At 53.0% G+C, this 230,686-nt stretch carries 236 protein-coding genes (2 of these 236 cut by a window edge); 37 read left to right on the top strand and 199 right to left on the bottom strand.

Annotated elements, in window-relative coordinates; genetic code table 11:
- The 3 genes in view from D3P08_RS09495 to D3P08_RS09485 are tightly spaced (at most 43 nt apart) and all read right to left on the bottom strand, a layout consistent with a single transcriptional unit that may run on beyond the window.
- Positions 1-183, bottom strand: partial view of a polysaccharide deacetylase family protein gene (locus tag D3P08_RS09495; RefSeq protein ID WP_119599333.1) — the 5' end (the start) only. The gene continues 1,653 nt to the left of window position 1, outside the view; only the first 183 of its 1,836 coding nucleotides appear in the window; it begins with the start codon at positions 181-183; the stop codon falls past the left edge of the window.
- 9 nt (positions 184-192) lie between these two features.
- A complete protein-coding gene (locus D3P08_RS09490; protein WP_119599332.1) occupies positions 193-1,623 on the bottom strand; it encodes an MBOAT family O-acyltransferase in 1,431 nt (476 codons plus the stop codon).
- Between the two features lie 43 nt (positions 1,624-1,666).
- Entirely contained in the window at positions 1,667-2,104 is a 438-nt protein-coding gene (locus D3P08_RS09485; protein ID WP_338068712.1) for a GNAT family N-acetyltransferase, read from the bottom strand.
- A 170-nt stretch (positions 2,105-2,274) separates the two neighbouring features.
- On the opposite strand from D3P08_RS09485, the gene D3P08_RS09480 reads away from it, so the two are divergent.
- From D3P08_RS09480 to D3P08_RS09470, 3 genes are all read left to right on the top strand, one after another.
- Complete coding sequence (locus D3P08_RS09480; RefSeq protein WP_119599330.1) at positions 2,275-3,246, top strand: cation diffusion facilitator family transporter; 972 nt, start codon at positions 2,275-2,277, stop codon at positions 3,244-3,246.
- A gap of 134 nt (positions 3,247-3,380) precedes the next feature.
- Positions 3,381-4,181: a (2Fe-2S)-binding protein gene (locus tag D3P08_RS09475; protein WP_119599328.1), complete on the top strand. Its 801-nt coding sequence runs from the start codon at positions 3,381-3,383 to the stop codon at positions 4,179-4,181.
- 3 nt (positions 4,182-4,184) lie between these two features.
- On the top strand, positions 4,185-5,390 hold the full coding sequence (locus D3P08_RS09470; protein ID WP_240647393.1) for a chloride channel protein: 1,206 nt from the start codon (positions 4,185-4,187) through the stop codon (positions 5,388-5,390).
- Here D3P08_RS09470 and D3P08_RS09465 read toward each other — a convergent pair.
- The 6 genes from D3P08_RS09465 to sleB all read right to left on the bottom strand — a co-directional run bounded on the left by D3P08_RS09465 (position 5,372) and on the right by sleB (position 9,756).
- Positions 5,372-6,250, bottom strand: a complete 879-nt coding sequence (locus D3P08_RS09465; protein ID WP_119599326.1) for a radical SAM/SPASM domain-containing protein — start codon at positions 6,248-6,250, stop codon at positions 5,372-5,374. The genes D3P08_RS09470 and D3P08_RS09465 overlap by 19 nt on opposite strands.
- Positions 6,251-6,277: 27 nt before the next feature.
- Positions 6,278-6,715 (bottom strand): thiol-disulfide oxidoreductase DCC family protein, encoded by a 438-nt coding sequence (locus D3P08_RS09460; protein WP_119599324.1) that lies wholly within the window; start codon positions 6,713-6,715, stop codon positions 6,278-6,280.
- Positions 6,716-6,856: 141 nt separating this feature from the next.
- A complete protein-coding gene (locus D3P08_RS27855; protein ID WP_119599322.1) occupies positions 6,857-7,072 on the bottom strand; it encodes a cold-inducible protein YdjO-related protein in 216 nt (71 codons plus the stop codon).
- Positions 7,073-7,130: 58 nt separating this feature from the next.
- On the bottom strand, positions 7,131-8,216 hold the full coding sequence (locus D3P08_RS09450) for a lactonase family protein (RefSeq protein WP_119599320.1): 1,086 nt from the start codon (positions 8,214-8,216) through the stop codon (positions 7,131-7,133).
- A gap of 53 nt (positions 8,217-8,269) precedes the next feature.
- Entirely contained in the window at positions 8,270-8,986 is a 717-nt protein-coding gene (locus tag D3P08_RS09445) for a DsbA family oxidoreductase (RefSeq protein WP_119599318.1), read from the bottom strand.
- A gap of 113 nt (positions 8,987-9,099) precedes the next feature.
- The gene (gene sleB, locus D3P08_RS09440) at positions 9,100-9,756 is read right to left on the bottom strand and encodes a spore cortex-lytic enzyme (RefSeq protein ID WP_119599518.1); all 657 of its coding nucleotides are present in this window, start codon (positions 9,754-9,756) and stop codon (positions 9,100-9,102) included.
- 240 nt (positions 9,757-9,996) lie between these two features.
- Here sleB and xerS point away from each other — a divergent pair, with 240 nt between their 5' ends.
- Positions 9,997-11,091, top strand: a complete 1,095-nt coding sequence (gene xerS / locus D3P08_RS09435; protein ID WP_119599316.1) for a tyrosine recombinase XerS — start codon at positions 9,997-9,999, stop codon at positions 11,089-11,091.
- 47 nt (positions 11,092-11,138) lie between these two features.
- Here the strand turns inward: xerS and D3P08_RS09430 are convergent, their stop codons facing one another.
- The gene (locus D3P08_RS09430) at positions 11,139-11,660 is read right to left on the bottom strand and encodes an ADP-heptose synthase (protein WP_119599314.1); all 522 of its coding nucleotides are present in this window, start codon (positions 11,658-11,660) and stop codon (positions 11,139-11,141) included.
- 172 nt (positions 11,661-11,832) lie between these two features.
- Between D3P08_RS09430 and D3P08_RS09425 the strand changes: the two genes are divergently transcribed.
- Positions 11,833-12,825: a YpdA family putative bacillithiol disulfide reductase gene (locus D3P08_RS09425; RefSeq protein WP_119599312.1), complete on the top strand. Its 993-nt coding sequence runs from the start codon at positions 11,833-11,835 to the stop codon at positions 12,823-12,825.
- Positions 12,826-12,841: 16 nt separating this feature from the next.
- On the opposite strand, the gene D3P08_RS09420 is transcribed toward D3P08_RS09425, so the two are convergent.
- From D3P08_RS09420 to D3P08_RS09385, 8 genes are all read right to left on the bottom strand, one after another.
- Positions 12,842-14,158, bottom strand: a complete 1,317-nt coding sequence (locus tag D3P08_RS09420) for a DUF4129 domain-containing protein (protein WP_119599310.1) — start codon at positions 14,156-14,158, stop codon at positions 12,842-12,844.
- A complete protein-coding gene (locus tag D3P08_RS09415) occupies positions 14,155-15,294 on the bottom strand; it encodes a DUF58 domain-containing protein (protein ID WP_119599308.1) in 1,140 nt (379 codons plus the stop codon). Before D3P08_RS09415 ends, D3P08_RS09420 begins: the two co-directional genes overlap by 4 nt.
- Positions 15,295-15,303: 9 nt before the next feature.
- On the bottom strand, positions 15,304-16,263 hold the full coding sequence (locus tag D3P08_RS09410) for an AAA family ATPase (RefSeq protein WP_119599306.1): 960 nt from the start codon (positions 16,261-16,263) through the stop codon (positions 15,304-15,306).
- Between the two features lie 28 nt (positions 16,264-16,291).
- Entirely contained in the window at positions 16,292-17,206 is a 915-nt protein-coding gene (locus tag D3P08_RS09405; protein WP_119599304.1) for a polysaccharide deacetylase family protein, read from the bottom strand.
- 26 nt (positions 17,207-17,232) lie between these two features.
- Positions 17,233-17,901, bottom strand: a complete 669-nt coding sequence (locus D3P08_RS09400; RefSeq protein ID WP_119599303.1) for an MOSC domain-containing protein — start codon at positions 17,899-17,901, stop codon at positions 17,233-17,235.
- Between the two features lie 234 nt (positions 17,902-18,135).
- Positions 18,136-19,761 carry an APC family permease gene (locus D3P08_RS09395; protein ID WP_119599301.1) on the bottom strand — a complete coding sequence of 542 codons (1,626 nt, stop codon included), beginning with the start codon at positions 19,759-19,761 and terminating at the stop codon, positions 18,136-18,138.
- Between the two features lie 113 nt (positions 19,762-19,874).
- Positions 19,875-20,486 carry a DUF3298 and DUF4163 domain-containing protein gene (locus D3P08_RS09390; RefSeq protein ID WP_119599516.1) on the bottom strand — a complete coding sequence of 204 codons (612 nt, stop codon included), beginning with the start codon at positions 20,484-20,486 and terminating at the stop codon, positions 19,875-19,877.
- A 98-nt stretch (positions 20,487-20,584) separates the two neighbouring features.
- A complete protein-coding gene (locus tag D3P08_RS09385; protein WP_119599299.1) occupies positions 20,585-21,310 on the bottom strand; it encodes a phosphonate ABC transporter ATP-binding protein in 726 nt (241 codons plus the stop codon).
- A 161-nt stretch (positions 21,311-21,471) separates the two neighbouring features.
- Here D3P08_RS09385 and D3P08_RS09380 point away from each other — a divergent pair, with 161 nt between their 5' ends.
- Positions 21,472-21,696, top strand: coding sequence for a hypothetical protein (locus tag D3P08_RS09380; RefSeq protein ID WP_119599297.1), 225 nt, complete (start codon positions 21,472-21,474; stop codon positions 21,694-21,696).
- 68 nt (positions 21,697-21,764) lie between these two features.
- Here D3P08_RS09380 and D3P08_RS27260 read toward each other — a convergent pair whose 3' ends face one another.
- Positions 21,765-21,902, bottom strand: coding sequence for a hypothetical protein (locus D3P08_RS27260; protein ID WP_162848411.1), 138 nt, complete (start codon positions 21,900-21,902; stop codon positions 21,765-21,767).
- A 160-nt stretch (positions 21,903-22,062) separates the two neighbouring features.
- On the opposite strand from D3P08_RS27260, the gene D3P08_RS09375 reads away from it, so the two are divergent.
- Positions 22,063-22,800, top strand: coding sequence for an HAD family hydrolase (locus D3P08_RS09375; RefSeq protein ID WP_119599295.1), 738 nt, complete (start codon positions 22,063-22,065; stop codon positions 22,798-22,800).
- Positions 22,801-22,809: 9 nt separating this feature from the next.
- Here the strand turns inward: D3P08_RS09375 and D3P08_RS09370 are convergent, their stop codons facing one another.
- The 11 genes from D3P08_RS09370 to pdhA all read right to left on the bottom strand — a co-directional run bounded on the left by D3P08_RS09370 (position 22,810) and on the right by pdhA (position 35,356).
- Entirely contained in the window at positions 22,810-25,098 is a 2,289-nt protein-coding gene (locus D3P08_RS09370) for a type IA DNA topoisomerase (RefSeq protein ID WP_119599293.1), read from the bottom strand.
- A gap of 36 nt (positions 25,099-25,134) precedes the next feature.
- Positions 25,135-26,166 carry a hypothetical protein gene (locus D3P08_RS09365; protein WP_119599291.1) on the bottom strand — a complete coding sequence of 344 codons (1,032 nt, stop codon included), beginning with the start codon at positions 26,164-26,166 and terminating at the stop codon, positions 25,135-25,137.
- A gap of 48 nt (positions 26,167-26,214) precedes the next feature.
- Complete coding sequence (locus D3P08_RS09360) at positions 26,215-26,538, bottom strand: hypothetical protein (protein WP_119599289.1); 324 nt, start codon at positions 26,536-26,538, stop codon at positions 26,215-26,217.
- Positions 26,539-26,656: 118 nt separating this feature from the next.
- Positions 26,657-28,144, bottom strand: a complete 1,488-nt coding sequence (locus D3P08_RS09355) for a glutamate synthase subunit beta (protein ID WP_119599287.1) — start codon at positions 28,142-28,144, stop codon at positions 26,657-26,659.
- A gap of 228 nt (positions 28,145-28,372) precedes the next feature.
- Positions 28,373-28,864 carry a dihydrofolate reductase gene (locus D3P08_RS09350; RefSeq protein WP_119599286.1) on the bottom strand — a complete coding sequence of 164 codons (492 nt, stop codon included), beginning with the start codon at positions 28,862-28,864 and terminating at the stop codon, positions 28,373-28,375.
- 17 nt (positions 28,865-28,881) lie between these two features.
- On the bottom strand, positions 28,882-29,838 hold the full coding sequence (locus D3P08_RS09345; RefSeq protein ID WP_119599284.1) for a thymidylate synthase: 957 nt from the start codon (positions 29,836-29,838) through the stop codon (positions 28,882-28,884).
- 81 nt (positions 29,839-29,919) lie between these two features.
- Complete coding sequence (locus tag D3P08_RS09340) at positions 29,920-30,408, bottom strand: acyl-CoA thioesterase (protein ID WP_119599282.1); 489 nt, start codon at positions 30,406-30,408, stop codon at positions 29,920-29,922.
- 128 nt (positions 30,409-30,536) lie between these two features.
- Positions 30,537-31,952 carry a dihydrolipoyl dehydrogenase gene (lpdA, locus tag D3P08_RS09335; RefSeq protein WP_119599280.1) on the bottom strand — a complete coding sequence of 472 codons (1,416 nt, stop codon included), beginning with the start codon at positions 31,950-31,952 and terminating at the stop codon, positions 30,537-30,539.
- A 3-nt stretch (positions 31,953-31,955) separates the two neighbouring features.
- Positions 31,956-33,245 carry a dihydrolipoamide acetyltransferase family protein gene (locus D3P08_RS09330; RefSeq protein ID WP_119599278.1) on the bottom strand — a complete coding sequence of 430 codons (1,290 nt, stop codon included), beginning with the start codon at positions 33,243-33,245 and terminating at the stop codon, positions 31,956-31,958.
- Positions 33,246-33,290: 45 nt separating this feature from the next.
- Complete coding sequence (locus tag D3P08_RS09325; protein ID WP_119599276.1) at positions 33,291-34,268, bottom strand: alpha-ketoacid dehydrogenase subunit beta; 978 nt, start codon at positions 34,266-34,268, stop codon at positions 33,291-33,293.
- Positions 34,269-34,288: 20 nt separating this feature from the next.
- Entirely contained in the window at positions 34,289-35,356 is a 1,068-nt protein-coding gene (gene pdhA / locus D3P08_RS09320) for a pyruvate dehydrogenase (acetyl-transferring) E1 component subunit alpha (protein ID WP_119599274.1), read from the bottom strand.
- 283 nt (positions 35,357-35,639) lie between these two features.
- On the opposite strand from pdhA, the gene D3P08_RS09315 reads away from it, so the two are divergent.
- A complete protein-coding gene (locus D3P08_RS09315; protein WP_119599272.1) occupies positions 35,640-36,377 on the top strand; it encodes an alpha/beta hydrolase in 738 nt (245 codons plus the stop codon).
- A gap of 30 nt (positions 36,378-36,407) precedes the next feature.
- On the opposite strand, the gene D3P08_RS09310 is transcribed toward D3P08_RS09315, so the two are convergent.
- Both D3P08_RS09310 and D3P08_RS09305 read right to left on the bottom strand, forming a co-directional pair.
- Positions 36,408-36,893 (bottom strand): low molecular weight protein-tyrosine-phosphatase, encoded by a 486-nt coding sequence (locus tag D3P08_RS09310; RefSeq protein ID WP_119599270.1) that lies wholly within the window; start codon positions 36,891-36,893, stop codon positions 36,408-36,410.
- Between the two features lie 2 nt (positions 36,894-36,895).
- Positions 36,896-37,561, bottom strand: coding sequence for a trimeric intracellular cation channel family protein (locus D3P08_RS09305; RefSeq protein ID WP_119599268.1), 666 nt, complete (start codon positions 37,559-37,561; stop codon positions 36,896-36,898).
- 186 nt (positions 37,562-37,747) lie between these two features.
- On the opposite strand from D3P08_RS09305, the gene D3P08_RS09300 reads away from it, so the two are divergent.
- The gene (locus tag D3P08_RS09300; protein ID WP_119599266.1) at positions 37,748-38,386 is read left to right on the top strand and encodes a thiamine diphosphokinase; all 639 of its coding nucleotides are present in this window, start codon (positions 37,748-37,750) and stop codon (positions 38,384-38,386) included.
- On the opposite strand, the gene D3P08_RS09295 is transcribed toward D3P08_RS09300, so the two are convergent.
- From D3P08_RS09295 to metH, 16 genes are all read right to left on the bottom strand, one after another.
- Positions 38,383-40,329 (bottom strand): endonuclease MutS2, encoded by a 1,947-nt coding sequence (locus D3P08_RS09295; RefSeq protein WP_119599264.1) that lies wholly within the window; start codon positions 40,327-40,329, stop codon positions 38,383-38,385. The genes D3P08_RS09300 and D3P08_RS09295 overlap by 4 nt on opposite strands.
- Before the next feature lie 474 nt (positions 40,330-40,803).
- The gene (locus D3P08_RS09285; RefSeq protein WP_119599260.1) at positions 40,804-41,589 is read right to left on the bottom strand and encodes an MBL fold metallo-hydrolase; all 786 of its coding nucleotides are present in this window, start codon (positions 41,587-41,589) and stop codon (positions 40,804-40,806) included.
- On the bottom strand, positions 41,586-42,257 hold the full coding sequence (locus tag D3P08_RS09280; protein WP_119599514.1) for a GNAT family N-acetyltransferase: 672 nt from the start codon (positions 42,255-42,257) through the stop codon (positions 41,586-41,588). Before D3P08_RS09280 ends, D3P08_RS09285 begins: the two co-directional genes overlap by 4 nt.
- A 19-nt stretch (positions 42,258-42,276) precedes the next feature.
- On the bottom strand, positions 42,277-42,921 hold the full coding sequence (locus D3P08_RS09275) for a GNAT family N-acetyltransferase (protein WP_119599512.1): 645 nt from the start codon (positions 42,919-42,921) through the stop codon (positions 42,277-42,279).
- A 38-nt stretch (positions 42,922-42,959) separates the two neighbouring features.
- Positions 42,960-43,820 (bottom strand): carbon-nitrogen hydrolase family protein, encoded by an 861-nt coding sequence (locus D3P08_RS09270; protein WP_119599258.1) that lies wholly within the window; start codon positions 43,818-43,820, stop codon positions 42,960-42,962.
- Between the two features lie 33 nt (positions 43,821-43,853).
- Positions 43,854-45,212: a HAMP domain-containing sensor histidine kinase gene (locus D3P08_RS09265; RefSeq protein WP_119599256.1), complete on the bottom strand. Its 1,359-nt coding sequence runs from the start codon at positions 45,210-45,212 to the stop codon at positions 43,854-43,856.
- Entirely contained in the window at positions 45,209-45,907 is a 699-nt protein-coding gene (locus tag D3P08_RS09260) for a response regulator transcription factor (protein WP_119599254.1), read from the bottom strand. The genes D3P08_RS09265 and D3P08_RS09260 overlap by 4 nt, the downstream gene beginning before the upstream one ends.
- Positions 45,908-46,001: 94 nt before the next feature.
- Positions 46,002-47,606: a serine/threonine protein kinase gene (locus D3P08_RS09255; RefSeq protein ID WP_162848410.1), complete on the bottom strand. Its 1,605-nt coding sequence runs from the start codon at positions 47,604-47,606 to the stop codon at positions 46,002-46,004.
- 139 nt (positions 47,607-47,745) lie between these two features.
- Positions 47,746-48,762, bottom strand: a complete 1,017-nt coding sequence (locus tag D3P08_RS09250) for an SAM-dependent methyltransferase (protein WP_240647390.1) — start codon at positions 48,760-48,762, stop codon at positions 47,746-47,748.
- Positions 48,763-48,852: 90 nt separating this feature from the next.
- Positions 48,853-49,194 (bottom strand): cyclic-phosphate processing receiver domain-containing protein, encoded by a 342-nt coding sequence (locus D3P08_RS09245; RefSeq protein WP_119599250.1) that lies wholly within the window; start codon positions 49,192-49,194, stop codon positions 48,853-48,855.
- A gap of 10 nt (positions 49,195-49,204) precedes the next feature.
- Positions 49,205-50,062: an Fpg/Nei family DNA glycosylase gene (locus D3P08_RS09240; protein WP_119599248.1), complete on the bottom strand. Its 858-nt coding sequence runs from the start codon at positions 50,060-50,062 to the stop codon at positions 49,205-49,207.
- 38 nt (positions 50,063-50,100) lie between these two features.
- Positions 50,101-50,913: a TIGR01457 family HAD-type hydrolase gene (locus tag D3P08_RS09235; protein ID WP_119599246.1), complete on the bottom strand. Its 813-nt coding sequence runs from the start codon at positions 50,911-50,913 to the stop codon at positions 50,101-50,103.
- Complete coding sequence (locus D3P08_RS09230) at positions 50,910-52,220, bottom strand: ribonuclease H-like domain-containing protein (RefSeq protein ID WP_119599244.1); 1,311 nt, start codon at positions 52,218-52,220, stop codon at positions 50,910-50,912. Before D3P08_RS09230 ends, D3P08_RS09235 begins: the two co-directional genes overlap by 4 nt.
- Positions 52,217-54,505: a DEAD/DEAH box helicase gene (locus tag D3P08_RS09225; protein WP_119599243.1), complete on the bottom strand. Its 2,289-nt coding sequence runs from the start codon at positions 54,503-54,505 to the stop codon at positions 52,217-52,219. The genes D3P08_RS09230 and D3P08_RS09225 overlap by 4 nt, the downstream gene beginning before the upstream one ends.
- Positions 54,506-54,630: 125 nt before the next feature.
- The gene (gene rnz / locus D3P08_RS09220) at positions 54,631-55,590 is read right to left on the bottom strand and encodes a ribonuclease Z (protein WP_119599241.1); all 960 of its coding nucleotides are present in this window, start codon (positions 55,588-55,590) and stop codon (positions 54,631-54,633) included.
- Between the two features lie 110 nt (positions 55,591-55,700).
- A complete protein-coding gene (metH, locus tag D3P08_RS09215) occupies positions 55,701-59,117 on the bottom strand; it encodes a methionine synthase (protein WP_420819026.1) in 3,417 nt (1,138 codons plus the stop codon).
- Between the two features lie 167 nt (positions 59,118-59,284).
- Between metH and D3P08_RS09210 the strand changes: the two genes are divergently transcribed.
- Positions 59,285-59,824, top strand: a complete 540-nt coding sequence (locus tag D3P08_RS09210) for a 1,2-dihydroxy-3-keto-5-methylthiopentene dioxygenase (protein WP_119599239.1) — start codon at positions 59,285-59,287, stop codon at positions 59,822-59,824.
- 129 nt (positions 59,825-59,953) lie between these two features.
- On the opposite strand, the gene D3P08_RS09205 is transcribed toward D3P08_RS09210, so the two are convergent.
- The 4 genes from D3P08_RS09205 to D3P08_RS09190 form a co-directional block, all read right to left on the bottom strand.
- On the bottom strand, positions 59,954-60,739 hold the full coding sequence (locus D3P08_RS09205; protein ID WP_119599237.1) for an HAD family hydrolase: 786 nt from the start codon (positions 60,737-60,739) through the stop codon (positions 59,954-59,956).
- A gap of 23 nt (positions 60,740-60,762) precedes the next feature.
- Complete coding sequence (locus D3P08_RS09200; protein WP_119599235.1) at positions 60,763-61,269, bottom strand: hypothetical protein; 507 nt, start codon at positions 61,267-61,269, stop codon at positions 60,763-60,765.
- Positions 61,270-61,326: 57 nt separating this feature from the next.
- On the bottom strand, positions 61,327-61,521 hold the full coding sequence (locus D3P08_RS09195; protein WP_119599233.1) for a DUF896 domain-containing protein: 195 nt from the start codon (positions 61,519-61,521) through the stop codon (positions 61,327-61,329).
- Positions 61,522-61,699: 178 nt separating this feature from the next.
- Positions 61,700-62,002: a LysM peptidoglycan-binding domain-containing protein gene (locus tag D3P08_RS09190; protein WP_162848409.1), complete on the bottom strand. Its 303-nt coding sequence runs from the start codon at positions 62,000-62,002 to the stop codon at positions 61,700-61,702.
- Between the two features lie 232 nt (positions 62,003-62,234).
- Between D3P08_RS09190 and lexA the strand changes: the two genes are divergently transcribed.
- Positions 62,235-62,855, top strand: a complete 621-nt coding sequence (gene lexA / locus D3P08_RS09185; RefSeq protein WP_119599229.1) for a transcriptional repressor LexA — start codon at positions 62,235-62,237, stop codon at positions 62,853-62,855.
- Positions 62,856-63,218: 363 nt separating this feature from the next.
- On the opposite strand, the gene glnA is transcribed toward lexA, so the two are convergent.
- The 24 genes from glnA to D3P08_RS09065 form a co-directional block, all read right to left on the bottom strand.
- Positions 63,219-64,547 carry a type I glutamate--ammonia ligase gene (gene glnA / locus D3P08_RS09180; protein ID WP_119599227.1) on the bottom strand — a complete coding sequence of 443 codons (1,329 nt, stop codon included), beginning with the start codon at positions 64,545-64,547 and terminating at the stop codon, positions 63,219-63,221.
- 27 nt (positions 64,548-64,574) lie between these two features.
- Positions 64,575-64,985, bottom strand: coding sequence for a MerR family transcriptional regulator (locus D3P08_RS09175; RefSeq protein ID WP_076334621.1), 411 nt, complete (start codon positions 64,983-64,985; stop codon positions 64,575-64,577).
- Positions 64,986-65,045: 60 nt separating this feature from the next.
- Positions 65,046-66,341, bottom strand: coding sequence for a methionine gamma-lyase family protein (locus tag D3P08_RS09170; RefSeq protein ID WP_119599225.1), 1,296 nt, complete (start codon positions 66,339-66,341; stop codon positions 65,046-65,048).
- Positions 66,342-66,368: 27 nt separating this feature from the next.
- Entirely contained in the window at positions 66,369-67,661 is a 1,293-nt protein-coding gene (hflX, locus tag D3P08_RS09165) for a GTPase HflX (protein ID WP_119599223.1), read from the bottom strand.
- Positions 67,662-67,718: 57 nt separating this feature from the next.
- Positions 67,719-68,693 (bottom strand): AAA family ATPase, encoded by a 975-nt coding sequence (locus D3P08_RS09160; RefSeq protein WP_119599506.1) that lies wholly within the window; start codon positions 68,691-68,693, stop codon positions 67,719-67,721.
- 87 nt (positions 68,694-68,780) lie between these two features.
- Positions 68,781-69,464 carry a YdcF family protein gene (locus D3P08_RS09155; RefSeq protein ID WP_119599221.1) on the bottom strand — a complete coding sequence of 228 codons (684 nt, stop codon included), beginning with the start codon at positions 69,462-69,464 and terminating at the stop codon, positions 68,781-68,783.
- Complete coding sequence (locus tag D3P08_RS09150; RefSeq protein ID WP_119599504.1) at positions 69,461-70,018, bottom strand: ribonuclease FAU-1 family protein; 558 nt, start codon at positions 70,016-70,018, stop codon at positions 69,461-69,463. The genes D3P08_RS09155 and D3P08_RS09150 overlap by 4 nt, the downstream gene beginning before the upstream one ends.
- Before the next feature lie 185 nt (positions 70,019-70,203).
- Positions 70,204-71,031: a carbohydrate ABC transporter permease gene (locus tag D3P08_RS09145; RefSeq protein ID WP_119599219.1), complete on the bottom strand. Its 828-nt coding sequence runs from the start codon at positions 71,029-71,031 to the stop codon at positions 70,204-70,206.
- A complete protein-coding gene (locus tag D3P08_RS09140; protein WP_119599217.1) occupies positions 71,028-71,906 on the bottom strand; it encodes a carbohydrate ABC transporter permease in 879 nt (292 codons plus the stop codon). Before D3P08_RS09140 ends, D3P08_RS09145 begins: the two co-directional genes overlap by 4 nt.
- A 105-nt stretch (positions 71,907-72,011) precedes the next feature.
- Positions 72,012-73,304: an ABC transporter substrate-binding protein gene (locus D3P08_RS09135; RefSeq protein WP_119599215.1), complete on the bottom strand. Its 1,293-nt coding sequence runs from the start codon at positions 73,302-73,304 to the stop codon at positions 72,012-72,014.
- A 154-nt stretch (positions 73,305-73,458) separates the two neighbouring features.
- The gene (locus D3P08_RS09130) at positions 73,459-74,109 is read right to left on the bottom strand and encodes a peptidylprolyl isomerase (RefSeq protein ID WP_119599213.1); all 651 of its coding nucleotides are present in this window, start codon (positions 74,107-74,109) and stop codon (positions 73,459-73,461) included.
- Between the two features lie 30 nt (positions 74,110-74,139).
- Positions 74,140-76,632, bottom strand: coding sequence for a PBP1A family penicillin-binding protein (locus D3P08_RS09125; RefSeq protein ID WP_119599211.1), 2,493 nt, complete (start codon positions 76,630-76,632; stop codon positions 74,140-74,142).
- A gap of 147 nt (positions 76,633-76,779) precedes the next feature.
- Positions 76,780-77,025, bottom strand: coding sequence for an RNA chaperone Hfq (gene hfq, locus D3P08_RS09120; protein ID WP_119599210.1), 246 nt, complete (start codon positions 77,023-77,025; stop codon positions 76,780-76,782).
- Positions 77,026-77,042: 17 nt separating this feature from the next.
- Positions 77,043-78,017 carry a tRNA (adenosine(37)-N6)-dimethylallyltransferase MiaA gene (gene miaA / locus D3P08_RS09115; protein ID WP_119599502.1) on the bottom strand — a complete coding sequence of 325 codons (975 nt, stop codon included), beginning with the start codon at positions 78,015-78,017 and terminating at the stop codon, positions 77,043-77,045.
- Between the two features lie 31 nt (positions 78,018-78,048).
- Entirely contained in the window at positions 78,049-78,828 is a 780-nt protein-coding gene (locus tag D3P08_RS09110) for a class I SAM-dependent methyltransferase (RefSeq protein WP_119599208.1), read from the bottom strand.
- A complete protein-coding gene (gene mutL / locus D3P08_RS09105; RefSeq protein ID WP_119599206.1) occupies positions 78,825-80,921 on the bottom strand; it encodes a DNA mismatch repair endonuclease MutL in 2,097 nt (698 codons plus the stop codon). The genes D3P08_RS09110 and mutL overlap by 4 nt, the downstream gene beginning before the upstream one ends.
- A gap of 23 nt (positions 80,922-80,944) precedes the next feature.
- Positions 80,945-83,614, bottom strand: coding sequence for a DNA mismatch repair protein MutS (mutS, locus tag D3P08_RS09100; RefSeq protein ID WP_119599204.1), 2,670 nt, complete (start codon positions 83,612-83,614; stop codon positions 80,945-80,947).
- 1,015 nt (positions 83,615-84,629) lie between these two features.
- Positions 84,630-85,892, bottom strand: a complete 1,263-nt coding sequence (locus tag D3P08_RS09095; protein ID WP_162848408.1) for a putative amidoligase domain-containing protein — start codon at positions 85,890-85,892, stop codon at positions 84,630-84,632.
- Between the two features lie 279 nt (positions 85,893-86,171).
- Positions 86,172-86,741 (bottom strand): outer spore coat protein CotE, encoded by a 570-nt coding sequence (locus D3P08_RS09090; protein ID WP_119599200.1) that lies wholly within the window; start codon positions 86,739-86,741, stop codon positions 86,172-86,174.
- A gap of 210 nt (positions 86,742-86,951) precedes the next feature.
- Complete coding sequence (locus tag D3P08_RS09085; RefSeq protein WP_119599198.1) at positions 86,952-87,929, bottom strand: aromatic acid exporter family protein; 978 nt, start codon at positions 87,927-87,929, stop codon at positions 86,952-86,954.
- 50 nt (positions 87,930-87,979) lie between these two features.
- On the bottom strand, positions 87,980-88,822 hold the full coding sequence (locus D3P08_RS09080) for an ABC transporter permease (RefSeq protein ID WP_119599196.1): 843 nt from the start codon (positions 88,820-88,822) through the stop codon (positions 87,980-87,982).
- Positions 88,815-89,612 (bottom strand): ABC transporter ATP-binding protein, encoded by a 798-nt coding sequence (locus D3P08_RS09075; protein WP_119599193.1) that lies wholly within the window; start codon positions 89,610-89,612, stop codon positions 88,815-88,817. The genes D3P08_RS09080 and D3P08_RS09075 overlap by 8 nt, the downstream gene beginning before the upstream one ends.
- 33 nt (positions 89,613-89,645) lie before the next feature.
- Complete coding sequence (locus tag D3P08_RS09070; RefSeq protein ID WP_206098943.1) at positions 89,646-90,659, bottom strand: ABC transporter substrate-binding protein; 1,014 nt, start codon at positions 90,657-90,659, stop codon at positions 89,646-89,648.
- Between the two features lie 150 nt (positions 90,660-90,809).
- Positions 90,810-92,324 (bottom strand): carboxypeptidase M32, encoded by a 1,515-nt coding sequence (locus D3P08_RS09065; RefSeq protein ID WP_119599186.1) that lies wholly within the window; start codon positions 92,322-92,324, stop codon positions 90,810-90,812.
- A gap of 128 nt (positions 92,325-92,452) precedes the next feature.
- Here D3P08_RS09065 and D3P08_RS09060 point away from each other — a divergent pair, with 128 nt between their 5' ends.
- Both D3P08_RS09060 and D3P08_RS09055 read left to right on the top strand, forming a co-directional pair.
- A complete protein-coding gene (locus D3P08_RS09060) occupies positions 92,453-92,770 on the top strand; it encodes an iron-sulfur cluster biosynthesis family protein (protein ID WP_119599185.1) in 318 nt (105 codons plus the stop codon).
- Between the two features lie 48 nt (positions 92,771-92,818).
- Positions 92,819-93,376 (top strand): beta-class carbonic anhydrase, encoded by a 558-nt coding sequence (locus D3P08_RS09055; RefSeq protein WP_119599184.1) that lies wholly within the window; start codon positions 92,819-92,821, stop codon positions 93,374-93,376.
- A gap of 281 nt (positions 93,377-93,657) precedes the next feature.
- On the opposite strand, the gene D3P08_RS09050 is transcribed toward D3P08_RS09055, so the two are convergent.
- On the bottom strand, positions 93,658-94,185 hold the full coding sequence (locus tag D3P08_RS09050) for a DUF309 domain-containing protein (RefSeq protein WP_119599183.1): 528 nt from the start codon (positions 94,183-94,185) through the stop codon (positions 93,658-93,660).
- Positions 94,186-94,293: 108 nt separating this feature from the next.
- On the opposite strand from D3P08_RS09050, the gene D3P08_RS09045 reads away from it, so the two are divergent.
- From D3P08_RS09045 to D3P08_RS09035, 3 genes are all read left to right on the top strand, one after another.
- On the top strand, positions 94,294-94,728 hold the full coding sequence (locus D3P08_RS09045; RefSeq protein WP_240647389.1) for a hypothetical protein: 435 nt from the start codon (positions 94,294-94,296) through the stop codon (positions 94,726-94,728).
- 2 nt (positions 94,729-94,730) lie between these two features.
- Positions 94,731-95,018 carry a YxcD family protein gene (locus D3P08_RS09040; RefSeq protein WP_162848407.1) on the top strand — a complete coding sequence of 96 codons (288 nt, stop codon included), beginning with the start codon at positions 94,731-94,733 and terminating at the stop codon, positions 95,016-95,018.
- Between the two features lie 128 nt (positions 95,019-95,146).
- Positions 95,147-97,066 (top strand): glycosyl hydrolase family 18 protein, encoded by a 1,920-nt coding sequence (locus tag D3P08_RS09035; RefSeq protein WP_240647388.1) that lies wholly within the window; start codon positions 95,147-95,149, stop codon positions 97,064-97,066.
- Positions 97,067-97,120: 54 nt separating this feature from the next.
- On the opposite strand, the gene D3P08_RS09030 is transcribed toward D3P08_RS09035, so the two are convergent.
- Complete coding sequence (locus D3P08_RS09030; protein WP_119599181.1) at positions 97,121-97,438, bottom strand: ArsR/SmtB family transcription factor; 318 nt, start codon at positions 97,436-97,438, stop codon at positions 97,121-97,123.
- An 86-nt stretch (positions 97,439-97,524) separates the two neighbouring features.
- On the bottom strand, positions 97,525-98,415 hold the full coding sequence (locus tag D3P08_RS09025) for an SDR family oxidoreductase (protein ID WP_420819025.1): 891 nt from the start codon (positions 98,413-98,415) through the stop codon (positions 97,525-97,527).
- A 234-nt stretch (positions 98,416-98,649) separates the two neighbouring features.
- On the opposite strand from D3P08_RS09025, the gene D3P08_RS27255 reads away from it, so the two are divergent.
- The 4 genes from D3P08_RS27255 (at position 98,650) to D3P08_RS09010 (ending at position 102,574) form a co-directional block, all read left to right on the top strand.
- The gene (locus tag D3P08_RS27255) at positions 98,650-98,823 is read left to right on the top strand and encodes a hypothetical protein (protein WP_162848406.1); all 174 of its coding nucleotides are present in this window, start codon (positions 98,650-98,652) and stop codon (positions 98,821-98,823) included.
- A gap of 74 nt (positions 98,824-98,897) precedes the next feature.
- Positions 98,898-100,148 (top strand): serine hydrolase domain-containing protein, encoded by a 1,251-nt coding sequence (locus tag D3P08_RS09020; protein WP_119599179.1) that lies wholly within the window; start codon positions 98,898-98,900, stop codon positions 100,146-100,148.
- A 484-nt stretch (positions 100,149-100,632) separates the two neighbouring features.
- Complete coding sequence (locus D3P08_RS09015) at positions 100,633-101,988, top strand: lytic polysaccharide monooxygenase (RefSeq protein ID WP_119599178.1); 1,356 nt, start codon at positions 100,633-100,635, stop codon at positions 101,986-101,988.
- A gap of 184 nt (positions 101,989-102,172) precedes the next feature.
- Positions 102,173-102,574, top strand: coding sequence for a hypothetical protein (locus D3P08_RS09010; protein WP_119599177.1), 402 nt, complete (start codon positions 102,173-102,175; stop codon positions 102,572-102,574).
- Between the two features lie 99 nt (positions 102,575-102,673).
- Here D3P08_RS09010 and D3P08_RS09005 read toward each other — a convergent pair whose 3' ends face one another.
- The 3 genes from D3P08_RS09005 to D3P08_RS08995 all read right to left on the bottom strand — a co-directional run bounded on the left by D3P08_RS09005 (position 102,674) and on the right by D3P08_RS08995 (position 103,842).
- Complete coding sequence (locus D3P08_RS09005) at positions 102,674-103,003, bottom strand: antibiotic biosynthesis monooxygenase family protein (protein ID WP_119599176.1); 330 nt, start codon at positions 103,001-103,003, stop codon at positions 102,674-102,676.
- A 74-nt stretch (positions 103,004-103,077) separates the two neighbouring features.
- Entirely contained in the window at positions 103,078-103,266 is a 189-nt protein-coding gene (locus tag D3P08_RS09000) for a hypothetical protein (protein WP_119599175.1), read from the bottom strand.
- A 3-nt stretch (positions 103,267-103,269) separates the two neighbouring features.
- Complete coding sequence (locus tag D3P08_RS08995; RefSeq protein ID WP_147381786.1) at positions 103,270-103,842, bottom strand: phosphatase PAP2 family protein; 573 nt, start codon at positions 103,840-103,842, stop codon at positions 103,270-103,272.
- Positions 103,843-104,027: 185 nt separating this feature from the next.
- Between D3P08_RS08995 and D3P08_RS08990 the strand changes: the two genes are divergently transcribed.
- The 3 genes from D3P08_RS08990 to D3P08_RS08980 are packed head-to-tail and all read left to right on the top strand — an operon-like array spanning position 104,028 to position 106,891.
- On the top strand, positions 104,028-104,894 hold the full coding sequence (locus D3P08_RS08990) for a class I SAM-dependent methyltransferase (RefSeq protein WP_119599494.1): 867 nt from the start codon (positions 104,028-104,030) through the stop codon (positions 104,892-104,894).
- Positions 104,894-105,601: an RluA family pseudouridine synthase gene (locus tag D3P08_RS08985; protein WP_240647386.1), complete on the top strand. Its 708-nt coding sequence runs from the start codon at positions 104,894-104,896 to the stop codon at positions 105,599-105,601. Before D3P08_RS08990 ends, D3P08_RS08985 begins: the two co-directional genes overlap by 1 nt.
- Positions 105,602-105,622: 21 nt before the next feature.
- On the top strand, positions 105,623-106,891 hold the full coding sequence (locus D3P08_RS08980) for a CapA family protein (RefSeq protein WP_119599493.1): 1,269 nt from the start codon (positions 105,623-105,625) through the stop codon (positions 106,889-106,891).
- A 49-nt stretch (positions 106,892-106,940) separates the two neighbouring features.
- Here D3P08_RS08980 and D3P08_RS08975 read toward each other — a convergent pair whose 3' ends face one another.
- On the bottom strand, positions 106,941-107,348 hold the full coding sequence (locus D3P08_RS08975; RefSeq protein ID WP_119599172.1) for a MarR family winged helix-turn-helix transcriptional regulator: 408 nt from the start codon (positions 107,346-107,348) through the stop codon (positions 106,941-106,943).
- Positions 107,349-107,562: 214 nt separating this feature from the next.
- Between D3P08_RS08975 and D3P08_RS27250 the strand changes: the two genes are divergently transcribed.
- Positions 107,563-107,730: a hypothetical protein gene (locus D3P08_RS27250; RefSeq protein WP_162848405.1), complete on the top strand. Its 168-nt coding sequence runs from the start codon at positions 107,563-107,565 to the stop codon at positions 107,728-107,730.
- Here the strand turns inward: D3P08_RS27250 and gyrA are convergent.
- The 19 genes from gyrA to leuC form a co-directional block, all read right to left on the bottom strand.
- Entirely contained in the window at positions 107,711-110,173 is a 2,463-nt protein-coding gene (gyrA, locus tag D3P08_RS08970) for a DNA gyrase subunit A (RefSeq protein ID WP_119599171.1), read from the bottom strand. The genes D3P08_RS27250 and gyrA overlap by 20 nt on opposite strands.
- Positions 110,174-110,185: 12 nt before the next feature.
- On the bottom strand, positions 110,186-112,156 hold the full coding sequence (gene parE / locus D3P08_RS08965; protein ID WP_119599170.1) for a DNA topoisomerase IV subunit B: 1,971 nt from the start codon (positions 112,154-112,156) through the stop codon (positions 110,186-110,188).
- Between the two features lie 54 nt (positions 112,157-112,210).
- Positions 112,211-113,197, bottom strand: coding sequence for an ABC transporter permease (locus tag D3P08_RS08960; protein WP_119599169.1), 987 nt, complete (start codon positions 113,195-113,197; stop codon positions 112,211-112,213).
- Positions 113,190-114,125: an ABC transporter ATP-binding protein gene (locus tag D3P08_RS08955; protein WP_119599168.1), complete on the bottom strand. Its 936-nt coding sequence runs from the start codon at positions 114,123-114,125 to the stop codon at positions 113,190-113,192. Before D3P08_RS08955 ends, D3P08_RS08960 begins: the two co-directional genes overlap by 8 nt.
- A gap of 28 nt (positions 114,126-114,153) precedes the next feature.
- Entirely contained in the window at positions 114,154-114,972 is an 819-nt protein-coding gene (locus tag D3P08_RS08950) for a GDSL-type esterase/lipase family protein (RefSeq protein WP_162848404.1), read from the bottom strand.
- A 134-nt stretch (positions 114,973-115,106) separates the two neighbouring features.
- Positions 115,107-116,297, bottom strand: coding sequence for a M14 family metallopeptidase (locus D3P08_RS08945; RefSeq protein ID WP_119599166.1), 1,191 nt, complete (start codon positions 116,295-116,297; stop codon positions 115,107-115,109).
- A gap of 132 nt (positions 116,298-116,429) precedes the next feature.
- Positions 116,430-116,774, bottom strand: coding sequence for an MGMT family protein (locus tag D3P08_RS08940; protein WP_119599165.1), 345 nt, complete (start codon positions 116,772-116,774; stop codon positions 116,430-116,432).
- Entirely contained in the window at positions 116,774-117,049 is a 276-nt protein-coding gene (locus D3P08_RS08935) for a YqkE family protein (protein WP_119599164.1), read from the bottom strand. The genes D3P08_RS08940 and D3P08_RS08935 overlap by 1 nt, the downstream gene beginning before the upstream one ends.
- Positions 117,050-117,064: 15 nt before the next feature.
- A complete protein-coding gene (gene purT / locus D3P08_RS08930; RefSeq protein WP_119599163.1) occupies positions 117,065-118,249 on the bottom strand; it encodes a formate-dependent phosphoribosylglycinamide formyltransferase in 1,185 nt (394 codons plus the stop codon).
- A 92-nt stretch (positions 118,250-118,341) separates the two neighbouring features.
- Complete coding sequence (locus tag D3P08_RS08925) at positions 118,342-120,165, bottom strand: ABC transporter ATP-binding protein (RefSeq protein ID WP_119599162.1); 1,824 nt, start codon at positions 120,163-120,165, stop codon at positions 118,342-118,344.
- A complete protein-coding gene (locus tag D3P08_RS08920; protein ID WP_119599161.1) occupies positions 120,162-121,958 on the bottom strand; it encodes an ABC transporter ATP-binding protein in 1,797 nt (598 codons plus the stop codon). The genes D3P08_RS08925 and D3P08_RS08920 overlap by 4 nt, the downstream gene beginning before the upstream one ends.
- Before the next feature lie 296 nt (positions 121,959-122,254).
- The gene (locus tag D3P08_RS08915) at positions 122,255-125,941 is read right to left on the bottom strand and encodes a dynamin family protein (RefSeq protein WP_119599160.1); all 3,687 of its coding nucleotides are present in this window, start codon (positions 125,939-125,941) and stop codon (positions 122,255-122,257) included.
- Positions 125,942-125,953: 12 nt separating this feature from the next.
- On the bottom strand, positions 125,954-126,226 hold the full coding sequence (locus D3P08_RS08910) for an NAD/NADP transhydrogenase alpha subunit (RefSeq protein WP_119599159.1): 273 nt from the start codon (positions 126,224-126,226) through the stop codon (positions 125,954-125,956).
- Between the two features lie 5 nt (positions 126,227-126,231).
- Positions 126,232-126,927 carry an endonuclease III gene (gene nth / locus D3P08_RS08905; RefSeq protein ID WP_119599158.1) on the bottom strand — a complete coding sequence of 232 codons (696 nt, stop codon included), beginning with the start codon at positions 126,925-126,927 and terminating at the stop codon, positions 126,232-126,234.
- Positions 126,928-127,099: 172 nt separating this feature from the next.
- Positions 127,100-129,178, bottom strand: coding sequence for an S-layer homology domain-containing protein (locus tag D3P08_RS08900; RefSeq protein WP_119599157.1), 2,079 nt, complete (start codon positions 129,176-129,178; stop codon positions 127,100-127,102).
- Between the two features lie 45 nt (positions 129,179-129,223).
- Positions 129,224-129,805: a GerMN domain-containing protein gene (locus tag D3P08_RS08895; protein WP_162848403.1), complete on the bottom strand. Its 582-nt coding sequence runs from the start codon at positions 129,803-129,805 to the stop codon at positions 129,224-129,226.
- A 17-nt stretch (positions 129,806-129,822) separates the two neighbouring features.
- On the bottom strand, positions 129,823-131,247 hold the full coding sequence (locus D3P08_RS08890) for an N-acetylmuramoyl-L-alanine amidase (protein WP_162848402.1): 1,425 nt from the start codon (positions 131,245-131,247) through the stop codon (positions 129,823-129,825).
- 186 nt (positions 131,248-131,433) lie between these two features.
- On the bottom strand, positions 131,434-132,033 hold the full coding sequence (gene leuD / locus D3P08_RS08885) for a 3-isopropylmalate dehydratase small subunit (protein WP_119599154.1): 600 nt from the start codon (positions 132,031-132,033) through the stop codon (positions 131,434-131,436).
- 34 nt (positions 132,034-132,067) lie between these two features.
- Entirely contained in the window at positions 132,068-133,483 is a 1,416-nt protein-coding gene (gene leuC / locus D3P08_RS08880) for a 3-isopropylmalate dehydratase large subunit (RefSeq protein WP_119599153.1), read from the bottom strand.
- A 185-nt stretch (positions 133,484-133,668) separates the two neighbouring features.
- Here leuC and D3P08_RS08875 point away from each other — a divergent pair, with 185 nt between their 5' ends.
- Positions 133,669-134,565: a LysR family transcriptional regulator gene (locus D3P08_RS08875; RefSeq protein ID WP_119599152.1), complete on the top strand. Its 897-nt coding sequence runs from the start codon at positions 133,669-133,671 to the stop codon at positions 134,563-134,565.
- Between the two features lie 5 nt (positions 134,566-134,570).
- Here D3P08_RS08875 and D3P08_RS08870 read toward each other — a convergent pair whose 3' ends face one another.
- Positions 134,571-135,374 carry a carbon-nitrogen family hydrolase gene (locus D3P08_RS08870; RefSeq protein ID WP_119599151.1) on the bottom strand — a complete coding sequence of 268 codons (804 nt, stop codon included), beginning with the start codon at positions 135,372-135,374 and terminating at the stop codon, positions 134,571-134,573.
- A 125-nt stretch (positions 135,375-135,499) separates the two neighbouring features.
- On the opposite strand from D3P08_RS08870, the gene D3P08_RS08865 reads away from it, so the two are divergent.
- From D3P08_RS08865 to mtnB, 8 genes are all read left to right on the top strand, one after another.
- Positions 135,500-135,964, top strand: coding sequence for a hypothetical protein (locus D3P08_RS08865; RefSeq protein ID WP_119599150.1), 465 nt, complete (start codon positions 135,500-135,502; stop codon positions 135,962-135,964).
- 108 nt (positions 135,965-136,072) lie between these two features.
- Positions 136,073-137,275, top strand: coding sequence for a pyridoxal phosphate-dependent aminotransferase (locus D3P08_RS08860; RefSeq protein WP_119599149.1), 1,203 nt, complete (start codon positions 136,073-136,075; stop codon positions 137,273-137,275).
- A gap of 339 nt (positions 137,276-137,614) precedes the next feature.
- Positions 137,615-138,721 carry a glutamate 5-kinase gene (gene proB / locus D3P08_RS08855; protein ID WP_119599148.1) on the top strand — a complete coding sequence of 369 codons (1,107 nt, stop codon included), beginning with the start codon at positions 137,615-137,617 and terminating at the stop codon, positions 138,719-138,721.
- 33 nt (positions 138,722-138,754) lie between these two features.
- Entirely contained in the window at positions 138,755-140,005 is a 1,251-nt protein-coding gene (locus D3P08_RS08850) for a glutamate-5-semialdehyde dehydrogenase (RefSeq protein ID WP_206098942.1), read from the top strand.
- Positions 140,006-140,043: 38 nt separating this feature from the next.
- Complete coding sequence (gene proC, locus D3P08_RS08845) at positions 140,044-140,913, top strand: pyrroline-5-carboxylate reductase (protein ID WP_206098941.1); 870 nt, start codon at positions 140,044-140,046, stop codon at positions 140,911-140,913.
- The gene (locus D3P08_RS08840) at positions 140,910-142,133 is read left to right on the top strand and encodes a 2,3-diketo-5-methylthiopentyl-1-phosphate enolase (protein ID WP_119599147.1); all 1,224 of its coding nucleotides are present in this window, start codon (positions 140,910-140,912) and stop codon (positions 142,131-142,133) included. The genes proC and D3P08_RS08840 overlap by 4 nt, the downstream gene beginning before the upstream one ends.
- On the top strand, positions 142,130-142,813 hold the full coding sequence (locus D3P08_RS08835) for a 2-hydroxy-3-keto-5-methylthiopentenyl-1-phosphate phosphatase (protein ID WP_119599146.1): 684 nt from the start codon (positions 142,130-142,132) through the stop codon (positions 142,811-142,813). Before D3P08_RS08840 ends, D3P08_RS08835 begins: the two co-directional genes overlap by 4 nt.
- Complete coding sequence (mtnB, locus tag D3P08_RS08830) at positions 142,813-143,466, top strand: methylthioribulose 1-phosphate dehydratase (protein ID WP_119599145.1); 654 nt, start codon at positions 142,813-142,815, stop codon at positions 143,464-143,466. The genes D3P08_RS08835 and mtnB overlap by 1 nt, the downstream gene beginning before the upstream one ends.
- A gap of 371 nt (positions 143,467-143,837) precedes the next feature.
- On the opposite strand, the gene D3P08_RS08825 is transcribed toward mtnB, so the two are convergent.
- From D3P08_RS08825 to D3P08_RS08710, 23 genes are all read right to left on the bottom strand, one after another.
- Positions 143,838-144,401 carry a GNAT family N-acetyltransferase gene (locus tag D3P08_RS08825; protein WP_119599144.1) on the bottom strand — a complete coding sequence of 188 codons (564 nt, stop codon included), beginning with the start codon at positions 144,399-144,401 and terminating at the stop codon, positions 143,838-143,840.
- A 239-nt stretch (positions 144,402-144,640) separates the two neighbouring features.
- Positions 144,641-145,081: a DUF3888 domain-containing protein gene (locus D3P08_RS08820; RefSeq protein ID WP_240647385.1), complete on the bottom strand. Its 441-nt coding sequence runs from the start codon at positions 145,079-145,081 to the stop codon at positions 144,641-144,643.
- A 1,034-nt stretch (positions 145,082-146,115) separates the two neighbouring features.
- The gene (locus tag D3P08_RS08815) at positions 146,116-146,820 is read right to left on the bottom strand and encodes a DnaD domain-containing protein (protein ID WP_119599143.1); all 705 of its coding nucleotides are present in this window, start codon (positions 146,818-146,820) and stop codon (positions 146,116-146,118) included.
- A gap of 57 nt (positions 146,821-146,877) precedes the next feature.
- Positions 146,878-148,083: an acetate/propionate family kinase gene (locus D3P08_RS08810; RefSeq protein ID WP_119599142.1), complete on the bottom strand. Its 1,206-nt coding sequence runs from the start codon at positions 148,081-148,083 to the stop codon at positions 146,878-146,880.
- Complete coding sequence (locus D3P08_RS08805; RefSeq protein WP_119599141.1) at positions 148,083-148,952, bottom strand: 3-hydroxyacyl-CoA dehydrogenase family protein; 870 nt, start codon at positions 148,950-148,952, stop codon at positions 148,083-148,085. Before D3P08_RS08805 ends, D3P08_RS08810 begins: the two co-directional genes overlap by 1 nt.
- 118 nt (positions 148,953-149,070) lie before the next feature.
- On the bottom strand, positions 149,071-150,564 hold the full coding sequence (locus D3P08_RS08800; protein ID WP_119599140.1) for an AAA family ATPase: 1,494 nt from the start codon (positions 150,562-150,564) through the stop codon (positions 149,071-149,073).
- Positions 150,557-151,096, bottom strand: coding sequence for a hypothetical protein (locus tag D3P08_RS08795; RefSeq protein ID WP_119599139.1), 540 nt, complete (start codon positions 151,094-151,096; stop codon positions 150,557-150,559). The genes D3P08_RS08800 and D3P08_RS08795 overlap by 8 nt, the downstream gene beginning before the upstream one ends.
- A 165-nt stretch (positions 151,097-151,261) precedes the next feature.
- The gene (locus D3P08_RS27245; protein WP_162848401.1) at positions 151,262-151,810 is read right to left on the bottom strand and encodes a hypothetical protein; all 549 of its coding nucleotides are present in this window, start codon (positions 151,808-151,810) and stop codon (positions 151,262-151,264) included.
- A complete protein-coding gene (locus tag D3P08_RS08780; protein ID WP_119599136.1) occupies positions 151,810-153,111 on the bottom strand; it encodes an amidohydrolase in 1,302 nt (433 codons plus the stop codon). The genes D3P08_RS27245 and D3P08_RS08780 overlap by 1 nt, the downstream gene beginning before the upstream one ends.
- The gene (locus D3P08_RS08775; protein ID WP_119599135.1) at positions 153,092-153,751 is read right to left on the bottom strand and encodes a redox-sensing transcriptional repressor Rex; all 660 of its coding nucleotides are present in this window, start codon (positions 153,749-153,751) and stop codon (positions 153,092-153,094) included. Before D3P08_RS08775 ends, D3P08_RS08780 begins: the two co-directional genes overlap by 20 nt.
- Before the next feature lie 6 nt (positions 153,752-153,757).
- Complete coding sequence (gene dinG, locus D3P08_RS08770) at positions 153,758-156,664, bottom strand: ATP-dependent DNA helicase DinG (RefSeq protein WP_119599134.1); 2,907 nt, start codon at positions 156,662-156,664, stop codon at positions 153,758-153,760.
- Positions 156,665-156,680: 16 nt separating this feature from the next.
- Positions 156,681-157,460, bottom strand: a complete 780-nt coding sequence (locus D3P08_RS08765) for a tetratricopeptide repeat protein (RefSeq protein WP_119599133.1) — start codon at positions 157,458-157,460, stop codon at positions 156,681-156,683.
- Positions 157,461-157,578: 118 nt separating this feature from the next.
- A complete protein-coding gene (panD, locus tag D3P08_RS08760; RefSeq protein WP_119599132.1) occupies positions 157,579-157,962 on the bottom strand; it encodes an aspartate 1-decarboxylase in 384 nt (127 codons plus the stop codon).
- 3 nt (positions 157,963-157,965) lie between these two features.
- Complete coding sequence (gene panC / locus D3P08_RS08755; protein WP_119599131.1) at positions 157,966-158,841, bottom strand: pantoate--beta-alanine ligase; 876 nt, start codon at positions 158,839-158,841, stop codon at positions 157,966-157,968.
- On the bottom strand, positions 158,838-159,749 hold the full coding sequence (gene panB, locus D3P08_RS08750) for a 3-methyl-2-oxobutanoate hydroxymethyltransferase (RefSeq protein WP_119599130.1): 912 nt from the start codon (positions 159,747-159,749) through the stop codon (positions 158,838-158,840). The genes panC and panB overlap by 4 nt, the downstream gene beginning before the upstream one ends.
- A 477-nt stretch (positions 159,750-160,226) precedes the next feature.
- Positions 160,227-161,204: a biotin--[acetyl-CoA-carboxylase] ligase gene (locus D3P08_RS08745; RefSeq protein WP_119599129.1), complete on the bottom strand. Its 978-nt coding sequence runs from the start codon at positions 161,202-161,204 to the stop codon at positions 160,227-160,229.
- Positions 161,194-162,462 (bottom strand): CCA tRNA nucleotidyltransferase, encoded by a 1,269-nt coding sequence (locus tag D3P08_RS08740; protein ID WP_119599128.1) that lies wholly within the window; start codon positions 162,460-162,462, stop codon positions 161,194-161,196. The genes D3P08_RS08745 and D3P08_RS08740 overlap by 11 nt, the downstream gene beginning before the upstream one ends.
- Before the next feature lie 18 nt (positions 162,463-162,480).
- On the bottom strand, positions 162,481-163,644 hold the full coding sequence (gene bshA / locus D3P08_RS08735) for an N-acetyl-alpha-D-glucosaminyl L-malate synthase BshA (protein WP_119599127.1): 1,164 nt from the start codon (positions 163,642-163,644) through the stop codon (positions 162,481-162,483).
- Positions 163,645-163,710: 66 nt separating this feature from the next.
- Entirely contained in the window at positions 163,711-164,403 is a 693-nt protein-coding gene (gene bshB1, locus D3P08_RS08730; protein WP_119599126.1) for a bacillithiol biosynthesis deacetylase BshB1, read from the bottom strand.
- Entirely contained in the window at positions 164,403-164,825 is a 423-nt protein-coding gene (gene mgsA / locus D3P08_RS08725) for a methylglyoxal synthase (protein ID WP_119599125.1), read from the bottom strand. The genes bshB1 and mgsA overlap by 1 nt, the downstream gene beginning before the upstream one ends.
- A gap of 39 nt (positions 164,826-164,864) precedes the next feature.
- Entirely contained in the window at positions 164,865-165,671 is an 807-nt protein-coding gene (gene dapB, locus D3P08_RS08720) for a 4-hydroxy-tetrahydrodipicolinate reductase (protein WP_119599124.1), read from the bottom strand.
- Positions 165,672-165,686: 15 nt separating this feature from the next.
- Positions 165,687-166,220, bottom strand: coding sequence for a tetratricopeptide repeat protein (locus D3P08_RS08715; RefSeq protein WP_119599485.1), 534 nt, complete (start codon positions 166,218-166,220; stop codon positions 165,687-165,689).
- Positions 166,221-166,273: 53 nt separating this feature from the next.
- Entirely contained in the window at positions 166,274-166,609 is a 336-nt protein-coding gene (locus D3P08_RS08710; RefSeq protein WP_119599123.1) for a nucleotide pyrophosphohydrolase, read from the bottom strand.
- 136 nt (positions 166,610-166,745) lie between these two features.
- Here D3P08_RS08710 and D3P08_RS08705 point away from each other — a divergent pair, with 136 nt between their 5' ends.
- Complete coding sequence (locus D3P08_RS08705; RefSeq protein ID WP_119599122.1) at positions 166,746-167,606, top strand: YitT family protein; 861 nt, start codon at positions 166,746-166,748, stop codon at positions 167,604-167,606.
- Positions 167,607-167,628: 22 nt separating this feature from the next.
- On the opposite strand, the gene D3P08_RS08700 is transcribed toward D3P08_RS08705, so the two are convergent.
- The 58 genes from D3P08_RS08700 to D3P08_RS08420 form a co-directional block, all read right to left on the bottom strand.
- Positions 167,629-168,504 carry a sporulation protein YpjB gene (locus tag D3P08_RS08700; RefSeq protein WP_119599121.1) on the bottom strand — a complete coding sequence of 292 codons (876 nt, stop codon included), beginning with the start codon at positions 168,502-168,504 and terminating at the stop codon, positions 167,629-167,631.
- 44 nt (positions 168,505-168,548) lie between these two features.
- Positions 168,549-169,181, bottom strand: a complete 633-nt coding sequence (locus tag D3P08_RS08695) for a DUF1405 domain-containing protein (RefSeq protein WP_119599120.1) — start codon at positions 169,179-169,181, stop codon at positions 168,549-168,551.
- A 74-nt stretch (positions 169,182-169,255) separates the two neighbouring features.
- Positions 169,256-170,116 (bottom strand): menaquinol-cytochrome c reductase cytochrome b/c subunit, encoded by an 861-nt coding sequence (locus D3P08_RS08690; protein ID WP_119599119.1) that lies wholly within the window; start codon positions 170,114-170,116, stop codon positions 169,256-169,258.
- Positions 170,117-170,134: 18 nt separating this feature from the next.
- On the bottom strand, positions 170,135-170,806 hold the full coding sequence (gene qcrB, locus D3P08_RS08685; protein WP_119599118.1) for a menaquinol-cytochrome c reductase cytochrome b subunit: 672 nt from the start codon (positions 170,804-170,806) through the stop codon (positions 170,135-170,137).
- 16 nt (positions 170,807-170,822) lie between these two features.
- The gene (locus D3P08_RS08680; protein ID WP_119599117.1) at positions 170,823-171,353 is read right to left on the bottom strand and encodes a Rieske 2Fe-2S domain-containing protein; all 531 of its coding nucleotides are present in this window, start codon (positions 171,351-171,353) and stop codon (positions 170,823-170,825) included.
- 241 nt (positions 171,354-171,594) lie between these two features.
- Positions 171,595-172,017 (bottom strand): DUF2487 family protein, encoded by a 423-nt coding sequence (locus tag D3P08_RS08675; RefSeq protein WP_119599116.1) that lies wholly within the window; start codon positions 172,015-172,017, stop codon positions 171,595-171,597.
- A gap of 113 nt (positions 172,018-172,130) precedes the next feature.
- Positions 172,131-172,313 (bottom strand): IDEAL domain-containing protein, encoded by a 183-nt coding sequence (locus D3P08_RS08670; protein ID WP_119599115.1) that lies wholly within the window; start codon positions 172,311-172,313, stop codon positions 172,131-172,133.
- A 23-nt stretch (positions 172,314-172,336) separates the two neighbouring features.
- Positions 172,337-172,843, bottom strand: a complete 507-nt coding sequence (locus D3P08_RS08665) for a gamma carbonic anhydrase family protein (protein WP_119599114.1) — start codon at positions 172,841-172,843, stop codon at positions 172,337-172,339.
- Positions 172,844-172,904: 61 nt separating this feature from the next.
- Positions 172,905-174,083 carry a hypothetical protein gene (locus D3P08_RS08660; RefSeq protein WP_119599113.1) on the bottom strand — a complete coding sequence of 393 codons (1,179 nt, stop codon included), beginning with the start codon at positions 174,081-174,083 and terminating at the stop codon, positions 172,905-172,907.
- 209 nt (positions 174,084-174,292) lie between these two features.
- Entirely contained in the window at positions 174,293-174,874 is a 582-nt protein-coding gene (locus D3P08_RS08655; protein ID WP_119599112.1) for a histidine phosphatase family protein, read from the bottom strand.
- 51 nt (positions 174,875-174,925) lie between these two features.
- A complete protein-coding gene (locus D3P08_RS08650) occupies positions 174,926-175,531 on the bottom strand; it encodes an anti-sigma factor family protein (RefSeq protein ID WP_119599111.1) in 606 nt (201 codons plus the stop codon).
- Positions 175,528-176,127, bottom strand: coding sequence for an RNA polymerase sigma factor (locus tag D3P08_RS08645; RefSeq protein ID WP_119599110.1), 600 nt, complete (start codon positions 176,125-176,127; stop codon positions 175,528-175,530). The genes D3P08_RS08650 and D3P08_RS08645 overlap by 4 nt, the downstream gene beginning before the upstream one ends.
- 394 nt (positions 176,128-176,521) lie before the next feature.
- On the bottom strand, positions 176,522-177,613 hold the full coding sequence (locus tag D3P08_RS08640) for a prephenate dehydrogenase (RefSeq protein ID WP_119599109.1): 1,092 nt from the start codon (positions 177,611-177,613) through the stop codon (positions 176,522-176,524).
- 10 nt (positions 177,614-177,623) lie between these two features.
- Positions 177,624-178,715 carry a histidinol-phosphate transaminase gene (hisC, locus tag D3P08_RS08635; RefSeq protein ID WP_119599108.1) on the bottom strand — a complete coding sequence of 364 codons (1,092 nt, stop codon included), beginning with the start codon at positions 178,713-178,715 and terminating at the stop codon, positions 177,624-177,626.
- A 121-nt stretch (positions 178,716-178,836) separates the two neighbouring features.
- Positions 178,837-179,643 carry a tryptophan synthase subunit alpha gene (gene trpA, locus D3P08_RS08630; protein WP_119599107.1) on the bottom strand — a complete coding sequence of 269 codons (807 nt, stop codon included), beginning with the start codon at positions 179,641-179,643 and terminating at the stop codon, positions 178,837-178,839.
- Positions 179,640-180,836 carry a tryptophan synthase subunit beta gene (trpB, locus tag D3P08_RS08625; protein ID WP_119599106.1) on the bottom strand — a complete coding sequence of 399 codons (1,197 nt, stop codon included), beginning with the start codon at positions 180,834-180,836 and terminating at the stop codon, positions 179,640-179,642. The genes trpA and trpB overlap by 4 nt, the downstream gene beginning before the upstream one ends.
- Positions 180,833-181,516: a phosphoribosylanthranilate isomerase gene (locus D3P08_RS08620; RefSeq protein WP_119599105.1), complete on the bottom strand. Its 684-nt coding sequence runs from the start codon at positions 181,514-181,516 to the stop codon at positions 180,833-180,835. Before D3P08_RS08620 ends, trpB begins: the two co-directional genes overlap by 4 nt.
- A complete protein-coding gene (gene trpC / locus D3P08_RS08615; RefSeq protein ID WP_119599104.1) occupies positions 181,513-182,310 on the bottom strand; it encodes an indole-3-glycerol phosphate synthase TrpC in 798 nt (265 codons plus the stop codon). The genes D3P08_RS08620 and trpC overlap by 4 nt, the downstream gene beginning before the upstream one ends.
- Positions 182,300-183,343: an anthranilate phosphoribosyltransferase gene (gene trpD, locus D3P08_RS08610; protein ID WP_119599103.1), complete on the bottom strand. Its 1,044-nt coding sequence runs from the start codon at positions 183,341-183,343 to the stop codon at positions 182,300-182,302. The genes trpC and trpD overlap by 11 nt, the downstream gene beginning before the upstream one ends.
- 1 nt (position 183,344) lies before the next feature.
- The gene (trpE, locus tag D3P08_RS08605) at positions 183,345-184,916 is read right to left on the bottom strand and encodes an anthranilate synthase component I (protein ID WP_119599102.1); all 1,572 of its coding nucleotides are present in this window, start codon (positions 184,914-184,916) and stop codon (positions 183,345-183,347) included.
- A gap of 330 nt (positions 184,917-185,246) precedes the next feature.
- Positions 185,247-185,618, bottom strand: coding sequence for a chorismate mutase (aroH, locus tag D3P08_RS08600; protein WP_119599101.1), 372 nt, complete (start codon positions 185,616-185,618; stop codon positions 185,247-185,249).
- Complete coding sequence (gene aroB, locus D3P08_RS08595; RefSeq protein ID WP_240647383.1) at positions 185,615-186,721, bottom strand: 3-dehydroquinate synthase; 1,107 nt, start codon at positions 186,719-186,721, stop codon at positions 185,615-185,617. The genes aroH and aroB overlap by 4 nt, the downstream gene beginning before the upstream one ends.
- Positions 186,722-186,723: 2 nt before the next feature.
- Positions 186,724-187,893, bottom strand: coding sequence for a chorismate synthase (aroC, locus tag D3P08_RS08590; protein ID WP_119599100.1), 1,170 nt, complete (start codon positions 187,891-187,893; stop codon positions 186,724-186,726).
- A 212-nt stretch (positions 187,894-188,105) separates the two neighbouring features.
- On the bottom strand, positions 188,106-188,276 hold the full coding sequence (locus tag D3P08_RS27240) for a hypothetical protein (protein ID WP_162848400.1): 171 nt from the start codon (positions 188,274-188,276) through the stop codon (positions 188,106-188,108).
- 73 nt (positions 188,277-188,349) lie between these two features.
- Entirely contained in the window at positions 188,350-189,129 is a 780-nt protein-coding gene (locus tag D3P08_RS08585) for a CheR family methyltransferase (RefSeq protein ID WP_119599099.1), read from the bottom strand.
- Between the two features lie 30 nt (positions 189,130-189,159).
- On the bottom strand, positions 189,160-189,603 hold the full coding sequence (gene ndk / locus D3P08_RS08580) for a nucleoside-diphosphate kinase (protein WP_119599098.1): 444 nt from the start codon (positions 189,601-189,603) through the stop codon (positions 189,160-189,162).
- A gap of 25 nt (positions 189,604-189,628) precedes the next feature.
- The gene (locus D3P08_RS08575; protein ID WP_119599097.1) at positions 189,629-190,603 is read right to left on the bottom strand and encodes a polyprenyl synthetase family protein; all 975 of its coding nucleotides are present in this window, start codon (positions 190,601-190,603) and stop codon (positions 189,629-189,631) included.
- Positions 190,600-191,460: a menaquinone biosynthesis protein gene (locus D3P08_RS08570; protein ID WP_119599096.1), complete on the bottom strand. Its 861-nt coding sequence runs from the start codon at positions 191,458-191,460 to the stop codon at positions 190,600-190,602. Before D3P08_RS08570 ends, D3P08_RS08575 begins: the two co-directional genes overlap by 4 nt.
- Positions 191,429-192,094 carry a UbiX family flavin prenyltransferase gene (locus tag D3P08_RS08565; protein WP_119599095.1) on the bottom strand — a complete coding sequence of 222 codons (666 nt, stop codon included), beginning with the start codon at positions 192,092-192,094 and terminating at the stop codon, positions 191,429-191,431. Before D3P08_RS08565 ends, D3P08_RS08570 begins: the two co-directional genes overlap by 32 nt.
- Positions 192,088-192,963 (bottom strand): UbiA-like polyprenyltransferase, encoded by an 876-nt coding sequence (locus D3P08_RS08560; RefSeq protein WP_119599094.1) that lies wholly within the window; start codon positions 192,961-192,963, stop codon positions 192,088-192,090. Before D3P08_RS08560 ends, D3P08_RS08565 begins: the two co-directional genes overlap by 7 nt.
- A gap of 6 nt (positions 192,964-192,969) precedes the next feature.
- Complete coding sequence (locus D3P08_RS08555; RefSeq protein WP_119599093.1) at positions 192,970-193,683, bottom strand: demethylmenaquinone methyltransferase; 714 nt, start codon at positions 193,681-193,683, stop codon at positions 192,970-192,972.
- Between the two features lie 7 nt (positions 193,684-193,690).
- The gene (locus tag D3P08_RS08550; RefSeq protein ID WP_119599092.1) at positions 193,691-194,560 is read right to left on the bottom strand and encodes a heptaprenyl diphosphate synthase component 1; all 870 of its coding nucleotides are present in this window, start codon (positions 194,558-194,560) and stop codon (positions 193,691-193,693) included.
- Positions 194,561-194,677: 117 nt separating this feature from the next.
- On the bottom strand, positions 194,678-195,250 hold the full coding sequence (locus D3P08_RS08545; RefSeq protein WP_119599091.1) for a hypothetical protein: 573 nt from the start codon (positions 195,248-195,250) through the stop codon (positions 194,678-194,680).
- A gap of 217 nt (positions 195,251-195,467) precedes the next feature.
- Positions 195,468-195,689 carry a trp RNA-binding attenuation protein MtrB gene (mtrB, locus tag D3P08_RS08540; RefSeq protein WP_119599090.1) on the bottom strand — a complete coding sequence of 74 codons (222 nt, stop codon included), beginning with the start codon at positions 195,687-195,689 and terminating at the stop codon, positions 195,468-195,470.
- A 150-nt stretch (positions 195,690-195,839) separates the two neighbouring features.
- Entirely contained in the window at positions 195,840-196,115 is a 276-nt protein-coding gene (locus D3P08_RS08535) for an HU family DNA-binding protein (RefSeq protein WP_119599089.1), read from the bottom strand.
- 355 nt (positions 196,116-196,470) lie between these two features.
- Complete coding sequence (gene spoIVA, locus D3P08_RS08530; RefSeq protein WP_119599088.1) at positions 196,471-197,949, bottom strand: stage IV sporulation protein A; 1,479 nt, start codon at positions 197,947-197,949, stop codon at positions 196,471-196,473.
- A gap of 274 nt (positions 197,950-198,223) precedes the next feature.
- Positions 198,224-198,973 carry a hypothetical protein gene (locus tag D3P08_RS08525; protein ID WP_119599087.1) on the bottom strand — a complete coding sequence of 250 codons (750 nt, stop codon included), beginning with the start codon at positions 198,971-198,973 and terminating at the stop codon, positions 198,224-198,226.
- 24 nt (positions 198,974-198,997) lie between these two features.
- Entirely contained in the window at positions 198,998-199,342 is a 345-nt protein-coding gene (locus D3P08_RS08520; RefSeq protein ID WP_119599086.1) for a 2Fe-2S iron-sulfur cluster-binding protein, read from the bottom strand.
- 15 nt (positions 199,343-199,357) lie between these two features.
- On the bottom strand, positions 199,358-199,948 hold the full coding sequence (locus D3P08_RS08515) for a nucleotidyltransferase family protein (RefSeq protein ID WP_119599085.1): 591 nt from the start codon (positions 199,946-199,948) through the stop codon (positions 199,358-199,360).
- 54 nt (positions 199,949-200,002) lie between these two features.
- Complete coding sequence (locus tag D3P08_RS08510; protein ID WP_119599084.1) at positions 200,003-200,299, bottom strand: 2Fe-2S iron-sulfur cluster-binding protein; 297 nt, start codon at positions 200,297-200,299, stop codon at positions 200,003-200,005.
- Positions 200,300-200,353: 54 nt separating this feature from the next.
- Entirely contained in the window at positions 200,354-200,533 is a 180-nt protein-coding gene (locus tag D3P08_RS08505) for a DUF2768 family protein (protein WP_119599083.1), read from the bottom strand.
- 142 nt (positions 200,534-200,675) lie between these two features.
- On the bottom strand, positions 200,676-200,951 hold the full coding sequence (locus D3P08_RS08500; RefSeq protein WP_119599082.1) for a stage VI sporulation protein F: 276 nt from the start codon (positions 200,949-200,951) through the stop codon (positions 200,676-200,678).
- Positions 200,952-201,026: 75 nt separating this feature from the next.
- Positions 201,027-202,037, bottom strand: a complete 1,011-nt coding sequence (locus tag D3P08_RS08495) for an NAD(P)H-dependent glycerol-3-phosphate dehydrogenase (protein ID WP_119599481.1) — start codon at positions 202,035-202,037, stop codon at positions 201,027-201,029.
- 27 nt (positions 202,038-202,064) lie between these two features.
- Complete coding sequence (gene plsY, locus D3P08_RS08490; protein WP_119599081.1) at positions 202,065-202,664, bottom strand: glycerol-3-phosphate 1-O-acyltransferase PlsY; 600 nt, start codon at positions 202,662-202,664, stop codon at positions 202,065-202,067.
- A 12-nt stretch (positions 202,665-202,676) separates the two neighbouring features.
- Positions 202,677-203,999: a ribosome biogenesis GTPase Der gene (gene der / locus D3P08_RS08485; RefSeq protein WP_119599080.1), complete on the bottom strand. Its 1,323-nt coding sequence runs from the start codon at positions 203,997-203,999 to the stop codon at positions 202,677-202,679.
- A gap of 110 nt (positions 204,000-204,109) precedes the next feature.
- Positions 204,110-204,292 (bottom strand): capping complex subunit for YIEGIA, encoded by a 183-nt coding sequence (locus D3P08_RS08480; RefSeq protein ID WP_119599079.1) that lies wholly within the window; start codon positions 204,290-204,292, stop codon positions 204,110-204,112.
- Positions 204,285-205,202, bottom strand: a complete 918-nt coding sequence (locus D3P08_RS08475; RefSeq protein ID WP_119599078.1) for a YIEGIA family protein — start codon at positions 205,200-205,202, stop codon at positions 204,285-204,287. Before D3P08_RS08475 ends, D3P08_RS08480 begins: the two co-directional genes overlap by 8 nt.
- Positions 205,202-205,849, bottom strand: coding sequence for a YphA family membrane protein (locus D3P08_RS08470; protein WP_119599077.1), 648 nt, complete (start codon positions 205,847-205,849; stop codon positions 205,202-205,204). The genes D3P08_RS08475 and D3P08_RS08470 overlap by 1 nt, the downstream gene beginning before the upstream one ends.
- 90 nt (positions 205,850-205,939) lie before the next feature.
- Complete coding sequence (gene rpsA / locus D3P08_RS08465) at positions 205,940-207,175, bottom strand: 30S ribosomal protein S1 (protein ID WP_119599076.1); 1,236 nt, start codon at positions 207,173-207,175, stop codon at positions 205,940-205,942.
- A gap of 76 nt (positions 207,176-207,251) precedes the next feature.
- Positions 207,252-207,770, bottom strand: a complete 519-nt coding sequence (locus tag D3P08_RS08460) for a lysophospholipid acyltransferase family protein (protein WP_338068710.1) — start codon at positions 207,768-207,770, stop codon at positions 207,252-207,254.
- A 60-nt stretch (positions 207,771-207,830) separates the two neighbouring features.
- Complete coding sequence (cmk, locus tag D3P08_RS08455) at positions 207,831-208,529, bottom strand: (d)CMP kinase (protein WP_119599074.1); 699 nt, start codon at positions 208,527-208,529, stop codon at positions 207,831-207,833.
- A gap of 141 nt (positions 208,530-208,670) precedes the next feature.
- Positions 208,671-208,874 (bottom strand): hypothetical protein, encoded by a 204-nt coding sequence (locus D3P08_RS08450; protein ID WP_119599073.1) that lies wholly within the window; start codon positions 208,872-208,874, stop codon positions 208,671-208,673.
- Between the two features lie 54 nt (positions 208,875-208,928).
- Positions 208,929-209,588, bottom strand: coding sequence for a flagellar brake protein (locus tag D3P08_RS08445; RefSeq protein WP_119599072.1), 660 nt, complete (start codon positions 209,586-209,588; stop codon positions 208,929-208,931).
- 80 nt (positions 209,589-209,668) lie between these two features.
- On the bottom strand, positions 209,669-211,024 hold the full coding sequence (gene ypeB / locus D3P08_RS08440; RefSeq protein WP_119599071.1) for a germination protein YpeB: 1,356 nt from the start codon (positions 211,022-211,024) through the stop codon (positions 209,669-209,671).
- Between the two features lie 305 nt (positions 211,025-211,329).
- Positions 211,330-212,025 (bottom strand): glutamic-type intramembrane protease PrsW, encoded by a 696-nt coding sequence (prsW, locus tag D3P08_RS08435; RefSeq protein WP_119599070.1) that lies wholly within the window; start codon positions 212,023-212,025, stop codon positions 211,330-211,332.
- 15 nt (positions 212,026-212,040) lie between these two features.
- On the bottom strand, positions 212,041-213,288 hold the full coding sequence (locus D3P08_RS08430; protein WP_119599069.1) for a Glu/Leu/Phe/Val family dehydrogenase: 1,248 nt from the start codon (positions 213,286-213,288) through the stop codon (positions 212,041-212,043).
- Positions 213,289-213,426: 138 nt separating this feature from the next.
- Positions 213,427-214,041 (bottom strand): genetic competence negative regulator, encoded by a 615-nt coding sequence (locus D3P08_RS08425; protein ID WP_119599068.1) that lies wholly within the window; start codon positions 214,039-214,041, stop codon positions 213,427-213,429.
- A gap of 205 nt (positions 214,042-214,246) precedes the next feature.
- Positions 214,247-214,564, bottom strand: a complete 318-nt coding sequence (locus D3P08_RS08420) for a hypothetical protein (RefSeq protein ID WP_119599067.1) — start codon at positions 214,562-214,564, stop codon at positions 214,247-214,249.
- Positions 214,565-214,720: 156 nt separating this feature from the next.
- On the opposite strand from D3P08_RS08420, the gene D3P08_RS08415 reads away from it, so the two are divergent.
- Positions 214,721-215,581 carry a polysaccharide deacetylase family protein gene (locus D3P08_RS08415; protein WP_119599066.1) on the top strand — a complete coding sequence of 287 codons (861 nt, stop codon included), beginning with the start codon at positions 214,721-214,723 and terminating at the stop codon, positions 215,579-215,581.
- Positions 215,582-215,610: 29 nt separating this feature from the next.
- Here the strand turns inward: D3P08_RS08415 and D3P08_RS08410 are convergent, their stop codons facing one another.
- Entirely contained in the window at positions 215,611-215,847 is a 237-nt protein-coding gene (locus D3P08_RS08410; RefSeq protein ID WP_119599065.1) for a hypothetical protein, read from the bottom strand.
- Positions 215,844-216,437: a CPBP family intramembrane glutamic endopeptidase gene (locus D3P08_RS08405; RefSeq protein WP_119599064.1), complete on the bottom strand. Its 594-nt coding sequence runs from the start codon at positions 216,435-216,437 to the stop codon at positions 215,844-215,846. The genes D3P08_RS08410 and D3P08_RS08405 overlap by 4 nt, the downstream gene beginning before the upstream one ends.
- A 68-nt stretch (positions 216,438-216,505) precedes the next feature.
- Between D3P08_RS08405 and D3P08_RS08400 the strand changes: the two genes are divergently transcribed.
- Both D3P08_RS08400 and serA read left to right on the top strand, forming a co-directional pair.
- Positions 216,506-217,423, top strand: a complete 918-nt coding sequence (locus D3P08_RS08400) for a hypothetical protein (RefSeq protein WP_119599063.1) — start codon at positions 216,506-216,508, stop codon at positions 217,421-217,423.
- Between the two features lie 200 nt (positions 217,424-217,623).
- Positions 217,624-219,216 carry a phosphoglycerate dehydrogenase gene (gene serA / locus D3P08_RS08395; RefSeq protein WP_119599062.1) on the top strand — a complete coding sequence of 531 codons (1,593 nt, stop codon included), beginning with the start codon at positions 217,624-217,626 and terminating at the stop codon, positions 219,214-219,216.
- Between the two features lie 114 nt (positions 219,217-219,330).
- Here serA and D3P08_RS08390 read toward each other — a convergent pair whose 3' ends face one another.
- From D3P08_RS08390 to D3P08_RS08330, 13 genes are all read right to left on the bottom strand, one after another.
- Positions 219,331-220,797 (bottom strand): HAMP domain-containing sensor histidine kinase, encoded by a 1,467-nt coding sequence (locus D3P08_RS08390; RefSeq protein ID WP_119599061.1) that lies wholly within the window; start codon positions 220,795-220,797, stop codon positions 219,331-219,333.
- Positions 220,798-221,514, bottom strand: a complete 717-nt coding sequence (locus tag D3P08_RS08385; protein ID WP_119599060.1) for a response regulator transcription factor — start codon at positions 221,512-221,514, stop codon at positions 220,798-220,800. It abuts the gene before it with no gap.
- Between the two features lie 27 nt (positions 221,515-221,541).
- The gene (gene ccsA / locus D3P08_RS08380; protein ID WP_119599059.1) at positions 221,542-222,801 is read right to left on the bottom strand and encodes a cytochrome c biogenesis protein CcsA; all 1,260 of its coding nucleotides are present in this window, start codon (positions 222,799-222,801) and stop codon (positions 221,542-221,544) included.
- Positions 222,798-224,474: a cytochrome c biogenesis protein ResB gene (gene resB, locus D3P08_RS08375; RefSeq protein ID WP_119599058.1), complete on the bottom strand. Its 1,677-nt coding sequence runs from the start codon at positions 224,472-224,474 to the stop codon at positions 222,798-222,800. The genes ccsA and resB overlap by 4 nt, the downstream gene beginning before the upstream one ends.
- Positions 224,475-224,486: 12 nt before the next feature.
- Complete coding sequence (locus D3P08_RS08370) at positions 224,487-225,017, bottom strand: redoxin domain-containing protein (RefSeq protein ID WP_119599057.1); 531 nt, start codon at positions 225,015-225,017, stop codon at positions 224,487-224,489.
- A gap of 84 nt (positions 225,018-225,101) precedes the next feature.
- Positions 225,102-225,845, bottom strand: a complete 744-nt coding sequence (locus D3P08_RS08365) for a pseudouridine synthase (RefSeq protein WP_119599056.1) — start codon at positions 225,843-225,845, stop codon at positions 225,102-225,104.
- A gap of 54 nt (positions 225,846-225,899) precedes the next feature.
- On the bottom strand, positions 225,900-226,403 hold the full coding sequence (locus tag D3P08_RS08360; protein ID WP_147381792.1) for a spore maturation protein: 504 nt from the start codon (positions 226,401-226,403) through the stop codon (positions 225,900-225,902).
- Positions 226,404-226,428: 25 nt separating this feature from the next.
- Positions 226,429-227,091 carry a nucleoside recognition domain-containing protein gene (locus D3P08_RS08355; protein WP_119599054.1) on the bottom strand — a complete coding sequence of 221 codons (663 nt, stop codon included), beginning with the start codon at positions 227,089-227,091 and terminating at the stop codon, positions 226,429-226,431.
- Positions 227,092-227,127: 36 nt separating this feature from the next.
- Positions 227,128-228,303, bottom strand: coding sequence for a D-alanyl-D-alanine carboxypeptidase family protein (locus D3P08_RS08350; RefSeq protein WP_119599053.1), 1,176 nt, complete (start codon positions 228,301-228,303; stop codon positions 227,128-227,130).
- Between the two features lie 165 nt (positions 228,304-228,468).
- Entirely contained in the window at positions 228,469-228,957 is a 489-nt protein-coding gene (ytfJ, locus tag D3P08_RS08345; RefSeq protein ID WP_119599052.1) for a GerW family sporulation protein, read from the bottom strand.
- Positions 228,930-229,619, bottom strand: coding sequence for a DUF2953 domain-containing protein (locus tag D3P08_RS08340; protein WP_119599051.1), 690 nt, complete (start codon positions 229,617-229,619; stop codon positions 228,930-228,932). The genes ytfJ and D3P08_RS08340 overlap by 28 nt, the downstream gene beginning before the upstream one ends.
- Positions 229,620-229,676: 57 nt before the next feature.
- Positions 229,677-230,279 (bottom strand): SMC-Scp complex subunit ScpB, encoded by a 603-nt coding sequence (gene scpB / locus D3P08_RS08335; protein ID WP_119599050.1) that lies wholly within the window; start codon positions 230,277-230,279, stop codon positions 229,677-229,679.
- On the bottom strand, positions 230,248-230,686 hold the 3' portion of the coding sequence (locus D3P08_RS08330) for a segregation and condensation protein A (protein WP_119599049.1). It continues 341 nt past the right edge of the window; only the last 439 of its 780 coding nucleotides appear in the window; its start codon lies off the right edge, out of view — the gene reads right to left on this strand; it ends in the stop codon at positions 230,248-230,250. The genes scpB and D3P08_RS08330 overlap by 32 nt, the downstream gene beginning before the upstream one ends.

Here is a 230,686-nt window from a genome sequence, read left to right as displayed (position 1 = left end):
GTACTGGTCCAGATAGCCGATTTTGGCCACGCGGGGATTGTTCACCATATTGTAAGAGTGCCACTTCAGCACCTTGTCGCCGAACACGCCGAACGGATCGACAATGATATTGAAGCCCGCCACGACTGCCGCAGCAAGTCCGAGCGAAGCGATAAACGCGATCAGCCATTTGCGCAAAGTCATAACGTCACCTCAGAATTGGAAATATAAAAACTTCGATACGGACGTCATCTGCGTTAACGAGACGCCAAGTAAAAACGCGGCGGCAACCGCATGACGGACGCCCGGCTTGAACTCCTGCGTCATCTGCGCGGTGTTCTTGCCGAAGAACGTGATCGCCATACCGATGAGCAGCAGCACAATCGTATACGCGTTGTAGGCCGCGAACGTCGCCAGCTTGTCCACGATCGCAGGTACGTCTAGGCCCTGAAAATCCGAAAAGCTTAACATTTTACGCATAACCTGCAGCGCCTCATTCATGGACTCGGAGACAAACAGGATGCGTGTGCCGATTACGCCTGCAAAGGTCAATCCCCACGCCAGCAGGAACGGAAGCTTCAGCTTATTCCGGTACATGTAGTGGGATGCGCAGACGAAGATGCCGTTAATGAGACCCCATACGATAAACTGCCAGCCCGCGCCATGCCAGAAGCCGGATACAAAAAACGTCATCATGACGGAGAAATAGAAATTGAAGCTGCCGCTGCCTTTCTTATAAAAGCTGCGGAAAATATAGTCGGATAAAAATTTGGAGAGCGTCATATGCCAGCGCTGCCAATATTCCCTGAAATTCCTTGCCTTGTAAGGCGAATTGAAGTTATGCGGGAGACGAATATTGAACAATAGCGCCAGTCCCAGCGCCATATCCGCATATCCCGACAAATCAAAATAATATGAGACCGTATAGCCGACGGAGCCAAGCCAAGCTGTCAGCGTGTCGCCCGCCGCAACGTTGTTGTAGAAAGCGACGGCATAGTCGGTCAGCGGGTCCGCCAGCAAAATCTTTTTGGCGCAGCCGATCGAAAACAGAAACATGCCGAGCATAATATTGGCCGGCTGGAGCTTCAGCATGCTTTTGTCCTGCACTTGCGGGATGATATCGCCATGATGCACGATCGGACCTACAATGAGCTGTGGGAAAAACGTAATGAACATAAAAAAATCGATGATCGGCGTTTCCTTCGTGTACCCTCGATAGCAATCGACCAAATACGCAATAAGCTGGAACGTATAGAACGAAATGCCGAGCGGCAGCACGATCTCGAGCAGCGGGAAGCCTTGGCCGCTGATCAGATTAATATTTTCGATCGCAAAATTCGCATATTTGTAGTAGCCCAGAAAGGCAACGTTCAAAAGCAAGCCCAACGTAAGCAACAGCCTCTTGCTCCATACCGCCTTTTGATGGCCCAGTTTAACGATAAAGGAACCTATCGCGTAATTAATGAATATATCCGCGATAAATAGGACGACAAAGCTGCCGCTGCCTTGCGCGTAGAAGTAGATCGAAGCCATAACAAGCCACAGCTTCGCGATATTCGGCACTTTGGTCAGCGTTAGAAGCCGGTACACGAGAAAAACGATCGGAAGAAAAACAAAAATGAACTTATAGGTAGAGAAAATCAATCGTAAGACCTTCTTTCACTGAAATGCGATCCTTCTCGTATTTCTACTTCTCCAGCTTCTTGATCATCCGCACATGCGGGATGCCGTCTTCCATGAACATGTCGGAATCGGCCGTATAACCCAGCTTCTCGTAAAAGCCTGCCGCATGCGTCTGCGCGTGCAGCTTCGCCTTCTCAAGCCCCATCTCGCTGGCGATCGACTCCAGCTCCGCCATGACGGCCGCGCCTGCCTTATGTTTGCGGAACGGCTGCAGCACACAGATCCGCTCAAGCTTCGCCACCCCGTCAACCTCTCTTACTCTGCCAGCCCCGACAGGTTGTCCATCATATAAGACCAGAACATGCTTTGCAATCGCTTCATGTCCGTCAATTTCGATTTCCGGAGATACGCCCTGCTCGTGGACGAAGACCTCCGTCCGAATGCGATAAGCCTCCTCCAGCTGTTCCTTCGTCTCTACTCGTACTCTTGTTAGCATGGCCATTCGCCACTCCCTTCTTCATATCTTCTTCATTATAATAGCTTCGCCGCCAATTGCCAAAGTTCACTCCAAATCGACATCCCTTTTATCAGAAACAGCCTTCTCATTGAACTCATCCCTTATTAGGAATATAATGACAATCAAACCATCTGAAACGGAGGACATGTAGAACGATGAGCAATTTTTGGGCGCTGATCAAAAAAGGCAACACCTCTTCGGCAACCGCGGCCCTCGGCAACGTTGGTCTCGCTATTATTAAAGGAATCGCCGCCGCCATCAGCGGCAGCGGCACGATGTTTGCGTCCACGATGCATTCCGTCGCGGACGCGGTGAACCAAGGCTTCGTCTTTGTCGGCAGCGTGCTGGCCGAGCGCAAACCGACGCCGAGATTCCCAACCGGATTCGGACGCGTCGTGAACCTGTTCTGTATGATCGCCGTCATTGTGGTCACCATCATGGCTTATGAAACGTTCCATGAAGGCGTTCATCTCCTGAAGCATCCAGCTGAATCCACGAATTTTTGGCTAAACTTTATCGTTTTACTGATCGCTACCGGCGTAGACGGCGCGATCTTAATCAAAGCGATGAAAGAAATTGTAAAAGAAACGCGTTCTGGCGCTAAAGGGTTAGGTATCGTTCCTTCCGCGGTTCGCAACGTCGGGAGAGCAGCGCCGCCTACCCGTCTCGTTTTTTATGAAGATGTCGTTGCCACGCTCGGTCAGCTGTTGGCGCTCTTCGCCATTATATTGGCCGAGTTTACGACCTTCCGAATGATGGACGGGATCGCGTCGATTCTAATCTCATTCCTGATGATCGGCGTCGCTTTTAAGGTCGGCTACGATAACATGGTCGGACTGATCGGCGTTGCCGCGCCGAAGGATGTCGAAGTCAGAATCGGCTCAATGATCTTAGAGGATCCGGATGTGACCGATATCCATAAAATGCGTATTTTGCAGGAAGGCCGCCGATATCATGTCGAAGCCTATGTTGAGCTTAGGAAAGGCCTCTCTCTTGCAGAAGCAACCGAAATTAAGCAGCGCGTGATCGACGCGATGCTGAAAGACCACGATATTGCCGACGTCACTCTCGGCATCATGGACGACAACGGCGAAGTAACGTGGCAGCGCACCGCACCGCAAACCTAAACATTGTCCGCAAGCCTTGCTGCCGCAGCGAGGCTTGCTTTCTTTTGTTCAATTGACAAGGGGAGCAAGCGAGTTCTATAATTACTCTAGCCATTTATTGATAACGATTATCACAAAATCAGAGGAGGCTTCCCATGTCACAAGCGCTTGATTTCTCGCTTGTCAAAATGTTCTACCATATATCTCCGGAAGGCGCGGAGGAAACGCTTTACGAGCTTCCTGCAGAACAGCTGCTTGACCCGAAGCGCGCCGAAGACGTGCTGAACGAAGTCGGTAAGCATTGGAACGCGACCGGCATGGATCTCCCCGCTTCTTTTACGGGAACGACCTTCTTCAATCTCGGGTTTATGAACCTGTTTTTCGGCGCGGCGCATAATCAGATGCTCCGTCTTCCGCTGGATCAATTAACGTTGCAGCTTGAGTGGCATCACGACCATCTCCATATCGGCTACAAAATCAAGGAGCTTGATATGATTCCGCTTCCCGAGCGAGAAGATGAGAGAGCGGCTGTTATCTCCGAAGCGTGGACAACATTTATTAAAGAAACGGCTATTCCCGGCATCGAGTCCATCGCCCGCGCCGGAGGCGTTAAGCCGGATATGATCTGGAACCAATTCGGCGCCCAAATTCATTCGGTGCTTGAATACGTTCGCCAAGAGCTCGGCCGGCCCGAGCTTTCGGACCGGTTGGAGGCCGACTTCAAAGTGATTGAAGCGCTGCCTGCGGAAGTGTTCGAGCGGAGGCGCAATCCTTACGTCCATAAGCCGCGCTACATTGATAATCCTTGGTCGCCGCCGGACGGCAAGTTTATATTGCGTTCCGCCTGCTGCATGTACGACCGCAGGGAGAACGGCGAGAAATGCTATAACTGCCCGCAGATGCTGCCTGCGGAACGAGAGGAACGCCGTCAGCAAGTATTGGCGAGCCAAGCTTAACTTATGATCCGATCCATCCTGCTTAGCTGGCTGAAGCACATATTTATGGCTTTGCCTGCAGGAGCGGCAGCCGGCACCGCGTCGGCTGTTTTTTTATTTAGCTTGGAAGCCGTAACCCAACAGCAGATGCAGCATCGCTGGCTGTTATGGCTTCTCCCTTTGGGCGGCGCCTTTGTCAGCTATATTTATATAGTCTATGGAAAAGAAACCTTACGCGGCAACAATCTGGTCATGGAGCAAGTGCATACCGGCAACGGCAGCGTGCCGCTTCGCATGGCCCCGCTCGTTCTCTTCGGCACGCTTGTCACCCACTTGCTCGGCGGGTCGGCAGGCCGCGAGGGCACGGCCGTGCAGATGAGCGGCAGCTTATCTTCTAGCATAGGCAAGCTGTTCAAGCTGAACCATTGGGACCGGCGCGTCCTGGTCCTGTGCGGAATCGGCGCCGGCTTCAGCTCCGTCTTCGGAACGCCGCTTGCGGGCACCTTGTTCGCGCTTGAAGCCAGCGCGCGCCGCAATATGCGCTACGAGGCACTGATTCCTTGCCTCATAGCAAGCTATACCGGACATTTCGTTACGCTCGCTTGGGGAGCCCGGCACAGCCATTACGAGATGGGGGCTGTTCCCGCCCTCCACCCGGCCGTGCTGCTGAAGGTTGCAGCCGCTGCTGTCGCTTTCGGACTCGCAGCCATGCTGTTCGTAAGGCTGACAGGCAGCCTAAAAAAGCTGTTCGCAAGAGGGCTGAAGAACCCTGCGTTGCGCAGCTTTGTCGGCGGGCTGCTGATTATTGCGCTCGTCTGCGCAATCGGCAGCCGCGATTATTTGGGACTCGGCCTGCCGCTTATGGAACAGGCTTTCCACGAAGCGGTATCGCCGATCGTCTTTCTGCTTAAGACGTTATTTACGTCCGTCACGCTTGGCTCCGGCTTCCTCGGCGGCGAAGTGACGCCGTTATTCGTGATCGGCTCAACGCTCGGAAGCGCGCTGTCGAGCTATCTGTCGCTGTCCGCTCCGTTCCTTGCGGCGCTTGGGCTTGCGTCGGTGTTCGGCGCCGCTTCCAAAACGCCGCTCGCCTGCACGGTGCTTGGCCTGGAGCTGTTCGGTGTCCACGGCGCCTTCTATCTGCTCATCGCCTGCTTCATCAGCGCGCTGGTCTCCGGCCGTACGGGCATCTATGATTCCCATATTCGAACCTATGTGCCGAAGCGTTGACGGTATCCGCATTTGCGGCACAGCTCCTCGACGGCTTCCCTGCGGGAGAAGCCGTCGTAAATCCGTGTCGCCCGCTCTCCCTCGATAATGTCCTCGAACGGCTTCTCGTGAATGTTGCCGAGATTCAGAATCCCTTCCCCATCCAGACAGCACGGGATAACGGTGCCGTCAATGAGCACGCCCGCTTGATTGCGAAGCGCGTAGCAGAACCCTTTCCCGTCATCCTCCGGCTCCTTCAAATCCGGCCATTTAAATTCCGGATCTTGATTCAGATAAATCCGCTCGGCAATCTTCACGCCCGTTCCCGGTTTAAACTTTTCTTCGATTTTATAATCCAGGCCGTACGCCTCTTCAATCATGCTGAGCAGCTCGCGGTTTTTCTCGCGCTGCTTATTCACTTCGTTGTCCATATCCAAATTCCATAGCCGGTACGACACGATAAGATCGCTTGTCTCCGTCGCTTCCTTCACGAACGCCAATATTTCCGCCAAATAAGCCGCTTTGTCCTTCGATCCGGGATGTCCGTCAAAGCTATGCAGCGAAAAGTTGATTTGCCGCAGAGCCGGCTTCCCCAGTAGCTTGGCTTTATTTTTTGTAATTAACGTGCCGTTCGTCGTGATGTTCACCTTAAAGCCTTTCTCATGCGCGATATCCAGCAGCACGTCAATTTTCGGATGCAGCAGCGGCTCGCCTTTGACATGGAAGTATATATAGTCCGTGAACGGCTTGATCTGATCCAGCGTGCTGGTGAAATCCTCAACCGTCACAAACCCTTTTGCGCGTTGAGTCGGCGGACAGAAGACGCATGATAAATTGCAAATGCTTGTTGTTTCGATATAAAACTTTTTGAACCTCTTCATTTTTGTACGCTCCAACGTCGTCATATTTCATAGCTGTGTATTTAATCCGTCTTCGAGAAACCGGGACATCACTTCTTTGGTCGGCATCAGACAAACGTCCGACTTACCGAACCAGCGGTAACGATTGCGCGCTACGAGGCGATAAGCCCCATCGCGAATCGGCCTTGGAATCAGAATAAAAGCATACGCGATCCTTCGCCATCCGCCAAGCCCGCGCATAACCCGCAGCGCAGCACCGGAGCTGGTATAATATCTGCCGTTCTCCACAAGGACGAACGAATCCCAATCCTTTTCGCTCAAGCCCCCTTGCCGGAGCAGCCGGCTTCCCGCCAGAGACTGCAGCGCAGCAAAGGAAAACTTGCGCTTATGATCATGCTCTACAACGTAACGGGTGATATTCTGGCACAGATGACATACGCCGTCGATTAACAGAATCGATTGCTGAGCATCGCTCCCCTTCGCCATGACACGCCTCGCTTTCTAGCATTTACGTATTCTTATCCTACCATATTCGGTCCTGCCATGCACTGACGGCACGCGGGGCAAGTCCTAAATGAAAAAACAGGCTGCCCTTAGGTCGCATGGACCTTTGGTCAGCCTGTCGTTCTAAAACAATGATTTTGGCTTGCGCGGCTGCGATTTGGCTTTTTTCTGAACCGGCGGCAAGTGTCTCATACTGCGGAGCATCGGCCCCTTACAGATCGGACATAGCTGCTCGTCAGCGGCAAATTCGTCGCGCACCCAAGCTTTACAGTCGGGGTTTTTACATTTCCATATTTTCGTCGGTTTAAGATCTGCTTTAGAGTCGGTGCTACTTGTCACGAAATTACAAGTCCTTTCTATCTAACCTTTAGTGCTGTATATTCATTCATGCTGTGAACTACTTCAAATAGACTGGAACAACGCATACAGGCTTTGAAGCCTCTATTTCTTGCCCCGTCGCGCTCAGCATCCCGGATTCTTTATTCACCCGAAGCGTGACGATATTGTTGGCGTCGCGATTGGCAACGAGCAAATAATCGCCGCATGGCGTTAACGCGAAATGCCTTGGGTGCCCTCCGCCTGTCGGATGATGCTGGACCAGCGTCAATTCACCCGATTCAGCGTTTACAGCATACACTACAATACTGTCATGCCCGCGGTTGGAGCCGTACACGTAACGGCCGTCTGCCGAAATCGCGATTTCCGCACAGCCGTTTTCTCCCTCGAAATCCAATGGCAGCGTGCTGATTGTTTGGAACGGCTGAAGCGAGCCGGTCTCGGCATCGAAAGCAAGCCCCGTAACCGTAGAATCCAATTCGTTAATGACATAAACCCATTTCCCGTTCGGATGGAACGTCAAATGTCTTGGGCCAGCTCCTCCATGCAGCTTTGTTGCGCCATGACGGCTAAGCTTTCCGGTATCGGCATTCAGCTTGTACACGATAATCTCATCGAGGCCTAAGTCTTGAACGAGCAAATAACGGCCATCGGGACTATAGAAGCTGGAATGCGGATGAGGGCGGTCCTGCCGTTCCGGATCAACGCTTCCGCCAGCATGCTGATGAACATCAAGCAGCTCGCCGATCGATCCATCCTCCTCGATCTGTAGAAGGCCGATCATGCCGCCATGATAGCTTGTCACCGTCAAGAAACGGTTATTCTGATCCCGTTGGATGTGACAGGTTGTCCCTTGTACCGTTGCTCTTTGGTTCAAGAGAACGAGCTTCCCCTCCGACTCGTCGATGCGGAATGCCGCGGCTTCACCGATTTTCCCCCCTTCGCTGTTAATACCTTCAGCGATTGCGTATAATAATCGGCGTTCCGAGTCGACATTAACGAATGTCGGATTTTTTAGTCCGGCATAATGAGCGATTTCGGTCATTTGACCGTTTTCTTCATGAAACCGGAATAGGCGCAGTCCTTTATCCGCTTCCTCCGCATAGGAGCCGGTAATTACGAACAACGATTGTTGAGCTGCTGACACTGCTTTATTCCTCCCCAAGAGTCAGATCCTTAATATAGCCAAATCAAATGGCCTTATTCCTTATCGAGCCCCGGCACGCAGTAACCATCCGTGCATGCCGCGTCATCTCCGCCGTCTACCTGCACAAGCTCCGGATACTTCTCTTGCCATGCTTTTTGAAGCGTATCGAGAAAAACGGCAGGCGACTGCGCGCCGGACACGGCGTATTTGCGGTCGATGACGAAGAACGGTACGCCGCGTATGCCCAGGCGGCTGCCCTCTTCCTCTTGCTCCCGAACCGTACCGGCATATTCATCCGAGTCAAGCATCGACTTCACCTTTTCGCTGTCCAATCCAGCCTCCGACGCAAGCTTAATGAGGCAGTCCTTCTCGCCGATCGGATCGTTATCCGTGAAGTGGGCGCGGAATAGCCGTTCGGCCATCTCGGCTCCTCGGCCTTGCGCAGCCGCATATTGCGCCAACCGGTGAGAGTCGAACGTATTTTGGACGAGCTGCCCCTCGGTCCGGAAGGTAAGACCCACCTCTGCCGCTGTTTGCGTTACATTGGCGTTTGCGGCTTTCGCCTGCTCAATGCTCATGCCGTATTTTTGAGCCAGCATCTCATTTGTGCTTATACGCGCGCTGGAATCCGCGTTCGGATCGAGCTCGAAGCTTTTGAGCTCCGTTACGACTTGATCCTTATGTAAGAATTGCTGCAAAGCCATTTCGAACTTTCTTTTCCCGATATAACAAAACGGACATACAAAGTCCGACCATATTTCCACTTTCATGCATGACACCCCCAAAAATTAGATTACCATCATTATTATATCACGTTCAACGCCCCAGTACGATTCCGCCTCTAAACGCACAAAATCCCGCCAGCAAGCTGACGGGACATACCTTACACAGCAAAAATATGACGGCCGATCTTCGCCGTTTGCTGGCGCGACCAGATCCAGGACGAAGTCGCCGTATTCGGATTGAAGTAGTAGAGCGCTCCCCCCGTGGGATCGTAACCTCGAACCGCATCCAGGGCCGCCATATAAGCTTCTTTATCAGGAGTCATATAATATTGACCATCCGATACGGCCGTGAAGGCTCCTGGCTGCTCGATTACGCCTCTAACGGTATTCGGGAACTTCGAGGATGCCAGGCGGTTCATGACAACCGCGCCAACCGCCACTTGACCTTCATACGATTCGCCTCTAGCTTCGCCGTATATGATCCGAGCCATCAGATCGAGCTCTGTCCGGTTAACGGATACCTTCTTCAGCATCGCCCAAGTATTGGCTCCCGCTATACCATCAACAACCAAGCCGTAATCGCGCTGGAATTTCGCAAGCGCAAAACGGGTAGCCGGTCCAAAATAATCCGTTATATCCGTTTCAAAGTAACCTAATGTTTTCAAGCGATATTGTAAATCCGGCACATCGTGACCGGTTTCTCCATAGGATAACGTTTGCGGCGCTGCCGCATGCGCGGCCGGCGCTGACACGCCAGTAAAGATTGACAAGAATAGTGCAGCGCTGACCGTTAGTGTCGCCCATTTCTTTTTCATCATATATTTCCTCCTTTTCTCGATGATCGGCTTGTAAGAGTGTAACATAATTCTATTAATTTATGTAATACATATTTCCTAATTACATATAATTACCTTTCTATTATGAGAATTATGAGTTATTTCATGAAAGAATGTTTATTATTTTTATACTTTTAATTTAGCAATTCCATTTCTATTGTCCAAAACTAAAACCGTTGGTACAATACGTATAAAAGAGATAGACGAGGAGGTCAGCCGATGAATATCATCAAGTTGAAGGACCGCGAGGAGCTGGACGCCAAGCTGCCCGCCATGCCGTGGTATATCGAGCAATTTATTAATTACAAGCTTCCCGACCTCTCTCCTTCTTCTTTAGTCGAATACATAAGAGACTACGAGACGTTTCTAAAGTGGCTGATCAGCGAAGGCTTGTCGTCAGCGGCTGCTCTTAAGGACGTGCAGCTGCAGGAGCTCGAGACGTTAAAGATGGAAAGCATCGACAATTATCGCATGTTCCTTTCGACCTATAAGCCGGAACGGAATAACCGTACGACCATATCAAGAAAGCTCTCCTCCCTGCGTTCCCTCTTTCATTATTTAAGTCAAATTGCGGAGGACGACGATTTTTACCCGCTGCTCAAGCGGAATGTTATGGCTAAGGTGTCCATTAAACGTACGCATAAACCGAAGGATACGGCGGCAAAGCTAGAGGGGAAGCTGCTGCAGGAGAACGAAATCGCGGAATTTCTTCACTACGTTAGAAGCCATTACGGCGTGGAAGTCGCTCGGAACAAGCAGGCCGTCTATTCGTACGAGTTAAATAAGACGCGCGACGCTTGCATCATTAGTCTCATTCTTCATTCGGGCCTTCGCGTTTCCGAGCTTGTTAATTTGAACGTGGACGACCTGGATCTGAAAAAAAAGCTGTGCTACGTCTATCGGAAAGGTAAAAACGACGATACCTTCAAGACGCCTGTGTATTTCCGGCAGGATGCGATCGATGACTTGCAGCAGTATCTCGAACTCAGAGAAACACGGTATAAAGCGCCAAAACGCGAAAAGGCGCTATTCCTCGCCATCGCCAACGGCAGCCGAGAAGGCTCGCGCATGACCAAACGTGCGATCCAAGCGATGGTCATCAAATACGCCAAACGGTTCGGCAAGCCCTATCTGTCCGTGCATAAGCTCAGACATTCCTTCGCCACCGATTATTATTTACAGAACGACATTTACAAGACGCAGGAGCAATTAGGACACGCGTCCCCGGAGACGACGCAAATCTACGCTCACCTGACGGACAAAACGATGGCCGAAGCGATCGATCGGCGCAGCAAAGAAGGCAAGCCGGATTAGGGTCTTGAACCCTAAACCGCTTGCCTTCTTCTATTGAACTTGATTTTCTATATTTCCAAATCAACCGAAGAGATGCCCTCTTCGACCGCAAATTCGAAATCCTCAATATCATAGACTTGAACGGGAACCTCCGCGTCGATCAGCTTATCCTGAAATTCGAATTGATCGGATAATAGCGGGATATTCAGCTTCATTCCCGTTAACAGAAGCTCCGTCTCGATCGGATCGAACCGTTCGCCGTATTGCGCATTATCGATCGCATTCACGACGGTGAACTGAATATTTTCGTCCAGCAGCAGCGGAGCGCTTTCTCTCCACGGCACTTGAAGCGCTTTTTCAATCTTTTTCCGGTTTAAGGAATCTTCGAAAAATTGGATCAGTTCGTTTATTTTCATCTTCACATGTCCATCGTCATCGGGATTGTCCATAACCGGATCTGATCCGTCTCTCATATCGTAAAGCTCCGCGATGGACGAATAAGGCACAACATAATCGACTGGACGACTCGGCACGAGCAGATGTCCATACGTCGCTACCATTACTGCCTCAATTACAAACCGTCTACGCATGGTCTCTCCCCCTGAATGTTACTGGTTAAAGTTGCGCTTCCACCTTATTATACAATAAACTGTCGGCGGTACAAGACAACAACCGCTGTTTGCACTGGCTCGGCTGTCCAAGTACAATGACATTATCGTCATTATTTGCATATTCTTTTAGATTTCAGGAGGATTCTAGCTTATGTCAAAAATCTCCACAACCCAAGAGCATACCATTATTATCGGCGGAGGTCCTTGCGGTCTTGCGGCGGCTATCGAGCTGCAGCGCGCCGGCATCGTGCCTCTCGTTATAGAGAAGCGCAACATCGTGCATTCCATTTCGCAATATCCTACCTATATGCATTTTTTTAGCTCGCCCGAGCTCCTCGAAATCGGAGACATTCCCTTTACAACGGCAAGCGAGAAGCCATCTCGGCTTGAGGCGCTTCATTATTACCGGACCGCGGCTCAGCGGCATCAATTGCGTATACAGCCATATGTCGCGGTTACCGCAATTCACCGTGTAGACGGAGGGTTTATGCTGGATGCGCAGGACCGTTTCGGCGATCCGTTAACTTACCATTGCCAGCATGTCGTAATCGCCACCGGATACTTCGATCACCCGAATATTCTGAATATCCCGGGCGAAGAGCTTGATAAGGTCAGCCACTTTTTCCGGGAGTCCCACCCTTATGTCGGTATGGAAGTCGCCATAATCGGGGGGAGCAATTCCGCAATTGACGCCGCTCTGGAATTGGAGCGCGTAGGCGCCCGCGTCACGGTTATTTATCGGGGCGAGCATTACTCCTCCAGCATCAAGCCATGGGTTCGCCCGAACTTCGAGAGCAAGGTGGCCAAAGGCTCTATCGCGATGCGCTTCCGCTCCAAAGTAACCGAGATTCGCCCGCGCGACATTACGGTTGAGTCTCCTGAAGGAACAGAAACGATTCCGAATGATTTTGTTCTGGCACTGACAGGCTTTCATCCTGACCGCGGCTTCCTCACGGCTTCCGGCGTAACGATGGAGGAAGAAGGTTATCCTACGTTCAACGAACAGACCATGGAGACGAACGTCCCCGGCATTTATTTGGCCGGAGTCGTAGCATCCCGCCACGAGGCGAATGAAATTTTCATTGAAACCGGGCGCTTCCATGGCCGGAAAATTGCGGCGCATATGCTGGAGCTCAAAAAATAACGGCACACGGATGCCGTTATTTTCTTTTACGCTCATGTTCCAGCCTGATTCGGTGCTGAGATACGGCTTCGCCTGAAGGCTCCCTTTCGCCATACCGCGCTTCTTCATAAAGCTGGATAAAGCTGCTCTGCTCGTTCGTCAGCCGTTCCCCGGCAGAAGCTCCCGCTTCCAGAGCCGTTTCCCTCGGGCTTAAATAAGGCTTCGCTTCATATCCTCTCTCCCGTTCGGTCTGAAGCCATGTTTTATAAAGATAACGGATCCGTTCGGCATTGGATGTAAGCTCATCCCAGCCTGTATCGCGGGTCTTCTCCCTTCGCGAGCGTTTGCGCCACTGAAATTTCGAGTCGACCAGGCTTTCGACCTCGTCCGTATAAGCGCCCTCCTCCTCTTGCTTTAACCGTTCTTTGGAGGACAGCTTCTGAATGAGCGCCAATATCCCTCGATATACGTATTTGACAAAGAGGTAAATGACCGCAATTGCTGCAGCGGCAACCAGCATGTAGGCAGCCACTTGGAGCACAAGCTCCAGCATGTTCATGAACCAGGACTCTTTCTGCGGCTCCATAGGAGGAAGTCCTTGCGGCTCCGGCATCGGCTCCGGCTCCGGGGCCTTTGGAGGCTCCTCCTCTATCCCGCTGAACAGCGATTGGAAGAAGGAACGAAGCGTTTCCTCCACCCATTCGCGCAGCTGGCGAAAAATCATTAGAAAACCAATGAGGCCCAGAAGCAAGCCGATCCAAAGCCGATTCAAACGTTTCGAAGCTTTCAAAGTGGGCGAGTTGTGGGCATCCACCGATTCCGAGTTCAAATGACGCTCATTCGCCAAAATAAAAAACAGCAGGATTGAAACGACTGCACCGATATTCCAAACGAACGAATAGTCGGCAAGCTCTTTGAGCGCTAGCAGCTTGATCGGCTGCATCGCGATATAGGCTCCTACGCCGATGACCATATGAAAGCTGCTGAACGCAGCGCTCCAGCCAGCTCTCCACTGGATGAATCCCCGGTCTGCAAACAAAGCTCCAAGCAGTCCGCACGCCGCAATGGGTACGAGATCCCATTCCGTACCTGTAAGGACGGCTGTTAACAAACTATGGGCGAACCCTAGAAGAAGCGCAAGCAGCACGCGGACGAAGACGCGAATCCGGCTGTTCTCGCGCAGAATCGCGGCCCATGCGCCGTATACGATCGGAAGTGTTATGATCCACCAGAGCATCTGAGAAGCCGGCAGCAAATAATGAGAAGCGGCAAGAGCAAGCGGCAAATAAAAGACCAGCTCCACATAAGCTCTTACGAGTGACAGCCAAAGAGAAGTGCGCCTATTGTTCATCATGCGCTCCTGCCTCCTTCGACTCGGGAAGCTGTCAAGTCCGCTTCGAAATCAGACTGTCGTTCCTCAGCCAGCAATTCCCACACCGTTACCGAATTGCCATTCGCCCGAAGCCGGATTGCAGCGTCTTCAAGCTCTTCGTTCCAGTAGCTGGAGATGACAAGCACATCCCGGTTGGCATAAGCAAGCAGCGCTTCCCTCTCCAGCAGGGACAAAAAGGGTTCGGTACGAGTCAATTTCAGCCGAGCCATCGCTTCATAAAGCGCCGTCAAATGCTCGTATCCGCGATCAGGCTCGATCCGCGCGCTTTCTAAGCTTCCCGCAAGCGGCATATTGGCGGTAAAGCCTACCTCCATGCCTTGTGAGATCGCAGCTTCGGCCGCGCCGGCAGCCCATTCAATTCCCTGCTCGATCAGCTCTTCATTCGAAACGGACCTCCACATGCCTTCCGCATCGTCCACATTCACAATTAGCATGATGTTTCGGTCCGCCGTGTAATCGTATTGATGCACCTGCAGCGTTCCCGTTCTTGCGCTCGCTTTCCAATTCACCTGCTTCATCGTATCGCCCGGCTGATATTCGCGCGCCCCCGCAACGACAAACGGATCCGGCACAATAAACCGGCGGACGGAATGCTCGCCCTGCCAGCTCCTTGTCGGAAGCTCGCGGAACGGCACCTCCGCCGGCTTCGGATAAACGATCAGTTCCCCCTCAAGCGGGATCTGCGTATGCCGATAAGTATTGCCGAGAAGATCGCCGCCGGTCAGCGTGACCGTGCTTAAGCTGTAGCAGCCGCGCCGAAGCGGGGTAATCCGGTGCGTTCTCGTTACCCGGGTGTAACCGCCGAGACTGAAGAAGCTGCGGTGGTTTTGATACAGCTCGCCTCTGCTTACGTCAAAGTTTTCGCCCTTGCGAAAGCCCAGGTGGGCAGACAATTGAGATTCGACGCGAAGCCATGGAACCGGGAGCCACTTCCTGTTCTCGAGCTGCTCGACAAGCTCGATTTCTTCCCCGCGGACACAGGTTTTTTGACGGAACTGACGCTTGTAGGTAAGGCGCCTTAAGACGAGCTTTCGGAATAATAAGCTTTGTCCGTAGAGGACCGCAGCCGACGTCAAGACGAACCACAAAATAAACATCGTGTCGGGCTACCTTACCGACAGACCGGCTTCAGCCGGCACGACCGTCTGGCGGATAATTTCATCGAGCACTTTTTCGGCTTGTCCTTGCGCGCGCGACAGTCCGCGCATCGCGAGACGGTGACAAAGCGCCGGCTTGACCATGGCTTTCACGTCATCCGGCGTTACATAGTCCCTTCCCCTCAAAATCGCATGCACCTGCGCCGCCCGAAGCAGCGCTTGACTGCCGCGCGGACTAACCCCTACCGCCACGTCGTCGCGAGCCCTAGTAGCCTCCACGATTGCCAGCAAATAACGCAATACGTCTTCGGATATTTTTACGCTGGGATAAGTCCGTCTTGCCGTTTCGATTTCCTCTGGTCCCGCTACCGGCTGCAGCTCCGACAGCGGGTCGCGTTCCTTGAAACGCTGCAATAACCGCAAGCCTTCCTCCGTCGAAGGATATCCCATTTTGATTTTGAACAGGAACCGGTCGAGCTGCGCCTCAGGAAGGGGGAAAGTGCCTTGATGCTCAATCGGATTTTGCGTGGCGATAACCATAAAAGGCAGCGCCAGCGCCTTTGTCTCGCCGTCGATGCTGACCTGGCGCTCCTCCATGCTTTCCAGCAGACTGGATTGCGTGCGCGGCGTCGCCCGGTTAATCTCGTCTGCGAGCAGCAGGTTCGTGAACAAAGGTCCCGGGCGGAACTGGAAGTCGCCGTGCTTCTGATTATAGAAGTGAATGCCGCTTAAATCCGATGGGAGAAGATCCGGCGTAAATTGTACGCGTTTGAAAGCAAGCGACAGCGACTTTGCGAACGACTTCGCCAGAACGGTCTTGCCGGTCCCCGGCACATCCTCGAGCAGCACATGTCCGGAAGTAATTAACCCGATAAATAATAGCTCGATCACTTCTTCCTTTCCTACGATTACTTCACCGATATTCCGTTTCATTTGTTCCGCTAACGATTGTACGGCTTGAAATGACATGTCTCGAAAGCTCCTCCGCCAATAAATTTTATGATTTGCGCTCGCGCTGAAGCTTCTGCAGCTCGCGCCAGCGGATCAGCTTAATGCCTTGAGCGTCAAGCTCCGCGCGTATTTCAGCGTCGCGGAATATCTCCAATTCCATCCCTCTTTTGGCTGGCTGGCCGTGGAACGCGAGCAGCTCCTCCGTCACATGAGAAGGGTGAATGATCAGCTCGGTCACGCCTGGCTTTAAACGCCCCAGAAGCGCCTTCATGTCGGCCTTGAACGTATCATACGTTTCTCCAGCTTGAGCATGGAATGGAAGTCCGACCAAATAATCGAGGATGACGACGCCTTTGGAATCGGCCAATGCGGCAATCGCGCGCGCCTGTTCTTCCATTTCCTTCGGTGCGACGCCTCCGTTCTCCATAAACAAATAGCGCGGCAGGCGGAACGGCAGACCGTAGTAAGCGCATACATCCAGCACCTCAGACATAAAGTGCTTCCCTGTCTCAAGCCCGTAAAGACTTCCCATATGGTTGTCCGCATGAGTCGGCTGCATGCCCAGCTTAAGCGCCCTTTCGATCTGGCTGATGAGCTCGCGCTTCACCTGACCGGCCTCCGCGTGCTCCTCGACGCCTCGCGACGTTTGATAGAAATAGCCTTCCTCCGTTACGAGGGACGACACGTCCGCATCGTTTGTAACCGGCCCCCATTTATAAGCGTCCCACTCGCTCGTCAGCGTCAGGTGGATGCCCACGTCATATTGCGGATGCGCCGCGCTCCACAGCGCGGCCTCTCTCGCCCACCCGCAAGGCAGCATTAAGGTTGCCGAGCTAATCGCTTCCTCCAATAGCAGCTGCTGTACAGCGCTGTTGACGGAATGGCATAAGCCATAATCGTCGGCGTTGACCAGCAGCAGCTTATCGTCTTCCCCGTATCCCAATGCTTGTGCTAAACGCATCGCTCGCTCCTCCTTCACGGTTCACTCTAGTTATTCCTTAGCTTGGTTAATCGATTTTGCAATTGCTCGCGCCAGCTGAGCGCCAGCTCGGGAACGGCGATCAGCTTCTCGATGGAGGCGATGTCGTGTTTATCCCGGTGCATCACACGGTTGGCCTCCGATATCGTAATTTGCAAGGCATGGCGCTCAACAAGCGTGAATCGGTCTCCTTGCTTGACCTTGCCTTCTTCCAGCACGCGGAAATAAAAGCCGGTGTAGCCTGTTAAGGCAGACCGAGCCGGCAGCGTCGGCAGCTCATTGCGCAATCCCAGTTTAAAGCACGGCTGCCTCGGCTGGCTCACCTGAAGCGTCGCGCTGCCTACCGTCACAATATCCCCGATAAAAAGATCGTCCTCCGTCCAGTCCGTTATCGTAAAGTTTTCTCCGAACGAACCGTTCGATAAGGGCTTGCCGTATTCCTCCTGCCAAAACGGATAGCGCGCCGCAAAATAAGCGCATACCGCTTTATCGGGTCCCCCATGATTGATCGTATCTCCTTGCCCGTCGCCTTCAACGCCCAGCTTTCCAACTCGGCAAGGCTCAGCGGTTGCCGATTTAAATATGCCGCTGAGCACCTCTTTGGAGCCGTGCTTCAGCATGCGCGGAATGCCTACCTGCAGCGATGCCAGGTTGGCGGTTGTCTCCACAGCTCTCATATCCGTACGTCCTTTCTATCATTCTCTTATTATTGTTTACATTATAAACGCTGTAGACAGAAGATGGCAAAATTAAGGTTAGAACTCAACTATTAATGCCGCTAAATTTAATTGCCGTCCGCTGCCACGACCGCTATTCGACACTTTCTCTTCGTCTTCATCCCAACGCTGTCGAAACCGTTTAGTTTCTGTCCGTTATTGCGCTTCCCCGGGAAATGACAAGCCGCCGTCTAATCATTTCCCATAGATTGATCGTATTTCCAAGGCCGTGACGGCAAGCAGCAGGACAGCCGCCCCTATCGCAGCGGAAGGATCAAGCAGCAGAGCGGCAAGGACTGCGGTTGCAACCAGCCACAGGAAAGCGGCGCCGTGGGCGGGCAGGCTCCATTTGCCAAGCTGCCACGGGGCGCTGCTCCATCTTTGTTCGACGCTATAATCAAGCCGATTGTAGGCCCGGCTTTTTTTCATCAAAGGGGCAAAACGGACGAATCGCAGACCGATTGGAATCGCATACGCGGCATGCAGCGCCACAACGGCGAATGCGAGAAGCGGCAGCATCGACTCATTCGGGCGAATGAACTGCGCTAGAATGAGCAGCAGGACAGCAATGGCAGCGCATAGCCACCCCCCGACAAGCGGAGCCTTCGCCTTTGCGGACACTTTTCCGATTCGGCCTGCTAACGGCAGCGCCCCCTCGCGGGCAAGTCCGAACAAGGCTCTCGAACACACCGACATCGAATGAAGACCGCTTCCCCACAAAGAAACAAGAATGAGCAAAACGATAATCGGCGAGCCTCCGAAAGCAGAGCGAGCGCTTTGCATAAAGGTTTCCACGCCCGCGAGTCCAGCGCGCCAGCCGGCGGATTCGGATATCCCTCCGGTTCCGCCAAGCGAGCTTATCGTAAGCGACATGAATGTCAGGAGCATAATTCCTGCCAGAAACGTATAAGCCGTAGATAAAAAAATGCCCCAAGGCACACGAATGCGGGGTTCGATCGTTTCCTCCGCACCTTGCGAAGCGCCATCCATGCCGAGAAACAGCTTCATAAGCAGCAAAAGACCGATCCAGAAGGAGCCTCCGCTCACCTCGCCGGTCAGATCAAGCGTTTGAAGCTCGTACAGCAGCGCCGGCGAATATTGGCCGGGCCAGAACAACAAGACAAGCCCTGTGAGCACCGCCAAGATAATGCTCAGCTGCAGCCAGAAGCCTGCCGCATGCACCCACTTTAGCCATACTGCCCCCCAGTGATGGACAACCGTATGCGAGAGCGCGGTTGCAGCTGCAATTCCCCAGAAACGCATGCCCGAAATGTCATCGCCCCAGACGGAGGCAGCGGCGCTGTCCACGATATAGGCGAACCCGCCAAGCATAACGGCATACACGGCAAGGTGGCCTGCGGCATGGAACCAGCCCGCCCTCAGTCCCCAACGCCTGCCTCCAAGCTCGAACGAAGCGTAATAAAAGCTGCCGGCAACCGGATAGGCGGATGACATCTCAGCGAGGCACGCGCTCACGCATAAGTAGAACAGACCAAGAATGGGCAGTCCATATCCGATGATGGATAATCCGCCGTAATGCAGCGCAGGACCGAACAAAAGAGCCGATCCGCCGATCAGCGCCATCGTCCCTGAGGATAATCCTAAGGCCGACAGGCCCCCTCCCCTTCTCCCGAGCAGCTGCGATAATCCGAAACGCTGCTGCAAATCGCGCTTGTCCTGCCACTCTTGTATATCCTTGCCGTATCGGATCATGCTTTGGTAGCTTGCCGCTCGCAGACCTTTCTGCGCATTCGCGGCCAGCGCAACAATGAATGCGCACACAACGCCGCATAATAGAAATCCTATACAAACCGCTAACATGTCCACACCTCCCTAACCTACTTTATGTCAGGGAGCCTGCGAGCATGCTGACCCAAAAGGAAAGGGATCTCCCGGCAACGGTGAGCACCCTTGTCGAGAGATCCCTATTCTTCTTAATCGCCCGCGAGCATTGGGCCTAGCGGACCGTCCTCCGCGATAATATCCTGCAGCTCGAACACTGATATGGGAAAATATAAAAATCCGTACACATAAGCCGCAAGCTCATAAAGCTGAAAATACACGACGAGCGCCCGGTCCGCAATGTAAAAGGACTGGTCGGGCTGAATGCTGGTGAACGGCTCTAGCGGCGTTATATCGCGGGCTTTAATCCCAGCCGCTACATATGCGCTGATGCGCCCCACATAATCGCTGCCCGGCTTGAACAGATCCTTCAGCTCATAGGTCTGCCCCGTAGACGCTCTAAACGTAAGCGAGCGCTGCAGCGTCATGCCGTGCGCTCCCCCGGTATACGCGTAATTGTAGAGCGAGAGACTGAATACGTCCTTTTCGTTAGTTTTCACTTCGAAATAACCGAGCATCTCCGCACGCGGGTCCTCAAGACTTCCTTGGCTGTTAACAAGCTCTTGGACCGCTCGAAGAATCGTTTCGTTTATTTTCTGATCGGCTGCAGAAGAAGCCCCGCCGCTCACATGCGGGATCGAAAATTCCGCTTTGGGGAAAGACGCCTTTGCGGTCTGAACAACTAGAGGCGTTGACATCGGCATATGCGTTCGCACCATCCTGTTTCGTTAGATGGTTTTAGCTTATGCGCCTCCGCGTTCGTCCCGTGCGTACGCTGCAAAGTATTTCGATATGCAAATGATTATAAAAGCATTTTTTCCCGTTCGGTCAGTCGTCTGCCATAAACGTCCAGCACCAGCTTGCCCGCGTTTAGTCCTAATATCCGGTCCGCGTAACGCTCCGCCCAATCGCCTTGGTGGAGGACCGCAATGACGATGAGACCCTCGTTTTTGCAGAGCGCCTTCAGCTCGCTTAAGACGGCGTCCGCCGCATGCGGGTCAAGACCGGACACCGGCTCATCCGCAACAATGACCTTCGCGCCGTGCACAAGCGCCCTCGCGACCGCCATGCGCTGGCGCTCCCCGCCGCTTAAATGCTTCGCCTTCGTATGCGCCTTATCCAGCAAGCCCCGTTTTTCGATCAAATCCATAGCGCCCATATAATCGTCGTTCCGCACCATGCCGGTCCACCGGCGCCACGCAGGCGTTTGATTGACCGAACCGATAATGACATTTTTAAGACCGGTTTTCTCCGGATAGAGGAACGGCTTCTCCTCCAAATAAGCAACCTGCTGCTTCACCTTCTGCTTCGCCAGCCAGCCTTCCTTAAGCACGTCTTTACCGTTAAACATATAGGTGCCGGAGCTCCAGCTCTCCTGCAGCGCCAAACATTTGAGCAGCATCGATTTGCCGCTTCCGCTGCTTCCTTTCACCGCGATAAAATCGCCCTCATACGCTTCAAAGCTAATATCGTGAAGTACCTTTGGACCGCCCGGGATCCGTTTGGACAAGCCTTTTATTCTCAACATGTTCCGCACTCCTTCTCAATGCCTGAAAACGCTTCTATGAATCTAGTTTACGGTAAATAAAAAACACTTTCCACCCGAACAAATGTTTGCTATAATACAAATAAGAACAAATGTTCGCAATCATGAAATCATTTTACGATCATAAAGGAGGCTTGATCATCATGAAATCCAACTGTGAAAACTTTCGTTACGTAGAGAAGGTCCGTCCCCATCGGGATCTAACCTTCAAATTTTATCGGGACGGCCGTCTTGTTATCATCGACAACGACACAGAGGAGGTGATCAAGCCCTCAGACTTGCGTGGAGACAGCCGCGATTTCTACGTCCGCAGACGCATCGCCTTTATTAAGAACCAGCTGGCCGAATCCCAGCTGAAATACGCTTAATGATGAAGAAGAGGAGAACCGCTTTGGAACGGTTCCCCTCTTCTTCGTTTACCGCGGAGCAGCTCTGCTTACGGCAAATTTTTATTAATTTTGTTCAAGCTTGGCGGGCGTTTCGCGAATTTGTTCATTTTCAGCGTAATCGCTTCCGACTTCATACGGGAGAAGCTTTGCTGCTCATGCGTCGTTTGGCTTTTATTGAACGGCAATCCGATCACCTCCACTTACATTATGCGGCAGGGGAAGGCGTACTATGCTTGGCCGGTCCTAGTCCGCCTATGGATTGGCGTTCATTGACGAAGGACGGGTTTTTGAGGTAGATTGGTCATACAGTAAATATGAGCCAGCTTGCCTCAAAGGAGAATAAAGATGAAGCAACAGATCCTGTTCGATCTTGACGATACATTAATTTATTGCAATAAATATTTTTTCTTTGTCGTGGACCAGTTTGTTGACGCCATGAGCACTTGGTTCGCGGGTTCTCCGCTTGCGACGCCTGGATCAATCCGTGATAAGCAGACGGAGATCGACATCGCGCTTGTCGGCCATACAGGCTTTAAAAGCGAGCATTTCCCACAATCCTTCCAGGAGACATACCGCTACTTTTGCGACTTGACCGGAAGGAAGCGTTCCAAGGCGGAGGAGGATTTTCTGTGGAAGCTTGGACTTAGCGTATACGAGCATGAGACGGAACCGTATCCCCATATGGAACATACGCTTGACGAATTAGCTTCAGCCGGTCATGAGCTCCATTTATATACGGGCGGCGAGCCTCTCATCCAGCAGCGCAAGATCGACCGGATGGGACTCGAGCGTTACTTCAGCTCGCGCATCTATATTCGTCAGCTGAAGAACACTGACGCGTTAGAGCAAATATTGAAAACCGGCAGCTTCGACCGGGAACACACCTGGATGATCGGCAATTCAATCCGAACCGATGTCGTCCCGGCCTTAACCGCCGGCATTCATGCCATTCATATGCGGGCGCATGACGAATGGCAGTATAATATGGTACAAATCGACGTCAAGCCGAAGGGCGCATTTTTTACACTTGACCGCTTGAAGGACGTCCCTGATACAATCCATCGATATGTGAACAGAGACTAAGGACGAAGCTTACACCTCTTCTACCGCCAATTCTCCCGTCTCCACATTCCGAAGGACGATCCGCCCTTCGGTTTGTCTGCCGTCATTCGTTACCAGCTTCAGCTTAGCGGTCTTCCCTTTTTCAACCAGCGCTTTAACTTGGGAGTCCGTTAAGCTGCGGCCGAACGAATCCTTCCAAATTACAAATTTACAGCCGATACGGTAATTCGAGCAGCCGTAGCCTTTCCGCCCCATAAACAGCTTGCCTCCGCACCCTGGACGCGGACAGTTGGCGACGACGGATGGTTCGCTCGTCAGAACCGCTGTTCCGCCTCCCGACGCATCAGCTTCTGCAGCTTTCGCGCGTTGCGGAGCGCTTCTGCTTCCCTTCGCGGAAGTACCTCCACCGCTGCTGGATCCGCCTGACGTCTTGCTTTTACGCGAATTCCCTTTTGCTGCAGGTGTCTCCCCTTCGAACGCTTTACTATCGACTCGGTTCTGCACCCGAACCTTTTGAACGATCATAGTCGCGAACTTTTTGACGTTCTCCATAAACTGGGCGTCGGATGCGCCGCCTCTGGCAATTTCATTCAGCCTCCGCTCCCACATGCCTGTCATTTCAGGAGAGGTTAACAGCTCCACACCTGCTGCGCGGATGAGCTCGATCGCCGTGCGTCCCTTCTGGGTTATCATTATTTTTTTACCCTGCATCGTAATGTAGCCGACGTTCTTTAATCTTTCGATCGTAGCAGCGCGAGTCGCCGGCGTGCCTAACCCGGAGTCCTTCATCGCGTCCCGCACTTCTTCATCCTCAATCTGCTTGCCGGCGCTTTCCATCGCTTTCAGAAGCGTGCCCTCCGTATAATGCTTGGGCGGCTGCGTATCCTTCTCCTTCGAGACGGCGTCACGGCACAGCACGGCGCTTTGCGCATCCACGCCGAACGGCTCATTCACTTCCTCTTCTTCTTCGGTCTCCTCATCCTTGTCCTTCTTGCCGCCCTTCCCTTTCTCTTTCTTCTGGTCGGCGTAGATCGCCTTCCAGCCTAAGCTCAGGAGCTCTTTCACGTTCGTTTTAAACGTTTCGCCTTCCACTTCGGTCAGAACAGTATGGGACTTATATTCGGCAGCCGGATAAAACTGCGACAGAAAACGCCGTACGATCATATCGTACAGCTTCGACTCATCGGGCGATAAGCTCGTTGCCTTGCGATGCGTGGGCAGTATCGCGTGATGGTCCTCCACCTTTGCAGGATTGCATATAAACTTATTTCCTTTATGCACCAAACCGCGGTTCGCGCCCTTCGCCAGCTCGTCATATGCCGTACCCTGCAAAGAAGCGAGCGCCTTATGCATCTCCGGAATATTTTGTTCCGTCACATAGTTGGAGTTGGTGCGCGGGTAAGAAATCACTTTGTGCTTCTCATACAGCGCCTGGGCGATGTCCAGCGTCTTCTTGGCGGAGAAGCCAAGCTTCCCGTTCGCCTCCCGCTGCAGCAGCGTCAGATCGTAAAGCTTAAACGGATATTCCTTCACGTCCTTAACTTCATAGGAGGCAATGCGTCCTTGCTTTCCTTTCACCTTGGCCGCAATCGTTTCCGCTTGCTTCGGGTCTGTAATGCGATCGCCCTGCCACATCCCCCGATAGTGGGTGTCACCCTGCTCAAACTGGCCTTCCACCTCAAAAAACTTAAGCGAATCAAAGTTTTCGATTGTTTTCTGGCGGTCGTAAATGAGCGCAAGCACCGGCGTCTGTACGCGTCCGACGGATAACAGCACGTTATGTCTCGTTGTAAAAGCGCGAGAGCCGTTCATTCCAATCAGCCAATCGGCTTCGCTTCTTGCCGTTGCGGCTTTCGTCAAATTCTCGTATTCGGAGCCGTCCTTCAGCTCGGCAAAGCCCTTACGTATCGTCTCCGGCGTCAGGTCGGAAATCCACAGCCGTTTTACAGGCTGTTTTAATTTCAAATGCCTCTGTATTAAGGAAAAGATATATTGCCCTTCACGTCCGGCGTCGCAGCAGTTAATTAATTGGTCGCATCGCTTCGCCAGTTCTTTAATCACTTTCAGCTGGTCGAGCGTCTTGCGGTTCGGCACCAGCTTAAAGACGGACGGAATGATGGGCAGATCATTAATATTCCATTTCTTGTATCGGTCATCATAGGCGTCCGGTTCGGCGAGGCCGATCAGATGCCCGATGGCCCATGTGATGATATATTGTTCGCCTTCTATATAAGTACGGTGGTTTTTGGCTTTCGGATCGATCGCCGCGGCAATATTGCGCCCCATATCGGGCTTCTCCGCAATAATTAATGTCTTCAACAACGGGTCGCTCCTTTTGCGATCTTAATCGTCTGACTACGGCTTATGAATCTCGGCTGTAATCGACTTGAATAACGATCGAACACCGTTCGACCAGTTCGGATCCTCCGCATATTCGCGATTAATCCAGGTGAGAGGATCGGTATCCGCAGGCTTGTCCTTGCTGAGCCTTACAATGGTGCGCGCGGCGATCTGCGAAGATTGTTCGATCGTCGTATTAAATTCCTGCCAGCTATGAAACACATTAAAAGGATTGCTGGCGATTGTCTCCGCATTTTCATGCGTTTTAGGCACAAAGCCTTGTTCCTGTCCGGTTATCGCGAACAACAGCGCAGGATGGATATCGAAGTCCTTGGACGTTTGCATAATGGCGTTAAAATAGTGAGGCTCCGCTAACAAGGATGCTTTGCTCTCCAAATAGGCAATGAGCTTCTTGCGATCGACATCCGTATACCGAAGCTCATCCGGCAGCTCGTTCCCCGGTTGAACCGGCAGCGCAGCCTGCGGCGCCTGCTCCTGCGCCATGGACTCCGGCGGTGCGGTCAAAGGCGGTCTATCCAGCATCGACATTCCGAATAGGATCGAGGCAGCCGCAACGGTTACAAACAAGGAACCGTACATATAAAGCCTTCTTCGCTTATGGCCCTGAACATGCGGGGCTTGCACCGGCCGAATCGGAATCACGTCCGCTGTGATAGGCGGCTCTGCTGCCGCTTCGTCAGCAATAAAGGCCCGTTCCAGCTTAGATGCTTGCTCGCGTACCCATCGGTTAAGCGGCTCGGCGATCGTCTCGTCGTTCTGATCCAGCTCCAAGCACAGCGCATAAATATCGTCGGCGCTTACCGGACGCTGGTGCTCCAGTACGGTAGAGCGGATTAATGTATGGGTAAGCCGGCGCTTAATTGCGTCTTCGAAATTCGGCAGCTGCTTATGTATAATCCGCGTGACCGCGTCAGCCACGATCTCCGCCCGCTTCTCTTGCGGCATGGAGGCATATTTGTGATACACATAGCTTCGAATATTGCGTACATCATTCGGCGTAAGCACATAAGCGTTTTCGGCGGGCATGAAGATCTCTCCTTCACGTCATCTACACCGATTTTACCACAACTTGCCTTAAGCAGGGGAGGACAGTTTTTGAATCCTCGCTTGCATTTCCTCCGACATCACAAACGCCTTGATTTGCTCTTTCTCGCTGAACGTAAACTGATATTCGCAATCGCAATCCTCGTCCTGCGGCACAATTTGAGCAATGACACCGTCACGCGTGCAGATGACCAGGATCGAAAACTCGATCAAATCGTCTGGAATCGGGGTCGCCTCATCTACAGCCGGATGAAGCGCAATGTCGACCCACTGCCCGTCCGGCCTCAACTCTACTATTGATGTAAAGCTTTTAAACTTCAGCTCCGTAATTCGGTCTGAACCGTATTTGATCATACCTTATCCATCCTTTCTATTCAATGCGGAAACAAGCAAGAAAAGCGCCCAAAGGGCGCTTTCTTGGTATGCCGCCACGGCCGCTGATTGCGGCTTCATGACATATAAGGCTTTCACGTTAAGGGAGCATCGAGGATCCCATCAAATATTTGTCAACCTCGCGGGCTGCTTCACGGCCTTCGTTGATCGCCCAAACGACCAAACTTTGACCGCGGCGCATATCGCCTGCCGCAAATACTTTCTCAACGTTTGTATTATATTTGCCATACTTTGCTTTAACATTCGAACGGCGGTCTTGCTCCAGACCCAGCTGTTCGATCAGCGTCGTCTCCGGTCCTTCGAAGCCTACCGCGATAAACACGAGGTCTGCCGGCCATACCTTCTCGGTGCCCGGGATCTCCTTATAAATTTTGCGGCCTGTCTCGTCCACAGTCCGCTCGATTTGAACAGTGTGGAGCTCCTTCAAGTTGCCGTCTTCGTCGCCAACGAATTTTTTCGTCAGTACGGAGAACGCCCGAGGATCTTCGCCGAACAACGCTTTCGCTTCTTCCTGCGCATAATCGAGCGTGTACACGTTCGGGAATTGCGGCCATGGGTTGTTGATCGGATCGCGCTCAAGCGGAGCTTTCGCATGCGTGCCGAATTGGGTCACCGATTTGCAGCCGTGACGCAGAGCCGTAGCGACGCAGTCCGTACCTGTGTCGCCGCCGCCGATCACGATAACGTTCTTATCTTTAGCGTTAATATAGTTGCCGTCCTCCAAATTGGAGTCCAGATAGCTCTTAATCGTGCCGTTCAAATAGTCCATCGCCATATGAACGCCCTTCAAATGACGGCCTTCAATTTCAACGTCGCGAGCGCGAGTCGCGCCGCCGCACAGGACGACAGCGTCGAACTGTTCCAACAGCTCGTTCGCCGAAATATCTTTACCGATTTCCGTGTTCGTAACAAACTCGATGCCTTCTGCCGCAAGAAGATCAACGCGGCGCTGAACGACATGCTTCTCCAGCTTCATCGTTGGGATGCCGTATGTGAGCAAACCGCCGATACGATCCGCGCGCTCATAGACGGTGACGGTATGGCCGGCTTTATTCAGCTGGGCTGCCGTCGCAAGCCCTGCCGGACCGGAACCGACGACTGCAACGCGTTTGCCTGTGCGAACCTTAGGAGGCTGAGGCACGACCCAGCCCTCTTCGAATCCGCGGTCGATAATCGCTTGCTCGATCGTCTTGATCGTAACCGCGTCGCCAATTAAGCCAACCGTACAAGAGCCTTCACAAGGCGCAGGACATACGCGGCCTGTAAATTCAGGAAAGTTATTCGTCTTGTGCAGACGCTCAAGCGCTTCCTTCCACAGACCTCTATAAATTAAGTTGTTCCACTCTGGAATCAGGTTATTAACCGGACAGCCGGAGACTGATCCAGCCAGCTCCATGCCGGTATGGCAGTAAGGCGTACCGCAATCCATACAGCGAGCGCCTTGCGTGCGCAGCTGCTCATCGGACAAATGCTTGTGAAACTCATTCCAATCCTTGATGCGCTCAAGCGGGTCGCGATCGGCCGGCAATTCGCGCTGATATTCCATAAAACCAGTAGGTGTAGACATGATCGCTTTTCCTCCATCCCTGTTTCCCGGTGTTACTAGCCATGATAGACTGTCGAATAATAACGGGAATCCATATATTTTTATAAAGTAAAACATTGTTTACATAGGTTGAGACGATAGCTTATTATAACATGCTAGCATTTCATTATTGAACCCGTTAATGGATTATCCGTACAATCATTTGCACTTTATGACGAATAGTTCGCTAAAAACACCAGACTTGCACGGTTATTTCCGTACACGTAAATAGGTTTGGAAACGGCAATCATACGGATTCCGTTCATTCTTTTCTTTGAATTCGCTTGCCGATAGACTCCATTCCGACTTGTCGAATTTCGGGAAAAACGCGTCGCTGCCCTCGATTTCCGCCTCAACCTCTGTTAGAAGGAGCTTATCGGCATAAGGCAACGCAAGCGTATAGACCTCGGCCCCGCCGATCACCATCAATTCTTCGTCCCTGAACCGTTCAAGCGCATCCTTGATGTCATGCACAATCTCGCAGCCTTCAAAAGCTAACCCTTGTTGTCGGGTCAGCACAACATTGCGGCGGTTAGGCAATGGCCTGCCCAACGATTCGAACGTTTTTCGGCCCATCAGCACGGTCTTGCCTGTCGTCATCGCTTTAAAATAAGCCATATCGGCCGGCAAATGCCACAGCAGCTTATTGTCCGCGCCAATCGCATAATTGCGGTCCATTGCCGCGATTAAAGTGACGGTCATCGTGCACTCGCTCCTTCCTATACCGCTACCGGCGCTTTAATTGTTGGATGAGGATCGTATCCTTCCACCGCGATATCCGATAACTCGAATTCGAACACCGAGCGCTTGCTTGGGTTCAACGAAAGCTTCGGCAAGCTCCGCGGCTCGCGGGACAATTGGATGCCGATTTGCTCCAGGTGGTTGGTATAAATATGCGCGTCCCCCAGCGTATGCACGAAATCGCCGACGCCGAGGCCGCACTCATGCGCGATTAGATGCGTTAAGAGAGCATAACTAGCAATATTAAAAGGAATGCCTAAAAAAATGTCGCCGCTGCGCTGATATAACTGACAGGACAGCTTGCCTTCCGACACATAAAATTGGAACATCGTATGACATGGCGGCAACGCCATGCTTGGCACATCCTCCGGGTTCCATGCGGACACAATCAGCCTTCTCGAATCCGGATTGCTTTTGATCGCAGCGATTACATCCTTCAGCTGGTCGATCGTATCGCCTTGGGCCGTCTTCCAGGCGCGCCACTGCTTGCCGTACACATCGCCAAGCTCTCCGTATGCGGCCGCGAACGCGCCGTCCGTCAAAATGCGCTCCTTGAAGAGGCTCATTTCCGCTTCATATTGCAGCGCGAACGCCTCGTCAGTCTGGCAGCGCAGGCCGAAATTCGTCATGTCGGGCCCTTGATACTCGCTGCTTTCGACCCAACGCTTGAAGGCCCACTCATTCCAGATGTTATTTTTGTTCTCCAGCAGATAACGAATATTCGTATCTCCTTTGATAAACCATAAAAGCTCGCTGGCAACAAGCTTAAACGGCACGCGCTTCGTCGTCAGCAGAGGAAATCCTTCGTTAAGCGGAAATCTCATCTGATAGCCGAACATCGAGATTGTCCCCGTACCCGTCCGGTCGTTCTTCCTCACGCCATGCGCCAGCACGTCTCTCAGCAGCTGCAGATAGGCTTGTTCGCTGGTATTCATGCTAGTCCCCCTCGCAGTTCTTCAATATATGTACAACCTGTACGCCTAGTAAAATAACTATTATTATAACATCCGATACGCTCAGTTGCCCAGTCTATCTTGTTTCCGTTTTTTTCTTTGCGCGTATCGCTCCGGCGCGGTCGCATAAAGCTGCTGCTCAAGCTCGCTTTCCGGCTGTACGGAAGGAACGGGACAAGGCTTGCTTTGCTCATCAAGCGCTACAAACGTAAAAAACGCGGTAACGGTAACATCACGCGCTCCCGAATATAAATTTTCCGTCGTCACGGAAACATAGATCTCCATTGAACTGCGATGCGTCCATGTAACAAAGGCTTCGACCTCGATGGCGTCGCCGATCCGGATCGGCTTCAGGAAATCAAGGCTGTCCGTCGAAGCGGTCACAACGCGCATACGGGCATGCCGCATAGCCGCAATTGCGGCTACTTTATCCATATACTCCATCAGCTTGCCGCCGAACATCGTATCATAGTGATTCGTATCATGCGGGAAAATGAGCTGCGTCATCAGCGTCCGCGATTCGCTCGCTTTTTTCGTCAACGTGTTTTCCATTATCGATCATCCCTTTCTTTGCATGCCTAATTACTTCCATATATATGCGGAAAGAGGCCGCGCGGCGTAAAAACATCCGCGTGACCTCTTGTTAAAATTTTGAAACGATCAATTATGCTGTTGAATTCTTATTTAATAAACGTGTGGATTGGGTGACCAAGGGCAACCTCAGCCGCATCCAATACGATTTCGCCAAGCGTTGGGTGAGCATGAATCGTAAGGGCGATATCTTCAAGCGTAGCGCCCATCTCGATCGCAAGAGCTAGCTCGGCGATCATGTTCGAAGCTTCAAGACCTACGATATGCGCGCCAAGCACCAGACCGGAGTCAGCGTCTGCAACCAGCTTCACGAAGCCTTCGTTTGCGTTAAGCGACATTGCGCGGCCGTTGATCGCGAACGGGAATTTGCCCACTTTAACGTTGTGGCCTTTATCCTTCGCTTCTTTCTCGCTAAGACCGACGCTTGCGCACTCTGGATCGGAGAAGCATACAGCCGGTACGCATTTGTAATCGATAACGCTTGGATGTCCCGCAATCGCCTCAGCCGCTACGCGGCCTTCGTACATGGCTTTGTGAGCCAGAGCCGGACCCGCGATAATATCGCCGATCGCGTAAATATGCGGAATGTTCGTGCGGCACTGTTGGTCAACTTCAACCAGACCGCGATCAGTCGTTTTGATGCCGATCAGGTCAAGACCAAGCTCGCCGTCCGTGTTAGGACGACGGCCGACCGTAACAAGCAGGTAATCCGCCGTTACTTTCTCTTCTTTGTCGCCTACTGTATACGTAACGGTAACATCTTTGTCCGTTTGCTCTGCGCTTTTCGCTTGAGCGCCTGTTACGATGTCCACGTTTTTCGATTTCAGCTTCTTCGCAACGATGGAAGACATGTCTTTGTCGAAGCCAGGAAGGATCGAATCGGAGCCTTCGATAACCGTTACCTTTGTGCCGAACTTGGAGTACATTTGGCCAAGCTCGATACCGATATAGCCGCCGCCGATAACGACGAGGCTCTTCGGAATTTCAGGCAAGGACAACGCGCCGGTCGAAGACACGATGCGTCCGCCGTAAGGGAACGCCTTCAGCTCGATTGGACGGGATCCAGTCGCGATAATGCAGTTTTTGAAACGGTAGCGCGGCGCTTCTTGATCGTTGAACACGCGCGCTTCGTTTTCGTTAATGAACATCACTTCGCCGTGGAAGTATTGCACTTTGTTCGCTTTAAGAAGCGAAGCAACGCCGCCGGTCAGCTTTTTCACGATGCCGTTTTTGAATTCCTGTACCTTGCTGAAGTCCACTTTCGCTTCGCCGACTTCGATGCCGAACGCGGACGCATGGCTGACGGACTCGTATTGATGAGCTGCGGAGATCAGCGCTTTGGAAGGAATACATCCTACGTTCAAGCACACGCCGCCTACATGCTCCTTGTCGACGACAAGGACGTTTTGACCGAGCTGAGCGGCGCGGATGGCGGCAACATAGCCGCCAGGTCCCGCACCAATGACTAGTGTATCAATATCTAAAGAAGCGTCTCCCACTACCATTTGTTAAACCTCCATTATGAACAGTTCAGGCTGCGCCAGAAGCTGTTTAATATAGTTCATAAAGTTTTGAGCCGTTGCGCCGTCGATGAGACGGTGGTCAAAGCTGAGCGACAATGCCATCACTGGAGCCGCTACGATCTCGCCGTTGCGTACGACCGGCTTCTCGGAGATACGGCCTGTACCCAGGATTGCAACTTCAGGGAAGTTGATAACTGGAGTAAAGAACATACCGCCAGCGGAACCGATGTTCGAGATGGAAATCGTGCTTCCTCTCATCTCGTTAGGCGCAAGCTTGCCTTCGCGGCCGCGAACAGCAAGGTCGCGAATCGCGTCAGCTACCATAAAGATGTTTTTGCGGTCGGCATCTTCGATGACCGGTACAATCAGACCGTTGTCTGTATCAGTAGCGATGCCGATATTGTAGTATTTGCGGTAGACGATCTCTTGGTTTTGCTCGTCGAGTGTCGAGTTCATAATTGGGAACTGGCGGCAAGCCGCAACCAGAGCCTTCACGATGAACGGCAAATACGTAAGCTTGGAGCCTTTTTTCTCTGCGTATGGCTTATATTTCGCGCGCAGTGCAACAAGCTCGGTTACGTCAACCTCATCCATAATCGTAACGTGAGGAGCCGTATAGACGGATTTCACCATGGCGTTGGAAATCGCTTTGCGGATACCTTTGAACGGCACGCGCTCTTCTGGACGGTAAGGCGTACCAGCCGCGACTGGAGCCGCTGCATTCGCTTCTGCCGCGCCAGCTGCCTTCTCTTGCGCCGCTTCCGCCGCTGCAGGAGCTGCCGCAGCCGCAGGGGCGCCGCCGAAGCCGTTTACGTCTTCACGAGTAATACGGCCGTTTTTGCCTGTGCCGCTTACTTGCGTTAAGTCTACGCCCTTCTCGCGAGCGTATTTGCGCACGCTTGGTGTAGCCAATACTTGAGCGTTAGTCGCTTGCGGAGCAGGTGCAGCTGCAGGTGCGCTAGCAGGCGCTGGAGCCGCTTCTTCTTTCTTCGGCTCTTCCGCAGCCGCCGGCGTTGCTTGCTCAGGCAGGTCGCCTTCCGCGTCAATGACGGCAACAAGCTCGCCGACATGGCATACTTGACCGTCCTTCACCAATACTTCAAGCACTTTGCCGTTTACCGGGCAAGGCACTTCAACGACAGCTTTATCGTTTTGAACTTCCATAATAATGTCATCGTCTGTCACTGTAGCGCCTGGCTGAATCAGCACTTTAATAATTTCGCCCTCATGCAAGCCTTCGCCCAGCTCAGGGAATCGATATTCGAATCTAGCCACCGATGGCAACCTCCTTTAGAAATGCGTACTTAATTTCTGTTTCAATTAAAAATTCAAAACTTTCTGAGCCGCAGCTACGATACGAGCAGGAGTCGGCAGCCAAAGGTCCTCGATTTGAGCAAATGGATAAACGGTATCCGGACCTGCTACGCGGAGCACAGGAGCTTCCAAATGCAGAATCGCTTTTTCGTTAATTTGCGCGATAACCTCAGCGGCTGCGCCGGCGGATCTTTGCGCTTCTTGCACAACGATCGCGCGGTTCGTCTTTTGAATCGAAGCAACGATTGTATCGATATCGAGAGGCACCAGCGAGCGCAGATCGATAACCTCTGCCTTAATGCCTTGTTTTTCAAGCTCATCGGCTGCTTTCACAGCGGTATGGACCATCATGCCGTAAGCGATGATTGTGACGTCGCTGCCTTCGCGAACAACGTTCGCTTTGCCGATTTCAACGGTATATTCGCCTTCCGGAACGTCCGCTTTAAATGCGCGGTACAGGTTCAAGTGCTCCATGAAGAACACGGGATCGTTATCGCGAATGGCGGAAATCATCAAGCCTTTTGCGTCGTATGGGTTGGAAGGAATAACGACTTTAATGCCAGGCGTCTGAAGAGCCAAGCCTTCCAACGCGTCCGTATGAAGCTCGGCTGCCTTAACGCCGCCGCCGAATGGCGTACGGAATACGATCGGCGAATTGTAGCGGCCGCCGGAACGGTAGCGCATACGGGCTGCTTGAACGAACATTTGATCAAGCGCTTCAAAAATAAAACCAACGAATTGAATTTCCGCGATAGGGCGGAAGCCTTGAATCCCCATGCCGACTGCCATGCCCGCGATTGCGGACTCCGCCAGCGGCGTATCGAATACGCGATCTTCCCCGAATTCTTCCTGCAAACCTTCCGTTACGCGGAATACTCCGCCTACTTTACCTGCGTCCTCACCGAAGATGAGTACGTTCGAGTCACGTTTCAGTTCTACGCGCATCGCGTCGCGAATCGCTTCAAGCATATTCATTTGTGCCATGATCGTTTCGTCCTCCCCTATTATTGAAAGTCAGCCTTTTGTTCTTCGAGATATTTCGGCGTTGTTTCGAACATCGAGTCGATCAGTCCGGCAACGGTCATTTTTTCGACCGCTTCCGCTTTTTTGATATTTTCGTTAACGGCCGCCTTCGCTTCTTCCTTCACGCGATTCGTGTCTTCTTCCGTCCAAAGGCCTTTCTTCTCAAGGAATTTGCCGAAACGGATCAGCGGATCCTTCAGCGCCCATTCCGCTTCTTCTTCCTTCGTGCGGTATTTCGTCGCGTCATCCGCCATGGAATGCGGACGGAAACGGTACGTCAGAAGCTCGATCAGCGTTGCGCCTTCGCCATTGCGTCCGCGTTCTGCCGCTTCGCGAACCGCTTTGATGACGGCCAGTACGTCCATGCCGTCAACTTGAATGCCTCTAATGCCTGCTGCAACAGCTTTGTGCGCAATCGACAACGAAGCCGTTTGCTTCGCGAATGGAGTCGTGATCGCGTAACCGTTGTTTTGAACCGCATAAATAACAGGAAGCTTATAAACGCCAGCGAAGTTCAAGCCTTCGTAGAAATCGCCTTCCGAGGATCCGCCGTCGCCTGTGTACGTAATCGCGACGCGCTTCTCGCCTTTCTTCTTAAACGCCATAGCGACGCCTGTCGCGTGCAAAATTTGCGCGCCGATAATGATTTGCGGCATCAGAACGTTGACGCCTTCCGGAATTTGGCCGCCATGCTGATGGCCGCGGGAATATAGGAATGCTTGGTACAACGGCAGACCATGCCATACGATTTGCGGCATGTCGCGGTAGCCTGGGCAAATAAAGTCATCTTTGTTCAAAGCGTATTCGCTGCCTACCATAGAAGCTTCTTGACCGGATACCGGCGCATAGAAGCCCAGACGCCCTTGACGGCCAAGGTTTACGGCACGCTCGTCCCATGTGCGCGTGAATACCATGCGATACATAATTTCTTTCAATTGGTCATCTGTTAATTCCGGCATGTAGTCCGGGTTAATTACGTCACCATCGAGCGACAATACGGATAGCGGCGTAACCGGTTCTGTTTGAACTTCGTATGGCAATTTGCTCATTTTGAACGTTCACCTCAATCGAAATATTTGAAAATCGGGTACCTCTGTTATAGAATTATTATAAACCTGTTTAACGAAAATGGTCAAAGTAAAAAACAAAAAAACCGTTGTTTTTTCGCTGATTCTTATCGATTCGTTAAGAAATTGTATATGCTACAGAGTTCAATGATTACTATAACAGCATAATACAACAGCAAAAAAAACGCTCTTTTCCCTTCCATACCTTACTATTGTTTGCCCACAACACTGCTATTCCATTCAATCACGATAAGGAGTTATCACGATGACAGACGAGCGTTATTTAAAAAGAACCATATTAAAGGAAACGGTCGAAAGCCGCTTTCTTCCCGAAGGAAGCCGCAACCTTCGTGTGTTCCTGCCGCCGGGATACAATGAGGTGCTCAGCTATCCGGTTGTATATTGCCAGGACGGCGAAGATTTCTTCAACTTTGGGCGTGTGGCGACTACAGCGACGAAGCTTATCCTTGATGAAGGTTTGGAGCCGTTCATTATTGTTGGCGTCGATGTCGACAAGAAGGTGCGCACGGAGGAATACGCGCCGGACGGCTCGCGCCACGAAGCTTATATCCGTTTCTTCGCGGAGGAGCTTGTCCCTTATATTGAAGGCAAATTTCCGGTTAAGCAGCGCAAAGAGGACCGCGTGCTTGCGGGCGACAGCTTAGGCGGCACGGTATCTTTGCATCTTGCGCTCGCGTATCCCGATCTGTTCAACCGTGTGATGTCGCTTTCGGGCGCATTTTACGCCAGTTCGCAAGCCATCGTCGGCAACTGCGCCGATTTAAGCTGGCTGACCATCTATATGATCGTCGGCCTTCAGGAAGATGCCTATGAGACAGACCGGGGCGTCTACGATTTCGTCGCGCTGAACCGGAATACGAGAGCGCTGCTTGAACACAAAGGCGCAGCCATCTTTTATGAAGAGAAGGACGGCAAGCATCAATGGGGCTTCTGGCAGCAGGAAATTCCGCAAGCGCTCCGTTACTTCATCGAGGTCGAATAATAACGGGAAAAGGCCGGCATGCAACGGGGGTTAACCCCGAACCATGTCGGCCTTTATTTTGGCTAAAAGCGCTCTGCAGCCCTCTTCCACCAGCTCATAAACGTAGGGGAAGTTGCCTTCATAATAAGGGTCAGGCACATCCTGAACCCCCCGATGCGGCAGCAGCTCCATAAATGTAAAAACTTTGCCGTCCCTATCTATCCCATTTCGGAAAACGTCCCGCACATCCTTTAAATTTTTCCGGTCCATACAGATGATATAGGTGAAGCTGCCGTAATCCTCAGGCTTGACAAGTCTAGCTCTCATCCCTTCGTAAGAAACGCCGTGTTCATCCAGCACTTTACGAGTACCTTCGTGCGGCTGATGGCCGAGATGCCAATCGCCGGTTCCCGCGGAATCGACTTCAATAGGGTATGGCAGACTCTCCTGGCGGACGATATGGCGCATCACCGCCTCCGCCATTGGCGATCTGCAGATATTGCCGAGACATACAAATAATACGCGTACCGCTTCCATTGTCATACATCCTTCTGCTTATAATTTTGCCCATTGACGGGCACCCTCTCCGATGCGGCGAATGCCCCGCGCAGCGACCGCCGCGGAAGCTTCCATTTATAATAGACTGACAGCATGCGGAATACAATGACGATCACAAATAATACAAGCAGCTCGACCGTCGTCTCGAACCAGCCGAGTCCGATGGCAAGACCGGCCAGCATCGCCCAAACCGCATAAATTTCGTCCTTCAGCACAAGGGGCTTGCGGCCCGCGAGAACATCTCGAATGATGCCGCCGCCAATACCGGTAAGCATCGCCGCCACTAGCACGGCGCTGAGCGGATGCCCCATATCGGTCGCGTACAGCGCGCCCTGAATGGCGAAAGCCGCGAGACCAATCGCATCGAATAACGCTTCGCTGCGCCTCCACCGCAAAATCCATCTTACCGGCAGCACGAACGCAATCGTCATGGAGATAATCGCGATTTTGAACAAATAGCCTTGACTCCATAGCGTGGTCACCGGCATGCCGATCAATAAATTCCGAACGACGCCGCCGCCGAACGCGGTAACGAGCCCTAACACATAGACTCCCAAAATATCGTATTCTTCCTCCATGGCAACAATCGCGCCGCTCACGGCGAAAGCAATTGTGCCGATGATGCTGAACACGTTAAATATATCCATACTCACAGCTGCAGTCCCCGCTTCCTATCATTGCCGCAATATATAACCTGATATGTCCTAACCCATTTTATATCCGCCCGAACCCGTCATGCAACGACAAATTTCGGTACATTGTCGGATTGGAAATGACACGATATACTGATAGTCATATTGTTGACGTTATAAAAATAGGAAGGACGATGAAGGATGCTGCAGCGAATCGTCATTTTTGCAGGAGGAGCGCTTGGCGACTGGTCGCTCGGGCTGGTCCGCGAGTCCGATACATTGATCGGAGCCGACAGCGGCGCCCGGTTTCTACTTCAGAACGGATTGGCCCCTGACGTGGCCATCGGCGACTTCGACTCCGTATCGGAAGAGGAGATGGCGCTGATCCGCGAGAAGAGCGGCCGCACCATCGCCTGCGATCCGATCGACAAAGACTATACCGATACCGAAATGGCTTTTCGTCTTGCCTTAGATATGAAGCCGTCCGAGCTGCTGTTGATTGGGGCGCTGGGCACAAGATTCGATCATTCGCTGGCGAATGTCCACCTGCTTGCGCTGGCCGATGCCTTCGGCATCCCCGCGCAAATCATAGACGCCCATAACCGAATACGCTTGATTTCCCGGACATGCGTGCTTGAGCGAGTCGATCATCCGCAAGTATCGCTGCTTCCGTTATCGGAGCAAGTTACGGGAATCACCCTTTCCGGCTTCCAATACCCGCTGAATAATGCAACGCTCACCATCGGTCAATCGATCGGCATTAGCAATGTTCTGTTAGCCGAGAGCGGGACGATCCGGTTAAAGGAAGGCCGGCTGCTCGTCATTCAAAGCCGCGATTAGCTGTTGCTTTCCTCCTCCGGAATGACGATCTCCAGCCCCTCCACATGCTTACGGCCCATGAGATGACGCGCCTTCCGGTTCGCTTTGGATTCAAAGACGATATCCAGATCATAAGTCTCGCCGGGATATAGCTCTTTCCTCGCAATATAGAGCTTCAATCGCTTCTGGTTGAAGCTCAGCTTCTCCCCTTTCACTTGGACAATGACGTTCCCCCGCTCATCCGCAGGTTTATAGACGACTCCCGCCCGTTTCAACGGATAGATCCAAACAGCGTCTCCTTTTTGAAAAGACGGCCTGTTTTCTTTCTTTTCGTGATTGGCGGCAGAATGCTCCCTGCTGTCCGCTTTCGCCGGTTGAACAGGCAGCGTTATTCCCGTCACATCCGGCACCGCAATTCGCGACGGCTCGGGCTGGCTGTTTTTCTTCGCTAACAGCGTCTCCGCCCGCGCCATTACAGACTCCGGCAATCCGAACCGTCTGGCAATCGCAAAAGCGTGACTGTCTCCCGCTTCGCCGATTTCCAGACGGTATAGCGGCATTAACGTTTCAGGGTCAAACGCCATTCTGCCGTTTTGGCAGCCCGGAGTCCGAGCGGCGAACGTTTTAATCTCATTAAAATGGGTCGTCGCCGCCACAAGCGAGCCTTTCTCAAGCAAGCATTCCAGCACAGCGATCGATAAAGCGATCCCTTCCGACGGGTCCGTTCCGGCAGCCATCTCGTCGAGCAGCAGAAGCGAGCTTGGTCCCGCGCTAGTGAGCATCTCCTTCAAAACAGCGATATGCGAGGAGAAGGTGCTAAGCGATTGCTCTAAGCTTTGACCGTCTCCCACGTCGGCAAGCACCTCGCGAAAGATACCCATGACGCTCCCCTCATCCGCCGGAATGAGAAGGCCGGATTGATTCATGAGCGCGAGGAGCCCCATCGTTTTTAAAGCAGCCGTCTTCCCGCCTGTGTTCGGGCCCGTAATGATGAGCTGCTTCCACCTCTCTCCGAGCTCCGCGTCGATCGGCACGCAATTGTTGCCTAAAAGCGGATGTCTTGCGCCTTGCAGCTTGATGACCGGCTCACCGCTTAGCGCAATCAGCCTGCCCTCATAGCTTCTCGCCAGCTTGCCGCGCGCCATAATGAAATCGAACGACGCCATGGCCTGCCTGTTCGTTTCGAGCGACAGCGCGTAGCTTTCCGCAAGCTCGGATAGTCTGGCGAGCACGACCGTCCGCTCCCGCTCCTCCGCCGCCCGCCATTCCGTAAGCTCCAGCTGCAGCTCGGAAACATCCAAAGGTTCGACGAACAGCGTCTGTCCGCTGGACGATTCATCGAGCACGGTTCCCGGCACCTGCTTGCGCAGCTCCCGCTTCACCGCAATGACGAACCGGTCCCTCCGCTTGCTGACGATCGATTCTTGGAGGGCGCTGCGGTATTTGCTAAGCGCATTCTCCATTTTGCGGCTGATCCTATCCTCCATCGCGTAAATCTGTCTTCGGATATAGGCCAAGTCGGGACTTGCTTCATCCGTAAGCATGCCGTATCGAATGCTCCGCCCAAGCTCTTCCCTTAGCGGCTTGCATTCGTCCATCGATTCCGCATACGAAGCGATTGTTGGCGCCAGATGCATTTTGCTGCGCATATATTTCTTCATTTGAGAAACGGATGTCAGCCATATCGCTACCGCATCCAGCTCCGCTTCCGTGTAGATCTTTCCTTTTCCGAGGAGTGACATGAACGTATCGATCCCCTCCATCGCGGACAGCGGAATGCTTGCCCCGCTTCCCAGCAGCTCGGAAGCCTCGTTCGTCTCCTTTAACCATGCTTCAATCTGCCCTGCAGCCGTACTTGGCTGCATCGCTTCAGCCAGGCGTCTTCCGGCAGGCGAGACGGTATACGCCGCTACCATGTCCTTAATCCTGTCGTACTCCAGCTTTTTATACGTTTGTTCGTTCATTGTTTAAGCCTCCTAAATTGTAAAATATACAAAAAAAAGCAGGAATCGAAAACGCGAGCGCGTTCCGTTCCTGCCCTATTGGCGCTGCAGCCCAGCCCTAATCCGCCGCCGCGAAAAATCGCAGCAGCAAAAAAGGGTACAAAAAAACCGTGCTTTGGGAGCACGGTGATTGGGCCACATCCGATTGGCATGTTGGCGGAAATCCTCATGTTCTCAACTCTTGGAATCAGCTCACGAAATAAACCTATATCGATGATCGTTTTCAGAAACCTAGAAACGATATAAATAGGCCGTTCATTTCGCACTGATCATATCCAATTAAGAGTTAAGAACACCTGCAAACATCAAAATTTCCCCTTTACATGCAATTTCATCCCTATAATAGACGATATCTGGCAGCCTTGTCAAGGTAAGACCGTCTTTTTTTTAAAAACCGTCATAGCAAGTAAACCTCCTGCTCAGCTGCCATTCAAATTATTGGAGCTCGATTCGCAGACCGGTTGTTGCAAACTGTACGTGAGGAGGAAGCACCTCCTGCTTGTTCACGTCGATATCATGGGATAAATGCGTGAAGAGCGCACGCTTCGGCTTCCATTCTCGAATCAGCTCAAGCGCTTCCCTCACATCGTATAGAGACCTCGATTCGCGGGGATACGGCTCGTGAAAGAAGCTGGTTCCAAGGATAAGCAAATCCGCATCCCGAAGCGGCTTCTGCTGCTCCTCTGTCAAATCGATCGCATCGGGGCAATACACCCAAATATAACGAGTCTCCCGATGAACAAACTTAAAGGCGTAAGAGTAACCATTCTTCCCGTGGTTAACCCGCCATGGAGTGACATCCCATCTCCCGATCGCCAGCGTATCGTCGAACGGGATATAATCGATTCGAGCCTCGAGCCACGGGAATCGTGACTGGATTTCGGCAATAACCTCAGACGGGGCATAGGCTGTGCCGCGTTCTCCGGACCATCGGCTCACGTCATACCATTCCGGCAGTCCGCCGATATGGTCGAAATGCGCATGTGTAATCAGCATCCGGTCGATACGGCGCAGCTTCGCCTCCTCCATCTGGCGGCCCCAGTCTGGACCGCAATCAATCCATGTGACCCCCGTTTCCGAGTCATTGATCTGCAAGGAGGAACGGTACCGGCGGTTATTCCCGCCTCCGATCCGCGCTTCCTCGCAAACCGCGCATTCGCAGTAGACGCGAGGAACGCCCTGGGAATCGCCGGTCCCCCGGAAGGTGATCGTTGTTGTCATAGCGGCAGCAGTTGAATGCTGTCTTTACGCTTAATCGACTCTACCATCTCCAGCCACGCCTCCGGTTTGTTCGGAAGTGCGGAGTAGTAGCCTTCAAGGAAAGCCGCGACAAGAGACGCATCTACCTGCGAAAGCTCTTCGTCAGCCGGAAGGAAGCCGAGATCCAGCTCCGTTACCGCTTGCCCTTCGTGGTCCCAGGATGGATGCACATACTCGAGATCCAGTTTTTTGTAGCCCATATGGGACAGCACTTCTCTTCTAACATACGGATTCATCGGCGAGACGCCGCCGAATTCATGAGAAGCGGCGCGGTAAGGATCGTAAATTTCCGCGAACATGCCGATCGGTTCCGTTCCCGACTCCGCCGCAAGCCGGTCCAAATCTTTCTGCCTGCTTCGCATCAGAAAACGTCCGATGCCAAGCGAAGGCTTGCCGATAATCGTAAAATCCGTCATGGCGACGCGGAGCTTCGGATAGTAGCGGTATTCCGTCGCGCCGACAACCTCTTCGCCATGCAGCGCAGCATAAACATGGATGCTTTCGTCCTGGAGCGGTTCCCTCCATAGCTCATAAGCAAGCACTTCCTCGGGAGGGAAAATCGTTCCCAGCAGTTCATGCAGCGGTTTAAAATATTTGTCGTCAATGGACGTAATACGGTGATAAGTCAGCATCGATTAATCACTCCTGTTATGAATTCGTAAACGGATTTCGCCATTCCATAATGGCCGCGTAATTCAATGATTCTTCGTCTTCCAAATAATCCGCTGCAACGCCGACCGGCATACGCCCGCAGCGAAGCAGGAACGAGATGACGGGATCCTTCCATTCTCCCGCAATGACTTTATCCAAGTACTGCAGAGCCGTTGCTTCCTTTGCCTTGCCGGCAAAGCCCGGCATACGCCCTCCGCCTAGAAGCCGTTCGAGCTTCAAATGGACGACGGTTTCGTACATCGATTGCATCAGCCACTTGCCTACTCCGGCTTTGCGAAACGCCGGGATGACGCATATATCGACGACGTACAGCGTATCGCCGTTTGGATTATGATTGCGGATATAGCCGCCCCCTGTGATCTGTTCCCAATTATGTACATGGCCGTAATCGTCCAGCCTCACGATAAGTCCCGTCATCGAGCCGACGATTCGGCCGCCGACCTCCGCGCAAAGCGCCCCTTCCGGGAAGCGAGCAACATGCTCGCGGAGCTGCTCCTCGTTCCATAGAAGCTCTTCCGGGAACGGCGGCGGGAAGCTGGCCCTCTGCGCATCAATCAATCCTTCAGCATCGGCTTCGGTATAATTGCGGATCAACGCCTTAACCGGTTTGCCGTCTTGCATTAAATAAAGGTCCTTCCTCAACTCGGACAGCCCCCTCTTTAGCTCCAGTCCGGATAAAGATCGGAACGGCGGTCCCGCCAAGTCATGACGGAGCCGTTCTTCCGCACTTCCTCCAGCAAGCTCAGGTCAAGATCGCCGACGACCAGCATATCGTCGTTAATGACGCCTTCGGCAATAATGCCGGCTGGCGGGAATGGGATATCATTCGGCGCGAGTATCGCCGCTTGGCCAAAGTTCGCGCGCATGAAATCGACTTTGCGCAAGGAGCCGACTGTGCCTGTCAGCACAACATAGACTTGATTTTCAATCGTTCTGGCATGGCTGCAATAGCGAACGCGATAGAAGCCGTGACGGTCATCCGTGCAGGAAGGGCAGAAAATAACGTCCGCGCCCTTCGCTCTCGCCATCCGAACGATTTCCGGAAACTCGATATCGTAGCATGTGAGCATTGCAATAGTGCCGAATTTCGTTTGGAACACTTCAATGCCTTCGCCCGGCGACATATCCCATTCCGAAACCTCGGTCGGAGTCAGATGGATTTTGTGCTGGACATCGACTTTGCCGTCGGGGTGGAACAAATGCGCCGCGTTGCGGCGTTTGCCGCCCGCCACTTCCACCACATGCGTTCCGCCGACGATGTTCATGTTATACGCCTTCGCCAGCCTCTGGAACAGCTCGATATACGCATCCGTAAATGCGGGGAGCTTATCGATCGTCAGCGCTTCGCCCGATTCATCCCCAATGGACAGCAGCTGCGTCGTCATAAACTCGGGAAACAGCAAAAATTCAACGCCGTACTCGGAGGCGTTGCGCACATAATGCGTCACTTGCTCTTCAAACTGCTTGAAGCTATCAATATCCGCTAGCTTGTATTGGACAGCCGCGACTCTATATTTCATCGTTTCTTCTCCTCTCAACCCTGGGGCCGCATCTTATTTGCGCTGCTTGAACTGCAGCGTTATCGTCGTACCGAGATTAGGCAAGCTGAAGACGTCGATTTTGCCTTCATGCAAATCGACAATCCGTTTGGCGATCGACAACCCAAGACCGACACCGCCCGTAGACCGGCTCCTCGCGCCGTCTACCCGGTAGAACCGCTCGAACAGATGCGGAATTTCTTTTTCCGGAATGCCCATCCCTTTATCTTTCACTTCAATCTTTACAATATTTTTCATCAGCGTGACGGAAATATCGATCGGTTCCTTGGAATATTTGATCGCGTTATCCAGCAAAATGACCAGCAGCTGGCGTATTTTATCCTTATCGCCCATCATGCGCACAACCTTGGACAATGCCTTCACCCGGATCGTCCGTTGGAAGGTCGTCTGCAGCATGCTCGCAATCTCGTCGATGACCTGCACCACGTCGAACATTTCCAGCTTCAGCCAATCTTCCTGCTCAGCCTCCGCAAGCGTCAGCATCGACTTCGTCAAGCTCTGTAGACGGGTCGCTTCTTTGGAGATGGCTTCAATCGCTTCGTCCCGCACTTTCTCGTCGTCCCTACCCCAGCGCTTCAGCATGCCCGCATAGCTGCTAATGACGGTAAGCGGAGTCTTCAGCTCATGGGAGGCATCAGCGACAAACTGCTTCTGCCTTGCAAACGTCCGGTCTAGCCGCTCAATCATTTGGTTAAACGCGCGAATGAGCTGCTGAAGCTCAGCGGACTCCTCTCTGTTGCCCATATCGATCTGCCGCAGCTTTCCGCTTCTGTCAATCTCGCGCATCGTATTGACCATTTGCTGAATGGGCGCCGTCAGCCTTGACGTGAACCAATACGTTCCGAAGATGGCGAACAGGATGGCTCCAACGCTTGTTACGCTGAGCGCGGCAACTAGCACCTGCAAATAGTTATCGAGCTCATCCAATATCCGCGTCACCTCGAGCATCGCGATGACCTTTCCCTCCTGGTACAGAGGAACCCGCATAAATAAAATCCGCTCGCCGCCTTTTGTAATCATCCCGGAATGATGGAACGGCTCGAACTCGGCCGGCAGCTCCAATAAGACGGGGTGAGAGCCGCTCCCGATATTCAGCACGCGATTATTAGGCGAAATAATCCGTATCATCTCGTTAACGTTGCGGTATTCCTCAAGGAGATCGGGCGAGTCGAGTCCGCGGCCGCTTTGAATGCGCGGATTTTCGAGCAAAAGGTTCATTTTTGTTGTAATGACTTCCTCTTCGCTCTCCGTCGTTATTTTAATCACATAAAAGTAAACAAAAATATTAAAAAAGATCAGAATCAGAATAAGCCAAAATATAGTAAAAAGCGTAAATCGTTTACGCAGCGTCATGCATCTGGCTCCTTTATCATATAGCCGACGCCGCGCACCGTATGGATCAGCTTATGGCGATAGCCCTTGTCCAGCTTCTGACGCAAATAACGAATGTATACGTCGACCAGATTGGTTTCTCCGATGAAGTCGTAGCCCCACACCTCGGATAATATATCTTCGCGAGATTTCTCTTCATTGCGGTTCTCCACCAAATAGACCAGCAGCTCGAATTCACGGGGCGTCAGCTCGATCAGCACATCCTTACGGTACACTTTGCGCGACCGCAGCTCAATCGAAAGATCGCCAAGCTTAATAAGATCAGAGCCTTCCGCTTCCTTCGGATACTGCTGAAAGATGCGAAGGATATTACGGACCCTTGCAAGCAGCTCTTCCATCGCGAAAGGCTTAGTAATATAGTCGTTGGCTCCATGCTCAAAGCCGCTCACTTTATCCGGCACCGTGTCTCTGGCTGTCAGCAAAATAATGGGCACCGGGTTTCCGGCCTGCCTAATGAGGCGAAGCACCTCGATCCCGCTCATTTCCGGAAGCATCACGTCCAGAAGCACGAGATCCCACTCGCCCGTGGAAGCCATTTCATAGCCTTTGCGGCCGTCGTCCGCGACGCCTACCGTATACCCTTCATGCTCTAATTCCAATTGCAGGATGCGAGCGATGCCCGCTTCATCCTCTACAACAAGTATTCGTTCATTCATGCTCGGGGGCACCTGCCTTCCTTCCAAAATCCCAATAATATTATCATCATAAAGAAGGAATAGTCGAATTGCAAGGGAGCCGCCGCTCGCGCGCTTACTTCCATCCCTCCATAATCCGCTCGCAAATTTTCGAAATCGCCCGCGACAGCCGGTAATCAAGCACGGAATGATCCGTTACCCATTTGCCGCTCCAAAGCATATTGAGAACAGCATCCTGCGGGAGGAGAGGAATCGCCGAAATCGGATGCTCGGGAAACAGCGCGAACCATTCCCTTCTGCCCCGGAAGCGTACATCCTTATTGGCGGCGAAGTGTAAAGAGCCGCCTCTCGTCTTCAGCTCCTCGCCAAGCTTCATGAGCTTTTGAATCTGTCCAACCTGCCATTTGGCGATAAAAGGATCGCCTACCGCAATAACATGCCTGGATTGCTTCAGCCAAAACATCGCGTGCTGATCATGCCAGCTGCTGGAGAAGTCGATCAGATTAACGGTATGTCTGTTCTGCTGGAGCTGCATCTGGAACAAGCGTGCATCCTGGTCCCGGTTCGCTCCTTCCTCAGCCTGAAGCGCAAGCCAATTCACATTTTTTCCGCTCCTCCGCTGGATGAACCGTTCCGAAATACCAGCTATAAGACCGGGCTCTTTGGCATCCTTCTTCGAGTATGGCAGAAGCTCTACCCACTCCGGCTGAACGCCGTAATACTCCAATGCGGTGACCGGAATGCCTTTGCGTCCCAGCATCATCGCCATCGTAATGGCAAGCATGGTCGCTCCCGCCCCAGGGGTAACGGATAGCACGCTTATGATAGGAGGATTCCCGTCAAATCTGCTTGAATCCCAGCGCATCGGCTCCTTTTCGGTCTGCCTTATATGCGAGTCGAAGGAGCGAAGCGCCCGCTCGACCTCGGTCATCGATTGGTAGCGTTGCTCCGGATTCGGCTGCACCATGCGCTCGAGCATCATGCCGAAGGACGATGGGATGTCCTTCGGGAGCTGAAGAACCGGCTGTTTTCGCCCTTCCCTACCAAGCTCGTTTACTAGCCCAGCGCCATTCGAAGCCATATGGTACAGCAGCGCTCCCAGTCCATATATATCGGTGCGGGTGTCGCTTTGCTTGCCCGCTTGCTGCTCCGGAGCGGCGAAGCCAAGCGTCCCCAGCTTGACGGTATCGAACATTTGGCCTTCTTTGTATCGTCTGGAAATACCGAAATCGATTAATTTAACATGTCCTTTGCTGTCAATCATCACATTGGACGGCTTCAGGTCCCGATGGATAATGGCGGACGGCTGGTTATGCAAATAGTGAAGCGCCGAGCATAGCTGCAAACCGATATGCACGAGCTTGGAAAACGGGAATCCGGCGGGAGTCTTCGCCATGATGCCGGCAATCGTGTCCCCCTCTATGTAGTCCATCACTAACGCTTCTAACCCCTGATTCGATTCAGGCGGAAAATAATCTGTAATCAGCGGCAAGTTCGGATGGCTCAAATTCATTAGCGTATGCGCTTCATCCGAAAAAGCGCTTAGCCCGCTTCTTGCAGAGGTCACTTTTATCGCGCGCAGCGTCCCTCCTAGCTTCAGGTCATGCGCAGCGTAGACGATGCCCATGCCGCCTTGTCCGATTATCCGCGCGATGCGGTACCTGCCGCCCAAGATCATTCCCTGCTCCCATGCAGGCAGCACAGCATTTTGCAATCCCATAGCGATCATCTCCCAAACATAAAAAGCACCCCAAAAACGACTGCATACGGCAGAAGTTTTCGGGATGCTTTCCCAAATAATAAGGCATGAAATTGAGCTTATTGTATCATAAGCATACTGAAGCAACAATGCTTGCGGACTATTTTTTACGCATATAAAGCGTTATCTCTTCCCGGTTATGGAACAGCTGCTTCGCCTTCAACACGGCAAATCCGGTTTCAAGACGCTCCTTCACCTCGCGGATCGTCTGAAGCGGCTTGCGATGCATCAGCTTCACGGTAATGATGGCCGTCGCTTGTTCCGCCAGCGAATCCTTTAAATCCAACACCAGCCTGCTCATCAGCATCGGGCTCCAGCTCATATCGCATACAAGAAGATCGAACGAACCCGGGGCCAGCTTCGCCTCGGAGGCGTTGACCTTCAGATGAGTCAATGCCGGGTGATGAAGCAGCGATGGATGCATGTCGGCGGGGTCGATCGCCGTTACGCGCAAGCCGCGCTCCAGCAGGAGCGATGTCCAGCCGCCCGGGGCGGCGCCGATATCGAGCGCCGAGCTGTAATCCCCGTAATGCAAACCAAAGGCGCGCTCCGCTTCGAGCAATTTAAACTTCGCTCGTGAAACCTGTCCTTCTTCCCTTTGGAATCGAACGGCTCCGCCAGGCCAATCCGACAGCATATCCTCCGGTCTGCCGAAGCCAATGTACAGCTTCTGTTCTCCGGCATAAACGGAGATGATCATTTCCGGCTGTTGAACGACCGGCTCCGCGTCTAGCTCCATCAGAACGGCATCAAGCACAGCCTTCGTATCCGATGCGGTATACTGGAATGCGGTTTTCGCGTTCCTTCGAATATGAACGGCGGTCCGTTTATCCGTGAACATCAGCCTGGCATTCCGAATCAGCTCGGAGAGCTTTTCCAAGTCCCCCGCATCGCCCGAAATCGTAAGCGAACGATCAACCGGCTGAATATGCCGGAGAAAGATCGGCTCCTGCTCTTTGATTGCCGCAAGCACCTCAGCCGTCTCGAGCGAGCTGCTCATGACAAACACCTCGCCGGCTGCCAGCTGTAAAAAGCTGACGCCGGGTATTATTCTGCGAAGCTCCTCCATTGCATAGGGAGCATAGCCTTGATTCGCTGTTCCGATCCACTCACTCACGATTAATTTGGCCCTTTCCTAGTTGAAATGAGAAAATCTCTACCGCGTCCCTGTAAACGATATAAGGTCGAATTAATGCATCCGCTTGACTCAATCCCCTGACTCAGCCGCGATCGTGTCCAGCAAGCTTTGCGGCATTGGTCCGCCGTGCAGCAGCACGTGACTCGGAAGATGCTCGGAAAGATAATGGTACATTTGAATTTTTCCCGAAGCGCTCGAGGTGTGCAAATAGATGCGATTCGGATATTTTCCGCTTTGAACCAAATGACGAACGACTTCAAAGCCGGTCGGCTGCCCCCAGCCTAAATCAAAATCCAGCGATAATACATCGATTTGCTCCTCATCGATCAGCAGCTTGCATTCTTCAGACGTTTTGGCAAGCACAAAGCCTTTTGGACAGCTCCGGTAATCATCCAAATAGACATGAATCATGCTTTCCCCCCTAATTCGGTTCCGCATTGTCCCGGGACGAAGGAGCCGCGCCTGCTTCCTGACATGTGTCGCAAGCATATGCTTTGCGCCCGCCTACCGTTAATTTCCGGACCGTGCCGCCGCAGCGCTCGCATGCGTGACCGTCCCGATTATAGACGCGCAGCCGCTCAGCATAGCCCCCCGTCAAAATATCGCCCTCGAACAAAGGCTTGCTGGCCGCTCCGCCATGCGTAATCGAATCCCGAAGCACCGTCCCTACTGCCGCGTACAGACGCTCCCATTCCTCCTGATTTAACGAGGAAACTTTGACTTCCGGGCGAAGACGGGCTTCGAATGCGATTTCGTCGGAATAAACGGTTCCGATCCCCGATATAATGCGATCGTCTATCAGCGCGGTTTTCAGCGCGCTTCTTTTTTTCGCGAATCGTTCGATGAAGCGGTTCAACGTCAATCTTTTGTCGAGCGGATCCGGACCAAATTCCTTCATGTAGGCTTCCAGGCTCTTCACCGACATCAGCGCCGCATCGCCTGCGCGCAAGCCATAAAACGCCAATTGCCGTTCACCGAAGCGGATGACGATGGACGCCTGCGACGGATCCTCCGTTTCCTCCGGGGAGACGCTGCTGCTATAAACGTTTGCGCCTTCCGACAGATGAATCAGCAAGCGTTTGCCGTTATCCAGATGGAAAATAAGGTGCTGCGCTCTGCGCTCGACGAACCAAATCGTCTGACCGACAATATCTTGTTCGCTCGCTTGACCGTCTTGAAAAAGTTGATCGGAATGTATTGTCATTCCCGTTATTTGGGCTCCTGCGAATCGTTCTGCAATCATTGCCCGATAAATGTCCAATTCCGGCAGTTCCTGCATCTAAGCTCCATTCCTCCCTGCGATCGTTCCTATCTCGATCATGAAGGCCGGCTGCCGTTAATGACAGCTATCAGCTCATTCAGATCCTTACATATCAAATCGGGCTTGCAGCCCGCCGCTTCCGCATAACGCTCGTAATTCTGCTCATTGGTCAGGCCTGTGAAAACTAAGGCCGTTCCGCAGCCGGCCGCGATGCCGGCCGCAATATCCGTCGCAAGGTTGTCACCAACCACCCAAGTATTCTCCGCTGCCATTCCTAGCTTCTCTAGCGAATAGTCCATCAAAATCGCCGAGGGCTTGCCGATCACAACCGGGTCCTGCCCGCTTGCGGCCTTGAGCATGGCGCCAATGGAGCCCGCTCCCGGAAGCAGTCCAGTACCGGACGGGAGAAGCAAATCCGGGTTCGTCATGACGAATGCGGCGCCCCCTCGAATGTATTGCACCGCTTTGGCCGCACGGTCGTAAGTCAGCGAACGGTCCAGTCCCTGCACGACAAAATCCGCTTCCGCATCGGTCGGCTTGAGACCGACTTCTATCATTGCATCATACAAGCCGTTCTCCCCGATGATATAAACGGAAGCGCCAGGCGACCGTTCGGCGATGTAACCGGCTGCCGCTTGAGCCGAAGTGCATACCTCCTCCGGCAAAGCGGGTATCCCCATTGCCGTTAGCCGGTCCGCAACCTCCGTTGGCGTAGCCGTCGAATTATTCGTCACATAACGATAAGGCATCTTCGCCTCACGCAGCAGCGCAATCAGACGATCGGCCCCTTCTATTCGGTTCGAGCCGTGGTATAACGTTCCGTCCAGATCGATCAGTAAGCCGTTATTCGTAGTTATTGTGCCCTTCATCCACTCATCCCTCTGCCTTCTTGTTGTCCGAGCTTGCGCCGTAACCGGGTTATCCGGTTGCGAACGGCTTCCGCCTCCGCCCTGCGTTTGCTGTCGCGGCGTCCGTAGCCGATGGCGGCCTCGCTTCGTTCAAGCGCTTGCAAGGCAAAAGCTAGGGCTGACTCTAAATCCTTCGAACGATGCTCATAATACATGGCCAGCTCAATGCAAGCTTCCTTCGCATCTTCGTTATGCTTATCCCCGGCGCGCAAAATGGCTTTCTGCCACAATAACACAGCTCGTTCCCAATTTCCAGCCTTCTTGTCAGCCGCGGCAAGCATTAAAAGCGAAGAAGGAGCTGCCGTTTCCGCGGCGGCCGCCCTCCGGAACAGCTCCTCCGGAAGCGTAGAGCGGCCCATACGCCCTAGCCATAATCCGGTACGCACCAGCTCCTCCGCCTCTACCGGGTAACCGATTCGTTCAAAAACCGTTTCTTGAAGCAGATAACCGAAACGGATCGATAAACAGGTCAGCGACAGCAGATCGCTTTCGTTGTGGCGGAATACCCCTTCAAGCGGGGCCGGATTGCCATCGGCAAGAAACTGAAAATACAGCTGAGGCGCCAGCGAGCCGGGAACATCTTCCATTCTGGCAATGCCGAGGCGCTCCTCTTCAATATGACTTAGCTTCAAGGAAGCGAGCGTATTCCGCCAGATCGAACGGGACGGATGGAGAAAGTCCAAATGTTTGAGCTGCCAGGTCTGCCCTCTCATCGCGTTCATGATCATGCGGTTCTGCACAAGCGGCCAATCAAACGTCTTACCATTATAAGTCGCAAGATAAGAATAATTCCTCAGCTTTGCCTGCAAATCCTGCAGCATGGCATATTCCTCCGCAGGATGCCGGATCAGCGTTTGTTCAATAATGAAGGAGTCCCCGCTCAAATACCCGATGCCGACCATAAACGGAACATTGCCCGCTCCAACGCCGAGCCCCGTCGTCTCCAAATCCAAATAAAGAATCGACTCCGGGGACGGCGTCTCTCGATGGAAGGCCGCCAGCCCCGCAGCAGCCTCCGTCAGTTCGCCGACGGCATGCGTGCCGTGTCGGTGATCCAGCGGATACACTGTTTTACGCAGCAGATAGGCGCCGTATTCGTTGCGCCGCACCCCCACGCCGAAAGAAGACCAGGCGGGGTGCAGCTCCTCCTCTTCCTCATGAGCGCCGCCTTCGACAGTCACGTTTGTAGGCTCCGCGAGCACCGCTTCAACAGAAGAAGAAGCTTCCGTTCCGCGCAGCCGATTCATTCGATTCCGCAATCCGCTCATGCGTTACCACCCGCTTCCCTAAGCAGCTCCAGCGCCTGCTGCTTGCCGAGCAAGCCAACCTCTTCGATCGGCCCGACGCAGGCCGGGCAGCCGCTTAAGCAGCCGCAGGACGTAATCATCGACTCCGCATGGCGAAGCAGCTCGTCATGCACCTCGTACAGCCGTTCGCTCAGCCCGATTCCGCCCGGATACCGGTCGTAGAAATAAATGGTAGGCCGCTGCGTGTGCACCGCCTTTACCTGCGGGACGACACGAATATCGAACGGATCGCACATGAGGTAGAGGGGCGCTAAATGCACGAGGACATTTGCGATGCCTAGCAGCGCATATTGCATTTCGTTTTTGCTTTTACGGGCTGCCGCCTCCTCGCTGAAGGAGAACCAATAGCCGCTTGTGTGGAGCTCCTCCTCCGGCAGATGGATAGGCCCCGAACCGATATTCTCATGCGTGCGGAGACGAATTTTTTTGAAAATCGTCGCTTTGGCATTCACCGTCAGCTCGCCGTATTGGCGCAGCAGCTCTCCCGTCTGCCGTTCTTTGTCAACATGCAGCACCTTCAGCTCGACGGCCAAATTGGCGTCCGTGTAATAATCGACGTCGACTTCGCGCACATAAGCTTTTTTCTCCGGGTAGTCCAGCTTCTCCACTTGATATTGCACGCCTTCGTGGATATAAATCGCTTCCTCGTGGATCAGCGTCGGCGCGCTGAACCGGTCAACCTCCCCTAGAACGCGATGCTCGCTTGTCGTCATGTCGATAATAATGAAGTTTTCCTGCGCTGCCGACCGCAGCGAAATGCCGTGCGCCGGGAACGACTGCTCCATCCAGAACCAGCGGCCGCCGGCGCGGTGCAGCACCTTCTCCTCAACGAGAAACTCCATCATGTCTTCCAGCGGTTCTGAGCCGAACGTCTCTCCTTCTTGGAAGGGAAGCTCGTAAGCCGCGCATTTCACATGGTCGATCAGCACAAGCAGGTTGTCGGGATGAATAAGCGCCCGCTCCGGCGGATGCCCGAAGAAAAAGTCCGGATTCTGAATCATGTATTGATCCAGAGGATTGCTGCTTGCAACGAGGAACGTCACCGAGCTTTCCTGCCGCCTTCCCGCTCGTCCCGACTGCTGCCAAGTGCTCGCGATCGTGCCCGGATAACCGTTCAGCACGCAAGCCTGCAGCTGTCCGATGTCGATGCCGAGCTCCAGCGCGTTCGTGCTGACGACACCGCGAATTTCGCCCGTTCGCAGCCCCTTCTCAATCTCCCGCCTCAGCTTGGGCAGATAGCCGCCGCGGTAGCCGCGAATCGACTTGTCGTCCAGCTTGCCGCGTATAAGCTCCTGCAAGTAAGTAAGCAAAAGCTCCACCCGAACGCGGCTTCTTGCGAACACGATGGTTTGCACGCCTTGCTTTAGAAGCATCGCGGCGAGCTTTTGGGTCTCCAGCACGCTGCTTCGGCGGATACCGAGCTGCTTATTGACCACCGGCGGATTATAAAATATAAAATGCTTCTCGCCTATCGGCGCGCCGTTGTTATCGATCAGCTCCACCTTCTCGCCGATCAGGCGTTCCGCATGCTCGCGCGGATTATCGATCGTCGCTGACGCGCATATAAACTGCGGGTTGGACCCATAAAATTTGCATATACGCTTCAACCGGCGAATGACATTCGCCACATGGCTGCCGAACACCCCGCGGTAAGCGTGCACTTCGTCGATCACGATAAACTTAATATTCTCGAATAGCTTGACCCATTTCGTATGGTGAGGCAGGATTGCCGAATGCAGCATATCCGGGTTCGTCACGACGATATGCCCCGCGTTGCGGATGGCGGTTCTAACGGTCGGCGGCGTATCTCCATCGTATGTATGGGTCTTGATTCCGCTTTCCATCAAATCCGCAAGCGCCTGCAGCTCCGCAACCTGATCCTGCGCGAGCGCTTTCGTCGGAAACAAATAGAGCGCTCTGCCTTCTTCGTTCTGCAGGATGCTCTGTACAACGGGCAAGTTATAGCACAACGTCTTGCCGGAAGCCGTCGGCGTCACGGCGACAACGTGATTGCCCCGTCTTGCGGCCGCGTACGCGTCAGCCTGATGGGAATACAGCCGCTCGATCCCCCGCAGACGGAGCGCCTCGCGCCAAGCGGGATGAAGATCGTCCGGAAGCGGCGCATACTTGGCCTCGCGAGGCGGCAGCGTGCGCCAATGCGTCACGTTCTCCATTACCGATTCATCCGTTTTTAGAAAGCCGAGCCACTCCTCCAGACTGGCCGCTCTTCCCGTCCATTTGTTCATTCGCCGTCAACTCCCCCGCCGTGCCTCTGTTGTGCTGGTATGTACCGTTCAGTAGTGAAAACTATCGCTCTTTATTGTACAGAATACATGTTCGCTCGGCAATGCCATTTTCAGGATACGTCGCGCTATAAGCCGCTTCCTTCCCGATCCGGAAGCGGGCGGCTGATCTCCACCGAGCTGAAGTCCGTGGCCGCGATCACATTCGGGAATACCGCCGCCGCTTCTGCTGCCAGCTTCGCCAGCTCTTCATTGCTGTACCTCCCGCTGAAATGCGTCATCGCCAGCCCCTTCGCGCCGGCTGCAAGAGCCGTTCGCGCCGCTTCCACCGTCGTGCTGTGTCCGAATTCATGGGCTTTCTCCTCCAGCCCGGCGGCAAACGTCGCTTCATGCACGAGAAGGTCGGCTTCTTTCGCCAGCGTCAGCGACATGTCGCATGGACTTGTGTCACCGAGCAAGGTAACGACCCTGCCGCGAATAACGCCGTCCGTCACATCCTCCGGCCGAATTACGGTTCCGTCCTCAAGCGTGACCGTTTCCCCCGATTTTAGCTTGCCGAACAACGGCCCGGCCTTCACGCCAAGCGACTTCGCTTTATCCGCAAGCAGAGGTCCCGGCGTGCTGCGCTCCGCGATCCGGTAGCCGAAGCAAGGCACGCGATGCACGAGCGGCCCCGCGCTGACGCTAAACCTTCCTCCGTCATAAACCGTCGACAGCTCTTCCTCTTCCAGCTCATGAAAGGTTAGATCGTAATCCAGCATCGTCCCGGTCAGCGCGAATACCGTCTCGACATAGCTCTTAATCCCGGCTGGTCCATACAGCGTTACCGGTGTAATGCCGCCTGCGAAGGAGCGGCTGCTGAGCAAGCCGGGCAAACCGTATACATGATCGCCGTGCATGTGCGTGACGAAAACCCGCTCCAGCTTGCTTAGCTTAAGCGGCACATGCATCAGCTGGTGCTGCGTCGCCTCCCCGCAGTCGAACAGCCACCAGCCGGATTCCGAATCCGGCAGCTGCAAAGCCATCGATGTCACGTTCCGCTGCTTGTTCGGTCTGCCGGCTCCCGTTCCCAAAAACCATACTTTCATCCCTTTGCCCTCTTTCCTTCAGCTTTCTGGCGCCATGTCTGCGATGTTAAAGGAGCCCCCCGAGAAGCGATCCTTGGGATCGATCTTCGGAAGGCTCGAACGATGTATTCCTATGCTTTATCCACGTTAAAATATTGCGCTTCCGGATGAGCGAACACCATCGCGGACACGGATGCCTCCGGCTCCATCATGAAGCCTTCGGTCAGCTCAACGCCGATGTCGGACGGCTTCATCAAGTCGAACAGAGGCTCTTGATCCTCAAGGTTCGGACATGCCGGATAGCCGAATGATACCCGGATACCCTGATAACGCGCGCCATGCCGCTGCTTCATCGTCATGTCGGCCGGATCCGGATAACCGCAAATGTCGCGCATCATGTGGTGGACGCGTTCCGCAAGCCCCTCCGCTACCTCAAGCGCGACGGCTTGCAGCGCGTGGGAACGGAGGTAATCGCCTTTATCCTTCCACTCGTTCGCAAGCTCGCGTATCCCTTGACCCGCGGTGACGACGAGGAAGCCGACATAATCCATGACGCCGCTGTCGACGGACTTCAAGAAATCCGCCAAGCACAGGTATGGCTCCACCTGCTGGCGCGGGAACGTAAATCGTTTTATTTCTTTGGTTGGGTCCTGCGGATCATAGATGATGACATCGTTGCCCGAGGATTGCGCCGGGAAGAAGCGGTACATGCCATGCGCCTTCAAATAACCTTGGGCGCTTCCTTCCTTCAAGATGGTGTCTACCGTTTCCTTGAGCTGAACCGCCTTCTCGTTGCCCTCGGCAAGCAGCTTCTCGACCGTGCCCTTTAACCCAAGATGATGGCCGAGCAGCATTTGCATATTCACATAAGGCACGATTTGCGGGATCGGCACATCGCGAAGAATATGGCGCTCCAAATCCGGCGGCGCGAATACCGGCGCGTCCGGATTAATCTTGGAGCGAACCGCGCGCGTCAGCTGAGGCATTGGCTTCTCTTCCGCCTCGTCAGCCGCTCCCGCAGCCTTATAAGCCGCCAGCTCTTCCTCCAGACGCTTGCGATGCTCGGGATCCATCAGCTTGTTCGCGATATCGAGACCGTCCATCGCGTCCTTCGCGTACAAGACAAGTCCGTCATATTCCGGACCGATTCTCGTCTTCGTGAACTTCCGCGTCAGCGCCGCTCCGCCTACCAGAATCGGCGCGTCGATGCCCGCGTTGCGGAGATCCTGCGCCGTCACCACCATCTGCTGGGCAGACTTTACAAGCAGGCCGGACAAGCCGATGGCGTCAACCTTTTCTTTACGGTAGGCTTCGATTAATTGCTCAGGCGGCACTTTGATGCCGAGATTAATGATTTTGTAGCCGTTATTCGACAAAATGATTTCGACCAGGTTTTTGCCGATATCATGCACATCGCCTTTTACCGTTGCAAGGATGATCTTGCCCTTTACCGACGTCTCTTCCTTCTCCATAAACTGCTCGAGATGGCTGACGGACGCTTTCATGACCTCGGCGCTCTGCAGCACCTCCGCAACGATCAGCTCGTTGTTGTTGAACAGCCGGCCGACCTCTTCCATCCCGCGCATAAGCGGACCATTAATGATGTCGAGGGGCGCGTATTTCTTAAGCGCTTCGTCGAGATCCGGAATGAGCCCTTCCTTCGTCCCCTCCACAATATAGGAAGCGAGACGTTCCTCCAGCGTCAGGTTCGAAATCTTCTCCTTCTTCTCAACCTTCTTGTCGCGGAATGCCGCAACAAACGCCGCTAGCGTATCGTCGTTCGTATTGTAGATGAGGTCCTCAGCAAGTCTGCGCTCCTCCTCCGGAATGGAGGCGTATCTTTCCAGCTTTTCCGTATTTACGATCGCGTAATCAAGACCCGCTTTGGTTGCGTGGTACAAGTATACCGAGTTCAGCACCTCGCGTCCCGCGTCAGGCAAACCGAACGAAATGTTGCTGAGACCGAGAATCGTCTTTGTCTCCGGATATTTTTCCTTAATCATGCGAATGCCTTCAAGCGTCTCGACCGCGGAACCGATATATTGCGGGTCTCCGGAGCCGATCGGGAACATATTCGGGTCGAAAATAATGTCCGCCGGATTCACGCCATACTTCTCCGTCAGCAGCTTATAGGCGCGGTCTGCGACTTCCAGCTTCGCTTGCCTCGACACGGCCTGACCGCGCTCATCGATCAGAATCATGACTACAGCCGCGCCGTAACGGTGGATCAGCGGCACGATTTTTTCGAACTTCGACTCGCCGTCCTCCAGGTTAATGGAGTTGATAATCGCTTTGCCCTGCGAATATTTGAGGCCGAGCTCGATAATATGATCGTAGGTGGAGTCCAGCATAAGAGGCGCTTTGATCTTCTTCACGACCTGGGGCAGGAATTGACGCACCGCGTAAGCCTCGTCGATGTCCGTATCCTGCAGGTTGATGTCGATGACATGCGCGCCGCCCTTCACCTGTGACCTGGCGATTTCGGACGCTTCGTCGAATTTTTCTTCTTTTATAAGACGCTTGAATTTACGCGAACCGGAAATGTTCGTTCGTTCTCCGATCATAATCGGACGGTTGTCCGCTTCGATAAAAACGGTGTCGATGCCGGATACGGCGTCAGGATGCTCGCCCATCTTCGTGCGCGGCTCGTATTTCGCCATTGTTTCCGCAATCGCTTGGATGTGGGCAGGAGTCGTGCCGCAGCAGCCGCCGGCAATGTTGAGCCAGCCCTGCTCGGCGAAAGCGGACAGCTTATGCGCCAGCGATTCAGGCGACTCGTGATAGTTGCCGTTCTCGTCGGGCAATCCCGCATTCGGATAGCAGCTGACTGCAGAGTCCGCGATTTCGCTTAGCGTACGGATATGGTCGCGCATAAATTCCGGTCCAGTCGCGCAGTTCAATCCGATCGAAATCGGCTTCAAATGCTCGAGCGAAATGTAGAAGGATTCGATCGTTTGGCCGGCAAGCGTCGTGCCCATCGGCTCGATCGTGCCGGATATCATAATCGGCAGCTCTTTGCCAGTCGTCTCAAAAGCCTTGCGCACGCCGATGCTGCCCGCTTTGACGTTCAGCGTATCTTGGGAGGTTTCTAGCAGTATCGCATCGACGCCCGCTTCGATAAGAGCCAAGGTTTGCTCATAGTAGCTGTCGACAAGCTCGTCGAACGTCACGCCGCCAGTGACCGACAATGTCTTTGTCGTAGGGCCAAGCGCGCCGGCAACGAAGCGCGGCTTGTCCGGCGTGCTGTATTTGTCAGCCGCTTCGCGCGCCAGCTTTGCCGCGGCCAAGTTGATTTCCCGCGCTTTCTCCGGAATATCGTACTCCGCCAGAACGACGCTCGTCGCGCCGAAAGTGTTGGTCTCGATGATGTCTGCACCTGCTGCCAGATATTGCTCATGAATAGAAGAAATGACGTCGGGACGCGTCAATACCAGCATTTCGTTACAGCCGTCAAGCTCCGCCCCGCCGAAATCGGCCTCCGTCAAATTGGCTTGCTGTATCATCGTGCCCATGGCGCCATCCAAAATTAAGATGCGCTCCTTGAGCATTTGTTCTAAGGTCGGTCTCGACAATGTGCTACACCCTTCCCAAAAAATCGTTACAAAATAGTTTAACAGAATCGCCTCATAGTGAAAAGGAATATCATCGACAATCATTCGGTTTTGAATTATAATCATTATATCATTTAATTTCCATTGGAAAAGAGGGAATAACCATGGCTGAGATTCGTATTCGCAATACGGAAGAACGAATTAAAGGGGAAGAAAACGTACGCGCTTTTCTGGAAAGCCAAGAGGTTCTATATGAGCATTGGAATCCTAGCAAGCTTCCAGCTAGCCTGCAAAATAAATTCGTACTGAGCGACGAAGAAAAAGCAGAAATTTTAGCGACATTCGACGAGGAAATCCGCGATCTTGCGGACCGCCGCGGCTACAAAACTTGGGATATCATCTCCCTGTCCGACGCGACTCCTAACCTGGATGAGCTTCTGAAAAAGTTCGAGAACGTGCATACGCACACCGAAGACGAAGTTCGCGCCATTACAGCTGGTAAAGGCATCTTCATTATTAAAGGCACAGACGATGTCGGCTACTTCGACGTTGAACTGGAAGCAGGCGACGTCATTTCCGTTCCGGAGCACAAGCCTCACTTCTTCACGCTGATGGAGAACCGCCAAATCGTAGCAGTTCGCCTCTTCATCGAGACGGAAGGCTGGATCGCTCATCCATACGCAGATCCTGTATTTCAGAAGTAAATCGTTATAAGTGAAGCCCCTCTTATTCGGAGGGGCTTTTCGTTTGAGCGTTCGCAGAATAGGCGATAAGTGAAGGGATCGCTCCTACGCTGCCGTTTCTTCGAAACGATCCCTTCCCGCCGACCCGCGCTACTCCAGCAGTTGAAGGAGCTCTCTCAGGCTCTTAATTTCATGGGTCGGGATGATCTCGTCGGTGCGGGTCATGCCGTGACGGTTGATCCAGACCGAAGTCATGCCGATTGTGTTGGCGCCAAGAATATCGGTTGTCAGCTTATCGCCGACCATAATGCCGTGCTCAGGCTCGATGCCAAGCTTTTCGAGCGCGTGTCTGAAGATGGAAGCCGCGGGCTTACCTTCCCCAAACTCGCCGGAAATAATAATATGATCGAAATAAGGGATGAGAGCCGGTACGCCGTCCAGCTTTTCCTTCTGAAGATCAGGCGAACCGTTTGTTAGCAGCAAAAGCTTGTATTTCCCTTTCAGCTGATCCAGCACTTCGAACGTTTCTTCATAAACAATCGGACGCTTGCGGCGTTCCGCCGGGAACTGCTCCGCCAGCTTGGCGCCAAGCTCCTCATTATCTACGCCAAGCGCCTTCAGGCCGAGCGTCCATGCCGCTTTCCGGTATTCCGGAGCGAGCTTCTGCAGCTTGCGGAACTCCTCTTGCTCGCCTGCCGCAAAATTCGCCCACAAGCCTTCAAACGGATTAATCCCGATCATTTTTGTGAAAGGAAACGTCTCATAGGATTCATAGAGCGCTCTCGCTTCTTTGCGGACTGCAGCCTCGAGCTCCTCCGCGTTCACTCCCGTTGCCTCAGCGCCCGTCTGGCAGGTCGCTTCGAACGCTTCCTTTACGCTTCTATCATCCCATAGCAGCGTGTCGTCCAAATCGAATAATACCGCTTGCTTCGCCATTGCTATCTCTCTCCCCTATTCCCCTATTGTTGTTCGAAAGGAATGTTGTATGTTGCTGCGAACGTTTTTAGCTTGTCCGCCATCTCATCCGTTTTGAAACGGTTCAGCGTACGGGAAAACATCCAGCCCGCGCCTTTCTGCGGCAAAATCGTGACGTATCCCTTCTGTACTCGGATGCTCTTAATATCTTTTGCTCCAAGACGCCGATCTCCCATCATGCGGCGGGATTGCACATAGTCCTTGCCGATCGTTAAATAAGGCCGGCGGAAGAAGAACAATGCCGCAAGCGCAAAATAACAGCCGATCGTCAGCCAGAACATGCCGTCAGACTTGAAATCAGGACTTGTTGAGAAAACGATAATATAAAACAAAACGAACACAATGAGCAAGCTCGGCAATACAAAATTGCGGCCCGTAAATTTATCCTTCTTCTCGGCATTCAGGACAATTTGGCCAGCGCCGTGCTTCTTCCGGTCTTTATTGAGCTTGCCCATATTTTTGCGCACTTTGCGCTCCCATGAACGTGACAAACGTTTTCCTCCTTCATTCGCTGCATCTATGGATCACATTACTCTTAGCCTGCCGGCTTAATGGGTAACGTTGCCTTCCTCATCCTCCACATATTTAATGGAGTCCAGCTGCTGTTTGAAATTCCGTTTGAAATTGTTCAAGTATTGCTGTCTCAGCTCATCCCGCTCTTTTGTTTCTTCATCAGTCAGACCGACGGTTTTATTTTTGCGGGAGAGCTCGTTAATACGCGCGATCAGCTTATCGATATCCACTCGTTCCACTCCTCTCTTGCTGCGGACAACTACTCCTTAATTTGACATTACCAAGGTTGCATTGTCAAGGTGGCACGCGGCCAGGCTCCTTGCATTGGCAACTCTATCATTATAACAGAAAAAAAGAGCGTCACAACGGTCCGCCCCGTGCTACGCTCCTATATTGGTATATACACCTTTACAGCTTCGGAATAATTAACTGCTGACCCGGCTTGATCGTTACGTCCTCAAGATTGTTCCTGCTCTTCATGACGAATACCATATACCCGATGTCTACGCCTTCCTCAGCATGACGGCTAGCAATCGACCATAACGTATCGCCGCTGCCTACGGTTACGGAAACCTCTCCTTCAGCCAACACGTCTCCGCCGGAAGCGTTCGTGCCCATCATTAAAAAGCTTGTAAATAATAGAACCGCCAGCGACACGCAAACGACGATTTTAACTAGATTCGATTTCAGCCAGCCTGCTGCGGCTTTCATATAAGTATGATTCTGAGTAGTAGTCTTATTATCTGCATAAATAGAACGGTATGAACCTTGATTCATCATAATCATTATCAGCACCCCAAACATTTGTTCTGGTATTAGAATAACACGAACAAATGTTCCAGTCAACAATAAATGCGAACCTTTGTGCCCCAGAACTTATGTTTGTACGAACCTCGGTTCTGTGTTATAATTTGACACAATAATACGAATGGAGATGATGTAAGTGTCGAAGCTGTCCAAACGGCAACATTCGATCCTTGAATTTATTAAGCAAGAAGTTCGGGAGAAAGGCTATCCGCCCTCCGTTCGGGAGATCGCCGAAGCCGTAGGGCTTCTGTCCAGCTCTACTGTACATGGGCATTTGGACCGGCTGGAGAAGAAAGGCTTTATCCGCCGCGACCCGACTAAACCTCGCGCGATCGAGATATTGAACCAGGACGAATCGGACAACGTCATTCCTTTCCCTGTCGCTCAAGTGCCGATCGTAGGTAAGGTTACCGCCGGTATTCCGATTACCGCTACGGAGAACATAGAGGATTACTTCCCGCTTCCAACTCACTTTGTTGGCGATAACAAAGTGTTTATTCTGAACGTTGTCGGGGAGAGCATGATCGAAGCCGGCATCTTGAACGGCGATTACGTCATCGTCCGCCAGCAGCAGACCGCCAACAACGGCGACATCGTTGTCGCCATGACCGAAGACGACGAGGCGACTGTGAAGACATTTTATAAGGAGAAGGACCATATCCGCCTCCAACCCGAGAATTCCAGCATGGAGCCGATCCGTCTCCACAACGTGACGATTCTCGGTAAAGTAATCGGACTATTCCGCGACATTCATTAATGCTCGAACAGGGCCGCTTCCAGACACATCTCTGGAGGGCGGCCCTGTTATTTATCCGCTCCGAAGATTGCATCTTAACCTGCGGTCTGACCTAGGCACTCGATTAGCTCAAAAACATGCCTTCTCCGTCCGAAAGCCCCGACAATCACGTCCCAGTTGTTATTCCATCCCCAAATGACCGCATAAAAGGTATGTACCCCAAAAAAGCGCGTATCGGATTATTTTCCGTACAGCCTCTTTCACACCGCTTTGAAGCCGATCACATCCTGATTTGTTGCTAACATTTACACAAAGTACACAAGTTTCAAGCACCTATCATAGACCAATAAAAAAAAGCTCTCGATTGATCGAGAGCTCTCAAGCTTAATAATGCGTCAAATATTGATCTCTTTCCCACTGATGCACTTGCGTGCGGTACATGTCCCACTCGATTTCCTTCAACTCGTAGAAATGGGCGAGGGCGTGGTCGCCAAGCGCTTCGCAGACGATGTCGCTGCGCAGCATTTCGTCCAGCGCTTCCTTCAGGTCAAGCGGCAAGCTCGGAATGCCCGCGTCGATGCGTTCCTCTTCGGACATGATGTAGATGTTGCGGTCCGTCGGAGCAGGCAGCGGCTCTTGGTTGCGGATGCCGTCAAGTCCCGCTTTAAGCATAACCGCCAGCGCCAAATACGGATTGGCAGCCGGATCCGGGTTGCGCACTTCGATGCGGGTCGAAAGGCCGCGCGAAGCCGGGATACGAATCATAGGCGAACGGTTGCTTGCGGACCATGCGACATAACATGGCGCTTCATAGCCAGGCACTAGACGTTTGTACGAATTGATGGTCGGGTTCGTGATCGCCGCCATAGCGCGGGCATGCTTCAGGATGCCGGCCATATAATAACGTGCGGTTTCGCTGAGTCCCAGCTTGTCTTTTTCGTCGTAGAAGGCGTTTTTGCTGCCTTGGAACAAGGATTGATGGCAGTGCATACCCGAGCCGTTAACGCCGAAGAGCGGCTTCGGCATAAAGGTCGCATGCAATCCGTGAACGCGAGCCACCGTTTTAACCACAAGCTTGAACGTCTGAATCTGGTCGGCCGCTTTAATCGCATCGGCATATTTGAAATCAATCTCATGCTGGCCAGGCGCAACCTCGTGATGGGAAGCTTCGATCTCGAAGCCCATTTCCTCAAGCGTCAGCACGATTTCGCGGCGGCAGTTCTCGCCCAGATCCATCGGCGCCAAATCGAAATAGCCGCCCTGGTCATTCAATTCGGTTGTAGGCTCGCCGCGCTCGTCGGTCTTGAATAAGAAAAACTCCGGCTCCGGACCAACGTTCATCGCGGTAAAGCCCATTTCTTCCGCTTCCTTCAGCACACGCTTCAGGATGCCGCGCGGATCACCGGCAAACGGCGTACCGTCCGGCATGTAGATGTCACAGATCAGCCTAGCAACGCGATCCTCCGCCACCCAAGGGAATACGACCCAAGTATCGAGATCAGGGTATAAGTACATGTCGGATTCTTCAATGCGAACGTAGCCTTCAATCGAAGAACCGTCGAACATCATTTTATTATCAAGCGCTTTGTCAAGCTGGCTTACCGGAATTTCAACGTTTTTGATCGAACCCAGCAAATCGGTAAATTGCAAACGGATAAATCGTACGTTCTGTTCTTTAGCTATACGCTTAATATCGTCTTTGGTGTAGCCCACAGAATCATCTCCTTCGAATCGATTGTGTTACCGTTTATTTAAGAAACGGGTTAATTGCCCCTGAATCAGGGATGCTTGCCCCGGCCTCTTCTCCAGCAGCTGCTGCTTCAGCAAGCGGTGAAGCTGTTGATCGGAGAGCTCGCGACGCTTCACTTCGGACTGTTCGCTGACGATCGTCGCATCGTCCGATTCCTTCGAAACCGGATTCATCACTTGTTTGATGCCGGCGATATTAACGCCCTTCTCGATCAAGGATTTGATCTCCAGCAGCCGTTCCACGTCGTTGAAGGAGAACAGCCGTTGATTGCCCGCCGTACGAGCCGGCACGATTAGCTCATGCTGCTCATAATAACGAATTTGCCTGGCCGTTAGATCCGTCAGCTTCATAACGATGCCTATAGGAAATAGGGCCATATTTCTGCGAATTTCATCAGCCATGTCGCACAACCTTCCACTCTCACATTTATGTTTTCATTGTATCGTCAGGCCATAAATGTGTCAAGGTATGTAAGGTTTGATTACAATCAATCCGCTTTCAACCAGCTTTTTTAAAGCGATTAACACGCCATACTTGGCATGAGCATACGTAAGTCCGCCTTGCATATAAGCGATATAAGGCTCGCGGATCGGCGCGTCTGCCGATAACTCCAGACTGCCGCCTTGAATAAATGTGCCCGCCGCCATAATGACCGGATTTTCATAGCCAGGCATGTCCCACGGCTCCGGAACGACATGCGCGTCTACGGCCGCCGCCTGCTGAATGCCCTGAACGAATGCGATAAGATGCTCCGCTTTACCGAAACGGACGGCTTGTATGAGATCCGTCCGCGGTTCGTGCCATTTCGGCTTGCTCTCGAAGCCAAGCCGTTCGAATAACGCGGCCGCGAACACGCTGCCTTTGACAGCTTGTCCAACCAGATGGGGCGCAAGGAACAGCCCTTGATACATCGAACGCAGCGTTCCTAACATGGCGCCGACTTCGCCTCCGATGCCGGGAGCAGTGAGACGATACGAAGCCGCTTCCACCGATTCCCGCGTCCCCGCTATGTAGCCGCCGGTCTCCGCAAGACCGCCTCCGGGGTTTTTGATTAAAGAACCTGCCATCAGATCAACGCCAACCTCCGTCGGCTCCAGCAGCTCTGTAAATTCCCCGTAGCAATTGTCTACAAATATGATAACATCGCTTTTGACCGCTTTCACACGCTTTACGATTTCGCCGATTTCCGCAACGGTGAACGACGCGCGCCAATCATATCCTCTGGAGCGCTGCACGCCGATGACCTTGGTGCGATCCGTAATCGCGGCCTCGATGCCTGCCCAATCGAGTCCCCCCTCCTCAAGGAGCGGAACCTCGTTATAGGTTACCCCCCAATCCTGCAGGGAGCCCTTGCCGTCTCCCGGTTTCCCGATCACTTTATGCAGCGTATCGTAAGGTCGGCCCGTTACATACAGCAGCTCGTCGCCCGGCCTTAGCACCCCGAACAACGCGCAGCTGATCGTATGCGTTCCGGACGCGAAGTGCGGCCTGACCAGTGCCGCCTCCGCACCGAACACATCCGCGTATACGAGGTCCAGCACTTCACGTCCGCGGTCGTTATAGCCATAACCTGTCGATCCAGCAAAATGAAAATCGCTCACCTGATGACGCTTGAACGCTTCGATCACTTTCCATTGGTTACGTTCGGCAATGCGATCAATTGCTCGAAAGGAGTTCTTCACCAGTTCTTCCGATTCGTCTGACAACCGGAGCAAGCTTTCCCACAGCTCTCCGTTCCCATGCTGCTCTTGTCTCATAATTTCCTGTTTCTCCCTTTGCTCGTGTTACGTTCTCGCATATGGCTTCAGCGGCTGTCCGTACAGCTCATAAGCGCTTTTGCTGATTTCAAGCTCCATGACGACTTCGTCTTCCTCTACCGATTGCCCTTTCACTTCTCCGCACCGGTAAGCAAGAGCGATCAAATCGCCCCGGTCAGCCGGCAGCCTCAGATCAAGGCGGCCGCCCGTCAGCATCTCCTGGATCGTTTCCCTAAGAAGCGTCAAATCCTCTTTATCGAACGCGCTGATGACCAGCGTTTTGACGCTCCGATGCGGGAGATCCACTAGCGACCCGCCTTCAGTATATAGATCCTTTTTGTTATACACCTTAATTACCGGCTTGTCCGAAGCTCCCAGTTCGCCCAAAATATCCTCGACAACAGCGATCTGCTCCTCCCTCATCGGAGAGCTGCTGTCAATGACATGAAGGACAAGGTCGGCTTCATTCACCTCTTCAAGCGTTGCCCGGAAAGCCGCTACCAAATCATGCGGCAGATTTTGAATAAAGCCTACCGTATCCGTCAAAATGACCTCGCGGCCGTTCGGCAGCTCCAGCACCCGCGATGTCGGGTCAAGCGTGGCGAACAATTGATTTTCTACGAAAACATCCGCATTTGTCAATTCCCGAAGCAGCGTCGACTTGCCGGCATTCGTATACCCGACTAACGCAACTTGGATGGCGCCGGCTTTTTTCCGTCTCGCGCGGTAAAGCTTGCGATGCCGGACAACCTCCCGAAGCTGAGCCTTTAGGTCGGATATGCGGCCCCGAATATGCCGCCGGTCCGTCTCCAGCTTCGATTCGCCGGGGCCTCGCGTGCCGATGCCGCCGCCGAGCCGGGACAGGTTTTTCCCGTGCCCGGACAATCGGGGAAGCAAGTAGCTGAGCTGGGCAAGTTCGACCTGGATGATCCCTTCCTTGGTCTTTGCCCTTTGCGCGAAAATATCCAATATAAGCTGAGTGCGATCGACGATTTTGAGGTCGAGCTCCTCTTCGAGATTGCGCACCTGCGCCCCGGAGAGCTCCTGATCGAATATCGCGGTCGTCGCGCCGAGCTCGTCCGCAAGGGCCTTGACTTCCTGCACCTTGCCTTTGCCGATAAACCATTTGGAGTCGGCCGTCTCCTTATTTTGCGTGATGGTCGTCAGCACTTCTACGCCGGCCGTCTCCGCCAGCTGCTCAAGCTCGATAAGCGAATAGCCGGAGTCTCCGCCCATTCGCTTATCTTCCGCCGTCACCAAACTGATCAATATTGCTTTTTCGATGCCATTGCCGTCAACAGTGTACGTTTTTTCGCTCATCTGCGCTTCCTCCAATGCTTTGCGTAAACAAAACGCGCTTCGTTAGTAAGCATCCGTTTATAGCTTCAAATCCTCCGGCCGAATCGACATCAATTCGACTCTGCCTGGAACGGAGTTCGAATATTGGCCGATTAGCCGAACCGCTTGATGGCGGATCGCCTTCTCTATTATATTGCGCACAAATCGGGCGTTACTGAAGGAAAACTCGTCATTTTGTTTTTCCTGCATAAGCAGCTGCCTTAATTTGAACACCGTCTGGGGCATCATCACATAATCCCGCTCCTTCACCATCATTTCGCCGATCTGGAGCAGCTGGTCAACCGTATAATCGGGAAATTCGATTTGGATGGGGAATCGGGAAGGCAAACCTGGATTCGTCATTAGAAACTGCTCGATTTCAAGGGGGTATCCGGCTAGAATCAGCACGAACTGATTGCGGTGATCCTCCATCGCCTTCACTAACGTGTCGATCGCTTCCTTGCCGAAGTCCTTCTCTCCGCCGCGCGCAAGGCTGTAGGCCTCATCCACAAACAAGACGCCGCCAAGCGCTTTGCGGACAAGATCCCTTGTTTTTTGCGCTGTATGGCCGATATATTCGCCAACGAGATCCGCGCGCTCCACCTCGATGAGATGCCCCTTCGTCAGAACGCCCATCTTCTGGAACAGCTTGGCAATAATTCTCGCGATTGTCGTTTTCCCTGTGCCGGGATTGCCTTTAAATATCATATGATACACTTGAGAGCCGCCGAATAAACCGGCTTCCGTCCTCATCCGGCTAATGTACAGCAAAGCGTAAATTTCGTATACCAGCGACTTTACGTTCTCCATGCCGATCATCGGGTCCAGTTCCTTCTGAATGTCGGCATAGTGGTCTCCCGCGGGAAGCGGCTTGACGGCAGGAAGCGGCTCCGCCTCCAGCGCATGCGCGGAAGCGCTGCTCCCGAATGTTTCGTGGCTTCTGAGCACCACATTAATTTGCCGGGAAGGTCTCGTTGTCCCGTTGCCTGATCCCGAAATGACATGGCCGTTCATCTGGCGCATCACCTGTCCTTTTTCAGAAGCTGCTAGCTGCACGCTTTTACAAAGTTTATTCTATCTTGCAGCGGCATATTAGCAGATTCACAGCATCGAATCAGGAGAGCGCAGGCCGAGCGTCATCGTGAGCCAGTCCAGCTTCCATTTGGTATAGGCGAGCACTTCTCGCGAATCATTGTAGAACTCATTTAAAACGCGCGATTTCACGCCGGCAACGCCTACTGTCTCAATCTTGGCATAGTTTGCGATTTCGCCGGCCCGCGAAGCATGGTAATCATGGGTAATCACAAGGAAGGTGCGCAAGCCTTGCTCCTCGGCCAGATCGCGGCTGTATACGAGATTTTGGAACGTGCTTGTCGCCTTCGTCTCTAGCAACAGCTTGTCCTCGGGAGCGCCCTTCTCGAGCAAATAGTTTCGCATCCCTTCCGCTTCGGAAAGCGTCGACGATCTTCCCCCATGACCCCCGGACAGGACAAGCGTCTTGACCGTCCCATCCTCCAGCAGCGCAAGCGCGGCATCAAGCCGCTCCTTCAGCGCGGGGCTGGGTCGGTCATTCCATAGCGCGGCTCCGAGCACGATGCCCGCGTCAGCCGGAGGGTATGATTCCTTTGCGCTGTACCCATTGATCAGCCACAGCATGTAACCGACCCATAATACGCCGGCCGCAATCCCCAGCATCATCAAACGAAATAGGAGCAGCCACGGACGAATGACGGACTTTCGCTTCCGCGGTCTGCTCCTCTTCTGCTTCTGAACCTGTGCCTTCATGATTCGCTTAGCTCCCCGGTACGCTCAGCCAAGCTTTTCCGATGCTTCAAGCTCAGCGTGAAATAGCGGAATCTGCCGTTACGTATGCTGGATAAAAGCCTGCCGGCCGTCTTCCGCGCTAACGCGGCATCTTTGCCTGTAACATCCCCTTGCCGCAGCGCGTCCTCCAGCTCATCCTCGTCCATGAGGTATACCTCGCCGCTTGGCAGCACAACCACATCCAAATACAAATCGTCAAACCACGGCACTTGTTGATCAGTCAATCCTTGCGTTTTGCATACATCGATATACCATTGCACAACGCGTCCTTTGTCATCGAACATCGTCGTAACGACAAAATGCTCACCCTTCGGAAAATGCTGCATCCATAAGTAACCCCGATCAGCCAAGCAGAGCCTTCGACCGTCATATTCCTTCCATAACGGCTCCCGTAACTCATGAATCCGATAGAAGGTAACCAGACCTCGGAACTCGTCACCGTCAAGGGCCAGGCAAGAGTAGCTTCTCCGCAGTATCCGGCGCCAATTCGCGCGGTCAGAAAATTTTCTCTTCATCTCGGTACGTACCTTTCCGTTCATTTAGGGTACCCCTATAAAAAAAGATTACCATATCTTAACGTCCATCTCCACCCGGCTGCAAAAATAAAACTGGAAAAACAAAGAACCCTTGTCTATTCCGGGAAGAAAGTCAAGGGCTCGCTAGCTGAAAACGGCTAAATAAACGGATGTCCTTCAAATCGCTATCCTTTGACCGCGCCGGAAGTAATCCCCGCAATAATGTACCGCTGCATAAACAGGAAGAAGGCGATTATCGGCAGAATCGCCATCGTGAGCGCGGCCATTCCTAAGTGCCATTCATTCGTATATTGGCCGAAATAAACGGCTGACGCGAGCGGTATGGTCTGGTTCTGACTGGAGCTTAACACGATTCGCGGCAGCAAAAAGTCGTTCCAGATCCAAAGCGAATGCAAAATCGCGATCGTGGATGTGATCGGCTTGAGAAGCGGCAGCAAAATCCGAATATATACGCCGATAACCCCGCTTCCGTCGATTTGGGCCGCCTCCTCCAGCTCGCGCGGCACCGTCTTAATAAACCCGTGATAAAGAAACACCGCCATCGGCAGGCCGAATCCCCAGTACATCACGATGATTCCGAAGATCGAGTCGATCAAGCCGAAATCCCTCGCTACTTTGACAAGCGGGACCATTAGAGTCTGAAACGGAATGACAAGCGCGGAGAGGATCAACAGGAAAATCGCGTTGCTGATCGCTCCGGGTCTTCTGACGAGCTGGTAAGCCGCTGCCGAGCTGATGAGCAGAATGCCGGCAACGGACAGCACCGTGATAATGAGTGAATTCATCAGCACGCCGGGGAAGTTAATCTGCTTCCAGACGACCGAAAAGTTCTGGAACTGAACGACCTTCGGCAATCCGATTGTAGACGTCAACACTTCATTATAGGTTTTGAAGCCGTTCACAAATGTGATATAAAGCGGGAACAAAAAAAGCAGCGCAAGCACGATCATAATGAGCTCAAGCAACACTTTACCCGCGCGGTTCTCTTTCATGACTCCACCTCACTGCGTTTCATGACGCTGACTTGCACCAACGTGATTGTCGCGAGCACCACAAAAAAGACGACGGCTTTCGCTGAAGCGTACGTAAACAGATTTTTCGTGAACGCGTCTAAATATATGTGCAAGGCAAGCGATTCGGTCGTGCCGAAAGGCCCGCCTTTGGTGAGCGCAAAGTTTAAGTCAAAGGACTTGAATCCATTGGAAAGCGCAAGGAACAAATTAATGGTCATGGCTGGTCTGATGAGCGGCAGCACCACACTACGGAATTGCTGCATGACCCCGGCACCGTCGATGCTGGCCGCTTCGAGCAAATCTTTGGGAACCCCCTGCAGCGCGGCCAAATAAATGACCATATAATAACCGGAGGAGTGCCAAATCGTTACGAGAACGAGCGACCAAAAAGCATAATCGGGCAAGCTCAGCCAGTTTTTCATAAACAATGTCCACTGGGTCGCTCTGCCGATATCGGCGAACAGCTGCGTAATGATAAACTGCCAAATAAAACCGATAATAATCGAACCGATGACGTAGGGAAGGAAAAAGGCGGTTCGCAAAATATTTTTGGTCTTCAAAGCCGTATTTAAAGCGAGCGCAAGCGCCAGACCGACAACGTTTACCAGTATCGTGGTAACGATAACGTATTTAAGCGTGAAAGCGAAGGACCGATAGAAGGCGTCATCCTTCCACATCATCCGGTAATTGTCGAGCCCCACCCAACGGATGACGGTGCTTATGCCATTCCAATCCTGAAAGGAAAAAATAATCGCGCGCAAGAATGGCAGCAGAACGATTAAGGCAAAGACGAAAACTGCAGGCGCAACAAACAGGATATAGATTAAATTTTGCTGAAGTCTCCTCGTTGGCATGAACTACACCTCCCGCTCTTTATTCACACACAATTCGAAGAGGTCGGCCAGCCCCGCGGGGCCGGCCGTCTTCTCCATAAGGGTTACCTTTAATCAAATACCGCCTTATTGCTTCTTCCTGGCATCCCAAATCGCCTGAATCTCTTTTAAAGCTTGCTCGCGGTTCATCTGATTGCCGACATAAGCCTGCAGCGGCTTTGCAAACTCCTGGTTGGATCCGGCAGGCCATAACGTGTGCGCCCAAGGAATCGTCTGGTTTTTCTCCACATAGGCGCTCAGATCGGCAGCCAGCGGCCCCAGCTCTTCCGTCGTTTGAAGATCGGTAAAGGCCGGGATGAGCTTAAAGGATTCGACGAGATATTTTTGTCCATTGGTGTGCAGCCAGTCCAAAAACTTTTTGGCTTCGTCGACATGCTTTGAATTTTTGTTGACGACGTAATAACCCGGTACGCCAACAGGCAATTTGGTTTCATCGGCATTATCCGACAGCGGGATCGCGAACATTCCCATCTTAATATCCGGGTTGATTTTCAGAATCGAATTGATCGTCCATACCCCTTGCTGCATCATGGCCGTCTTGCCGGACGCAAAATCCGATACCTGCTGATCGTAACTGATACCGACGGATTCAGGACCTTTGCCGTACTGCATCGTCATATCGAGCACATCAAAGAATCCGTTCATATGCGCCAAGTCGGCGACCTTCGTCTCGCCTTTATTAATTTTCTCTACCGTTTCCTCTGGCTTTGCTTCATAAGCGAACGGCAGGTTAAACAAGTGCTGCCCGAGAATCCACCATTCCTTATACCCTTCCGAATAAGAAGAGATGCCTGCCGCTTTTAGCTTCTCGTTTACTTCCTTCAGCTCGGACAGCGTCTTTGGAACGTCGGTAATTCCCGCTTTGGCGAACAGGTCTTTGTTGTAGATAAAGCCGTAGCCCTCGAACGCGAATGGAAAGCCCAGCTTCTGATTGTTTATCGTCATACCCGGAACAGCAGCCGGAGCCAATTTGTCAACCCAAGGCTCTCCCGATAAGTCCGCAAGGCGGTCGGACCAGTCCTCGATATCCGTATAAGCTTTTGCGGCAAAAATATCGGGCTCGTCGCCAGACGCAAACCGGGTTTTAAGGAGCGTTTCATAGTCGGTCGTAACCTGAGCTTCAATCTTGACGTTCGGATGCTCGGCCATGTAATCCTTGACCATGGCTTGTACCTGATCGGTGATTTCCACCTTGAACTGCATCAGCTTAAGGGTGACCTGCTTGCCTCCCCCTCCCCCCGTCTCTTCCTGCTTCTGACCATTATTATTGGTGTTCGTTCCTCCTCCGCCTGCGCAGCCCGAAACAGTCATCGCAAGCAAAATGCTTGAAGCGCAGATGGATAGCCATTTTTTCATCATGTTCTATACCTCCGTCACATCGTTGTTGCATTTCAAGTTTCAAAGATGTTGATTATTCTGATTAATGAGGCGAGCGAATATGCACAAAATAAAAAAAACGGTTGGATTCGGCTCATAAAAAACCAAATCCAACCGTTTTTTCAGTAGATCTTGTCTAGCTTTCTTCAATCGTTATCGATTCGATAACGATTGGCTCCAGCGGCACGCCGTCCTTCACAGGCGTCGACGCAATCGCTCGTATGACATCCATTCCTTCCGTCACTTTGCCGAATATCGCATAATTCGGCTGGCGGTTTAGGTTAGACGCCTCATCCCCGGTGCAAATAAAAAATTGACTGCTCCCCGTATTCGGTGAACCCGTATTGAACATGGCAACCGTGCCGACATCGTACGAAGCATCCGCGTCAAGCTCATCCGGAATGCGATAACCGGCCCCGCCCGTTCCGTTTCCTTTCGGGTCGCCCGTCTGAATCATGTAAGACTCTATGACGGAATGGAAGGTGAGCCCGTTATAAAAGCCTTCCCGCGCCAAAAAAACGAAATTGTTTACGGTAACCGGCTTCTTCATCGCATCTAAAGCGATCACGAACTCGCCTTTGCTCGTCTCGACTCTCGCCAGATAATGCTTGTCCAGGTCAATCGACATTTCCGGCATCCTGTCCCAGCTTAATACTTTGCCGGGGGCGCCGGACGCATTGTCCGACACCGCCACAGCGCCTTCCTTGCCGCCGCAACCGGCAAGCAAAAGAAGAATCGCAAGTCCAGCAAGTATATTTCGGTATGGTACCCATTCACGAATTGACATGTTCAACCACCTATTCTAGAACACAGTCTGTTATACGCCGTCGTCTCCTAATCTCTCTAACAATTGATCGATGTTTTGTTCCGTAGACGGCGTAGGAGTAGGTTCCGTCGCCCCTTCTCCATTTCCAGTTCCAGGCTGTTCTGTATTTTGCGGCGTATCCGTTTCGATCGGCAATCCGCCATCCCCGCCGTTGCCTATGCCGCCGCCTGTTTCAGGCGGAAGTCCCTCTTCGCCCGGGAGCGTCTCGACCGGATCGCTCGGCACCGGTTCCATTGGAATGTCAGGCAGATCCAAGGACACCTCAGGGATCGAAACGGTTATCGCCGTTGTCGGATCGCTTCGTTTTTCCGTCTTCGCGTCATAGGCGAGGACGTAGTATTCATACGTAACGCCTGGGAAGACGCTCATATCTTCCACATATGGGTTAACCGCGTCAGAGAAGTGAATATAATCGCTTGCTCCGCTTTCCTTACGGTAGACCTCATAGGTGATATCTTTGTCATCGAGAGGATCCCAGCTTAAGCGCACTTTAACCTCTTCTTCCACGAACTCCGCTTTAAAGTTTGTTATCTTCATCGGAGTCTCTTCTTTCTTCACGCCTTCCGGCTGACCGAAGCTGCCCTTTTCAACGCCCTTCATAGCAGGAAGCATCACTTTAGAGAACAGCGCGGCTGCCGATTGGCCTCCGCCTTTCGTCAAGAGATGATCCTTGTCTGTTTTATCGTATCCCATCCAGACGGCCGCTGTCCACTCCGGCGTATAACCGACGAACCAAGCATCCCTAATTTTATCGCCTTTTAAGCCGGGAATGCCATGCTGCGTTGTACCCGTCTTGCCTGCCACCGGACGGTCGATAGCAGCGCGGGCGCCCGTGCCGCCTTTGCTGACGACGGACTGCATCATCTCGGTCAAATACCATGCCGTATCCGGCGACATCAGCTGCTTGGCAGCCGGCGATTCGTACTCGTAGCCTTTATAGCTCTTCCCTTCGATCTTCGTAATCGTATGCGGGTCGACGGACTTGCCGCCGTTCGCGATAATACTGTACGCGGTCGCCATCTCAAGCGGCGAAGCGCCTTTCGTTAGACCGCCAAGCGCTAGCGCCAGGTTGCGGTCTTCCTTCTCGATTTGAAGACCAAGCTTCTCGGCGAACGCAGCGCCTTTGCTCACGCCGATTTCATTCAGCATCCAAACCGCCGCAAGGTTGCGGGACTCCTTGACCGCCTGCGTCATCGTAACAGGCACGGCTCCCCACGCGTCAGACGGACAATAGTTGGAGAAGCATTTCTTATCGTTCTTCAGCGTCGTCCACGGGAAGTATTTGCCAGTCTCCAGCGCCGGACCGTACACCACGAGCGGCTTGATCGCCGAGCCCGGCTGGCGGCGTTTATCGACGCGATTCCAGCCCTTCTCCTCGTAATACCGGCCGCCGGACAGCGCTTTGATCTCGCCGTTCCGGTGATCGATAATGATCATAGAGCTTTGCGAGATTTGGTCGTCATTGCTCTTCTCGAAATTATCGTCATTCGCGTATTGTTCATCCATCGCCTTCTGGGCCTGCTGGCTAAGCGACGTATAAATATGGAGTCCGCTGACGCGAAGCTCTTCCTCCGTCATATTCGTAATTTCCATCGCTTCTTCGATGACATAGTCGACGTAAGCCTGATAGGAGCCGTTTTTCATTTCCTCCGCTCTAGCCGGAGCTTTATAAACGACGGCTTTCGCCTGTTCCTTCTCCTCCGCCGTAATGTAGCCTTGCTTGTACATCAGCTCAAGCACGACCGCTCTGCGGTTCATCGAGGCTTCCGGATCGTTGACCGGGTTGTAGCGGTTCGGCGCCTTCGGCATCGCAGCGAGCGTCGCGGCCTGCCACAGCTCCAGATCCTGAAGCTCAACGCCGAAGTAATAATCCGCGGCGGCTTTAATGCCGTGAATGCCTTTGCCGAAATAGATCCGGTTCAAATACATCGTCAATATTTCGTCCTTCGTCATTTGCTGTTCCAATGCGACTGCAATGGAAGCTTCGGTCGCCTTCCGGAAAAACGTCTTGTCCGCAGACAAGAACACGTTTTTAGCCAGCTGCTGCGTAATCGTGCTGGCCCCTTCCACAGCGCTGCGCGCGATAACGTCCTTTACGACCGCCCGGCCGATCGCCCAAAAGTCGAGTCCGGAATGCTCGTAGAACCGTTCGTCCTCGGTCGCTACAATCGCGTTGCGCATCACCTCGGGGATTTCCGCGAATTCGGCAATTTCGCGATGATCCATGTAATCGTAAAGCCTTGAAATTTCTTGGCCTTCGGCATCGTAAATGATCGACGCTTCGCCGAACTCAAGCTTGCTGCCGTTCTCCTCCAAGATCCTTTCGCCATTCAAAACGATAAGCAGATAACCGATAATGCCGCATACGATCCCGATCACGATAGTAAAGAAAATGCCGTAAAACCAACCGCGTCCCGAGATCCTTTTTTTTCTTTTCTTTGGCTTTGCGCCGGATGTTTTTGTTCTTTTTGTTTGTTCTCTCATGATGTCTCCCCTCCTGCAATTCTCTCGTTTAACGACTCTGCCGCGGAAACGGCAAGAGCAACCCAGCTAATTGAGCGGGTTGCCCTTGCGTGCCGCTATCTAGTTAAACGAAACCCTTTATAAGAAAGTTTCACGTCCCGCGTGATTCTAGACCTCAGTCGAGCTTTGTTCTTGCTGCATGAGCGACACGTTGCGCTGCGGCACGAAGGTAGAAATCGCATGCTTGTACACCATTTGCTGACGGCCTTCGCTGTCGATAATGATGGTAAAATTATCAAAGGCTTTTATGACGCCGCGAATTTGAAATCCATTCATCAAAAATACGGTAACCGGTATGTTATCCTTGCGCAGCTGGTTCAGGAACGTATCTTGAATATTGATTGTTTTGTTCATTGGACGTTAACCCCCGTCTAAAAAGATTGATTAGAAGTATATTCAAGATGATCTTGAAACTTTCCTGCTATTATACCATGAATCGCTTGCAAATTGTTGTGAAAATTTTCCCCCATGTCAATCCACCGGATATCTTTCATGTGGCGGAACCATGACAGCTGGCGTTTCGCAAACCTTCTGGTATCCCGCTTCAGCAGTTCGACGGCCGCTTCGTAGCTGCATTCCCCGTTCAAATAACGGACGATCTCCTTGTACCCGAGCGCTTGCATCGGAACGGCATGAGAAGGCAGCCCCCGCTTCATTAGCTCCTCCACTTCGGCGACAAGTCCCTCCTCCAGCATCAGATCGATACGGCGTTCGATGCGCCGGTACAGCTCCGCCCGGTCCATCGTCAGTCCGATAATAAGAAGATCGTAAGGCGACTCCTTTTTCTGTCCTTCCTGCTGCTCCGAGAACGTCTGGCCGGTCAAATGATGCACTTCGAGCGCGCGGATAACCCGGCGAATATCGTTTGGATGCAGGCGGTCGGCGGCTTTGGGATCGATGCGGGCCAGCTTTTGATGAAGCGCGGCTGCCCCGTGCCCGGCCGCAAAGGCTTCCTGCTCTGCCCGGAACGCATCGTCCGATCCGTTCTCCGCGAATTGGTACCGGTAGCAGAGCGATTCGATATATAGCCCCGTTCCTCCGACGATGAACGGCAGCTTTCCTTGGGATGCAATTTCCGCAATCGCCCGCTCCGCCTCAGCTTGAAAATCGGCCGCCGAATAAGCCTCCTCGGGCTCTCTAATATCAATCAGATGATGAGGGACGCCTTCTCTCTCATCCTCTTTGATTTTGGCTGTGCCAATGTCCATTCCTCGATAGACCTGCATGGAATCGCCGGAGATGATCTCCGCGTTCCAAGCTTTTGCCAGATTGAGGCTGAGCGCGGTTTTCCCGACCGCCGTCGGCCCGATCAGGACCAGAAGCGGCTGCTTTTTCGCCCCCGTGATCTGCTCCCATCTCGGGGGATGGCCTGCATGCTCAGTCAATAGTAATCACTCCATATGCGATTTTCGATGTATTGAAACGGCTGCGCTCGAACCCTAATCGTTGAAATTCGCCGCTTTTCCCGTTTTCCTTCATAATGACCGTTTTCCTTGCTACACGCTTCGCTTGCTCAACGACCTCGTCCGTCAAGGCGTCCATGTTCGCGAGAGTCCGGAATGCCCCTATTGCCGCAGACTCCATGATCGGCTCGCGGAACATCGGATCGAAGTAGACAATATCCGCGCTTTTATCCGGCTGTGCCGCCAAATAGTCCGCATGATTCCTGCAAAGCAGCGTAATCCGCCTCATCGCCGCATCGACATCGGGAAGCCCCGACTCGTAAGTCGCAAGTCCTTGCCTTACAAGCGCGCATAGGACGGGCTCGCTTTCAAGCGCGGTTACCTGTCCCTTTTCGCCAGCCGCATACGCGAACACAAGGGAATCGGCGGCCATGCCGGCGGTGCAATCGATAACGCGGTCGCCCGGTTCGCAGCGCGAAAGCTGAATCAGCGGATCGGTCTCTCCCCTGCGCAGCCGCTTCACCCGAATAAACGCCATGCTCGGATGAAAGTAGAGCGGCGGCTCGTCCTGATGATCGTAATATCTCGTTTCCTTGTCCGTTACGATCATAACCCGGCCGTCGCCGCTAGCCTGAAGCAGCTTTTTCACGGATAAGCCTCTTCGCGGCGTGACGGGTGCGCCAAGCTCGGCGCTTAGAAGTCTGGCCCGCTCCCAAGCCTTCTCCGACGGGTTCGGGGCTGTCGTAATGATCATGACATCACCCGTTTGAACATTTTTTCCAGCTGATACGTCGACAAGTGAACGATGATCGGCCTGCCATGCGGGCACGTGTACGGCTGCTCGCAGCGGGAGAGACGTCCGAGCAGCGCGTCCCCTTCTTCCCTTGTCATCCGGTCATTCGCTTTAATCGACGCTTTGCAGGCGCACATGATCGCCGCCTTCTCTCTCAGCTTTGTTATGTTAATCGATTTGCGCTCTTGAATAAGGAGTTCCGCCATCTCTTCGATCAGCGCCTGCTCCTCGCCCTTCGGCATCCATTCCGGATAAGCGCGGACGAGGAAGGTTTGCGGGCCAAACGGCTCCATCTCCACGCCCGCTTCCTTAAATAGCCCGAGCAGCTCCCGAAGCTGGGCCGCGTCGCCCGGCGTAAACTCCAAGGTTAACGGAACGAGAAGCCCTTGACTTGCAGATACAGGATTCCCAAATTTATGAAGATAGTATTCATAATTGATTCTTTCGTGGGCCGCGTGCTGGTCGATCAAATACAGCCCGTCATCCGCTTGCGCCACAATATACGTGCCGTGATGCTGCCCGATCCAATGAAGCTCCGGAAAGCGGGGAGTCTTCGCCGCCGAATCGTCCGCGGGTTGGTCCGCCTCCTGAGAAGCGAGTTCTTCCGCTCGTGCACCCGATTGCTCAGAGGATGCAGCCTCAGGCTCTTTCCCTATAGCATTGAAGGCTGGATCGGCAGAAGCCGTTTCTGTCTCAAATACGGGCGTATCGGCCGTTTCGCGTATAGTCCATTCGGTTTTATCAACGGGTATAGGCTGGCTGGGCGCTGCGGGCGCGTACAGCTTTTCCGCCGCCCCCTTCGGCACATATTCCCTGCCGCCGTTGGGCGGGTTCATTCGGGGAGGGCTATAACCCGTCCATGAAGAACGGTCTCGGCTGAACTGCTGTTCGGAACGGTAAGCGGGAGCAGCGGGAGCGCTGGACTCTTTAGCCGCCGCCGCTTCCTGCGCCGCGTTTTCAACGATTTTTTTGTCCCGGTCCGCGATATGGAAGGAGATCGAGTCCTGCACGTACAACGGGCCCGACCTCTCGCTTCTGCCCCCGGTGCTTGCTCCCGGAATATAGCGCTGGGAGACGAGCGCCTCCCTTACGGCTCGTTCAATTAAAGCGCGCAATTCCGCTTCTTTGCTGAACCGGACCTCCATTTTGGACGGATGCACGTTAACGTCGAGCAAGCCCGGATGCATGCCGAGCTCCAGCACGACAAGCGGGAACCGGTTAATCGGCAGCAGCGTGTGATACGCCTGCAGCAGCGATTGATTAACGGTATGGCTGCGGATATAGCGTCCGTTCACGACAACCGTAATGCCGTTCCGGTTCGCTCTCGTTAGATCCGGCTTCGAGATATAACCTGTCAGCTCGTAATCCGAATCGGAAGCCGATACAGGCAGCATCGCCTTCGCCGCGCTCGTGCCGTAAATTGCCGCGATAACCTGCAGACGGTCGCCCGTGCCCATCGTCCGGAGCAGCGTGCTGCCGTTATGCTTGAGCGTAAAGGCGATTCCAGGATGCGCCAAAGCCAGACGGTTAATATAATCCGAAATGTGGCCGAGCTCCGTCTGGATCGACTTCATATATTTCAAACGCGCGGGCGTGTTATAAAACAAATCCTTCACGCTCATATCCGTTCCTTGCGGCGCGTTCGCCGGCTCGTCGGCCGTAATGTGACCGCCCTCGATGACCAGCTTGCGGGCCAGCCCGCTGTTCGAGTCGGCGGATACGCACGTCAATCTGGAAACGGCCGCGATACTCGGCAGCGCCTCTCCCCGAAAGCCCAAGCTCGCGATCCGGAACAGATCGCTGCTTGTCGATATTTTGCTTGTGGCATGCCGTTGGAAGGCGGTCTGAATGTCGGAAGCTTCAATGCCGCCTCCGTTGTCCGTGACGCGAATCAAGCTAAGGCCGCCCTCCTCGATCGTAATGTCGATCGTGGTGCTGCCGGCGTCAACCGCGTTTTCGACCAGCTCCTTGACGACGGAGGCGGGACGTTCAACCACTTCGCCCGCCGCGATCTGATTCGCCAGCTGCTCGTCCAGCACTTTAATTTTCGACAAGTTGATCCGCTCCTTCCGCTGTATTAATCTCTAAGCTTCGATTTTTGGTCGTTCAGCCACTGCATGGCCATCATCGGCGTCATGTTGAACAAATCCAATTTCCGGAGCTCCTCCGCAAGCTGCTCGGCTTTCGGCGACGCTTTTTTAGCTTTGGCGCTGTCGGCTGCCGCCGCGGATTCCTCGAACATCGATAATTGAACGACGGCGCCATACTGAGCGGCTTGCTCGGCCGCGATGGCGGGAGGCTCAGGCGTAGCTTGACGCTTGGGAGCCGGTTCCGGTGTCTTGGGCGCGCTAATGCTCGGGGACGCGTCCTCCGTCTCCTCCAGCAGCTCGTAAGCCCGTTCGATGATCGAGCCCGGCAAGCCCGCAAGCTGAGCGCAATAGATGCCGTAGCTCGTGCTCGCCGCCCCTGGAACAAGCTTGCGCAGGAACGTTACGTCGTCGCCGCTTTCTTCGACAGCCATCCGCGCGTTGGACAGCGAAGGCAGCGTATCCTCGAGATGTGCGAGCTCATGGAAGTGGGTCGAGACAAGCGCTTTACATCCAATGTGGTGGTGCACGAACTCAATGACGGCTTGCGCGATCGCCATGCCTTCGCCCGTAGAAGTCCCGCGTCCAAGCTCGTCAATAATAACAAGGCTGTTCGCGGTCGCCTTTTCGGTCATAATTTGAATATCCTTCATTTCCACCATAAACGTGCTTTGACCGCCGATGAGGTCGTCGGCCGCGCCGATTCGCGTAAAGATCCGGTCGATCAGCGGAATAACCGCCGACTTCGCCGGCACGAAGCAGCCGATTTGCGCCATTACGGAGATAAGGGCGGTTTGGCGCATGTAGGTGCTCTTGCCCGCCATATTCGGGCCTGTGATGAGCAAGATACGCTGCTCCTCGGTACGGAGGCGCGTATCGTTCGCGATAAACGGCGCGCCGTCCATCATCGCCTCCACAACCGGGTGTCGTCCTTCTTCGACGTTCAAGTCGAAGCCCTCCGTTATTTGCGGCCGGACGAAGCGCCTTTCCGCGCTGACGGTTGCGAATGACTGGTAGACGTCAAGCTCGGCGATAATCGCGGCCGCCTTCTGCAGACGGTGCAGGTGCAGCGCCAGATGATCCCGCAGCTCGATGAACCTCGCGTATTCGAGATCGATCATTTTATCCTCGGCTTCGAGAATGAGCCGTTCTTTCTCCTTCAGCTCCGGCGTCACGAAGCGCTCCGCGTTCGCAAGCGTCTGCTTCCGCTCGTAACGGCCTTCCGGCAGCATCGACAGGTTCGCCTTCGACACTTCCAAATAATAGCCGAACACTTTATTAAAGCCGATTTTTAGCGATTTAATGCCGGTAAGCTCGCGCTCCGTCCGCTCCAGCTCGGCCAGCCACTTCTTCCCGTTGACGCTCGCCTCGCGCAGCTGGTCCAAATAGTCGTCGTAGCCTACGCGAATGAGTCCGCCTTCACGGATGGATACCGGGGGCTCGTCGACCAGCACCGTATCGATCATATCCGCCAGATCGGAGCAATCGTCGCTGCCTTCCACCAGCTCCATCAGAACTTTGGACCCTGACGACCGGCATAGCTGCGTTAACGCCGGGATACGGCGAAGCGACGACTTGAGCGCGTTCAGATCGCGTCCGTTCGCGTTGCCGTAAGCGACGCGGCCGACAAGCCGCTCCAAGTCGTAGATCGGCGTCAGCTCCGCGCGGAAGTCCTCGCGCAGAATTAAGTCGCGGTACAGCGTCTCCACCGCGTCAAGCCTGCGCTCGATGGCGGTTTTGCTAAGCAGCGGCTTATCGATCCACCGTCTCAGCAGGCGGGCGCCCATCGACGTGCCCGTCCGGTCCAGAAGCCAGAGCAGGGAGCCTTTTTTGCTGCGGTCTCTTACCGTCTCCGTCAGCTCGAGATTTCTTCGCGTGTAGTGGTCCAATATCATAAATTGGTTCGGCTCGTAAGCCGATATCGTACGGACATGGGCAAGCGACCGCTTTTGCGTCTCTTCGAGATAACCCGTCAAAACGCTGACCGCCTGCTGCCTGGCGGCCGACAGCTTCTCGACCTGTTCGGAGCCGAATTGCGCCGCAAGCCTCTCCAGCGCTATCGGTCCCCGCGTCGTCAGGGGAGCTTGACGGTTCCAAGCGTCCGCGCTTCTCAGCTTGTCCAATAGATGCTCGTCGCCCACGACCTCCGAGGGGGTGTAGACATTAAGCTCATCAACCAAGGCGTCCATCGAATCGGGGAAGGACGTGACATACAGCTCCCCGGTCGACAAGTCGCATGCGGCGAGCCCCATCATGCCGCCCGCCGTCGTCGCGGCTGCGATGAAGTTGTTTGTTTTGCCCTCGAGAGACTTCGATTCCATAACCGTTCCCGGCGTAATGATGCGCACAATTTCCCGGCGCACGACGCCTTTTGCGGCTGCGGGGTCCTCCACTTGCTCGCAAATTGCAACCTTGTAGCCCTTTTCGATCAGCCTGCTAATATAGTTCTCGGCGGAGTGATAGGGAACGCCGCACATCGGAATTTTGGCATCGCCCCCGCCTTCTCTGCCTGTCAGCGTAATTTCCAGCTCGCGCGCCGCGTTGATCGCGTCGTCAAAAAACATCTCGTAAAAATCGCCCAAACGGAAAAAGAGAAAAGCGTCCTTCGCCTCTTCCTTCACGGACAAATATTGTTGAATCATCGGAGTATACCCGGCCATCGAACGTTCCTCCATGTCTATGTATCGATAATGATTGCGCACATTGCTCAAAGCGAAACCTCATCTCATCATTATACCAATCTAAGACGCTGTAAGCTATAACGGAAAGCTAGCAAGATGGCGGGAGCCTTTCGTGTAAAAGAAAGAGGTACAAGGGAGAAGCAGCGATGTACGCCTAAACGGTGGTTGAGCGGGCCTGCGGCTATTTCGATATGAGCGGGCTTAGGAGATTTAGGCCGGTCGCAGCGCTATATTTCTCTCTGCTCCTCGATCGTTGGCTATCTAAGTCTTTCGTGACGCCTTATTTCGAGCGATGAAGCCGCCTTTGGGGATTTTAGGCGGCCGGAACGACCTATTCCCATCACTAGAGCGGTTGGAGATGGTTTAGGTCGGCGGCGACGCCTTAAATCGAGCGATGAAGCCGCCTTTGGGGATTTTAGGCGGCCGGAACGACCTATTCCCATCACTAGAGCGATTGGAGATGGTTTAGGTCGGCGGTGGCGCCTTAAATCGAGCGATTGAGCAACCTTCGGGGATTTTAGGCGGCCGGAACGACCTATTCCCATCACTAGAGCGATTGAAGGCGGTTTAGGTCGGCGGTGGCGCTTAAAATGAGCGATTGAGCATCATTTGGAGATTTTAGGCGGCCGGAACGACCAATTCCCATCATCTGAGCGATTGGTGATGGTTTAGGTCGGCGGTGGCGCTTAAAATGAGCGATTGAGCATCATTTGGAGATTTTAGGCGGCCGGAACGACCAATTCCCATCACTAGAGCGATTGATGGCGGTTTAGGTCGGCGGTGGCGCTTAAAATGAGCGATTGAGCATATTGGGAGATTTTAGGCGGCCGCAACGTCCTATTCCCATCATCTGTGCGATTGGAGATGGTTTAGGTCGGCAGCGGCGCCTTAAATCGAGCGATTGAGCAACCTTCGGGGATTTTAGGCGGCCTGACCGTTCTATTTTCCGGGCCAATTATATAAGTGTGCAGGCCGGCGGATCAGCGAATCTGTTTTATTGCAGCTTAGGCTGAGGGATGCGCCACTTCGCGCGGATATCGGCGCTCTCGTCCCAGGTTTTGCCGCGGCGCGCGGCATCGAATAGCGGCTCGATGTACTGCGCGAGCGCGGGATAGCTTTCGGTCGCGGCAATCGCCGCCGCGACCTCGTCAAGGCAGCCGGCGAGCTCTGTGCGGTCGCCGGCGTAATAGGCCTCCGCGTACCGCTCCTCCCGGGCCGGCACGCGGGGCATGCGCATGGCCTCGCGCGCGCACAGCAGAGCGAGCGCGAAGGCCGCTTTGGCCGCTGCCGGCGACACAAGCCAGCTCGGCAGCGTCCGGTACTCGAACCCGCCATGCGGCTGCAGGCGGACGTCCCCGAGCGCGCCGTAGCGGGGACGCCGGCCCCGCCCGGCGGGATCCTCGACCAGCGCGAGCGGGTACGCCGCGCAGCTGTCGAGCAGGCGGAGCAAGCGCCCCGTGAGCGGCGCTCCGCTAATATGGATGTGCCCGCCGAGCGCCAGCCCCGGCAAGGGCATCGCCCCGGCGACCCAGCGCAGCGCGGGGTCGCTCACGCGGACGGCGGCGCGCGCAAGCAGGCGCCGCACGTTCGCGGCCAGCGCGGCGGGCGTCTCCGCCGGCGCGGGCCGCAGCTCGGCGACGGGATAGATCACCCGCCGCCCCACAACCATGGCGTCGGCGCCGGTCGCCCCGGCGGCGCCTTCGCCGAAAAAGCGCGACGCCGGAGCCAGCTTCCCGGCCGGCGTCAGCAGCGCGAATTCGGGGTCGGCGCCGATCAAGATCCGCCCGCCGCCTCCCCCGGCATCCGCCGCGGCATACCGCGCGGCGAACGCTTCAAGCGCGGCCTCTCCCGCGGCTGAATCCGCGGCAAGCGGCCGCGCGTCCAGCACGATCGCGCGGCCTCCGTCGCTAAGCGCGACCTCCGCCTCGCCGATGTCAAGGCCGAGCGCATAGAGGGCGCGGGCGGCGGCCCGCGCAGCCCGGCGCTGCGCCTCCTCCTCCGGCCAGCCGTCGTCACCGAGCCGCGGCGGGCGTCCGCGGCCGATCCGCTCGAAACGCCAAGGCTCTTGATTGACGATAGTGACCGCATATACCCTCGCCGGAAGCGGTTTCTCCGCGTTGCAGCTGATGCCCGCCCGTTTCCACAGCCTGCGCTTCGTATCCGCGCTCATGCGAGCCGCCGAGCCCGCGCCTTCGTTCAGCACCCAAACGCCGTGAGACGCTGCAAGCGGGACTTCCAAGCTGACGCTACCCGCCATGACCGCATCGCCTTGACGCGCTTTATCCGGCAGCGGAGAAGCGCTGCCATCAGCCGTGCCGACTAGGAGGAAGGGCTCCCCCTCCCCGCGCCAAATCCAAGTCGCCGCCACCTCGCTCACCCCCTCTTCGCCAAGCATGCCGAACGATGCGTTGGACAGTAACCGCTCCGGCGCGTTCCAAGCTTCGAAATAAGTAAAAAAAAGAGGGCTTTCGCCCTCGAAATCGCCGCATATGCGGCATATACTGCGATAACTGAATAGATAAAAGGACCGGATGCCTTACAGCTCGTCGTCCAGCAGGTCGGCATCCAGGTCTTCATAGTCTTCGTCATCTTCGCCGATTCCGAAGTCCAGATCCTTGTCGTCCATGTCACTGCAGCCGCCTGGCACTACCGCTACGCAAACCTTCGTCTCGGCGATCATTTCAACCGCAAACTCGCGCTCTACCCGAATGTTCACGCTTTGACCGTTCGAAGAAATATTCGCTTCGATCGCGTTCGGTTCCTGTAGCACTTCCGCGGACACTTCCTCCGTTGAAGCCCTATGTTTGGGATCGACATAAGAGAGCGGTACGTTTTCGACGAATTGTACGGATTCTTTGGCCACATCCGTTTGCGAGTTTCTGTTATACGAATACCAAATGTTGAGCTCGTAAGTACCGATCACCTCAATACCGTCGCCCGAACGAACCGCTTCATACTGATGGTTAATGACCCATGCGCCCAGTATACTGGTCGGATTATGAGGCGGTGTTACGGTATGGGTTACAGTGGAAAACTTACGACCCTTGCCGCAGACAGCTTTCGTAATAATTTCTCTGCACTGTAGCTGTTTATCTGCAATAGTCATTGATTTAACCTCCTCCATACAATCATTCAATTAAAGTGTATGCAGGTCTTAGGCGTTTGTTGATTAAACGGGTCCAAACAAACAAATTTATTTTACAGGCCTCCCGCGGCAGCGCCATTCCCCGCAGGAAACGAAAGCATAGCCGTAAGAATGGTTTCACACTACATATCTATTCCATTCCAGACCGAAATATGAAAAGCAAATCGCGGATTAATTCGACCTCGCAAGTCCGGTTTCTTGTTCGCCCGGCTTCTTTTTGAGCCGTCTGGCCACGGCCAAATAACGGTCCACTTCATGAAGGAGTGTATACAGCGACGCCCTGATTTCGAATTCCTCGCGGGTAGTCGGAAGCTCCATCTCCCGGAACGACTTCATAAGCGCGAACACCATCTGCTCCGCCTTGCCCCGGTACACCTCCGATTTGACGTCGCCGGCCAATTGTTCTAGAAGCTCAGCCAGAAGCTCGCCTTGCGGCCATTTCTCGTAGACGAGCGACAGCTCGGCAAGCATTTGCTGAATCGAATAGAGCTGCTGCCTGCGCATTTCGAAATAGGTAGACCAGTAGGATTCATATCCCCAAATGCGATTCTCCCGATTTCGAATCGAGAGATTGACGCCCTGCTCGATGGAGCCGTGGGCATCCAATATTTCGCCGCCGTTCCAAAGATGCTTGGGGTTGCGCAGCGTGGTCGCCATTTCGCGGAAGATCGAGCTGAAATCCTCCTCCAGCCTCGCTCTGATGGCAAGCAGCTCCTTGTCTTCCCTCGGCATATAAACGACGTTAATGACGGTCGCCCAGCCGAGACCGGATAACAGCAGCAAAATTTCGTTCGCAATAATATCGACATTCACTTCGCCGTGAGAAAACAGCTGAAACACGATGACGCTGCTTGTCAAAATTCCGCCCTTTAGCTGGAACCGCGACAAGACCGGAAAGGTCACCATAATGAATATCGCTACCACCCAATAGTGGAAGCCCAAGACCGTAAAGATGACCGAAGCGAAAAAAAGACCCAGCACCGAAGCGACAAAACGGGCGGAAACGCTCTTCAGCCCTTTCATTCGCGTCACTTCAACGCCGAGTATCGCAAGGATGCCCGCAGACAGCGCGGGCGTTAAGTCTAAATAATATGCCGTATAAATCGCCGCGATTGCCGCGACGGCTGTTTTAATAACCCGAATACCCATTTATGCTTACCCCGGTTCCGATAAAATAATGGAAATGCCTTTCCATCATCCTACCTTTCCCGCCAACCCTCCGTCAACTTCCGCTCAAGCGCCGAGACGAGCTGATACATGACCGTCGCGACAACCGCGATGACGACGAGGCTTGAAAGGACAAGCGTAAAGTTGAACACTTGGAAGCCGTAAATAATCTGATAGCCGAGCCCGATCTTCGCGACAAGAAATTCCCCGACGATTACGCCGATCCAAGCAAGGCCGACGTTCACCTTCAGCGTCGAAATGATGACAGGGAAGGAGCCGGGCAAAATTACGAGCCGGAACAGCTGCAGCCGATTCGCGCCGAACAGCCTCACAACCTTGATATAGCCGCTGTCGATTTCCCTGAACCGGTTATAAATATTAATCGTTGTTATAATAACGGTCACCATTAACGTAATCGCGACAATCGACGAAAAGCCCGGACCAAGCCCCACGATAAAGATCGGTCCCAGCGCGACCTTCGGCATGCTGTTGAGCACAACCAGATAAGGATCCAGAACGCGTGACAAGAACGGAAACCACCATAATGCCGCCGCGATAATCGTCCCGACCGCGGTGCCAAGCACAAAGCCGACGATCGTCTCGAGTACGGTCGTCCCTACATGCGGCCATAGCGTTCCGTCGGTCATGGAGGTCCAAAGCTGATCGAACAGCTTGGAAGGATAGCTGAACAGCAGCGGATCAATCCATCTGTTCCGCCCCGCCGCTTCCCATAAGCCGATAAAAAGGAGCAAAATGGCGAGCTGCGTCGCTAACGCCGCGCCGGAGATTTTGCGCATCCTGCGCTTATGGCTCGCGTATAAGCCGTTTATCAGCTTTTGCCGCTCCTGCTGAACAACGTTTTGTTCCTCACGCATCGCCTCCGCCCTCCTTTCTGTCCACAGCGTTCAGCTCCGCCCACAGCTCCTCGAACAAGACCTGAAAGCCGGGGAGCTTGCGGGCCGTAATCGGGTCGGCGGATTTGATTTCGTCCGGCACTTTGATTTCTTTGCGGATATGCCCAGGATTTTTCCCAAGCACGATGACGCGGTCGCTCATCGCCGCGGCCTCCGACAGATCGTGCGTAACCAGCACGGCCGTCTTGCCAAGCTTTCGCAGCGTCTCGACGACCACATCCTCCAGCTGCATTTTGATATGAAGGTCGAGAGCGGAGAACGGCTCGTCGAGCAGCAGCACCTCGGGCTCCGTTACCATCGTGCGGGCCAAAGCGACGCGCTGCCGCATGCCGCCCGACAGCTCATGCGGAAACCGTCCGCCTAAGCCTTCAAGCCCCAGCTCCTTCAGCCACTCGTCAACCCTTTTCATGGACGCTTTCGATTTGCTGCCTTGAATCTCAAGCCCGATCGCGGCATTGTCCCGAATCGAGCGCCATGGAAATAAGTAGTCCTGCTGAAGCATATATCCGACCTTAGGCGTCGGTCCTTTCACCGGCTCGCCGCCAAGCAGAACCTTCCCGGCTGTAGGCGGGAATAAGCCCGCCATCAAGCTGAGCAGTGTCGTCTTGCCGCAGCCGCTGGGGCCGACCAAACTGACGAATTCCCCTTTCGCTACGGAGAGATCGATGTCCTCCACCGCGAGCGAAGCGCCTTTGTCGCCCACGTAAACATGAGAGAGCCGCTGCAGCGCAAGCGCCGAAGTGTCCTTCATTTCATCGCCTCCCTTGCGCGTATTAGTTGTTCGTTACTTCACTTCCGCAATAGCCGCTTCCGCGAATTCCGTATTGACGAGAACGCCGTGCTCCGTACGCGTTTCCAGCTCTCCCGCTTCCGTGATGATGTCCAGCAGGTTGTTCCATTCCGCTTCGTCGACGATGGGATCCGCCGCGAAGGAGCCCTGCTGCTTGTAACGGTCGATCGAGCTGATCAGAATATCGCGGTCGACATTTTCGAAATACGGCAGCACCGTGTCCGCGATCGCTTCCGCGCTGTTCTCCTCAACCCACTTCTGCGCTTTGTAGACCGCGTTCGTGAACGCTTGAACCGTATCCTTGTTTTTTTCGATAAAGCTGTTTTTCGTCATAAAGACAGTATATGGAAGATGACCGCTTTCGGTGCCGAAGGACGCCACGACGTGTCCTCTGCCTTCCTTTTCAAAAATCGATGCCGTCGGCTCAAACAGCTGCACATAATCGCCCGTTCCGGAGGAGAAGGCCGGCGCGATATTCGCAAAGTCGATGTTTTGAATAAGCTCCATATCGTTGTGCGGGTCGATTCCATGCTTTTTCAGCGAGAATTCTCCCGCCATTTGCGGCATGCCCCCAACGCGCTGACCTAGGAAGACGCTGCCTTTCAGCATGCTCCAATCAAAATTGTCCACTTTCTCTCTCGCAACCAGAAACGTGCCGTCTGTCTGCGTGAGCTGCGCAAAGTTGATGACAGGGTCTTCAGCGCCCTGCTGATACACATAAATCGACGTCTCCGAGCCAACCAGCGCAACGTCAATGACATTCGATAGCAGCGCCGTCATCGTTTTATCGCCGCCCGGCGTCGTCGTCAGCTCGATCTCGAGCCCTTCCTCCTCAAAAAATCCTTTTTCGATCGCTACGTATTGCGGCGCGTAAAATAGCGATCTTGTCACTTCGCCGATTCGGACCAGCTTTTTATCCGAACCTCCGTTGCCGCAGCCGGCTAAGGCCGCTGCCGCCGCAAGGACGATGGCAAGCAGCAGCATGCTGTATGCGCGTCGTTTGCTCATCGTTCATACCTCCCGCTTTTTTAGACATATAGACGTATATCAGCCTATGCGGGAGCCGACAAAGCGGTGATTGGCACGGGATCGGGACAAAAAAAATCGGACCGCGGCCGTCCGGAGACGACCGCAGCCCGGCTTCTTGCGAAAAGCGTGCTACAGCTTATAGATATCGGTATATTTTTTTGTCAGGTAATCGACCAAGTACTGCGGATCCAGCGGCTTGCCGGTGACGGACGACACCAGCTCCGACGGCGTCCGCAGCTTGCCGTAACGGTAGATGCGCTCCTTCAGCCATTCCTTGATCGGAATCAAATTGCCTTCACCGACTAGCGACCACATGCCGGGAAGCTCTCTTTCCATTGTATCCGCAAACTGAGCGGCGTACATGTTGCCGAGCGAGTAGGACGGGAAATACCCGAACGCGCCGCCCGACCAATGCACGTCCTGCAGAACGCCTTCCGCGTAAGTTGGCGGCACAATGCCCAAGTACTCCTTATATTTATCGTTCCAAATTTCAGGCAGATCGGCAGCTTTCGCCCCGCTGTTGAAAATAAGCTTTTCGATCTCGTACCGGATAATGATATGCAGATTGTACGTCAGCTCATCCGCTTCGATTCGAATAAGAGATGGCTGGACGGTATTGTTGCCTCGGTAGAATTGATCGACCGACACGTCCAGCTGCCCCGGGAACCGTCGTTGCAGCTCGCCGAAATAACGCTCCCAGAAAGGACGGCTGCGTCCGATCACATTTTCCCAGAAGCGGGACTGCGACTCGTGAATACCCATCGACGTTCCCGTCGAAAGGGTCGTGCCGGTCAGCTCCGGCATAATATTTTGCTCGTACAGCGCATGTCCGCCTTCGTGAATGGTGCCGAATAGGGCGCTCGTCACGTCGTCCGCCAAATAACGCGTCGTAATGCGCACGTCACCGGGATTTAAGCCCGTCGCGAACGGATGGGCGCTTTCATCGAGCCTGCCGGCTTCGAAATCGTAGCCCATCTGCTCCAGGATGTAGAGGCTGAACGATTTCTGCGCTTCCTTGTCAAAGCTTTGACGCAGGAAAGACTTATCCGGCTGATGCGGCGACGCCGCAATCGCTGCGGCCAGCGGCACCAGCTTCTCTCGCAAGCCGCCAAACACATGATCCAGCTCGGCGACCGTCATGCCCGGCTCGTATTGATCGAGCAGCGTGTCATAACGGGTAGCCTTTGCTCCCCATAGGTCGATAAATTGGCTCGTATAGGAAATGACCTTGTCCAGATAGGGCCGGAAGCTTTCATAATCGTTTTCCGCCTTCGCTTCCTCCCATTTGTTCTCCGTCTGGGCGGCAATGACGACGTACTCCTGATACAGCTTTGGAGGGATTTTGACGCTTCGGTCGTAATCCTTGCGGGTTTCCGTCACTAGACGCTGATCGATTTCGGATAAATTTTCGTACGTGCCCTTCTGTTCCAAAGCGGACAGCCACTCGCCGAGCTCGGGCGATGTCTGAAGCTTGAACATGTCGCCGGACAGCATGCCGATCGCTTCGGAGCGGGTATCCATCCCTTTGCGCGGAGCGCCGGTGCGAAGATCCCAGTAAAGCACGCCGAGCGCTTCCTCGTAGCTTTTAATTTTATGTATCGTTTCTCTGAACTGGCTGAGCGCCGTTTTGTTCTCTTCCGCCATCTTGGCATATCCACCTTTCTATAGCTGCTGGAGTTCAGCGCCATCCTTGATCTTGCTGACCTGACTCCTTATAATCATCTTAAACCTGTAAAGCCGGCATGCGCAACAAGAGAAGGAGCGATCGAGAGATGCATATTACATTTACGGAAGCTGCTGTAAAAAAGCTATCCCCTTATTTAGAAGATGGCTCGAGGAAGCTGAAGCTGCTGTACGATATGGAAGGCTGCGGGTGCGCCAACAACGGCGTTCCGGCGCTGCAGCTTGTATCGGAGGCGAGCGTCGATGACCAGGAATCGGCTGGAGACCCGATTCCGTTTCTCTATGAGCCTAGGCATGAAGTGTTTTTCGAGCCTCGCATGAAAGTGGACTATAGCGAAGCCGCGAACAGCTTCAGCTTAAAAAGCGACAATCAAATCTACACGAACCAGCTGAGATTGCTCGTTTAACGTTTTTTTGACTGGCTTGTATTCGAACGAACGCTTGGAGGTAGGCTCTTGAGCAATATCGATGAAATTCTCGTTTATAACCGTCAGTTTGTAGAGACTAGAGCTTATGAACAATACGCGACTAGCAAATATCCCGACAAACGGATGGTCATTCTGACCTGTATGGACACCAGATTGACGGAGCTGCTGCCCAAGTCGATGAATTTGAAGAACGGCGACGCCAAAATCATCAAAACTGCCGGCGGCATCATTACGCAGCCCTTCGGCAATATAATGCGAAGCGTACTCGTCGCGCTGTACGAGCTCCAGGCGGACGAGGTGTTCGTCGTCGGCCATCACAACTGCGGCATGACCGGTCTGAATCCGCAGGAAATGATCGGACATATGAAAGAGCGCGGCGTGCCGGAGTCAACGATCGATATTTTGAAAAACTCCGGCGTCAATTTGCTTCGCTGGCTGACCGGGTTCGATAACGTACGGGACAGTGTCGTCAACAGCGTGAGCATTATCCGGAATCATCCTCTTCTTCCGGCTGATATTAAAGTGCATGGACTCCTTATCGACCCCGAAACCGGCGAGCTCGAGCTCATCGACAAGGGCGAATGAAACACGAGCAAAGCTTCTGAGAAGACCGGCTTATAAGACTGCGTTAAAATAAGCGTGGGAATGATCGCGATCATTCCCACGCTTCTTAATTTATGACGGCTATTCCATAATCATGATCATCGCGCTCTATAAGCGCCGCTCTTCCGTCTTCCACTTTGTATGACCAAGAGCTGACGACTTCCTCACTGCCCATTTTCAAATTGTAATCGATAATAAAAGCTACGGTAGAATGTCCGCCTTCGCTTTTCTCCAGTCTCGTCGTTTATTCCCCTTTAAGCCCGTTAACGTCTGCGCCCTTCGCTTTTCGCCCGTAACGCCGCTTCTCTCGCCGCAATCACGTCCGTCCTGTCCCGCTTCAAATGGCGATGCACGATCCATTCATTATCCTGCGGGCTGGAAGCTCCCCAAAGAAGTCCTCGCTCCTTGCAAAGCGCCGCGCATCGCGCCTTCAAAGCCGGATCCGTAAGCTGAAGCTCCATATCCGCATAATTTCGCTTTCCGCCGCCTGCAACTTTTATGCGCTCTCCCAGCTGCCGGATAAGCGACTTCTTATCAATGCCGAACCGTTCCAGATCGGAAGCACTAAGCTTCGCGAGCGCTTGCTCATACATCATCGCCGCGCCGCGCAAATTGCCCCTGCGTTCATGATATTGCCCGACGGCCGTCTGAATGAGTCCGACCCAGAGGCTGCTATTGCCGTCATCCGGATGCGCTTTCCAATATTCCTCGAGAAGCTCGTGGCATTCAAAAAAGTCTCTCGTTGCATGAAATTCCACAAGGTACGCAATATAAGCATCAGGGTATCCCAAATTTGCCTCCCCTTCCTTATAAACCGATTGAAACCTTTGTCCATCTTATCCGTATTACTGGATGTTAGCAATAGACCTACACCATATGCAGGAGGAGAACGATTCAGAATGAAAAAAGGTTTGCTGGTCATGATGGCGCTCGCTTTGTTCCTGAGCTTCGGCTTCGGACAAGTTGCAGACGCCGCGAAACGCGGGGGCTTTAAATCACCGAAACAAAGCTACACGCAAACACCGAAAAAGTCGACGGATAACGTCAGCCAGACGAATCCCGGAACAAAAACAGGCACCGGAGCCGCAACCGGAACGGCAGCAAGATCCGGCGGGTTATTCGGCGGCAGCAGCTTTATGAAAGGCATGATGATCGGCGGATTAGCCGGCTTGCTGTTCGGCGGAATGTTCGGCAGCATGGGCGCGTTTGGCGAAATTCTCGGCCTTATGATCAACTTGCTTGCGATCTTTGCGATTATTATGCTGATCCGCGTCGCGTTCGTTTATTTGCGCAGCAAGAAGAACAATACGCCTAATGAGCGGAGACCTTATTAATCGTGAGAATCTATACCGACGAGATCATTAACGCAATCTGCCTGCACACCGCTGAACGCAGAGGAATTCAGCCTACCGATGTTGAAGTGCAGTTAGGCTATGACGAAGAATATGGCATAACAGCGGAAATGTGGGTGGGCGGACGCAGCCAATATTTGATCACCGCGAATTTGCTGGAAGCCATTGAGCAGTATTTGTTTTCGCATTACAACCGCCGGGTATTCCGTTCCGACATCAGTCTCGGCATCGATGAAGAGGCCGAGGAGTTTTGGGCCGAATTTCCGGGTTAACATGACATTGCATCCCCTTCCGAACCGGAAGCGGGATGTTTTTTTATTTCCATAAGCTGTTATAGCAACTCTCCCGATTTCTTGTCGTCTAATAGAGTAGAACATTCGGGGAGAGTGACAAAGTACGTATGGCAAAAAAATTAATGGCGCTCGCCGCTATCATCCTTTTCCTGCAAGCGGTGATGGCGCCTGCGCAGGCTACGACCATTGCCGCCGCTTCCGGCATGACAAAGTACCGGGTTTACCAGAACGATAAGGCGCTCAAGGAATTTGCCAAGGAAGCCGACGCGATCCGGTACGCCAAAAGCTACAATTATAGTCATGTCGAAACCATTTCGGGCCGCAAATGGGTCTGGGATAATTTCCCGCGTTATAAGGTCTATCAGAACGGCTCTTCCTCATCCAAATGGGAGTTTCGAGCGTATGAGCAAGCTTTGGCGCTGGCCAAAACGATGAAAAACGCCCATATTCGCGATATGGAGGGACTTGGCTGGACATTTGAAACGTATGCGAACTACCGTCTCTATCAAGGCGAAATTACGCTGCCGAACTGGGAGTTTCAGTCGTTAGAGGAAGCCAAAAAAGAAGCGAAAAAATGGGGCAAGGTCCACGTAATCGATGTAAACACGAACGCTTGGGTATGGGATAATTACACCGCCGCGCAGATCAGCGAGAAGAAGAAAGCGCAAGCGGTCTATCAGCTCGTCATAGACGGCGAGCCCATCCCTGATTCAAAGCCGTACGCATTTTTGAAGGATGCGATAAACGTATCGAACGCGATCGCAGGAAGCCAAGTTGTCCATACAGCCAAAAACAAAATCGTACACTCCAATGTCCCTTCCTATGAAGTGTATCAGAGCGGAAGGTTCATTCGGTCCTATATCGGACTAGACGATGCCGTCAAATACGCGAAGACGCTTCTTAACGCGGAGGTGCTCAAGGACGGCAAATCCCTATGGTCCAGCTATCCGTACTTTGAAGTGTATCAGAGCGACCGCAAGATCAAAAGCTTCCAGAAGCTGAGCTCGGCGATGGCTTACGCCCAATACTATGCCAATATTACGATCCGGACGATTGATGGCCGTGCGCTATGGAGCAACATCAAATCCCTGCAGTTCCTCGGCTGGAACGGCAGCAGCTCAAGCGCAACGATACTCGGCCATGTCGCGGGTACGCAAGGACTGGATATTGACTCGCCAACCTGGTTCGAGCTTACGTCGGCGGACGGCGCGATGAAGGACACGTCTGACCCTGAAGTCGTCAAGACGTTAAAAGCGCAAGGCATTCAGGTCATGCCGCTCGTCCACAACGGCTTCGACCGCGAGCTGACGACCGCCTTCTTGAAAGACGGCGCGGCGCAAACCAAGTTTATAAACGCGTTAGTAAACAAAGCCTCCGCGCTAGGCGTGTACGGCATTAATCTTGACTTTGAAGAGGTGGCCGCAGCCGACCGCACGGCTTTTACCGCATTCGTTCAGAAGCTGACAACTGCCGCTCATGCCAAAAAGCTGAAGGTCTCCATCGATCTTCTCCGCGGGGACGCCAGCTGGAACCACCGAACCGCTTACGATCACGCGGCGATCGGCGCCATTGTCGATACCGTGATCATTATGGCTTATGACGAGCATTGGAAAGGCAGCAAGGAGCCGGGCTCGGTTGGAGGCTTACAGTGGGTGGAAGAAGGCGTGAAGCAATACTTGGATTACGGGATCCCGCGGAGCAAGCTGATGCTTGGCATTCCATTCTACGTCCGGGAATGGCGGATCGACGCGGATGGCAAGCTGGTTGACAATCGGGCGATTCTGATGAAAGACCTGCCCGGCCTGATCGCCGGCACAAATGCTGCGAAAACATTCGATCCGGAATCCGGCCAATACAAGTACAGCTATAAAAAAGACGGTTACACGCACGTCTTCTGGGCGGAGAACGACGACACCGTGCTGAAACGGATCGCGATCGCGAAAAAATATGATCTGGCCGGAATCGCTGCATGGCGGCTCGGCTATGAAGACGCGGAGCTTTGGACCAAAATGCTCCGGGCTAAATAAACGATCGAAAGAAACAGCCCCTTGAAGGAAACGATTTCCGCCAAGGGGCTGTTATTATGTCTTCTTCTGCATTTCTTGCAAATAAGCGTCCAGGCGGTCCATCCGCTCCTCCCATAATCTGCGGAAGGATTCCAGCCATGCGTCCATCTCCTGAAACGGTTCTGGCCGCAGCTTATAAATCCGCTGGTTGGCCAATGGTCGGACTTCAACAATGTGCGCCTCATTTAAAACCTTCAAATGCTTTGAAACCTGCGGCTGCCGGAGCTCGAGTTTCGTTGCGATCTCGCCTACCGTAAGCGGTCCTACGCTTAGCAGCTCCACTATATGCAATCGGTTGGGTTCGGCTAGCGCACTCAAAGTTGACAGTTCCATCATATCCCCTCCGAACAAGTTCGATTCTCATATAAGAATATGCCAAATCGAGAATATGCCTGTCAACCAGGGATCCACGAGCTCCATTATGAGCTCGTGGATTGTCCTCCATCAACATGCAGCACCTGTCCGGTTACATACCTGGAGTCATCCGATGCCAAATAGACGAATGTAGGGGCTACCTCGAACGGCTGTCCCGGCCTTCCCATTGGCGTTTCCGTGCCAAAAACCGCTACATGGTCGGAGGCGTAGCTTGACGGGATAAGCGGTGTCCAAATCGGCCCCGGCGCGATCGCGTTTACCCGAATGCCTTGGCCGATAAGATTATTCGCAAGAGACCGGGTAAAACCGACAATGGCGGACTTGGTTGCCGTATAATCGATCAAATCCTTCGGCCCTACGTAAGCGACTACGGAAGCGGTGTTAATAATCGAGCTGCCTGGCTTTAAATGCGGGATCGCTGCTCTTGTCGTATAAAAATGGGAGAAGACGTTCACTTTGAACGTATCCTCGAGCTGCTCATCCGTTATGTCCAACAAGCTCAATTGTTGAAACTGGATGCCGACATGATTGCAGAGCACATCCAATCGGCCAAATGTCTCCACTGTTTTATGCACGATAGCCGCGCAATGCTTCTTATCGCGCAAATCCCCCGGCAGCGGCAGACAGCGGCGGCCGAGCTCTTCGACGCGCCGGCAGGTTCGCTGCGCGTCTTCATGTTCGTCTAAATAGGCGATTGCGACGTCCGCTCCTTCCTTCGCGAATGCGATGGCAGCTGCGGCTCCCATACCGCTGTCCCCTCCCGTTATGAGGGCGGCCTTGCCTTTCAGCTTGCCGCTTCCGACGTAATTCGGATTCTCGATGATCGGCTCGGGAACCATATACGCCTCCCTTCCCGGCTGTACGAGCTGTCTCTGCTCGGGAAACGGAAGCGCTATATCTTCATATCTTGTTATCCTTCCGTAATTGGGATACATCGGATACGGCGTTGTTGTTTTCGCTTTATCGAAAAGCTGCCGATAATGTTGAACTTCTTGCTCTGACCGCTGATTGCTCATATTTGCCTCCCGCTTTTATTCCTTTTCTTTACACTATGCGAGATAGGCATTCGCCGTGCCGGAGGTTGGTTACGGCAGCATCTTATTCCGTACATGCTCCTTACGAGGTGGCGCCACGTATGCTGAAGCATCCATATTCAGAGGGAGGCTATTATGAATCCGATTCTGTTTAGCCCGGTCGTCCAGCTGCTTCTGCAGCCCCAATCGGAAGCGAGATTGCCATTGCTGTATAACGCGAATCCGTATCCTTATTCGATGCCTGTAACTAGCATCAGACCGCCATTTTACACGAATCCGCGCTATGGCTGGAACTTTCCGGTCATTTAAGGGGGCGCATCGCCCCCTCGTGGTGCGCCTCTTCACGCCAATATGGTAGAATATCCAACTAGAGGAGGCTAACCATGACAACTCAAACCAAACTCGCGAACTATTTACATACCTATCGGGAACGCTATCCGTTAAGCGGCACCGTACTTATCGCGCAGAACGGGTCCATTCTTTATGAAGAAGCCTTTGGCAACGCAAGCGAGGAGCATCAAGTGCCGAATACGATGGATACGAAATTCGGAATATGGTCGGTGACCAAATCGTTTACGGCAATGGCGATCATGATGCTGGCTGAACAAGGTTTGCTGCGTCTCGACGATCCTGCCGGCGATTACTTGCCGTCGCTGAAGAGCAGGGATTCGATGTCCATCCGGCAGCTGCTGCAGCATCGCTCCGGGCTGCCGAATTTCACTAGCATGCCGGAATATAACGCCGATTGGAACAAATGGCCGGCAGCGAAGGAAACCGTCCTGGAAAGGCTGGCGGACAAGCCGAACGACTTCCTTCCAGGCACGGCATTTGCTTACAACAATACGGGGTACTATTTGCTCGGCGTCATTGTGGAGGCTGTAACCGGGAGCGGCTTCGAGGATTTCCTGCGTTTACGGATCCTGCAGCCCTTGGACATGAGGAGCTCCGGCATCAACAACGGCAGATGCGTCATACCGGGACTTGCAAGCGCTTATTCCGCTTCCAATCAAACGCTTGCGCCGGCAGAGTATATCGATATGAGCACCGTCATTTCCGCTGGAGGCATGTATTCCACCGCGCGCGATCTGCTTAAATGGGATCAAGCGCTTTATTCAGACACGCTGGTCGGCCGGTCCGTCATCGAAGATGTATTCAGCAGAGAAGAGGAAGGCTACGGGCTCGGCTGGTTCCTCAACCGAAAGCATGATCGCAGACGTATTTATCACGGAGGCGCATATCGAGGATACCGCAGCGAGCTGCACCGTTACCCCGATGAGCGGATGACGGTTATTCTGCTGTCCAATTACGATTTTGTCCCGGTCACGAGACTCGTGGATCACCTATCGGGCATTGTGTTCGGTGAAGACGCTGCGCCGCCTGTACCGCCATCGCCTTACCCGATCGCAGAAGCGGAGCTAGCGCCGCTGCTCGGCCGATACGAAGGATATGGCTGCCAAGCCATCGTTGACCGGGATGAAGAAGACATCTATTTCGTTTGGAACAACCGGGAGCGTAATCCGATTTATCCGATATCCGAGACGAGCTTTCAGCATAAGTACTACGACTTATCGTATTCGTTCAAGAAAAATCATGATGGCTTATGGACGTTCCTGGGAATGAAAAAACAGCCGTAACACAAAAAGGCCTCGGAAGAGGCCTTTTTTGCTAATAACATCCTATTATTTATTGTAATTCTCGCGGCTTTGAGGGGTAAATTTATTTTACAATAATTATTCCCCTCCACGCTTTCATGAACATCACCTATACTTAAAGTTAACTTCCGACCATTTCGTTATGGATAACCGCGCACAATTTCAAAGACCTCTAGACTCATCATCTTCCTAATAAGCCTTATGCTTTTTCTGCCAGCCTTCCCTAAGTCAGCGGCATTCCCTTCCCGCAGCACGATCCGCTCATCTCAACAATCGCATAGTGTATAAGCTCGTTCTTTTCGAGTTTATATAAAATCAAAAGAGAAAGGAGTCCAATCGCACAAGACTAGGATTTATTAAGCTTGTCCTCACCCCATAGAGAAGCTTACCGCACAATCTTCTTTTAGGTTTGGCCCGCGATTGACAAAGGTTAGAAAATCCACTTTTGACAGGAGGGTATTTATTTATGTCCATTCTTCAAAACCAACGTTCATTATTCGTAAAAGCCATCGTCGCAAGCGGTATCATGCTCGTTATGCTGGCTTGTATGATGCTGCTTGCCGAGCGCGCCTCCGCTCACGGCTACGTAGAATCGCCGGCTAGCAGAGGTTATTTATGCAAATTAGGCACAAACACAGATTGCGGTGCCGTCGTCTATGAGCCTCAAAGCCTTGAAACCTCGAAAGGCTTCCCTGCTGCGGGTCTTACCGACGGCAAGTTCGGCAGCGCGAACGGCATCTTCCCTAAGCTTGACGAACAATCCAGCACGCGATGGAGCAAAGTCAACGTCACCAGCGGGCAAATGACATTTACGTGGAAGTTTACAGCGAACCACGCGACGACCGACTTCCGTTATTTCATTACGAAGCCGACGTGGAACCCGAATTCGCCGCTGACGCGCGATCAATTCGGCCTCGTGCCGTTCTGCACGCACGATATGGACGGCGCGCAGCCTCCATTTACGCTGTCTCATACTTGCGACATCCCGCAGCGTACCGGCTATCACGTGATTTTGGCGGTATGGGATGTTGACAACACGGCTAACGCGTTCTATAACACGATCGACGTGCAGTTTGGTCCATCGACCGGCGGCGACACGATTGCTCCTAGCGCGCCTTCAGGCGTCAGCGCTTCGAATATCGGCACAACGAGCGCAACGGTTTCCTGGAGCGCTTCTTCGGACAACGTTGGCGTAACAGGCTACCGTGTTTATAACGGCTCCACGCAAATCGGTTCCACGACCGGAGCCCTGTCTCTTAATTTGACCGGGCTGACTTCGAATACAACCTATAACATTACCGTTAAAGCCGTTGACGCGGCCGGCAACGTGTCTGCCGCAAGCAACACGGCTACCTTCAAAACGCTTACCGTCACAACGCCAGACACAACGGCGCCTACGGCTCCATCAGGCTTGCATATAATGGGTACGCCTACATCCAGCAGCATGATGCTGATGTGGAACGCATCAACCGACAATGTCGGCGTAACAGGCTACCGCATTTACAACGGCTCCGCCTTAGTCGCAACGGTCAGCGGCACAACAACCGATTACACCGTTACCGGACTAAGCGCCGGCACGACTTATTCGTTCAGCGTGCGCGCAATCGACGCAGCAGGCAACCAAAGCGCGGCAAGCACAATCAGCGGCACAACGGCGCCTTCGGACGGCGGCGGGACAGCGCCGGCATGGGCGCCGGGCGTTGCGTATACAGTAGGCATCCTTGTCACTTATAATGGCGCTACATACGAATGCCGCCAATCCCACACGTCGCTGACAGGCTGGGAGCCATCCAACGTGCCGGCTCTTTGGCTGCTGAAGTAACAAGCGCAACGTTGCCATAACGTACAATCAACAGAAGGCTGATACCGGGCATTTCGCGGTATCAGCCTTCTCCCTATCCGATTTACAGTTGATTTCATGGTTTACAACTTTTGTACATTGCGGTAAAATTCTTTATAGAGAACGCCCACTATTCTCTATATTGTACTAATGGGAGTGGTATCCTATGAAGATGATGAAACGGGTCGTTGGTTTAACCTTGCTAATGGCGCTACTCGCTTTCCCTGCATCGGCGTTCGCCTCCAGCTACTCAACTTATTCCGGCAATCAGAACAAAGGATTTTTTTCCTCCATCTTCTCCTTCTTCGGCGGTTCATCCAAAGACAAGAACGACTACAGCAAGTATAGCAATAATTACGGAAGCAGCTACGGTTATGGCGGATCTCACGGAGGCTCAAACGGGGGCCACTACGGCGGAGGTCACAATAACCATAATAACGATAAAGGCGGCTTCTGGGACTGGTTCGACAAAGACTGGTGGGATAAGGATTGGTGGGACGATTATTGCTGGTGGGATGATTACAAGGACGACTCCTGGAAGCTCTGGGAGAAATACTTCTGCTATTAAAAAAACGGCTGTCTGACGGTTTGCCGCACTCCCCTATAAGTAGACAGGTTTAACCTTCTGCTTGCGGAGGTCGCGGCATAACGACGCAGACAGCCTTTTTTAGGCGTTCACGGCCGTGCCTGGAAGCACCTTCTTCACTTCGTACATCTTAACGGATGAACTGATAACATAGCTTGGCGGCTCCTGGCCTCGTTTTTCGCGATGCCCCGCGATATGGACGGGATCCTTCTCCCAATTTTTCCACGCTTCTTCCGATTCCCATCGAATCATGGCGATAACTTCTTCCGACTCTTTATTTCTTTTACTCACCATAACCGTTCTGTCGATCAGTCCTGGCATCGTGTCCATATGCCCCGGCTTGCCGAATCGATCTACGACTTCATCCGCGTTCCCTGGTTCAACAACGATTGTTCTGATTTGGATAAACATCTTCATCACTCCAATCCGATTAATTGCTCCAGTTCTTCTTACCGATAACGATTCTCATTGTCAACGGAAAACTGTTATTCATAGCTTTTTAAGCGATACCGATAACCGCAAAAGCCGCATTTGAATACGACGCTGTCTTCGCCGATGACAAAGCTGAACCGGTCATCGTCTTCAAGCTCGATATATTCGCGGCCCTGCTCGTCGCGGTCGCCTGTTGCAAAAAAGTTTGTGCTGTTGCCGCATTCGCATTCCAGGTGCATCATGCCTTATCTCCCTTTCGTTTTTCGATATCGAACGTCACCTATTCGTATTGTTGCGCATATAACGGCTAATCCCGCGCTGTAACCAGCCAGCACATCCGTAATATAGTGCACATGAAAATAGACGCGGCATACGCCCATGAGCAGAATGCAGAGCGCAAGCAGCGCGCAGACAACGGCATTGACCGCTTTTGGCAGCTTGCTCTCGCGCCAAATGATGACAAGGATTAACCCGAACATAATCATGCCGAGCATCGCGTTGGCGCTCGGAAAGCTCGCACCGTCAGCTGTGATGCCCCATAGCGTTTCTGGGCGTGCTCGGTCAATCCATCCTTTCAGCACCCTATTTAAAAGGTATCCGAAAAGCACGCCGCCTATTAACATGACGGTAAACCGCCATCCTTTAAGAAACCCGAATATAACGGCTGATCCGATCGTCACGATAATGATCGTCAGCGTTGAGCCAAGATAGGAGAAGCCTTTCATCCATGCCGTCACCGTGCCGTTTCTCCAATCGCTTAACAAGCTGTGCGCCCAGCGGTCGAAAGCATGCCCGCCTTCCTCCGGCAATGTCAACAAAGCTGCTAGAAATCCGATGACACCAACCGAGAGACCTATAACCCAACCCCATTTGTTTTGTTGATGAATGATAAACGCCTCCTATGTAAGATTCATTGCTTCGCGCTCCTCGCTTCGTTATAATAAGCGATGATATTATTGCGTGACAAGACTAAAGTCAAGAAGATAGGAAGGATTGCTTAATGATGTACATAGCGAATAAATGGACGGACTACGAGGTTATCGACACCGGCGACGGAGACAAGCTGGAGCGCTGGGGCAGCTATATTTTGCGCCGTCCGGACCCGCAAATTATTTGGCCGATCGCGGATGAATCGGGTCCTTGGAAGAAGACGGACGGCCACTATCACCGCAGCTCCTCCGGCGGAGGCAAATGGGAAATGAAGAAGTCGCTTCCCGAGCGATGGACGATCTCGTACGGCGAGCTGTCCTTTCATATTAAACCTACCAACTTCAAGCATACAGGCTTGTTCCCGGAGCAAGCGGTCAATTGGAGCTGGATGATGGATAAAATCCGAGGCGCCGGACGCCCGATCCGCGTGCTTAACCTCTTCGCTTATTCGGGCGGCGCTACCGTCGCTGCCGCTAAGGCCGGCGCTGAGGTATGCCATGTCGACGCTGCCAAAGGCATGGTTCAATGGGCGAAAGAGAACGCGCAGCTGTCGGGTCTTGAATCCGCTCCGATCCGATACATAACCGATGACGTGTTCAAGTTCGTACAGCGAGAACAGCGCCGCGGCCGGCAATACGACGCGATCATAATGGATCCCCCATCCTATGGACGCGGGCCGAACGGAGAGACATGGAAGCTGGAAGAGAACTTATATCCGTTCCTGCAAAGCTGTACGACCATTCTTTCCGACAATCCGCTGTTTCTATTGATCAACTCGTACACGACCGGCTTGTCTCCAACGGTGCTGCACAATTTGCTGCACATGACGATGACGAGCAAGTTCGGCGGCACTATCAATTGCGGGGAGATTGGACTTCCTATAACGAGAACCGGGCTGAACCTGCCCTGCGGCATTCTTGGCCGATGGGAGTCGAAATAATGGCGATCCCCGTCCTATACGAGGATAATCACCTGCTCGCCGTCGTGAAGCCGCCGGGCGTCCCTTCCCAGGAGGACGAGTCAGGGGACCCTGACATGCTGACCCTTCTGAAAGCGGATTTGAAGCAGCGGCATAATAAGCCGGGCAACGTGTTCCTAGGTCTTGTTCATCGGCTTGACCGACCCGTAGGCGGCGCCATGATCTTTGCCAAAACCTCTAAGGCGGCGTCCAGACTGTCTGAATCCGTGCGGGGCCGTTCCTTCGGGAAAACCTACATATGCGTTGTAGAGGGCGTTCCAGCGCGTCAGGAGGCGACTCTCGAGCATTACATCCGCAAAGACCAGAAGCGGAATGTTGTTACCGTCTATGACCGGCCCGCGCCTGAAGCCAAGGATGCGCGGCTAACTTACCGGGTCGCTGTCAGCTCCGGCTCACACAGTCTTATCGCCGTCCGGCTTCATACCGGAAGGCCCCATCAGATTCGGGCGCAGATGGCGCATATTGGCTGTCCGCTTGCAGGCGATCTCAAATACGGCGCAGCGAAACGGCCCAATTTAATCGATATCGCGCTCTGGTCAACCTCCGTGACCGTCCCGCATCCGACAACAAAGGAAGAGATGACGTTCCGCTCCCTTCCCAATGACACAGAGCCATGGAGCTGGTGGAGCATCGACCAGCTTCGCTTTGCGGCCGAATACTTTGTTTAGTGGAAAGGACGAATGAAGCACATGCGACGTTCAACGCGTCATAAACGACGACGAAAGCTTTTTTGGATTCCGCTCACGGCTTTATTGGCCGCGGCCTCTCTAGTGGTGATTTATTTGCTGGTTCAGCCTATTTGGCCGGGAAGCTCAGGACCGGAGGAAACCTCGAATGATGCAGCGGATTCCGCCTCCATCGACCCTGCTGCGTCGGCGACACCGCCGCCTCCAACGCCTGAGCCGACTCCGCCTGAGCCGGTATTTGAAGATGCGGTATGGATTGGGGTTGGCGATGTGATGAGCCATTCGCCGCAGCTGCCCGGCGCATACGATGCAGAGCTTGACACCTACGACTTTACTCCCTTTTTCGAGGAAGTTAAGCCGATTCTTGCGCAAGGCGATTGGGTAATGGCGAATATGGAGACGCCTGTTGCAGGGAAAGACTTCGGGTACAGCGGATACCCGACCTTCAACGCGCCGGTCGAACTCGCAGAAGCGCTCAAAGGAGCCGGATTTAATCTGCTGTCCACTGCGAATAATCACTCGCTCGACAAGGGCGAAAAAGGCTTGCTGCGCACGCTGGAGCATTTGAAGGAGCTGGGCTTTACGACCGTCGGAACAGCGGCGTCGCAGGAGGAGGCGGACACGCCCGTCATCTCCGAGCAGAACGGCATTCGAATGGGTCTTTTATCGTATACGTACGGCACGAACGGGATTCCGATTCCGGAAGGCAAGCCGTATCTGGTATCGCTCATCGACGAAGAAAAAATGAAATCGGATATCCGGAAGCTGCGGGATGCCGGCGCCGATGTCGTCACTATCGCGCTTCACTTTGGCAACGAATATCAAACGACGCCGACTGAAGAGCAAAAACGGCTCGCCCGCGCGCTGGTCGCAGCAGGCGCCGATATTATCGCCGGCTCCCATCCGCACGTGATTCAGCCATACGAGGTCATCGAAACTGAGGATTTGAACGGTCAAACCAAAAAAGCACTTATCATTTATTCGATGGGTAATTTTATTTCGAATCAGCGAGGCGATTCCAAAGATTACGGCGTTATCTTTAAGGTTGGCGTCCGCAAAAACGTAACGGAGGGAACGACGACGCTCACCGACGTCGAGGCGATCCCGACTTGGGTTCACCGCTACCAGCCGGACCGATATTACCGTTATCGCGTGCTGCCGGTTGAGGAGACAATTGCGGCGATGGACGACGAGCTGCTAGGTACCAACATTTATAAACAATTGCAAACCGATTACGACATGCTGATCCAGCGGCTCGAATCGCTGCAATAAATGGAACAAGGCCGCTTCCCTCATCATTGGGGAAGCGGCCTTTCTATCGTTAGGAGCTGCTGGCGACCTTGCCGAGCAGGTAGACAAGCAGCTGCTGATTATGGCTCGATATGCGGTCAAGCGATTGCTCAATCATGCCTTTCCGAATGGCCCGGCCACGCTCGGCCTCCGCCTGTCCTTTTTCCGACACGGAGATCCAGACGATTCTGCGGTCATTATCGTCCCGCGTTCGGATAATCAGCTCATTCCGTTCCATCCGATCCAACAAAGTCGTTATCGCAGCAGGTGTCGTCGATAAATATTGAATGAGATCGGACGGCTTCATCGGTTGAGACTCCAGCAGCAGCTCCAGCACGTTCAGCTGGCCTTCCGTTAGCGGAGCCAGCGATTGCTCCAGATTGATCTTCCACTCGCGCGACAGCTTCGTCCACAGTCTCGTAAAGTCTTCGGACACCATACTCCCACCTGCTTTCTTTCCTATTTGTTCCTACTCTATTCATTATTATAGCAATTGAAAATGTCGAATAAAAGGTTAATGCAATTAATAGTTTGCGTCACTCATCGCTACTTTTTCGAACCGTTTGACAGGTTCTGACATATAATGAGGCGACAGCCCGACTTTGCGCGCTAATGATGGGTGGAAACAGCGAAATGATAGGAGCGTGACCGCAATGGATGAGAGGAAAGCCGACGTTATGAAACGAATCCGGGAGTACGGCATAATAAAAGACCCGCAATGGCTGGAACGCCCGGATGAGCTCGTGCCATTGTGGGTCATGCTGGAAGCCTTCCTCGAATTAATAAATCGTCTGAATCCGCCTAATCAGCCTTTTGATTAAGATCGGGTACCGAACGAATGAAGGTTGATACAATGACGTCGTTTTTCTCAACTGGGAATAACGTTTTGCCGACGGATTTACGCTCCTCGATCGGCGCTTTCTCCGAGTCGGCCGGCAGCTTGGCGTCGCCGGATGTAAGCGCAACAACCTCGAGCGGCTGCCTGCAGTAATATGCGGCAATTAGTCTTTCTCCATTTGATCGGACACGTTTGCCTTCCTTAAATTCGAACGTCTGCACGCCGCGGCCGCCTCTTCCCTGGATCGGATAATCAAGCAGCAGCGAACGCTTCGCGTAGCCGATTTCCGAAATAACCAGCACTTCGCCTTCGTCATCCGCCACGAGCATCGCCGCAATGAGCTCGTCGTCCTCCTTCAGCTGCATGCCCCTTACGCCGGCAGCCACACGGCCCATCGGGTTAACCTCCGTCTCTTGGAAACGGATGCTCATGCCGTTTTTCGATACAAGCATCACTTGCTTGGCGCCGTCGCTCACCAAGACTTGAATCACTTCATCGCCGTCCGCCACCTTGCAGGCGGCTACCGCCGTTGAACGCGTCGTTGCGTATTCCTTCAGCTCCGTTCGCTTTACCTGTCCGCGCTTCGTGACGAACACTAGTGACAGGTCCGGCTGCTGAATGTCTTTGACCGGAATGACGCTGACGATCGAATCGTCTTTCGGCAGCGGCACTATATTTACGATTGCGGTGCCGTTCTCTTTCCATTTGAATTCCGGAATTTGATGAACCGGCAGCATATAATATTGGCCTTTGCGCGTGAAGAGAAGCAAATTGTCGATCGTATTGACCTGCAGCAGCTCACGGATCACGTCGCCTTCTTTAACGCCGGCGCTTTCAAGCTCTCCCCCGGAGCGCGTAAAGCTCAGCATACTGGTCCGCTTCATATAGCCGTCATGACTTAACGTCACGAGGACGTCCTCCGGCGTGACAAGCACCTCAAGGTTAACCTTAAGCTCCTCAACCTCGCCCTGAATTTCGGAACGGCGGTCCACGCCGTATTTGTCCCGTATCTCCGTCAACTCATCCTTAATGACGCCAATCAGCTTCTTCTCGCTTTCCAGAATCGAGCGCAAATAAGCGATACGCTTCTGCGCTTCCTTAAGCTCCTTCTCGAGCGACGTAATCTCCAGATTCGTCAAGCGGTACAGCTGGAGGGTCAATATCGCGTCGGCTTGCCGTTCCGTAAAGCCAAACTTCGCGATAAGGTTATCCTGCGCGTCGGCGCGATTTTTGGATGCTTTGATCGTTGCAATAACGTCATCCAATATATTAAGCGCCTTTACGAGCCCTTCCACAACATGAGCGCGGTCTTCCGCCTTCTCCAGCTCGTATTGCGTCCGGTGCGTGACGACTTCCTTCTGGTGGTCGACGTACGCGGCTAGCATCGGCTTTAAGCCCAACTGCTGCGGCGCTTTGTTGACGATCGCCACCATATTGAAGTTGTAGGTCACCTGCAAATCGGTTTTCTTCAACAAATAAGCCAAAATACCGTTCGCGTCGGCGTCCTTCTTCAGCTCCACAACGATACGGAGACCGTTGCGTCCGCTCTCGTCCCGCACCTCCGCGATCCCCTCCACCTTCTTCTCAAGGCGGATATTTTCCATAGCGGTAACCAGTCTCGACTTAACGACCTGGTAAGGGATTTCGGTGATGACGATCTGCTGCTTGCCGCCGCGCAAATCTTCGATCGTTGTTTTCGAACGGATGTAGATACGGCCTTTACCCGTCGAATACGCTTCGCGGATGCCTTCTTCGCCCATAATTAGACCGCCCGTCGGGAAGTCCGGTCCTTTCACGATCGCCATCAGCTCCTCAAGCGGAAGCTCCGGCTTGTTCATATAGGCGATGCACGCGTCGATCGTTTCCTTTAAGTTATGCGGCGGAATTTCCGTCGCGAAGCCGGAGGAGATGCCGCTGACACCGTTCACCAGCAAATTCGGGTAACGCGACGGAAGCACGACCGGCTCCTTCGTCGTATTGTCAAAGTTATCTTTGAACTGCACGGTGCGTTTGTCGATGTCGCGCAGCAGTTCCATCGCGATTTTGGACAAGCGCGCCTCGGTATACCGCATTGCCGCCGCCGGATCGTCGTCCTGCGAGCCCCAGTTGCCGTGTCCGTCGATGAGCGGATAGCCCATCTTCCAAGGCTGCGCCATCCGTACCATGCCTTCGTAGATGGAAGAATCGCCGTGCGGATGGTAATTGCCCATAACGTCGCCGACCGTCTTGGCCGATTTGCGGTACGGCTTGTCCGGCGTATTGCCCGCATCGTACATCGCGTACAGAATGCGCCGCTGCACCGGCTTCAGTCCGTCGCGGACATCGGGGATCGCGCGATCCTGTATGATGTATTTCGAATAGCGTCCAAATCGGTCGCCTACGACCTCCTCCAGAAACGCCGGCAGGAATTGTTCCAGGATACTCATGCTTGCTCCCCCCTATTCCTCATATTCCGTAAAGTCTACGTTCTCGATGATCCAGCGTTTTCGAGGGTCTACCTTATCCCCCATCAACGTGGACACGCGGCGCTCCGCCTTGGCCGCATCCTCAATCTGCACCTGCAGCAGCGTGCGCGTCTCCGGATCCATCGTTGTTTCCCACAGCTGCTCCGGGTTCATCTCGCCGAGTCCTTTATAGCGTTGAAGCTCGTAGCCTTTGCCGTATTCCTTTAAATAATTTTGCAGCTGCTCGTCCGTCCACGCATAACGCACGGTCTCCAGCTTGCCGGATTTACGCGTAATTTTGTAGAGCGGCGGCTGCGCAATATAAATGCGTCCGCTGTCGATGAGCGGTTTCATGTACCGGTAGAAGAACGTCAGGAGCAGCACTTGAATGTGCGCGCCGTCCGTGTCCGCGTCCGTCATAATAATGATTTTGCTATAGTTGCTTTCTTCCGCTTCGAACTCCGGACCGACGCCGGCTCCGATCGCCGTAATGATCGCTTTGTACTCGTCGTTTTTCAAAATATCGACGAGCTTCGCTTTTTCCGGGTTCATCGGCTTGCCCTTCAGCGGCAGAATCGCCTGATGCTTCGAATCGCGGCCCTGCTTCGCGGAGCCGCCGGCGGAGTCGCCTTCGACGATAAACAGCTCGTTGCGGGTATAATCCTTCGACTGCGCAGGCGTCAGCTTGCCCCCAAGATTGGAGCTTTCGCTCTTTTTCTTGCCGCTGCGGATTTCCTCACGCGCTTTCCGCGCCGCTTCTCGCGCCTTCGAGGCCTGCACCGCTTTCTTCAGCAGCGTCTGCGCGACCTGCGGGTTCTCCTCCAGGAATACCTGCATCCGCTCCGCCACAACGGCGTCAACCGCGCTCCGCGCGGAAGCGCTGCCGAGCTGATCCTTCGTCTGCCCGACGAATTCGACCTCGGCCATCTTAATATTGATAACGGCCATCATGCCTTCGCGAAGATCGTTGCCCTCCAGGTTTTTGTCCTTCTCCTTCAGGATCGCCGTCTTCCTCGCGTAATCGTTCATGACGCGCGTATAAGCCGTTTTAAAGCCCGTCTCGTGCGTCCCGCCGCCCCGCGTTGGGATCGAGTTGACGAAGGACGCGAGCGTCTCGGTATAACCGTCGTTATATTGCAGCGCCACTTCAACCTCGATGTCGTCCCGTTCGCCAGTAAAGTGGATGACGTCATGCAGCACCGTTTTGTCCTCGTTCAAATATTGAACGAACTGGCTTGCGCCGCCTTCATAGTGGAACACGTCGGCTTTGCCGCTGCGGTCATCCTTAATCGTTACCTTTAGGCCGGAGTTCAGGAACGCGATCTCTTGCAAGCGCTCAGCCAGCGTGTCGTAGTTAAACGATGTGCCGTTTTGGAACACGCGTCCGTCCGGCTTGAACGTAACCTTCGTTCCCGTCCGGTTCGTATTGCCGGTCACTTCCAGGCCGGTAACGGGCTCGCCGACATGCTCTTTGCCCTTATCGTCAACCCAGTATTCAAATCTCATCTTATGTATTTTGCCGTCGCGGTAAATTTCGACCTCAAGCCATTCCGACAGCGCGTTTGTGACGGACGCGCCTACGCCGTGCAGACCGCCGGACTTTTTGTAACCGCTGCCGCCGAACTTGCCGCCCGCATGCAGGATCGTAAATACGACCTGAGGCGTAGGAATCCCGGTCTTATGCATGCCGGTCGGTATTCCGCGCCCGTTGTCGTACACCGTAATGGAACCGTTCTTATGCAGCGTGACCTCAATCGCGGAACAAAATTTCGCCAAATGCTCGTCCACTGCGTTATCGACAATTTCCCAAACCAAATGATGCAAGCCGGAGGTGCTTGTGCTGCCAATGTACATGCCCGGCCTTTTGCGGACAGCCGTCAGGCCTTCCAACACCTGTATATCATCGGCCTCGTAGTTCCGTTCGCCGGCCGGTGCGTTTGCGAATAAATCCATTTGCTCAGCCATGAGCTTCCCCCAATCCGTGTCTGTCAATCTCGATTCTCGTATCTTCAAGCTATTTTAATTCAAGATGTCCCCTTTCGTAAAGACGCGGAACGCTACCCCTATCGCCGCCGCCCCCCAAACCGCGAGCACGCATGCGGAAAAAGGAAGCGTCATTCCTTCAATCGGCGGCGGGGTTCCGACCAAATAACCCGATAAATTCAAATTGACGGAAAATAAATATTTTGCGGTCGTCCAAGCGGAGGACATCGACGACAAGATCGAGCCGGCGATGACCGCGGCCATCATCGACACCATGCTTGCGGCAGTGCTGCGAAGAAGGACGCTTGTCATCAGTCCGAGCGCCGCGACGGTCATCGCCGAATACCAGCTGAGCCCCGCCTGCATCAGCAGGAAACGCCACTGAGGCACAGCATAGACTGACGCGCTGTCTACCGACGATCCCTCTATTTTGAAGCCTGCGAGCACCGGAGCCGACCATCCCCCGTAACCAAATACGAAGCCGGATATAAGGTAACACAAGATGACCGTCGCCGCAATGGTCAGCGATACATAAAGCGCAAGCGCGAGCAGTTTGCTCAGCAGTACCTTCCAACGCTTCACGGGCCTTGTCAGCAGCATTTTGATCGTGCCGCCCGTACGCTCTCCCGAGACGATATCGGAGCCGATCGCCAGCACCAGCATCGGAATAAACAGCGTAACGGAGTTGCCTAAAAATTCTCGGGTAAATTGAACTCCGCTCGGTTCGCTTGGGTTGATATCATGATCTAAGTAATACTGCAGCTGCTGCACGGCAATCCGCCTGCCGCGTTTCCACTCCTCCGGAATCCGATCGCTGGCCAATGTGTTTTCGATATCCGCAATTTGCTGCAAAATCCTGTTGCGCCAATCGGGAAAATGCTCCGCGTTTGTTTGGGCGAGCTTATGCTCCGCATAAGTAAAGATCGGAATTATGATCAGCAGAATAAGAATTATGACATAAAATCGTTTTTTCAGCCAGAGCTTCACGATTTCATTCTGAGTTAAAGCGAACAGCTTAAGCAATCGTATCACGCTCCGTCATCGCCAGGAACATCTCCTCCAGCGTCGTTTCCGCTCTATGAACGGCGTGGACGGGAATACCGTGCTCCACCAGCCTGCGAACGGTTTCCGGGATAAGCTCCTCCCGCATAGCCGTTACAATCGGACCGCAGGCATCATCGGCTGATTCCGTACCGGCTAGCACCTTAATCCGGTTATCGCTCGAAAGCAGCTTCACTCCGGCATCGCGGCTTCCCAGCACCCAATGCACATGCCCGGCGGCTTGCTTTATGAGCTCATCGATCTTCCCCGACGCAATCACTTTCCCTTGATCGATAATGATGACGCGGTCGCATAGCATTTGCACCTCGCTGAGCAGATGACTGGAGATGAGCAAGCTTAAACCATCGGATGCCAGTTGACGGATAAACGATCTTAACTCCTTAATCCCCTTCGGATCAAGTCCGTTCGTGGGCTCGTCCAGAATTAGCAGCTTCGGCCGGCCAAGCAAAGCTTGCGCGATGCCAAGCCGCTGCCGCATGCCAAGCGAATACGTCTTGACCTTGTCGTGTATCCGGTCTTCCAGCTGGACGATTTCCGTTACTTCCCGAATCCGCGCCTCATCGGCATGATCAAGCATTTGGGCGAAATGCTCGAGATTTTGCCAACCGCTCATAAAGCTGTACATTTCCGGATTTTCAACGATACAGCCGACGTATCGAAGCGCCTTCTCCGGCTCCTTCGCCACATGATGCCCGCAGATGACGACCTTGCCTGATGTAGGCTTGATCAAATCGACAAGCATGCGGATCGTCGTTGTTTTACCGGCGCCGTTCGGACCAAGAAAGCCGACAATTTCGCCTTCGCCGATTTCGAAGCTGACATGATCGACGATCGATCTGCCCTTTATATGTTTACACAATTGACGAACGGCAAGCACAGGCTCGTTCATAGCCTTCACCTCCTATACATGGATTCGATTACAGCGAGTCAAGCATCCGCTCCGCGATCCGCTCATACCCTGCTTCATTCGGATGGAAATGATCCGAAGACAGATAGTCGAGGACGCGGAATTCAAACAGATCGAATGTCGGCACCATCAGCATTTGAGGATGGCGAAAAAGCTCGCTGTACGCAGCCCTGTTCCAGTCCTGAAGCTTTGCGCTTGCGCCGCGGAGCTCCTCCAGCTCGAAAAACGGATTATACAAGCCCATATAAACAACGGAGGCATTCGGATTTAATGCGTTCAGCCGTTCCACAACCCGCTTGAACCGTTCCAGCGCTTCATCCAAGTCGCCGGCGAGCTCGTCGATCGCTGCCTCATTCAGTTCCCTTCCGTTTAGGCTTGCATATGCGGATAAAAACAAATCGTTCCCTCCGATGCTAAAAACGATCAAATTCGCGCCTTTTACGGCGTATTGATAGCCTTCATCGCGTTCCAGACGTTCGGCGAGCTCCTGCGCGGTCATACCATTTATGGCCAAATTGCCCAGCAGCTTGACCGGTTTGTTATAACGCTTGCTTAAGCCGTCCGCCACTCTCCTGACATAGCCTTGACCCGTCGCATCGCCCGTTCCTTTCGTTAAAGAATCGCCTAACGCGAGCAATCGGATTTCTTCAGCCTCTCGGTACGGAACAAGGCTGCCGGCATCCGCCGCATTCCCGGTCTCCTCCGGCTTCTGTTCCGCAGCCGCAGGCGCAGCCATATCTATGGCGACGAAGCATAATCCGGCTATCATAAAGGCCGTCGCGAGGAGCGAACCGGCTGCCAGCGCGATACCTATTTTCCGATTCGTCATCTCACTCATTTCACCTCAGTTGTTACCATGGTTTGCATTTCCACGCCGCCTTATGCCCTCCAGGTAAAAAAAGGACGCGCATGCACGCGCGTCCCGCTTCTTCCACCCAAAGTCAAATGTCATCGGGATGGCGGTTACATATAAAGCGCCGCGAGCATAATGCCCAAAGCGGCGTCGTACATCCTGCCGAACTGGGAGAGCGGCAGCGGGTTCTGGCCGAGCCCCAGCTCAATCGTAAAGCCCGGTCTGCGCCAATCCTGAATAAACCAATCCTTGTAACCCGCCGTGCTCTCTATAAATCTTTCGGAGCTGTAGCCGCTCACGCGCGCGAATTCGCTGGCCAGCACTTCGGATTCAGGCGGCTCGAGTCCTTCGAAGCCCCAGTAGAATACCTCGCCTTGCGTATGGAAGGCAAGCACGCGGTCGAAATCTCTCTCCCGCGTCAAAGCGGCCAGATGCTGCACCTCCGGCTCGGTCAACGGCGCTGCTCCGGAATAGTCGCGAGGCGAAGGCTCCTGCGGGCCAATAACCGCGTCGCGCTCCCATAACGCCGGGAACTGTTTATTCAGATCAACGCCTCTAATGTTCGCCTTCCAGCCGCTAAAATCGCCGCTTCCCCCGTTGATAGCCAGCGCGTTCATTCCGTATGGCTCTTCAGCAGGCGGGCCGCTGATCACGAGATTGACGCCGTCCGGATTGAGCATCGGAACGATGGAAAGCGAGGTTTGCAAATATTGCGGATACATCGGCACACCTCGAATGTCCGCGCTGTTTGTAAGCGCCAGCGCATATTCGTTCATAAACCGCATAAGCACGGGCGTCGTGATCCACTCGTTGGCGTGGATCGCAGCGTTAAAATGGATAGATTTCGGACCGATGCCGATCTGAACCTCCGGGATTTCTTTTCCCATTACGCTGCGTCCGATGGAGGAACGTCTTAAAAACGGATAAACCGACTGAAGCGTTGCAAGATCTTCTCGCAGCGCGGCGTACGTATATTCTCTTTGCGGTTGAATAATGGGTCCGGTAATGCGAATCGGAACGCGTATCACCTGGCCAATCTGCAGCGCGTTCGCCGCGAGACCCGGATTCGTCTGCAGCAGCAGCTCCGTCGATATCCCGTTTTGGACCGCTATTCTCCATAAGGAATCGCCTCGCTGAATCGTATAGTTCGACCAGACAAAACCCGGAATCTGCACCGACTGGCCGATTACGAGCGCATTCGGATCCGTCCCGGGATTGGAATCGATAATCAATTGGAACGGAATGCCGAACAGCACGCTGTACCGCCAGAACGAGTCTCCACTCCTTACCGTGACTTGCATCTTGCCGCCTCCTTTGCCCTTCTCCGGCAAGGGCTTCTCATTATACACGCATTGCTGTATTGTATGGGCGAAAAGGCAGGTCGGTGAACAGCAGAAAGAGGAGCATGCTTTAATTCGAAGCATGCTCCCCATCTATTCCCCCTGCGTATGCGGAACGGGGTGGTATTGATACCGCTCTAGATGAACCTTTCTGCCAGCCGTCACCTCTACGCCTTCGGACTGTAGCAGAAAGGCTTGAAGCTCGGCCAGCTCATCCTGCAAATCCGGCAGCTCTCCCTTGGCATTAATGACTCGATGCCAGGGAAGCCGATGCTTTTTGCTCATCGCATGAAGGATCCGTACGACTTGTCTCGCCCCTCTGGGACTTCCGGCCAGTCTTGCGATTTGCCCGTAGGTCATCACCTTGCCCTCCGGAATCGCTTGAATGACGGTTAGCACAGCTTGGGTGAAAGGCGTCAACCCGCTGGTTTGCGACATTATTTATACTTGCTCCAGTTCTTGTCGCTGTTCTCGAGCAAATAAGCGAAGTCGTTCTCCAGACGCTTCTGTTCCTGCTTCTTCGCTTCTTCCTCCTGCTTCCGCAGCTGCTCTTTGCGCGCCGCCTCCGCCTGCTTCATTTCCTCCGCCTGCGCTTTCAGCTTGCTGATCGTATCCGCGCCAAGCAAATCCTTCAGCGTCGCCCCCTGCGGCTCAGACGCCTTCTCCTTGACGGCAGGCCGGTCTTGCGATCTTCTTCTGTCTTTCTTCGCCATGCTGTTAACCCTCGCTTATTCGTTATCGTACTTTATATGCAGCGCTTCAGCCGCGGCACGGGCCCTAGCCCGAGCGGTTTCCGTATCAGCTGCGGTGCTGAGGGCTACCGCCATCCGTCTGCCGACCTTCGTCTCCGGCTTGCCGAAGACGCGAACTTGCGAATTCGGAACGGCCAAAGCCTCCTCCATACCGCCAATGCGGAAAGCCTTAGATTCCCGGTCCGCCTTCAGCGTATGCGATGCGCCAGGCGTGAGCAATCGAATGCTTGGAATCGGGAAGCCCAATATGGCCCGGATATGAAGCGCGAACTCCGAAAGATCCTGCGTAGCCATCGTCACCATGCCCGTATCATGCGGACGCGGTGAAACTTCGCTGAACAAAACCCCGTCATTCGTCAGGAACAGCTCCACGCCGTAGATGCCGTAGCCGCCAAGCTCATTCGTTATTTTAAGCGCGATAGCCTCCGCCTCCCGAATTTGCTCCTCGGTCATAGCATGCGGCTGCCAAGACTCTATATAGTCCCCATCCTTCTGAACATGTCCGATCGGAGCGCAGTAGCTAGTTCCGGATATGGAACGGACGGTAAGCAGCGTAATTTCGGATTCGAATGTAATAAAGCCTTCGACGATTATGCGGCTTTTTTTGGCCCGGCCGCCTTCCATCGCGTAATTCCAGCATTCCTCCAGCTCCGCTTCGGATTTGCAGACGCTCTGCCCTTTGCCGGAGGAGCTCATAATCGGCTTAATGACGCATGGATATCCAAGCGCCTGAGCCGCTTCCCTTAGTTCTTCCAATGTATCTGCGAACCGGTATGGCGCTGTCGGCAAACCTAGCGTCTCCGCCGCCAGCCTGCGGATCCCTTCCCTGTCCATCGTCAGCCTTGCGGCGCGCGCGGTAGGGATGACGCGATGCCCTTCGGTCTCCAGCGCAAGCAGCGTCTCCGTAGCGATGGCTTCGATCTCTGGAACGATGTAGTCCGGCTTTTCTTCTTCAATGATTCGGCGAATCGCATCGCCGTCCAGCATATCCGCCACATAGCTGCGATGGGCGACCTGCATTGCCGGCGCGTTCGCGTACCGGTCGACAGCTACCGTCTCAACGCCGAGTCTTTGTGCCTCCATGACGACTTCTTTGCCCAATTCTCCTGAACCGAGCAGCAAAACTTTCCGAGCTCTGGTCGATAACGGTGCTCCATACATGACAAAAAAGAACCTCCTGGAAGATGACCGCTCATGCGGCAACATTTTTCTTCCATTGTGGAGGTTCTTTCATCAAAAATCAATATATTCTCCTATAAGAACCGATATTGCGCTTCGATTAATCCGTTGTAGACGCCTTTCTTCGCGATCAGCGCTTCGTGGTTGCCCTGCTCCACGATTCTGCCGTGGTCGAGCACGATAATTTCATCCGCGTTCCGGATCGTGGACAGCCGATGCGCAATCATAAACGACGTCCGGCCTTTCAGCAGCACCTTCAGCGCTTCTTGAATTTTCAGCTCGGTCTCTGTGTCAATACTAGCCGTCGCTTCATCCAATATTAAGATGCGGGGATCGGCAAGCAGAGCGCGAGCGAAGGAAAGCAGCTGGCGCTGACCCATCGACAAGACGTTGCCCCGCTCCTCCACCTGCGTGTCGTATCCGTCCGGCAGCGACATGATGAAGTCATGCGCATGAACGGCTTGGGCGGCTTTCACGATGTCCTCGTCCGTCGCGTCAAGCCGGCCATATCGGATGTTATCCCGAATGGAGCCTGCAAATATAAACGTATCCTGCATGACAAGGCCAACCTGCGAGCGAAGGCTCTCGATGGTGACATCGCGGATATCGATGCCGTCGATAAGCACTTTTCCCTGCACCGGATCGTAAAAGCGGCAGAGCAGATTAATAATCGTACTTTTGCCGGAGCCCGTATGGCCGACGAGCGCGATCGACTGGCCCGCTTTGACATCGATACTGATGCCTTTAAGAGCCGGTCTATCCTTCTCGTATTCAAACACAATGTTATCGAACGTCACATCGCCTTTAATGGCGGGAAGCTGCCTAGCATGCTGCGCTTCGCCGACTGTCGGCTGCTCGTCGATAAATTCGAATATCCGCTCCGACGATGCCATGGCGATCAGCAGCTGCGAATACATTTGGCCCAGCCGGTTGATCGGCTCCCAGAAGTTGCCGATATAGTTCGCATAAGCGACAAGCAAACCGACCGTCAGTACGTCGTTCTGAATGAGTATCGCTCCGTACCAAAACAGTATACAGGTACCGATAGCCGACGTTACCTCGATAATCGGACCGAACGCCTGGTTGAGCGCCGACGCTTTGTTCCACGACTTGATATTGTCCGTGTTCATATGATTGAAGAAGGCCATATTGTCCTTCTCTTGAGCGTAGGCTTGCGTCACCTTCATGCCTTGAATACTTTCGTTCAAATGCGCGTTAATCCGCGACTGCTTCATCCGGACATCCTGCCAAGCGAAGCGGATCTTCTTGCGAAGGGACGTCGAAACCAAAAACATGACCGGCACGGTAATCATAACCGCGAGGCCAAGTTTGACGTTAAGCCCCAGCAAAATAATGACGATACCGACAAGCTGAATGCAGTCCATCAGTAGGTTGACGACCCCGTTCGTGAACAGATCCTGCAAAGCGTTGACGTCATTTGTGACCCGAACGAGAACGGATCCGGCCGGACGCTTATCGTAAAACCGGAAGCTCAGCTTCTGAATATGCTCGAACAGATGCTTGCGCAGATCGTAAATGACCTTCTGTCCGATAATGCTCGTATATTTGATCCGATAGTTGTTGGACGCCCACTGTACCGCGTACAGGGCAAGCATGCCGGCACCCGTCAGCACAAGCGAGGTGACGTTACCCGAGCCCTTGTCGGGATCGAGAATATGGTCAATGACATAGATCATCAAAAACGGGTTCGTCAGGCGTGTCAGCGTTCCGATCATCATCATGAGGATAACCGGCATCAGCTGCCTGCGGTAAGGCCGCATATACGTATAAAGACGGCGCAGCTGCGACCAGTTAAACGGCTTTTCTATCGCGTCGTCATCCTGATAGACAAACCGTTCGTTGCGGCTCCGTCCTTTTGCGGTTGCGTTTGCGCTCATTGTACGATACTCCTTCTCCGTTCGTTAATATCCGTTACGTTAGCCGTGTTTTTATCGCCCGCCGGGAAATCCGCATATTGAATGTTATACGTTTCACGGTACGGTCCGGGCATCGCGATCAGTTCCGCATGCGTGCCGCGTTGCACGATATGGCCTTTATCCAGCACGATAATTTCGTCGGCATGGCGCAATGAAGAGATGCGGTGCGCAATAATAAACGTCGTGCGGCCCGCCATCAGCTCCTTGAAGCCGGCCTGGATCTCGTGCTCCGTCTCCATATCGACCGCGCTTGTCGCGTCGTCCAGAATGAGGATGCGAGGATTTTTGATGAGCGCGCGGGCGATCGCGATCCGCTGTTTTTGTCCGCCGGACAAGCCCATGCCTCTTTCGCCGACGACGGTGTCGTAGCCGAGCGGCAGCTCCATTATGAAATCATGCGCTTTCGCCAGCTGCGCTGCGTATTCGATTTCCTCCTGCGTGACATCTCGGACGCCGTACGCGATATTGTCGCGGATCGAAGCGGAGAACAAGAAGGTTTCCTGGAATACCGGCGCGATCTGGCGGCGAAGCGATTCCACGTCAATCTGGCGGATATCGACCCCGTCAAGGGAGATTGTCCCTTGCTTCACGTTGTAGGCGCGCATAAGCAGCTGAATGATGGTCGACTTGCCTGCGCCCGTCGCGCCCAGCAAACCGATCACCGAGCCGGCCGGCGCGTCGATGTTGATATCGGTTAACGCCGCCGATTTGTCCGGATAGTTGAATGTCACATGTTCGAAACGAACATGCCCCTTCACGTCCTCGGGACTGAGAACAATCGCTTTATCCGCGCTTTTTACATGGATATGCTCGTTCAGCAGTCCAAGCACGCGCTCCCCGGACGCTTTGAATTGCGTGTAGTTGTTAATATGGAAGCCAAGACCCCACATCGGGCCGATAATGTACCAAATTAAGCTGAAAAAAGCGACGAATTCACCGAGCTGCAGCGAATTGTTTATCACCATCATACCGCCTGCGATAAGCAAGATTACGGCGCTCATGTTGGCGGTGAGTTCCATCGCCGGGAAGAACTTAGCCCATAGGCTCGCCGCTCCGATTTGATTTTTTTGATAAGCTTCGTTGCGGACGGAAAATTTCGTCACTTCATGCTTTTCGCGTGCGAACGACTTCACCGTGCGAACTCCTGTAATGTTCTCCTGCACCGCGGTAGTCAGGTTGCTCATCGCCTGCCGCATTTCCCGGAAAGCCGGGTGAATCCGCTTCTCGAAGCGTACCGCGAGGAAAGCGAGAACGGGAATGGTGATGAGTGTAATCAGGGTAAGCTGCCAGTGGATGGACAGCATCATCGCTCCGCCGAACGCTACCATCAGCACCATGTTCAAAATTTGCGCAAACCCGAAGCCGATGAAGTTTCGAATGGCCTCCAGGTCGGCTGTGAGACGGGACATCAAATCGCCTGTTTTGGCCTTGTCATAATATTGAAAGGATAAGGTCTGCAGCTTATCATACAGCGCGTTGCGCAGCCGGTAAGCGACTCTGTTGCCCAGCCGGCCGCCGAAAAAGCCGTGCAGAAACTGGTTAAGCGCTTTAAAAGAAATGACGCTGACAACAATCAGCGCGAGCTGCGGCACGAGCTCAAAGTTTTTCGGGCGAACCACATCGTCAATGAGATAACGCAGCAGGTTCGGATACACCAAGCCTAGCGCCGTTGCGCACATCAGAAAAAAAATCGACGCGATCAAATACTTCCTTTCTGGAAAATAAAAGGCTTTCAATTGCCTTAATACGTCCACCGAAACCCATCTCCCCGTCTCTTTATTTTAAGTATGAATGAATATTATCAGCATCGGTTTAGGGTAGCAAAGTCGATAATGTTGCGAATTGTGAGGTTTAGCACCTTTTGCCACCGATTGATGAACCCGAAACCAATTTTGCTCCTAAATCGTCGAAAATCGTTACCAATATGTGCGTATTACTCCGTTTTTGCACATATGCACACAAAAAATAAAAAATGCTTTTACCAGGTGAAACAACCCTGGTAAAAGCATTGAGCGATAAATGCGATGAAAAAGGCATCGATTCTAAACAATTAGAGATGAGACAGCGCGTCATGAAGTCTTATTAATTCCTCAAGCTCCGCGCTGTCCGTAAGCGAATTTCTTCTGCCTTCGGCATAAGCCGTAACGTCCTGCATGAATCGGTTGCCGGCTGCTTCGGAGGCTTCCTTCCATACTTTCTCGTAATGCGCCAGCCAGCTTTCCGAAACGTCACCCGACCACTGCTGCATCGCCGGAAAAACGAAGGTTTCCAGATCCTTGCGCAGCGCGGCCTTACCGTCCCCTTCGAAAAACTGCCGCGGCGATTTGAAGCGGCTCCACAGCCACTTGACGTCGATTCCGCCGGCCTCCCATTCCTGAGATTGCGCAGGCGCCGGCAGCTCGGCCGCCTCGTACGGCAAAGGCGAATAACCGTGTACCGCTTCGGCAGCGAAGCCTCCGCACGCGTCGAACAGCTTCTTTAGCGAATCATGCGCGGCGCGCTCGAGCCGGAGGGTCGTAGCAAGCAGCTCCTGCGACAGCTCGCGCTGCAAGAGACGCTGCAGCTCCAGCCAAGCGGTCCATATTACCCGTTTCAAATCGCGGCCGTCATCCTGAAGCGCGGATGGATTAAACGCAAAATTGTAAAAATCGCCGAACCGGAATTGCACGCGCTGCACGACGTAATAAAGCAGTTCCTTCACTTCCTGCTTAAAGCCTTCGGGCAGACGGCTGAGCGTCATCGTATCGAGCTCTTGCCGCACCGACTGAACGGCCAGCGTCAACCGCTTAAGCTCGCTCTCTCTGTCGCTTGCTTCGCCCTCGGCTCCCTTCAGCCAGTTCGCAACCGTTCCGATGGTCCGGTTCAGCTCCTGCTCGGCGGAATCCGCCGCAAGTCTGCCTAGATCGTTCTGAATAAAGGATAAGAACTCCTCTTCGAACGCAAGCAGCCGGGACCGCTTCAGCAGGCCTTCATTGCCGTCCATTTTGCCGTCGAGCGCCTCAATGCTAGAGACAGGGAAAAGGCGCGGCGAACGGATCGAATGCTGCAGCAGATTGCTTTCAACGTGCGCGAGCACGCCTTGAAGCTCGTTTTCATCCGCGGCTAAATCGGCCGCATTGACGATGAAAAACATTTTGTCCAGCTCGAATTGATCCTTCACTCTTCCCAGCTGATCCAGGAACTGCCGGTCGGCCTGAGAGAAGGCATGATTGTAATAGGTAACAAAAAGGACGGCATCTGCGTTCTTAATATAATTAAAGGCGACGCCTGTATGTCTGGCGTTAACGGAATCGGCGCCCGGCGTATCAACGAGCACGATGCCTTCCGCGGTCAGCGGGCAGTCATAATGGAAGTCGATCTCGCTTACGAAGCAGGATCGCGATTCCTCCGCCACGTAACGGGAGTATTCGTCTCCGTTAACCTTCAGCTCTTGGCCGAGCAGCGGCTCATGGCGCTCCCATCCTGTGCGCGCGGCGCGCAAGAAGCTGTAATGCGGCCGGCCGCCGGCGCCGATCGCCCCGGGCGTCAGGCGGTCGATTGCTTTCATGATGGAAGCCGCGTCGGGAAGCTGATCCTCGCTTGCGTTTTCTCCAAGCAGCGCCAGCGAATACCGCAAATCGGCGATAATCGCTTCTCTGCTTTTCATCACGACGCGGGCTTCGGCATGCGCATATTGATCCGTCGGCGGCATCAGCCGGTTAATGGCGGCTGTCGTCGGATTCGGCGACACCGGCAGCACCGCCTCACCGATTAAAGCGTTGGCCAGCGACGACTTGCCTGCGCTGAACGCGCCGAACAGCGCCACCGTAAATTGGCTGCTTTGCAGCCTGTTCGCCTTCTGGCGCATCGATTCGGCTGCGCTCCGCAGCGACGCGTGCGTTGACAGCAGCTCCGCCGCGCTTATGAGCTTGGCGGCCGCCGCCTTTTGCGCGGACAAGGCGGAGCCGCCATTGCGGCCGGCCAATGCCGATTTCCGGGCTGCGGTCAGCTCGGACGCGGCGGCAACTTGCTTGCTGGTTGGAGCCGTTTGCGCAGATGTCGTTGGCCCGACCGGAGCTGCCGTGCCTTCATCCCCCGCGCTTTCGGCGGACGAGCCGGCGCTAGCGGAAGGAGCAGGCAATACCGGCGTATTGACGGGAGCAGGCAGAGCGGATCGAAGCTCCTTTGCCTGCTGATCGAGCGAGGCGCGCATGCTTTCAAGCTTCGTGAGAGATCCGGCCTGTTCGCGAAGCGAAGCAAGCTTCTTCTCCACCTGTGCGGTTTCAGCCGCGCCAGCCTCGGCCGCGAAGTCCGCCAATTCATTGATCACTTCGAGGGCGCGCTGACGGTACAGGCTCTTTATATCCGCTGACAGCTCGCGGCAATAGGTCATCGTATACTCATTGCCCATTACCGCCCCCTGCTTGACTCTTCCCGTAAGCCAAGCCTCATCAGGCAGCCAAGCGACGGCTTCCGCCATTCGCTTCTCTAGCTGTTCGTTATCGAAGGAAACGGCTTCCGCCGCCTTCCTGAGCAGCTGCTTGACGTGCCAATCGATTGCAGCGTTCACGAGACTCCCCAGCTCTTCCCGGAATACGTCCAGCCTTCGGGCTTGTTCGGCCGCCGTCTTCGCGCCCGAGAACAAAAGTCCGGTCTTAAAGCCGGGCTTCCGGCTCTCCAGGAAGGAATGGGCCAAATCCCGAAGCGCGGCCGGCGTAATATTGGCATTATCCAGAATGGACTGCAGCTCCCGGAGAAGTCCCGCCCGATAGCTCTCCCGCTTGGACGCAAGGTCCGCCAGCTGCCCGGAGAGACTCGCGATCTCCTGCTTCAAGCCTGCGGCCGCCTCCTCGCCGCCGGCTTCTGCTAACAGTCTCTCTCTCTCCGGCTCCTGCATATCCTCCCGCCATTTCAAGTGGGCCTCCGCCAAATGGCGCAGCGACGCGTCCACGCTATAGGCGCATAGCTTCTCGCGCATCTCAGCCAGCGCGCCAAACAATTGAAGCAGCTTCTCCCATTCATGATGCGGATGCTGCGGCTGGCGCAACGACAAATAAACGATTCCCGCCGGCTCCAAATGCCAGGCTTGAAACGCTTCCTCCACACTTCTTCGATAGTCGGGGAAGCTTAGCTCCCGATCGCGGTGCTTATCAATTTGATTGACAATAAAATATAAGGGCTTACCCCAATCCTTCAGCTCTTTGGCGAATGCAAAGTTGATCTCGGATTGGACGTGATTATAATCCATTACATAAAAGACGACATCGGCCAAATGAAGAGCCGACTCTGTCGCCATCCGATGCGCATCATCCGTCGAGTCGATGCCCGGCGTATCGAGAAGCACGATATGATCGCCTAGCAGCTCGCTCGGGTACACGATGGAAACGGATGTATATTGTTCGCCGTCTGTACAATATTGACTCAACTGATCAATCGGCACTTCGGCTTGCACCGTCTGCCCGGTTCCCGTTACCTTCTCGACCTCTGCGTACGCTCTATCGCCCCCTCGGATCGAAACGACATTTGCGCTTGTAGGGATCGGACTGGACGGAAGCAGATCAGCGCCGCATAACCGATTGACGAGCGTCGATTTGCCCGCGGAAAAATGTCCGCATAAAGCGACAGTAAGCCGACCTTCGGTCAGCTTACTGCTTAGCTCTCCCGCTTGTCTTGCGCGGGTATGATCGCCTGAACCGGCCATCGCAGCGGCTGCGTTCTTCAAAGCCTCCGCTATGCCTTGTACTGTCGTTACTGTCATGACCAAACGCTCCTATACGGCTTCTACTTCGCCTGAAGGCAAGCAAATTTCAAAGACGTTGCCATGCTGAAGGATCATAATATTGCGCTCCTTCTCTTTCATCACAACAACTTCCGGCTTCGAGCGCATACGATCGATATATTGGTCCGGCACTTCGCCCGAGCCGCTTACCGTAACGCCTTCAATCACGATGTCCTCATTCTCTTCCGGCGGAGATTCCAATACTTGCTCGTAAATATCGGAAAACAATTCAAAGTTGTTGGTATAGACGGAAATGCACTTCATGTTCATCATCCTTCATTGGCTATTTTTGTTGTTCTGCCCTTATTTTTGGTCTTAACCGCCGGCTTCATACGCCGCTGGCCTTCCTTGCATACATCCAGAAGCGGACAAATCGGGCACTGCGGGCTTTGCGCTTTGCAGTGGTAACGTCCGAAAAAGATTAGCCGGTGATGCGTCAGCGTCCATTCGTCTCTAGGAACCAGCTTCATCAGCTTTTGCTCCACGGCGAGCACGGTATCGTCGGGCTTTGCGATACCAAGACGCTTGGATACGCGTTCCACATGCGTATCGACCGCAATCGCAGGAACGCCGAACGCGTTCGACATAACAACATTCGCGGTCTTGCGCCCAACCCCGGGAAGCTCGGTTAAGCCTTCGTGAGTTTCAGGAACTTCTCCCTCGTATTTATCGATCAAAATGCGGCACAGCTTTTGTATATTGGATGCCTTGCTGCGGAACAGGCCGATTCGCCTAATATCCTGCTCCAGCTCTTCCAGCGGTACGGCCAAATAATCATGAGGTGTCTTATATTTCTGAAACAGGCTCGCCGTTACTTTGTTCACCGTCTCGTCTGTACATTGAGCTGATAGCAGCACCGCGATCGTGAGCTCAAAAGGATTCTCGTGATTCAGCTCGCAATGCGCGTCCGGGAACATCTCCGCTATGATATCCAATATATGATGCATTTTCTGCTTCGCATTCATCGTAAACCAAAGCCTCCACTCTACACTATCGTTCAAAGTGTAGCGAAATTTGTCACGGTACGCAACAATAAATCCTCTTTTTGTATGAAAAAAACTGCCCCGTAGGGCAGTTTTTCACAAAACGTTCCTGCTTTTTCAATCTTGAAACGATAATTTAAGAAATGAAACCGTTTTATCCGTTTAGCTGTACCTTAACCGCAGAGCTGCCGACATACGACACCTCGACCGAGGTACCCGCTTTGAGTGACGACACCGTGCCTTTCGTTCCGTTCGCCAACAAAATCTCAACATTGTTAAGCGAAATCTCCTGCGTCAGGTTCGTGGACGTTTTCACCTTCAAGATGTTTTTGGTCGTATCAATGGAAGTCACCGTATATTTCGCTGCGGAATGCACGCGAATCAAGGAAGCCTCGAACTTCGCCGGATTCAAGTTCAGCGTTACGACATCGCCAGGGTCGATATCAAGATGGTTGGCTAGCGGACGTCCGGCGAGCTCGATTAAAGTGGCGGTATACGGCAGAGTAATCGTCGAGCCGTTCGCGAGAAGGGTGATCGTTTTCAGCTTCGTATCGATGGCCGTCACGCTGCCCGAAAGCAGGTTGCTGAAGCTTACGGAAACGATGAGGTTATCCGTATAACGCACCGTCGCATAGTAGTTTTGGCTAATAAGGGAAATCGCGGTATTCAGGTCAATCGACGAGCCCGTATAATCGAATGCGGATTTGTCCGTCAGCTTCAACGAGAACGGTTCGCCGTTCAGATCGACGACCGTCATAAATTTATATTTTCCGTCATACTGGGTAATTCGGGCGCCCATCATAACATCGATTTCGCGGTTCGTTACTTTGACAGCCGTTACTTGATCGTTGGCGTTTAGCGTCAGCTCGACCGTATCTTCGCTCTTAATCAGATCTTCGAAGCCCGGTTTTTCAAGTCCTTTGATCTCGATCGTTGCGCCCGGCGCAACGTCCTTCGATACCAGACTGCCGTCCGAAGTCCGGACCGTAATAATGTTCTTATCGCCCGATTGGAATGTTCCGGCAATCATTGTCGCCGTAGGAGCCGTTGCCGCAACAATACGAATCGCGGTCGGCGTTTCGCGGAACGTATCCTGCACGATAGTCAGATTCGCATTGGCCTTCAAGTCCAAGATCGAAAGTGCTTTGCCGTTTGCATCTTCAATGACGAGACCCGCCTCGTATGGAATTTCAACCGGTTTATCGTTCACCCAAATATAAATCGTGCTTTCCGCCGCATTATAGCGCGCGAAAGTGCCTGAGATGGTCTCGGTATGTTGCTTGTCGCCCTGCACTTCTACATACAGCGCCTTGCCGTCCTTCGCGATAACCGTTGCATCGCCGAATTCCAGCAGCTGGTCCTTCGTGGCCGGCTTTTCGGAGTTGTAGTGGAAGTACAGCGTGCCCGCATCCAGCGTATAGGTCGTTTCCTTCCCGTCACTGTAAAGGGTGAGTGAAGTATCCGTCAAGTTGGAGACGACGCCCGATACTTGGCCTTCGTACTCCATCGGGAAGCTGGACTGCGCTCTGCTGAGCAGAGTCGCCAGGCTTGCCCGCGTAACCGCCTTGTCCGGCGCAAACGTCGTTTCCGTCATCCCTTTCACAAGGCCTAGCTGAACCGCAGCATTGACGTAGCCCTTATAACGGGTGTCAATATCTCCAGCATCCTCGAAATGCGATTCCGAATTTTGCAGTTGATCCGCAGCGGACTTCTGTCCGATTGCTCGGATAATCAGCTTCGTAACCCACTCGCGGCTTGCGGGCTTCGTCCCCCATGTGTTTTGGGTATCCGCCGCAGCCAGCGCATATTCTTCCTCGCGGTCCAACAAACCTTCCGTAAAAGCTAACTCTATGTATGCCTTAAAAAACTCGCTCACGACAAATTTTTGATCGAACACGATAATCGCGTCGTCATCGGCTTGATCGACGAGCCCTGCAAAACGAAGCGCCATCAGCACCGCTTCCTGCTGGGATACGCTTTTCTCCGGCTTAAACGTCGATGTGCCGTCAGCCGCATTTTTGTAACCGTCGATTACCCCTTGCAAATACAGCTTCGCAATATGTTTCTCCGCCCAATGGCCGGCGTTTACGTCCGTAAACGGCGAAGCAGCCGAAGCCAACGTTTCCGCCTTCACTTCGATAGGCGACGACAATACGGCCGCTCCGCTGCCGGTTGCCAGCGACACCACGATCGCTCCGGTCATAATCTTTCTCCAATTCAATTCCATTGGCATCGTCGATAACTCCTCTATTGGATAAATTATGATATGATGCAGCCTTTATCTTACATACGGGTGCTCAAGCTCAACATGCCCCATCATGCTTTCAACCGCTTCTCCTGCTACCAGCACCTCGATACCTTCTACGAAAGAAAACTGGAATAACGTGCTCTTCAGCGTTTCAACCATTTGAAGCTCTCCCGGCGCGCCAAGCCGCGCTTCGTCCGGGATATGAACATCAATGGTTACGATACCGTCCTTCAGCTTCGTAGACAGCAGATGCACACCCTTCCACATGGAAATGCTGCCGTCGCCGTCTTTCCGCAGCTCGGCCAAAGCGCTTTCCACCAGCTCCAAGTCCGTGCCCTTGACGACGGAAACCTTCCGCTCCACGATATTTTCCAGCTCTTCATCCGAACCGAATACGCGGATTTCAACCGTCTCAGCCGGCTTCTCCGCTTCTGAAGATGTTTCGTCGGAAGTACCGTTCCCCGCAGTGCCGGCAGCCGAGGAAGGCGAGGGCGAGACCGCTCCCCCTCCGCTGCTCTGACTCGGATTGTCTTGGGCACCGCATCCGGTTAAGGCAGACGCGAGGATGATTGACGCAAGCCATACTTGAAAGCTGTGACCGGATTTATGCATTGGCATTTCCCCGCTTTCTACTTCAATTTCAAATAGCCTTTAATCCCATTTGCAACTTCAGCAGCAAATCTTTCTTGTACACTTTTGTCATACAGTGCTTTGGCGTCTCCCGAATTGGACAAGTATCCCGCTTCGATGAGAACCGCCGGCATCGTCGTTTCCTTAATGACTTTGTAGGCCGCCTTCCGGACGCTGCGGTCCCTTAGGCCGGTGCCCTTCACGACGTATTTGTGAAGGAAGTCCGCTAACGGCTTGCTGTCCTCGCGATAATAATAGGTTTCGGAACCGCTTACGCTTGTATTGTCGTAGCTGTTGGCATGAATGGATATAAAAAGATCGGCTTTTACATTCTCAGCGAATTTAATGCGGTCTGCGAGCTCCAGGAACGTGTCATCCGAACGCGTCATATGTACGCGGATACGCTTGTCCTTCTCCAAAGCGGCTTTCAGCGCCAGCGCAGCGCTTAAATTGAACTCTTTCTCCCAGCGGTTCAACGATTTGCTGAATGCGCCCGGATCCTTTGCTCCATGTCCGGCATCGATTACAACGTCGTATACAGCAGTCGGCTCCTCAGGCGTTTCGGCGGGCGTCTCAGGAACAGGCACTTCACTTGCAGGCATAAGCGCAATTTGATAAGCGCCCTCTGTCTCTGACAGCACGTACCCGGTATTATCGCCGATTTGGATTACCAGTCTAGCGACAAGCGGATCAGCGCTGAATTGAGCGTACTTGTAATACGTCAATAACGGGTTGTCCGAAACTTGGACCACCGTTTCGCCTTTCATCGGCGGCAGGAACGCCGTATTCGGGAAGTCGAATACAAGCCGCTTCGGCGATTCCAGCAATAACGGTTCGTTCGGCTTCTGGACATCGGTATGCGCAATCGTAATGACAGATTGCTCGTTCATGGTGATGCCCGTGATGTAGCCGGCTGGCAAGGATTGCTCGGAATCCGGATTCTCCGATCCGTCGGCCTGTTCGTCCGGGGTACTCGGCTCTGTCGATTCCGGAGGAGCGGAGTACATATACACGACTCGTTCCGTTCCGTCCCATTCGAATGTTAAACCTAGCAGCTCCCCGACGAGCCTGACCGGCACCATCGTTCTCGAGTCAATCAGTTTCGGCTTTGTCGTAGTCTCCATTATGACGTCATTTACTTTTATCATCGCTTCGCCGATTACAAGCTCGATAACGGTGCTGTCCTTTTTGACGGTCACTTTTTTAGCGCTTTGCTCCCATTCCACTTCGTAGCCGAGCCCTTCCGACAAAATCGCGAGCGGCACAAGCGTAGAGCCGTTCTCGATTTTCGGAGGAACGTCCGAAGCGAGCTGCTTGCCGTCCAACATTAATTTGGGAGGCGGCGGGGCAGCGGCATGTCCGACTGAAGCGAACATGGTGAACAACAAGGACATTAACAACATAATGGATACAGACTTCTTCATTTCCCACCTCGATGACTGAATTGCCCTCATCGAATGTGTCCATTCGACAGCCAGGACAACAATATAGACGCATCGTGTCGGAAAAAGTTGCGGGGAGCAAACTTAAACTTCTTTTGCCGAAATAAGAAGAAAAAAAGAGGACCGCCTCCGATTCGTGCCGAGGTGTCCTCTTCAATCGCTAGTTATTTAACCGAGACGAGCGGCATGCTTTTGCTCATATGCGGCGATTTTGTCTTCATGCTGAAGCGTAAGTCCGATGTCGTCCAGACCCAGCAGCAGGAATTGACGGCGATGCTCGTCAAGATCGAAGCTTAAGCTTAAGCCGTATTCGTCCGAAATCGACTTCTTCTCAAGATCGACGGTCAGCTTGTAGCCGTCATGCTTGGCCGTGCGCTGGAACAGGTCTTCTACCTGCTCTTCGCTCAGCTTGATCGGCAGAATGCCGTTCTTGAAGCAGTTGTTATAGAAAATGTCCGCGAACGACGGCGCGATAATGACTTTGAAGCCATAGTCCAGAATCGCCCACGGCGCATGCTCGCGGGAGGAGCCGCAGCCGAAATTCGCTCTCGAGATGAGAACCGAAGCGCCTTGATAACGCGGTTTGTTCGGCTCAAACTCCGCATTGACTTCTCCATTCTCATGGAAGCGCCATTCGAAGAATAGAAATTGGCCGAAGCCGCTGCGCTCGATGCGCTTCAAAAATTGTTTTGGAATAATGGCGTCCGTATCTACGTTAACCCGGTCTACCGGGGCTACAATACCTGTCAGTTGTTTAAATGGTTCCATGTTCGGTTATTCCCCTCTCCTGCGCTTTAGATGCTTAGTTCAGCACTTCCGTCTTAATTTCCCAATCACGAACGTCGGTGAAGCGGCCTTTGATCGCCGCAGCGGCGGCCATAGCCGGCGACACGAGATGCGTTCTGCCTCCGCGGCCTTGGCGTCCTTCGAAGTTCCGGTTCGACGTCGATGCGCAGCGCTCGCCCGGCTTCAGCACGTCCGGGTTCATCGCCAGACACATGGAGCAGCCAGCGTCGCGCCATTCGAAGCCCGCTTCGATGAAGATTTTATCGAGGCCTTCCTTCTCCGCTTGAATCTTTACGCGTCCCGAGCCGGGAACGACGATTGCCGTTACTTTGTCGCTGACCTTGTAGCCTTTTGCGATTTCGGCCGCTGCGCGCAGGTCCTCGATCCGTCCGTTCGTGCAGGAACCGATGAACACATAATCGATTTCGATATCCGTCATTGGCGTGCCCGGCTTCAGATCCATGTACTCAAGCGCCTTCTCAGCCGCTTTGCGTTCGTTCTCGGTCGGAAGATCGGCAGGATTAGGCACCTTGGACGTAATATCCGTACCCATGCCCGGGCTTGTGCCCCAAGTCACTTGCGGAATGAGGGAGTCTACGTCGAATTCAACGACCGTATCGTACGCTGCGCCTTCATCCGTCGTCAGCTGCGACCATGCCGCTACCGCTTCTTCGAAGTTAGCCGGCGCGTACTGGCGGCCGCGCAAATAATTGAACGTCGTTTCGTCCGGGGCGATCAGACCTGCGCGCGCGCCCGCTTCGATCGACATGTTGCAGACGGTCATGCGCTCTTCCATCGAAAGGCTCTTAATCGCCTCGCCTGTATACTCGATAACGTAGCCTGTCGCGAAATCCGTACCGTACTTGGCGATAACGCCAAGAATCATGTCCTTCGCCGTAACGCCCGGCTTGCGTTTGCCGTTGAAGCGCACTTCCATCGTTTTTGCTTTGGATTGCTGCAAGCATTGCGTCGCTAGCACATGCTCGACTTCGCTTGTGCCGATACCGAAGGCCAGCGCGCCGAAAGCGCCGTGCGTGGACGTGTGGCTGTCGCCGCAAACGATCGTTTTGCCGGGATGCGTGAGTCCAAGCTCTGGGCCCATGACGTGTACAACGCCTTGATCCAGGCTGTCCAGATCGTAAAGCGTGACGCCGAAGTCTTTACAGTTCTGCGTCAGCGTGTCGATCTGCTGCTTGGAGATCGGATCCGTAATATTGAAACGGTCCTTCGTCGGCACGTTGTGGTCCATCGTCGCAAACGTCAGATCCGGACGGCGCACTTTGCGTCCAGACAACCGCAGACCTTCAAATGCTTGCGGTGACGTTACTTCGTGCACGAGGTGCAAATCGATATAAATAACGCTAGGTTTGCCTTCCTCTTGATGAATGACGTGATTTTCCCAAATTTTTTCGAACATAGTCTTTTTCGCCATTATGATCACCCCATAAGTTCATGATTGCTAGCCGTTAATAAACTTCTAAATTAATTGACCCTATCATACCATGTCTTTCTTCATTGATCTAAGATATAATATCTATAAGGACTATAGATAACAACTATAACGCACCAGGCATACGCCAACCATACATTAGATATTGGAAGGAGTCGCTCATTTTTATGGAATTGAGACAGCTTAATTATGTCATCCAGATCGCCAATGAAAAAAATTTCTCCAGAGCCGCGGATAAATTGCATATCGCGCAGCCGTCCCTCAGCCAGCAGCTTTCGAAGCTGGAGCAAGAGCTAGGGGTCCTGCTGTTCCGGCGAACAACCAATTCCGTGGAGCTTACGCAGGCGGGACAAGTGTTTGTGGAGAAATCCCAATCGATTCTGGACGCGGTGGAGCAGCTTAAGCAGGAGATGGACGATATGGCGCAAATGCGGAGAGGCCGCCTCGTCGTCGGCACGCTCCCGATCACAGGCTCGCACGTGCTTCCGCTCGTATTGCCGGCCTTCGGGGCGCAATATCCGCAGATCGAGGTTATTCTAGTTGAAGAAACAACCGCAAAGCTGGAGCAGCTGACAGCCAGCGGCGGAACGGATCTCAGCCTGCTGTCCCTGCCGCTGATCGACAGCTCGCTCGCTTATCAGCCCTATTTGGAGGAGCAAATCTGCCTTGCCGTGCCGCCTCAGCATCCACTTGCTTCGCGCAAGGACGCGGTCGCGATCGAGGAGCTGAAGGAGGAGCCGTTTATCGGGCTCAAGCGCGGCCAAGGCTTCCGTCAAATTACAGTCGAGCTCTGCGAGGACGCCGGCTTTTCGCCGCAAATCGTGTTCGAGAGCAGCAACATCGAGACGGTGCAGTCGCTCGTTGCCGGAGGAATGGGCATCGCATTCGTGCCTCAAATGCTTACCCGGGCCGGCGGCTCCGAATTTACGCCCGTCTATCTGAAGCTGCAATCGAACCCGACCCGAACGCTCGTGATTGCGAGCCGCAAAGGGCGTTACTTGTCGAAAGCGGCGCAGGCGTTCATCGAAACGCTGAACGAAACGATAAACGTTTACCGGGAATAGAATCGTTAGTTGAGCTTATATAAATTCGGTCTTCGGTCTTCAAATACCGGAATGCGGGAGCGCACTTCATCCACCAGCGCAAGGTCGATCTCGGCCGTAAGTATCGTCTCTTCCTCTCCCGCTTCCGCTACAATTTCTCCCCACGGGTCGATCACGAGAGAATGGCCGAAAAAGCTTGTCTCGCCGCTTACGCCCATTCGATTGCACGCGACCACGTACATTTGATTCTCGATTGCCCTCGCAGTAAGAAGCGTCCGCCAATGATGCAGCCGCGGATTCGGCCATTCGGCAGGCACGAACAGCAGCTTGGCGCCGTCAAGCGCAAGCGTGCGCGTCAATTCCGGGAACCGGATGTCGTAACAAATCATCATGCCGGCCTGTTCGCCTTCGATTAGAAGACGTCCTGGCTCACGCCCCGCCTTCAAATATTTCTCCTCATCCATCAATCGGAATAGATGAATCTTGGAATAATCGCCGATGCGGTTGCCCTCCCGGTCGAACGCGTAAATCGTGTTATACACGCCGTCTTCCTTGCGCTCCGCGATGGAGCCCCCTATGACGTTAACGCCATGCTTACGGCTGAATGCCGACAAAAAGGCGATCGTCTCTTCCCCGTTCCGGTCCGCCAGCTTGTCGATTTCGTCCAGCGCGTAGCCGGTATTCCACAATTCCGGAAACAAGATCACATCCGGCTTCTGGCCGCCGCCAACCGCCTCTTGCAGCATCGCTTCCAATTTCGCTTTATTATGAGCCGGATGCCCCGCATCGATCGGCATTTGCAGCAGAGCCAGTCGCAATTTCTTCTTCATAACGGCGTAGCCTCCCAACTTCGGTTTATTTCCCTAATGATACCTTCTCATGGTTCACTGTCAAGATGGGTAACTTAACAACAAAGCCCGCTAACAGGGACTACCGGAAAAGGAGTTTTTCTATCATGATGACAAAACGTATCGCCCGATTGTTGCTCGTGTTCATGTCAGCCTTTCTAGCCGCCGGACTATTCCATACGCCCGTTCATGCGGCAAGCAGCTCGGAGCAGCCGTTAAGACCTGTGCAAGTTTTTGACGTAGAGGCCGGTAAAGTGGTCAAAACGATACCGAACGACGCAGCCTTTCAAAAAATGGCTGCCTCATGGACAAAATCGATAACCGGACTTGCTCCCCAGCTGTCGCCGGATCAAGCCTGCAGCTACGTTTACCGCGTTCCCCTCGCAAAGCCCGCAACCGTCAAAGCCGGCCATATTTCCGTCACGACAAGCGATTTGTTCCTGTTTTATTGTAAAGAGCAGCCGCCCGTGCTTCTTGCATTCGACGCCGAGCGCAGACCGTTCTTGTTCCTGTTCAAAGCCGACATCGCTCCATTTATTAAGAAAGTCGGCCTTCCCGCCAGCGTCGGCTAATGCCGTCGTCTCAGGAATTGCTTCAATTCCATGTTCATTCATGCTACATTAATGCTAATGTCTAAAGGTACGCGTAAGACAAATAGCGATAGCAAGGTGTGATTCTACATGGAAGCAAGTACAAAGCAAAAACGTATCCAGCCTGCGGCGCGTCTGGAAGGGCTGCCGACGCAGTTTTTTGCGAAGCTGGTGGCCAAAGCGAACGCGCAGATCGCCAAAGGCAAGGATATCATTAATTTGGGCCAGGGCAATCCGGATCAGCCTACTCCTCCCCATATCGTATCGAAGCTGCAAGAGGCGGCCGCCAATCCGTTGTATCATAAATACCCGCCGTTCAGCGGATATGCTTTCTTGAAAGAAGCGGTTGCCAAGCGGTACAAGGAGGATTACGGCGTCGAGCTGGATCCGCAGACGGAAGTCGCCATCTTGTTCGGCGGCAAAACCGGTCTGGTGGAAATCAGCCAATGCCTGCTCAATCCGGGCGACATTTGCCTCGTTCCAGATCCCGGGTATCCGGACTATTGGTCAGGCGTGGCGCTGGCAGGAGCGGAAATGTCCTTTATGCCGCTGCTTGAGCGCAACGGCTATTTGCCGGACTTAAGCGCAATTGACCCGGAGATCGCCAAGAAAGCCCGGCTGATGTTCATGAATTATCCGAACAATCCGACGGGCGCCGTCGCGGATGCCGCGTTTTACGCGGACGTCGTGAAATTCGCGGAGGCGAATGATATCGTGATCGCTAGCGACTTCGCATACGGCGCGATTGGCTTCGACGGCGTCAAGCCGGTCAGCTTCCTGCAGACGCCTGGCGCGAAGGAAGTCGGCGTCGAGTTCTACACGCTGTCCAAAACGTATAACATGGCCGGCTGGCGCGTCGGCTTCGCGCTTGGCAACGCGGATGTCGTCTCGATGATCAATTTGATCCAAGATCACTATTACTGCAGCCTGTTCGGCGGCATTCAGGAAGCGGCGGCGCTTGCGCTCACCGGTCCGCAGGACTGCGTCGCCGAGTTGGCCGCCCGTTACGAGAAGCGCCGCGAAGCGCTCTACGGGGCATTGGATCGAATCGGCTGGAAGGCGGAACGTCCCGGCGGCTCCTTCTTCTGCTGGCTGCCGGTTCCTGAAGGGTATACCTCCGAATCGTTCGCCGATAAGGTGCTGCTTGAAGCCGACGTCGTCGTAGCGCCGGGCGTCGGTTTCGGCGAGCATGGCGAAGGCTATGTGCGCCTCGGACTGCTGTCCGATGAAGCCCGCCTGGTCGAGGCGATCGAGCGGATCGGCAAGCTGAATTTGTTCGCGAACAGCCGTTAGAGTAGTGTGCTGCCTTTCTTTACAGCGTTCCCGGATCATGTTATCCTTATTTTAGTTGATATTTGAAACGTGATGACGGGACCAGTAAGCGGATCAGGCCTTGCCCAGAGAGTAAATTCCACCGGCTGCGAGAATTTACCGTAGGCTTCCCGCTGAACCTACCTCCGAACGGCCGGCGAAAACCGGACAGCGCCTCCTGTTACGAGGCTTAAGACGGATGATCTCTGCTGCTTGCAGCAGGATTGTCAACGAAGGTGGTACCGCGGAAGCAAAGACTTTCGTCCTTTAGAGGATGAAGGTCTTTTTTGTTGTCACGAAGTCGGATAGGATGGGATTAACATGACAGAACGTATCGTAGTCAAAATCGGCAGCAGCTCGCTAACCTCCGAGGAAGGCGGTCTGAGCCGGGACAGCATTCATTTTTTTGCGTCGGAGCTTGCCTCCAGACATCGGCTTGGCGACTCCGTTATGCTTGTAACCTCCGGCGCGGTAGCCGCAGGCTTTCGCCGAATCGGCTATGCATCGAGACCGAAGGCCGTTCACGAGAAGCAAGCCGCGGCGGCCGTCGGTCAGGCGCTGCTGATGCAGGCTTACCAGGAGGCATTCTCCGAATACGGCATCGTCGCAGCGCAAATTTTGCTGACTCGGGCCGACTTCTCCAATCGGCGCCGCATCCAAAATGCGCTGATGACGATTGAGGAGCTTCTGAAGCAGCGGATTATTCCAATCATCAACGAGAACGACACCGTCGCGACGGATGAGCTCGTGCTTAAATTCGGCGACAACGACAATTTATCGGCCCTTGTCGCGGCGATGACGAAAGCGTCCAAGCTCGTTATAATCACGGATATGGACGGTCTCTATACGGAAGATCCCCGTAAAAATCCGCAGGCGGTAAAAATCGAGCGCGTCGAGCAAATATCGGAGGATATTTTGAAGCTGGCGGGCGGCGCCGGATCATCCGTCGGCACAGGCGGCATGCGTTCCAAAATCGAAGCCGCCCGCGTCGCGATGCGCGGCGGCGTCGGCGCCTTCATCGGCAAAGTGCAATCGGAAGGCGATTTGACTAGAGCCGTTGAAGGCAGCGGCAAAGGCACCTATTTTGATACGAAGCTCCACAGCCTGTCCATGAAAAAGCAGTGGCTTGGCTTTCACGCCGCGCCCCAGGGCAAGATCATGGTCGACGACGGCGCCGTCACGGCGCTATTAATCGGAGGCAAGAGCCTTCTCCCCGCTGGCGTGACAAGCTGCGAAGGCGACTTCCACCCCGGCGACGTGGTTGAAGTGCTGAACCGGCAGAACGAGGTGCTTGGACGCGGCGTCGTCAATTACGCCGCGTGGCAGCTGCAGGCGGCCGCCGGGCTCGGAACGGATGAAGTGGCGCGAAGAATCGAGGTCCCCCGCATCGAAGTCATTCACCGCGATGAATGGGTAACGCTCAAATAGCAGGAAATTTCATGAACCGGGAGGCGAACTGGAATGATAAGCGAAGTAAGACAAAAGGCGGCGCTCGCGCAGGAAGCGGCGTCCGCGATGAACCGTATGACAACCGAGCAAAAAAATGAGGCGCTGAAGGCGATGGCCGCTGCGCTGATTACTCGTCAAGCTGAAATTATTGCCGCTAACGCCGAGGATTTGACGCGCGGCCGCGAGAACGGCACAAGCACGTCCCTGCTCGACCGGCTTGCGCTGAATGAAGAGCGAATCGAAGGCATTGCCGAAGGGTTGCGGCAAATCGTGGAGCTGCCGGATCCAGTCGGCGAGCTTCTGGAAGCTTTCGAGCGTCCGAACGGGATGAAGATCGAAAAAATACGGGTGCCGCTCGGCGTCATCGGCATGATCTATGAAGCGCGTCCGAACGTTACAGTTGACGCGGCGGGCCTCTGCCTCAAAACCGGCAACTGCGTCGTTCTGCGCGGCGGCTCGGCGGCTCTCTCCTCCAACCGGAAAATCGTCGAGGTGCTTCGAGAAGCGCTCTCCGAAAAAGGGCTGCCGATCGAAGCGCTGCAGCTGATCGAAGACAGCGACCGCGCATCCGTGAACGAGATGCTGAAGCTGAACGGTCTGCTGGACGTCGTCATTCCGCGCGGCGGCGCGGCGTTGATCCGCAATGTCGTTGAAAACGCGACCGTGCCCGTTATCGAGACAGGCGCAGGGATCTGCCATGTGTTTGTAGACGAAAGCGCCGATCTGAAAATGGCCGCATCGATTGCGTATAACGCGAAAGTGCAGCGCCCTTCCGTCTGCAATTCGATAGAGACGCTGCTCGTTCATCGGACTGTGGCCGAGCGGTCGCTCGCCGAGCTCGTCGCGCCTATGCGGCAAGCGAATGTCGAGCTGCGCGGCTGCGCGGAAACGCAAGCGCTGCTTGACGGCATTAAGCCTGCGTCGGATGAGGATTACAGCACCGAATATAATGACTATATTTTAAATATTAAAGTGGTTGGCGGCATTGACGAAGCGCTGGCGCATATTCGCAGATTCGGCACGAAGCATTCCGAATGCATCGTGACGGAATCCGGCGCGAACGCCGAACGCTTCTTGCAGGATGTTGACGCGGCGGCCGTGTACCATAACGTATCGACGCGCTTTACGGACGGCTTCGAATTCGGGTTTGGCGCAGAGATCGGCATCAGCACGCAGAAGCTTCACGCGCGCGGACCTATGGGTCTCCCTGCCTTGACGTCGACCAAATACCGGATTTACGGCAGCGGGCAAATTAGAGGCTAATCGATATGCTCGCGCAGCACCTATGAGGAGGAAGAGAAATGTCAATGCTGACAGAAACCGGCATCGCGTCGATGCAAATTTGCTTCTACGGGGCCGGCTCGATGGCCGAGGCGATCGCTCGCGGATTAATCCATGAAAAGCTGATCGCGCCGGGCAAAATATCCATGCTAAACCGCAGCAATGCGGACCGCTTACATGAATTGCATGAGCGCTACGGCGTCCAGACGGTATTGCAAGGGTCAAGCAACGAACGTTATCTTCGCGAAGCGGATATTATTTTCCTCGCGATGAAGCCAAAGGACGCGGCGGAGGCGGTCTCTGCGATCGCCCCCCTGCTCTCCCCGAACCAGCTGATCGTTTCCGTGATCGCAGGATTGTCGATTGCTTCCTTGCAGCAGCTGATCGGCCCCGTTCAGCCGATTGTGCGGACGATGCCGAATACGTCAAGCACGATCGGACTGGGCGCGACGGGCATTAGTTATTCCGAGCAAGTAACGCCTCAGCAGCGTTTGGTGACGGAAGCGATGTTCCAATCGATCGGCATTAATGCGGTAGTCGACGAATCGCTTCAAAATGCGGTCGTTGGCGTATCGGGCAGCGGACCTGCCTATGTCTACTTCTTCATGGAGGCCATGCTAAAGGCGGCCGGCGATTTGGGGCTTGCGCCCGACATAGCGAAGGATCTGGTTGTTCAAACCGTGCTCGGCGCCGCGCAAATGGTGAAAGAAACGGGCGAATCCCCCGAGGAGCTGCGCCGCAAGGTCACATCGCCGAACGGGACGACGCAAGCCGCTATCGAATCGATGACGCAAGCCGGCTTGCAGGAAGCTATCATTAAAGGCATGCTCCGTTCTTCCGAACGCGCAGCGGAAATCGGAGCGGCGATTGAAAGGAGCATCAACGAATGAGTCAAGTTTGTATCGCGACATACCGGTCTTATGATGATAAGGCCGATTTTCATAAAAAAGCGCTCTCCATCGCGGTCGGTTTAACGGTCGGAAGCTGGACGGAGCTGCCTGAGGCGCAAAAGGCCGAAATGGAGAAGCATCTCGGAAAAGTGCTGTCCGTTGATGTGCATGAAGGCGGCCCGGGCGAACGTTACGCCGATATTCGCATCGCTTATCCCGACATCAACTTCAGCAGGGATATCCCTGCACTGCTCGTTACCGTATTCGGCAAGCTGTCCATGGACGGCCGGATTAAGCTGCTCGACCTTGACGTGTCGGAATCGTTTGCCGCCGCTCACCCCGGGCCGAAATTCGGCTTGCAAGGAGTGCGCGAATTAGTCGGCGTGCATGACCGCCCGCTGCTGATGAGTATTTTCAAGTCGGTCGTTGGTCATGATTTGCCTAATTTGCGCGAGCAGTTTTATAAGCAAGCGCTTGGCGGCGTCGATTTAATTAAGGATGACGAAATTTTATTCGAGAACCCGCTGACGCCTCTGGAGAAACGGGTGGAGACCTGTATGGAGGCCGCCCGCAAAGCGCAGGAGGAGACGGGGCAGAAGCTGCTGTATGCCGTCAATTTGACGGGTCCTACCTCTCAGCTTGCGGCAAATGCCCGTAAGGCGATTGCTGCCGGCGCAAACGCGATCTTATTTAACGTGCTCGCGTATGGCTATGACGCGCTGCATGAGCTGAGCAGCGATCCGGACATTCATGTGCCGATTGCGGCGCATCCGGCGCTTGCAGGCGCGTTCTATCCATCGCCGCATTACGGCATTGGCGCTTCCCTGCTGCTTGGCAAGCTGATGAGATTAGCCGGCGCAGATCTCGTGCTGTTCCCTTCCCCATACGGCTCCGTTGTCATGCCGAAGGAAGAAAATCTCGCCGTCAAAGACGCGCTGCTTCAGCCGCTTCACGGTCTGCGGACCAGCTTCCCGGTTCCGTCTGCGGGCATCCATCCTGGCCTGGTTCCGCTCATTTTGAAAGACTTCGGAACAGACGTCGTCGTCAATGCAGGCGGCGGCATCCACGGGCATCCGATGGGCACTGCTGCAGGCGGACATGCGTTCCGCCAAGCGATCGGCGCCGCTCTTAACGGAACGCCTCTGAAGGAAGCCGCGGAAGCACCGGGCAACGAGGCGCTGCAAGCCGCAATTCAAGCATGGGGAGTAAAAGAAGCATGACGAAATCAACGGCAACCAAGAAAAAACGCATCGTGTTTTGCGATTTCGACGGAACGATAACGGTGAATGACAATATTATCGCGATCATCAAACATTTTAACCCGGATGGCTGGGAGGAAATCGCGGAGCGGACGATCGCGACGGAGCTTTCGATTCAGGAGGGCGTTGGCGCCATGTTCCGCCTTCTGCCTTCCAGTCTCAAAGACGAAGTGATTTCCTATGGGATTTCGAATGTGCGCATACGGGAAGGCTTCGCCGAATTCCTGGCCTACTGCAAGGCGAATGATATTGCGTTTTATGTCACAAGCGGCGGCATCGACTTCTTCGTCTATCCTGTGCTGGAGAAATTCGATATTCCCCGCGATCATATTTTTTGCAACGGCAGCGACTTTTCGGGAGATCGGATCGAAATTTTATGGCCGCATCCTTGCGACGAGCATTGCGATAACCATTGCGGCATGTGCAAAACAACAATTATGCGGAGGTTTCCCGCGGAGCAATACGAGCGCATCATTATCGGCGACAGCGTAACGGACTTTGAAGGCGCCAAACTGGCCGATGTCGTCTATTCGCGTTCGCATTTGACGACAAAATGCCAAGAGCTCGGTCTGGCGCATACCGAGTTTACTACATTCCATGACATTATCGCGGCGATGACTGAAGAAAGGCAGGCTGACTAATGACTTTTGACCAAATCCGCACCGAGGAAAAGCAGCGCGCGCTTAGCGAGCTGCGGGACGTGAAGGAGCTGTTCGCGTCGAGAGGCTGGTTCCCCGGCACAAGCGGCAATCTGTCCGTACGCGTCGGCGATTACACGCCTGAATCGTTCCAATTCGCCATTACGGCGAGCGGCAAAGACAAAACGGTACATACGCCGGAGGACTACCTGTTCGTTGATCAAAACGGCAAAGCCTGCGAAGCGACGTCGCTGAAGCCGTCCGCCGAAACCTTGATCCATTGCGAAATTTACCGGCTTACCGGCGCAGGCGCTATTTTCCATGTTCATACCGTGTTCAATAACGTCATCTCTGAGTACTTCTGGGACCGCAAGTCCGTTCCCGTAGACGGCGTGGAGCTCATCAAAGGGTTCAATCTTTGGGAGGAAGAGAAGCACATCGACATCCCGATCGTGTCGAACTTCGCCCATATCCCATCGATCGTCCCGGAGATTACGGAGCGAATCGTAAGCGAAATTCCGGGCATTCTTCTTCGCAAGCACGGCATTTACGCGTGGGGCGCCAACGCGTTCGAAGCGAAGCGGCATCTGGAAGCATTCGAGTTTATTTTCGAATATGTGTACCGTCTGGAGCTGCTGAAGCGCGGCGGAGTATAAAGCTTGTAGTGCTGCAACGGTGTTTTGACCGCTGCAGCTCCCAGTTCCAGCTGGTTAGCTCCTGCAGAACAAAATAGTATTAGACTGGATGACTTTATTCCACGAGCCAATCCAATTGCCATACCGTTTGACTCCTTAAAATAAGTTTTAGACTGAGCCTAAAAAATGAAACAGCGACAGCCAAGGACGAGTAATGAAAGTCCTAGACTGTCGCTATTTTATTGAGCTAACGTTTCTCCGTTAAAAATTCCTGTAAAACGAATAATTTGGAGTTTGAACAAAAACGAGCGCCTCCAGTAATAGGAGGTTACGCACGAGGTCATTGCCTCAAAAAGCCCATCAGGAGGTCGCTCTACTATGAAGTTTAGAAATTATTTAACTAGAGCGTATATATGGGTGTCCCTTATCTGACTCTTATCTGCTGATAAATCATTACATCTTAATGTGCCTTCTAACTGAAAGCCTAAGCGTTCTGGAATCGCCTTACTCTTATCATTTAAAGTATCACAACGAATTTCTACTCTTCTAGCCTTCAACTCTGTAAAAGCGAAATTGGTTATTCCTTGAACTGCTTCAGTCATATACCCATTTCCGCTCATTCGTGTATCAATCCAGTATCCGATTTCAAATTTGCGTATCTCCCAATCTGGCTTATATAATCCAGCTAAACCAATGAATTGTTCAGTTTCTTTATCAAATATCAGAAATCTAAGATATTCTCTCTTCATAAACTTTACATGTTCTTCTCGTAAAATTACTTCGATTGACTGCTCAGAATGTTCGTTCTGTGCAAAAAGCGAAAGCCACTCCTTGAGCTCATTGATCGATGAGTTTATACTCTCATACACTACCTTGCCATCACCGGGTAAAGGTGTTCTAATCAATAACCTTTCCGTTGTAAATTGGTTTGGAAAATCTATCAGTATTGGATTCAATCTAAAGTCCCCTCTAAATTAATAATTAGGTTAATTATCCGATAATGCGTTGATTTCATATAAACTTTTATTTTGCAAACCTCGTGAAATCACCATACCAAAGTTTTACGGTGAAATGGCTGAAATATCCTCCCTGTTACTTTAACGAATAAAGACAACCGATCGATAGGCCGGTTGCCGTATGTCCTGTTAAGCTAAAGTTTCTCATTTAACTGAAACCTTAACTTAACTGTTGAAATCTAGCGTTCTTTTACAATGTGCTGCCAATTCAGAGGAAGGTCATACGTCTTCAAGTGGGTGTAATTAATTAATTTAACCTCAGGTCCCGATGAAACCTCAAACGTTAACCTGTCTTCTCCGACATAAATATGTGGCCCTACAACGGGTGTCACATCAAGCGTTATTGATAAGATGAATCCACGAAACCCATTTACCCTCCTTGACTCCACCACATCAACGTAATAAGGATAAACCAACGGCGGTTCCAGTAAGAGACGTTGATAATAATCTCGAACAGCTTCGTTGATATAAGGATTTAGAAAATGCATAAGCATGTCCTGAAATCTCAGCTCTTGTGAGTCTTCAAGAGGAGAGCGACGGCTATAGGTGGCAAATGACTGCATAGGAGATAGGAGCTGGAATGCCACAGTTAGAAGAACAGCTAAAAGAAATCTATTCAATACGCATTTCCTCTTCCATCACATCGTGTAAACCCTCGTGTTTTGGATATTCTACCCATGTAGTTTTTGCGCTATCCTCCCCTTAAGTTTAATGGGGCGTTTGCCAGTCTAATACTTTACTTTTAGTCCAACACTTTATTTTCTTTAAACATTTACCGTTACAGCTCACCTCCCGTGCTGGGTAGCTCCTGCAACGGCGCTTTTTGCCGCTACAGCTCACCTCCCATGCTGGGTAGCTCCTGAACACGGCGCTTTTTGCCGTTATAGCTTACCTCCCATGCTGGATAGCAACTGCAACGGCGCTTTTTACCGTTACAGCTCACCTCCCATGCTGAGTAGCTCCTGCAACGGCGCTTTTTACCGCTACAGCTTACCTCCCATGCTGAGTAGCTCCTGCAACGGCGCTTTTTACCGCTACAGCTCAGCACTCGTGCTGGGTAGCTCCTGTAACGGCGCTTTTTGCCGTTACAGCTCACCTCCCATGCTGAGTAGCTCCTGCAACGGCGCTTTTTGCCGTTACAACTCACCATTCAAGCTGGGTAGCTCCTGTAACGGCGCTTTTTGCTGCTACAGCTCACCTCCCATGCTGGGTAGCTCCTGAACACGGCGCTTTTTGCCGTTATAGCTCACCTCCCATGCTGAGTAGCTCCTGCAACGGCGCTTTTTACCGTTACAGCTCACCTCCCATGCTGAGTAGCTCCTGCAACGGCGCTTTTTACCGCTACAGCTCAGCACTCGTGCTGGGTAGCTCCTGTAACGGCGCTTTTTGCCGTTACAGCTCACCATCCATGCTGGGTAGCTCCTGCAACGGCGCTTTTTACTGTTACAGCTCAGCACTCGTGCTGGGTAGCTCCTGCAACGGCGCTTTTTACCGTTACAGCTCACCACTTCTGCTGGTTAGCCCAAGCAACGGCATTTATGAGCGTACACGGAGTGCTTCAGCGTCCATCACATGCCGAACCGAAAGAGACCCGGCCGCATCATGCGACCGGATCTCTTTCCAATTATCAAATTGTCGCCATTCCGCCTCCGCGCTATGCCCTGCCGCCGCCGTAAAACTTGCCGGCTTGGGCTCGCGCCTCCTCGACGGTCGTGACGCGGTTGCGGCTCCACTCGACCAGAATGCGGTCGATATACCGCAGGCTGAGCTTGCCTGCAAATACCGCTTCCTTCAGCGCGAACAAAATAATTTCTTCCGAGTAGCGGTCTTGGTCCAGCCATCCGCTTATAATCTCACACTCATAGGGGGACAGCAGACGGCCGAGCTCTTGCTCGAATACGGAGAACAAATCCGTCGCTGACGCTTCCGAAGTTTTTCTGATTTCGGTCGAAGCAGGCTGCGGACTCCGCTCGCTCTTCTTCGTCTGGCGCTTCTCGGAGGCGCGCCATTCGGCCGCCTTCATGAGCCAGCCGCTCCAATTGTAACGCTCCGCCTGAAGTCCCGTCGCATCGTCCACGTAATCGTCGATCGACAAGAAGCCTTCCTTCATCAGACGTCCCAGCATCATCCCGACGGCTCTTGCTTGAATGCCCATCCGGTCTGCCAGCTCCTCCGGCGTCGGAAAGTCATTCCGTTCCGTCTGGGCGTATAACATAATTTGCAGCAGGAGCATCGCTTCGGAATCGGTCATCCCCAGACGACTGTAGCTTTGGAGCAGCAGACTTGGGATATGGACTCCCCCCTCGCCGAGCGCCGCCGCAATCCCATGCGTATAGGCCTTCCATATTTCGTCGTTCACGCCCAGTCCTCCCCTGACAAGATGTTATCGTGACGAACAGCGTGTACGCGTTCCGTTTTATTGGGCCTCTTTCACGATGGAGTACGTGTCGCGCGCGATCAACAGCTCCTCGTTCGTGGGCACAACCATAACCTTTACGCGGGAGCTCGGCGTCGAGATTACTCTCGCCTCTTTACTGCGCTGAGCGTTCAGCTCGAGATCCAGCTCAATGCCCAGGAACGTAATCCCTTGGCAAACCGTCTCGCGCAGCGCGACCGAATTTTCCCCTACGCCGGCCGTAAAGATTAATACATCGATTCCGTTCATCGCGGCCGCATACGCGCCAATATATTTTTTTAACCGGTACGTGTACATATCAAAAGCAAGCTTGGCGTTCTCATCGCCGTCATTCATCGCTTCCGTTACTTCGCGCATATCGCTGCTAATACCGGAAATCGCGAGCATCCCGCTGTGCTTGTTCAGCATCGAGTTGACTTCATTCAAGCTCAGCTCTTCCTTGTTCATGACGAACGGAACGATCGCAGGGTCAATATCGCCGCTGCGCGTTCCCATCATAAGCCCTTCAAGCGGCGTCATGCCCATGCTTGTGTCAAGCGTCTTGCCGTCCTGAATAGCCGCGCAGCTTGCTCCGTTGCCGATATGGCACGTCACCATCTTCAGCGTGTCGAGCGGCTTGCCGAGCACCTTGGCGGCCATATCGCTGACATAAGCGTGGGATGTGCCGTGGAAGCCGTAACGGCGAATTTTATGACGTCTGTAGAGCACCTTCGGGATCGGGTACAAATAAGACGTCTTCGGCATCGTCTGATGAAACGCCGTATCGAATACGACCACTTGAGGCACGCCCGGCATATTCGCTTCTACCGCCGTAATCCCCATCATGTGCGCAGGGTTATGGAGCGGGGCCAGGTCGAACAAACGGCGAATTTCGTTTTTCACTTCTTGCGTAACGAGGACGGAGCCTTTGAACACTTCTCCCCCGTGCACAATCCGGTGGCCGACCGCATCAATTTCTTTCATCGATTCAAGCGCGCCGTGATCCGGATGCGTGAGCATGTCGATCACTCGTTTGACAGCCGTGACATGGTCCAAAATTTCGCTGACATCGCGAACCTCGGGTTTGTCGGCCGGCTCATGCGTAACGATTGAAGAATCCATGCCGATCCGCTCCACGCGGCCGCTTGCCAGCACAGATTCGTCCCTCATATCATAAAGCTGGTATTTCAGCGAAGAGCTGCCTGCGTTAATAACAAGTACTTTCATTAAATCCGATCCCCATCCTTATCGTATTGGAAGAAGCCTACGCCTGTTTTGACGCCCAGTTGACCGGCGCGAACCATCTTCTTCAAGACGATGGACGGACGGTATTTCAGCTCGCCATATTCACGGAACATCCGTTCAAGCGCAGCCAGCACTGAATCAAGACCGAACCGGTCCGCCATCTCGAACGGGCCATGCTGGAAGGAATAGCCCTTACGCATCGCGCTGTCGATATCTTCCGCAGAGGCTACCCCCTCCTCAAGCACGTGCAGCGCTTCGTTAATGAATAGGCAGATAAGGCGTGTCGTAACGAAGCCTGGGGATTCGAACACCATGATCCCGCTCTTGTGAATGACTTCATCGACAAAATGCTTCATCCGGTTAAACGTGTCGTCCGACGTCTTCAAGCCGCGAACGATTTCCACCAAATCGATTTTACTTACAGGATATATAAAATGCAGACCGATAACGCGATCCGGCACACTGGTTACGCTCGCCAGCTCCGTTAAGCTGAGCGTAGATGTATTGCTGGCCAGTATCGTACTTTCGCCGCAAATCGCATCAAGCCGCTTGAACACTTCTTTTTTTGCATCCAAATCCTCCGAGATCGTCTCAATGATGAGCTCGCAAGCCGCAAGCTCCTCATAGCTCGTCGCGGAATGGATTCTGGAGAGGATAAGCTTCTTCTCGGCGCCGGTCAACGCCCACTTCTCAATCTGCTTATCCAAGCTTACTTCAATCATTTGTAATCCGTAAGACAACCGTTCATCCGAACGCTCGATGACGACAACATCCAATCCTTTCGCGGCCAGCATCTCCGCAATACCTTGTCCCATCGTGCCTACGCCGATTACGCCAACTTTCTTAATCATTAATGCAATTGCTCCCTCTATGTAGATTCATACTTATTATAACGATTTTCTTAAAAAATAGAAGGCGAACCGCAGGTTCGCCTTGGAATTGACTTGAAATTGGCAATAAATATTCAAATTATGCGGCGGTGTGGCGTTCGAGCATCGCCCGGAACGCTTCGCCGTCAAGCGTTTCCTCATCCAGAAGCGTTTTGAGGGAGGAAGTAAACACCTGCCGTTTTTCCTCAAGCAGCTGTTTTGTTTTCTCCATCAATTCATCCAGAATGCTCTTCGTAATGTCCGCCCATTTCTCCGGCGTCATCATCGATTCGTTAATGATGCCAAGCGTGGTCAAGCCGGACTCCACCAAAGTCTTCACAATGTTAACCGCTTGGTCGAAGTCGCCACGCGAACCGGTGCTCCGTTCCCCGTAAAACATTTCTTCGGCTGCGGCGCCCGCTAAAGCGATCATAATCTGGCCATGCAAAAATTGCCTCGTATACAAATACTGATCCTGCTGCGGCTGATGCCGCACGTAGCCGAGCGCTCCGCCTCGCGGAGACAGCGCGACCTGCGAGACGCTGCCGGGACGGACGATTTCCGCCATAATGGCATGGCCAAGCTCATGAAGCGCGACGCGCTCCCGCTCTTCCTTCGTCGTCTCGCGATCCGTCTTTTCGCCCAGCATTACTTTATCGATAGCCATCGTCAGATGGCGTTCGGTAATGACCGGATGCTCCTCGCGCAGCGCATAAATCGCCGCCTCGTTCATCACCGACTCCAGCTGCGCGCCGGAGAAGCTGTACGTTTGCTCCGCTAGACGCTCCAAGTTAACCGATTCATCAATCGGCTTATTGGCCGCGTGAATGTTAAGAATATGCAGACGTCCCTTTTTGTCCGGCAGATCGACAACGATATGGCGGTCGAAGCGGCCGGGACGAAGCAGAGCGCTATCCAGCATTTCTTTACGGTTCGTTGCGGCAATCATCAATATTCTCGGCGACTCATTCGCGTGAATGCCGTCCATCTCGGTCAGGAGCTGGTTCAGCGTCTGATCGTATTCGCGGTGCTGGCCGCCGTCCCGCTTCCCGCCGATGACTTCGATCTCATCGATAAAAATAACGGCGCTGCTTTTGCCCGCTTTTTTCGCTTTGGTCCGCGCTTCCTTAAACAAATCGCGAATACGGCCTGCGCCGACACCCACGTACATCTCTACAAATTCGCTGCCGGATGCCGCCAAATAAACGGAATCCGTATAATGCGCCGCCGCTTTTGCAAGCAGCGTTTTGCCTGTTCCCGGAGGTCCCGCAAGCAGAATCCCCTTCAGCGGACGAATGCCCAGCTTGGCGATTTGCTCTCGTTTCACAAGAAAGTCAAGCGCTTCGACCAATTCTTCCTTCGCACGTTCCTGACCGCCGATCTGTTCAAAAGAAAACTTCGTCGCACCGACCTCGCTTCGCCCTTTTCCGTTCGACAAAGCCGTCAGCTTCCCCCTGCCTCTAGCCGTATAATAAACGGCGCCGCCGATTACCGCAAGAAAAAGGAACGGCAAGATGTTAACGCCCATGAACAGCAGAAAAAGGAGAAGAACGGGCACAAATCCGATCAACAGCTCCAATCCGTATTTACGCATTTGGCCACACCCCCAAAGTATTTGGCGTTCTTGGCAAGACGATATATTTAGCTCCCTTCTCGCTGCGAATCGTAATATAGACGTTCGTTTCGTCCATTTCCGTAACGGCCTCTACGCCTTCATGAGCCGCCGTTACACGTTCCATCGTCTTCGGAATATCCGAATACGTTTTGTTCTCCATCGCCTCCGCAATTTCAAACAATGCGGATTGCCATATTCCTTCAAGCGCCGGATCTTCTTTCGTTTGAATGTCGAGACTCAGCTTCCGTCCGCTCGACACCTCCGCGCTTTCTTCATTAATCGATGCATATACGTCCTTAAGGTTCGCGTCGCCCGACAGCTCGACCGATACCCGCACTTCCTCCTGACTTACCTCGGGTTTGCCTGCGTGCAAGACGCCGGGCAAATCTTGAACGGCGTTAGCAAGCGGAGAAGCTACGGCAACTTGCTTGTACAGCGTCCAACCTCCGAATAAAGCGGCAGCGGAAATAACGACGGTGATGACGACTGGCAATATACGCGGCTTTCTCATGATGCATTCCCTCCTAATATTTAAATCTCTATATGATATCGAGAAAAAGTAAACTCATTATCTTATCGTTCTTTAATGGTCAAATAAGATCAATACCGTTTGCTATACGCTAGTATATCATAATTTGATATACGAATGTTCGTGTAAAAACAGGAAACGGGACCATTACGGTCCCGTTTTTGCCGGCAGCTTATAGGTTTCGATTAACTCAACGTTGCGGTCAAACGTGTAAAACTGATAATAATAGCGGTTCACGCCGTCCGATTTATTGCGGTAGTACACTTCCCAGACCGGCGCGTCCTGGAATAGGCCCGGACTGACACGGATGATGTCAGCCCGCTTCATATCCGGATTCGCCGCTTCAAACTTGTTTTTGACCGCATCCGGTTCAAGGGTGTCCTCCGCCTCTATAATAAAAAGCGGTTCGCCTTCTTCCGTCATAAAGACATATCGGCTCGCTCCAGCCTCATCTTCGCCTTCCGCAATCCATGTCGTCGTCTCCCAGACATGCTTATACAGTTCCGAGACCTCCGCCAGCTCTCCCGAATGCAAAGCCGCCTCGCGCGCCTCGCGGTCCTCGGACCATTTCGGCAGCTGGATCTCTCGAAAATATAAGCCAAACCATACGCCGAACGTCACTAAAGCAGCGATTGCCAAGAGCAGCCATCGTTTCGGTGTCATGAACGGCGGCCGTTTCTTTTCGACAGCTCTCATTAGCCGTGAAGGAGCCTGTCAAAGCTGGCCGCCGCTTCATATTTGATTTTCTCTTCATCCAGCTGCGTGCATACACCGTCCTGCACGACTTGGCGTCCATCCACCCATACATGCAGCACATCGCGGCCGGAGCCGGAGTATACCAGGTGGGAGACAATATCTGTGAGCGGATAAAAATGCGGCTGATCCAAATTAATCGCAACAAAATCCGCTTTATAGCCTTCCTTCAGCTTGCCGATGGAATCGCCTTGCCATACGGCGTGTGCGCCATAAGTTGTGCCCAGCTTTAGCGCCTCCCAGGCCGGGACTGCGGTCGGGTCACCGGAAATACCTTTATGCAGCAAAGCGGACAATCGGATCTCTTCGAACAAATCCAAATTGTTATTGCTTGCCGCGCTGTCCGTTCCGAGCGAAACGGTTACGCCCGCCTTCAATAAGTCAGGCACTCTTGCGATACCGCTGGCCAGCTTCAGATTGCTGACCGGATTATGCGAGACAGCGACGCCACGCTCCGCTAGTAAAGCGATCTCCTCATCGTTAAGATGAACCGCATGCGCGACAAGCGCGGGACGGGAGAAGAAACCGAGCTTATCGAGATGCTCGACGGGACGCGATCCGTATTCCTTCACGTTCTGCTCCACTTCGGCCAATGTCTCGGACATATGCGTATGCAGCGGAAGATTCATGTCATGAGCCGCTTGCACGAACTTCTCAATATAAGCCGGCGGGCATGTATACGGCGCATGGGGGGACAGCAGCGTCGTAATTCGGCCGTTCGCTTTGCCGTTCCAGTCACGCGCGAACGATAGCGCGTCTTCCAGCTTCGCCTTTTGCACATCCTCCGGGCACAGTCCGATAACGCCGCGTGTCAGTATACCGCGAAGGCCGCCCTGCTCTACCGTTTGAGCCACCTGGTCCATCCGGTCATACATATCGACAAAAGCGGTAGTGCCCGTTTTTAACATCTCGACAACGGCGAGCGCGCTGCCGGCCCGCGTATCCGCATCGACATATTTGGCCTCCATCGGCCACATCTTCTCCTCCAGCCATACCTGCAGCTTCTGATCGTCGGAATATCCGCGAAGGAGCGTCATCGCCGCATGCCCATGCGTATTAACGAGGCCCGGCATAAAAGCGAGCCGGCTTCCGTCCATAATAACCGTGTGCGGCGACAACTGGTTTGGCACTTCAGCGCCGATATATGTAATGCGGTCATCCGTAATGACCATATGGCCTCTTACCGTCGGCATCGTATCGTCCATCGTTACGAACAGCCCGTTCTTAATCCATAACTGATTCATCGCTGGTCTCTTCTCCTTCATGATTCAAATAATAAGCCAGGCTCAATAGTTCTCTCGTAAAATCCGCATTTTGAATCCGAACCTCTTCCGGAACGCGCAAGATGGCCGGAGCAAAATTCAATATTCCTTCAATGCCGACCGCAACAAATTGGTTCGCGACATTTTGCGCCTCATGAGCCGGTACGGTGATGATGCCGATCCGGATATTTTGCTCCTTCACTTCCCGCTCCAGCTCGCTCATTGGCTGTACAACCAAGTTATTGATACGCGTTCCGATTTTGTCCGGATGGTCGTCGAATACAGCTGTAATTTTCATATTATCTTTGGAGTACTTGTTATAATTGCACAGCGCGTGGCCAAGGTTCCCCGCCCCGACCAGCGCAACCTTGATTGTCTGGTTTACTTTCAAAATCTGTCTGATTTTCTCGATCAAATACATGACATCGTAGCCGATGCCCTTTCTCCCGAATTCGCCGAAATAAGCGAGATCCTTCCGAATCTGGGCAGGATTTAAGTCCAGCTTGACTCCGAGCTCCTGTGAGGATACCGTCTGGATCTCCCGGCTGTGGAGCTCGTTCAGCACCTGCAGATAAATCGGCAGCCGTCTTACGACCGCTTCTGATATTTTGGCTTGTTTCATGGACACCTACTCCTCCTTCGTAAGAGCTGCTTGCCTCGCGCCTGCAGGCGCCGCATCGTTTCCGCTTAACAGCCACTCCTGCATTCTAGGCACCATCTGCGAAGTGTGCATCGTCTCGATTTTCGGGCCAGGCAGGGAATACAGAAAATGCTTGCCATAGTACGTATCAATAACCCGGGTGTCATATATAATGACAATGCCTTTATCCTGTGCCGTCCGAACCAAGCGCCCGAAGCCCTGCTTAAACCGGATGACCGCTTGCGGGATCGACAGCTTCATGAACGGATTCTGCTTCTGCCTTTGCAACAGCTCCGACTTCGCTTCCACGAGCGGATGATTCGGCGGTTGGAACGGCAGCCTGACGATGGCGAGACAAACTAATCCTTCACCCGGAATATCGACGCCTTCCCAGAAGCTGCTTGTGCCTAGCAGGACGGTTTCAGGCTGCTGCAAAAATCTTCTTGTCAGCTTAGTCCGGTTGCTGCTGTCAATGCCCTGGCCAAGCACATTGATGCCGGCGGCCTCCAGCTTCAGCTTAAGCGGATCATACACCTGCTTCAACATTTTGTAGGAGGTGAACAGCACCAGCATGCGGCCTTTCGTCTCGTTCGCGGTATCCGCCAGCGAATCGACCAATCTTCCTAAATAATCATCGTCCACTGCCGCTCCTTTGAGGACAGGGAAATCGCGAGGAATGATAACAAGCGCCTGCTCCCTGTATTTGAACGGAGATGGCAGCTGCACGGTGCGAAGCCGTCCTTGCGCTTCATAGCCGGTTAAGCCGAGCTGCTCTTCGGCGTATTGAAAGTTTTTTTGTACCGTTAGTGTAGCCGAAGTCATAATAATGCTGTCCTTCACGTCGAAAAAGTGCTTCTGAAGCTGACTGCTGACATCGACCGGAGCGGCATAGAGCTGTAAGGATTTATAGCGGTAGGCCTGGCTTGCTTCGATCCAGTATACAAACTGCTTATCCTCCAGCTTAATGAACATGCGCAGCTCGTCCTTCACCCGTGTCAAATCGCGCAACGCCCCGTTTAAGTCGGTTAAAGAAGCTTGAACGGATAAATCGTCGACGCGGTCCTTCACATCGTTCATGAGCTTCTCCGCCGTTTTAACGACCCTCGACAGCTCGACGTGCACGTTGTTTTCAGCGCTCACAACGTCCTCCCAGCCCTTCGGCAGGCTGGCCGACTGGAGACGCTTCACCATCGCTCCCGCTTCGCTCAAACTGTCGGACGATACGGAAGCATAAGTATACAGCAGCTCGAACAGCTTATCCCAATTATCTTTTATATCCTGGAAAATGGGAATAATCTCGTCAATCGTTTCCACCCATGCCCCGGCGTGATCGTCGCCTTCGTTCTGCAGCTTCAACCGCAAGGACGGCAGCAGACCGGAGCGGCTGTCCCGATACAGCCGTAATACCGCTTGCACGAGCGTAAAATAATGAACGCTCATTCCCAGATGTTTGCCCGCAACCTCTTCCACATGATGGGCCTCGTCTATAACGAGGTGATTATAGGTTGGGAGCAGGCGATGATCCGCCTGCACATCCGTGAACAGCATCGAATGGTTCGTAATGCACACGTCGGCAATGTTCGCTTCATGCTTCGCGCGGTGATAATAGCACCTTTTGAACCAAGGACAAGCCCGGTTCAAGCAGGAATCGGCGTCGCTCGCCACCGTTGACCAGAAGTCGGCGCCGCGGCTGCCGAAGTTCAGCTCCTCTTGATCGCCTGTTTCCGTCTCGCTCAGCCATACGATCATTTGCGCTGCAGTAATCGGGTCCTCGATCGGAGCGACCATATCCTGCGAATTCAGCTTTCCTTCAAATTTGCGCAAGCATAAGTAATTGCCTCTTCCTTTAAAAATGGAGGCTTTGAACGGAAAAGGCAGCACTTCGCCGAGCAGCGGCAAATCGCGCTGTCTCAGCTGCTCCTGCAAATTGATCGTATGCGTGCTGACGACAATTTTACTGCCCGACTGCACGCTGTAATATAAGGCTGGAATTAAATAACCGAGCGATTTGCCGGTGCCCGTTCCCGCTTCGATAAGCAGGTGCTTATCATCCGACAGGGCCGCGTATACTTCACGAAACATGGCGGTTTGCGCTTCACGTTCCTCATAATTTTCGAATTTTTGTTGAAAGCGCTCTTTAATATCCGCCAAATATTGTTCAAAAGAAACGCCTTCAAGAGGATTCGTGTCGATGTCGCTGTTTTCTCCTCTTGGCGGCTTCTCTTCGTTCCATTCCCGTGCTTTCAGAGCAAACTGCCTGTAATAATCCAATTCATTCGAATCAAATACGGTATCTTGTTCGATGTACGTTTCATTCAGCTTCAAAAACCAGTGCAAATCCTTGCTGCTGTCAATCAACGCAGACAGCCGCTGCGCGGTGAGCAGCGGCATAGAGCGTAGCTTTTTTGCAATATCGATAAAAATACGAGCTGTCGCCAGCGCATCGCTGTCGGCTTGGTGATGCTGATGATCCTCTATCCCGAATTGCTCGGCGACAGCGCCGAGCTGGTACGTTGTAATGGTCGGATAAAAAATGCGCAGCAGCTCAACCGTGTCGAGTCTTCTGCCGGTAAAAGGCATATACCCGCAACGATCCAGCGCCTGGTTTAAAAATCCGGCGTCAAAGCCAACGTTATGCGCGACAAGAACCGCGTCGTCTAAAATCGGAATCAGCTCAAGCAGCACCTCGCTAAGTGCAGGCGCATCCATCACCATCTCTTCGGTAATACCCGTCAATCCTGTAATAAAAGCCGGAATTGGAACCGTTGGTTTAACGAAAGAGCTGTAGGTTTTGACAATCTCCAATTGCTCGGAGACAACCGCAACGCCTACCTGAATAATCTCATCTTCCGCGCTATGACCCGTCGTTTCCAAATCCAGTACCGCATAATTCATTGTTTCCCCGATCCTCTCACAAACAGCACAGCTCCGTGCTTCCGAAATATAACGATAATTGTCCCGGCGTTTCCTGACAGGACTTTAAATTATTTAATGAGTCCGTGAAGCTTGGGTACACTTCATACGCCTTGCGGAACAGCTTCTCCGCCTGCCCCAAATTCATATGAACCGCTTGAATGCACCCTAAGGCATTATAGCCTAAAGCGAGCCATTTCGGAAAGTCCGAAAGCTCGATCAGCAACTGGAATTGCCTCTGCGCTTCCTGCCAATTCTGCATATGCATTTGGCTCATGCCAAGGTACAATCTCGCCAGATTGCATTCCGGCGCGGTATTTAGCGCATCCTGGAACAAATCGGCGGCATGGGAGAACATAAATAATTTATAATAGCCCTGTCCTTTATGAATAAGCGCCGCCGCTTCATCCGGAATCGTTAAATCCGACATATTGCACGAAGTTTTTTCACTGATTGCATAAGCTTTTCCAGGCGTTCCAGGCCCTTGACTTACCATTTGGGAGGATCCTTTGATCATCCCCGATGCTGCTTGAGCCTCCGCCGGCTTGGCTTCAGGAGCTGCCCCATGCGGGACCGCAACTTCCAGGCCGTAGGCATCCTGAAAATCAGCAACCTTCTCTTCAAATTCCAGCCACTGCTCAATGAAGCTGTCGCTCATTTTTTTGAGCTCGCTTATCTGCTTTAGAAAAAGTTGTCGCTCCTGATCGCTTGCTTGTGGGTATTGCTTGATGATCCCGTCAAGCATCTCGTTCATCGAAGTGAACATATGCTGAAACATGCCGCATCCCGCCTTCGCTTTTGATTAAGGAGTGATACGGTCATTTTTTGTTTGCAGACGACTTTTCATACGGCATGCCAGCCGTTACATAAGAAAGGGATGAAGCGTTAAGCGAAAGTTACCCAATCGTTGCATGCAGCTCTTCCGTCAACACCTTCACTGGCTTATTATTGCTGTCCAAAATCGTCACAATCGGCTTATGCTTTTTCGCATCTTCATTCGTCATCATCGCATACGAAATAATGATGACCTGGTCTCCAGGCTGTACGAGACGGGCAGCGGCCCCGTTCAGGCAAATGACGCCCGAACCGCGTTTCCCGGTAATAATATAGGTCTCAAATCGAGCGCCGTTATTATTGTTCACGATTTGCACTTTTTCGTTTTCATACATATCCGCGGCATCCATCAAATCCTCATCGATCGTAATGCTGCCGACATAGTTTAAATTTGCCTCCGTCACCGTCGCGCGGTGAAGCTTGGATTTCATCATTGTACGGAACATCTATTATTCACCTCGGCTAGGTTGATACAAGCTATTGTCAATTAATCTCGTTGAACCGAATTTTACTGCCATCGCCATTATGACGGTTGAATCCAGCTTCCCCATCTTCACAGTCGGGTCAAGCGGCTCCAAGGATGGGAACTGCAGCAGCTCGACATAATCGATGTCCGCATCCTTCGCCCCTTCGATATGCTTTACGGCTTTGTCCAGCAGCGCCCCTGCCGTTATATCCGGCTCCTTCAGCCAATCGTTCGCCATACGCAGCGCCTGGGACAGCACGACAGCCTGCTGACGGTGATCTGCAGAGAGATAGACGTTACGCGAGCTTAATGCGAGACCGTCCGGTTCTCTTACTGTCGGACATGGCACAATTTCCAAATCAAAGTCCAAATCCTCAACCATTTGTTGAATAACCGCAACCTGCTGCGCGTCCTTCATTCCGAAATAAGCGCGATCCGGCTGAACGAGATGGAACAGCTTGCTGACGACTAGACCCACTCCATCGAAATGACCGGGTCTGGAGGCGCCGCACAGTCTGCTCGTTACGCCGCTTACCGTTACGCTTGTAAGGGGGCGTTTCGGGTACATTTCATCAACGGCCGGCAGAAAGACGATGTCGATTCCGCATTCATTCGCAAGCGCCAAATCACGTTCTTCATCCCTTGGATAACGGTCCAAATCCTCGTTAGGACCAAATTGCATCGGATTGACAAATATGCTTAATACCGCAATGTCGTTATTGGCTTTCGCTTCCCGAAGCAGGCTTGCATGACCTTCATGCAGATAACCCATTGTCGGCACAAAGCCGACGGTTTGTCTGTCTCTTCGAAATTGCTTTACATGCGTTCTAAGCTCGTCTTTTGTGCGGCATACGATCATGTGAGCGGTACTTCCTTTCGCGTCTCTGTTCCTTTATTATCCGTCTGCTCGCTCTTGCTTGCAGATCGGCCTCCGTATAATGCTTGAGGGGAAGCCGTTCCCGGCTGGAACACATGCTCTTCCGCAGGGAATTGTCCGGTTTTTACTTCATCTACATACGATTCGATTGCACCGCGGATCATGCTTCCAATATCTGCGTATGTTTTGACGAATTTTTTCTCAAAATAAGGAGAAGCGTACTGCAGCAAATCATGGTAGACGAGCACTTGGCCATCGCAGCCTCTGCCCGCTCCGATTCCGATCGTCGGGATCGACAGCGCTTTGCTGACCGCTTCCGCAACAGGCTCGGTAACCAGCTCCAGCACGATGCTGAATGCGCCTGCTTGCTCAAGAGCAAGCGCGTCGTCCATTAGCCTCTGCGCATCCTTCTCGGTCTTTCCTTGCACCTTATAGCCGCCTAGCTGATGAACGGATTGGGGCGTCAATCCGATATGCCCCATCACCGGAATACCCGCTTTTACGAGCGCTTCAACATCGGCTGCTATTTCCGCGCCGCCCTCCAGCTTTACCGCTTGAGCGCCGCCCTGCTGCATAATTTTGGCAGCGTTCGTAAGCGTTAATTCGCGGCTGGCGCCATACGTCATAAACGGCATATCCGCTACGATAAAGGTATGGGCAGCGGCTCTTGCCACCGCTCTTGTATGATATACGATATCGTCAATGGTAACGGGAATCGTCGTTTCGTACCCCAGCACGACATTGCCGAGCGAATCCCCTACCAAAATCACGTCAATTCCCGCTTCCTCCGCAAGCTTCGCCGACGGATAATCGTAAGCCGTCAGCACGGAAATCGCATTGCGCTCCTGCTTCATCCTCTGCAGGCTGTTGATCGTCAGTCGTTTCCTCATCGCTTTCATCTCCTTTAGATGTTGTTCAAAAAGTGCACTTTTGATCACGAAGCCATTCAAGAAGTTTTTCGACATCGAATCTTGAATTCAGCCGGTACTTCCGGTGCTCACGTAGCTCCCACTACGCTCCGCTCCTCATTCCCTAGCTTCATCCAACCTTCTCGGTGCTGAAAAGCGGACTTTTTGAACTCTGATTTAAGTGCTATTGTAAACACAAAAAAACCTTTTAGCCGCTGCTAAAAGGGTCGCCAAAGAGAAAAGGAAACGGTTGCTTGTTGTGCTTCCTTCTGTCTCGGTCCCTACGGCTCAGAGCAGAGTGTGCAACACCAATCATTGCTATGGTTATCATCCATCTGCGTTTATCAGTGCAGTTTCGATTCCTGAATACTGCCTGATAATTGTAGTGTATCAGAAAAGGTAACTTCCGTAAATCCTATGCTTGCCACCTGTTTAGCCTCATCTTTTGAGCTTCTCTCCTTAAGGCAGAGGCTCACCCATTTCGGCCGAAAACAGCGCCGTGACGGACCCATCCTCACGCTGCACGCGAATCGCGCCGCTATCCTCAAGACCGATCGGCACGCCGGTTAACTCTCCTTGCGGCGTTATAAATCGTACAGGCTTGCCAAGCGTAACGGATAACGACTCCCATAATGACGCGATCGGGCGAAAGCCCTCCTGCAGGAATAAGTCATAAAGCGTTTCCCATTCCTTCAAAAACGCGGCCATAATCGCTTTCCGGCTCCATACCCGTCCGGCCTGGATACGAAGAGAAGTCGCCTTGTCCAAAAGCTCTTCCGGATAATCCGCCTCCGTTAGGTTGACGCTTAAACCGACTCCCGCAACGATATATTTCAGGCGCTCATCCTCCGCTGCGGATTCAAGCAGGATCCCGCTTATTTTTTTGCCGTTCACCAGAAGGTCATTCGGCCATTTGATGCCGATTGGCAAATCCGTATGCCGTTTCAATGCCCGGCATAAAGCGACTGCGGTCAGAAGCGTCAGCTGCGGCGCGCAGTGAATCGGCACATTGGGCCGCATAACCATGCTCATCCACAAGCCTTTACCTTGAGGAGACACCCAGCTGCGCCCCATCCGTCCTCGCCCGCCAAGCTGCTCCTCCGCAAGGACCAGCTGCCCTTCCGGCGCTCCGCTTTCCGCCAACTCTCTCGCGATATCCTGCGTTGATTTCACCTGCTCGTGGAAGCTTATTTTTTTTCCGAAACGCGACGTTTCCATCAAATCCGTTAATCTCTCGCTATCCAGCTTCTCCGGAGCGTAAGCAAGCCGGTATCCAAGCTTGGTGGACGCTTCAAACTCATAGCCCGCCGATTCGAGCTTGCGAATTTGCTTCCATATTGCCGTACGGCTAACGCCTAGTTCCTGGCTCATTAACTCGCCGGATACATATTGGTCCGGATAACGCCCGAATAACTGAACTAACCCTTCAGTGCTCATCGTTCATGCCCTCTTCGTTCCATATTTTCGCCTGTTCCAGCAGCTTGTCCTTCGTATTGGGGAGAAGCCCCAGCGCAACGGCTTGCAGCAGCCTGGTCAGCATTCCGCTCATCCATGGCCCCCCTTTACGATCAAGCGCACGCTGAAGCTCGGAGCCTCCGACCGCTAGCTCCTTCAACGTTTTGGCCGGCATATTGGTCAAGATCGCATGCCGCTGTTCCGCTTCCTCCGCGGTAAGTCTTCCGCTTGGCTGCTCCAGCGTTTGAGCGATATTCAAATACGAATGGGCCGTCGCTTGGCCGAAGCGGAGCACGCCGCATATCCAAGCTTCCTGAAGCGCAACCTGCGCGCTGGCCATCATCCAGTCATGAAGCTGCATGATGGATACAATTTGCCCTATTCTTTTGTTCGGAAAGCGAAGGGAAAGCAATAACGCTTCCGCTTCTTCCTTTTTACAGTGGAAAGCCAAAAAAACAGAGGCCCAGCGCTCATCGAGCTGGCTCAGCCCTCTTAATTCTAACCTTGGCGATTCTGTCCGCAGCTTGCCCAGCAGCCCTTCCGAAATCGGCTCCTTCAGAAAGCTAAGCAGCCCGCTTGCCCGAAGCCAGATAAGCGAGCGCTCCGGCGTTTTGCAGCCCATCATTTTATCAAGTTCAGCTTGCACCCGCTCCATCGCCACATGGCGCAGCAGCGCACCGTGACGCTTGAGAGAGCGCCATGCGGATGGAGCCGGCTTTAACGAAAACGCGCCGATGAATCGTACAGCCCTTACCATTCGCAGCGCATCCTCCTGAAAGCGCAAGTCTGCGTTGCCGACACACCTTAGGATGTTACGCTCCAGATCGGATAGACCGCCGTACGGGTCGTACAGCTCGCCGCTCGCTCGGATCGCCATGGCGTTTATCGTAAAATCGCGCCTAAGCAAATCCTCATCAAGCCGATCGATGAACACGACGCCCTTAGGCTTCCGGTAGGCCTCATACTCCGTTTCCGTCCGGTACGTCGTAATCTCGTAGGTCATTCGCTGATGGACGACTGTAACCGTTCCATGCTGAAGTCCGGTCGGGATGCTTTTGGGAAATAAGGACATGGTCTGCTCCGGCAGCGCGGAGGTCGCAATATCGATATCGTGGACCGGTAGTCCCAGCACGGCGTCCCGGACTGCCCCTCCTACGAAAACCGCCTCGTAGCCGCCTGACTGCAGCGTCTCGATAATCGGCAAAGCAGCCCGCATTTCGGCCGTTAAACGCAGCTTCATCGAAAACCTCTTTTCTTGTTACGGATTGCAGATCGGAATCGGCATATCCGCCTCGATCCCAAGCACTCTATAATAGATAGCCTCATATTGTGCCGTAATGACGTCATTGCAAAACTCATGCGTTGCGCGGTACAAACAAGCTTGCTTAAATTGCCCGCGCAGCTCGTCGTCCGTTAACAAACGAACGGCATGCTCGGCCATTTCCTCCACGTTGCCGATATCGGATAAAAACCCGGTCTCGCCATGCGTGACAAGCTCAGGAATGCCCCCCGCGTTGGAACCGATCGTCGGCACGCCGCAAGCCATCGCTTCAAGCGCGACAAGGCCGAAGCTTTCTTTCTCCGACGGGAGCAGGAGCGCGTCGGCCATGGAAATGACATGCGCGACATCCTCTTGTTTGCCGAGGAAATGAACGCGGTCTTCCAAGCCAAGATTGCGAATTTTACACTGAATTTTTGACAGCTCCGGTCCTTCTCCGACAAGCAGCAGCTTCGACGGCACTTTTTTGGACACCCGTTCAAATATTTCAACAACATCGCTAACCCGCTTTACGGGACGGAAATTCGAGATATGCATCAGAATCTTTTCGCTCGGATCCGCATAATCGGCGCGAAGCGCCGACACTTCTCTCGGGTAGTACACTCGTTTGTCTACAAAGTTATAAGTAAGATCGATTGGCGATAATATATCAAGCAAGTGTCTTGTTTCCTGAATCAAATCGTTCGAAACCGCGGTTACCGCATCGCTTTGATGGATCGCAAGCCTTATCAAATCCTTCAGCGACTCATCCTGCGCAAGCACCGTAATGTCGGTTCCATGCAGCGTCGTGACGGTCTTCAGCCCATCCCCGGTCATCTGCTTCGCCAAGTAAGCGCAGACGGCATGAGGCACGGCGTAATGGACATGCAGCAGGTCCAGCTGCTGCATCTTGGCTACTTGGGCCATCTTGCTGGCGAGCGATAAATCATAAGGCGGATAGCGGAACACATAATAATCGTTTACTTCCACCTCATGGAAAAAAATGTTTTTATGAAATTTGCCTAACCGGAAAGGAACGCTATGTGTAATAAAATGAATTTCATGACCCCGCTCTGCAAGCAGCTTGCCGAGCTCCGTCGCGACGACGCCCGATCCTCCGAGCGTCGGATAACAAGTAATCCCGATTTTTAATTTGCGAGCCACGTAAGCCGCACCTCCCACTCGTGTGGTATTCTCTTTAGTCTATTCCATAGAGCTTGTACGTTTTGTCTAAAATAAAGAGACGGGGAAAGGCTTCTTCAGGGCAAAACCTTCCGCATAGGACCAGCCTTTGCTCTGACCGAGCAAATAGTCTCTCGCTTCTACCCGTTCCAAATAGCCGTTCGTGAGCGGCGTCTCGACGGAATCGCCGCTCGCCGACCGGTCGAATTGCGAACGGTACGCGCGCAGCGCCTTACGCTTCGCTTCATACGTGGAAGACACGTCAATGACAACGGACACGTTCTCCATGTCGTTTATGTAATAATAGATCAGCTGCTCGACTTGTACTGCCGGCAGATGAGGCAAATAGTTACGCAGCTTTGCGTTAAACACAGCTTCCTCAATAAGCTGGCTGCAAGCGATATGATCCGGATGGCGGTCAACCCAATAAGGCGCAAATACGATTCTGGGCTGCCAGCGTCTAATCTCGGCGACAATTTTCTCCATATGTTCAGGACTCATGCGGAGGCCGCGGTCAGGCAGAGCCAGATTTGTCCTCGCATATAAACCAAGCACCGCGGAGGCGTCGGCAGCTTCTTGCCGCCGCAGCTCCACGGTGCCGTTAGAGGACATCTCCGCTTCCGTCAAATCACAGATGCCGATCTTATACCCCGCTGACGTATGCTTGGCGATCGTGCCGCCCATACCGATCTCAGCGTCATCCGCATGCGCGCCGAAAACCAAAATATCCAGCTTCTCCATTACTCGTCCGCTCCCGGCTTATATTTATGCACCAGCTCGCGCCAAGCGAAATCGCCGCGCTCTATGGCCTTAACAAGCACTTCGGCCGTTGCGATATTCGTCGCGACGGGAATGCCTTGAACGTCGCAAAGGCGAAGCAGCGCAATGATATCCGGCTCGTGCGGCTGCGCCATCAGCGGGTCGCGAAGGAAGATGATCAAGTCCATTTCGTTTTCCGCGACAAGCGCGCCGATTTGCTGGTCGCCGCCAAGCGGACCGGACATAAACCGATGGATCGTGAGATTGGTCTGCTCCATAATACGAGTTCCGGTCGTGCCGGTCGAATACAGCTTATGTGGAACAAATACATGCTCATAAGCGATTACAAAGTTCACCATCTCGTCCTTCTTGCGGTCATGCGCAATAAATGCGATTTTCAGCATATCGCCGTTCCCCTCTCCCGATGTTGAATGATGTATCAGCTAGTCCATAATATGTTCGAATCCGTATATAAGGCCCGAATACGTCATGACCTTCTTGACCGCAACGTTGACACCCGGCATATAGCCCGCGCGGTCATAGGAGTCATGACGAATTTTGAGGGTCTGTCCGTATCCTCCAAACACGACTTCCTGCTGAGCAAAAACGCCCGGCAATCTTACGCTATGTATACGAAATCCGTTATAGTAACCGCCGCGGGCGCCTTCGATAACCTCTTCTTCGTTCGGGTTGCCCTGACGAAGTTCTTGCCGCACCTGCGAGATCAGCTCGGCCGTCTTAATGGATGTGCCGGAAGGCGCATCCAGCTTTTGATCGCCATGATATTCGATAATTTCGACATGAGGCAAATATTTGGATGCTTCCGCAGCGAATTTCATCATCAGGATCGCGCCGATCGAGAAGTTTGGCGCAATTAATCCGCCGATTCCTTTTTGCTTGCAAAGCTCGTCCAGTTCTTCAATTTGCTCCGGCGTAAAACCGGTTGTCCCGATGACAGGACGGACGCCGAAATCAATGGCGGTTTTTGTATTCGAATAAGCGGCCTGAGGGACTGTAAAATCGACAAGCACATCGGCTTTCGCGCCGCTCAAAGCCTGTTCCAATGTCGCGCTTACGATAACTCCGGTCTCCGGCTTCCCTACAAACGTACCGGCGTCAATGGGGCCGGCGGATGGGCTTACCGCAGCGACGAGCTGCAGCGACTCATCCTCCAGCACCATCTTCACCACTTCTCTTCCCATCCTTCCGCGCGCGCCGTTTACCGCTACTTTTATCCGTTCGTTTGACATCTTAACCACCCTATCTTATTTTCTTCTGATGGTGTTGCGTATACGCGCTATTCTGCGCTTGCGGCTAATATCTGCAAACAATCGCCGCGCAGCGGAATGGTTCGGATCGAGCCTTAACGCTTCCCGCGCATGATCCAGCGCTTCATCGAGCTGTCCGCTCGCCTGGCAAACCATCGCAAGCGTATAATACGCATCGAAGCTTAGCGGATCGAGCGCTACAGCATGCCTCAGCCGTTCGGCCGCCTCGTTCAAATTGGGGGTACTATCCGAAATGAGGCTTTGCGCTTCCGCAAGCAGCAGCCTCGATTGTATAATCTGCGCGTGAAACCGGTATTCCTCGTTATCCGGCTCCAGCTTCTCCGCAACATCCGCGTACACCTTAGCTTTTGTCCACTTGCCGCTTCTCGCGCAGGATACCGCGCATTTATGGTAATAGGCCGCGTTCTCCGGCTCCGCCGCAATCGCTTGCTCGAACCAGTAGATCGCCGCTTCGAAATCGCTGTTGAAAATATATTCGTAAGCCTTCCGTATGCAGCTCTCCCCATCCATCTGTCCATCCTCCTTGTACAGGGGTAATGGTACAGCATATGTAGGGGGCTTGCTTACAGTTCTTCGCTTTTCCTCGTCCAGCGGTTCGCGTCGCGCGTATTAAATTTGTGCATGACCTTATTATGGGCTTCCGTCAGGTCGATGCCGAGCGAGTTGGCGAAGCATGATAAAATGAACAATATATCGCCCAGCTCCATCTCGACGGTGTTTTCGGATTCATCCGCTTTTTTCGGTTTTTCACCGTAATAATGATTCACCTCGCGGGCGAGCTCTCCTACTTCCTCCGACATCCTCGCCATGAGTGCAAGCGGACTGAAATAGCCCTCTTTAAATTGGGAGATATAATCGTCGACCTCACGCTGAATTTGGGCTAGTGTTTTTTCCTGCATGCGCCTGCTTCCTTCCATTATTAGCTACACGTATCTATGTTACCGTTTGGCAATATGAAAATCAATGTTTTTTGATGACGCCAAATAAGCCATAATAGATGGAGCACATCTACATACAAGGAGAGGACGTTTTGTCGTGACACGGTTGATCAAGCAGCTTAGACTCATTATTCCAATTCTTATCGGGACAGCCATATACGCTTTCGGTCTGCAGTATTTCGTAATCCCTAATTTGCTGATGGAAGGCGGAGTAACGGGCATTGCCGTCCTGCTGAATTATGCGGCGGGCTGGCCGCTGTCCGTTACGACGCTGGTGCTTAATATTCCGCTTTTTTTGCTGGGCTGGCGGGCGCTCGGCAAATCCCAAATGCTGTACACCATTATCGGCACTGTCTCGCTGTCGTTGTTTCTGGCTCTGATGGAGAATCTCATTCATCACGGCTGGCTGGTCCCCTTTAAAAGCACCAATGATTATATGCTGGTCGCCTTATATGCCGGCGTAACGCTTGGCTCGGGGCTTGGCATCGTATTCCGTTACGGCGGCACAACAGGCGGGATTGATATCATTGCCCGTATCCTATCGCGGCGCGGATACAGCATGGGTCAAATCATTTTGACGTTCGACGCGGTTATTATCGGCGTTTCCATGATTTACATCTCGCTTGAAAAAGTGCTTTATACGCTCGTTGTCGTGTTTGTCGCGTCCAAGCTGATCGATTTTATTCAAGACGGGGTTTATACCGCCAGAGCATTTCAAGTCATAACCGATCATGGTCAGGAAATCGCCTTATCGATTACGAAGGAGCTTGAGCGGGGCGTAACGCTTATGCCTGCCAAAGGCGCGTTCTCCGGACAACAAAAAGAGGTCGTATTTTGCGTCGTCGGGCGGGCGGAGACCCGCCGCTTAAAAACCATCGTACGCAATATCGACCCCAGAGCGTTTATTGTCATTAACGAAGTGCATGACGTGCTGGGCGAAGGCTTTAAAGAAGAATAATACCGGCACCCTTGTCATTACCTTAAAGCTTCTTTATACCGTAAGGATTCTGCTTATATTTCCTCCAGCCTGTCCACGTTAATACGGCCGAAATAATGGTGCCGAGGAATAAGGACCATTTCAAAGGATGCGCCGCTGCCGGCACGCTTACAGCCGGCAGCGCGAACGTATCTTCGTACGGCATAAACACGCCGATTACGGCTGTCTCGATCCCGTCCAGCGACCTCTCAATCTGTTCCTTCCGATTCGCATTTGAGCCAAGGCTTGCACTCTCGTCCAGCAGACGATCCGTATACGAAATTCTGGCAAGCAGCTCGTTCATTCGAACCGAATCTCCCGCATACAATGCGGCGATTTCGATCCGGCGGGCATGCTGCTTAAGCTCATTCAACATCGCGCGAGCGGCGATTGCCGAATCGTCCGTCTGCCGTTTCCACGCTTTGCGAACCGTCAGAAGATCCTCCTGCAGCAGCCCTTCATACTGCAGCCACAACGCCCCGCCTCCGCCGATTAGCGAATCCGCGCCTAACCGTACTCGAACAGCTTCTTCGATCCACTGCTGATGATGGTAACCGTTCGACAGCGCCATTTCAATGGCAGCCGCGTCTTTTTTAAGCGCTGCCCAGCCAGTTGGTGTCCCATAAGCTTGCAGCATCTCTTTGGCAAGGAGCTTATTCAGCTTCTGCAGCTCCGCATAGGCGGCTTGACGGTTATTCGCGTTCGCGGCTGTATATAAAGCTGCGGCAGTCTGGTCCAGCTTGTACAGCTGGCGATATGGACTATCCGCCGACAAAAAGGTATAGCTCCACTCCGGATTCGCGCTGCCCCATACGACCCCTGCCGATCCGGCCGTCATCAATAGGCAGACGATTAATGGAATGATAAAACGTGCTTTCATATGGACATCCCCCCATAGACCAATCTATGAGGGGATGTCCATCGTTATGCTTGTTTTCGAAAACGCCATACAAAAAGAGCGGCGATGAAGCTTGCGGCGGATAAGGCGTACGTAAACGCGCGAACCGCGCTAAGGTCATCTTCCAGCTGCTCGGGCAGCCAAGGAAAGATGCCGTACGTATAATCCATCGAATCGTTGAGCAGCAGCCAGAGCAGTCCGGCAGCCAAAGCGCCGATACCCGCTTTCATAAACCGGAAATACAGCAGCGCCTCCACCGCCATCGCAAGATGCGAGACGATCAGCATATAATGCTGCCAATTCAGCACATCGCCTTGCGCCGCGCCCCACACAATCATAACGACCGCCCATATCCCGTATTTTACCGAGCAGACAACGGCGAGCGCTTCGATGATGACTCGTCCAGCCGATTGAAGCTTCGTCACCCGTTTAGGCGGATAGATGAGGTATAATAGCGCAAGGGTAAAAAACAAACTGGAGGTTGGAGAATCCGGCACAAAAGGCAGCATCCAATCCGGCTTATGAATGGACGTCCAGACCAGTTGATTCTCATACCAGATGTACCCGTAAATCGTGCCGAGTAAATTGACAACGAACAGAACCCATAAAAAGTGGCGGTTTAAGAGAAAATCTCGGCTCCAAAACAGCTTCAGCCCCATGTTCTCATTCCTTTCAAAAAAGAACCTGACCGTACGAATACGATCAGGTTCTGCCAGGCAAATATGCCAATCCGTTATTCTTGCGTTTGTTTTGACAGCCAAGTCGCCAACTGGTCGATCTCTTCCGTCGACAATTGACCTTCAAAAGCCGGCATTGCGCCATTGTTGCGGCCATGCGTAATCGTATCGACAAGCTCTTCCTTCGATAAACGATTGCCCACTCCGATCAGAGCCGGACCGCTTGCGCCGCCAAGATCCGCCGCGTGACAGCCTAAGCATGCAGCTTCTTGCGCAATTGTCGCCGCAGGATCATCAGGTTCAATAACGGCGGCCGTCTTTTTCATGAAGTTCGGACGAGGTTTGCCTTCCTCAATCGCTTCCCGTACTCGCTCTTCACGCTCGTGATGCTCCGGCACTTGGCCGTTTTTCTCCAGCATGTGCTGGTAGTGGTCCCACGAGACGACCGTCAAGTAGACGCAACCCGCCAGTGTAACCAGCATAAGCGATGAAGCGATCGGGCGGCGGTAGAAGCGGCGTTCTTTCCCCGTATCGAGGAAAGGAGCCAACAGAAGCGCGCCGAACATAATCGCAGGAACGCCCATCGTTCCGAGCAGGACATAATCCTGGGAAACGTAAGGGTATTTCAAAAATTGATACAAGAACAAGAAGTACCAGTCTGGCATCGGAATAAATGCCGCGTTTGTCGGGTCCGCCGGGTAACCAAGCGGCGGCGGCTCCGCGATACACCATGTTAGGAAACCGACAAGCACGACGCAGCCGACCATCCATTCCTTCAGCAGGAAGTTAGGGATGAACGCTTCCGATTTGCCCGGAAACGCCGTGTAGTCCGGAGGCGTCTGGAAGCCCTTGCCTTTCTTAACGCGCGTATCGCCAACGTAGACGACCTTCTCGTTCGAATTATGACCGTGAGCCATATGTAAGCCTCCCTTCGCTTAAAGTGGTCCCGAAATGCCTTGTCTCCGAATCATCAAGAAGTGAGCTGCAAGCATCGCGATTAGCGCGCCAGGCAAGAAGAACACGTGGATCGCAAAGAAGCGTGTCAACGTTTGGGCGCCTACGATGTCGCCGCCATACAGGAAGTCGGCGATGTAGTCTCCGATGAATGGAACAGAAGCCGCGATTTCAACACCAACTTTAGTCGCGTAGTACGCTTTGTTGTCCCAAGGGAGCAAGTAGCCTGTAAAACCAAGGCCCAGCATAATGAAGAAAATCAGCATTCCGACAACCCAGTTCATTTCGCGAGGCGCCTTGTAGGAGCCTGTGAAAAATACGCGAAGAGTATGTAGGAACATCATAACGATAACCAAGCTCGCCCCGAAGTGATGCATGCCGCGCACGATCTGGCCGAACGCTACTTGGTGCTGCAGGAAGTCAACGCTCGCGTAAGCGTTAATGATATCCGGCACATAATACATTGTCAGGAACATACCCGACAAAATCTGGATAACCGTAATAAAAAACGTCAAGCCACCAAAGCAATAGACAAATGCGGAGAAGTGATGAGCGGGGTTAACGTGCTCAGGCACCTCATGGTCTGCCACATCTCTCCAAAGCGGCGTAATGTCAAGACGTTCGTCAATCCAGTTGTATACAGTTTTAAACATCTGGCTTACGCCCTCCTTAGACTCTTGTGTTCGGAATGATAGGTCCCAAGTAAACGAAACCGTCCTGCACCACAACTTCGTATTCGTCAAGCGGGGAGTTGGCTACTGCCAGGTTCTTCCCGTCGATGGAATAACGAGCGTCATGACAAGGGCAATCGTATTCGTTATGTCCCTTCGTATTCCAGAAAATCGTGCAGCCCAAGTGCTTGCAGACTGGGGACAAGGCAAAAATCTTGCCGTCTTCTCCCTTTGAAATCCAGGCTACGAGCTCAGGGTCGCTTTCGTACCACCCGTCGACTTGGTGGATTTTGAATTTGAATTCTTGCGGTTCCGACGTAATTTTGCTTTCTTCAACAACTTTAACGAGAGTTCCGGAGTCTTTCTTCTTAAGAAGCGGGTCTACCGCAAAACGAACCATTGGCAATACCGCGCCACCCATCATAAAGGCCGTTGTGCCGCCAAGCGTATATGACAAAAATTGACGCCGGGACATTTCTTTGCGCTGAACCGGACGATGTGACGTCTCGTGTTGTTCATGATTACTCATCTTCTGTTCTAACCCCCTTTGCCAACCATATCTCGCGTCTTGCCGCACGGCAAAAACACATGACGAACTAGGACATAACTTATAATAGCCTAGGTGTTTGGGAGCGTCAAGAATATGGCCCGATATTTGCGTCATTATGGAAATGACGTTCAATAATTTGTTATCATTTTGTCACAATTGTACGGCTATGGGTTTTGTTTTCCCCAATATCCGTTCTAATTATTCGGAAATCATGCCAAATTCAAGGAGAATTCGTACGCCATAATGCTCGAATGCGCTCCGAAACCTCCGCTTGCTCTGGAAATTCCCCCTCATCGTCCGCTTGCAGCACAAGATCCGCGCCGGCGCCTTGCAGTTGGACAGTCTGATCAGCGGAAGCGAGAATAATATATTGGAAGCCGGCCGCTCTCAGGTTGTCGCACCAGTTCGCAAGCTGCTTGCTGAACGGCTCGTCCGCTGTTACGTAATGACAGGCCGGATACGTCACGACCCTGCCTTTGAACGGAATCTCGACCAAATCCAGCAAATCGCGCAGCCGCTCCAGCCGTTCCGTCGCCTCGTATGGCGATTCCTTCCCGCTCATGCCTGTAACCGGCAGCAAGCATGTGTCCAAATAAGGCTTCAGCTCGTCCCATTTTTCAGATGTAATGTCGCTAAATTTCATCGATCTGCCCCCCTTTCCCGTCCGTTCTAAATCCAACTCTTCTATCTTACAAAAGAAAGCCTCCCTGCGCCAGTGCGGTTTATTCCGCTTGCGGCGCATGGAAGCTTCTTATTTCAATTCTTCAGTTCATTGAGTTGCTTGACGAGTTGATAGAACGTATCCTCATCGCCCGAAGCGAGCGCCTTGTCGATCTCGCTGGTCAGTCGTTCCGTTTGAAATTTCAGAACCGCTTCGTCGAGCACAAGTTCAGCGACCAGACCTAGCATCGCTTCATACGTCACCTTCATTTTGTCCATAGGATACACCTCCATACCGGTGTTTACGAGATCCTATATTCGATTCCTTTCGTCACATAGCTCTCCATCGTCTTCCTCATGCGCAGCAAATCGTCCTCTGTCAATTCTCTTACGACTTTGGCGGGTGTTCCGAGAGAAAGCGTATAGGATGGTATCTTCTTATTTTCTGTAACTATCGAACCGGCTCCTATTAAAGCATATTCACCAATATCGGCACCGTTTAGTACGATGGCCCCCATTCCGATTAATGTGCCTCTACCCACCGTGCAGCCATGAATAATAGCGCTGTGGCCGACAGACACTTCGTCTTCCAGAATGAGCGGCTGATCCGTGTTCACATGACCGACTACGCCGTCTTGAATATTGCAGCTATGCCCGATCCGAATGGGAGCCAGATCGCCTCTTAGCACAGCGTTAAACCATACCGTGCTTTTTTCGCCTATCGTCACATCGCCGATAATTTTTGCGCCCTCCGCCACATAGCAGCTCGCGTGTACGGCGGGCATCGTTCCTTTATAAGGCAGCAGCATACTCCTTCATCTCCCTCTCTTCTCAAAGATGGGGAGATTCTACCAACAGCCGAAACGAAAGTCAATAACGGCCGCCGCTTATTTGCGCCTCGCCGCCTTCCATGACGATATGCCCTGTTTTCGTAACTTTCATGACGGCGCCATACTGCGGATGCTCCCCAATCCGAAGCAATCCGAGATGCGTCAGCATTTTCAGCAGCCGAGCTTCATAGATTGCGTTCGGGCTGTCGTAATAGTACGTTTTGATGAACGGCAGAAGCACTTCGCGGACGGATTCCACCGTTACCCAATCTCTTGCGAGCGCATGGACCCAATGAACAAGCGACAGCAAATTCGTTACAGGCCCCTTATAAAGCTTCAGCCAGTAACGGAACATCTGCTCCTGCTCGGCCGCCATCGGCGCCGCTTGAAGCCGCTCCAAGCCTTTTTCGGTTATGGAGAGCACACCCTCTCCTTCTTGGATATACGAGGCGCTGCGGCAATAGTCGTACAGAAGAGAGAATCGGTCCGGATAGTAATTGAAATGTCTGCCGTAGCCGAACCGCCACGCTCCTTTGCTCGGAAGCTCCTCCTGTACCCCCAGCCGGTCCAAAACCTGCTGCAAATACCGTTTATACATCGAGCCGTCGCTGACCAGCTGCACCTCGTTATGATAGACATAGTGCAGGAGATGCTTAATGTCATCCAGAAGCAGTCCTTGCTCGTCCCTGTACATCGGCGGTTCGTCCGTATATTGAAGCTTTTCGGCGAATCGCCTCTGAAGCGTGTCGCGGAACCTTGCCTTTAAATCGTTCGGCACTTGAAACAAATAGCGGCCAGGTCCGCTGAAGCCGTTGAACAGCCAGCCCTGATGCTTGAATCTTGCGATAATATCCCTCGGACTCGGCGGCGGCGGGGGAACGGAAGCCTTTTTTCTGCTTTTTGTTTTTTTCGGCGGTTCTGCCGCAGGCTCCTTTTGTTCTTGCTTCTCGTCTTCAAATCGGCTTTGCTGTACGCGGGCGATCAAATCCTCCAGGCTGTAAGACTGCCTCGATTCGAACAGCAAAGAATTCAAAAAACGCAAATCTTCGATTTTCATACCGCTAATCAGCTCTTCAAACACTTCATGGCGGTTTATTTGAGCCAAAATGGATTGAATCAGCTCGTTTTTGGAGTTTCCGTTGCATTCGCAATGATAGACGTTCGCAATTTTGCTTAGCTGACCAATATCCGCATAGCTCAGCATATCCGATAGGTTCATGGCACTCTCCTTTCTGCATACGCTGGACGGCACCAGCTGCTATAGCGAAAGTTTTACTACCATTATCGGGACAAATCTTGCATTTCATACCCGAACGGCGGGTATAAGGAAAAAGATTTCGCCGCAATACAAAAACGCCATCCGGACATAGCCGGAAAGCGTTTGGTTTAATCTATTCGTTTAACCTGGCTAAACGGCAACATTGCTTGCTAGAATTGCTCCAAATGGCGGGTGCAATTGTGAAGCAGCGTGCGCCATCCCTTTTCCTGTCTTTCCAGGATCGAGTAGGACAGGTTGCCCAGGCGCGAATCCTCCAGATCCGAGCAAAGGGCTTGAAGCATTTGGGCGATAAAGCTGCCGTGGGAGACGATTAGAACATTCCGCTCGGGCTCTCGTTCCGTTAATTCTGAGAGGGCTTCCAGCCCCCGGTTACGCATGGCTTCGTCGGTTTCAACGCCTAGCTCCAGCTCCCGCCAGTCCGCTCCCCAGCGCTTCAGTCGGTCCTCCTCGGTCGTTCCTTCGACCTCGCCAAAAGCTCTTTCCCTTAATCGCGTATCCGAATCCAGCAGCGGAATGTTCAGCTCCTGCGCGATGATGGCAGCCGTTTGCCTCGCCCGCATCAAATCGCTGGAGGCCACCGCGTCCCAGATTCGCTCCTCCCGGCTTAGCCTTGCCGCCAAAGCCTTCGCCTGTTGTATACCCGCTTCGTTAAGCGGAATATCCGTTTGCCCTTGTATCCTTCCGGCGGCATTCCAGTCCGTCTCTCCATGTCTGACGAATCCAATAAGCAATGACTAAACCCCTTTCCAATATACAAGCACATCTCCTTGACGCGAGGCTTATCAGCTTCTCGTGCGGGAAAGCCAGTTCAGAATAAGCAGCGCCGTAACCAAGCCAAGCAGCGATAACGCGACATAATATTGAGGAAACGCTGGGACGACCTTAAGCACGAACGGATCGCTTATGCTTGCTACCGGCACTTCGGCGTAGTAGCCTGTCGACAGAAAGGCGTTATCGCCCGATGCGTTAGCCGCTTCCATCAGCCCGGTCATTTGCTGCAGCTCTTCTTGCGACACGTCCTTGTGATCGAATATAAAAATAAAAAAGGCGCAGGCGAACATGGCCATACAAGCCGCGATCAGCATGGCGGCATTGCGCCTGAACGATTTCGTAAAGTGATAGCTCTTGCTCGGCACCGGCATATACCAAGCCTGCTCCATATAAATCCGTTCCATGACAGCGCGGTTCACATGTTCGGTCGGACCGATTAGATCCGTCTCCTCGGACAAGCGGCTAATCCATTCATCGCTCTCGTGCCAGAAGCCGAACTGTGCGCAGCATTCCTCGCATTCCAGCAGATGGGCTTCAAGCTCTATTCGCTCCTCATCATCCTCGGACATTTCCGAGTAGGCTCCAATTTTAATCTGCGCTTCCTCGCATTTCATCATGTATTCATCCTCTCGAATGATTCCGTTACCTGCATTTGCCCGAAATAAGGCTCAAGCTGCGACTTTACGCTGGCTCTAGCCCGGAACAATAGCGATTTAACGGAACTGACCGTTTGCCCAAGAATATTCGCGATTTCCTGGTAATCAAGCTGGTCGTATTCCCTTAGAATGAGCGCCGAGCGTTGCTTCTCGGGCAAGTTGTTGATCGCGTCCCGCACCATAGCCATTCTTTCGTTTTTCAGAAGCTGCTGCTCCGGCGCCGCTTCTGCCGATGCGACAGGCTCTAAGCCGAGGCCCTCATCATCCAGCGACACGCTAGCGGCCTTCCCCTTCCGAAGCTCGCTCAGCACGGTGTTGCGCGCAATGGTGTACAGCCACGTGGAGAAGGTTGCGTCCATTTCCCGGAAAGAATGCAGGCTGCGGTACGCTTTATAAAAGGTCTCCGAGCATAAATCCTCTGCGAGCAGCTCCATCTTGGAGCTTTTGAGCATATGAAAAATAAACGCCAATATCTTGCGCTGGTAACGCCGCATAAGCTCGGAGTACAGCTCGACATTGCCATCCTTTATCTCACGTATTAACTGGGAATCAGTCATGACAGGCGAACCTCCTCTACCTGCAGCTTATTCCCGGACCTCTATACCATTGTACCGACCCGGGACCAAAAAGTTGCGGCGTTACCCGTTTCAAATCACAATTACCCGAGTAGTTACTATTCGATTCCGAGTCGCAAAATCCTGCTTGTTTCGACATATGGCTTGAAAACCTTCATTTTTCTAATCTGGAATAACTGGGAAAAGCAAAAAAAAAAACCACTCCGAAGAGTGGTTAGCGCTCATGATGAGCACTGCAGGTATTGGATAGGAGTGGAGAGAAACCATACTGTACTTTTATTATATGTATACGCTTCCATTTTGTCAACAAGCGTTTTCATTTTATACAAATAAAATGGAAAACGCTTGTTTTCTGTATCGTTTATCAATAATTGCGTTACTGAGAAACGGAGTAGCCTAAGTCCTCCAGCAAGGCGATCGCCTGATCCAAATATTCTTGCGTGCGGAAAGACAGACGCAATACGCCCGGCACATCCTCCCTGCTCTCAATAATTTGTAGATTGCTGAGATTGATCCTGTTATTGCCGAGCTCGCTGGCGATTCGGCCGATAATGCCCGGAGTATCCGGCACGTCGACGTAGCAATCGTAGACGGAATGAATCATGCCCTTTCTTCTCTCCGGCATACGGCTGCGGAACTCGCCCGCCTTGCGGAACGCATCTTCAATCGCCTCGGCATCCATACTTTCGAGCATCTGCGCAAAGCGTTCCATTCCCGCGCTCCAGTCGCGAAGGAGCCGCAGCAGAACCTGCCGATTGTCGAGAAGAATATCCCGCCACAGCGGAGGGTCGCCTGACGCGATGCGCGTAATGTCGCGGAAGCCCCCCGCCGCAAGCGATTCGTACAAGCCGTTGCGTTCGTTGTAGCTTCTCACTTGGTTAACCAGCGCAACCGCAATCATGTGCGGCAGGTGGCTGATCGCGCCGACAATGTCATCATGGGATTCCGCGTCGACCTTAACGATGTTCGCCCTAGTATGCGTCAGCAGCTCCGTCAGCCGGTCCACCGCTTCGGACGGCGTCGATTCATCCGGCGTCAGCACGTAAAACGCGTTCTCAAGCAAATGGTACGAGGCCGCTTCCACGCCCGACCGCTCCGAGCCGGCCATCGGATGACCGCCAATAAATACGGCATTGCCTAAATCAAGCGATTTCGCATATGCCGCTACGGAGGACTTGGTGCTGCCGACGTCTGTAATGATACAGCCGTCCTTCAGCTTGCATTCGCTAATCTTCTGCAAATATTCCTGCAGCATGCCCACCGGGACGCACAGGAAAATGAAATCGGCCTGTTCAGCAGCCTCCTGAATCGAAGTGGTGCCGTCGTCCACGACACCACGCTGTATATATTTCTGCACGGAGCTCTCCCTATTGGAGAAACCGATCACGCGAATGCCGGGTTTACCCTTCAGGCATAGCGCGATGGAGCCTCCAATAAGTCCCACTCCAAATATCGCGACATTAACCATAACGTAAAATTTACACCGTCACTTCCTGCAACACTCTCTCAAGCGCCTTAATAAATGCCTCATTCTGCTCCATCGTTCCAACGGATACCCGAATATAGGTCGGATAATAGGTCCAGCGCGGTCTAACAATGATTCCTTTCCGAAGCAGAGCATCAAACACTTCCTGCGAAGGACGCTTCACGTCGACCATGACGAAATTACCGTGGGATTCGAAATAGGAAAGGCCGAGACGGTCAAACTGCTCGCTGAAATACTTTATTCCTTTGGCGTTATCCGCGGCGCAGCGTTCGATAAACGCATCGTCGCTTAGCGACGCTTTCGCGGCTGCTTGCGCGGCGCGCGTCGTATTGAACGGCTCGCGCACTTGATTGATGTAACGGATGACATCGGCGTGACCAACCCCATAGCCGATACGAAGCGAAGCAAGTCCGTAAATTTTCGAGAAGGTTCGAAGCACAAGCAAATTCCGGTACTTCGACAGCATGCTCACTCCGTCGCTGTAGCTGCTGTCCTGCACATATTCGCCGTATGCCTCGTCGAGCACGACCAGCACATGGCTAGGGACCTCATCCATAAATGCCGTCAGCTCTTCATGAGACACGATCGTCCCGGTCGGATTGTTCGGATTGCAGATCCACACAATTTTTGTTTTGCTTGTTATTTTGGCGAGCATCGCTGGCAGGTCATGCTTCCCGTCCTTAAGCGGCACTTCGATGATTCTCGCGTTTTCGATTTCAGCGTTATGCTTGTATTGCGAGAACGTCTCGTCCGCCATAATCGTTTCGTCGCCAGGGGCAAGGAAAGCGCGCGCCGTCATGAGGATGATTTCGCTGGAGCCCGAACCAAATATGATTTGATTAGTCTCTACGCCAAGCTTGTCCGCCAGCTTCGCGGTCAGCTCCACGCTTGCGCCGTCCGGATAAGTTGGCGTATTGGACAGCTCCTCGATTACGGCGGCTTTCGCCAAATCCGAGAAACCAAATGCGTTTTCATTAGAAGCAAGCTTAATTACCTCGGATAAGCCCAGCTCTCTCTTTACATCTTCCACCGGTTTGCCTGGTTGATAGACGGGCAGATGCACAATATTTGTTTTAGGCTGCATTCGGCCTTCACCTCTTCTACGTATTGAAGTACAACAGTAACTGTATTGTCTCATATCTCTATACGGTTTTAAAGTATTTTTGCAAAAACAAAAGCCCCCGCTGCGGGAGGCTGTTCATTTCTTATCCTTTCAAGGCTGCGACGAAGCTGCCGATTGCCTCTAATCCTTGCTCGCGGGTCGACTCGCTGGACAAGAGAGGGACGGACTCTTCAATTTTCCGTACGATCGCGCTGCCGACGATAACGGCGTCGCATATTTGCTCGAAGCGTTCAACCTGCTCTCTGCTGGAAATGCCGAAGCCGATACCGATCGGCAGGTCCGTCGCTTCTTTTACCGTCGCCAGGAATTGATCAATGTCCGTATGGAAATCCGTACGAACGCCTGTTACGCCAAGCGACGAGACGCAATAGACGAAGCCGCGCGCCTTCTTGGAAATGCGCGTTACGCGGTCTCTGGACGTTGGAGCAACCAGCGGAATGAGATGAATGCCGGATGCTTCCGCTAATGCCCGTACCTCTTCATCCTCTTCAAGCGGGAGGTCGGGAATGATCAGACCGCTGATGCCTTTGCTTTGCACAAGCTCGAAAAACGCGGATAATCCGAATTGGAGCACAGGATTGAAGTACGTAAAGAGAATAAGCGGTATACGTACGCCTTCCTCTCTCGCGCGCTCCGCCATATGAATGCAGTCCTTCAACGTAATGCGGCCTTTGAGCGCCCGCTCCGACGCTCTTTGGATAACAGGGCCGTCCGCCAACGGGTCGGAGTAGGGGACGCCGAGCTCGATCATATCCGCGCCGGCCTGCTCCAGTCTTTTTATAATTTCAAGCGATGTATCGAAGTCGGGATCGCCGACCGTCAGGAAAGGGATAAGCGCCGTACGCCCTTCTTCCTTCAGCTTTGCGAACGTTTGGTCAATGAGATTCATGCTTCTGCCCCTCCCAAGTACCCCATAATGGCTTCGACGTCCTTGTCCCCTCGGCCGGACAAGCTGACGACAACGATCTGATCTTTGTCCAAGGTCGGAGCCAGCTTCAACGTCTGCGCAATCGCATGCGCCGACTCCAGCGCCGGAATAATGCCTTCCGTGCGGGATAACAGCTGCAGCGCCTCCAGCGCTTCCGCGTCGGTTATCGGAACATATTCCGCGCGTCCGGAATCCTTTAAGTACGCATGCTCCGGTCCGATGCCCGGATAGTCGAGGCCGGCGGAAATGGAATGCGCCGGCTGCACTTGGCCGTACTCGTCTTGAAGCACATAGCTTAGCGAGCCTTGGAATACGCCATGGCGGCCCTTCGTCATCGTAGCCGCATGCTCTTCCGTCTCAACGCCGCGGCCGGCGGCTTCCACGCCAAGCAGCTTCACGCTTTCGTCGCCTACGAATGGATAGAAGATGCCCATCGCGTTGCTGCCGCCGCCTACGGCTGCCACGACGTAATCAGGCAGTCTTCCTTCTTCCTTCAAAATTTGGCCGCGCGCCTCGTCGCCAATAATGCGCTGGAAGTCGCGCACCATCATCGGGTACGGATGCGGACCCGTTACGGAGCCGAGAATATAATACGTGTCATTCACGTGGCTTACCCAGTAACGCAGCGTCTCGTTGCATGCGTCCTTCAACGTGCGCGTACCCGACGTGACGGGAACCACTTCGGTGCCGAGCAGGTTCATCCGGAACACATTCAGCTGCTGCCGCTTCATGTCTTCTTCGCCCATAAACACCTTGCATTCAAGACCAAGCAAAGCGGCGATCGTCGCGGAGGCAACGCCGTGCTGGCCCGCGCCCGTCTCCGCGATAATTTTGGTTTTGCCCATCCGCTTCGCAAGCACGCCTTGGCCGATCGTATTGTTGATCTTGTGAGCGCCCGTATGGTTCAAGTCCTCGCGCTTTAAGTACACTTTGGCGCCGCCGAGATGCTCGCTCAACCGTTTGGCATAATAGAGCGAAGTAGGCCTTCCGGAATATTTATAGAGAAGCTCCTTGACCTCCGCCTGGAAATCGGGATCCTTCGAATAATGCGTATACGCTTCCTCCAGCTCCAGCAGAGCGTTCATCAGCGTCTCCGGCACATATCGTCCGCCGAATTTGCCGAACCTGCCGTTCACGTCCGGTACCTGTATCATGCTTCCAACACCTTTCCTACGAATAATCTGATTTTCTCGATATCTTTGCGTCCGTCCGTCTCCACTCCGCTCGATACGTCTATGCCGTCCGGCGAATAGCCGTGAAGCAGCTCCTGCACATTATCCGCATGAAGCCCTCCCGCGACATAGAGAGGAATGCCAAGCTCGCCTGCCGCTTCTTTATACGCTTGGATCGCGGACCAGTTAAACGGCTGGCCCGTTCCGCCTCCTGGAGCGTCAAGCAGGAAGGCATCGGCAGCTCCGGCATACGGCTGCAGCTTGTCCCGGGCTTCCGCGGCGGCTAGTTCCGAACGGCCCGCGCCTTCATCGCGGATTGAGAATACGCGCCAAATGTGAACGGCTTTATGCCTCTTTTTCAGCTCTTTACAGTACGAGGGCGTTTCATTGCCATGCAGTTGAACCACATCCAGCGGAGCCTCCGCAAGCAAGCCGCTTATTTCGTCCAAGCTTGCGTTCACGAATACGCCAACCGCCTTCGGCCGCCCGCCTTCCGCAGCTTTTAATTGATGAATCGCCTCAACAAGCTGAGGCAGCTCCTGTCTATCCACCCGGCGTTTGCTCGGCGCGAGCACTAGACCGATCTCGTGAACGGGAAGCCCGTTCATAAGCGAGATTGTCTCCGTGTCCCGCAGGCCGCATATTTTGATCCGGGTATTCATGCCTTCACCGCGCCCATCAGCTCGTTCACGGCTTCTCCCGCATCCGCCTGGCGCATAAAATGCTCCCCAATAAGTACACCATGCGCGCCGATCGATTGCAAATAATCCATGTCGGCTTTTCCCGCAATACCGCTCTCGCTAATAATCGTCACATGGTCCGGCAGCATGCCGATCAGCTTCTCCGTCGTCTTTAGATCGGTTACGAACGAGCGAAGGTCGCGGTTATTAATGCCGATCAACGACGCTTTTCCCGTTTCCAGCACCGTCTCCAGCTCAGCCGCGTCATGGACCTCCACCAGAACGTCCATTCCAATCGATTTGGCCAAATCGTGATACTCCTCCAGCTGCGCCTTCGTCAGAATCGCGGCGATGAGCAGAATCGCGTCCGCGCCAATTACGCGCGCCTCGTAAATTTGCCGGTAATCAATAATAAAATCCTTGCGCAGAAGCGGGAGGCTGACCGCTGCTCTAACCTTCGTCAAATATTCGTTCGAGCCTTGAAAATAGTCGCGGTCCGTCAGCACCGAAATGCAATCCGCGCCGGCTGACTCATATGACTTCGCCAGCGTAACCGGATCAAAATCGGGACGAATCAACCCTTTGGAGGGCGACGCTTTTTTCACTTCCGCGATCAGTCCCATGCTGCGGTTACGGCGGCCGGGCTGCAGCGCCGCTTCAAATCCTTTGCAGGCAGGCAGCTTCGCGATCCGTCCTTCGTATTCGGATAAATGAAAGCCTTCGGCAAAAGCTTCGACCTCAGACCGTTTGGTTTCTACAATTTTATCAAGAAACATGCGCAAACTCTCCTGTCATTTGGATAAGCTGATTCAGCTTCTGATACGCTTTGCCGGAGTCGATCATCTCCGCCGCGACCGCTACGCCTTCCTTCAGCGAAGCCGTTACGCCGCCAAGGTAAATACACGCTCCCGCATTCGCCAAAACAATATCGCGGTATGCCCCGTGCTGATCCCCGAGAAAAATCGCTTTAATCAGCGCGGCATTCACCTCCGGCTCACCGCCCTGCACCTCTGTGATGGAATAGCGGGATAAGCCCAAATCTTCCGGCTGCAGGTCATAAGTCGTGACGACGCCGTTTCTCAATTCCGAAATTTGCGTCGCCGCGGATATGCTGATTTCGTCAAGCCCGTCATGGCTGCTTACGACCATGGCGCGACGAAGACCGAGCTCGCCAAGCACCTCGGCGATCGTCGCCGTGCGGTTCCGGTCATATAAGCCAAGCAGCTGACGGTCAGCGCCGGCCGGATTCGTCAGCGGGCCAAGCATATTAAAGATCGTTCGGATGCCCAGCTCCTTGCGCGGGGCCGCGGCATATTTCATGGAAGGATGGTACAGCTGGGCGAACATAAAACAAATATCGATCTCACGCAGGCAAGCAGCTGCTTGCTCCGGTGTGAGATTAATATTGACGCCAAGCGCCTCCAGCACGTCTGCGCTGCCCGTCTTGCCGGACATCGCGCGATTGCCGTGTTTGGCTACGCGTATACCCGCAGCCGCAGCGATAATCGATGACGCGGTCGAAATATTGAATTTATGAATGCCGGAGCCTCCCGTTCCGCATGTATCAAGCAGTCCGTCATGTTCGATCCGAACATGATTGGAATGCCGGCGCATCGTTTCCGCGAAGCCCGTAATTTCCTCTTTCGTTTCGCCTTTCATGCGGAGAGCGGTCATCATCGCGCCGATCTGCGCGCCTGTCGCTTCTCCGCTCATGATCAGGCTCATAATGGAAGCCGCTTCTTCTCTGCTCATATGAACGCCGCCGATGACCTTATTTAAAGCGGCCTGCATCGTAATCGCTGCACTCATCTTAACCCCGCCCCTCTCTCGCATGGACTCTCACTTCATAATCGGTATTTACCACCGCGCCGACCGGCTCGCGATGTTGTTTGCCAAAGCTGGCTTCGGCCGCCCGTATCGCCTTTAGTCCGCTTTTGGCTTTATTTACGGTTTCCATATATTCATTTTCCGGAACGGAATCCCATACGATGCCTGCCCCGCTTTGGACATAGGCTTTGCCGTGTTTGAAGATGATCGTGCGAATCGTGATGCAAGTATCCATCGAGCCGCCAAAGCCCAAATATCCGATGGCGCCCGCGTAAGCGCCGCGCGCTTCGTTCTCGAGCTCAGCAATAATTTCCATCGCCCGCAGCTTTGGAGCGCCCGAAACCGTTCCGGCAGGCAGGCAAGAAATGAATGCGTCGAAGAAATCTTTGTCCTCCCGAAGCTTGCCGGAAACGTTCGAGACGATATGCATCACATGCGAGTATCGTTCGATTTCCATAAAAGAATCGCAGCGGACGGAACCAAATTCGGACACCCTGCCGATATCGTTGCGTCCCAGATCGACGAGCATCAAATGCTCCGCGCGCTCTTTCTCGTCTGCGAGCAAATCCAGCTCGAGCGCCTTATCCTCTTCGGGCGTTTTCCCTCTTGGTCTCGTTCCCGCGATCGGCCGCGTCTCCACCCTGTCGCTTGCGACCTTCACGAGCGCCTCCGGCGAAGCGCCGACGATGACTTCTTCCCCCATTTTCAAATAATACATGTAAGGGGACGGGTTCATCGTCCGCAGAACGCGGTACACAAGAAGAGGATCAATATCCGTTTCGACGCTGAATCGTTGCGACAAAACAACCTGGAAAATATCGCCTGCGCGAATATAATCCTTTGCTTTGTCGACGTTCGCCATGAATTGCTCCTTCGTCAAATTCGACTGAATATCGCCGAGTTCCGGATCGGCCGGCACAGGGGCAACCGGCGTTGCCATATTCACAATGGGCTGCTTCATGCGAGCTATCGTCGCTTCGATTTTTGCGACGGCCGCCTCATATGCAGCCGTAATCTCGCTGTCGGTAGCGCCGGTCTCGATATGCACATTGCCGATCACCTGCAGCTGCTGCTTGAAGTGATCGAATACAATAACCTGGTCGCAGAACATAAATTGCATGTCGTTCATATTCAAATCATCTATGCGATGAGCGGGAAGCTTCTCGTAATATTGCAGCAGGTCGTATCCGAAAAATCCGATCGCTCCACCTGTAAAAGGCGGCAGCTCGGCGCTAGACGGACTGCGGTAAGCGCGAAGCTTCGCTTTGAGGAGCTCGATCGGCTTCTCCCGAAGCAACGTCCGCTCGCCTTTATGCTCCAGCACAAGCTCGCCATGCTTGCCGTACAGCTTCATAAACGGATCCGTCCCGATAAAGGAATATCGGGCCCACTTCACGCCGCCCTCAACGCTCTCCAGCAGGAAGGCGTAATCCTCCGACGCAAAATGGTGGAACAAACGGATCGGCGTTTCGGTATCGGCCATCACGTACCTGACAATAGGGATCAAATTGTAGGTTCCGGCCAGTTGAATGACGTTTTTTAATTCATTGGACATCGCATGCAGCCTCCATCTCTCGGGTTATAAGCGGCGAGGGAGTCTCATCAAATTAAAAAAGCCCCTGCCGCAGCAGGAGCCGTAAATTTGATGATGGCATAGATGTGCCTGGGCATAACGCTTGACTACCGGTATGCAGGAAAGAACAACAGTCCCGAAAGTTGCACGTCAACTTTGCCGGTACCTGTCGAACCAACGCTGCAAGCATAGCAAAGCTAGCTTCAGGCTATTCTCTAAACTCGTCTCATCTCATCTCAGCTAAAAACCTACTCTGGCTCATCTCACTTATGCATATAACTATAAAACATACGGTTAACAACCGTCAACCCGTTATTTGGAATTAGCTAAATCTGGACGAAGCGCTTTTGCGCCGCCCAAATAGATATGGCGGATCTCTTCCTGCGTCTTCTCGGTATTGACCAGCACCATAAGGCGGATGCATCGCTCCAGACTGCCTTTGACAGGCACCTCAAGCGCGCACATCAGCGGAACGAGCTCCCAGCCCGGCAGCTGCCTAATCGATTGAGCCGGGAAGGTTTCATCCAAATCATTCGTTACGGTAATTAAAACGCTGCAAATATCTGCAGGATGAAGTTCATTCTGGGCGATAACGGCCGAGACCATCTCCAACGTCGCGCCGGCGATGAGCTTTGCATCATTCGCTTCAACTGTAATGGCGCCTCTTATTCCGCGTACACTCATTTCTGTTCAGCCTCCAATTTCAGTTCCTCCACGATTTCCCTTACCCATTCGACGGACACGTCGGATCTAATCTCGACTGAACCGATGGCGGTCGGGACGATAAAGACCATCGTGCCTTCCGAAAATTTCTTATCATGCATCATAGCCGCCATTATGGCATCCACATCATAATGCTTCGGCAAGGAGACGGGCAGTCCGCATTTCGCAAGTACCCGTTTCGTTGTGGTGTATACGTCCTGCGGAGCTCCGCAGCGTACGCCTAATCTTGCCGCTCCGACCATACCGATTGAAATCGCTTCGCCATGCTGTAGCTCATTATAACCGGCCACCGCCTCCAGGGCGTGCCCGATCGTATGACCCAGATTCAGTATCGCCCGAAGGCCAAGCTCCTTCTCGTCTTGCGAGACGACGGATGCTTTGACGCCGCAGCCCTTATACAAGGCGTAACCCAAGCTGTCGGCATCTAGAGCGCGCAGCTTGTCGGCATTCTGTTCGCACCAGTCGACGAAGGCGGCGTCCCGAATCAGGCCATGCTTGACCACTTCCGCTAAGCCGGAGCTCACGTCGCGAGGAGGCAGCGTCTGCAGCGTCCCAAGATCGTACAGGACAAACTCGGGCTGGTGAAACGCGCCAATAATGTTTTTAGCCTTGGGATGATTGACCGCTACCTTGCCGCCTACGCTGCTGTCATGGGCAAGAATCGTCGTCGGGATCTGGACAAATTTAATGCCGCGCATGTAGGATGCGGCCACAAAGCCGGCCAAATCGCCTACGACGCCGCCGCCCAGCGCTACGATAACGGATTTACGGTCGAGACCGGCATCCAGCGCTTCGCCGACCAAATCGCCCAGCATCGCAAGAGATTTTGAGCTTTCGCCTGCCGGCACAACCGCGCTTACTGCCCGGTAGCCCCCGTTCCTCAAGCTCTCTTCCAGCTGAGGAAGATGACGCGGCGCCACATTAGAGTCCGTTATGATCAGCAGCGGCGATTTTTTCCCGATGCCGTGCTTTTGGAAATAGGAAGCCGCCTCGTTAATGAGGCCTTCCCCAATATAAATAGGATAAGAGCGTTCACCTAAATCGACGTTTAACTCGCGCATCATGTTTAATACCTTTCTAATTGCGCCAAATAGCTGTTGACATTGGCACGGATTTCTTCAATCGAATCGCCTCCGAACTTCTCCAAGAAAGCCTTCGCCACTTCCCAGGCGACGACATGCTCCATGACAACGCTCGCCGCTGGGACAGCGCAGCTATCGGAACGCTCGACCTGCGCCGTAAAAGGCTCCTTCGTATCAATATCTACGCTGCGAAGAGGCTTATATAACGTCGGAATCGGCTTCATGACGCCGCGGACGACGATCTGCTCCCCGTTCGTCATGCCGCCCTCGAAACCGCCGAGACGATTGGTCGCACGGTGGTAGCCCTTCTCCGGATCATACATAATTTCGTCATGCACCTGCGAGCCGCGAAGCTTCGCCGCCTCGAAGCCGATGCCGATCTCGCAGCCCTTAAAGGCGTTGATCGATACGACAGCCCCCGCAATCCGGGCGTCCAGCTTGCGGTCCCATTGCACATGGCTGCCAAGGCCGACCGGCACGCCTTCGACGATACACTCCACAATACCGCCGATGGAGTCGCCTTCCGCTTTGATTTGATCGATGTAGTCCATCATTTTTTGCTCGGTTTCTTTGTCGACTACACGAACGGAGGACTCTTCCGTCAAGCGAATCAGTTCATCCACCGGAAGCTGGTTGGGCGGAGCTTCGATCTCCCCGATCCGAATCACTTGCCCGGCTACTTTTATGCCGAATTCCGCAAGCAGCTGTCTAGCGATTGCGCCCACAGCAACACGGGCGGCCGTCTCGCGAGCGCTCGAGCGCTCCAGCACGTTGCGCAAATCTTTTAAATTATATTTCAGACCGCCGTTCAAATCCGCATGTCCCGGACGCGGACGGTGAACGCGGCGCTTCTCTTCGTCGCTGCCCTCAATCGGCTCAATATTCATGACCGATGTCCAATGCTTCCAGTCATTATTTTTCACGACGACGGCGACCGGAGCGCCGGTTGTTTTGCCGTGACGAACACCGCCGACAATATCGGCCGTATCCTTCTCAATCTGCATTCTGCGGCCGCGGCCATGGCCTTTCTGGCGGCGCTGCATTTGAAAATTCAGCTCTTCAAAGTCGAGCTTCAGGTTGCTCGGCAAACCTTCTATAATAGCGGTCAATTGAGGACCATGCGTTTCTCCCGCTGTTAAATACCGCAAGCTCAAGCCTATTCCCCCTTTAATGCAGAAATGCGTTAACGCGCTCCTGCTGTTGTGTATTGCCCGAAACATCTTTGCTCATTATAGTACAGGGGGAGCCGATTTGACAAGAAATCTCGCGATTGGCGGGACGATGCGGCGATTTGTTCCGAAATAAAAAAGCCGGCGCTCCGGCCCGTTCGGGATCCTTGAGCTCCGGCTTGGCGAAAGCTTTATGTCTAAAGACTTTTGACATTGGATTGCTCGCGCATTTGCGGAATATCGAGATTCGGCTTCGCATCGTGTATGAGCCTTGCTGCTTGTCGGCTGTCGACACCGATGATTTGCGCGACTTCCTGGATCGTAATGAAGCCGCGGCGATATGCCGCAATGACCTTGCGCTTGTCCATCTCCTGTCTCCCTTCGCGTCGAAAATGATCTACATCTAGTATAGGAGAACATGGAAATCGCTATACATGCGCGCTACACGCGGCGGTAAAAGAATGTATCGGCGGTTTCGAAGCCGTATTGTCCCGGCGAAAAAATTTGTTCCGTGCTGCCTACGAACAGCAGCCCCCCCGGCTTCAACGCTTCCGAAAACTTATGGTAGAGCCCATGCTTCGCGTCCTCCGTAAAATAGATCATCACATTGCGGCAGACAATGAGGTCGAAGCCTTTATCGAACGAATCGTGAAGCAGATTTCCCTGCTTGAACTGAATGGATTTCTTCAACGTATCCGACACAAGAAAAGCGCCTTCCGACGGCGTAAAATATTTGGTCCGGCAGTTTGCAGGCACATCGCGAAGCGATCTTTCCAAATAGCTGCCTTCCCGCGCCTTCTCCAGCACATTGTTATCCAGATCGGTAGCGAGAATGGACGCCTTCCCGAGCGCGCCGAGCTCCGACAAAATCATCGCGAGCGTATAAGGCTCCTCACCCGTTGAGCAGGCCGCGCTCCAAATTTTTACGCGGGCGTTCGCTGCCAGCATCTCCGGCAGAAAACGGGTCTTCAGCACTTCCCATCGGTTAGGATTGCGCCAAAACTCCGAGACGTTAATTGTCATGCGGTCCAAAAACTCATTCAGCAGCGACCGGTCCTTCTCGATGGCTTGATAATATTGCTCAAACGTCGAAAAGCCGTTCTTCATTCGCAGTGTTGTCAACCGCCGCTTCATCTGGGCTTCTTTGTATTGAGACAGATCAATATTGGTTTTGCGCTTGATGCGGTCAATAAAATGGGAAAAATCCAAATCCTCTGTCATGAGCGGCCTCCATGATGTTCTGCTGTGCCTTTATACCCAGCGCTGAATCGTATGCTCGTAATCGACCAGCTCTTCCGGAGAAAAGAAAATGCCGATCTCGCGTTCCGCGCTTGCCGCGGAATCGGAGCCGTGAATCAAGTTAAAGTTGGTATGGACGGCGAAGTCCGAACGGATCGTGCCCGGCGCCGCGTCGATCGCGTCCGTCTTGCCGATCATCGCCCGTGTCAGCGCGATTACGTTGTCCCCGCTCCACACCATGGCAAATACCGGACCCGACGTAATAAATTCCAGCAAAGGCTCGTAGAATGGCTTGCCCTTATGATCCGCGTAGTGGATTTCTGCCCGTTCCCGCGAAATCTGCATGAACTTGGCGGCTTGCAGTTGCAGTCCTTTTCTCTCAAAGCGCGACACGATCTCGCCGATCAGTCCGCGTTGTACGCCGTCAGGCTTAATCATCAGAAACGTTCTTTCCATAGGTAACCATCCCTTCAGCACATCGTTAATAGTTGCGCTTATTCACAAAATGCGCAATATCGATCAAATTCTTTTTCGCCGCGATGTCCGGCAATCCTTCTATGGCGCGCAAAGCTTTTTGTATGTAACGGCTTGCCATCTCATCCGCAAGGTTGCCGCCTTTGCTTTCGCGGATAAGCGCTATAGCCCTCTTCGTGTCCGGGAAGCCTTCAGCCTTGCGAATCGCTTCAATCTCTTGAAGCAGTTGCCCTCTTATGTTCGTATCCCGTAACGCCAGAATAACCGGCAGCGTAATGTTGCCTTGTCTAATGTCCGAGCCCGGCGGTTTGCCGATTTGCTTCTCGGTACCGTACAAATCCAGCAAATCGTCGCGGATTTGAAACGCCATGCCGACGTTATAGCCGTACCGGTACAGCCGGTTTGCCGTAACGCGGTCTGCGTTCGCCGCTACAGCGCCAAGCTGGCAGCTGATCGCGATAAGAAGCGCCGTCTTCCTGCGGATGCGCAGCAGGTAGTTGCGCACCGACTGCTCCGTATTAAAGAAGTCGCGGATCTGCTCCATTTCGCCGATACACATTTGAACCAAGGATTTCGATAGGATTTGATGAATAAGCGGATTAGGCAATTGTGTCGCAATCGAAAGCGCCTTGCCGTGTATGTAATCCCCGGTGTACATCGCGATCCGGTTATCCCATTTCGACTTCACCGTCAGTTGTCCGCGTCTCGTCTCGGCGTCGTCGATCACGTCGTCATGGACGAGCGACGCCATATGGATGAGCTCCAGCGGAACCGCGACTTTCTTCAGCAAGTCGAGATTGTACTCTCCGAATTTGCCCGCCAAAAGGACGATTACGGGACGGAGCCGTTTCCCGCCCGCTTTGAGCAGATGAGTAGAAGCGTCTCTTAGAAGCGCGTGATCGTCGGATACGCTGCGCTCGAGCTCCTGTTCGATTTGATTCAATTCGCCCTTCATCTTTGCATACAAGTCTAATAGTTTCATTCCTTCACCTTTTGGGGGGATTGTTCTTCATAAAACGTCAACTCGACATGATGATAGAGCAGCTGCAGCTCTTTGGCGTATCGGAAATAAAGGGCCAGTCCCTCTTGCAGCTTGCCGCTAAAATCATATTGGAGCGAACGGAAATACGTTCTCCAATATTCGGCTTCGCCTCCAAGCAATCCGCAGGCCCGCGTAATCAACGGTTCAGGATGCCGAAGAAGCTCCTCCTTCGAATCATGCAGCCCTTGATACACGGCGCGGAGCGCTTCGCCTTGTTCTGCAGCCGCGGACCGGCGCGCGGCGACGACCGCATACGTCATGCCTAGCCCTGTCCACTCATGCCATACCTCACCGAGATCCATGACATGCAGACCTGCGCAATTCCACGACGCCGTAATCGCCGGATCGCCGATTAACAGCGCGGCGTCCGCATCCTTCAGCATGTCCTGCAAATTTGGCGCCGCCGGCACATATTCCGGCTCGCATTCGAAGCGCATCGCCATAATAATCTTTAATAAATTGACCGAGGTTGCGGATGTTGTCGTTACTGCGACGCGTTCGGGCTTCTTCTTCGCCAACGGCTCTTTCATAAAAAGCAAGATGGAATGAACACGGCCGACGGAACCGACCGAAAGCCCTGGCAATAAGACATAATCCTTGCAAAATTGTCCGTAGGAGAAGGACGATATAGCGGATACATCAAGCTCTCCCGCGCTCAGCATCCGGTTAAGCTCGGCCGGCACCCGGGCGATCATTTCGTAATCCAGGTCTCCGGCGTGCCGCTCAAAGCCTTTAAATAGCGGCCAGGCGTTAGCGTAATCAATTTCACCGATGGTGATCGGGCGAAGATTGCCCATTCTGCTCATCTCCCCATCTTCTGTACAAATCATGATCAATATCTGCGTTGTCTAGTACTTTGCCCACAAGGAAATTTACCATCTCATCCATCGACTGAGGCTTATAATAGAACGCCGGCATCGCCGGCACAATCCGAACACCAAGTCTTGCGAGCGTGAGCATATTCTCCAAATGAATCGCATGCAGCGGAGTTTCCCGCGGCACAATAAGAAGCTTGCGCCCTTCCTTCAGCATGACGTCCGCGGCGCGGGTCATCAGATTGTTCGAGGCCCCATGCGCGATCGACGAGAGCGTCCCCATGGAGCACGGCATAATAATCATCCCTTGCACGCGGAAGGAACCGCTGGCAATGGAAGCGCCGATATCTCCATTTGGATGAAAAATAAGCCTGCCATGAGTCGGATTCGCGCAAAAAGCTTTCTCTACTGCTTCAGCTCTGCGAGTCGTTTCCCATCCGAGCTCTTCCTTCAGCACGCGCCAGCCCGCCTCGGTCACAACCAAATGCACCTCATAGCGCTGCTTGAGCAGCTCTTCTATAAGCCGCACGCCATAGATTGAGCCGCTTGCCCCGGTAATGCCGACAATCCAACGGTTTGCTGAAGCGGCGGACTCCTGATTTCTGATGGCTACCATTGACTCAGCACCGCCAAATCCGCGATTGTGAACAAAAACAAGACGACGCTAAGCGTGCCGTTCATACCGAAGAAGGCCGTCTGTACACGCGACAGGTCTGTTGGCTTCACCAAATAGTGCTGATAGAACAGAAGCGCGATGGAAAGCAGCGCGCCGAACAAATAGAGCCAGCTGAGCTGCGTCATCCAAAATAATGCGACGAAACCAACCGCCGTTATAATATGCAGCGAACGGGCGATCCAGAGCGCGCCCGCGATCCCGAACCGAGCCGGAATCGAGTACAAACCTGCGTTACGGTCGTATTCGAAATCCTGTGTCGCGTAAATAATATCAAAACCCGCAATCCAAAGCGCGACGGTGCCGTATAAGAGCCAAGCGACGGCGTCAAACTGACCCGTTACGGCTACCCAAGCGCCAAGGGGCGACAGCGCGATTGTAAGACCGAGCACAATATGGCAAAGCCATGTAAAACGTTTGGTGTAGGAATAAATAACAAGAAAAAAGACCGCTATAGGCATTAATTTCATGGTGATCGGATCGAGATTCGCAGCCGCCAGGATCAGCAAGCCGAACGACACGACGATAAAGAGCAGCACCTCCGCCGACTTGAGCAGTCCTGCAGGAAGCGCGCGGTTCTTCGTGCGCGGATTGCGCAGGTCGATCGCTTTGTCGATCACGCGATTCAAGCTCATCGCCGCGCTTCTCGCTCCGAACATCGCAAGCGAGATCCAGCCGATCTCCGCCCACGAAGGAAGCCTGTCCTCCATGACCAAAGCGCCGAGCAGCGCCCCCATATACGCGAAAGGAAGCGCAAACACGGTATGTTCAAATTTAATCATTTCCAAAATAATGCGCAATTTACGAATCATGATGTCTCACCCTTGTCCCTTCGTACCCATATGGAGCGCGGCGATGCCGCCAAAGAAGAGACGCACGTCCACACCCGTAATCCCCGCTTCGCGGAACAGCTCCGTCAAGCCCTTGGAATCAGGGAACAGCTTCAGCGAATCCGGCAGCCACTGATATTCTTTAAAACGGCCTGCCAGCAGCTTGCCGAACAACGGCATTATACGTTCAAAATAAAGATAATAAATACCTTTGAATGGCTGCCAGGTCGGCTTGGAAAGCTCCAGGCAAACCACCTTGCCACCCGGCTTTAATACCCGCCGCATCTCACGCAGCACTTGCAAATAGTCCGGTACGTTGCGAAGACCGAATCCGATCGTCACATAGTCGAAGCTGTTATCCTCAAACGGCAGGCTCATCGCGTTTCCCTGCACAAGCTGGATTTGCTCGCTCAGGCCAACCCGCTTAATCTTCTCGGCTCCGACATCCAGCATGTTTTGACTGAAGTCTAGGCCGACGATACGGCCAGTGCCGCTCGCTTTCGCTAAGTCAATCGTCCAGTCGCAGGTGCCGCAGCAAATATCAAGCGCGTTCTGGCCGGGCTGAACGTTCATTCGCTTCATCGTATATTTGCGCCAAGCTTTATGCCTTCGAAAGCTGATCACGTCGTTCATAAAATCGTATTTCGGTGCGATCGTCTCGAACAGCGCATGCACATGGCTTTTCGAATCTGTGTTGTTCACTTTCCAGTCACCTCGTCTCGTTAAGCGCAGGCATGCCGCAATTGAGCTTGCCAAGCAAGCTGTCCGCGATGCCCGCCAGCTCGCCCGCCAGCTTGTCCGATTCCAGCTTGGCGGCAGCCGTCCTTACGGATTCTACAGCTTGCTTCAGCTTCACTGTCAGCAAACTGCGGACATCGTACTTTTGAATTAACGCCTGGATGAAGCCGCTCTCCAACTGATTGGACGCGAGCAGATGGCGTTCCTCCTCATTGCCAACCTGAAGGCAATGCCAATAAGCCCAGCTCTTCTCGAAGCGCTGCCCGCTTTCGCTGCGCTCGAGCTCATCCAGAACAACCTCGCAGCGGCTTATGCTGCTCAGCAGCTCTGGCCACACTCTTGAAACGGCGCCTTCAAGAAGCGATGCAAAGTGCTGGAACAGCTCACTTCGAAGCTGTACGGCGAATCCGAAATAATCCTCCGCCGACAGCTTGAGCCCCCTCATTCGCGTGTATAGGTTTACTTTCAGCTTGTTCACTTCGCATACGGCGTTGCTGATTTTGGTAATCATATCGATCTGCCCGGCATTGGCGAGCAATTGGTAGAAACGAGCGCTGAAAAAATCGCCTGCCAGCACCTTAAGCTGCCTGGACCGCATTTCGCGCTCCGAACGCTGCGCCGTATCCGTGTCAATCAAATCATGCGTGTCCATACCTAGTTGAACGAGCGACACAACAAGCGTATACAGCTCGCTTTGCTCGCGGGACGACCTTTGTTCGCTCAGGACCGCATACAGCATACGGGCTCTCGGTTCCGCCAGGGGAGGCAGCTCAGTATGCGTCTCGATCATATCATGCTTTGCATACTGTCGGGTCATATCTGAAATCCGGTATATTGTCATGGTAGAAGCCTCCGAACATATGTAGCAGACCACATTCGTGTCATAATCTAAACTATTATAGCACAACTTTAGGCGCAGAGCATACGACAGCCTTGGATGTTCAAGAAATTGCAACTTCTATTGAGTCCCGCCGCCAGAATGGGTCGAATAACCAGCCGGAACACCGAACCTTTCGATCCAAGCCGTCGTAAAGCTAAGCCGAAGACGCTTGCGCCAGGACTCGTCATGGACGGGGTCCGAGAACGAAATCGAGCCGGACGGATCGTTCAGCCAAGCATCATTCGCCCGCACATCAACAGCGGCAAGAAGCCGCTTGCGTTCTCCGTCTTGCTCGACAATGCGGATGAGCAGCCGATTCACATTATCGAACTGCAGATAGGATACGCGCACAAGCTGCTCGACATCGTCAAACCAGGCGGCGGGCCTGCCGCCGTCGCTTGGCACCAGCAGATCGAACGACAATACGGAGTTTCTCCATTCCACCCGTCCTAATCTCTCATGAAGCGGCACGCTAAGCAAAGCGTCCACAATATTTCCGTTCGTTAAATGAACGACAGGCGTTCCGTTGAAGACGGGAATCCCTCGATCATTGCTTTCGTGATCCAGCATGGCCTTTGGCAGCCAAGCAATACCCAGCGTCATAACCAAAGTCACGGCGCAAGCGGTGAGCAGCGCTGTGCCCATTCGCATTGTTAGCACCTCCGTCCATCTCCAAATGTTTTCCAATCCTCTTTCAAGTTTGTTCATTCCCTGACGGACTCATTCCGAATAGGGCTTATACAACATTGTACGAGGACAACCGATTGATTATTCGGAAGGGCTGGAGTTTTGCGGGGCAATTGATTCCTTTCCGTGCGCATGCACAACCATAAAAAAAAGCAGGCGCAGGCCTGCTTTGATTTCTATCCTATTGATCGGTTTCCACGGTGCCGAATTTCGTCATCACTATCGCTTTACCCCGTATTTTGATCGCCGATGTGTGATCGGTAAATTGACAGATCAGCACTTCGTTTTTATCAAGCTTCTCCGTGTGGTGAAACCGGGTATCGTGACCGCGCGTGAGTCCAATAACCTGCACGCCTTGATCCTTCGCCTTCACTACAATATAATCGCCAGTCGTAGGCTCCATGGTGATCCCTCCGCATTCGTCATTCCTAGCCATCCATGTGAATTATAGTGGAAGTCCAAATAATGTGCAACGCCTAATGCGGGGCGTATTCCGCCCACAAAAGAAAAACGCTCAAACATAGTCCCGTTCGAGCGTCTGTCTACCTATACGTTAATTGGATACGAGGTCCTTAAGAGATTTGCCTGGTTTGAATGCCGGCATCTTGCTGGCAGCGATATCGATTTCTTCGCCCGTCTGCGGATTGCGGCCTTTGCGCGCTTGACGCTCGCGAACTTCAAAGTTGCCGAAGCCTACCAGCTGTACTTTCTCGCCGTTTTGCAGGGCGTCGGAAATCGCTTCGAATACAGCGTCAACTGCTTTCGTCGCATCCTTCTTAGACAGTTCAGTCAGTTCAGCTACTTTTGCAATCAGATCCGTTTTGTTCATGGTTTCACCTCCTTAAAAGTTTTGCGGAGCAAAACTTGCATCGTAAGCATACGCTTAAAGTTTTGCGGAGCAAAACTTGCATCGTAAGCATCATATACCCTTATTCCTCTTATTCACCGAAAGCTTCAAATCTATACCTGCCAATCGAAGCCGAATTGCGAGTGAAAAATTGTTAATTCTTAGGATGAACAAACTTATAGTAATACAGCCCAAAGGCAATTTCAAGTAAAAACCTTGATTTGACGCTGAAAATAGGGTTTTCTAATCTTAATCCGGCCTATGCGCACAGCAAAGACTGTCTCTCAAAGATCCGTTAAGATCTTGGAGACAGCCCCGCTTCTTGCTTATTTCGCTGTTATAGGATAATAGCGATTAATCCGCCAGAGCCTTCGTTGATGATACGGCCAAGCGTTTCCTGCAGCTTGTAGCGCGCGTTGTCCGGCATCATGGCGATTTTGCCTTGAATGCCTTCTCTCACGATGGAATGCAGGGAGCGGCCAAAAATGTCGGACTCCCAAATTTTTATCGGATCGTTCTCGAAGTCCTGCATTAAGTAACGCACCAGCTCTTCGCTTTGCTTTTCGGTGCCGATGATCGGGGCGAATTCGGATTCGACGTCGACCCGGATCATATGAATGGATGGCGCGGTCGCTTTCAGCCTTACGCCGAACCGCGAGCCTTGACGGATCAGCTCAGGCTCATCGAGCATCATCTCAGCCAGCGAAGGCGCCGCGATGCCGTAGCCCGTCGTCTTAACCATTTCAAGCGCTTCCGCGAAACGGTCATATTCACGCTTCGCGTGCGAGAAGTCCTGCATGAGCTGCAGCAAATGGTCCTTCCCTCTAATTTCGACGCCGACGACTTCCATCAAAATGCGGTCATACAGCTCATCTGGAGCGTAGAGATCAATCTCGGCTACGCCTTGCCCCATATTCATGCCGCTAAGTCCTGCTCTCGCGATAAAGTCGTAGTCCATGAACTGCTGAACGACTCTCTCTACGTCTCTTAGACGGCGAATATCCTTAACCGTGTCTCTCACGGAATTTTCGTAGTTACTGCGCAGCCAGTGGTTATCGTTCAGCACCATGACCCAGCTTGGAAGATTAACGTTGACCTCGTGGACGGGGAACTCGTAGAGCACCTCGCGAAGCACAGCCGTGCCTTCTTCCTCACCCATCGTCGCTACGCTTAAGGCGATGACGGGAATGTCGTATTTCGCTTGCAGCTCGCTGCGTAGCTGCTGGGTTTCCTCGCTTTTCGGACGCGTCGAGTTGATGATCAGCACGAACGGCTTACCGACCTCTTTCAGCTCCTCGACGACTCTCTCCTCCGCAACGACGTAAGAGCTTCTCGGAATTTCAGCGATCGAGCCGTCCGTCGTCACAACGACGCCAAGCGTGGAATGCTCCTGGATAACCTTGCGAGTGCCGATTTCAGCCGCTTCCTGGAAAGGAATCGGTTCATCGAACCAAGGCGTCGTGATCATGCGCGGACCGTTCTCATCCTCATAGCCCTTTGCCCCTTCGACCGCATAGCCTACGCAATCTACCAATCTTACATTTACTTCAAGCCCTTCCGCGACTTTGAGCTGAACCGCCTGATTCGGCACGAATTTGGGCTCCGTTGTCATAATCGTTTTGCCTGCGGCGCTTTGAGGAAGCTCATCTACGGCTCTGACCCGGTCCGACTCGCTCGTAATGTTGGGAAGTACGACCGTTTCCATAAACCGTTTAATAAATGTTGATTTGCCCGTCCGGACCGCCCCAACAACCCCGAGGTAAATATCCCCGCCGGTACGTTCGGCAATGTCCTTGAAAATGTCTACTTTCTCCACTGAATATCCCCTCCCAATTGATTTTCCGGTTCGCCGCCATCCACCGGACAAGAGGGCAGGCCAGCGACGCAACTCGTACATGCTTTTTGGACTAGTAATAGCTTATGTTCGGACTGTCCAAATATGACGATTTCCTCGTTCGAAAACTTTTTTTGTTCACCGAATGAACCTGTTTCCCTTCCAAGATTGAAATATATGAGAGGCTGCAATTAACTATGACGTGCGCACGCAAAAAAATCCTCTCCCGAGAGCCTCGGGAAAGGATTTTTTCTTCTTATTCTGGTTTTACGGCTACCGGCTCTCCATTTACCAATCGGTACTCCGGCGATTTGACAGGGACGAAATCGGAAGAATCGACGAGCCATTCTCTTAAATCCGTTTCATCGGTTGCTTGCAAATCCGCGTTGCGCTGCTTTAATTGCATCAAATCGATGCCGTAATCCGCGTAGACGACGCCTTCCTCATCAACGATAGCGGACAGGCCGACGCCGGAGAATACGCTGCGGATATCCGGCGCGGATTTGTTCATGCTTTCGTAATCGATGGAATAAAAGCCGGGATACATCTCGTCCGATTTTGGAACCGTTCCTCGGCTGTCCATATATTGCTTCACCCAGTTTTGAATATCGTTAATCTTTTGGAATGTCACGATATCCATCAGCTTGACCCGGGGATCCGTCTCTTCATCAATCACGATAAAATAATAATTGCCGCCGTTCTCGAAGGCTGCGGCCGGAATCGAGCTGATATAGCCTCTTCCCTGCAGCTTCGGGAAATCAAGCTTAAACCTTTCGTATTTCGGAACATCCTGTGAGCTGTTCTGGATCGGCAGCAAACCAAGCTCCTCTTGATATTGATCTACGGCCGCCTGTACGTTTCGAACCGCTTCCTTCGGCGGAATGTTTTGCTTTAAATTCTCCTTCGGATATAGGCAGCCGGACAGCGTTACCGCCAGCGCCGCCAGAAGAACCGTCGTCGCGCCGAAACGCATGCCGCCTCCGAATGTTTTTTTCCATTTCCACATCTTCCCCATACTCCTCCGTTTCCATTACCAGAGCTCCTCCTGCTCCTTTTGCCGGGCGAGCGCTTTGGCAACCGCCGAACGCAGCGGATCAGGAGGAAGCTCGACCTCGGCCTTGCCGGACACTCTCGTCTGGCAAGACAGACGGATATGCTGTTCCTCCAGTCCCGCAAGCTTACGCCTTTCCTCATCGCCGATCGGCAGAAGCTCACTGCCTGGACGTACGGTTACTTTACACATAAAGCACGCGGCTTTACCGCCGCAGCGGGTCGCGATCGTTACGCCTGCGCGTCTCGCCGCGTCCAGTACGGTTGTCCCGCGCCTTACCCGCACCGATTTGCCGCTCGGCCAAAATCGGACTTCAGCGTCCACCCTCGAACCCCCTTCCTATTTCCTTTCCAGCCATTCCGCCAATCTTTCCATGACGAAGGGGCTCAGTTCATTATGAGCCGCAATAACGGCAAGAACGTCGGAATGAGCCCCTCCGGCTGATGCCATTGCATCCGCAATCTGCCGGACGCGGTCCTCTCGCTCCCGAAGCGCATTAAAAACCAGCTCATGGGCGAAGGGGACGATGCGGACATACTCGCCCGAAGCAGAGTACCCGCTAATGCCGACGCTTTCACCGTATGGAATTAATAATCCTTTGACATCAACCTTATAACAACTGCCTAACGACCGGACTTGAAATCCCCCTACTAACTCGATTCGGCATTCCCCGATCCGGTAGTGGCTCAGCGTCGAACGGTAAATATCCGTTTCGCTGAACTGGGGTTCATCTGTTGCATATCGGCTTAACGCGCTATGGATGGCGGGGTGGTCTTCCTCATCGCAATATAGGTCGATATCCCGCGGCGGCGATGCGAGCGATAGGCCTCGAAGCAGCAGTCCGGCGCTGCCTCCGAGCACCCACTTTCCGCCTCCCGCCGTCTCCTGAATGACCGATAACGCGTGATGTATTCGTGTTGTTTGAGACATGGCCGGGGCTCCTTATTAAGAAATCCTCTATCGAGGCCTATTCGTGGTCCGTGGTTAGAAATAGGTTTTGTTCTCGGCCTTAATCTGCCCGGCGCCTTCCTTCACGACAGCTTGACACCCGAGCCGATAGCCTTGCTCGAACTCCTCCGGCTCGAGACGGTCCCACTCTTCGTCGGTAATCTCCTCAAGAAATTCCGCTCCCTCCGTAATGAGGCAGCGGCAGCGCGCGCAAGTTCCGCGCGTGCAGGAAAAGCTCCAGTCCACCTTATGCTTCATCGCGTGATCCAATATGGTTAGCCCGGCTTCCGCCTCAACCGTCTGTGTGATCGTTCTGCCTTTTAGTTCTATCATTTCAGCAACGTTCCTCCTACTATGTCTGGTCGGGTTATGTAGAGATTCCTCATTTTAAAGGATAGAGAAAAAGCCGTATATAAATCCTAAAACCAACAGCACAAATGCGACAGCCGACAAAATAAACTTTGTAACGCCTTTTGTTTTAACCCGGGCAAAAGTAATTAAGAAGGCGGCAACCGCCATCAAACCGATGCCGAGAAACGATATCCACATCTTCGTCATTGCGTCCATTCTCGAATCCATTCTCCTACTCTGCATCATGATAAGTTCTAAACCATTATAGCATCGGTCAAAAAAAAGGACAAAAGCGTAATCGCGATTTCGCCGTCATATGGACCGGACGGTTTTTCGCTCGCTTTTGCCCTCGAAAATCTTATCTATTCATCATCATTTTGACCATCGCTTCCAAGTTCGACGCGCTTACTCCGCTCGCCTTGATCGCTTTTACAATATCGTTGACGGTCGATTCCGGCACTTTGACTTTCGCCACATCCGACACCTGTTTAATCAGCTTGCGAAGCTCCGCTTCATTTTGCAGGGTGCTTGCATCAACGCCGCTAGCCAACTTTTTAACGGCGCTCTCTGAAATGGTTTTGCCGGTTTTTTTGTTGATCGCGTTCAAAACGTCCTTTTGGATTCCTTTAGACAACCTTATCACCCTCCTCTGGCCTATGAGCTTCTAGCATCATATGAGGATGAGGGCAAGTTGGTGTAGGCTGCTGCCTTATTCTAACGGTTCCATTTCATGCGTCTTTAACCGGCCCATCAGCTGCTCGACTGCCGCTTTAGGCGGCTTGCCTTCGAACAACACTTCATAGAGCTGATTCGTGATCGGCATTTCAACATGGAATTGCCGCGACAGCTGATAGGCGTTCTGGGTTGTGCGGACACCTTCTACAACCATTCCGATTTTGTCCAGAACCTGCTCCAGAGGCGTTCCGTCTCCGAGAAGATAACCCGCCCTCCAGTTGCGGCTGTGCTTGCTTGTGCATGTAGCGACCAAATCGCCGACGCCGGCAAGACCCGCGAAGGTCATGGGACTTGCTCCCATAGCCGTACCGAGTCTTCCGATTTCCGCAAGTCCGCGGGTAAGCAAAGCGGCTTTTGCGTTGTCGCCAAAGCCAAGGCCGTCGCTTAGTCCCGCCCCGAGCGCAATGATGTTTTTGATCGCGCCTGCTACTTCCGCCCCGATTACATCGCGATTCGTGTATACCCGGAAATCGCTGTTAATAAGCGCATCCTGTGCTTTCTCCGCCGCTTCAATCGATTCTGACGCAACAACGACGGTCGTCGGCTGCTTCCGGATGACTTCCTCCGCATGGCTTGGACCGGTTAACACGACGATTTCGGATGCTGAACGTCCCAGCTCCTCCGCCAGCACAATCGACATCCGTTTAAAGGTATTTGTCTCAAAACCTTTGGTCGCATGGACGCATAGCGTCTCCGGCGACAGATGCGGAGCTGCAGCTTGCGCAACCTGGCGCATTGCGCTTGAAGGCGCGACGAAGAGAACAAGCTCCGCATCCTTTAATGCCTGCTCCATATCGGTTGTCGCAACGATATTGACAGGCAGCTCGCATTCCGGCAAAAACCGGCTGTTCGTATGCTTCTCGTTTATTTCCTTGGCCTGACCTTCGTTTCTCGTCCATAACGCAACAAGATACCCGTTGCTTGCAAGCACGGAGGCAAGGGCCGTTCCCCAGCTTCCGGCGACCAGCACGGCCGCGCGGCGCATATTTGATGTTTGTTCGTTCACCACTTGCTAAGCTCCTTTCTTGGCGCCAAGCTTATTCTCCGTTCCCCGAAGCAGCTTGACGATATTGGTCCGATGTCGCACAAACGCAAAGATCGCAATGACCAGAGCACAAATTAGCAATGGCAAGTTATATTGCACCAGAACGATGAATACCGGCGTAAGCGCCGCAAATACAAGCGATCCGAGCGATACATAACGCGTGATCACAATGAGGAGAATCGCGATAATACCTGCGTACAGCGCAGGGAAGAAGACGAGCGTCGCCAGCACGCCGATTGTCGTCGCGATGCCTTTGCCTCCTTTGAACTTAAACCATACCGGCCAATTGTGTCCGATAATCGCGGCGAGTCCGCATAATATCGGAATCCATTCCCCATCGCTCATCGCATAACCCAAATAGACCGCCGCAATGCCTTTCGCGATATCAAGAAGGATGACGAAGAAGGCGGGTCCTTTACCCAAGACTCGGAGCGTATTGGTCGCCCCCGCGTTCCCGCTTCCATGGTTGCGGATATCAATGCCCTTCACCCACTTGGCTATAACGATGCTGAATGATATCGAGCCTAACAAATAACTTAGAACAACCGCGACAATGTCCAATAGCAACTTTCTTCTCCCCTAGTCCTCGTCGGATTTGCGCCGCGTAAAGATTCGAAGCGGTGTTCCTTCGAAATCGAATGCCGCGCGGATTTTGTTCTCCAAATACCGTTCATACGAAAAATGCATGAGCTCCGGATCATTGACGAAGCAAACGATCGTTGGAGGCTTCGTGGAAACCTGCGTCACGTAATTGATGCGCAGACGTTTGCCTTTATCGGACGGAGGAGGATTGATGGCGACGGCGTCAGACACCACATCGTTAAGCAGATGCGTCTGTATGCGCATCGCATGCTGTTCCGAGACATGGTTAACGACTGGGAGCAGCTTATGTAAGCGTTGTTTCGTCAAGGCTGACAAAAATACGACCGGCGCATAGGTCATGAACAGGAAATGATCGCGAATCTTCTGCGTAAAGTGGGCCATCGTCTTGTCGTCCTTCTCCACGACATCCCATTTGTTCACGACGAAAATGGACGCTTTGCCCGCTTCATGCGCATATCCCGCGATATGCTTGTCCTGCTCGATAATGCCTTCTTCGCCATTAATCAGGACAAGCACCACGTCCGCGCGTTCGATTGCTTTCATCGCGCGCATGACGCTGTATTTCTCCGTCGATTCATACACTTTGCCGCGCTTGCGCATGCCGGCCGTATCGATCAGCACATAACGCTGTCCGTCATGCTCGAACGGCGTGTCGATCGCATCACGCGTTGTTCCAGCCACATTGCTGACGATAACGCGGTCTTCTCCAAGCAGCGCGTTCACAAGCGACGACTTGCCGACATTCGGACGGCCGATCAGCGCAACGCGGATAACGTCCTCGTCATATCCGTCGTCCTCAATCTCCGGCAGCAAATCTGTCGCCGCGTCCAATAGGTCGCCGATGCCGATGCCGTGCGATCCGGAAATGGGGATCGGCTGTCCAAAGCCGAGACCGTAAAATTCATAAACCTCATCCATCCGGTTGTCGTTGTCGACCTTATTGACAGCAACGACGACTGGCTTGCGCGAGCGAAACAGCATTTGAGCGACTTCTTCATCCGCATGCGTCATCCCGATTTTGGCGTCTACCATAAAAATAATAACGTCCGCTTCTTCCACTGCAAGCTCCGCCTGCATCCGAACCGATTTCATAATCTCATCTTCGCCGTCGATCTCGATACCGCCGGTATCAATAATGCTAAACGGCTTGCCGTTCCATTCCCCTGTCCCGTAAATACGGTCGCGGGTCACGCCCGGTTTATCCTCAACGATTGCCAGCCTGTCGCCAATTATCCGGTTGAATATGGTGGATTTGCCCACATTCGGACGACCGACTATGGCGATAACGGGTCTTGCCATAATTGGTTTTTCACTCCTTAACATATTGTGAAACAAACAGCTTCGTATGTCTTCATTTTTATACTCACGTTACTCATCATAGCAAAAAAGTAGGCGCTTGGCTAACTTTTCTATTTCTGATGGTCAACGAGAATGATGGTTCCGTTCTTTAAATCATGCGCGCTGGCGTCCATTATTTTTTCAAGCAAAAAGGCGGTTTCCTGCAGCTTCGTCTCGTCCGGCGCAATAAAGGTCGGCGCCCCTCCCCCAACCTCAGCGCCTTTGACGGTAACAACCGCTACGATTTTAGCCATGCTGTTTAGCCCCTTTCTGATTCACAGGCGCTTCAGTCGGCATACGAACGGCGGATTCGAGAATCGGCACGCGAAGCACCACCTCCCGGCCTTTGCTAACGTCTTTATCCTGCGGCAGAAGAAATACCGCAAGCCGCCCGTCATTCATATCCAGCTTGGCCATCGGGATTAAAGCGGGCTCCCCGTCGTCCCGGTAGACGCCTAAAATCGTTGCCAAGTCGTACATAATCGCTTGCCGCTGGCCAAGATTGCTGAGCGTCACTTTGCTGTTCGGATTTTTTGGCGTAATAATGTAACCGAGGCCATGGCTTGCGATTATTTCCTGATTGGCTTTCAGGCCGATATTCATGATATAAATGTCCGATACGTACAGATCCGGCCCATCAACTCGGACTTCCCCCGGCTCGACCTCCGCAATATGAGAAATCGTTTTACCGGACTTCAGCTTCACGACGACGAGAAGCATCAGAAGACCCGCGGCAATGCCAAACCACGCATTCAGCAGCACGGCAAACAAGCTCGTCATTAAGGAGGACATGATCACGAGATAGTTGCGCCCTTCAAACACCATCGCAATGCCTTCAATATACGTTGAGCCGCGGCTGACGAGCTCCAAGCTGTCGATTTTCGTTAACGTTTCCCGCTCCATCTTACGCACATCGCGGAATTGAGAGGCCGCCAGCGTCAAAAATGTAATCGCGGTATAATCCTTGTCGAATAACGCCGGGACTGCGACAGAGCCAAGCGCCGCCGCAATTACGCCGAGCGATATATGGATAATGCGGCCGTGAGGGTAAGTCGGATACTGTCTGTAATCGGTTTTCAGTAAAAGAAGCCGGGAAATGACGCCAAACAGGATGCCAAGCAAAACGCCTACCAGGTGTTTATTTGTTTCTAAATAAGCGAGCATTACGATGATCGTCCCCCTCGTTGCTGCAGCCATACGGCTCCCAGCTTGCTAATCATACCGCGCAAAGCCCGGCCGGCTGCCCCTAGCGCAAACGTTGCGCAAATTGCAATCGCGAACCCGTCCCACCATGCCCAAGAACCGATCTGCACTTGAAAAGCGCCGCCTTCTTGCAGCAATGCCGCCATACACTCGCCTATAGCCGCCCCCCATGCCGTAATCGCAAGCTGATGATTGCTGTCCGTTGTAAACACGCCGCATAGCAGCCCCGCCAGCAGTGGAGCGTCCAGAGTAGGGCTCAGCCAATGAAGAAAGGATTCATGGGCGTATAAGCTGCGCGTGCTGCCCCACACGACTGCCAGCATGACGGCGCATAGAACAAGAAAAAGAGCTTGTCCTTGCCTCGCCGACAGCAGCACGACAATGACACTGGATACAAGCAGCAGACAGACGGCCGCATGAATATGGAAGCCCGGAAACCTGTCGATCGGTGTTATCCAAATGGGAAACATTAATGTAAACAGAATAAGGCCGGTGATCGACAGCGCCCAGCCCGTTCTCATATTCGGGGCGAATGTCGGCTTCCAGCCCGTAGCCCACAAGATACAAAAAATAAATAAAAACAGTATGCACAGGTATCCTGGCATCATTTTTGTTTCACCTCACGTAAACCTATTATGCGCCAACAAAAAAAGGCTATTCCCGTTAGTTAAACGGGAATAGCCTAAAGGCCTATCTCATTATTTCAGTTTGCTTAGTTTATCGCCGAAACGTTCGCCAAGCGAATAGCTCATGCTTTGGCTGTTCAAGCTTACGTTCGGGTTGTTAATCTCTTCTACTTTCGGAGAACGAGGCGCGCGCTCCGCTTTCGGAGCAGTTTCAGGCTTCTCAGGCGCTTCTTCCGTCTCTTTGATGCTGAGCGATACACGCTTCTCGGCCGGATTAAAGTCTAGTACCTTCGCCTTCACTTCTTGGCCTTCCTTCAATACTTCAAACGGCGTTGCGATATGGCGGTGCGCAATTTGCGAAATATGAACAAGCCCTTCAACGCCTGGAGCGATCTCAACGAATGCGCCGAACGTTACGATACGGCGAACGGTACCAGTAACGATGTCGCCCACTTTAAACTGGTCAGCCGCTTGATCCCATGGACCAGGCTGCGCAGCTTTCATGCTAAGGCTGATTTTACCGGCTGCAGGATCCACCTTCAGCACTTTAACCCGTACGGCTTGACCTTCGGACACAACGTCCTTCGGATGAGCAACATGCTGCCAGGAAAGCTCGGATACGTGAACAAGACCGTCAACTCCGCCGATATCGACGAAAGCGCCGAATGGAGTCAGACGCTGAACCGTTCCGTCAAGCTCTTGGCCGACTTGCAGGGAGTTCATAATTTTTTGCTTATTTTCTTCGAATTCCGCATCCAGAACATCCTTCTGGGACAGAATCACTTTTTTGTTCTCAAGGTCGAGCTCCTTCACTTTTACGCGAAGCGTGCGGCCCTTGTAATCGCTGAAATCTTCAACGAAATGACGCTCTACCATCGAAGCCGGAATGAAGCCGCGTACGCCAACGTCTGCGACGAGGCCGCCCTTCACAACGTCTGCGACCGTCACTTCGAACACTTCTCCGGATTCGAATTTGCGCTGAAGCTCTTCCCATGCTTTCTCGCCGTCAACAAGACGCTTCGAAAGAATCAGGCTTTCCTTATTGTCGTCAATGCTGACAACCTTCAGTTCAACCTCTTGACCGACTTGAACTGCGTCTGTAGCGTTCTCCAGCTGTACGGAGGACAGCTCGCGAATTGGAATGACACCGTCATATTTATATCCAAGGCTTACATAAGCTTGGTTATCTTCGATTTTGACGATTGTACCTTTAACGGAGTCGCCTTTCTTCAAAGAAACAAAATTGTCCATCGCGTCTTGGCTAACTTCCTCCGCGGCGGATTCTTGAACATTGATCTCTTCTGACATTGAAATAACCTCCTCGATTCATACCCCAACTTTATTTAAACCCGCATCTCTTTAGAGATGACGGTTTTAAAACAACTTATTGATGCTGCCGGGCAAGCTCCTGAATGCGAGCCATAACAACATCCATCGCTTGATCCAAAACGTCTGGAGATGATTCATCAATAATTTCGGAAAGCTGGATCGGCTTGCCATAACATACCTTCGTTTGGCGGAATAGCTTGTATCCCCCCACGATCGCAACCGGAACAACTGCAGCGCCGCTCCTCATCGCGATCATCGCCGTGCCTTTCTTCGCTGCTCCCGCGTTGCTGCGCGAGCCTTCCGGGAATATGCCCATGACCTCGCCGGACTTAAGCAGCGTGATGCCGGCTTTGATGGCATCCTTGCTGACTCCGCCGCGCTTGACGGGAAAAGCCCCGAACGCGCGAATAAGAGCGCCGAACACCGGAATTTTAAACAGTTCTTCCTTCGCCATAAAATGCACCTTTCGAGGCACTTTTACCCCGATGGTCGGCGGATCGAGATTGCTGATATGATTGGATGCCAGAATGACTGCGCCGGTTTTCGGAATATTCTCGACTCCGATAGCTTTCAAGCGGAAAAGGACCGAATAAATACATCTTAGCAAGAAGCGAAAAAAGACATATAACATAGTTTACTTCGCCTCCGCCAATTTGGTTCTGCTTAATTTCACAATCGAGCCTACAACTTCTTCGATTGTCATATGGCTGCTGTCCAATTCGATGGCGTCCTTGGCCCGAACCAGCGGCGAGATTTCCCTCTGCTCGTCCAACGCGTCTCTTTCGGCGATTTCCTTCTCCAATTGCTCAAGCGGTACGGACTGATCGGCAGGAAGCTCCTTGAATCGTCTGAGCGCCCTTTCCTTCACGGAAGCGGTAAGGAAAATCTTAAGCTCCGCGTCCGGAAGAACATGCGTTCCGATATCGCGTCCGTCCATGACAACTCCCTTGCGTCCCGCCATATTCCGCTGCATGCCGCTCAGCACTTTGCGAACGACGGCGCTGGCCGCAAAGTAAGACACTTGGCGCGTTACTTCGCGGGATCGGATGAGCTGCGTCACATCTTCTCCGTTGACGAAGATGGATTGACCGCTGACCCCCGGTTCCAGATCGATCCGGAGACTGTGCAGCATATCCGACAACCGCTGCTCTTGCTCGGCCGTAATCGATAAGCGCTGCGCGCTTAGCGTCACGGCTCTGTACATCGCTCCTGTATCGATGTACACGTAACCTAATTGCCCGGCGACCATCCTTGCGACCGTGCTTTTGCCGGCCCCTGCCGGCCCGTCAATCGCGATGTTGATACGGTCGCTGTCACCTTCTTGCAATGCCACGTACGGTCTACCCCCTTTAAATCAAGACGGCCTCTTTCCCGATGAAACGAGAGGTTCTCTATCATTTCAAAGAAAAAGCAGGCATTGCCTGCGAACGTGAAAATTATACCACAGTTTACCTGAGGATGCAAAAGAGAAGCGCTAGTTCAGGGGAGTTCCTTCCCACCGATCCGCGCTTGTCATAAAGCCTCTGATTATGTCGTTTTGCAATGCAACCTGGGACATTAGAACCAAGATAAGCAGCGCGATCACCAATTGCAGAAGCAGCTTGCTGAACCGGTCCGACAGCTTCAGCAAGTCGCATCTGCGGATGCAATCCAGCCTGTGCTTTAGCCGCTTGTACATAGGGAACGCCTCCTTTTTGTGGATAGCATTCCTTACTTTCCGGAACTTATGCATTTAAGTGCGATTTCGAAATTCAAGCTGCTTTTCGAAGCAATAGCGAATAATTTTTCCCCGGTCGGAATCGTTAATTTCAATAAACTTGCTCATCGCTTGCAGCCGCCCCGATTCCAGGTCCTGTACCCGTACGATTTCCGCCTTGAACGGCACGTGCTCGATTGAACCGTTACGGTAAGGAAGAAGCAGCCAGCAGCTAATTGACGATCCGCTTTCCAACCGCCATTTGGGGTCGCAAATAAAGGAAATCCCGCCTCCACCCACATCATCCGTCTGGCATACAAAACGTTCATTGTTGGACAACTGGACGGCCAAATCAAGATACGCCGGCACACGCAGGAAGCTTCTGCGCTGAACCTTCGTCATCTTCTCGGGATCCGGCTTCATAATTCTGACCAGTCGAACCGATTCGTCTTCCTTAAACCCGAGCACATGTGAGTCGAAATAATGCTTTACCCCGTCGGCGGAAACGAAATAGACAGACAATTCATCGCCGAGAAACAGGCGTTTTATGCGTCCGGTCTTCTGGCTCAGGGGATACTCGATATGTAGCGCGGTGTCTTCTTCATCCGCAATTCTGGACCGGTATTCGATAACCGACTCCTCTTCATCGGAAGAAGCGATTTGAAGATACAGCATCTGATTAATCTTTGGCAACAATATAGTCCCCTCCTATACTTCAGTCATTATAGCATGACAAAAGGAGGGGATCTATATCGATATTTATGCCAAAAGAACTATTAAGAAGCGGCAGCGCGGTCCTCGGAGGTCATCTCTTCAATCGATTCCTCGAGTCCCGTCTCCGAATTGATGTAAATCCGGTAGTTCGAGCCGTTAATGCTGCCCGTAAATTCATAACAGAGCACTTCCTCGCCCATTTCGCCGTCAATCAGCGCAAGCTGCTCCTTCGTCACTTTCAGTTCCGGATTAAGCGCCTTTCTCGCTTCCGCTTTTCCAATAATCGGGCTAGGCATTTTGCGTTCATGCCGCTCGTACACATACTCGCTGGCTTGCAGGCCGACCGTTTCTCCATTATCCAGAGCGACCTTAACCGTCAGCTTCTCCGGATAAATTAATACGCCGTTCTGCGTGCTGACGTAAGTAAAGGTGCCCGAAACATCGTTCGTGTCATAGCTGACCGCCCGCATCCCTTTAAATCCTTTCTCTTCGAGAAATTTATCCGCGGACGCTTTCGCCTGCTCGAGCGAAACCTTCGGCGCGCCAAGGTCCCTGAACTTCATAAACCAGATGAGCTGGGCGCCTCCTCTTTGCGTGAAATCCATTTGGATTTTGCGCGACGGATCGTCCGGGAAAGCAACGGCGGAATACGAGGAAAACTTGGTTCCTTTGCCGTTCTCCGTAATGGTGATCTGCGAAGGATCCACCTGCATGAACCGGGCCGCCTTCTCACGCACCTCTTCAGGCTTCGCAGGTTCTCCGCTCAGCATCTTGATCGTGTTCTTCTCATATAAGCTAGTGACGGATGGTCCCCAATCCATTTCCGGATACTGGCCGACCTTCTCGTTGACATTCCGCAGACCGTCGACGATGATATTTCCGCTCTCCTGCTGGTCCTGCGCGATCGCGACCTCCACATCCATCCATCGCAGGTTGTCGTTGATGACATCCTCTTGCATGCGGTGAAGATCTTTAGCGATTTCATTGGACTTCTGATACAACGTTTGCAGCGTTTTGTACTCGTTGTCCGTCAAAGGCTGCTTTGTTAAATCGCGAACGGCCGTCTTATAAGCGAAGTTCGAAATGTGGGAGAGAAAGTCCTCCGCTTCCGTAAACGGCAAATAGCTTAGAGGGAGCTGGCTGATCTCGTTTTGCGCTTGGCTCGTCAACCGCCATACGTTAACCAGACCTTTACGGTGATACCCGTTGGAGGTCGAATTGACCGCAAGCGTATTGCCAAGCTGCTCATGCAGCTTCTCCACGTGGAAGGTTAAATCGTGAAAAGCGCGCTGATATTGGTTCTCCGCCTTGATAAGAATCGAGTTTTTTTCCTGATGCTCCTGATAACCCCAATAAACCGCGCCGATCAACAGTACGGCTACGATCGGAAACATAATCGAGCTGAGTCTACTGTACATGCAAAAAGCTCCTTTCTTATGCCAAACCTGGTGTTAGTTTGGATTCGCGAAAGGAGCTTTATGCATATTCTGTATGGATTTACGAGCGGAATTAAGGGCATTAAACCGGATGCTCTTCAATCTCCAAATCTTTACTATTATTGCAGATGCATTGTTTAAAGCCCGTATCGATCATGCCCTTGTCCCGTCTTCCTCTCAAAACGAATTTCTCACCGCATACATTGCATCGAATCGTAACTTTTACGCGAGCAGCTTCCATATATTCCTCCTGTTATACCAGATAACAATAAGTATAGACGGATCCGCTACAATTTAACCTCGTCCTCCCGGCTCATAAGCCGGAACGGCGATCGGTCGTTCGCGTGGTTCATTTTACGTAATCCCCAAATCCATAGGATGATCATGAACGGTATAATGAACCATACCCAATATTGTTTGATTCCAATGATGATAAAGTCATACAACCCGTGAAGCGCGAGCGGGAGCACAAACGATATGGCAAGAAACAATATGGATTTGGACGATTTCTCAAACTTGGCTTTGCCAAGATAATACCCCATCATAACCCCAAACAAAGCATGGCCGGACACCGGCAGCACCGCCCTGATTAGGAGCGTTCCGACGGATGAAGGCGAGTAGATCGCATACAATACGTTTTCTACGGTTGCAAAGCCGAGCGAGATGGACGCGGCGTAGACGATGCCGTCATAAGGCTCGTCAAACTCCATGTGGTTGTAGATGACATGGTAAAGCACGAACCATTTCAAAAACTCTTCTACAAAAGCCGACTGCACAAAAGCCGACACGAAAGCGGCGTCCCCAAGCCATATTTGGAAGCCCCGCTGAAGCACCATGATCGGCACCACAATCAGCATTCCGAGCAGGAACATTCGCACAACCATATGAATCGGTTCGGAATCGTAACGGTCCCGAAGGTATAAATAAGTCAGCAGCGATATGCCTGGCGCTATCGCCGCTGTCAGAACTGAAAACAAAAGCATCTTGTCCCTGCTTTCCTACACCCACCCGCGGAACCTGACCGCTTCGGCCAATTTGCGAACGCCGGTCATATAAGCGGCAAGCCGCATATCGACCTTGCGGGTTAAATGTATGTCGTAGACGTTCTCGAAACCGCGAATCATCATGAGCTTAAGCTTTTCGTCGATTTCTTCTTCGCCCCAATAATAGCCTTGGTTGTTCTGGACCCATTCGAAATACGAGACGATCACGCCCCCGGCGCTTGCCAGCACATCGGGGATGAGGAGCACTCCCTTTTCCGTCAGTATCCGGGTTGCTTCGAGCGTCGTCGGGCCGTTCGCGGCCTCAACGACAATCGAGGCTTTCACGCGGCTCGCGTTTTGTTCCGTAATTTGATTTTCGATAGCGGCGGGAACCAGCACATCGCATTCCAGCTCCAGCAGCTCGGCGTTCGTAATCGTATTCGAAAATAAATTCGTCACGTTGCCGAAGGAATCGCGCCGATCCAGCAAGTGAGGGATATCGAGTCCGTCTTTATTATACAACGCGCCGTTCACATCGGAAATACCAATTACTCTTGCGCCGGCCTCATGCATAAACTTGGCAAGATAGCTGCCCGCGTTGCCGAAGCCTTGAATGACAACACGCGCATTCTCGATCGGGATTCCCTTAAGCCTCAATGCCTCATGAATCATGATGACAACCCCGCGCGCCGTGGCTGTCTCCCGGCCCTTGGAGCCTCCGAGCACGATAGGTTTGCCGGTAATGAATCCGGGCGAATCAAACTCGCGTATCCGGCTGTATTCGTCCATCATCCATGCCATAATTTGCGAATTGGTCATCACGTCAGGAGCCGGAATGTCCTTGGTCGGGCCTACCAGCTGACTGATCGCTCGAACATAGCCGCGGCTGAGACGTTCAAGCTCGCCGAACGACATTTTGCGGGGATCGCACACAATACCGCCTTTTCCGCCGCCATATGGCAGATCGGCGATTCCGCATTTGAGGCTCATCCAAATCGATAACGCTTTTACTTCCTTCTCCGTCACGCCCGGATGGAAGCGAACGCCTCCTTTTGTAGGACCGACGGCGTCGTTATGCTGCGAACGGTAACCGGTAAACACTTTCGTTGTGCCGTTATCCATCTTTACCGGAATCCGGACAGTGAGCAGCCGGATCGGTTCCTTCAGCAATTCGATCATGTCTTCCCCATAGCCCAGCCTTTTTAACGCCTGTTCGATCACGACCTGCGTCGCATGCAGTACATCGTTCATCGTCTCACCCATCCTGCCCTTCCGCCTTGTTCTACAACTAATATGGACCCCATAGGCGTTAGCTATTCGGACAGGACGTTATGAAAAAAGAACATCCCCGGGCTCATGTCACAGCCCATCGATGTTCTTGTATGCAAGCGAGGTTACCCATTAAAATTGAAAGTGCTCGCAAATTTCCTTCACCGCAGATTCGGCCATGATGACCTTTCCGTACTCCTCCAGCATTGCGAACGTTACGGAAACCGCTTCCCCGTATTCCGCAAGAAGGGCGATAACCGCTTGATGCTTCGAAGCGTCCACATACGCCGGTTCGATGGCGAGAATCCACTTGCCGTTGTACGAGTACAGTCTGCCGCTTTCGGTCAATGCGGAAGCTTTCAGCTGCTTCGCGGCTGAGATCACGTCTTCGAAATCGCGGAACGCGTACATGACAACGTCGCTTTCCTCCATTGTCACTTCCATATCGTATATATCGTCTTCCAATTCGTCCTCTTCTCTCGAACGTTCATCTCCCGCGTGGTTCGATTTGCCGCGGGTCACGATGATGACCATGCCTTGGGCTGGCATTGCCAGCACTTCAACCGCCAAAGGACCGCTCGCATCGAAGCCGAGCTCCGTATAAGCCTGCTCCATCATTTCCAGGAACAGCTCGTGAAGCTTAGGCGGCTCGCGCCACATATCGTCCTTCTGGATCCCCCGTTCGAGCAAGTCGTCGAACGTCAGGAAAATCCGTATTCGGTCCTGACTAAGTCGCTCGATTTTCATGACAGGATCCTCCTTTGCAGCATCTGTCGTAATAGCGTATGAATCTGAAGCACGAATGTGCATAAAATGGACTCATACTGGCTATGTAATTACTTTATCATGTCTGGAACACGATTGCACTAGATTTGGCTGAAAAAAAAGAATCGGCAAGGCGCTTTTCAAAGGAAAGCTGCCGCACCGATTCTTCACGAGCTGAATGAACACACTAATGGTGGGAATGGGAAGACGATTCCGCTTTAATTTTGTTCACTTCCCGCTTTACGGACGGGTCGCTCTCAACAATCGCGTTAATTTGCTCCCAAGCGGCTGCGGATTTTGCGGCGGTATCTTCGGAGTGCTTTGGGGCAAGTGCCGCTGCAGCCTCCTTTTTCCATCCGCCGTTCATTACTTTCGTTACGGATTTGCTTGCGATATCGGACATTGCGCTCGACGCCCACGCCATCGCGCCTGGACGCTTCCGGGAAAGATATAAAGTAGCCGCGGCGCCGAGAAGTCCGCCTAGCATAATTCCACTCATTCTCATCGTCAGACACCTCCTATTCGAATACAGGTGTAGTTTGACCCCTCGGCCTGCCCGCCATGCGATATAAATAAAGGAAACGATGCAGTCCGCAAATTCCGATCTTATGTTAGAATGTTAGCGAAGACATCACGATACTCGCTTCATATGGAGGAAAAAATGCGCAAAAAATGGACATTTTTTATCGCCCTTATCCTTGTGGCAGGCCTTGCAGGCTGCTCGAACGGCGAAAGCGATACTGCCGCGTCCAACGCGGTCTTAATGGAGCGGGCGGATGAGCCTGCTTCTTCCGAACCTGCCGCTAGCGATCCTGCCGTTACCGTCTCCGCAGCTGCAGCTCCGACGCCCACGGCTGCCCCTGCCCCGGACACGGAAGCGATTCAGCAGCCGCTTTACCGGCTCAACGAGGTTTACCGCTTCGTGCCCATCCGGGACGATGTTCCCGACAAAGCCGTGCTGCTTACCTTCGATGACGGTCCGAAGGATGAAGCCATCATCGAAAGTCTGATGGATACGCTGGATAAACATAACGCGAAAGCGATTTTTTTCGTCAACGGCTACCGGGTCAAACAAAACCCGGAGCTTTTGAAGCTAATATTTGAGCGCGGCGGAACAATCGGCAATCATTCCTATGATCATATCAATTTGAAAAATGAAGAGGCCTCCGTCGTCGAGGAGCAAATTGGAAGTGTGCAGACAGCTGTAGAGGAGCTGACCGGTGCGCGACCGAAATTTTTCCGGCCGCCATTTGGCGCAGGGGACGAGGCTGTCAAAGAAGTCGCCAAAAAGCACGGCCTTCTATATATGACGTGGTCGAACGGATCGCTCGATTGGGACAGCTCCGCCCGGGATAAACCGGAGGTTGTTGTCAAAAATGTAATGGAGCAGCTGCATCCAGGCGCCAACATCCTGATGCATGAGCTGCAATGGACGGCGGACGCGCTCGATGAGCTGCTCTCCAAAATTGAAGCGGAAGGCTACGTATTTATAGATCCGGCAACGATAGAAACCGTCGAATAAGAATTGTTCTATCCAAGCAGCTGCAGCGATCAAGGGCTGTAGGTGTTGCCGTACCAGAATAAAAAGGCGACCAGGCCAACAAACAAAACAAAAAGAATATTATAATACCATCTATTCACTTTTTGGATGCTAGAAGGAAACTTCTTGCGTCTGGGCGGTAGATTAAGCGGCGCCTCATCCTCGGATGACGCCGTATTCGTCATGTCGTTCCGTTGTTCGGACTTCTGCCTGCCAGCGGAACGGCCATGTCTCAATTTCCTGCTCATGACTCCCTCCTGAATCGAATAATAAGACCCATCACCAGGTCGATGATGAAATGCGCCGCTATCGGCGCCCAAAGCGTGCCGCTTTGCTCGTATATCCAGCCAAGGCCGTAGCTGATGGAGAACACAAGGCCTGTCGGGATCCAGTGTCTCAAATAACGAACGTGGATCGTCGCAAACACAATGCTTGTCCAATACGGCCCGATTGCATGCTGAACCGCACCGCGAAACAGCAGCTCCTCGCATATTGCAACGATAAATGCGATAAGCACGATATGCCAGACCGGCCGTTTCCGGAAGATGCGGTCATTGACTCCCCCATCGTCGGCGGCCTCCTCCGGCACCCAGCGGGAAATAAGAAGGTCGACGGCTATGACAGCAGCCGCTAAACCGGCTCCCCAGTATAGAAAGTTGAGCTCATTCGGAATGGCTAGCAGGCTGAACAAATTTTGACGCTGAAATAAAATCCATATGATACCGATAATAAGAGTAAGCGCTTGGGTAGCGTACAAATTTATTAGTAGCATGCGGTCATCAATTTCGTCAACGTTCACCTTGCGTACACGAATATTCCGCGGATCGAATTTTTTCATAGCTGCGCGCCCCGCTCTCATCAATTGTAGTTTTACTATTCATATAGAAACATCGAAGGAGATTTAACATGGAAAAACGATTAACGATTTCAGCAATGTTATTCAGTGTAGGTTTTGTATTTATGCTCGTTCTTGCGGTAGGCGCTTTTTTCTTCGGCGTGCAGGTCGGCTCCGAGAAGATCGAAGCCAAATATACGGCCGCAAAGGCCGAGGAAGAGAAAGGCAAGGTCGACGATTCCGCTACGCCGTATCAGCAACAGGATCTCGTATCCTTCTATCTTACCGTATTTTCGCCTTACCGTGAATTTCAAACGGAGTGGCTGTCCGCGATGGACAAGCTCTCCCGAGGCGGCAATGTGGATGCAAGCTCAGCATTCAAAAATCTGTCCAAACTAGCTTCGAAAAAAGCCGAGGAGGCCTCCTCCTTCAACATGCAGAAATCGCCTCTGCTGGGCGATGCGCAAGTCGCTTATATCCGAAGCATGAAGCTGTTCAAATCGGCTGCGGATAAAGCGGCCTCCTCGAAATCGGCGTCGCATGCCGACCTATTCAAAGCTGTTCTTGCGGACAGCAACTATAAGACCGCGGTCAAAGAATCGCTGGACGGCCAGAAGGCTTATTATGAAGCGATGCAGAAATGGGCGGCGACGGTCGATATCAATATCCCTGCGGTAGCGAAGACGCCGGATCCGCTCAGTGTCGCCAAATGGAACGCGATGCCGATTACGGTTAAAAACCTAGTTATCGCAGACTATTTGGCGAAGCAGGATGAAATGAACAGCTTCTATCCTCATGATTTGACGAGCCGAGTCGACGAATTTATTAAATCGGGACAAGCGTCCAAAATGAAGCTGCAGACGGTTAACGGCATCGTGGAGCTTCTGATCGGCACGAAGGCTGTCGATTTCGGCGATTTCGGCCCGAACAAAGAACAATTTTACGCATCCGAGACACTGCCGCAGCTGCCATTTTTCTACTCGGAATAACATTTGTCGAACGGTGTGTTTGAATCATAACGAAATTTTCACAAATGAGCAAGTTTGTCCATTGCAATTAACTGCGGTAATGCTATAAAATAGTAAAGTCCTATTCGTTCGTTACGGAACTCTCGACCCGTGTGCTCCAGGGAGTGCGGGCCGAGGGTTTTTCTGTACATATTTCACAATTTCTAGGAGGCCAGTTAGTCATGTACAAAGTGCTAGTGTCCGATCCAATCAGCGACCTGGGGATCCAACAGCTTGTCGAAGCAACAGATGTGGTCGTCGACAAAAACCCCGGGTTAAGCGAAGACGAATTAACGGCAATAATCGGCGAATATGACGCCTTGCTCGTTAGAAGTCAGACGCGGGTAACCGCAAAAATAATGGAAGCAGGCAAAAAGCTGAAAGTTGTCGGCCGCGCCGGCGTCGGCGTCGACAACATCGATCTGGAGGCGGCTACGCAGCGCGGTATTATCGTGATTAACGCGCCGGACGGCAACACCATTACGACTTGCGAGCATACCTTTGCGATGATGATGGCCGTTGCCCGCCATATTCCGCAAGCCTATGCGAAGACGGTAAGCGGAACGTGGGACCGCAAATCCTTCCTGGGCGTTGAGCTTCGCAACAAAACGCTTGGCGTACTCGGCATGGGCCGCATCGGCAGCGAGGTTGCCAAACGCGCCAAAGCTTTCGGCATGAACATTATGGGCTATGATCCGTTTATGACGGAAGAGCGCGCGGAGAAGCTGGGCGTTAAGCTGGCAAGCGTGGATGACATCGTTCGCAATGCCGATTTCATGACCGTTCATACGCCGCTTACACCGGAAACCCGTCATATGATCGGCAGAGCGCAATTCAGCGTCATGAAGCCTGGCATGCGTATCGTCAACTGCGCGCGCGGAGGCATTATCGATGAGATCGCGCTTGTCGACGCGATTGACCAAGGTATCGTTGCAGGCGCTGCATTCGACGTATTCGAAGTGGAGCCGCCGGCAGCCGACCATCCTTTCCTGAACCATCCAAAAATTATCGTTACTCCGCATCTTGGCGCGTCGACCGTTGAAGCGCAAGAAAACGTCGCGATCGACGTGTCGGAGCAAGTGCTTCACATATTGCGCGACGAGCCGTTTATGAACGCGGTAAACATGCCGCCGATTCCGGCGAACCTGCAAAGCAAGCTGCAGCCTTACTTCGCGCTTGGCGAGAAGCTCGGCAGCTTCATCGCTCAGTCGACGGAAGGAGCGGTACAAGAAATTGTCGTCAGCTACTCCGGCGAGCTTGCGGAAGTGGATACACAGCCGCTTACCCGCTACATCGTTCGCGGCGTGCTGTCGCATCATCTGGGAGCCGACCAAGTTAACGTCGTCAACTCCATGCACCTTGCGAAGCTGCGCGATGTCAATATCGTCATTCAGAAATCGCACGCGTCGAAGGACTTTACCAACCTCGTTACCGTTGCGCTCCGCACGAAGAAGGAAGAGCATGTTGTAGCCGGCACGCTGTTAACCGGCTATGGCCCGCGAATCGTGCAGATTGACAAATATCCGGTAGACGTAACGCCTGAAGGCAACTTGATTCTGATCTCGCATAACGACAAACCGGGCATTATCGGCCGCGTAGGCACATTGCTCGGCAATAACGATGTCAACATCGCGACGATGCAAGTCGGTCGCCAGCTCGAAGGCGGCTCCGCGATTATGGTGCTCCGCGTAGACAAAGGCACGCCAAAGGATGTGCTCGTTCAATTGACTAGCATGCCTGAGCTTAACACCGCAAAAGAAATTATTTTGCCATAAATGTTTCACGATAAACAAGATTTATCGTAAAGCTTCAACAAAAAAAGCGTTCCCGAGCGGGAACGCTTTTACTGTTTTCTTTCTTTGCGGACAACTTCCGCATAGTTCAGACATTTATTCGTGGGCTTCGACAGGCAGAAGCAGCGTAAATGTCGTACCGTTTCCGTTATGGCTGTCGACAACGATTTTGCCGTTATGCAGATCAATCAAGTTTTTGACGATAGCAAGCCCAAGGCCCGTTCCGCCTGAGTTGGCTCTTTTCCGCGCTTTGTCCGCTTTGTAAAACCGTTCGAATATATAAGGAACGTCCTCTGGCGGAATCCCGGCGCCTTCATCCTTCACTTTCAGCTGGATATACGCTTTTCCGCTCACCATCTGCTCTTCCCCTGAGATCGTAATCGACTTTCCGGCCGGCGTATGCCGCAGCGCGTTATCCAATAAGTTCGTCAGCACCTGCTCAAGCCGGTCCTCATCCGCCTGCTTCATGATAAGCGGATTGGACTCCGGGATATCGGCCGTAAGCGTTACCTCACGCTCCTTGGCATACACCTGGAACTTGCGGTGAACCCGCTTTACGATGTTTCGCAGATCGACTTGCTGGAAATGCATTTCGACATGGCCGGCTTCCATCCGCGCAATGTCCAGAAAGTCATTAACGAGACGCCCCATCCGCAGCGATTCATCATAAATGACCTGAACAAGCTCTTTGCGCTCCTCCGGCGAAGCGACGATATCATCGAGCAGCGCCTCGCTGTAGCCTTGCAGCATCGACAGCGGCGTACGAATCTCGTGCGAGACATTCGCCACAAAGTCGCGTCTTAGCTTATCCAGCTTATGCTCCTCCGTAACGTTCCGAATCACCGCTACAGCCCCGCGAACGAAGCCGCCGGACTGCAATGGCGCCATCACGACGGACCAGACGCTGCTGTGGACGTGAACCTTGCCGGTCTGATCCTTCCCTTCCCTCATCACGCTTTGGAACAGCTCGCGCAGCGGCATCGGTACGCCGGCCAAGCTTTGACCGTTGTCCCGGGTTTCTTCCTCCCAGCCTGATTCCAGGCTGGACCAGCCGTCTAGCAGCAAATGCCCGCTCGGGTTCGTCAGAATGACCTCTCCCTCCGCGTTAAACGTAATGACGGAGTCCCCCATGCTTCGGAGGACGCTGGCCAGATGATTTTTCTCGTGGTTGAGCGCGTGAATCAGCTTCTCGAGCTGCTCTGTCATATGGTTAAACGTATTGGCCAGCTGGCCGATCTCGTCCGAGGAACGAATCTTCACGCGCGTGCTGTAATCGCCCTGCGATACGGAATCGGCCGCATCCTTCAGCTGCAGGAGCGGCTGCTGGATTTTGGATGATAAAAAAAACGCAAAAAATGTGGAAAGCAAAAAGCCGATAATAGCCGTAATAATAAACAGCACTTTAATGTCATGCGCATTTTCGTCAAACCAAATATCGATATATTGCAGCAGAAATACGCCCAAAATAAGCAAGACGACGGCGACAAGCAGCATAATGGTCGCCCACAGCTTGCCTACGACGCTATTCCAAAGCAAACGCGCCAGTCGGTCCCACAGCTTCATTTATTTCGGCACCTCTAGTTTATAGCCTACTCCCCACACCGTTGTAATCATGGCGGCAGCTTCGGAGGATACCTTGTTCAGCTTCTCGCGAAGACGTTTCACATGGGTGTCGACCGTACGCAGATCGCCGAAAAATTCATAGTTCCATACATCCTTCAGCAGCTCCTCGCGGGAAAATACCTTATCCGGCGATACGGCCAAATAATGCAGGAGCTCGTATTCCTTCGGCGTGAGGCTCACTTCCTGTCCGCCCGCCGTTACGCGATGCGCGTCATGCTCGATAATTAAGTGAGGGAAAACAATATTGTTGCTCGTATTCATTTCCTTCGTCAAAAAAGCAGTGGCGGAGGAACGTCTCAATATCGCCTTCACCCTATAGATGACTTCGCGAGGACTGAACGGCTTGACGACATAATCGTCCGCGCCTACCTCAAAGCCTTGCACGCGGTTCATTTCCTCGCCTTTGGCCGTCAGCATAATGACCGGCGTCGCCTTGACTTGACGCAGCCTGGAGCAAACCTCCACGCCGTCGATGCCCGGCAGCATTACATCCAGCAGAATAAGCGCGTAGTCCGTATTCGACGCGAGCCTTAGCGCGGTTTCACCGTCCTCGGCTTCGTCGATGGTATAGCCCTCTTTCTCCAAATACATTTTCAGAAGACGGCGAATGCGTTCCTCGTCGTCCACAACCAAGATGCGGTTCCCGTAATCGGACATCAATAGCAGCTCCTCTCAAGCGCTTTATTAGGTGCCGGAATAGGAATGGAGACCGGCAATGACAAGATTAACCCCAATCAAAGTAAACAGTACAATAACGAAGCCGATGACCGCGAGCCACGCGGAACGTAGTCCTTGCCAGCCCCGCGACAGCCGGAAATGGAGATAAGCGCTGTAGTACAGCCAAGTAATAAGCGCCCATACTTCCTTCGGATCCCAGCCCCAGAAGCGGCCCCACGCCTTCTCTGCCCAGATCATGGCGAAGATCAGCGCGCCGAGCGTAAAGACCGGGAAGCCGATTACAATTGCCCGGTAGCTGATTTCATCCAGGTCGTCCGGATCGATCCCTTCCAGCGCCGGATGGATTACCGCACCAAGCGGCTTGCGGGAAATCAGGCGAAGCAATCCGTAAAGGACGAGTCCCGACAAAATGGACCAAATGACGGTATTGAATTTGCGTCCGGCGTTGACGCCGTTCATCCATGACGGCGCTTCGAACAGCGGTTTGTCCATGCCAAGGAACGACTCGTACGATTCGACCTGGCTGTTGTAAGGCTTCACAATCGGCGGCATATAATAATTTACGGTCTCCACTCTCGTCTGCTGCTGGCCTTTGCTGTCGATCGTCACGTTCTCCTGCGTAAACGTCGCTTCGTAGCCGGCTGCGCGGAACGAGAAGACGACGATAATAAAGCCTACGATAACAAGGATGGTGCCAAGGGTAAACTCGACCCAAAACTGCTGTCTTCTCGCGGATTTCGTCTTCTCGGTAAAGTTGACGACACGCAGCAGGTACATCAGTCCGGCTGCAAATCCGACGGCAAAAAAAGCTTCGCCGAGCGCGGCCGTCGTAACGTGAACCTTAAGCCAAATGCTCTCAAGAGCCGGGATGAGCGGCTGTACCTCCGACGGGAACACCGATGCGTAAGCGACGATAATGATCGTCAGCGGCAGCGCAAACACGCCGAGAAGCGGTTTGCGGTACATCGCGTAAACAATCGTATATGCGATCATAATCGCCATCGCGAGGAACGTCATAAACTCGTACATATTGCTGGTCGGAATTTGTCCGCTGCCCGCCCAGCGCGTAAAGAAGAAGGTCAAGTGAGCGGCAAGGCCCGCGCTCGAGACGACAAAAGCAATTTTGCTCCACCGTCTCACATGCTCCTCAGGCTCGCGGTTGCCCCACTTCTTGCCCGCTATGGCAATGACATAGAATAAAAACCCGAAGCAGTATAGAAAAAAGGCGACTAAAAAAGCGTCACCGCTAAAATCAACTAAGTTCACGCGTTTTTCCCTCCGTTATCCAGCGTCTTCGGATCGACCGAAACGCCGATTTTCTTAAGCGCGCTCGCAATGTCCGAACGCATGCCGAACCAGTTTTTGTTCGTATGGGCGCCAAGCGCAAGCTCGCCGTCGTCAACGCGAAGCCAAATGCGGCGATGCTGCCAGTAAGAGCCCATAATTAATCCTACCATCGAGAAGACGGCACCGATCCACAGGTATGGCAGCGCTTTGTCCATACGGACGTTCAGATGTGTGGTCGCCTCCGAAAAATCAACGTTCTCCATGCCTTCCACGCGAATTTCGATTTTATCCGCCAGCTCTCGGTTAATCGTATCCTGGGCGAATTTCACCTTATCCTTCTGCATCGGGAAATAAATATAAGGCTCCCCATCCTCCGCAAGGCCAGGTCCTTTCACCGAAAATACAAAAGCGGGAGCATTCGGCTCACGGGATAACGTCGTCGGCTTCCCTTCGCTGTTCAGCGCAAACTCCATATAGTTCGCAATCAGGTCAAGCGTAAATGGCCCTAGCTTATGCTGAGTTTCCGCTTCTTTCATCGGCAGATAGAAGGGCCCGTAAACCTCTCCCGTTCGCTTGTCGACAAGCACCGGCTTAACGGAATTTAATCTCGGCGTCAGGTCGAAGTCGAACTGATAGAGCTTCAAGCCTTTATAGGTGAGAGGATGGTTGACGGTAATGTCGTCCTTTTTCACCTCTTCGAGCACAGGCTCCTTGAGCGGATCGCTGCAATTGCTTACACATTCGTACAGGATAGCTTTTGTTTCGTACTTTTTGGCGCGGGCAGTCCCCTTCAGCTCGTCCGGCAGCTCATCGTCCGTATAAAATTCAACGGTAAACTTCTCGCTTTTCAAATAATAATTCGTACCGGCAATCTGCACCGTGTCCCCGTCAGGAACACTGATGTACGTATCCATCTGCCAGCCGGGAATGCTTCGGGCCAATATCGCAAGCAGGAACAAAATAAGGCCGATATGATTAATATAAGGGCCCCATCTGCTGAACCGGTTTTTCTCCGCCAGCAATGCCGTTCCTGTGCCTTCCTCGAAGTGCACCTTGTAGCCTTTTTTCTTCAGCGCCTCGCCGTAGCTCGCCACCCATTCCTTCGAGTCGCCTTCAATCCGGTCCCGATAAACCGCTTTCTGACGCAAAATAAACTGGTGATGCTTCCTGATCTGCTGCTTCTTCAGCGCGCGGTACAGCGGAAGCACGCGGTCCAAGCTGCAAATGACGAGCGACGTGCCGATCATGACGAGCAGGCCGATGAACCACCAGCTTTCGTAGGTATGAGATAACCCGAGCAAATAATAGATTTTCCCGAGTATCCCGTAATTCTCTTGATAGTAGCTTGCAGGATCGGGAAGATTGATAAACGTATTCTCCTGCGGGTAAATCGTACCCAGCATCGCCGTCACAAACGTGATGACGATCAAATAGATCGCGATTTTAACGGAAGAGAAAAAATTCCATATCCGGTCGATAATCGAAGGGTTGCTCTTCTGCGACCTGCGTGCAACCCCGTCATATCGCATCTCCAGCGGTTCTTCGGATTTCGCCAGCTCCTTGTCGAGCGGCTTCCCGCATGATTCGCAAAGCACCGTTCCTACGGAGTTCTGGTGCCCGCATTCACATTTTGTATTTTCTATTGATAACACGTAAGCGTCCTCCTACAGCTGCAGCAATCGTTCTACCCGTTCATCGATGTCTTTCTCCAGCATTCCGCCGACAACGACCTCCATCAGCGTGCCGTCCGGTTTGACAAAAAATGTTGTCGGATACTGTCTCAGCCCGTAGCTGCGTTCCGTCTTGCGGTTCACATCGCGAAGAATCGGATAGGTCAACTCGAAGCGCTTCACGAAGTTGTTCACCGTCAGGGTGTCTTCGCTCAAGTTGATAGCCAGTATAACCAAATCCTTATCCTTCCATTTCGTATATTGCCGCTCAAATTCCGGCATTTCCTTCACGCACGGTTCACAGAAGGAGCCCCAGAAATTGATAACGACGGGTTTGCCCTTATAATCGGACAAGCTTACGGTGCCTCCGTTCAAATCCGCAAGCGTAAACGCCGGCGGCTCGCTTCCTGCCTCCAATGGGCCGGACTTGTCATCGCCGAATAGAGCGGACCATATCGCGTATCCGCCAATGACCAATACGGCCAGCAAAATAACGATCTGCACCGTTCTGCGCGATTTTCCCATCTATGTATTCACCACCAGTTCTATCGTCCAGCTACTTTAGATTCATTATAACGAAAAGTCGACGGCAATAAATGCCGCCGTCGCTCACTTTTTATGAACTTTATGTGTCTTGCGGGCGCTGGCCAGCAGGTCCTTCACCTCTTGCGGCGTTAGATGCCTGTACTTGCCTCTGCCCAGCTGCTGCAGCCCCAAATCGCCGAACTTGATCCGCTTCAGACGAATGACTTTATGGTTGATCGCATCGAACATGCGGCGCACTTGGCGGTTGCGGCCTTCGTAGATCGTAATCGATATCGTCGCCTCATTTTTTTCCGTATCCACGTCATGGTATTCCACTTCCGCAGGAGCTGTCATACCGTCCTCAAGCTGGATCCCTTTCTGAAGCTGTTCCAGGGCGGAGCCGTGAGGAATGCCCTTAACGGTAGCGAGGTAGGTTTTCGGCACGTGATGACTCGGATGCGTCAGCATATTCGCGAAGTCGCCGTCATTTGTCAACAGCAGCAAACCTTCCGTATCGTAATCCAGACGTCCGACAGGATAAACCCTCTCTTTGATACCCGGTAAAAAATCTGTGACGATTTTGCGCCCCTGCGGGTCTTTGGCGCTTGTAATAACGCCCTTAACCTTATTCATCATGATGTAAAGCTTCTTCTCGCCTTTTACGGGCTTTCCGTTCACCGTAATGACATCCGTCGCCGGATCCGCTTTAACGCCCAAGGTCGTAACCTTCTCGCCGTTCACTTCGACAGCGCCGGACAAAATGAGCTCTTCGCATTTCCTCCGGGAAGCGACCCCCGCTTGGGCCAATATTTTTTGTAAACGTTCCACTGCTTTCACCTCACTCTACATCATAACGATATAGGAGGCAAAGCACAAGTTCGCTTAACGGAATATGTACATGCAAATAAAGATCGCCGCAAAGAAGCCGACAATATCGGAAAAAAGCCCAACCTTAAGCGCGTAACGAGTACGTCTGACAGCAACAGCGCCGAAATAAACGGTAAGCACGTAAAAGGTCGTGTCCGTGCTTCCTTGAATGGTGGAAGCGATTCGTCCGATCATGGAATCGGGACCATAAGTTTGAATAAGATCTGCCGTAAACGCAAGTGAGCCGGCTCCTGTTAATGGTCTTAAAATGCCAAGGGGCAGCACTTCGCTCGGTATGCCCAAATAATCGAATGCGGGACGGACGGCGGAAAGCATCATTTCCATTGCGCCAGAAGCTCTAAACATGCTGATCGCCACCATCATCCCGACAAGCGGCGGAATAATCGAGATCGCGGTGCCGAACCCGTCTTTGGCTCCTTCAACGAAGGTTTCATACACCGGCTGTTTGCGGCGAAGCGCCGCGTAAAGCGGGATAAATACGATAATGGCTGGAATCATCCATACGGATACTTTGGAGAAGAGCTCATACAACTTCCCCACCTCCCGACGTATGGCTTGCTGGGGTTATAGGCTTCGTTGCGTGATGTAATTGCGGTGATGAAGGCGGAGTTTGCGAGCGGCGGCGATACCAGCGGTCGGCGGCGATTGCGGCAGCCGTTGCGACAAAAGTGGCTGCCAGCGTTGTGCCGATAATTTCCGCCGGATTCGCGGAGCCGTAATTCATGCGGATCGCGATAAGAGTCGTCGGAACAATCGTTATGCTGGAGGTGTTTAACGCGAGCAGCGTACACATGGCCGGCGTAGCCGTGTCCTTATCCGGATTCAGCTTCTGAAGCTCCTGCATCGCTTTGATGCCCATCGGCGTTGCCGCGTTGCCAAGTCCAAAAAGATTCGCGCTTAAATTGCTCATGATGTAGCCTAGCGCGGGATGATCCTTCGGGATGTCGGGGAATAGCCAGCGAACGATCGGCCGAAGCGCTTTCGCCAGCTTCGCCAGCAATCCCGCGTCCTCCGCGATACGCATCATCCCAAGCCAGAATACCATAATGCTGATTAAGCCAAAGCTGACCGTGACGCCGGATTTGGCTCCTTCGAACGCCGCCTGCGTCACCGTGTCTATTTTGCCGTTAAACGCCGCAACAACGACGCTGATTACGATAAAAAACAACCAGATCCAATTGACCATTGTTTTTCCTCCCCCATAAAAAAAGACTTGCGGAATTTAATGAAAAAGCGCTTGTATCGAGTTTTTAAATCGGCCTGCTACCGTATGTTCCTCAGCCGACCGCCGGAAATCCGCCAGCGTCTGCTTGCTTCGCTCGGAGCGGTCCGGCTGCTGAAGTCGTACGTCCCCCTGATCGTAGACTGGCACCGCCCCCACACGTTGATCGTTCACGAATATTTCAAGCTTACCTCGTTCCCCTAATCGGTAAGCGGTAGAAACCGGGTCGATTAACACGAGCTTTTTGTGAATGCCGCCTTCTTCATCCGATCTCATCGGGTACCGGAAGCTTTGTCCGACAATATATGGATATCCGGCAATTTCCTCGCCTTTTCTTGCGATCGTATGGAGAGGGAAATGCTGATAGCCCCAATCCAAAAGCTTCTTATGATCCGCCCAGTCGTCGCTGTCATTGATCGTGACGGCGGCAAGCCTTTGGCCATTGCGTGTTGCCGAGCTGACCAGGCAGCGAAGCGCTTTTTTGGTATAACCCGTCTTTACCCCATCGGCGCCGTCATACATGGACAGCATTTTATTTTTGTTGCGCCAGCGGTAATCCCATTTCTCATGCGGATTTGGCGCGCTTTTTACTTTTGTGCGCACAATTTCGGCGAATACCTCGTTTTTCAGCGCGTAAGCCGTAAGCTTGGCCAAATCATTTGCGGTCGAATAGTGACCCTCCTGATCCAGGCCATGCGGATTCATAAAATGCGAATTCGCAAGTCCGATTTGTGCAGCTTTTTCATTCATGAGGTAGACAAAGCCCTCTTCTGAGCCGCCGACGTGTTCGGCGATGGCCGTTGCCGCATCGTTGCCAGAACGAAGCATAAGGCCATACAGCAAGTTGGACAAGCTCATCTTCTCGCCGAGCTTTAGATAGATGGACGAGCCTTCTTTGCCGACCGCCCGTTTGGATACCTTAACCATATCCGTTAATCTGCCGTGTTCGATTGCGACAATTGCAGTCATAATTTTCGTCAGACTGGCGATCCGCATCGGCTCATCGCCGTGGCTGCTGTACAAGAGACGGCCGGATTCAACGTCGATCAAAGCCGATGCCTTCGCATGTGTGCTAATATTAGCCGGCGCGGCGTCGATTGACAGGGCGGGACTTGCGCATAAGCCGATCATCGCGGTCAACGTCAGCAACAGCAGGTACAGCTTCACGACTTTCATGATGGTTCACGACTCCTCTCGGTGTAATGTCATCGGTTGGTGCGTCGTCATGCACAAACAAACACTTGCTTTAGTATATGCTTGTACGGGGAAAGGTAGACGAGCCGATTCCTGCAAATAAATGAAAAAAAACTGCCCTCTCGGGCAGTTAGGAAAGAGGTAACGCTATTGCTTCTGCGTTTCGCTGGCAACGGTACCGTCAATGATCGTTGTCGTCGTCGTCTCCGTAAAGTCGGAACCGCCGGAGGATTTGTTCATCATGGATTGGATCTTGTCAAACACTTTTGGCGCAGAATCAATGACTCTTTCCATCAGATGGGTTTGGTTATCGAGCGGTACAATCTTCACGCCATGCGTACCTACCACCAAGAAAGCAATCGGGGTAATCGATACGCCGCCGCCGCTGCCGCCGCCGAACGGCAATGCGACAGAAGCATTATGCATATCCGTAGATGCGCCGGAGCTGGAACCTTCTTCATTCATGCGGATATCGCTTCCGCCAGCGACAAAACCGAAGCCGACCTTCGATATCGGCATAATCACGCTGCCGTCAGGCGTTTGTACCGGATCGCCGACGATCGTGTTCACATCAACCATTTCTTTAATGTTTTCCATAGCGGTTTGCATTAGGCCCTGAATAGGATGTTCTGCCATGTTTTAATGCCTCCCTTCCATTTCTTCATGCGAGCTAATAACTGCAGTCCGGCAAGGATAGCATAACCGAAGCGGATTTGAGCTATGCACGACCACTCCGTTGTAAATGAAGGATGCTTGTAATCTGGCTCGACCGACATAGCGGGATGGCTTTTTAGCTGAACCATTTGCGAGATAAGCCCGAGTATCGATGTTTTAATGGACCATACCGCTCCCGTCGCCATTGCCGTCCACATGGCATCGCCTGTACCGAGCGAGGTTGTCCAGTTCCACTGGATCAATTCGACGCGCGACAAAGTATCTTTTGCCCAGCCCTTCAAATCGCGCGTCAAATGCAAGATCTGCTTGTATTTATCGATTGCCCGCTCGACTTTTTCTTTATTGATCTCATTCTCAAATTGTTCCCAAGTGTCGATTCCGGCATTCGTCGCTTTCACCTGCTCTTCCACTTTTAACGATAAGCCCTTCCACTTTACAATCGGGATCTTGTAACGGAACCGGATTAGCCCGTACAACGCCTTAACCCTTAGCTCCGCAACATCGTTTTCGCCGACTCGCTTCGCATATCCCTTAATGACGACGGGAGACGCTATAGCAAGCGCGATGACTAGCAAAAAAAAGAAACCGCCGGCCATAATCCAACCGTAGGGGTAACCGGGCATTACGCTTCCTCCGTTCCCTTAATTAGGTTGAATATAGTATGACCTGGCGGCGAAATCTCATTCTTTCAGTTCGTCAATCGTCATCTGCCTGCCGTCCAGACGCTCGAACAGCGCCTGTGTCTGCTCATCCAGCGCATCCTCAACATCTACATGCTTCGGCTCCGGCAAATCCCGAATGGAGGCTAATCCGAAATAATCCAGGAACGCTTTCGTCGTTCCATAAAGGATCGGTCTGCCGATCGCTTCCGCGCGGCCAACCTCTTCAATCAAATCTTTGGAGACAAGCGATTGAATCGCCCGATCGCATTTCACCCCGCGGATCTCCTCAATATCGATCCTCGTAATTGGCTGCCGGTAGGCAACGATCGATAGCGTCTCAAGCGCCGCTTGGGAAAGCTGCGCCCTCGTTGGCGTATAGGCCATCCGTTCGAAATAAGGAGCATGGTCGGGATGCGTTGTCATTCTGTAGGCGGAAGCGACTTCCGCAATTTGAACGCCTCGTTCCTCGCGCTCCAAGTCTCTCTGCAAATCATAGACCAGCTCAGCCGCAAAGTCAGCATCCAGCTGCAAAATATCGCCCAGCTGGCGTTTCGTAAGCCCTTCATCCCCGGCCATAAACAGAAGTCCCTCAATAATCGACTTCAATTTCTGATAGTCCATCTTCGTCGAGTTCTCCCCTCCAATGGATGACGATATCGTCAAATAACGAATGCTGGAAGCACCTGATATGCTTCATCTTCATGAGCTCCAGTATCGCAAGAAAGGTGACGACGATTTCGTGCCGTTCCATATTTTCCCGAATCAGCTTAGAGAATCGCACTGTCTCATATTGCCGGAGCACGTCGACGATGTCCCGAATCCGGTCCTTAACCGATATTTCATCCCGCTGGACCGTGGCGATCATGTTCCGCCTCGCTGCGCGTCTCAGAGCTTTCTGGAATGCGGTAATAAGATCCGATACATGCAACCCTTCGACAGGGTTAACCTTCTCTTCCTTCTGATAAGGAGTCAAATCCTCAGGCTCTCGGGAGAATACAAGGCTCCGCTCGATTTCCTTCTCGCGAAGC

It is taken from the genome of Paenibacillus nanensis (assembly GCF_003583765.1).
GTDB classification, from domain to species: domain Bacteria; phylum Bacillota; class Bacilli; order Paenibacillales; family Paenibacillaceae; genus Pristimantibacillus; species Pristimantibacillus nanensis.
Note: the sequence above shows the minus strand (reverse complement) of the source record. Positions and strands in the feature narration are given on the sequence as shown.

Coding starts and splice junctions, on each gene's coding strand:
- D3P08_RS09485 (WP_338068712.1), bottom strand. CDS start 2,104: ATGGCCATGCTAACAAGAGTACGAGTAGAGACGAAGGAACAGCTGGAG.
- D3P08_RS09480 (WP_119599330.1), top strand. CDS start 2,275: ATGAGCAATTTTTGGGCGCTGATCAAAAAAGGCAACACCTCTTCGGCA.
- D3P08_RS09475 (WP_119599328.1), top strand. CDS start 3,381: ATGTCACAAGCGCTTGATTTCTCGCTTGTCAAAATGTTCTACCATATA.
- D3P08_RS09470 (WP_240647393.1), top strand. CDS start 4,185: ATGATCCGATCCATCCTGCTTAGCTGGCTGAAGCACATATTTATGGCT.
- D3P08_RS09465 (WP_119599326.1), bottom strand. CDS start 6,250: ATGAAGAGGTTCAAAAAGTTTTATATCGAAACAACAAGCATTTGCAAT.
- D3P08_RS09460 (WP_119599324.1), bottom strand. CDS start 6,715: ATGGCGAAGGGGAGCGATGCTCAGCAATCGATTCTGTTAATCGACGGC.
- D3P08_RS09445 (WP_119599318.1), bottom strand. CDS start 8,986: ATGAAAGTGGAAATATGGTCGGACTTTGTATGTCCGTTTTGTTATATC.
- sleB (WP_119599518.1), bottom strand. CDS start 9,756: ATGAAAAAGAAATGGGCGACACTAACGGTCAGCGCTGCACTATTCTTG.
- xerS (WP_119599316.1), top strand. CDS start 9,997: ATGAATATCATCAAGTTGAAGGACCGCGAGGAGCTGGACGCCAAGCTG.
- D3P08_RS09430 (WP_119599314.1), bottom strand. CDS start 11,660: ATGCGTAGACGGTTTGTAATTGAGGCAGTAATGGTAGCGACGTATGGA.
- D3P08_RS09425 (WP_119599312.1), top strand. CDS start 11,833: ATGTCAAAAATCTCCACAACCCAAGAGCATACCATTATTATCGGCGGA.
- D3P08_RS09420 (WP_119599310.1), bottom strand. CDS start 14,158: ATGATGAACAATAGGCGCACTTCTCTTTGGCTGTCACTCGTAAGAGCT.
- D3P08_RS09415 (WP_119599308.1), bottom strand. CDS start 15,294: ATGTTTATTTTGTGGTTCGTCTTGACGTCGGCTGCGGTCCTCTACGGA.
- D3P08_RS09410 (WP_119599306.1), bottom strand. CDS start 16,263: ATGTCATTTCAAGCCGTACAATCGTTAGCGGAACAAATGAAACGGAAT.
- D3P08_RS09405 (WP_119599304.1), bottom strand. CDS start 17,206: ATGCGTTTAGCACAAGCATTGGGATACGGGGAAGACGATAAGCTGCTG.
- D3P08_RS09400 (WP_119599303.1), bottom strand. CDS start 17,901: ATGAGAGCTGTGGAGACAACCGCCAACCTGGCATCGCTGCAGGTAGGC.
- D3P08_RS09395 (WP_119599301.1), bottom strand. CDS start 19,761: ATGTTAGCGGTTTGTATAGGATTTCTATTATGCGGCGTTGTGTGCGCA.
- D3P08_RS09390 (WP_119599516.1), bottom strand. CDS start 20,486: ATGCCGATGTCAACGCCTCTAGTTGTTCAGACCGCAAAGGCGTCTTTC.
- D3P08_RS09385 (WP_119599299.1), bottom strand. CDS start 21,310: ATGTTGAGAATAAAAGGCTTGTCCAAACGGATCCCGGGCGGTCCAAAG.
- D3P08_RS09380 (WP_119599297.1), top strand. CDS start 21,472: ATGAAATCCAACTGTGAAAACTTTCGTTACGTAGAGAAGGTCCGTCCC.
- D3P08_RS09375 (WP_119599295.1), top strand. CDS start 22,063: ATGAAGCAACAGATCCTGTTCGATCTTGACGATACATTAATTTATTGC.
- D3P08_RS09365 (WP_119599291.1), bottom strand. CDS start 26,166: ATGCCCGCCGAAAACGCTTATGTGCTTACGCCGAATGATGTACGCAAT.
- D3P08_RS09360 (WP_119599289.1), bottom strand. CDS start 26,538: ATGATCAAATACGGTTCAGACCGAATTACGGAGCTGAAGTTTAAAAGC.
- D3P08_RS09355 (WP_119599287.1), bottom strand. CDS start 28,144: ATGTCTACACCTACTGGTTTTATGGAATATCAGCGCGAATTGCCGGCC.
- D3P08_RS09350 (WP_119599286.1), bottom strand. CDS start 28,864: ATGACCGTCACTTTAATCGCGGCAATGGACCGCAATTATGCGATTGGC.
- D3P08_RS09345 (WP_119599284.1), bottom strand. CDS start 29,838: ATGAATACCAGCGAACAAGCCTATCTGCAGCTGCTGAGAGACGTGCTG.
- D3P08_RS09340 (WP_119599282.1), bottom strand. CDS start 30,408: ATGGAAAACACGTTGACGAAAAAAGCGAGCGAATCGCGGACGCTGATG.
- lpdA (WP_119599280.1), bottom strand. CDS start 31,952: ATGGTAGTGGGAGACGCTTCTTTAGATATTGATACACTAGTCATTGGT.
- D3P08_RS09325 (WP_119599276.1), bottom strand. CDS start 34,268: ATGGCACAAATGAATATGCTTGAAGCGATTCGCGACGCGATGCGCGTA.
- pdhA (WP_119599274.1), bottom strand. CDS start 35,356: ATGAGCAAATTGCCATACGAAGTTCAAACAGAACCGGTTACGCCGCTA.
- D3P08_RS09315 (WP_119599272.1), top strand. CDS start 35,640: ATGACAGACGAGCGTTATTTAAAAAGAACCATATTAAAGGAAACGGTC.
- D3P08_RS09310 (WP_119599270.1), bottom strand. CDS start 36,893: ATGGAAGCGGTACGCGTATTATTTGTATGTCTCGGCAATATCTGCAGA.
- D3P08_RS09305 (WP_119599268.1), bottom strand. CDS start 37,561: ATGGATATATTTAACGTGTTCAGCATCATCGGCACAATTGCTTTCGCC.
- D3P08_RS09300 (WP_119599266.1), top strand. CDS start 37,748: ATGCTGCAGCGAATCGTCATTTTTGCAGGAGGAGCGCTTGGCGACTGG.
- D3P08_RS09295 (WP_119599264.1), bottom strand. CDS start 40,329: ATGAACGAACAAACGTATAAAAAGCTGGAGTACGACAGGATTAAGGAC.
- D3P08_RS09285 (WP_119599260.1), bottom strand. CDS start 41,589: ATGACAACAACGATCACCTTCCGGGGGACCGGCGATTCCCAGGGCGTT.
- D3P08_RS09275 (WP_119599512.1), bottom strand. CDS start 42,921: ATGCAAGACGGCAAACCGGTTAAGGCGTTGATCCGCAATTATACCGAA.
- D3P08_RS09270 (WP_119599258.1), bottom strand. CDS start 43,820: ATGAAATATAGAGTCGCGGCTGTCCAATACAAGCTAGCGGATATTGAT.
- D3P08_RS09265 (WP_119599256.1), bottom strand. CDS start 45,212: ATGACGCTGCGTAAACGATTTACGCTTTTTACTATATTTTGGCTTATT.
- D3P08_RS09260 (WP_119599254.1), bottom strand. CDS start 45,907: ATGAATGAACGAATACTTGTTGTAGAGGATGAAGCGGGCATCGCTCGC.
- D3P08_RS09255 (WP_162848410.1), bottom strand. CDS start 47,606: ATGGGATTGCAAAATGCTGTGCTGCCTGCATGGGAGCAGGGAATGATC.
- D3P08_RS09245 (WP_119599250.1), bottom strand. CDS start 49,194: ATGATTCATGTCTATTTGGATGATTACCGGAGCTGTCCAAAAGGCTTT.
- D3P08_RS09240 (WP_119599248.1), bottom strand. CDS start 50,062: ATGCAGGAACTGCCGGAATTGGACATTTATCGGGCAATGATTGCAGAA.
- D3P08_RS09235 (WP_119599246.1), bottom strand. CDS start 50,913: ATGAAGGGCACAATAACTACGAATAACGGCTTACTGATCGATCTGGAC.
- D3P08_RS09230 (WP_119599244.1), bottom strand. CDS start 52,220: ATGAGCGGATTGCGGAATCGAATGAATCGGCTGCGCGGAACGGAAGCT.
- D3P08_RS09225 (WP_119599243.1), bottom strand. CDS start 54,505: ATGAACAAATGGACGGGAAGAGCGGCCAGTCTGGAGGAGTGGCTCGGC.
- rnz (WP_119599241.1), bottom strand. CDS start 55,590: ATGAAAGTATGGTTTTTGGGAACGGGAGCCGGCAGACCGAACAAGCAG.
- metH (WP_420819026.1), bottom strand. CDS start 59,117: ATGCTCAAGGAGCGCATCTTAATTTTGGATGGCGCCATGGGCACGATG.
- D3P08_RS09210 (WP_119599239.1), top strand. CDS start 59,285: ATGGCTGAGATTCGTATTCGCAATACGGAAGAACGAATTAAAGGGGAA.
- D3P08_RS09205 (WP_119599237.1), bottom strand. CDS start 60,739: ATGGCGAAGCAAGCGGTATTATTCGATTTGGACGACACGCTGCTATGG.
- D3P08_RS09190 (WP_162848409.1), bottom strand. CDS start 62,002: ATGAAAGCCGCAGCAGGCTGGCTGAAATCGAATCTAGTTAAAATCGTC.
- D3P08_RS09175 (WP_076334621.1), bottom strand. CDS start 64,985: ATGGCTGATGAAATTCGCAGAAATATGGCCCTATTTCCTATAGGCATC.
- D3P08_RS09170 (WP_119599225.1), bottom strand. CDS start 66,341: ATGAGACAAGAGCAGCATGGGAACGGAGAGCTGTGGGAAAGCTTGCTC.
- hflX (WP_119599223.1), bottom strand. CDS start 67,661: ATGAGCGAAAAAACGTACACTGTTGACGGCAATGGCATCGAAAAAGCA.
- D3P08_RS09160 (WP_119599506.1), bottom strand. CDS start 68,693: ATGAACGGCCATGTCATTTCGGGATCAGGCAACGGGACAACGAGACCT.
- D3P08_RS09155 (WP_119599221.1), bottom strand. CDS start 69,464: ATGAAGGCACAGGTTCAGAAGCAGAAGAGGAGCAGACCGCGGAAGCGA.
- D3P08_RS09150 (WP_119599504.1), bottom strand. CDS start 70,018: ATGAAGAGAAAATTTTCTGACCGCGCGAATTGGCGCCGGATACTGCGG.
- D3P08_RS09145 (WP_119599219.1), bottom strand. CDS start 71,031: ATGAAAGAGAACCGCGCGGGTAAAGTGTTGCTTGAGCTCATTATGATC.
- D3P08_RS09140 (WP_119599217.1), bottom strand. CDS start 71,906: ATGCCAACGAGGAGACTTCAGCAAAATTTAATCTATATCCTGTTTGTT.
- D3P08_RS09135 (WP_119599215.1), bottom strand. CDS start 73,304: ATGATGAAAAAATGGCTATCCATCTGCGCTTCAAGCATTTTGCTTGCG.
- D3P08_RS09130 (WP_119599213.1), bottom strand. CDS start 74,109: ATGTCAATTCGTGAATGGGTACCATACCGAAATATACTTGCTGGACTT.
- D3P08_RS09125 (WP_119599211.1), bottom strand. CDS start 76,632: ATGAGAGAACAAACAAAAAGAACAAAAACATCCGGCGCAAAGCCAAAG.
- hfq (WP_119599210.1), bottom strand. CDS start 77,025: ATGAACAAAACAATCAATATTCAAGATACGTTCCTGAACCAGCTGCGC.
- D3P08_RS09110 (WP_119599208.1), bottom strand. CDS start 78,828: ATGATCATTACGACAGCCCCGAACCCGTCGGAGAAGGCTTGGGAGCGG.
- mutS (WP_119599204.1), bottom strand. CDS start 83,614: ATGGCCGGGTATACTCCGATGATTCAACAATATTTGTCCGTGAAGGAA.
- D3P08_RS09095 (WP_162848408.1), bottom strand. CDS start 85,892: ATGGCGGGTAGCGTCAGCTTGGAAGTCCCGCTTGCAGCGTCTCACGGC.
- D3P08_RS09090 (WP_119599200.1), bottom strand. CDS start 86,741: ATGACTATTGCAGATAAACAGCTACAGTGCAGAGAAATTATTACGAAA.
- D3P08_RS09085 (WP_119599198.1), bottom strand. CDS start 87,929: ATGGGTATTCGGGTTATTAAAACAGCCGTCGCGGCAATCGCGGCGATT.
- D3P08_RS09080 (WP_119599196.1), bottom strand. CDS start 88,822: ATGCGTGAGGAACAAAACGTTGTTCAGCAGGAGCGGCAAAAGCTGATA.
- D3P08_RS09075 (WP_119599193.1), bottom strand. CDS start 89,612: ATGAAGGACACTTCGGCGCTTGCGCTGCAGCGGCTCTCTCATGTTTAC.
- D3P08_RS09070 (WP_206098943.1), bottom strand. CDS start 90,659: ATGAGCAAACGACGCGCATACAGCATGCTGCTGCTTGCCATCGTCCTT.
- D3P08_RS09065 (WP_119599186.1), bottom strand. CDS start 92,324: ATGGCGGAAGAGAACAAAACGGCGCTCAGCCAGTTCAGAGAAACGATA.
- D3P08_RS09060 (WP_119599185.1), top strand. CDS start 92,453: ATGCATATTACATTTACGGAAGCTGCTGTAAAAAAGCTATCCCCTTAT.
- D3P08_RS09045 (WP_240647389.1), top strand. CDS start 94,294: ATGAAAAAAGGTTTGCTGGTCATGATGGCGCTCGCTTTGTTCCTGAGC.
- D3P08_RS09035 (WP_240647388.1), top strand. CDS start 95,147: ATGGCAAAAAAATTAATGGCGCTCGCCGCTATCATCCTTTTCCTGCAA.
- D3P08_RS09030 (WP_119599181.1), bottom strand. CDS start 97,438: ATGGAACTGTCAACTTTGAGTGCGCTAGCCGAACCCAACCGATTGCAT.
- D3P08_RS09025 (WP_420819025.1), bottom strand. CDS start 98,415: ATGTATCCCAATTACGGAAGGATAACAAGATATGAAGATATAGCGCTT.
- D3P08_RS27255 (WP_162848406.1), top strand. CDS start 98,650: ATGAATCCGATTCTGTTTAGCCCGGTCGTCCAGCTGCTTCTGCAGCCC.
- D3P08_RS09020 (WP_119599179.1), top strand. CDS start 98,898: ATGACAACTCAAACCAAACTCGCGAACTATTTACATACCTATCGGGAA.
- D3P08_RS09015 (WP_119599178.1), top strand. CDS start 100,633: ATGTCCATTCTTCAAAACCAACGTTCATTATTCGTAAAAGCCATCGTC.
- D3P08_RS09010 (WP_119599177.1), top strand. CDS start 102,173: ATGAAGATGATGAAACGGGTCGTTGGTTTAACCTTGCTAATGGCGCTA.
- D3P08_RS09005 (WP_119599176.1), bottom strand. CDS start 103,003: ATGTTTATCCAAATCAGAACAATCGTTGTTGAACCAGGGAACGCGGAT.
- D3P08_RS09000 (WP_119599175.1), bottom strand. CDS start 103,266: ATGATGCACCTGGAATGCGAATGCGGCAACAGCACAAACTTTTTTGCA.
- D3P08_RS08990 (WP_119599494.1), top strand. CDS start 104,028: ATGTACATAGCGAATAAATGGACGGACTACGAGGTTATCGACACCGGC.
- D3P08_RS08985 (WP_240647386.1), top strand. CDS start 104,894: ATGGCGATCCCCGTCCTATACGAGGATAATCACCTGCTCGCCGTCGTG.
- D3P08_RS08980 (WP_119599493.1), top strand. CDS start 105,623: ATGCGACGTTCAACGCGTCATAAACGACGACGAAAGCTTTTTTGGATT.
- D3P08_RS08975 (WP_119599172.1), bottom strand. CDS start 107,348: ATGGTGTCCGAAGACTTTACGAGACTGTGGACGAAGCTGTCGCGCGAG.
- D3P08_RS27250 (WP_162848405.1), top strand. CDS start 107,563: ATGGATGAGAGGAAAGCCGACGTTATGAAACGAATCCGGGAGTACGGC.
- gyrA (WP_119599171.1), bottom strand. CDS start 110,173: ATGAGTATCCTGGAACAATTCCTGCCGGCGTTTCTGGAGGAGGTCGTA.
- parE (WP_119599170.1), bottom strand. CDS start 112,156: ATGGCTGAGCAAATGGATTTATTCGCAAACGCACCGGCCGGCGAACGG.
- D3P08_RS08955 (WP_119599168.1), bottom strand. CDS start 114,125: ATGAACGAGCCTGTGCTTGCCGTTCGTCAATTGTGTAAACATATAAAG.
- D3P08_RS08950 (WP_162848404.1), bottom strand. CDS start 114,972: ATGACGAATCGGAAAATAGGTATCGCGCTGGCAGCCGGTTCGCTCCTC.
- D3P08_RS08945 (WP_119599166.1), bottom strand. CDS start 116,297: ATGCAAGTCACGGTAAGGAGTGGAGACTCGTTCTGGCGGTACAGCGTG.
- D3P08_RS08940 (WP_119599165.1), bottom strand. CDS start 116,774: ATGTCGCAAACCAGCGGGTTGACGCCTTTCACCCAAGCTGTGCTAACC.
- D3P08_RS08935 (WP_119599164.1), bottom strand. CDS start 117,049: ATGGCGAAGAAAGACAGAAGAAGATCGCAAGACCGGCCTGCCGTCAAG.
- purT (WP_119599163.1), bottom strand. CDS start 118,249: ATGTATGGAGCACCGTTATCGACCAGAGCTCGGAAAGTTTTGCTGCTC.
- D3P08_RS08925 (WP_119599162.1), bottom strand. CDS start 120,165: ATGAGCGCAAACGCAACCGCAAAAGGACGGAGCCGCAACGAACGGTTT.
- D3P08_RS08915 (WP_119599160.1), bottom strand. CDS start 125,941: ATGACAGTAACGACAGTACAAGGCATAGCGGAGGCTTTGAAGAACGCA.
- D3P08_RS08910 (WP_119599159.1), bottom strand. CDS start 126,226: ATGAAGTGCATTTCCGTCTATACCAACAACTTTGAATTGTTTTCCGAT.
- nth (WP_119599158.1), bottom strand. CDS start 126,927: ATGAATGCGAAGCAGAAAATGCATCATATATTGGATATCATAGCGGAG.
- D3P08_RS08900 (WP_119599157.1), bottom strand. CDS start 129,178: ATGCCAATGGAATTGAATTGGAGAAAGATTATGACCGGAGCGATCGTG.
- D3P08_RS08895 (WP_162848403.1), bottom strand. CDS start 129,805: ATGCATAAATCCGGTCACAGCTTTCAAGTATGGCTTGCGTCAATCATC.
- D3P08_RS08890 (WP_162848402.1), bottom strand. CDS start 131,247: ATGAAGAAGTCTGTATCCATTATGTTGTTAATGTCCTTGTTGTTCACC.
- leuD (WP_119599154.1), bottom strand. CDS start 132,033: ATGGAACCATTTAAACAACTGACAGGTATTGTAGCCCCGGTAGACCGG.
- leuC (WP_119599153.1), bottom strand. CDS start 133,483: ATGGCGAAAAAGACTATGTTCGAAAAAATTTGGGAAAATCACGTCATT.
- D3P08_RS08875 (WP_119599152.1), top strand. CDS start 133,669: ATGGAATTGAGACAGCTTAATTATGTCATCCAGATCGCCAATGAAAAA.
- D3P08_RS08870 (WP_119599151.1), bottom strand. CDS start 135,374: ATGAAGAAGAAATTGCGACTGGCTCTGCTGCAAATGCCGATCGATGCG.
- D3P08_RS08865 (WP_119599150.1), top strand. CDS start 135,500: ATGATGACAAAACGTATCGCCCGATTGTTGCTCGTGTTCATGTCAGCC.
- D3P08_RS08860 (WP_119599149.1), top strand. CDS start 136,073: ATGGAAGCAAGTACAAAGCAAAAACGTATCCAGCCTGCGGCGCGTCTG.
- proB (WP_119599148.1), top strand. CDS start 137,615: ATGACAGAACGTATCGTAGTCAAAATCGGCAGCAGCTCGCTAACCTCC.
- D3P08_RS08850 (WP_206098942.1), top strand. CDS start 138,755: ATGATAAGCGAAGTAAGACAAAAGGCGGCGCTCGCGCAGGAAGCGGCG.
- proC (WP_206098941.1), top strand. CDS start 140,044: ATGTCAATGCTGACAGAAACCGGCATCGCGTCGATGCAAATTTGCTTC.
- D3P08_RS08840 (WP_119599147.1), top strand. CDS start 140,910: ATGAGTCAAGTTTGTATCGCGACATACCGGTCTTATGATGATAAGGCC.
- D3P08_RS08835 (WP_119599146.1), top strand. CDS start 142,130: ATGACGAAATCAACGGCAACCAAGAAAAAACGCATCGTGTTTTGCGAT.
- mtnB (WP_119599145.1), top strand. CDS start 142,813: ATGACTTTTGACCAAATCCGCACCGAGGAAAAGCAGCGCGCGCTTAGC.
- D3P08_RS08810 (WP_119599142.1), bottom strand. CDS start 148,083: ATGAAAGTACTTGTTATTAACGCAGGCAGCTCTTCGCTGAAATACCAG.
- D3P08_RS08805 (WP_119599141.1), bottom strand. CDS start 148,952: ATGATTAAGAAAGTTGGCGTAATCGGCGTAGGCACGATGGGACAAGGT.
- D3P08_RS08800 (WP_119599140.1), bottom strand. CDS start 150,564: ATGCGTAAATACGGATTGGAGCTGTTGATCGGATTTGTGCCCGTTCTT.
- D3P08_RS08795 (WP_119599139.1), bottom strand. CDS start 151,096: ATGAGAAAGCCGCGTATATTGCCAGTCGTCATCACCGTCGTTATTTCC.
- D3P08_RS27245 (WP_162848401.1), bottom strand. CDS start 151,810: ATGAGAGCTGTCGAAAAGAAACGGCCGCCGTTCATGACACCGAAACGA.
- D3P08_RS08780 (WP_119599136.1), bottom strand. CDS start 153,111: ATGAATCAGTTATGGATTAAGAACGGGCTGTTCGTAACGATGGACGAT.
- D3P08_RS08775 (WP_119599135.1), bottom strand. CDS start 153,751: ATGAAACAAGCCAAAATATCAGAAGCGGTCGTAAGACGGCTGCCGATT.
- dinG (WP_119599134.1), bottom strand. CDS start 156,664: ATGAATTATGCGGTACTGGATTTGGAAACGACGGGTCATAGCGCGGAA.
- D3P08_RS08765 (WP_119599133.1), bottom strand. CDS start 157,460: ATGTTTCAGCATATGTTCACTTCGATGAACGAGATGCTTGACGGGATC.
- panD (WP_119599132.1), bottom strand. CDS start 157,962: ATGTTCCGTACAATGATGAAATCCAAGCTTCACCGCGCGACGGTGACG.
- panC (WP_119599131.1), bottom strand. CDS start 158,841: ATGATCGTATGCCGCACAAAAGACGAGCTTAGAACGCATGTAAAGCAA.
- panB (WP_119599130.1), bottom strand. CDS start 159,749: ATGAGGAAACGACTGACGATCAACAGCCTGCAGAGGATGAAGCAGGAG.
- D3P08_RS08745 (WP_119599129.1), bottom strand. CDS start 161,204: ATGAGCACTGAAGGGTTAGTTCAGTTATTCGGGCGTTATCCGGACCAA.
- D3P08_RS08740 (WP_119599128.1), bottom strand. CDS start 162,462: ATGAAGCTGCGTTTAACGGCCGAAATGCGGGCTGCTTTGCCGATTATC.
- bshB1 (WP_119599126.1), bottom strand. CDS start 164,403: ATGGAGAAGCTGGATATTTTGGTTTTCGGCGCGCATGCGGATGACGCT.
- mgsA (WP_119599125.1), bottom strand. CDS start 164,825: ATGCTGAAAATCGCATTTATTGCGCATGACCGCAAGAAGGACGAGATG.
- dapB (WP_119599124.1), bottom strand. CDS start 165,671: ATGTCAAACGAACGGATAAAAGTAGCGGTAAACGGCGCGCGCGGAAGG.
- D3P08_RS08715 (WP_119599485.1), bottom strand. CDS start 166,220: ATGGATGGGGAGAGCTGCATACGGAAGGCTTACGAATATATTTTCAAC.
- D3P08_RS08710 (WP_119599123.1), bottom strand. CDS start 166,609: ATGCAGGAAAAAACACTAGCCCAAATTCAGCGTGAGGTCGACGATTAT.
- D3P08_RS08700 (WP_119599121.1), bottom strand. CDS start 168,504: ATGAAAGCACGTTTTATCATTCCATTAATCGTCTGCCTATTGATGACG.
- D3P08_RS08695 (WP_119599120.1), bottom strand. CDS start 169,181: ATGGGGCTGAAGCTGTTTTGGAGCCGAGATTTTCTCTTAAACCGCCAC.
- D3P08_RS08690 (WP_119599119.1), bottom strand. CDS start 170,116: ATGGCTCACGGTCATAATTCGAACGAGAAGGTCGTCTACGTTGGCGAT.
- qcrB (WP_119599118.1), bottom strand. CDS start 170,806: ATGTTTAAAACTGTATACAACTGGATTGACGAACGTCTTGACATTACG.
- D3P08_RS08680 (WP_119599117.1), bottom strand. CDS start 171,353: ATGAGTAATCATGAACAACACGAGACGTCACATCGTCCGGTTCAGCGC.
- D3P08_RS08675 (WP_119599116.1), bottom strand. CDS start 172,017: ATGAAATTTAGCGACATTACATCTGAAAAATGGGACGAGCTGAAGCCT.
- D3P08_RS08670 (WP_119599115.1), bottom strand. CDS start 172,313: ATGGACAAAATGAAGGTGACGTATGAAGCGATGCTAGGTCTGGTCGCT.
- D3P08_RS08665 (WP_119599114.1), bottom strand. CDS start 172,843: ATGCTGCTGCCTTATAAAGGAACGATGCCCGCCGTACACGCGAGCTGC.
- D3P08_RS08660 (WP_119599113.1), bottom strand. CDS start 174,083: ATGAACCTATCGGATATGCTGAGCTATGCGGATATTGGTCAGCTAAGC.
- D3P08_RS08650 (WP_119599111.1), bottom strand. CDS start 175,531: ATGATGAAATGCGAGGAAGCGCAGATTAAAATTGGAGCCTACTCGGAA.
- D3P08_RS08645 (WP_119599110.1), bottom strand. CDS start 176,127: ATGACTGATTCCCAGTTAATACGTGAGATAAAGGATGGCAATGTCGAG.
- D3P08_RS08640 (WP_119599109.1), bottom strand. CDS start 177,613: ATGGTTAATGTCGCGATATTTGGAGTGGGACTTATTGGAGGCTCCATC.
- hisC (WP_119599108.1), bottom strand. CDS start 178,715: ATGCAGCCTAAAACAAATATTGTGCATCTGCCCGTCTATCAACCAGGC.
- trpA (WP_119599107.1), bottom strand. CDS start 179,643: ATGAATCTCATTGACCAAACGTTCGCAAAGCTGAAGGAAGAAGGGCGT.
- trpB (WP_119599106.1), bottom strand. CDS start 180,836: ATGATACAGGTACCGGACGTGAACGGCAGGTTCGGCAAATTCGGCGGA.
- D3P08_RS08620 (WP_119599105.1), bottom strand. CDS start 181,516: ATGAATACCCGGATCAAAATATGCGGCCTGCGGGACACGGAGACAATC.
- trpC (WP_119599104.1), bottom strand. CDS start 182,310: ATGTTTCTTGATAAAATTGTAGAAACCAAACGGTCTGAGGTCGAAGCT.
- trpD (WP_119599103.1), bottom strand. CDS start 183,343: ATGAGTGCAGCGATTACGATGCAGGCCGCTTTAAATAAGGTCATCGGC.
- trpE (WP_119599102.1), bottom strand. CDS start 184,916: ATGTCCAATGAATTAAAAAACGTCATTCAACTGGCCGGAACCTACAAT.
- aroH (WP_119599101.1), bottom strand. CDS start 185,618: ATGAGTGTACGCGGAATAAGAGGCGCCATTACAGTTGAAGCGAATGAT.
- aroB (WP_240647383.1), bottom strand. CDS start 186,721: ATGATGCGCGAGTTAAACGTCGATTTAGGTGAACGCTCTTATCCTATT.
- D3P08_RS27240 (WP_162848400.1), bottom strand. CDS start 188,276: ATGGACAAGCGCAAGGTCATTGCGGCATATCGCCGCGGCTTCATTACG.
- D3P08_RS08585 (WP_119599099.1), bottom strand. CDS start 189,129: ATGACAGAGGATTTGGATTTTTCCCATTTTATTGACCGCATCAAGCGC.
- ndk (WP_119599098.1), bottom strand. CDS start 189,603: ATGGAAAGAACGTTTCTGATGATTAAGCCTGACGGCGTACAACGCGGA.
- D3P08_RS08575 (WP_119599097.1), bottom strand. CDS start 190,603: ATGAAACTATTAGACTTGTATGCAAAGATGAAGGGCGAATTGAATCAA.
- D3P08_RS08570 (WP_119599096.1), bottom strand. CDS start 191,460: ATGGGCAATCTTCGCCCGATCACCATCGGTGAAATTGATTACGCTAAC.
- D3P08_RS08565 (WP_119599095.1), bottom strand. CDS start 192,094: ATGGTAGCCATCAGAAATCAGGAGTCCGCCGCTTCAGCAAACCGTTGG.
- D3P08_RS08560 (WP_119599094.1), bottom strand. CDS start 192,963: ATGATTCGTAAATTGCGCATTATTTTGGAAATGATTAAATTTGAACAT.
- D3P08_RS08550 (WP_119599092.1), bottom strand. CDS start 194,560: ATGACAATATACCGGATTTCAGATATGACCCGACAGTATGCAAAGCAT.
- D3P08_RS08545 (WP_119599091.1), bottom strand. CDS start 195,250: ATGCGAATGGGCACAGCGCTGCTCACCGCTTGCGCCGTGACTTTGGTT.
- mtrB (WP_119599090.1), bottom strand. CDS start 195,689: ATGGAGCCTACGACTGGCGATTATATTGTAGTGAAGGCGAAGGATCAA.
- D3P08_RS08535 (WP_119599089.1), bottom strand. CDS start 196,115: ATGAACAAAACGGATCTGATTGCAAAAGTAGCTGAACTGACTGAACTG.
- D3P08_RS08525 (WP_119599087.1), bottom strand. CDS start 198,973: ATGTGGAAATGGAAAAAAACATTCGGAGGCGGCATGCGTTTCGGCGCG.
- D3P08_RS08515 (WP_119599085.1), bottom strand. CDS start 199,948: ATGTCTCAAACAACACGAATACATCACGCGTTATCGGTCATTCAGGAG.
- D3P08_RS08510 (WP_119599084.1), bottom strand. CDS start 200,299: ATGATAGAACTAAAAGGCAGAACGATCACACAGACGGTTGAGGCGGAA.
- D3P08_RS08505 (WP_119599083.1), bottom strand. CDS start 200,533: ATGGACGCAATGACGAAGATGTGGATATCGTTTCTCGGCATCGGTTTG.
- D3P08_RS08495 (WP_119599481.1), bottom strand. CDS start 202,037: ATGCGCCGCGCGGCCGTGCTGGTCGCCGGAAGCTGGGGAACGGCCCTT.
- der (WP_119599080.1), bottom strand. CDS start 203,999: ATGGCAAGACCCGTTATCGCCATAGTCGGTCGTCCGAATGTGGGCAAA.
- D3P08_RS08480 (WP_119599079.1), bottom strand. CDS start 204,292: ATGGCTAAAATCGTAGCGGTTGTTACCGTCAAAGGCGCTGAGGTTGGG.
- D3P08_RS08475 (WP_119599078.1), bottom strand. CDS start 205,202: ATGCTCGCTTATTTAGAAACAAATAAACACCTGGTAGGCGTTTTGCTT.
- D3P08_RS08470 (WP_119599077.1), bottom strand. CDS start 205,849: ATGATGCCAGGATACCTGTGCATACTGTTTTTATTTATTTTTTGTATC.
- rpsA (WP_119599076.1), bottom strand. CDS start 207,175: ATGTCAGAAGAGATCAATGTTCAAGAATCCGCCGCGGAGGAAGTTAGC.
- D3P08_RS08450 (WP_119599073.1), bottom strand. CDS start 208,874: ATGTACAAGCGGCTAAAGCACAGGCTGGATTGCATCCGCAGATGCGAC.
- ypeB (WP_119599071.1), bottom strand. CDS start 211,024: ATGTACAGTAGACTCAGCTCGATTATGTTTCCGATCGTAGCCGTACTG.
- prsW (WP_119599070.1), bottom strand. CDS start 212,025: ATGCTTTTGTTTTCAGTTCTGACAGCGGCGATAGCGCCAGGCATATCG.
- D3P08_RS08430 (WP_119599069.1), bottom strand. CDS start 213,288: ATGGGTGAGACGATGAACGATGTACTGCATGCGACGCAGGTCGTGATC.
- D3P08_RS08425 (WP_119599068.1), bottom strand. CDS start 214,041: ATGAAAATCGAGCGACTTAGTCAGGACCGAATACGGATTTTCCTGACG.
- D3P08_RS08420 (WP_119599067.1), bottom strand. CDS start 214,564: ATGAGAATGAGTGGAATTATGCTAGGCGGACTTCTCGGCGCCGCGGCT.
- D3P08_RS08415 (WP_119599066.1), top strand. CDS start 214,721: ATGCGCAAAAAATGGACATTTTTTATCGCCCTTATCCTTGTGGCAGGC.
- D3P08_RS08410 (WP_119599065.1), bottom strand. CDS start 215,847: ATGAGCAGGAAATTGAGACATGGCCGTTCCGCTGGCAGGCAGAAGTCC.
- D3P08_RS08405 (WP_119599064.1), bottom strand. CDS start 216,437: ATGAAAAAATTCGATCCGCGGAATATTCGTGTACGCAAGGTGAACGTT.
- D3P08_RS08400 (WP_119599063.1), top strand. CDS start 216,506: ATGGAAAAACGATTAACGATTTCAGCAATGTTATTCAGTGTAGGTTTT.
- serA (WP_119599062.1), top strand. CDS start 217,624: ATGTACAAAGTGCTAGTGTCCGATCCAATCAGCGACCTGGGGATCCAA.
- D3P08_RS08390 (WP_119599061.1), bottom strand. CDS start 220,797: ATGAAGCTGTGGGACCGACTGGCGCGTTTGCTTTGGAATAGCGTCGTA.
- D3P08_RS08385 (WP_119599060.1), bottom strand. CDS start 221,514: ATGTCCGATTACGGGAACCGCATCTTGGTTGTGGACGACGAGGAACGC.
- D3P08_RS08370 (WP_119599057.1), bottom strand. CDS start 225,017: ATGGGAAAATCGCGCAGAACGGTGCAGATCGTTATTTTGCTGGCCGTA.
- D3P08_RS08360 (WP_147381792.1), bottom strand. CDS start 226,403: ATGATTCCAGCCATTATCGTATTTATCCCGCTTTACGCGGCGCTTCGC.
- D3P08_RS08355 (WP_119599054.1), bottom strand. CDS start 227,091: ATGGTCAATTGGATCTGGTTGTTTTTTATCGTAATCAGCGTCGTTGTT.
- D3P08_RS08350 (WP_119599053.1), bottom strand. CDS start 228,303: ATGAAAGTCGTGAAGCTGTACCTGCTGTTGCTGACGTTGACCGCGATG.
- ytfJ (WP_119599052.1), bottom strand. CDS start 228,957: ATGGCAGAACATCCTATTCAGGGCCTAATGCAAACCGCTATGGAAAAC.
- D3P08_RS08340 (WP_119599051.1), bottom strand. CDS start 229,619: ATGCCCGGTTACCCCTACGGTTGGATTATGGCCGGCGGTTTCTTTTTT.
- scpB (WP_119599050.1), bottom strand. CDS start 230,279: ATGGACTATCAGAAATTGAAGTCGATTATTGAGGGACTTCTGTTTATG.